The organism is Aeromonas sp. 97A (genome assembly GCF_051919185.1).
In the GTDB taxonomy this organism is placed as follows: domain Bacteria; phylum Pseudomonadota; class Gammaproteobacteria; order Enterobacterales; family Aeromonadaceae; genus Aeromonas; species Aeromonas veronii.
This window is the reverse complement of the sequence record NZ_JBQBFF010000001.1, coordinates 2,246,870-2,477,555: the sequence shown is the minus strand read 5'-3', so window position 1 is coordinate 2,477,555 and position 230,686 is coordinate 2,246,870. Positions and strand designations below refer to the sequence as shown.

Genomic DNA, 230,686 nt, shown 5'->3' with positions numbered 1-230,686 from the left:
AAAAGTGGTGAAGCGGCGAAAAAAGTTGCCTCATATTTTTATCCGTTAGCTGGTCTTTATGTTTTCCGGGGATGAGAGGCCTAGTCTGTGCCCATTCTTTGGCGGGGCGTTCCGCCAAATGTGTATGTGACGACCCGACCTTTTATAGAACCGGAGATCTTATGTCCCTAGATACGAGCAAGAAGATTGGCCTTATCGCCTGTACAGGTGTGGTGGCCGGCAACATGATGGGGAGTGGCATCGCGCTGCTGCCTTCGGCACTGGCCACCATCGGCTCCATCTCTGTCTTTAGCTGGGCAATCTGTCTGGTAGGCGCCATGGGCCTCGCCTTTGTCTTCGCCCGCCTTGCTACCAAGAACCCGCAAGAGGGTGGCCCCATTGCTTACGCTGGCGAGATCTCTCCGGTGTTCGGTTTCCAGACCGGTGTGCTTTATTACCACGCCAACTGGATCGGTAACCTGGCCATCGCCATTACCGGCGTCTCCTACCTCTCGGTCTTCTTCCCCATTCTCAATAGCCCAATTCCGGCCGCCGCAGCCACCATCGCTGCCGTCTGGATCTTCACCTTCGTCAACCTGCTTGGCGGTAGCTGGGTGAGCCGACTCTGTACTCTGGGTCTGGTGCTGATCCTGCTGCCAGTTGTCGGTACAGCGGTGATGGGCTGGGGTCATTTTGATGCCACTGTCTATAGCCAGAACTGGAACACCACCAGCGGCAGCGACCTGCATGCGGTCATCAGCGCCGTGCTGATCTGCCTCTGGTCCTTCGTCGGTGTTGAATCTGCCGCCGTCTCTTCCGGCATGGTAAAGAACCCCAAGCGTACCGTACCGCTCGCTACCATGCTGGGTACCGGTATTGCCGGTGTTATCTACATCCTCTCTACCCAGGTGATCAGCGGCATGTTCCCGGCCGGTGAAGTGGCTGCCTCCGGCGCCCCGTTTGCCATGGCCTCTTCCGCCATCTTCGGTAGCTGGTCTGCGCCATTCGTTTCTGCCTTCACCGCCCTGGCCTGCTTCACCTCGCTCGGTTCCTGGATGATGCTGGTGGGCGAGGCGGGCAAGCGTGCCGCTAACGACGGCAACTTCCCGAAAATCTACGGCGAAGTGGACAAGAACGGTGTGGCCAAGAAGGGTCTGATCCTGGGCTCCCTCAAGATGACTGCCTTGATGGTTGGCCTGACCGCCTTCACCTCCCAGTCCGCTCACGCTGCCGATCTCTTCAACGTGCTGACCACAGATGCGGTGCTGCTGACCATGCTGCCCTACTTCTACTCCAGCATTAACCTGATCCGCTTCGAGGGCATGACCTCCCGCAGCATCGGCGCGATGATCTTCTCCGGTGTTGCCTGTGTCTTCTGTCTGGTGGCCCTGATGGGGGCCAAGGGTTCCAACCTTACCGCTACCTTCGTGGTGTCGCTCATCATCCTGATGTTCTACGCCAAAAAACAGGGTCTGCGTCAGCACGACGCCCTGCTGAACGAACAACCCAGCAACTAATTCCCCCTTTTATCTTCCGAGCGCTCTTCACTCACCATCCCTGATGGAGAGCGCCCCTTTACGTGTGGAGCATTACGATGAATATCATTGCCATCCTCAACCACCTCGGCGTTTTCTTTAAAGAAGAACCCATTCGCCAGCTGCAAGCCTCCCTCGAGCGCAAGGGTTTCGAGGTTGTTTATCCGGTCGATGTGGCCGACCTGCTGAAACTGATCGAGAAGAACCCCCGCGTTTGCGGCGCCATCTTCGACTGGGACAAATACTCTTTGGGCCTGTGCAAGGAGATCCACGATCGCAACGAGAAGCTGCCGATCTTCGCCTTCGCCAACGACCAGTCCACCCTGGATATTCACCTGACCGACCTGCGTCTGAACGTCCACTTCTTCGAGTACCGTCTCGGCATGGCTGACGACATCGCCCTCAAGATGGGCCAGGCCACCCAGGAGTATCAGGACGCCATCCTGCCGCCGTTTACCAAGGCGCTGTTCAAGTACGTGGAAGAGGGTAAATACACCTTCTGTACTCCGGGTCACATGGGCGGTACCGCCTTCCAGATGAGCCCGGCCGGCAGCATCTTCTATGACTTCTACGGCCCGAACGCGTTCAAGGCTGACGTTTCCATCTCCATGCCGGAGCTGGGTTCCCTGCTGGATCACTCAGGTCCGCACAAGGAAGCCGAAGAGTACATCGCCCGTACCTTCAACGCCGATCGTTCCTATATCGTTACCAACGGCACCTCCACTGCCAACAAGATCGTCGGCATGTTCTCCGCACCGGCTGGCAGCACTGTGCTGGTTGACCGCAACTGCCACAAGTCGCTCACTCACCTGATGATGATGAACGACGTGACGCCGATCTACTTCCGTCCGACCCGCAACGCCTACGGCATTCTGGGGGGTATCCCGCAGAGCGAATTCAGCCGCGACACCATCGCTGCCAAGGTTGCCGCGACACCGGGTGCCCAGGCTCCCCGTTACGCCGTCGTCACCAACTCCACCTATGATGGCCTGCTCTACAACACCGGCTTCATCAAGGAGAGTCTGGATACCCCTTACATCCACTTCGACAGTGCCTGGGTGCCTTACACCAACTTCAGCCCGATCTATGAAGGCAAGTGCGGCATGAGCGGCGAAGCGATGCCGGGCAAGGTGTTCTATGAAACCCAGTCCACCCACAAGCTGCTGGCGGCCTTCTCCCAGGCCTCGATGATCCACATCAAGGGTGACGTGGAGGAAGAGACCTTCAACGAAGCCTTCATGATGCACACCTCCACCTCGCCGCAGTACGGCATCGTGGCATCGACCGAGATCTCTGCCGCCATGATGCGTGGCAACACCGGCAAGCGTCTGATCAAGGACTCCATCGATCGCGCCATCTCCTTCCGCAAAGAGATCAAGCGTCTGCGTGATCAGAGCGAAGGCTGGTTCTTCGACGTATGGCAGCCGGACAACATCGACACCGTCGAGTGCTGGAAGCTTGATCCGAAAGATGACTGGCACGGCTTCAAGGACATCGATGACAACCACATGTACCTGGATCCGATCAAGGTCACCCTGCTGACCCCGGGTATGGGTCGTGATGGCAAGCTGCTGGAGAAGGGCATTCCTGCTTCACTGGTCTCCAAGTTCCTGGACGAGCGCGGCATCGTGGTCGAGAAGACCGGCCCTTACAACATGCTGTTCCTCTTCTCCATCGGTATCGATCAGTCCAAGGCGATGCAGCTGCTGCGCGCCCTGACCGAGTTCAAGCGTGGCTACGACCTGAACCTGACCATCAAGAACATCCTGCCGAGCCTCTATCGTGAAGATCCGAGCTTCTACGAAGGGATGCGCATTCAGGAGCTGGCCCAGAGCATCCACGATCTGACCTGCAAATACCGTCTGCCGGAGCTGATGTTCAAGGCGTTCGACGTGCTGCCGGAGATGAAGATGACCCCGCACGCTGCATGGCAGCAAGAGCTGGCGGGCAATCTGGAAGAGGTGCCGTTGCGTGACATGGTTGACCGCATCAGCGCCAACATGATCCTGCCGTACCCGCCGGGAGTTCCGTTGGTACTGCCGGGCGAGATGGTGACCAAGGATTCTCTGCCGGTGCTCGAGTTCCTCGAGATGCTGTGCGAGATCGGTGCTCACTACCCGGGCTTCGAGACCGACATTCACGGCCTCTATCGTCAGGCCGATGGCAGCTACACCGTCAAGGTGCTGCGTTAATCGACAGTGACAACAGTCGAAAGTGACAACAACGGGCCGCAAGGCCCGTTTTTCCCTCCGGAATTCCTGTTCTTATTGCGTGAGTCGCCAACCATGAAGCGAGTGCTCTCCATTCAATCCCACGTAGTCTTTGGCTGTGCCGGCAACAGCGCCGCCGTTTTTCCCATGCGTCGCCTCGGGATCGAGGTGTGGCCGATGAACACGGTGCAGTTCTCCAACCACACCCAATACCGCGAAGGCTGGCAGGGGATGGTGATGCCCGGCGGCCATATCCGTCAGCTGGTAAACGGCCTGGCGGAGATCGGCGTGCTGGCCGAGTGCGATGCGATCTTGAGCGGCTACCTCGGCTCGGCCGAACAGGGGGAGGAGATCCTGGCGGCGGTGGCTCGGCTCAAGGCGATCAATCCGGCCGCCCTCTACTTTTGTGACCCTGTGATGGGTCACCCCGACAAGGGGTGCATAGTGGCACCCGGCGTCGCCGATTTTCTGAAAAACCGGGCACTGGCCTGCGCCGATATGCTGGCCCCCAATCTGCTGGAGCTGGAACAGCTCACCGGCCGCGATATCCGCAATGTGCCGGAGGCCATCGAGGCGTGCCAGCAGCTGCGCGCGCAAGGGGTCAAGCTGGTGATGGTCAAGCATCTGGGCAAGGCCGGCTTTGCCATGGACCGCTTCGAGATGCTGCTTGTGTGCGAGGAGGGAACCTTTCATCTCTCCCGCCCGCTCTACCCTTTTGCTCGCCACCCCATCGGGGTGGGGGATCTGCTGAGCGCCACCATGCTGGCCAATCTGCTGGCCGGTTGTACTCCGGTCGCGGCGTTCGAACTTACCAACGCCAGCGTTGATGCCGTGCTGGCTCGCACCTGGCTGGCGGGGGCCTACGAGCTGCAACTGGTGGCGGCCCAGCACGAGATGGCGCTGCCGCAGGTCTCCATCCGGGCGACCCGCCTCTGAGCTATTTGTACCAACAGCAGAAACAACAAAGCCCTGATCATCAGGGCTTTTTATATTTCAGATTCGGGGAGAGGGCTTAGTCCTGCGGGCTTTTGAGCGCCTTGACCACATCCTCTTTGGGCTCCAGCTCCTTGACCTGATTGAAGATCTCCAGCTCCCCTTGCGGACTGACGGTGTAGGCATCGGCATCCTGATAGCTGCCGCTGCCGGCGCTCTCGATGATGACCACCAGCTCGGGCTGCTTGTCGCCATTCAAATCGACCAGTTTCAGCTCCCGGATAAAGCCGTTGCGAGCCATCACCTTGCCATCCTGAAACTCATCCAGTGGAAATTGGGCGTTCTGGCCCGAATAGAGCCGCACGTCATAGCTGCCGATGGAGGCGGGCTCACCGGCCCCCTGCGCCACCCGGATCACCTGCCCGGAGGGGAGGGTCAGCTGCTTGCTAAATCCCTCTTCGGCTTGTGCCGCCAGCGGCAGGGTCAGCAGCCCTGCCATCATCAATGCTCTGTTCATCTTGCAACCTCTTGCTGTCTCTTGACCGCGGGCTCCCGGGGGAGCCCGCCGTGATGCTGTTACCAGATCTTCACCCGCTTCTGGGGCGGCAGATAGAGCTTGTCCCCCGGCTGGATGTTGAATGCCTCGTAGAAGGCGGGAATGTTCGGCACCACGCCGTTGACCCGGTACTCGGGGGGCGAGTGGGGATCGGAGCGCAGCAGCATCTGCATCAGCTCGGGGCGGATACATCCCCTTCCACACTTGAGCCCAGCCGAGGAAGAAACGCTGTTCGCCGGTAAAGCCATCCAGCACCGGCGCCTCCTTGCCATCCAGCGACAGCTCGTAGGCCTTGTGGGCGATGGTGAGACCGCCCAGATCGCCGATGTTCTCCCCCAGGGTGAACTGGCCGTTGACGAACTGGCCGTTGATGGGCTCGAAGCGGTTGTACTGGGCCACGAGACGGCTGGTGCGAAAGCGAAACTCCTTGAGATCCTGCGGCGTCCACCAGTCGCGCATCATGCCGTCACCGTCGGATTTGGCCCCCTGATCATCAAAACCGTGGCCCATCTCGTGGCCGATCACCCCGCCGATGGCGCCGTAGTTGACCGCATCATCCGCCGTCATGTCGAAGAAGGGGGGCTGCAGAATGGCCGCCGGGAAGACGATCTCGTTGTTGCTCGGGTTGTAGTAGGCGTTCACCGTTTGCGGCGACATGTGCCACTCGTCCCGGTCGACCGGTTTGCCGAGGCGCGCCAGACTGTCTGCGTATTCAAAGGCTTGCGAGCGTTGCAGGTTGCCCACCAGATCATCCGGTTTGATGGCGATGGCGCTGTAATCCTTCCACTTGTCGGGGTAGCCGATCTTGGGGCGGAACTTGGCCAGCTTCTCGAGTGCCTGCGCCTTGGTCTCGGGCGACATCCAGTCGAGCTCCTTGATGCTCTGGCCGTAGGCGGTGCGCAGGTTCTCCACCAGCTGCTCCATCCGCTCCTTGGCCGCCGGCGGGAAGTAGCGGGCCACATAGAGCTGGCCGACCGCTTCACCCAGATGATCGTTCAATACCCCGAGCGCCCGCTCCCAGCTGGCGCGCTGCTTGGGCGTGCCGCTCAATGTGGTGCCGTAGAAGGCAAAGTTGGCGCGGTCGGTCTCGCTGTCGAGATAGGGGGCGTAGTCGGTCAGCAGTTGCCACTTGAGGTAGGCCTGCCAGTCGGCGATGGGGGTCTGGGCCATCACCTGATCCAGCGCGCTCAGATAGGTCGGCTGGCCGATGATGAGATCCGGCTGGCCAGCAATGCCCGCGGCATTGAGATAAGCCTGCCAGTCGAGGTGGGGGGCGAGCTGTGCCAGTTCGCTGGCGGGGCGCTTGTTGTAGTTCTTCTCCCGATCCCGCAGGGCGACGTTGTCCCACTGGATGGTGGCGAGCCGGGTTTCGAGGGCCAGAATCCGTTTGGCTTTGCCGCTCGGGTCAGACTCACCGAGGCGGCTCAGCATGGCGGCGATATGCTGTTGGTACTTCTGGCGCAGGGCCTGACTCTCGGGATCCTGCTTGAGGTAGTAGTCCCGATCCGGCAGCCCCAATCCACCTTGATAGAGGTAGACCGCATAGCGGTCGGGGGACTTGGCATCGGCGTCGATCCAGATGCCAAACGGCGCGCCGCCGCCCATGCGGCCACTTTGGGCAAAGGCGCGGGCCAGCGCGGCCTGATCACCGATCAGGTCGATGTCGGCCAGCGCCGGTGCCAGCGGGGTGAGCCCCTTGGCGTCACGGCCTGCCTGATCCAGATAGCTGGCGTAGAGATCGCGGATCTGCTGGGTCGGCGTGCCGGTGGCGGCCTCCTGCTTGGCCAGCCCCTCGACCAGCACCCGCACATCGGCGAGAGATTTGTCCCGCAGCATGTAGAAGGCGCCATCGGCGGGGCGATCGTCAGGGATCTTGGCGGTGGCGAGCCACTTGCCATTGACGTAGCGGAAGAAGTCATCGCCGGGTTTGACCTGGGTGTCCATATTGGCCAGCGCCAGCCCGGAGTGTTTGGGGGATTCTTGCGGTGCCTGACTGCAGCCAGCCAGCAGGGCCAGTCCAATCAGGCCGGCCAGTAAGCTTTTCTTATTGTTCATCTTGTTTGATTCCAATTCCGATTGTTTGCTTCCCTGCCCATCTTCCTTGCTCCAACCGGTTGTGCGACCGCCTTGCGGCCAGCCTGGTGGAGAGGGCGGGCGAGCCTCACTCTAGCAGCAGGGTTGCAGCTTGATAAGCCCGACTCTGCTAAGATCGGCCGGTCCGTTTTGGGGAAGCCTATGATTTCTCATCTTTATTCTCGCTTTTGTCTGACTATGCCAGCGCCGGAAGGTTCCACCGGTCTGCTGGTGGCCTTCAGTGGCGGCCTCGACTCCACCCTGCTGCTGGTGCTGGCGGCGCAGTATGCCCGCGAGCATGGCCTGCCACTTCGCGCCCTGCACGTGCACCACGGCCTCAGTCCCCATGCCGATGAGTGGGTCGCTCATTGTGAAGCGGTGTGTCAGCAATTGGCGGTGGAGCTGCTGGTCGAGCGGGTAACTCTGGCCCGCGGCAATGGCGAGAGTCTGGAGGCGCAGGCGCGCACCGCCCGTTACCAGCGGCTGACCGCCCGGATGCGGGAGGGGGAGTGGCTGCTCACCGCCCACCATCAGGACGATCAGCTGGAGACTCTGCTGCTGGCCCTCAAGCGCGGCGCCGGTCTGCGAGGGCTGGCGGGGATCTTGCCAAGCCAGCCCTTTGCTGGCGGCCTGTTGCTGCGGCCGCTGCTCGATATGAGTCGCGCCGAGCTGGCCGAGGCGGCGGCAAATCTCCCCTTTGGCTGGGTGGAGGATGAGAGCAATCAGGACGTGAGCTATGACCGCAACTTTTTGCGCCAGATGCTTATCCCCCAGCTCAAGGCGCGCTGGCCCGCCATGGCCCAGACCGCGGCGCGCAGCATGGCCCTGTGCGCCGAGCAGGAGGCGCTGCTGGACGAACTGGCAGAGAGTGACTGGCAGCTGGCGGGCGAGGGGGAGGCGCTCCATATCGGCCCGCTGCACGCCCTTTCACCCACCCGGCGCAACAACCTGCTGCGCTACTGGATCCGCCGTCAGGGGGGGAGATGCCATCCCGTGAGCAGCTTGCCCGGCTCTGGCAGGAGGTAGCGCTGGCGCGCGGCGATGCCAATCCCCAGCTCAACTGGGGGCGCCAGAGCTGCCGCCGTTTTCAGGAGCGACTCTATCTGGTGAGCCCTGATCTGCAACCTTGCCATCAGGTGTTGCCGGTCACAGTGGGTGAGCCGCTGACCCTGCCGGACGGGTTGGGTGAGCTGGTGGTGCGCATGGCGGAGCACGGCGAGGATCTGCTACGTGCCCCCCGGCCGGACGAGCCGCTCTCGGTGCGTTTTCAGGTGGCGCCCGGGATCCCCCTCAAACCGGTGGGGCGGAGCGGTAGTCGGCGGATGAAGAAGCTGCTGCAGGAGTATGGCGTGCCTTCGTGGCAGCGGGGGCGCATCCCCATCCTCTACTATGGCGAGCAGGCGGCGGCGGTGGTGGGGCTCTTTATCTGCGACGGTTTTATGGCGCAGGGGGCTGGGCTGGTCTGTCACTGGCAGGGGGGGGCAGCTCCGGTTTTGCCCGAGCAGGATCTTGCCTGAGGTGATCGGTGTGAGCGGGGACCCCAAAAAAAGAAGCTCCGGTCACATGGCGCGCATGTGCCGGAGCAAAGAAGAGTTCGGGATTATTCGTTAGGGCTGGCCTTGCCTGCTTTCTTGCGGGCGTAGAGGTGACTGTCGGCCGCCTCGTAGAGGCTCGGCACATCGACCCCGGATTGCCAGCTGGCGGCACCAAGGCTGCATCCGACCGAGAAGGTGCTGAGCTCCTTGTTGGTCATCAACATATGCTGCAGTCGCAGCCAGACCGGGCGCCACGCCTCGGGTTCGGCCGGTTGCAGCAGCAGGGCAAATTCATCTCCCCCGAGCCGGAAGGCTTGATCCGTGCTGCGGATACACCCCTTGAGCAGCTGGGCGAAGCGGCTCAGCACCAGATCCCCCACTGGATGGCCCCAGGTATCATTGATCTGCTTGAAGCGATCGAGATCCAGCAGCACCAGCACCAGACCGTGGGGCTCGCGGCTGTGCTGCTCGATGGCGCGACCGATAGCCTCGTCAAAGTAGGAGCGGTTGCCAAGGCCGGTCAGGTGATCGAGCCGGACCAGCTGATCCAGTTTTTCCAGCCGCAGATAGAGGGGCAGCAGCAGGCAGAGCAGCTGATGGTATTGCATCAGTACCCGTTGCTGGCTGCCGCTCAGCGGATGTTCCAGCTCGTAGTGGAGCTGGCCGAGCAGCTGGCCATGTTGACCGCGCAGCTCGAACGGATAGTTGTGCAGGTTGAGGGTGGCCAGCGGCGGGTGCTGGATCAGCACATGGGGCTGGCCACAATCGAGGTAGAGACCGTGGATCCTGACAATTCTTGCCGCACGATCGGCAAAAGTTGTCAGCAGACCGCCGAGATCGCTCTGCCCCAACAACTGCTCGAGCAACTGGTTGCGTTCAACGCTGGGCAACGGCGTGAGCCGCTCCATCTGGCGAACCCACTGCTCGATGCCATGGCTAAAGCCATTAAGTGACGACGTATTTTCCATGGTCTTCCACCTGTAACACCTGACTACTGTCTCCTCCCTGCAATTGGCATGCCCAATATATCTTTCCTGCCCGCCAGATTGGCTGACTAAGCTTAAGTCGATAAAAGGAGAGGAAAATTTGTACACCGACCTGTTGATCCTGCTGTTCGCCGCCGTTCTGCTGGTGGCAACTTTCCGGCGCCTCGGCTTGCCGGTCATCCTCGCCTACCTGATTGCCGGCGTCTTGCTCGGCCCCCACGGGCTGGCGGTGATCACCGGCCAGTCGATCATGCAGACCATTGCCGAGCTCGGGATTGTCTTTCTGATGTTCTCGCTGGGGCTGGAGTTCTCCCTGCCGAAATTGCTGGCGATGCGCCGATTGGTGCTGGGGGTCGGGATGTTGCAGGTGCTGCTCACCTCGTTGCTCTTCTTCGCCATCTGCTGGTGGTGGGGGCTGGGTCTGGCCCAGTCGCTGGTGGTGGCGGGAACGTTGGCACTCTCCTCGACGGCGGTGGTGATCAAGCAGCTCGGCGAGCAGAAGCAGCTCCATACCCGCCGCGCCCAGCTGGGGGTGAGCGTGCTGCTGTTTCAGGATCTGGCGGTGGTGCCCCTGCTGGTGATGATCCCCATCCTCGCCCAGCCGGAAGTGCAGGGGAGCGCTTTGGCCGCCGAGATCGCCTGGGCCACCCTCAAGGGGCTGTTTGCCCTCTTCACTCTGCTGGCGGTCGGTAAGTGGTTGCTGCCGCTGCTGTTTCACGAGGTGGCGCGGGCCCGCTCCGACGAGCTGTTTGTACTGAGTGCCCTGCTTGTGGCGCTGCTGGCTGCCTACATGACCCATTCGCTGGGGCTGTCGATGGCGCTGGGGGCGTTTCTGGCGGGGATGATGCTGGGGGAGTCCCACTACCGTCATCAGCTGGAGGTAGACATCAAGCCCTTTCGCGATGTGCTGATGGGGCTCTTCTTTATCACCATCGGCATGGCCATGGAGTGGGAGCTGGTGGCGCGGGCATGGTGGCAGGTACTGATCTGCGTGGTGCTGCTGGTGCTGTGCAAATCCCTGCTGGTACTGCTGGCCGGGCGGCTGATGGGGGAGCGCAAGCGCGACAGCATGGCCGCCGGCATCATGCTCAGTCAGGTGGGGGAGTTTGGCTTCGTGCTGCTGGCGCTGGCACTGCACCACGGCCTGCTGGATCAGCAACAGGTCTCCCTGCTCATCGGCATCGGCATCATCTCCATCGCCATGACCCCCTGGCTGGTGACCCAGGCCCATTCGCTGGCCCGCAGCCTGACCGATCCGGCGTTGCTGACCCGCTCCGAAGTCGCCCAGTCGGGCCTGAGCAAAAACCAGCATGTCATCATCGCCGGGTTTGGCCGGGCCGGGCAGACCTGTGCCCGTTTCCTCAAAATCGAAGAGATCCCCTTTCTGGCCCTCGATCTCGACCCCGAGCGGGTGAGCGAGGCCAAGCTGGCGGGGGAGCAGGTGGCCTTCGGCGATGCCAGCCGCCGCGATATTCTGCTGGCCGCCGGTCTGCTGCGGGCACGGCTGGTGATCATCACCTTCGATGACCGCAAGCGGGTGGAGGCGATGCTGGCACTGATCCGCGAACTGGCGGGGGATCTCAAGGTGCTGGTGCGTACCCGGGATGACAGTTTTCTGGAGCAGTACAAGCAGGCGGGGGCATTTGAGGTGATCCCTGAATCCCAGGAGGGGGCCCTGATGCTGGTCTCCCACCTGCTGCTCAACTGCGATATTCCCATTGGCCGGGTGATCCGCCGGATGGAGCTCGAGCGCAGCAGCCAGTATCGCTTTCTGCACGGCTTTTACTGGGGGGATCAGAGCGCCAGCAATCTGGAAGCGGATCAGCTGCTCGAACGCCTCCATCCGCTGTTGCTGCACGATCAGGCGTGGGCGGTAGGCCGTGAAGTGCGCGAGTTGCCGCTCGATGAGGTGCGGATCAAGGAGGTGCAGCGCGGGGATCAGAGTCTGGAACCCAGACCCGAGCTGGTGCTGGCGGCTGGCGATCGGCTGATCCTGTTTGGTACCGTGGTGGCGATGGAGCAGGCGGAGCAGCGTTTGCTGGAGGGGCGCTGAGTCCCCTTGCACTCATCGGCCGCGTCCTTTACTCCCGCTCTTTTGGTAGCCCTTCGATATCGAGGAAGGCGACGACCCGCTCCCACTCCCTCAGGGTGTCCTGATAGCCCAGCTTGATCAGCTGTTGGCAGTAACCTGGATAGAACATCAGAAAGCTCGCCAGACTGCTGGTCTCATCCCCCTTCACGCCCAACACCCGCAACAGCCGGCGCAACTTTAGCGGCAGTTTGCGCAGGTAGGCCAGTGCGATGGTGTCGAGATCCTGACTCGGTTTCAGCACGCAGGTCTCCACCCGCTTCAGCTTTAGGCGGTTGCGCTCCCGCTCAGGGATAAGATCCAGAGTCTGGTTGATGCGCCACAGCCGCTCCAGATCGGAGTTGAGGGTGTCGGTAAAGACCGTATCGAGCAGATGGCTGGCGATATTGGAGCTGGTGAGATGACCGTGATGATGGGTCGGCGCCGAGTGGGCTGGCGGATCCAGGGTGATCAGCAGGATCCGCTCCGCCCCCAGATGGATGGCGGGGCTGAGCGGGCTCAGCTGGTGGATGGAGCCGTCGCCGTAGAATTTCTCGCCGATCCGGGTGGCCGGAAAGACAAAGGGCAACGCCGAGGAGGCGAGCAGGTGCTCCGATGTAAGCACGGTGCGTACCCCGCGCCGTCTGGCCCGCTCCCACGGATGGTGGTCGGCCCGCCCCTGAAAGAAGGTGGTGGAGAGACCGTCGTCGTAATCCGATGCCGTGATGGCCAGCGCCTCCAGACTGCCGTAGAGGATGTTGTCATCGATGCGGTGATAGTCGATGAGCTGATCCAGCAGGCGGTGCAGCGGCGCGTTGTCAAAGAGGTGAAAGGCGTGGTTGGTGTGGGGGTTGATCAGCCCCGCCGACCCCTCGTACATCAGCCGCCACAGCAGGCGACCGGGATGAAAATCGAAGATGTGGTGAGTCTCGAAGCGGCGCCATACCCACTCCAGCTTGCGCACCCCCAGATGGAAGCAGGAGGCGTAGCAGGCCAGCGCGGTGACATTGATGGCCCCCGCCGAGGTGCCACACAGGATGGGAAAAGGGATGCCGAGATTGCGCGGGTAGAGCTCCGCAATCGCTTTGAGGGCTCCGACCTGATAGGCGGCGCGAGCACCGCCACCGGTGAGCAACAATGCTGTATTGGGTCTGGCCATATGCTGGCGCCTTATCGTGTTCTGACAAGAATGTTCCCACTGACAAATTAACTATAAGGCGCTGTATCAAATATAAAAACGGGCGCTTGCCCGTTTTTTTCATGGCCCCATGTCAAAGGGCGCGGTGAGGATTTTCCGGTCGCGCCAGCTGATCGAAGGCGGCGAATACCGGGGCGCTGGCGAGGATGCGACCGTGGCCCAGTCCCCGGGTGCTCACCAGCCGGGTATGACCATCCTGACTGGCCCGCAAGGAATCGCCGTGCGGTGCAAATCTGTCCTCCTCGTCGTGCACGATCATCGCCGCGCCGCTGCGACTGGCGAGCCGCCCCAGCGGATCGACCGTGCTCAAGGGGTGCTGGTACTCTTGCTCAATCTCCTTGACCACCGCATCGAACAACCGGATGGAGTAGCCGGAGCGTGCCACCATGCCGTAGAGCTGGGGCACATAGTCGAGCACCGGTGAAATCAACAGCAGCGGCAGGGTATCGATACCCGGCTGACGGCTGGAGAGAGTGACGGCGCCTCCCATGCTGTGGGCGATGACCCCGTGCAGCGGGCCTGCTTCGCTGGCCAGCTTGGTCGCCAGCTCGTCGAAGGCGCGTACGAAGCGGGGCAGGTGGCCAGTGTTGCCTGCGCTCTGGCCGTGGGCCGGATGATCGTAGGCAATGGCGGTGAAACCCTGCGCGGCGATATGGCTCATCAGCGGATAGAACTGGCTGGCGCTGCCGGACCAGCCGTGCATCAGCAGCCACAGCGGCCCCTGACCGAGCCGATAGCTCATCAATACCCCTTCGCTGGTATGGACGGCCTGCTTCACCAGACCGGCTGGTTCGTGGCCACCGCGCTGGTTGCGCTGGGGGGTGAGCAGCAACTTGCTGGCGGTGCGCTTGGCATGGGTGGGGGCGAGTCTGTGGTGCAACCGGGTGCCGATCCCCAGCAGCCATTTGCTCGGGCTGAAGCGGCGGGTGTTGAAGTAGATCTTGCTGCTCATGGTCATCCTGTGGTTTTTATGTGCGAACGGTCGTGCTTTTTTGTCGGTTTTTAAAAAGTCGTGTTGAACGGATGCTAAAACATCAGCGCCAGCTGGCGAGCAGAGCATCCACTTCGGGCCAGAAGTGGCGAGCCGGATCCTGACACAGTTCGAGATCGTTGAACACCTGATCCGCCAGATAGAGGCCATAGAGGCGATAAACGGCGCGCCAGGGATCCATCTCGCGTCGCCACTCGCCTGCGGCCTGACCCTGCACCACCTGACGGGCCAGATAGTCGAGCCAGAAGCGCACCAGTTGCCGGGCGGCTTGCTGCACCTGGCTCTTTTGCTCATGGCCATCCTGCACCGAGGTCCAGGCGTCGAGGAACATGCAGCGTCCGGCGAAGCAGTGGTTCCAAGCCTGCCAGGCACGCAGCAGGGCGATCAGCTTGTCGTGCTGGCTCTGGTGCTCCTGCTGGCGTACCGGCTGGATCACCCGCAGCCGGAACACCTCGGCGGCGTACTCCAGCACGGCTATCTGCAGATTGTCTCGGGATTGAAAGTGGGCAAACAGGCCGCTTTTGGACATCTCGCAGGCGCTGGCCAGCGAGCCGATGGTCAGGCTCTCCAGCCCTTGCTGGCTCGCTTGCTCAAAGGCTGTCTGTAAAATGTTTTCCCGGGTCAGGCGCCCCTTGCTCATCACGATCTCCTCATGGCTGGTGGCAGCATAAAGTACGATCGTGCTAATTGTCGAGCAACAAATAGTCAGCATGGCTGGCTATCTCATCTGGCCTGTGTCGCCGCGTTCGGGGCTCAGCTCTCCTTGATATCGAGCTGTTGCAGGGCGATAACCGCCTGAGTGCGGTTCTTGACGCCCAGTTTTCTGAAGATGGCGGTGATATGGGCCTTGATGGTGGCCTCGGAGACGTTGAGCTCCCAGGCGATCTGCTTGTTGAGGCTGCCATCACGCAGCATGATCAGCACCTTGTATTGCTGGGGGGTGAGGCTGGCCAGCTTGCTGGCGAAATCGGGGCCGTCTTCCGATTCAGGATGTAGCGAGATGCCTTCCGGCACCCAGTTATCCCCCCCGATCACCGTATTGAGGGCATTGACCAACTCCTTCATCGGTACCGATTTGGGAATGAAGCCGAGCGCCCCGAGCCGCAATACCTGCTGGATGATGGCCGCATCTTCCGAGGCGGAGACCACCACGATGGGCAGGTCGGGATACTGGCCGCGCAGGTGGGCCAGCCCCTCGAAGCCATTGGCCCCCGGCATCTTGAGATCGAGCAGCAACAGGTCAACTTCGGGGTGCTCGCCGAGCAGGTTGGTCAGGCTGTCGATGGAGTCCGCTTCCAGCAATTGAGCGTCGTTGATGGCCATGTGCACCGCTTGGTAAAGGGCGCCCCGAAACAGGGGGTGGTCATCTGCGATGACGATGGTAAATTGGTTGTCCATATTTCGGTTAATGGCTCACATTGTTGCTAACTGATTGTTTTGAAAAATCAAACTAGCATCGCTCACCAAGAGGGTCAAACCCGCCGGTGTGCAAATGTGAAGCGACCATCGGATGTTTTGCCATCAAGGGCAGACCGGCCGGTCGCAGGCGACTCATGCAGGAGGCAACAGATGGGTTCCTTGGTATTGGCGGTGGGCACCGGCTCCACCTGGGCGATGCGGGCGGCACTGGTGCTCGCCATGAGCGGGCTGACGTGGCAGGAGCAGGTGTTCGATCTGGAGGATGCCAAGTCGCTGGCGCGGCTCAAGCGGCTGGCACCGGCCGGTCTGGTGCCCTGGCTCGAACACGACGGCGTGCGGGTTCACGACTCGCTGGCCATCGCCGAATATGTTCACGAGCTCTGTCCCGACCGCCAGCTCTATCCGGTTTTGCTGGCCGAGCGGGCACTGGCTCGCAGCCTCTGCGCCGAGTTGCACGCGGGATTTCGGCAGATCCGTTCTCTGCTCCCCTTCTTTCTCGGTGCTCCCACCCGCAGCGAGCCGCCGGTTGAGGCGGTGGGCGAGCTGGCCCGTTTGCAGGAGGTCTGGTCGCAGGCGCGGGGCCCCTTCTACTTTGGCGAGGCGGGTATTGTCGATGCCTTCTATGCCGTGATGGCCTATCGGCTGGCCAGCTACGGCATCCTGTTGCCCGGTCAGGCCGGAGCCTATCAGCAGGCGCTGCTCTCTTGGCCTCTGTGGCAGGAGACCCTGCTCAAGGCGCGGTTGCAGTGGCCGGTGGCGGCGTGCCAGTCACAGTGAGCCTTGGCAGATAGATAAACGAGAGAGGGGAGCCAGTGGCTCCCCTCTCTGTTGCTGGTGAAGGTGGCTTCGGGGTTACTGCTGCCGACCGGCAAAGACCACCACTACCTTGTCATCCCTCTTCTCCCGCACGAAGGCGTAGGGGGCATCCGAGAGTTTCTGGTGACTGCCTGCCGCAATGGCCGGATGGGCGGCGCGGAACTGGCCCAGTTGCTGCCAGTGCTTGACCAGCTCGGCCTTGTCTCCGCTGGCCAGCTCCTGCCAGTTCATATCCGAGCGCAACGCCTGATCGAACACTCCGCCATCCTTGGCAAGCCCCCGGCCGGACTCGTCGCCGTAGTAGAGCTGGATGCCGCCCGGCAACAGCATAAAGCTGTTGGCGACCCGGCGCTGTAGCGGCACATCCTGATAGTCTCCAAAGAACAGCTTGGTGTCGTGGGAGCTGATGTAGCTCAGCACGTTGAACTCGGGATCCTGATTGATACGGCTGGCGTAGCTGGCATAGGTGGGCTCGGCGCTGGCCATGCACTGGGCCTGTGACAGGGCGAACTCACGCTGATAGTCGAAGTTGATCAGGGAATCGAAGCCGTTCTGATACCAGAAATCCTTGGCTACCCCGTGATCCCACACCTCGCCCACCATGTAGAAGGGCAGATCGTCGAGGGCCTTGCCCGGGTTGGCAGTCTTCCACTCCTTGAGTGCAGCACTGCCCGCCTGCTTGAGCTTGGCCCACACTTCGGGCTCCAGATGCTTGACGGTGTCGGCGCGGAAGCCGTCGATGCCAAAGCGGCGCACCCAGTCGGTGTGCCAGGCGATCAGGTAGTCGCTCACAGTAGCGTCGGGCAGCGCCTTGGCGAGGGTATCCTTTTTCGCGGCCAGCAATGGCGGCAGCCCTACCGGTTTGGCCGATTCGGTCAGAAAGTCCGGTAGCCCCGCCACCGAGCCGGTGACATCGTCGGTGCCGGGCTGCGGGTAGCCGGGCAGACCGGCGCGCACCCAGTCACCACTCCACCACTTGTTCCACGCGGGTGATTGATAGTCGATGAACTGGTTGTAACCATGCCAGTTGAGGCCACCGCTCGGACGCCACTGGTTCCAGACGGTCGGCAGTTTGCTGCTGTTCTGAGTTAGCTCGGTGAGCCCCAAATCCTGCAAGTCGGCGAGGGTGGCGTAACCAGCATGGTTCATCACCACGTCGAGGATGATCCGCATGCCGCGCTTGTGGGCCTCATCCACCAGGGTTTTCAGACTCTCCTCGTCGCCGTAGTTGGGGTCAATCTTGGTGAAGTCGAGCGCCCAGTAGCCGTGGTAGGCATAGAAGGGGAAATTGCCCTGCTCGCCGCCACCAATGAAGCCGTGAACCTGCTCCACCATGGGGGTGATCCAGATGGCGTTCATGCCGAGGCTCTTGATGTAGTCGAGCTTCTCGGTCAGCCCCTTGAAGTCACCGCCATGCCAGGTGGCTACCTCATCCTGACCATCCTTCTGGCGGCCGAAGCTGTGGTCGTTGGCGGGGTCGCCGTTGTTGAAGCGATCGGTCAGCAGAAAATAGACGCTCGCCTGATCCCAGCTGAACGGCGCTGACTTGACTGCCTTGACCGGCTCGAGCAGCAGCAGGCCGCCGCTCTCTTTGCTCGGGCAGGGTCAGCTTGCCCTGTTTGACCACCGCCTCCTGTTTCGAGTAGGCATCCCGCAGTCGGGTACCGTCGGGCCAGACCCCTTTCAGGGATACAGTGACCGGGCCGCCATCCCAGCTGATGCAGGGCTCTTCTGGTGGCTGGCGCTTGAACTCGCTCTTCTTGGTCGCCCGCAGCACCTTGAGGCTGGGGGTATCCGGGTTGAAGGTGAACTGATACTCCCCGGCCAGCATCACCCGCAGGGTAAAGCTCTGATCCTTGCTGCATTTGTCCATGGGCTGGGCGGTGCCGAAGGGGAGTGGCTTGCTCTCGCTCGGGCCAAAGCTGGTGCCGCAACTGTTGCCTGCGTCGCTGATGCGGATCTGGTGGCTCCCCTTGGCAAGGGGATGGGTCAGCTCCACCGTGCCCTTGTCCAGCGCGATCGGGGCCGCTACCGGTTGACCATCCACATAGAGGTGAACCTCAGGGGCAGCCATCGCCTGTTGGGTGAACAGAGGGGCGGCCAGCAGGGCGAGCCAGAGAGGGGATAAGTGATGAGCACGACGCATAAGCCATTCCTTGAGCAGGGCAGTTCGGACAAGGGCCCATTCTAGGAGCAGCAAAGCGCGCCTTGGATCGGCAAAATGCCGATTTGTGACTTCAGTTCAAATGGTTACGTTTTCAAGCCGAGGAAAGTGTGACGGAGAGGAGATGGGAGGCTCTGTCGATAAAAATAGCGGCCATAAAAAAATGCCGGTCAGGTGACCGGCATTTGGTGTATCAGGCATCGTCGTCACATCAGACGGTGAAGAACTTGAAGTTGACGAAAGCCACCGCGATGAAGGAGGCCACCATGCCGCTGATGCAGAGCACCGCCGGGCGGATGGCTGGCCAGCGATGGGTCAGCAGAATGATGGCCAGCAGGGTCGGGTAGAGCCCGAACATGTAGCGTGGCATGGCGTTGAGGCCGGTCATCAGCGGGATGGTGCAGCAGATGAACATTAGGGTCGCTTCCGCCCAGCGTTTCTGGCTGAACAGGTAGCCGTTCAGGCACCAGCCGAAGATCACCATGATGGAGAGGTAAGCCTTGCGGCCGCCCAGCTCGAAACCGCTCAGCCACCAGTCCAGCGGGCTGTCCATGTAGCGACCCCATGCCACCTGAATGTGTTTGAAGGCGAAGGCATCGCCGGTCAGGTGATAGAGGTAGACCATGTAGGCAAACAGGCCAAACGGGATCATCCAGAGGGTGAACACCACCTTGAAGGCGCGCTCGGTAAAGCGGAAAAATTCCCGCCAGCCGTAGGCTTGCAGCGCCAGGATCAGCACCGGGAAGACCATCATCACCCCCAGGTTGCGGGTGGCGGAGATACAGACCCCCAGCACGGCCACCATCAGCCACTGCTCCCGATAGGCGAACAGGAACATCCCCAGCATCAGCGCCATAAAGGTCGACTCGGTATAACCGGAGACGAAGTAGGCGGAGAAGGGGGAGAAGGCGAGCAGCCATACGCCAAAGCGGGCGGTATCGTCCCCCAGCTTGAGCTGACGCAACACCAGCAGCATCAGCGGCAAACTGGCGAAGAAGGAGATATTGGTAACAATGATGAGGCCGATCAGGCTCTCGACATTGAACAGGTTGGAGATGGCACCGGAGACCATCGGATAGAGAGGCATAAAGGCCCAGTTGGCCGCATTGCCCTTGCTCAGCCAGCGCGGGTAGAGGTCGTAGCCGTTCTCGATGATGCGCTGGAACCAGACGCAGTCGAACTGGCAATAGGCCTGCAGCGGGCCAATGTCGGGGGAGCCATAGAGCTGGACACCGAAGTAGCCCATGCCATACAGCGCCACCCGGCTCAGCATGAAGGCGGCGATGATCATCAGCCAGTCACGGCCGCTGATGCGCAGTGACGGGCGATAGGGGAGTGCAGCCCCGGTTAGCGGGGCAGTATTGGTCATATCATTCATCAGGCAAAAACCCAGACGCGAGAGAGAACGTAAGTGAGGACGGTAACGGTCAGGGTGGCGATGACCACCGGCAGCAGACCGGAGAGCCCCGCAAACAGCAGACCGCTCAGGATCAGGTTACGCACCGCCAGCGAGAAGAGGGCGACCAGCAGAAACTTGCTGGCGGCTCCCTGCTTCTGGAAGGTGATGTAGCGGTGACCAAAGAAGGAGAACCAGAACGCGATGGCAAAAGCCAGCGTGGTAACCAGGTGCTCCGAGATGGTGGGCCAGGTATGAAACAGTGCGATGGAGGTGCCAAGGTCGACGAGGGTAGCCCCCCCGCCGACAAAACCGAAACGTACCAGCCGCCAGAATTCCTCGCGGGAGATCATTGAGGCGCCTGCTCCTGCTGCTCTTGCGGATTGCTGTCAGCGCTCTGCGGTTTGGCCGCATCCTGCTTGGCATACTGGCCATAGACCCCTTCAATGAGGTAGACCGGGCGCTGTTTCACTTCCACAAACATGCGGCCGATGTACTCGCCGATGATGCCGAGCGACAACAGCTGGATACCACCGAGGAACAGCACTACGGACATCAGTGAGGCGTAACCGGGCACGTCGATGCCGAAGAAGATCACCTGGGTGATGATTTTCAGGATATAGAGGAAGGCTACCAGCGAGACGCTGACCCCCACATAGCTCCAGACCCGAAGCGGCCAGCTGGAGAAGCTGAGCAGGCCGTCGAGGGCGAAGTTCCACAGTTTCCAGTAGTTGAACTTGGTTTCACCGGCGTGACGGGCCGGGCGCTCGTAGGGGACGCCAACGGCACGGAAACCGGCCCAGGCAAACAGCCCCTTCATAAAGCGGTTGCGCTCCGGCAGCAGCTTGATCGCCTCGACCACGCGACGGTCGATCAGGCGGAAGTCACCGGCGTTCTCCGGCAGCTTGGTGCTGGTGGAGAGGGCGTTGAAGAAACGGTAGAAGCCACCGGCAGTCAGGCGCTTCATCGGGGTATCGGCGCTGCGATCGACGCGGATGCCGTAGACGGTGTCATAGTCACCGGTCTGCCACAGTTTGACGAACTCCAGGATCAGGGCGGGCGGGTCTTGCAGATCCACGTCCATCGGCACGATGGCATCCCCTTTGGCCTGATGCAGACCGGCGGTCAGGGCTGCTTCTTTACCGAAGTTGCGTGCCAGGTTGACCAGGGTCACGCGCGGGTCACGGGCGATGGCCTGCTCGACCACTTCACGGGTGCGGTCACGGCTGCCATCGTTGACGAATACAATTTCAAGCTGGTCTTTCAGCGGGGCCAGTTCGTTGTCTATCGCGTTGATGAAGGCATCGATGCTCTCTTCCTCGTTGTAAACGGGAACGACCAGAGAGAGTCGAAAATCTGGATGCGACATAAGAACGTCCTTATTTGGGATAGTTGTTTTTATAAAATGGTATTCGGGGCAAGGATCACTGGGCTACGGTCAAACGTACCGACTGCACATTGATGGGAGTAGGTGCCGAGAGCGCCAGAAAATTGGGGCGCTTGGGATCTGCCGTGAGCGAGTCGCCGGGCAGACTGAGGCGGATTTCGTTGATACCCGCTTTTGCCAGTTTCACCGTGGTGGTGAAGTCGTGACCCAGCGCCACTTTCAACAGGGCACCGGCTTCCGGACTATTGATGCGGGCCTGTACGGTAAGCTGATCCGGATTGGCTGCCTGCTTGGGCAGCACAAAGTAGAGACCGCCCTGACCGCTGAGCAGGGTACCTTCGTCGCTCGGCTTCTTGGCCCAGCCTTCGCTGGAGAGAAAGCGGCTCGGCTTGGTCAGATTGAGCTCGTTACCCGGCTGATAGGTCATGCTGGAGTTGTGTTCCCAGAAGCGGGTCTTGCCTTCCAGATAATAGAGTTTGTAGGCCAGGCTCACGTTGGGGTGAGCAGCCAGATAGAGGGTGTAAAGATAAAAACCGCTTAACGCCAGAATGGCAGTCACAAAACCGAACTTTTTGTACGTCATATCACTCTCTATGCCTGACAGAATGGGTAGGCCGATGTCGCGCATATGCTAATCCAATTGCAAAAAAAGCATAGTGGATCACAAAAAAATATTTGGTCACATATTAACCCCTTTTTACCCCTGTTCCAAACGTTGCTGTTTCCCGGTTAAACAGGTCTGGCAGGGCGCCGTTTGCCAGTGGCGCTCCGGCAAGGTATTTGGCAAATAGACGTGCTTTGCTGCGTCATTTTCTAGCGGATGCGATAGTCATCTGGCCTCTATCGCCATTTTGCAGGGGGCGATTTATGATGACTCACTTATTCGTCAAGGATGACATATGAAGTGGATCTCTTGCTGTCTGTTGCTTGGATTATGGGCGCCAATGGCATTGGCCAGGGCCCTGTGTCCCGAGCCTATTCAGGTCGGTTACGATAACTGGCCACCCTACCATTATTACGAAGCCGACTCACCGCAAGAGGTGCGCGGTTATGCCGCCGAGGTGCTGACGGCTGTGCTCACTTCCATGCACTGCAAGGTCAACTATGTGGAGCTGCCCTGGAAGCGGGTACTGCACGAGATGGAGCATGGCGAGATAGACATGGCGATGGAGGCGAATATCAATGATGAGCGCGCTCGTTATGCCTGGTTTTCCGACTCCTACAACCCGGGGCGCACCTTGCTGTGGATCCGCAAGGGCAGCTACTACCCCGAGCAGGATCTGGCGAGCTGGCTGGCCAGTGGTTACTCCCTAGGTATCACCAAAGAGTACTTCTATGGTGAGGAAGTGATGTCGCTGCTCGCTCGCTATGCCAAACAGGTGAGTGCGGTGAGCGACCAGCAAAATTTTGAGAAGCTGGCCCGCGGCCGGATCGACGGTTTCCTCGGTGACATGCTGGCTACCCCCAGCGCCCTTAACAAGGAGGGGATGAGCGGTCTGTTCACCAGTCACCCCATGGTGGTATCTGAATCGCCGAGCTTCTTTATGTTGGGCAAACGCAGCTTTTCGCCGCAGTTCTTGCAACAATTTAATCAGGCGTTGGCGCGGTTCAAGGAGACAGATGCGTATGACATTATCTGGCAGCGTTATGCCCCCGGGCGCTAGCAAAGTATTGGCCGTTCACGCATCATGAGCGGCCTGAGCATCGGGTCTGCTTGTCAGGCCTGACAGAGTGAACAAACCGTTTTGAGGTACCCATGGGGATGAAGTATTGGCTGGCCCTTGCCAATTTGGTGTGGCTGGGATGTTTGCCCGCTGGCGCGGTACATGCAACCGAAGCACAAGTCGTGGTGGCGGCCAGTGAAACCGGACACGACTGGTATCAGGGCAGTCAGGCCGAACAGGCCCGTGTCGAGCTGGAGCAGCAGTTGCAAGAGGCTGTGCTTGCCCAGCTGCATCCCGATTTTTTCACGCTGTGGAAGCGTCTGCAGGCCACCCCTGCAGACAAGCGTGGTGCCATCTATGACGACATTTTTACCAAGCTCAGTCGTTTCCAGCACGCCTGGCGGGGGATGGATCTGGTCTCGCGCGAGCAGATGAAGACCCTCAAGCTCGATTTGAACCGCCCTGTAGTGACCCAACCCAGCGATGATGACCTGCTCACCCAGGTGAAATCCCTGCGCCCTCAGGTGGCGGAATACGAGGCGGTGCGGGCTAAAGTGCACAAACTGCTGGCAATGCCGATGGCCAGCAAGTGGCCTACCCTCGATATGCCGACCCTGCGTGCCGGAGAGAGCTCAGCCGAGCTTGGCCAAATCCGCGCCATGCTCAACGAGCTGGGCGACAGTGCCCCGAGCCATGGTGATCAGATTTACGATGGTGATACCGAGCAGGCCATCAAGCAGTTCCAACGTCGTCATGGTCTCACCGCGGACGGCATCATCGGCCGTCAGACCCGCTCCTGGCTCAATACCGGCCCGCAAGTGCGCGCCAGCCTGCTGCTGCGTAACCTGTGGCGTCGCGATCTGGTGGATCAGCTCGCCGGTGGCCGCTACGTGCTGGTCAATATTCCCGACTACCGCCTGAGCGTGGTGGAGTCCGGCAACGAGGTGTTTACCAGCCGAGTCATCGTCGGCAAGGAGCAGCGGGCCACGCCCATTCTGGCCAGCGAAATTCGCTCCATCGTGCTCAATCCCTCCTGGCATGTGCCGCGCTCCATCCTGAGCAAGGACATCCTGCCCAAGCTGGGTCGCGATCCTGCCTATCTGAGTCGCGAGCAGTTCGAGGTGATCGACAGCGAGGGCAATCCGGTCCAGTTCACCGAAGAGGGGTGGCATCAGGCGCTGGCCGCCGGTTTCCCCTATCGCCTGCGGCAAAAGCCGGGGGATCACAATGCTCTGGGGCGCTACAAGTTCTACCTGCCCAACAATGACGCCATCTATCTGCACTCCACCCCGCGCAAGGCGCTGTTCGAGCAGGGGGCGCGCGCCTTCAGTTCGGGCTGCATCCGGGTGGAACATGCGGACGATCTGGCCGAGCTGTTGCTGGCAGATTCCCGCTATCAGCCGGACAAGGTGGCCAATATCCTCAAGGAGAGCCAGACCAAATGGTTGCCGCTCACCACGCCGATCCCGGTCTTTACCGTCTACTGGAGCAGCTGGATCGACGAATATGGTCGCCAGCAACTGCGCAATGACATCTACGGATTTGATCGGGTCAGCTTCCAGAGCCGCCTGCTGTGATCCCTGCCACAGAGTGAAAAGCCCGGCCTGTGTCGGGCTTTTCTATGGGCGATTGAGGTTTGACAGGGCCCCCCGCCGGAGGGTAGTTTCAAGCGCCTGTATCACATTCAATCAGTGATCTTATTCAACTATTTTCGCTTGAATCTGCGATGGACGAACCCCTTATGCTGGAACAAGAGATAAGTCGACGTCGCCTGTTGCTGGGAGCCGGTTGCCTGCTGGGCAGCTCGCTGATCTCCTTCCCTGCACTGGCCAGCCGCAGTACCACCGGGCGTGAACTCAGTTTCTTCAATCTCAATACTGGCGAGCGGGTGCGCGCGAGCTATTGGGAGAACGGCCACTATCTGAGCGACGGGTTGGCCGAGCTCAACCACATCTTCCGCGATTACCGGCGCAATGAAGTGTTCAACATCGACAAGAAGCTGTTTGATCAGCTGTTCCTGTTGCAGCACAAGCTGGGTCGGCGCAGCGAAATCCAGCTGATCTCCGGCTATCGCGCCCCGGCGACCAATCGTCAGAAGCGCCACAAGAGCCGCGGCGTGGCCAAGCACAGCTACCACACCCTGGGGCAGGCGGTGGATGTGCGGATCCCCGGCGTACAGCTGGCCCATCTGCGCAAGGCGGCGCTCCAGCTCAAGGTGGGTGGGGTTGGTTACTATCCCCGTGATAACTTCGTTCACCTCGATACCGGCCCGGTGCGCAGCTGGTAAAGGGGTTGGCAAACTGCCAAGCTCTTCCCACCAGAGAGGAGATTGCGATGAAAAAGATAGTGATTGGCGGCCTGATCGCCCTGTTTTTGACCGGTTGCAGCAAGCTCAACCGTGAAAATTACGACCAGTTGAAGATGGGGATGAGTTACGCCGAGGCCAGCACCATTCTGGGCAAGGCGGAGCGTTGTGATGACGCCTTGGGCACCACCAGCTGCCTCTGGGGCGGAGAAGGGAAGAATATCAAGATCCGCTTTATCGCCGACAAGGCGACCTTCTTTAGCTCGGAAGGGATTAACTGAGTCGCAGACCGTCCATGAAAAAAGCGCCGCTCGGGCGCTTTTTTGTTGCTCGCAATCCAACCCGCCTCGCCAGAAGCTGGCGTACTCAGTGGGTCGCGTACTGGTAGTTGAAGGTGGGCAGACCCCACTTGAAGCGAACCGCCAGCAGTCGTAGTACAAAGCCGATCCCGATGGAACCGAACGCGGCCCAATTGGTCGGCAAGCCCTGATCCAGCGCCAGACAGTAAAGCGCTGCGGTGATCAGCGAAATGGCTGCATAGAGCTCGCGACGAAATACCAGTGGAATTCGCTGACAGAGCAGATCCCGCAGCACCCCGCCAAAGACCCCGGTCACTACCGCCATGATGCAGGCAATACCGGCGCCGTGGCCCATATCCAGCGCTCGGGCCGCACCGAAGATAGAGAAGACCACCAGTCCCAGGGCATCAAGGGCCATGAACAGCTTGCCGAGGTAGCGCATCAGGGGGGCGGAGACCACACCCGCCATCGCGGCTGCGGCAACCAGCAGCACATATTCCGGATGTTCAATCCAGAGCAGCGGATAGTGGCCGAGCAGCACATCGCGAATGGTGCCACCACCGATGGCCGTCGCCGAGGCGATGATCACCACACCAAACAGATCCATCCGTCGCCGACCCGCGGCCAGCGCGCCGGTCATCCCTTCGGCCACCAGGCCAACCAAGAAGAGTGCATGTAACATGAGATATCCCAGGGAACGAGAAAGGCCAGAATCCTACCAACTCGTGTCATATGGGACAAGCTATCGAATGCATGCATTAATTTAATTCATGCTAAATGCGAAAAAGGCACCGTTTCGGGTGCCTTTTTCTAATCAATGTTCAAGGGTTAGCGCCCCAACTGCTCTTGCCGGTAGTGATCGACCCACATGGCGGTGGCACCACAGATGGCGACCGGCATCACGAAGAGGTTCACCACCGGAATGGCGGAGAAGAGGGTCACCAAAGCGCCGAAGCTGAGACACTTGCCACGGCGTTGCTTCAAGGCGTCACGCATGGTGATGAAGTCGATCTTGTGGTTGTCGAACGGATAATCCACATACTGGATCGCCATCATCCAGGCGCTGAACAGGAACCAGAGCACAGGCGCCAGGGTCTGGCCCACCACAGGGATCAGAAACAGGATCAGGCAGCCGATGGCCTTGGGCAGGTAATACTTCAGCTTGGTCCATTCGCGGCCGAAGGTGCGTGGCACATCCTTGACGATATCCAGCATGCCGCTGTCATTGGCGGGCTGACCGGTGAGGATCTGCTCCACCTTCTCCGCCAGCAGGCCGTTGAAGGGAGCGGCTACCCAGTTGGCGACCGAGCTGAAGATAAAGGAGAAGACCACCAGTATGGTGATGAGGGCGATGGGCCACAGCAGGTAGTCCAGCCAGTCGAGCCAGGCGGGGATCTGCTGATGGAGCCAGGCGAACAGGCCGTCCAGTTGCAGCAACAGGGCATAGAAGGCCCCGGCAAACAGCACGAAGTTGACCAGCAGGGGGATCAGCACAAAGGTGCGGATGCCCGGTTGGCGAATGAGGGAAAAACCGCGCAGAAAGTAGTCTGCACCGCTGATTGAATCTTTGACCATATGGGGTGATTGGCTCATGTGAGCTCCATCTATGCATGGGAGAACTGCCAGCATATTACAAACAAGCCTTTGATTTGGTAAAGTCGCCGACTATTCCTTATTTCGTGCCGTGGCGACCAAAAATCGGGCATGAATGGGGATGATGCCTGCATATTACAAACAAAGCCGGGTCTGGATTTGGTAAAGTCACCTGCCCGCATCCTCTTTATTTAGCCACTGATACAGGTCGCCATGCGTCTGAAACTGATCAAACTCGCCGGCTTCAAGTCGTTCGTCGAGCCGACCCGCATCGAACTGTCGGCAGACATGACCGCCGTGGTGGGCCCCAATGGCTGTGGCAAATCCAACGTCATCGACGCGGTGCGCTGGGTGCTGGGGGAGAGCTCCGCTCGCCATCTGCGCGGCGAGAACATGACCGATGTCATCTTCAACGGCTCTATCAATCGCAGTGCGCACGGGCGCGCCTCGGTGGAGCTGGTGTTCGACAATCCCCATAACCGGGTGCCCGGCGAGTTCGGCCGCTTTACCGAGATCTCGGTGCGCCGCGAAGTGCTGCGCGACGGCTCCAACCACTATCAGATCAACGGCCAGAAGTGCCGCCGCAAGGATGTGACCGACCTCTTCCTCGGCACCGGTCTTGGCCCCCGTAGCTACGCCATCATCGAGCAGGGCACCGTCAGCCGACTGGTGGAGTCACGTCCGGCCGATCTCAAGCTCTTTATGGAAGAGGCCGCCGGGGTTTCTCGCTACAAGGAGCGGCGCCGCGAGACCGAGCAGCGTATTCGCCACACCCAGGAGAACCTGGAGCGCCTCGGCGATATTCGCGGCGAGCTGGGTTCGCGCCTTGACCACCTCAAAGCCCAGGCCGAAACGGCCGAGCGCTACAAACAGCTCAAGAGTCGTTCGCGCGCCGCTCGTGCCGAGCTGATTGGCTCCGAGTTGTGGGCGCTGGAGACGCGCCTTGGGGAGGCCAAAACCGAGCTGGCGCAGGCCGAGCAGGCGCTGGCGGCGCTCGATGCCAAGCGTACCGCCGATGAGGGGCGACACGTTACCCTGTCGGTTGCCAGACAAGAGGCGCAGGCCGAGCAGGCGAGCCGCCAGCAACAGATTTTTCTCGGCGGGCAGGCCATCGCCCGTCTCGAGCAACAGCAACTGCACCAGAGTGAACTGGGGCGCGACTGGCAGGCCCGTGCAGAGGCGCTCGGTGAGCGGATCGCCACCCGCAAGGCGCAGCTGGCCAGCCAGCAGGATCAGCTGACCGAAGGGGTATTGCGCACCGAGCAGGAGAGCGCCCGGCTGGAGCAGTGTGAGCAGTTGCTCACCGAGCAGCAGGAGGCCCGCCAGCACGCCAGCGAGCAGCTGGAACAGGCCCGTCTGCGCCAGCAGCAGTGGCAGCAACAGTTGGCTGGGTTGCAGGGCCAGCTCAACCAGACCCGCACCCGGTTGGGTGGCCTGCAGGAGCTGCAAGCCAAGACCCGGCTGGCCCGCCTCAAGCTGGAAGATGAACGCGCTGGCCCCCTCGGCACAGAGGACGATGATCTGCAACCGGTCCTCGATGCCCTGAGTGGTGAGCTGGAGCTGACGCGGGCGGCCAATGACGAGCTGACCGAGCAGCTGGCGCAGGCTGCCCACACCCATGAACAACTCAAGCAGCAGCATGGCCAGCAGTTGAGCCTGCAACGGGAGCTGGAGGCGCGGCTGGCGACCCTGGATCAGATCCTCGGCGAACAGATGGAGGGGGCGACTCTGGCCGACCAGTTGCAGGTGGCCCCCGAGTGGGCACAGGCACTCGATAAAGTGCTGGGTCGCTGGCTCACCGCAACGCCGGCGGACGAGTGCAATCTGGCGCAAGAGGGGCTCTGGATTGGCCCGGCGCAACCGGCGGTTGCCGGTACGCTGGCGGCGCAACTGGGTGGTGAGCATACTCCTGCCTTCCTCAACGCCATCTGGCTGGTGGAGAGCCGGGAAGCCGCATTGGCCCGTCAGCCAAGCCTTGCGGCCGGTGAGTCGGTACTGACTCCTGCTGGCGACTGGCTGGGGCCAAACTGGGCAGATCTGGGGCAGGGCGCGGCGCTCGGCACCATGGCGCTGCTCGGTGAGCGTGAGCGGTTGCATACCGAGCAGGATAAGGTTGCCGCGGGGCTGGCACAGCTGAGCGAGCAACTTGTCTCAGCCGATGCCCGGCGCGCCCAGCTTGCCAGTGCGCAGGAGTTGTCGCAGCGAACCTTGCGTGATCAAGAGCAGAAATGGCAACAACTGCGCGAAGCCTGGAGCCTGCAACAGGGTCAGCGGCAGGAGCGGTTGCAGCGGCTCGGTCAGCTCGGCGAAGAGCTGATCCGGCTCGATCAGGAGCAGGCCGAAGAGGCAGAGCGACTGGCCAGCGCCCGTGAACAAATGGAACTCGATGAGGCGCGCCTTGCCGAGTTGCAGGAGCAGGGGGAGCCGCTGACACAAGGGTTGCAGCTCGCCCAGGAGCTGCTGACCCGCTGCGAGCGGGCGGTCGACGAGGCCCGTGCGCGCCGCGAGCAGCAACAAGCGACCTGCCAGCGTTTGCAACTGGAGTTGGGCAATCTGCACCAACTCATTACCCTGGGCGAAGAGGAGTTGGCGAGGCTCGGACTGGAGCTGGCCGGGTTGAAAGGGCCGGATAGCGAAGCGGTGCCGGATCTGGCGCCCCTGCTGGCCGAGCAGCGCAATCTGGAGGCGCAGCAGCTCGCCTGCCATCAACGGCTTGCGGAGCTGGAGCGCCAGCTCGGTGAGCTGGAACAGGCCAGAAGTGCCGATCACAAGCAGCTGGTGACGTTGCAGGAGAAGCTGGCAACCCTGCGCCTTGAGCGTGAACGCAACCTCACCCGTCGACAGGGGTTGCACGAGCAGTTCGAAGAGCTGGGGGTTCGACTGGTAGATCTCGATCAGGCGGTGTTGATCGCCGCTGATCGCGGCAAGCTGCGGCAGGAGATCCAGACCCTGGAGGCGCAAGTGGAGGCGCTCGGCGCCATCAACCTGGCGGCGCTGGAGGAGTACGAAGAGGCGAAAACCCGGGCAACCTATCTTGAAAATCAGTGCCAGGATCTCGAGCAAGCGCTGGAAACCTTGAGCCAAGCCATTAAAAGAATTGATAAAGAGACACAAATACGGTTCCGGGACACTTTCGATAAGGTCAACGAAGATTTAAAATCCCTGTTTCCAAAAGTGTTCGGTGGGGGCAGTGCCTGGCTTGAGCTTACCTCCGATGATCTTTTGGAGGCCGGAGTGAGCATCATGGCGAGACCTCCGGGTAAGAAGAATGCTACCATTGCCCTGCTTTCCGGGGGGGAGAAGGCGTTAACCGCGCTTGCGCTGGTTTTTGCCATCTTCAGACTCAACCCAGCACCTTTTTGTCTGCTGGATGAGGTGGATGCACCGCTCGATGAAGTGAACGTCGGTCGCTTCTGTTCTCTTGTCAAAGAGATGTCGAGCACAGTACAGTTCGTTTACATCAGTCATAATAAGGTCTCCATGGAGATGGCTGAGCAGCTGGTTGGCGTCACGATGCAAGAGCCCGGGGTTTCTCGCATTGTGTCGGTCGATATCGGTGAAGCCGTCGCTTTGGCTGAGCAAAACTAGAAAGAGAAGCAGCTAATGCAGGAATTGCGTTACATCTTGGTTGCCCTGGGCGGTATTGCTATTGCGGCATTGCTCATTCACGGGTTGTGGAGCAACAAAAAGAATCGTCAGGCACCGATCAAAGAGAAACCGATTGGACGGATGGACTCCAAGTCGCGGGATCGTGATAACGACGCCTTCGACAGCGATGGCATCGGCCAGGTACGTGTGGTCAGTGGTGGCCGTCGTGCCGAGCCCAAGCTGCGCAGTGAAGAGAGCCGCCAGCCGGAACTCGGTCGTCGCCCTGCCGTCCCCGCCTTTGATGATGAAGATGACGAGGACGATCTGCCGCCGCCCGTAGTGCGCAAGCCTGCTGCCCGCCCGGTTCCGCCGCCTCCTGTCTATGAAGAGGAGGAAGCGTTCGACGAACCGCTGCCCGAGGAGATCGACGAGGCGCCCGCCGCGCCGGTGCGCAAACCTGCTCAGGTCAATCGTCGTACCCCGGTTTACCGCTCCCGTCCTCAGCGCGAGCCCATGATGCAGTCGCTGGACGACGAGCCGCTGGTCGAGCCCGCCTATGCGACCGCCCCGACTTTTGGTGCCCGTGCAGAGACAGTCCGTACCGCTGACACCGTTCGTGCCGAACCGGTGCGTGCTCCCGAGCCGGAATATCAGCCGCAGCCCCGTCATGTGGCTCCCGAGCCTGTGTATGAAGAGCCGGCCTACGTGGCACCTGCACCTGTGGTTGAAGAGCCGCGCATGGCGCCCCAGCCGGTCGAGAAGATTTGGCAGGATGTCTATGTCATCAACCTGATGGGCCGTCCGGGTCACGACTTGCAAGGTGCGACCCTGCTCTCGTCCCTGATGGCGCTGGGCTTCAAGTTTGGCGAGATGGATATTTTCCACCGTCACGAAGATCCCAACGGCAAGGGTGAAGTGCTCTTCTCCATGATCAACATGGTCAAGCCAGGCACCTTCAATCCGTACCGGATGGAACAGTTCACCACGCCGGGTGTCTCCCTGTTCATGCAACTGCCGCTGCGCAGCAATGCCGCGTTTGCCTTCGAGGACATGCTGCAGGCTGCCGATCAGCTGGCCAGCGATCTCGATGCCATGCTGACAGATATGGATCGCAGCCCGCTGAGCGACGAGACCATTGCCCGTTACCGTCACGAGCTGGCTGCCTACGAGGCCAGTCGCGACTAATACGCCATGCGGGTCGAGTGAAGAAAAAGTGCGGTACCCAGGTACCGCATTTTTGTTTCTACCCCGGCCGTATGTTCAATCACACTTCGAGACTTTTTCATGAGCGACACTCTCTCCCGCCACCGTCAATTGTGTGAACTGCTTACCGAATATGGTCACCAGTACTATGTGTTGGATAACCCCACAGTGCCGGATGCCGAATACGACCGTCTGATGCGCGAATTGATCGCACTGGAGGCTGACCACCCCGAGCTGAAAACCCCGGCTTCCCCGAGCGTGCGGGTCGGTGGCCAGCCGCTGACTGCCTTCAGGCAGGTGCGTCACGAGATCCCCATGCTGAGTCTGGATAACGTCTTTAGCAGCGAAGAGCTGCTGGCCTTTGAACAGCGCATGAGCGATCGCCTCAAGCGTGAAGTGCGTTTCGAGTTCTGCTGCGAGCCCAAGCTTGATGGCCTGGCGGTGAGCCTGCTCTATGTGAATGGTCAGCTGGTGCAGGCCGCTACCCGGGGCGATGGCGCAACCGGTGAGGAGATCACCGAGAACGTGCGTACCATCAAGGCCATTCCGCTCGCATTGCGGGGCTCTGGTTGGCCCGAGCGGCTTGAGGTGCGTGGCGAAGTCTTTATGCCCAAGGCTGGTTTCGAGGCGATGAATGCCAAGGCACTGGCCGCAGGCGAGAAGGTGTTCGTCAACCCGCGTAACGCCGCCGCCGGCAGCCTGCGTCAGCTCGATTCACGTATCACTGCCAGCCGTCCCCTGAGCTTTTACGCCTACGGCGTCGGTGTCGGCGGCGAGCAGCTCGGTGGCTCTCACTTCGGTCGCCTCAATCAGCTCAAGGAGTGGGGCTTGCCGCTTAGTCCCGAGGTGAAACTCAAAGAGGGGGCTGCCGGTTGTCAGGCGTTCCACGACGACATTCTGGCCCGCCGTGGCGAGCTGCCTTACGAGATCGACGGCGTGGTCTACAAGGTGGATGCCATCGCTCTGCAAGAGGAGCTCGGCTTTGTGGCACGTGCCCCGCGCTGGGCGACCGCCCACAAGTTCCCGGCGCAGGAAGAGATGACTCTGCTTGAGAATGTCGAGTTTCAGGTTGGCCGTACTGGCGCCGTGACGCCGGTGGCCAAGCTTAAACCTGTGTTTGTCGGCGGCGTGACTGTCTCCAACGCCACTTTGCACAACGCCGACGAGATTGAGCGCCTCGGCGTCATGGTCGGTGATACCGTGATCGTGCGCCGGGCAGGGGACGTGATCCCGCAGATCGTGGCCGTGGTAGAGGCGCAGCGCCCAAGCGATGCCCGCGCGATCCTCTTCCCGACCGAGTGTCCTGTCTGTGGTTCTGCGGTGGAGCGGCTGGAAGGGGAAGCGGTTGCCCGCTGCTCCGGCGGCCTGTTCTGCGAGGCGCAGCGCAAGGAGGCGATCAAGCACTTCGCCGCCCGTCGCGCCATGGATGTGGACGGCCTTGGCGACAAGATTGTCGAGCAGCTGGTGGACAAGGGGCTGGTGAAGACCCCCGCCGATCTGTTCAGCCTCAATGCCATCCAGCTGGCCGGTCTTGAGCGGATGGGGCAAAAATCGGCCCTCAATCTGGTAGCCGCCATCGATGCGGCGCGCAGCACCACCCTGCCGCGTTTCCTGTTTGCTCTGGGGATCCGCGAAGTGGGGGAGGCGACTGCGCTCAACCTTGCCAACCACTTCCTCACGCTGGAAGCCCTGCGCGCAGCTTCGGTGGAGCAACTGCTCGAAGTGGCCGATGTGGGCGATGTGGTGGCCAAGCATGTCTACTACTTCCTGCGTCAGCCCCACAACGTGGAGGTGCTGGAAGCCTTGCTGGCTGCCGGCATCCACTGGCCGGCCATCGAGAAGAAAGAGGCCGCGGAGCAACCCTTTGCCGGCAAGACCTTCGTGCTGACCGGCACCCTGACCACCTTGTCGCGTAACGACGCCAAGGCTGCGCTGCAGGCGCTGGGGGCCAAGGTGGCGGGCTCTGTATCTGCCAAGACCGATGTGCTGGTCGCGGGGGAAGCGGCCGGTTCCAAGCTGACCAAGGCACAAGAGCTCGGTATCACCATCTGGACCGAAGAGGAGCTGCAACAGGCGTTGCAGGGCTGATAGCCCTCACCAAGCCTGCTAACCGCAGCACCCGAAAAAAGAGAACCCGGCATGGCCGGGTTCTCTTTTTTTGTTTCGGCGGTTACTCACGCCAGAGGATCTTGTGGCGCCATTTGTCGGGCACGGTGAGCTGCCAGCGGGCCAGCTCGCTCTTGCTGAAGACATATTCGCCGCGCAGGGCCGCGCGCGGGGAGATGGTACGGGGCAGGGTGCCCGCCAGAATGGTATTGATGAGGCTGGCTGCCTGTATCCCCTGATCGTGGCCGTCCAGCACCAGCCCGCCGATGGCCATCCCCTTGCCGACGGTAAACTCCCAGAAACAGAAGAGCGGCACCGGCGTGTTGGCGCTGGTCCACTCCAGCACTGTCTTTTCGCTCACATGCTTGCCATTGTCATCGACCAGCGTGTGGTAGAGGCCGAGGAAGATCGCCTGATAGCCGTTCTTCTTGGCGTTGAGCACCGCCTCCTGCCAGAGGCTGTAATCCCCCATCAACTGGCTGTTGATCCTGGTCTGGCCGACCCGCAGCTCGGTCTGGGTCTTGAATTCATCCTCGATGGCGGTGAGGGCCACATTACTGGAATCAAACAGAACCAGTGCTTTGTCGAGCCCCCCCATCATCTGGCTTATTTCGCTGATGTTGCGCTTGAGCAGGGGGCGCTCCAGCACCCCGGTGATCTTGGGGTGGCCGACAAAGCCCTTGAGGCGGGGATTCTCGTTCATGCCGAGAAAGACCACCGGGGTACCCAGCGAGGCGATCTCGTTGGCCAGATAGTTGATGGCGTTGTCATCCCCCAGTACCACCAGATCCGGTTTGCTCTTGAGATAAAAGGCGATGGCTTGCTGGGCTATTTCGTCGAACTTCTCCCGTGGATGGCGTTTGGTGTCCATGTAGAAGTGAGTGATCTTGTGCTCCCCCTGCAAGCCATCGAGCAGCCCTTTGTTGTAGCTTTGGTCCCACAGGTATTCGGGATGGTAGCTGCTGATCACCAGAATGTTGGCGGCCCAGAGCGGCAGAGAGAGGGTGGATAACAGTAGCAACAGCGGAGAGGTGCGCATGGGTTGTCCCTTGTCGAGGGGGAGAGAGTTCTTGTTCAGTATGGGCGGTTTTGGTTGGCGCTGTCATCTCGAAACCGGTGCTGTGGGGGGCGATTTTTTTTCGGGTGGGCGGATCGGACGCCAGCCCGCACCCTGCTTGAGGTTGGATTTGAATGGGGCTCTTTTAGGTTGGTCGTGAACTGTCCCGCTCGCTGAAAAACCTGTTCTGGATCAAGAAATGAGGCTGCGCTTTGGTGCCTAATAGACACCACATATAGGGACGCATTCGTTTTTAATCCCTATATGTTGTGTTATTAAGCTGTGTATAAGCTGTTCCCCTCCTATCTTCAGCCCAGGCTTGTCAAGCCTCGGCTGAATTTATTTGCGTCCAGGACGAGATGCCGGGAGGGGGGCCCAACAAGGGTGAGCCAGAGGCAAATGCCTGGCCTTTTAACGGGGAAAATTCATGAAACCGGTTGTGATCAAACGTGACGGATGTCGCGCACCATTCAATGCCCAGCTGATTGCAGAGGCGGTCAGCCGTGCGGCGGAAGCGGTCAATCAGGCCAATCCGGCACTGGCCTCCCGCATTGCCAATGCAGTGAGTCAGGAGCTGGAAGGGCGTGGTGAAGTTGATATCCACGAGATCCAGAACCGGGTCGAAAACCACCTGATGGCTTCCGACGACAAGGCCATCGCCCGTGCTTATATCGAATATCGCCACGACAGGGATCAGGCCCGCGAGGCGCGCGGCCGTCTGGCGCAGGAGATCCGCGGTCTGGTTGAGCAGACCAACGCCGCCCTGCTCAACGAGAATGCCAACAAAGACTCCAAGGTGATCCCGACCCAGCGCGACTTGCTGGCCGGTATCGTCGCCAAGCACTATGCCACCAGCCACATGCTGCCCCGTGATGTGGTTCAGGCCCACGAGAGCGGTGATCTGCACTTCCACGATCTCGATTACTCACCTTTCTTCCCGATGTTCAACTGCATGTTGATCGATCTGAAAGGGATGCTGACTCACGGCTTCAAGATGGGCAATGCGGAAATCGATACCCCGAAATCCATCAGCACCGCTACTGCCGTGACCGCCCAGATCATCGCCCAGGTGGCGAGCCACATCTATGGCGGCACCACCATCAACCGCATCGACGAAGTGCTGGCCCCCTATGTGACCATCAGTTGGCAGAAACACCGTGAAGTGGCCGAAGAGTGGGGCATTGCCGACGTAGAAGCCTACGCCATGGCCCGCACCGAGAAAGAGTGCTACGACGCCTTCCAGTCGCTGGAGTACGAGGTCAACACCCTGCACACCGCCAACGGTCAGACCCCGTTTGTCACCTTTGGCTTTGGCTTGGGGGACAGCTGGGAGTCGCGGATGATCCAGCGCGCCATCCTCAGCAACCGTATCGCAGGTCTTGGCAAGAACAAGAAGACCGCTGTGTTCCCGAAACTGGTGTTTGCCATCAAGGATGGCCTCAACCACAAGCAGGGCGATCCCAACTACGACATCAAGCAGCTGGCGCTGGAGTGTGCCTCCAAGCGGATGTATCCGGACATCCTCAACTACGACCAGGTCGTGAAAGTGACCGGCTCCTTCAAGACCCCCATGGGTTGCCGCTCCTTCCTCGGTGCCTACGAGGAGAATGGCGAGCTGATCCACGAAGGTCGCAACAACCTGGGTGTCGTGAGCCTCAACCTGCCGCGCATAGCCCTGAAATCCCGTGACGAAGCGGACTTCTGGGATCGTCTCGATGCCTCCCTGCGGGTTGCCAAGAAGGCGCTGATGTACCGCATCACCCGTCTGGACGGGGTGAAAGCACGGGTTGCTCCGATCCTCTATATGGAAGGGGCTTGCGGCGTGCGCCTCAAGGCGGACGACAACGTCAGCGAGATCTTCAAGAACGGTCGTGCCTCCATTTCCCTCGGTTATATCGGGGTTCACGAGACTATCAACGCCCTGTTTGGTGACAAGGTGCACCTGTTTGACAGCGCCGAGCTGCAACAGAAGGCCATCGCCATTATCGCCCGTCTCAGGGCAGCCATTGACGAGTGGAAAGAGGAGACTGGCTACGGCTTCAGCCTCTACTCCACCCCGAGCGAAAACCTCTGCACCCGTTTCTGCCGCATCGACGCCAAGGAGTTTGGCGTGGTATCCGGCGTGACCGACAAGGGTTACTACACCAACAGCTTCCACCTTGATGTGGAGAAGCAGGTCAACCCGTACGACAAGCTGGACTTCGAGGCGCCCTATCCGCCCATCGCCAGCGGTGGCTTCATCTGCTACGGCGAGTACCCCAACATCCAGCACAACCTGGAAGCGCTCGAAAACGTCTGGGATTACAGCTATGACAAGGTGCCCTACTACGGTACCAACACTCCCATCGACGAGTGCTACGACTGCGGCTTCACCGGTGAGTTCGAATGTACCTCCAAGGGCTTTACCTGCCCGCGCTGCGGCAACCACGACCCGGCCAAGGTGTCGGTGACCCGCCGTGTCTGCGGCTACCTCGGTAGCCCGGATGCACGCCCCTTCAATGCGGGTAAGCAGGAAGAAGTGAAGCGCCGCGTCAAACATATGTAAGCGCACAAGCGATGAAGAGCTGGCCCCTGACTCAAGGGGCCATTTTCATTGGAGGGCGGCAACCATGCCGCCTTCCCGTGAACGAGGCAGGAAACAAGCGATGCACTACCACCAATACTACCCGGTCGATGTGATTAACGGTCCCGGCACCCGTGCCACCCTGTTTGTCTCCGGTTGTGAGCATCAGTGCCCCGGTTGCTACAACCAGAGCACCTGGCGGCTCGATGGCGGCAAGCCGTTCGATGAGGCGATGAGCGATCGCGTCATTGCGGATCTCAACGACAGCCGCATCAAACGGCGAGGTCTGTCGCTCTCCGGCGGCGATCCGCTCCACCCTGCCAACGTGCCCCACGTGCTGGCGCTGGTGAAACGGGTGCGCGCCGAGTGTCCGGGCAAGGATATCTGGTGCTGGACCGGCTATCTGCTCGGCGAACTGTCAGAGGCCCAGCGCGAGCTGGTGGCCTTGCTGGATGTGCTGGTGGATGGCAAGTATGAAAAGGAGTTGGCAGACCCCGGCCTGCTCTGGCGTGGCAGCAGCAATCAGCAGATCCACGACCTCAACGCCTGGCGTGATGCGGGTGAGCGAATTCCCTGTCTGGTTTGCAGTTGAAGCCCGGGATGTTTATGGTTAGCCCATTCCAATCCTGACGACATTGATGAAGAGGAGGGCCGAGATGAACAATCTGCTCAAGATCCTGCTGGCCATTTTCCTGCCCCCGGTGTGCGCGTTTATCCAAGTGGGCTTTAGCCTGCACTTTTTAATCAACATAGTGCTGACCCTGATGGGCGGTCTGCCGGGCATGGTGCATGCGCTCTGGCTGGTGGTGAGCGACAAGCGCGGCTGATGCCAGCGTATGGTTAGTGAGCTTATTGACGATAAAAGGGCCAACCTCTCGGGGTTGGCCCTTTTGTTCATGTTCATACGAATACTTTTTCGTTAGGATGGGTGACTGACCAAGCGGGCCGCGTTGAGCGGCCCGCAGTCCGGCAACAAGCACCGGCAAAGAACAAGGAGCGTTACATGAAGTGGAAAGTCGCAGTATGGTCAGGTCTGGCAGTGACACTGTTGCTGGGGTGCTCATCCCGTCAGGAGGTGGCGCACGAGCGCGCTCCGATCGCTATCCCTCTCGAGCAGTTGTCCAGCTACTGGGTTCAGGAGAAGCAGTGGTCATGGCTTGGTAATGACGAGCCCGCCCTGCCGGCAAAACCGGTCAAGGGGTATGTGGAAGTTCGCTATCAAATCGACGCCAGCGGCACGCCGGTCAAGCCGGAAGTGGTGGCGGCCGAGCCCCCCGGCGAGCTGGAGCAGAGCGCGCTGGCAACCCTCTCGCGGATCCGCTACAGCCCGGCAGAGGGCAACCCGGATGCCATTCCGGTCGAGGTGACCAACCGCTTCGAAATCGAGATCAACTGATCCCCCACCACTCTGATGCCAGAGAAAAAGAGACCCCGGCCAGGCCGGGGTCACGTTTATTGCTGTTTGCAGTCGTTGTAGGCGGTCTGCCACTCGCCATCCTGATCCCGAAGCTCGACAAAGCCCTCATCCCCCTTGTTCCACCAGACGGCCTCATGTTCGTCCGTATAGCGGGCGCCGGAGGCCGAGACGGCTTGGGGCAGGGTGTAATCCTTGCCATCCGGCAGCGACAGCTTGATAAAGCTGAGGCTCTCATCGGAGAGGGAGAAGTAGCGCACCTGCACCTTTTTGCCTTGCTCGCACTGGTAACTGACCGGTTCGCCACCAGTGACTGAGAGGGTATTGCCCTGATTGCAGCCAGCGAGCAGGCCGAGGGCCAGCGCACCAGCGGCCATCATATGTACCTTATTCATGATTACAGCTCCATTGGTGTCATACGGGCGTGAGCCTAACAGGTTGCCGTGATTGTGCAATCAGCGGGGCCATTCGGTGCGTCGCTGGCTGTCCGGCATACCGCGCGAGTATGAGGGGGCGCTATCAGGAAGGAATCGTCAATCAGTAGAGGCCAAGTCTGGTTTCAAACTGGCGGATCAGCGTCTCATAGATGCCGTTGTTCTTGATCTTCTGCAGCCCCTGTTCGAACTGTTTGGCCAGCGCTTCCCCTTGCGGGTGGTGGCGGGAGAATGCGAGCCAGAAGCCATCGGTGGAGAGTTTGCCAACCTTGACCACCTTGCCGGTCAGCTGCTTCTGCTGGATCTTGAGGTAGCCCGGCATGCCGTTCATCAGGATGTAGTCGACCCGGCCACGTACCAGCATCTCGAGGATCTGGGCATCGGATTTGGCCTGAAAGCGGGTGATCCTGGGGTTCTCCATAAAATCGGTAGGGTAGGTGTAGCCGAGGGTGATGCCCACCCGCTTGCCTTCCAGCGAGGTGAGCTTGAGATCCCGTTGCGGGTCGCTGGCAAGGGCGAAGATGGCAAGATCCTCCTCGAACATGGGGGTATCGTGCCAGTGGTACTGGTACCGGTTCTCTTCGGTGATGGTAGCGTTGAAGCACCCCGCAAGTTTGCCGCTTTTCGCATCGTGCATGCAGCGGGCAAAGGGGAGGGTGCGAAAGACAATCTCGATCCCTTCGGCGGCGAACACCGCCTTGACCAGCTCAGGCGCCAGTCCGTGGGGCTGGTCATCCTCATTGTCCTTGTCGCGCTCGCAGTAGGGGGCCCAGTCATCTTCGGCACCAATGACAAGCGGGGTGGCCCCGAGCGGGCTGGTAGCCAACAGTACCAAACAAACCAGCCATTTTTTTAACAACGGAACCATAGGTACACCTCATCGACAGCAGCCTTACAAGCATAGCCACACTTCTGCGCTGACTTGTAGTGGCAGGAGTATTGGTGAGGGAGGTAAACGAGGGCGAGAAAAAAACGCCCCGGCAGGCGACGGGGCGAAAGAGAGCTCATCCATGGGCTGACAACAGCGCTTACAACAGGAAATCAATAACCGAAGCGGGTCGCCTCGAAGCGATTGAGCAGCCGGTGGACGAGGTAGCAGGCCAACAGGGTGACTACGATGGCAAACAGGATGCTGCTCACCCGGTAGAGGGCGCTGAACACCAGATCGTTGCCCGGGGTGAGGTACTGGCCAAACAGGATGCCGAGGGTGGTGAGGGCGCCAAAGCCAACCCCGGAGCCGCCTGCCTCCTTGACGTGGGCATGGCTGAACAGCATGGCGCCGAGCCACAGCAGTGGAGCGACCAGCAGCAGTTGCCCTGACCAGTCATAGAGCAGCAGCTGGCCGAGCAAGCCGAAGGTGACCCCCAGCAAGGTACCCATCGCCCGTTTGCGGGCATAACTCAGCGCACCGTTCCAGTGCATGGGGAACAGCACCAGCAAGGTCGTGGCCTGGGCAGACATGGAGTCGCGCAGGTCAAACACCTGAAATACCAGAAACGACAGGGTGGCCACAGTGGCACCCAGCAGGGCTTCATGGCGCATCCGGTGCGGAGCCTTTGGAGCTGAGGCGGGCTTGGGTCTGGCCTCCACATCCGGGATCAGCATGGTCATCAGGTAGGCGATCAGCACCGACAGCATGCTCGCCCAGATATTGTTGAGGATCAGGTCGTTGAGGTCAGTCTGCGGATAGCTGGCAAAGTGCAGCATGATGCTGAGGCTCAGCACCCCGTTGGCCCCGAACAGAAACAGGCTGCCCCGCGACATGGCGGCGAAACGGTAGAGAAACAGCAGAAAGGCAATGGGGGTCATCAGTGCCGGATGGCTGCCAAACAGCCCCCCCAACAGACCCACCTCCACCCCGCAGATGGCTGCCGCAGCGATCAGCTGGCGCGCGGCATGACCATTCATCACCGGCACCATTCCCAGCAGCAGCACCGGCGTGACCGTATAGAAGACCCCGTAATTCCAGCCACACAGCTTGCAGAGCAGAAAGCCGGTGGTGCAGCCAAAGGCGATACGCAGGCACTGGCGCAGCTCGTTGCCGGTGAGGGGCCGGTACCAGAGGTGAGCGGCAGCACCACCGACGGGGTGGGCTGGGGCAGTATTGGCCGACGGGTGAGTGGCGTGGTTAGTAGACATAATGGAGCAGGCTGAGCAGGTGGATCTGGCCTCGTGCCAGCATGGCGGTCAGGGCATTGTCCGGCAGCAGTTGCACCGTGGCTCGCGCCCCGGCTGGCAGATGATCGGGGAGCTGGTCCAGCTCGAGGTGCAGCCGCATCCGCTGGGCATCCCGTACCCAGCGATCAGACTCCACCGGTGCGGCCAGTCGACCGTTGGCATCAAATTGACCGGCACTCACCCCGGCATCCAGACTGCTCACCCGAGCAGGATAGAGCTGACCCGGCTCGCCATCGAAGGCGACCAGTGCGCGGGTTTGCTCGCCAACATGGCGCAGGCTCTTCTCCCGAAAATCGGCTATGACATCTACCTGTTCCGACACCAGTGCCAGCAGCGGGCTGCCAGCGCTGGCGATACTGCCCGGCTTGAGCTGCAGGTTGGTGATGGTGCCATCCTGATCCGCGTGGACCCGGCTGTAAGAGAGGGCCAGCTGCGCTTGCGCCAGCTTGTTGCGGGCCTGGCGCAGCAACAGATTATCCTCACCGGTCACGCCACGACTGGCCTTGAGCTGGGCCAGTTTGGCCTGACTGGCGCGCAGGTTGGCCTGGGCGCTGCGCAGGGCGCTGTCAGCCTCATCTTTTTGTTGCACTGAGACCATGTGGCGCTGGAACAGCGCATCGATCCGCTCAGCCTCGCGCCACTTCTGGCTGGCCAGGGTCTCCTTGGCGTTGATCTCGGCAACGGCGGCGGTCAGGGCGGCATCCAGTTCACTGTTCTGCTGCTCTGCCTGCGCCAGCGCAAGGCGGGCCTGCTCCACTGCCAGTTCAAAAGGGGCCGGATCCAGCCTGAACAGCAGATCCCCCTTCTTGACCTGCTGGTTGTTGTGAACGGCGACCTCGATCACCTTGCCGCTCACCTGGGGGGCCAGCTTGGTGACCACCCGGGTCGCCATCGCCTGAGGAGTGAGAGGCATCAGCAGGTCGGCTATCAGAAAATAGGCAAACAGGGTGGCAAAGCCAGCCATGGACCATTTGATCCAGCGGGTAAATTGTTGATCCGGAGTCATCTTATTCTCTCTCTGTGTCGGTCTCGGGAGGGCTTGTATCGCCTCCGGCTTGTCGGTCGTGGTGTTGTTCAATTTTGCTGAGGGCGTTGGCCGAGATCCGTTGCACCGTGGTTTCAAACAGTTGCAGGGTCTGCTCGTCAATGCCCCCCAGCAGCTCGCGGCGGATATTCATGATGCGGTCGGCGATCTGATCGAGCAGGGTCTGGCCAGCCGGGGTCACACAGACGATGCGGGCCCGCTTGTCCTGACTGCAGCAGTGGCGCTCAATCAGTCCCTGCTCTTCCAACTGGCCCAGGGTGCGCATCAGGGAGGGGAGTTCTATTTCGAGGGCTTCGGCCAGGGTCTTCTGGCTGACATGGTTCCCCATGCGGGAGAGTTTCCACAGCGCGGTCCAGCGGGGATGGGTGAGGCCAAGAGGAGCCAGCTCCAGATCGGCGGCAGTACGCCATAGCCGGTGCATCCGCGCTATCTGCTCGGCGAGCGACAGCTCGCGCAACCTTTCCAGATCCGTCATCTTCTCATCCTCAATGTACTTAGCCTGCTAACTATCATACTTGTTTAGCAGGCTAAGTAAATAGTGTGATGCGGATCATGTTTCTGGTCGGATCTTTCGTTGGTGAGGGCGAGCAGCATTCGAGCCCCTGATATTATTCTCGGGGCTGATCCACTCGAGGCTCTCTTGCCGATTCGGATATTGCGCCGTGAATGGAGGATATCCGGTGGTTATTTTCATGAAATTTTCAGCTTCGGCGAGCAGCTCTTTTTTTATCCGCTAATATTGATGGGGTTATAAAACAAGGGGGAAACGGGTTGTGGATGGATATGACAGTGGATGTGTGTATCTGGCAATTGAAGCGCTGTTGAGTGATGGAGAATATGGTGCAGAGTCACACCATGGCGTGAATCGGGAAGGCGCAATCAGAAGTACCGATATCAGTCATGATTTTGACCCCGCCAATATTCCATTGTTGTTGGCAGAATAGACCTGACCGTGTGTGATCCTTGTGAGTTCAAGCCAGTGCTCTGGTATTCGCTGGCTTGACTCATCACTATTTCAATCTCCCCTTTTTACATCTTTCTCCTCACCATTTTTCATCGTGCCTGCTTCCTGCACGCCGACTCAAACCCTGGTGTAGCATGCCGTGGCACTCGCGTTATGGCGATGACATAGCCCGCTGATTATCACTCACAGGAGCTGTGGCGATAAAGGGTCGCAGAGCTTGTCATCTGGCTCTGTTATTTCCCCGAAGGGGGAGAGATCATCGCATCGTTATTACTGCTGATCACCCAAATATCCATCATTGGGTTCGCTCGTTTTATCGCCCTATTTCCTGGTCGAGCAGGGCATCGATGGTCTGGTGTTCTATTGTGCAGCACGCGTTGGCGACACCATGATGTTTAAGTTTTTAATGTTTTTATATGGCTTTGCAATCTGGCTAACCGACAGGGGCGAGGGGGATCAATAAAGTAGCGGCCACAATCACACGCAGAGTACATAACAATGAAAAACCTCTCCCCCCTACAAACCACACAAGAAAAGGCCGCCTTTATGGGCGGCCAACAAATTGCCGGTATGCCGCTCTTTATATTTCTGGGGCTGGCGACCTGCGTTCTCTTTTCCGGCTGGAATGGCTCGTTGCCGCTCGGCATGGTCGGTGCGCTGGCACTGATGTTTGTGCTGGGCACCCTGCTGACCGAGCTGGGGGAGCGGATCATGCCGATCCGTGAATATCTGGGGGGCGGCACCATCCTCGCCATCTTTGGCGGCGCCGCTCTGTTCGAATACCAGCTGCTGCCGGTGCAGGCGGGGCAGGTCATCACCAACTTCATGAAGGAGGGTGGCTTTCTCAACTTCTTTATCGCCAGTCTGGTGACTGGCTCCGTGTTTGGCATGAGCGGCGCTTTGCTGAAAAATGCCGCCATGCGCTATCTGCCGGTCATTCTTGGCGGCGTAGCGCTGGCATTGCTGAGCGTGGGGCTGGTCGGCTCCCTGATGGGGTATGGCTTCAAGAATGCGGTGTTGCTGATCGGCCTGCCGATCATGGGCGGCGGCATGGGGGCTGGCGCGGTGCCTCTGGTGGAGATCCTCTCCGGCCCGATGCAGATGTCCAGTGCGGATCTCTTGTCGCGCATGGTACCGGCGGTGGTGATCGCCAATACCCTGGCCATTCTGGTGGGCTCCCTGCTGGCGCGGCTCGGTCGCCGTTACCCCTCCCTGACTGGCAACGGCAAGCTGATGGTTAAAGAGAGTAGCCAGAGCATTGCCGATGAGCAGGCCGAAGCGCCGACCCTGCAGAGTCTGGGTATGGGGCTTTTTATCAGCTCCAGCATGTTTGTGCTGGGTTCCCTGCTTGGCAACTTTATCCCCATGCACCCCTTCGCCCTGATGATTTTGGCGGTCGCCTTTATCAAGGTGAGCGGCCTGCTGCCGCGCCGTTATGAGCAGGCGGCGGCCGACTGGTATCAGTTTGTGGTGAGCAACCTCACTCCCTCCCTGCTGGTGGGGATCGGCGTCGCCTACACCAGTATTCCGGAACTGATCAGCGCCTTCTCCATCAGCTACTTCGTGCTGGTCATGGTCACCGTGATCGGTGGCGCCCTCGGCGCGGCGCTGGTGGGCCGGATGATCGGTTTCTATCCCATCGAGGCGGCCATCACCGGCGGACTTTGTATGGCCAACATGGGCGGCACCGGCGACGTAGCCGTGCTCTCGGCGGCCCAGCGGATGAAGCTGATGCCCTTTGCCCAGATCTCCTCTCGCCTTGGCGGCGCCGTGATGCTGATCTTGGCCACCGCCCTTATCTCCCTGCTCGCCTGATACCGGATTGAGGAACAAACAAGATGAACGACATCATGATGGGCACCAGCCTGCCCTATGCCGAGCGCAAGCGTCAGGGCGTGCGGGGCCGTATGCCCCACAAGGAGGAGTCCCTCTCCCAGCAGCGGCGCCGGATCTACCGACTGGTCAGCGCCATGCAGAGTCCGTTTGACCAGCATCTGCTGCTGCGCCAGCTGCAGGAGGACAACCCTGTGCTCTTCTACGATCTGGTGCGCCACCACCTGCCGGAGCTGCTGCCGATCATCTACACCCCGGTGGTGGGGGAGGCGTGTCAGCGCCACAGCGACCTCTATTTGCGCAGCCACGGGCTCTATCTCTCCTGGCATGACAGGGACGATCTCGATGACATCCTCGAGTCAGTGGAGCAGGAGGTGGACGTGATCGTCATCTCCGACGGCGAGCGGGTGCTGGGGCTTGGCGATCTCGGTATCGGCGGCATGGGGATCTGTATCGGCAAGCTGGCGCTTTACTCCGCCGCGGGTGGCATCAACCCGGCCCGTACCCTGCCGCTCTGCGTCGATGTGGGCACCAACAATCCCGAGCTGCTGGAGGATGACTCCTACCTCGGCTGGCAATCCCCGCGCATCGATGGCGAGAGCTATTACCACTTCATGGACAAGGTGGTGGTCGCCATTCGCAAGCGCTGGCCTCAGGTGGTGCTGCAGTTTGAAGACTTTGCCGGCAAGCACGCCGCCAATCTGCTGGCCCGTTATCGGGACGAGCTCTGCATGTTCAACGACGATATTCAGGGCACGGCGGCAGTCGCCTCCGCCTGCGTGCTGGCCGGGTTGCAGCAGGCGGGTACCGCCTTGTGCGATGCCCCGGTACTGATCGTCGGCGCGGGTTCTGCCGGTTGCGGCATCGCCGCCATGCTGGCCCAGTTGGCGGGGAGCCACAACGGCGTCTGGCTGTTTGATCAGGACGGGGTGGTCTGCAGCGATCGTCCCAACCTGACTCGTGCCCAGCAGCCATTTGCCCGTGCCGTGGAGGAGGGGGGCAGTTCGCTGCTGGAGACCATCCGGCAGGTGCGTCCGGCGGTCTTGATTGGCGTGAGCGGTCAGGGTGGCCTCTTTACCTGCGAGGTGTTGCAGGCGATGGGGGATGTGTGTGCGCAGCCGGTGATCCTGCCACTCTCCAACCCGACCCGCAGCGCCGAGGCCACCCCCGAGCAGGTGTGGGCCGCCACAGATGGCCGCGCCCTGCTGGCCACCGGCAGCCCGTTTGCACCGGTGACGGTGGCAGGGGAGCGGCGGGTGGTCTCCCAGTGCAACAATGTCTATGTCTTCCCGGGGATCGGTCTCGGAGCCTGCGCCGTCAAGGCGCGCCGCATCAGCGATGGCATGTTGCTGGCCGCGGTGCGGGCTGTCGGCGCCTATCCGCTGGTGGCGGGCCGGCTGTTGCCCCCCATCGAGCAGGTGGGAGAGGTGGCCCGCGCCGTCGCCAGAGCGGTCGCGCTCTGTGCTCGCGAGGAAGGATTGGCCGATTTTGTCGGCGATCCGGCACCTTTGATTGACCAGACCTGGTGGCATCCGCACTATTGGGCAGCGTCCTGACGTTTTAAGGTATGTGCATGAAACTTCGTCACCAGTTGGTCACCCTCTCTCTCGGGCTCTCCCTGCTGCTGATCCTCATTCTGGGCAGCCTACTGGCCCTCTTTATCCGCCATCTGCTGGAGAGCAATCTGCAGGATAAGGGGAGCGATCTGGCACGGGTGATGGCGGCGGATACCCGGGTGGTCGAAGCTCTGCGTCAGGGGAGTGATCCTACCCTGCGCGACTACGTGGAGGCGGTCTGCAACCGCACCGACGCCACCTATATGGTGGTGACCGATGAGCATGGTCGCCGCCTCAGCCACCCCAACCCCGAGCTGGTGGGGCAGAAGTTCCGCGGCGAGGATATCTGGCCCGCGCTGCAGGAGCGGCGCAGCTACTGCTCCAAGGATCGGGGCACCATGGGGCCGGCGATCCGCTGCTTCTCCCCGGTGGTGGGCGGGGATGGGCGCGTCATGGGGGCCGTGGTGGTGGGCTACCTGATGCAGCAGGTGGAGGGCATCTATATGGAGCGGGTGGCCCTGCTCATCAGCGCCATCGTTGCAGTGCTGGGGTGTGGTCTGCTGCTGGCACTCTGGGTGCAATATCTGCTGCGCAAGACCCTGCTCGATCTGGAGCCGGAGGCAATCGTGCGCCGTTTCACCCTGCAGGATCTGGTGCTGGAGCACATCACCGAAGGGGTGATTGCCCTCGATGGCCGCGGCAACATCAACATGATCAACAGCACCGCCAGCTATCAGCTGCGGCTGCCGGTTACCGGGCGCCATGCCCTGCAGGGGCAGTCGCTGGCGGAGCTGGTGCCGCCCCTTGCTCCCTGTCTGGAGCAGGAGGGTGGGGAAGTGAGCTTCACCATTCAGGGGGAGTCCTTTGTCGGTCGCTGGCAGGCGGTGCAGGGCAAGGCGCCGGGGCGGCTGCTGATCTTCAGCCGTCCGGAGGTGGCCGCCAGTCTGGGGGTGCAAGTGACCCATCTGCGCCAGTATGCCGAGATGCTGCGGATGCAGAGCCACGAGTTTGCGAACAAGCTGAGCAGCCTCTCCGGCTTGTTGCAGCTGGGCCATGTGGATCAGGCGGTGGAGCTTATCCAGCAGGAGAACGAAGCGTGCCAGACCATGCTGCAGGAGCTGCTGCGGCTGATCGACAACAAGCCGGTGGCGGGGCTTATTCTCGGCAAGTTCAGCCGGGCCCGCGAGCTGGGGGTGACCCTGGAGCTCGATCCTGACTCGGCGCTGGCGGAGTATCCGGCCTCGGTCTCGGCCGATCTCATTACCCTCATTGGCAACCTGCTGGACAACGGCCTGCAGGCGGCCTGGCGCAACCGCCAGCAGCGGCCGCCCCGGGTGCTGCTCTCTCTGTGCGATGTGGGGCGGCGACTGGTGATCGAGGTGGAGGATAGCGGCGAGGGGGTCGACGAGGAGCTGGCCGATCATCTGTTCGATTACGGGGTGAGTCGCCAGAGCGGCGATCACGGGGTGGGTCTGTTCCTGGTCAAGGAGACCGTGGGTCGGCACGAGGGTGTGATAGAATGGCGGCGAACCGCCGAGCAGACCACCCTGTTTGGTATCTATTTGAATAAAAACCAATTAATGTGAGCCATGGACCCAATAATCACGCTTGTTATTGAAGATGACGATCGGATCGGAGCCATCTTGTCAGAACTGGTGGCGGCGACACCCGGTTTCTCCCTGCTGGGGCGGGCCGGCACCCTGGCCCAAGCCGATGCCATGATGGCCGGTGTGGTGCCCCAGCTGCTGCTGGTGGATGTCTCCCTGCCCGATGGCTCCGGCCTTGAGTGGGTGAGCCGCCTGCGCAGCCACAACCGCGAAGCCTATGTCATCATGGTGACCGCCTCGCGGGATGTGGAGACCATCCAGCAGGCCCTCAATCTGGGGGTTCATGACTACGTCATCAAACCATTGCGGCTGTTTCGCATCCAGCAGAGTCTGGATGAGATCCTGCAACTGCACAGCCGCCTCTGCGAGCGGGGTCGGCTGGAGCAGGAAGATCTCGACAAGCTGCTGGGCAAGGGGGGACGCTCCCAGATCAAGGAGATGCGTGTCACTCCCAAGGGGATCGACAGCATCACCCTGCGTCAGGTGCTGGATCTGCTGGCGGGCGAGCCGGAGAACGTCTTCTCCACCGACACGGTGGCGCTGCGACTCTCCCTCAGCCGCACCACGGCGCGCCGCTATCTGGAGTATCTGGAGTCGGAAGACAGGGTCGATGTGGATCTCAACTATGGTCAGCGGGGGCGGCCGGAGCGGCGCTACCGCTGGCGCCGGGCCGGTTGAGATGCTCACTGGCGTGCATTGCAGAAACAACAAGGGAGCCATGGGCTCCCTTGTTGTTTCCGGACGATGTTGGTTCTCAGGCGGTTTCCCGTTCGGCTATCGGCGCACGCCCCTTCAGCTGGGAGGTCATCACCCCGCCCAGGATCAGCCCGCCACCCAGCAGGTGGTAGCCATGGATCGGCTCGCCCAGACCGACGACGGCGATCAGCGCCGTACAGAGCGGCATCAGGTTCATAAAGACCGAGGTGCGCTCTGCCCCCATGCAGGCGAGGCCGCGCATCCAGCAGTAAGCCGCCAGCAGGGAGGAGGCGAGCCCGGCGAAGAGCACCAGTCCCCACCCTTCGGCTGGCACCGCCATCGAGTCGGCGCTGAGAGCGAGCGGCACCAGCAGTAGCACCGCCAGCAGGATCTGCATATAGAGGTTGAGCCAGGGGCCAAATGGCAGGTGCCAGCGGCGGATCAAGAGGCCGTAAAGGGCGTAGCTGGCGGAGCCCAGCAACATCATGCCATCCCCCGGGTTGATGCCGTTGTGGAGCAGGGCCAGTGGTTCGCCCTTGCCAAGCAGCCAGAACACCCCGAACAGGGAGATGCTCATGCCGAGCAGTGCCTGTTTGCCGGGACGCTGGCCGAAGAAGAGCGCCCCTTGCAGCAGGGTGAGCAGCGGAATGAGGGAGCCGATCACCCCCATATTGGTAGCCGAGGTGCTGTGGGCGGCGTAATAGGCCAGACACTGGTAGAGCACCATACCGAGCGCCGCCAGCACCAGCAGCTTGCCGAGCCAGGGGCGAACCTCACTGCGTCGCCGCCATAGGGTGGGCAGACAGAAGGGGGTCAGTGCCAGAGCGGCGATCACCCAGCGATAGAAGGAGATAGCCGCGGGGTCGAGCACACTGGCGGCCGCCTTGGACACCACGGTATTGGTAGCCCAGATCAGCACCGCCATCAGCGGAAAGAGAAGAGGGGAAAAGATTCGCATCAGAGGCTCCTTATTAACAGGGGGCCAAGTCTACCCTTGTCTTTATATTATCAAGTAGCGTAAAACAGACAGATGACCCAGCAGAAAAGACAACTCTTTCTGATGCACCTTATTCCGGCCCACACGGGCTGCGTCTGCCCGCAACTGATGGCTGCTTTTGACCTGTGCCGGAGACCGAGCCAACAGGGCGTTGCATCACGCCTGCTCCTCTCTCTCGCTGACAAGGGGCGCTGATGGCCACTCACCACTTTCAGCCGGTAGATGTCGTTCTGCCCGCTCCCAATCCGCTCTATTTCAGTTACCAGCAGATGCTGGCCGACAGCGCAACCGTGCTGCACTCCCACCCCTGGGGCCAGCTCAACATGATCAGTCTGGGGATCATGGAGATAGAGCTGGGGGATCAGCGACTGGTGGCCCCTGCCGACTATCTTATCTGGGTACCGGCGGGTCTCGACCACACCTCCTACAACGAGCAGACCCTCGACTACACCTCCATCTACGTCAGCCACGAGCTGGCGGCCAAGCTGCCGTCTGAGCCCAGATTGCTGCTGCTCACCCCGCTGATCCGCGCCCTGCTGAGCGACTTTTGCGAACGGCGGGTAAGCCATATGGCGGATGAGTGGGATCAGCGTCAGGCCGAGTTGCTGGTGGAGCGACTTGCGCGCACCCGTTGTCAGGAGAGCTACCTGCCGATGAGTCAGGACAAGCTGCTGGCTCCCATGCTGGCGGCGTTGCACAGCGATCCTGCCGATCCCCGTACTCTGGCCCAGTGGGCCGGACAACTGCACACCACAGAGCGCACCCTAGCGCGGCGCTGCCTGCGGGAGTTGGGGATGAGCTTCGGTCAGTGGCGGGCGCGGCTGCGGTTGCTCAAGGCGCTGGCCTGGCTCAAGGGGGACATGCCCATTCAGGAGATCAGCTGGCGGCTCGGTTACGGCTCCACCTCGGCCTTTATCGCCATGTTCAACCGGGAGCTGGGCTGCTCCCCCCAGCGTTATCGCCAGCAGTCGGCAATTCGGGTTGGCACTGCGCTTTAAAAACGTGACAGAGAGCGGTGAACTCCTTGATAAGTGGCATGTTTTTTGTGATTCACGGGGTTATCATGGTGGCTTGTTATCGCGTGCTATCCGGTGCCACCGCCTGTTCCAGTTGCACGGGTATTCCTATTGACGCGATGGGGTCAGCATGATCGCTTCCAGTTCCCGTTTTGCCGAGTTGCTGTTCTGGTATTTGCTGGCGCTGACTGGCTGCTCCATCCTGCTGTTCGAGTTTGGCCCCGAGCGGGTGCTTGATATCAAGGAGTGGCCGCTCTCGGTAAGCGTGTTGAAGGCGGAGGATGCGGCACCGGGAGCGGTGAGTTACCGTCCCTCGGCCGATGGTAATCCCGGCGTAGAGTGTGTACTGACTGCGAGCCCCGACAGCTATCCCAGCTGTGGTCTGGTTCTCACCCTGACCGTGCGCGAAAAGGGTATCAATCTTGCCCGATTTAATACTCTCCATATCCGCTTGAGCGTGACGGGTGGCGAGGAGCAGGATTGGCGTTTCTACCTGCGTAACTACAATCCACTTTTCGACAAGATGGATGACACGTTGCAATCCAAATTCAACGAAATCATCTTTCGTCCTGCCGATTACGGCAAGGACCACGAGGTGCCTCTCGACGTTTTTACCCCGGCAACATGGTGGATCAAGCGCTACAAGGTGCCGTTACAGTTACAGGGGCCTGATCTGAGCCGGGTCTACGCCATCGAGATTGCTGCGGGGTCATATATGTCGCCGGGTGAGTATGGCGTGGTGATCGAGGAGCTGCAGTTTCATGGCAACTGGCTTGAGCCTACCCTTTTCTACCGGTTGATCCTGTTTGTCTGGTTTATCTATGGCTGTGCAGTCTTTCTGGTTAACCACCTCGCCATGAAGCAGCGTTTGTTGCATGCCCATCAGGCCAAGCTTGAGGTGGAGGTGCTGAACCGTACCCTGAGCGAAGAGAATCGCCGCACCCGTGAGGAGGCCTGTTATGATCCACTGACCGGTGCTTTCAACCGGCTTGGTGGTGAGCGACTGCTGGCCGATATCGCTGATCTGTCGTTTTCCTTCATCTATATCGACGTTGACCACTTCAAACAAATCAACGACATCCACGGTCACCCGGTGGGTGATGAGGTGCTCAAGCATCTGGTCAGCGAGATCCTGCGCCATTGTGATGCGCTCTGCCATCTGGTGCGCTGGGGCGGTGAGGAGTTCGTGCTGGTCTGCCTTCACTACGATGAGCTGCGGGCCTGTGCGCTGGCCGAGCGGTTGCGCGCTACCCTGGAGGCTGATATCCATTGGCCGTCCGGATTGCGGGTGACCGCCTCGTTCGGGGTGGCTGAGCGTGCGGGTGAGTCGCCGGAGCAGGTGCTCAAACGTGCCGACGAGGCGCTCTATCAAGCCAAGACGCAGGGTCGCAACCGGGTTGCGAGCCACTGACTGCGATGCGTCGAGATGCCGTGTGCTTTATTCCAATATCGCTTTCAACATGAGCAAGCAGTTATGACACAACACATAGGGGCGCTGACTCTGCTGGTGGCTGATTACGATCAGGCCATTCGCTTTTTTACCGAGGGACTGGGTTTCGCGCTGTTGGAAGACACCCGGCTCGATGAACCGGGCAAACCGGGCAAGCGCTGGGTGCGGGTTGCCCCCAAAGGCGCCTCCGGTTCTGCACTGCTGCTGGCACAAGCGGCCAATGCGCAGCAGCAGGCCGCCATCGGCCAGCAGGGCGGTGGCCGGGTATTTCTGTTCCTCGAGACCACTGATTTCTGGGGGGATTACCAGCGCATGCAGGCGTACGGTGTTCATTTTTGTGAACAGCCCCGTGACGAGCCTTATGGCACCGTGGTGGTGTTTGAGGATATCAGTGGCAACCGGTGGGACTTGTTGCAACGTACTGCTGCCAACTGAATCTGAAAACGTTTATCATCCCGCCTGTCATAAAGTCATAAAAGTGTCACAGAAAATTCTAATAATTGGCGCACCCATCTTCACAGAGGAGAGAGAAGGGAATGGCTAAGCGAATTCTGGTGGTCGAGGACGAAGCACCGATCCGCGAAATGCTCTGCTTCGTGTTGGAGCAGAAGGGATATGAGACGATTGAAGCGGAAGATTACGCCGATGGACTGGCGAAGGTGCGCGAACCCTACCCCGAACTCATCGTGCTCGACTGGATGATGCCGGGCGGCAGTGGCATCCAGTTTATCAAGCAGCTCAAGCAGGATGAGGTGACGCGCCAGATCCCGGTGGTGATGCTCACCGCTCGCGGTGAAGAGGAGGACAAGGTGCGTGGTCTGGAGGCTGGTGCCGACGACTACATTACCAAGCCGTTCTCGCCCAAGGAGTTGACCGCTCGCCTCCATGCGGTGATGCGCCGCGTGTCGCCCACCTCGGTGGACGAGGTGATCGAGGTGCAGGGGCTGAAACTCGATCCTGTCTCCCACCGGGTCAGTGCCGAAGAGAAGGCGCTCGACATGGGGCCGACCGAATTCAAGCTGCTTCACTTCTTTATGACTCACCCCGAGCGGGTCTACAGCCGTGAACAGCTGCTCAATAATGTCTGGGGTACCAATGTGTACGTCGAGGACAGAACCGTGGATGTGCATATTCGTCGCCTGCGCAAGGCGATTGAAGAGACAGGGCACGACAGATTGATCCAGACGGTGCGTGGAGCCGGATACCGCTTCTCAACCCGTCTCTAGAGGCAGTTATGTTGCAACCTTACGCCTGGCGGCGACAGTTGTGGCGAATGGCGTTTTTTTACGCCCCCTTCGCATTGGTTGGCTGGTTGATTGATCATCTTGCCCTCAGCCTGTTGGTGGCGGCCGTGTTGCATCTGGGCTGGCACTATCGCTTCCAGAAGCGGCTCTCTGACTGGTTGTGGCACGACCGCAGCCTGGTGCCCCCCAGCGGCAATGGCAGCTGGGAGTACATCTTCAACGGAATCTACAAGCTGCAGCAGCGTCACCGCGCCCGTCGGCGCGAGCTGGCGGGGCTGATCCGCCGCTTCCGGGAGGGGGCCGAGGCGCTGCCCGATGCCGCCGTGGTGTTTCGCACCGATGGCAGCATCCTCTGGTGCAACCGGCTGGCGGAGCAACTGCTCGGTTTTCGCTGGCCGGAGGATGCCGGCCAGCATATCGGCAACCTCATTCGCAATCCTGCCTTTAACGCCTATCTGGGTAAGGGGGCGTATGACGAGCCCCTCGAGATGCACTCCCCGGTCAATGAGGAGAAGTTTCTCGAGTTTCGTATCATGCCCTATGCCTCTGATCAGGCGATGCTGGTGGTGCGGGATGTCACTCGCTTGCGCAGTCTAGAGAAGACCCGCAAGCACTTCGTCTCCAACGTCTCTCACGAACTGCGCACCCCGCTGACCGTGCTCAAGGGCTATCTGGAGATGACCGAGGAGCCGCCCCCGCCCGCCATGTGGGCCAAGGCGCATCGGGTGATGATGGAGCAGACCATCCGGATGGATAATCTGGTCAATCAGCTGCTTACCCTCTCCCGTATCGAGGCGGCCCCGACCGTGGATCTCTCCCATCTGGTGGACATGCCTGCCATGCTGGGGCTGCTGGAGCAGGAGGCGCGGGCGCTCTCGGGCGAACGGGCCCACCAGCTCGAATTTGTGGTGCAGCCCAATCTGCTGGTGCGCGGGGATCAGGAGCAGCTGCGCAGTGCCGTCTCCAACCTGGTCTACAACGCCATTCACTACACCCCGGCGGGGCGAAAAATTACCGTGGAGTGGCGCAAGCAGGGGGCGATGGCGCTGTTTGCCGTGAGTGATGAAGGGGAGGGGATTGCCCCCGAGCATCTGGCGCGGCTGACCGAGCGGTTCTATCGGGTCGACAAGGCACGCTCGCGCCACACCGGCGGCTCAGGCTTGGGCCTTGCCATCGTCAAGCATGCCCTCAGTCATCATGACTGCCAGCTCGATATCGAGAGTCGGGTCGGCCTTGGCAGCCGCTTCAGCTTTCTCATTCCGAGCCGGATGGTGGTGATTAAATAGTCTTTTATGGCAATGGGTTAGCTGCAAAAAGAGGGCCTTTCAACGGGCCCTCTTTTCATTTGTTCAAATCTGTCGCCATGTCATTAAAGTGTCACATTAAATCCATAAATTTGTCACTGCCAGGTCAGATACTGGCGCCGTCTTAAGAACGGACCTTCTGTAACTTTGGAGAGATTGGATGAAACTCAACAAACTGGCTGGTGTAATCGGATTCACCGCAGCAACCCTGTTTTCTGTCAGCGCCCTGGCTGCCGGTGTGGATAAAGACCTGCCGGATTACACACCGACCAGCGGCATTTCGGGCAACCTGTCCTCTGTCGGCTCGGACACCCTGGCCAACATGATGACCCTGTGGGCCGAAGAATTTAAGCGCTTGTACCCCAACGTCAACGTGCAGATCCAGGCCGCCGGTTCTTCTACCGCCCCGACTGCCCTGACCGAAGGTGTTGCCCAGTTCGGTCCGATGAGCCGTGCCATGAAGGCCGGTGAAGAGGAAGCATTCGAGAAGCGTTACGGCTACAAGCCGACTGCCATCCGCGTTGCAGTCGATGCCCTGGCGGTGTTCGTCAACAAGGACAACCCCATCAAGGGGCTGACCATGCCGCAGATCGACGCCATCTTCTCCAGCACCCTCAAGTGCGGCGAAGCCAAGGCTGCCACCAAGTGGTCTGATCTGGGTCTGGATGGCAACTGGTCCAGCAAGGATCTGCAACTGTTCGGTCGCAACTCCGTATCCGGTACCTACGGTTACTTCAAGGAGCACGCCCTGTGTAACGGCGACTTCAAGAGCGGCGTGAACGAGCAGCCGGGTTCTGCCTCCGTGGTGCAGTCTGTCTCTGCCTCCCTGAACGGCATCGGCTACTCCGGTATCGGTTATGTCACCTCCGGCGTGCGTGCGGTACCGCTCTCCAAGGATGGCAAGACCTTCATCGAAGCGACCTCCGATAACGCCATCACCGGCAAGTATCCGCTGTCACGCTTCCTGTACGTTTACGTGAACAAGCATCCGAACAAGCCGCTCTCCCCGATGGAGCAAGAGTTCGTCAAGATGATGCTCTCCAAAGCAGGCCAGAACATCGTTGCCAAAGATGGCTACGTGCCGGTGCCGGCCAAGGTGGTACAGGCTGACCTGAAAAAGCTGGGTATCATGTAACTGCCTGCAGTCAGCATGCCCTGATAAAACGAGCCCCAAGCGGGCTCGTTTTGTTTTTGTCGGCTGTCAGTTTTGTTAATAGCGCTGGATGGATATTTTTCCGCCAGCCGGGGGCTGGCTCCCTTGCTTAGCAGGGCGGCATTTCCGAGAATAGGGCAACGTTATGGCAAAGGATCCCTTCATGATTGCGTCCCTCACCAAGTTTGGCCTGGTAGCCCTCTGTAGTTCCCTGCTGGTCGCCTGCGCCCAGTCGCCGACCGGCCGCAGCCAGATGCTGCTCTACTCTCCCCAGCAGATGAACCAGCTGGGCGCTGACTCCTTCGAGCAGATGAAAAAGCAGGAGAAGGTGAGCAAGGATGCCAAACTCAACGCCTATGTCTCCTGTGTTGCCAAGGCGGTGACCGCCCAGGTGCCGGCCAGCTATGGCATCACCAACTGGGAAGTGGTGGTGTTTGACTCCAAACAGGTCAACGCCTTCGCCCTGCCCGGCGGCAAGATCGGGGTCTACAGCGGCCTGCTCAAGGTGGCCAAGAATCAGGATCAGCTGGCGACCGTCATCGGTCACGAGTTGACTCACGTACTGGCCCAGCACTCCAACGAGCGACTCTCACGCAGCCAGTTGGCGGGGATCGGTCTGGCGGCTGCGGACATTGCCATGGGCACCAGCGAGTATCGCGGCGCCACCATGGCCGCCCTTGGCCTCGGGGTCGAGGTGGGGGTGATGTTGCCCTACGGCCGAACTCAGGAGAGCGAAGCGGATCGGCTCGGACTTGAGCTGATGGCGCGCGCCGGGTTCAATCCGGCCGAGGCAATCCCCCTGTGGCAAAACATGAGCGCAGCCTCCGGTGGCAACACGCCGCCGCAACTGCTCTCCACCCACCCGAGCAACGAGAACCGGATCGCCGAGTTGCAGGCGCAACAGGCGCAAGTGCTGCCGCTCTATGAGCAGGCCCGCGCCAACGGTCTGGTGCCCCAATGCAAGGCTTAAGCCTGCGCATGGCGCGCAGCGACGATGCCGCCGCCATGACGGTGATGCAGCGAGCCAGCTGGCTCGCTGCCTATGGCCAGGTGCTCGGTGCCGACTTGCTGGAGCAGCTGGACGTCACCGCCCATCTGCAGATTTGGCAGAGCCGTCTGGCCGAGCCGGGCCCAAGGCCCATGCTGCTTTGTCTCGATGAAGTGGTGATTGGCCTGCTCTACTGGCAACCACTGCAGGAAGCGGGACAGAGCCATGCCCTGATCCGCGCTTTTTACCTCCATCCCGACCACTGGCGACAAGGCTATGGCAAACGGCTGTGGCAGGCGGTGGCGATGCAGATGCGCCGCGCCGGTTGCCATAGCGTCAAATTGTGGCTGCTTGATGGCAACCACATCGGCGAGGGATTCTACCTGCGCCGCGGCTTCGTCTTTGATGGTGCAGAGCGCACCCTGATAAGCCTCGGGCAGCCCTGCCTGCAGCGACAAATGAGCCGTTTGCTCTGATCACTCTCCCGTTTTTCGCCTTCGGTCACTTTATTTTTTTTGCGAATTAATACAATGTCCCCCTTGGAACAGAGTTGGATAAACACGGGCTGACAAGGGAGTGCTGGCATGTATTACGGCTTTGATATCGGTGGCACCAAGATCGCTTTTGCGGTCTATGACGGTGCATTGAACCTCTGCCACGAGGAGCGCATGAGCACCCCTGGCAACGATTACGAGGGGCTGCAGCAGCTGATCCGCTCCCGGGTCGAGCAGGCGGATGCCCGCTTCGGCGCGCGGGGCTCGGTCGGCATCGGTTTCCCCGGTGTCATCAACAGCCAGGATCACAGCATAGTGGCGGCTAATCTGCCCTCCATCAATGGTCGCCATCTGGGCGCCGATCTGGCCGAGCTGCTGGAGCGGCCGGTCAAGGTGGATAACGACGCCAACTGCTTCCTCTGGTCCGAAGTGCATCAAGGGGCAGCCGACGGCGCAGGCAGTGCGCTCGGCGTCACCATCGGCACCGGCATCGGCGGCGCTGTTTATCTGGCGGGCAAGCTTATTCAGGGGCGCAACTGGCTGGCTGGCGAGATTGGTCACTACCCCTTGCCCGCGACCATGCTGATGAAGTACCCCGAGTTGCCCCGTCCCCGTTGCGGCTGCGGCCGTCTGGTCTGTTTTGAAACCTATGCCTCCGGCACCGGTCTGGAGCGTCTCTATCACCATTTCCATGGCCAGCGCGCCACGGGTCACCAGATTGTGGGGCGCTTCGAGGCCCATGAACCCCATGCGGTCGAGACGGTCGACTGCTGGCTGGAGATCATGGCCGCCGGGCTTGCCACCGCCATTTCGGTGATTGATCCCGAGGTGGTGGTATTGGGGGGCGGCCTGAGCGGCCTGCCCGCCCTCTATGAACAGCTGCCGCTGCGTCTGCCTGGTCACTTGCTGCCCGGGGTCGCCCTGCCCGAGATCCGCCAGGCCCGCTTCGGCGGTGCCGGCGGTGTGCGCGGCGCAGCCTTGCTCAATCTATGAGATCAGATGTGGGGTCTGATCTCCCCGAAAAAGGAGTCCTCATGACCCGTCTTGAAATCTGTATCGACAACCTGGAATCCCTCTTCACCGCCCAGCAATCCGGGGCGGATCGCATCGAGCTCTGCTCTGCGCTGGGTCTGGGCGGCCTGACCCCCTCCTACGGTTTTATGCAGCAGGCGGCCCGCCATGCCACAGTGCCGGTTTATGCCATGATCCGCCCGCGCGCCGGGGATTTTTGTTTCAACGACGGCGAGTTCGAGATGATGCTGCAAGATATCGCGGCGGCCCGCTCTGCCGGTCTGCAAGGGGTGGTGGTCGGTTTGCTGGATGAGGAAGGACGGGTGCCTGCCGCCAAACTCAAACAGCTGGTGGATGCTGCAGGACCGTTGGGGGTCACTTTCCATCGCGCCATAGACCTCTCTTCCGACTGGCGCCTCGATCTGGAGACCATAGTCGCTGCCGGTTGCGAGCGCATTCTGAGCTCGGGCCATGCGCCGACCGCGCTGGCGGGGCTGGAAACCCTGCAGGAGATGCAACAAGCGCTGGCGGGACGTGCCAGCCTGATGCCGGGGGCCGGGGTCAATGCCGACAACGTGCGTACCATCATCGAGTTCACCGGGGTGAGCGAAGTGCATATGTCCGGCATGGGCTGGCGCGGTGGCATGGTACCCCATGGCGTCAATATGGGCACTTCGGATGATGGTCGGGTCAATATCACCGATGGCGCCAAGGTGGCTGCGGTCAGAGCCTTGCTGGATCGCGGTTAAGCAGATCGCCGCCGTTGGGCGGCGTTCATCCGCATCTTGTGTGAAGTTCCTCCCACTGACGGGGAAATCAAGGGTGCCCCCGGCAGCACCCCGGCCAAAAGTCTGATATTATCCCGCCTCTTTACTACATGGATCTGGAGCAACATCTCAATGTCCCAATACGACTCTATCGAACAGAAGGCCAGCTATGGCATCGGCCGCAACATGGGTGATCAGCTGGCGCAGCAAGCTTTCGCCGGTCTGGATATCCCGGCCCTGCAACAAGGTCTGGCAGATGCCCTGAATGGTCTGGAGTTCGCGGTCAGCCGTGACGATATCAATGATGCCTTCCAGGTGATCACTGCGCGTATGCAAGAAGAGCAGGAAGCCGCCGCCAAGGCCGCCGCTGCTGACGGCGAAGCCTTCCTGGCTGATAACGCCAAGCGCGCTGAAGTGAAGGTGACCGACTCCGGTCTGCAGTACGAAGTGCTGGTAGAAGGCAACGGTGCCGTTCCGGTAGCCGGTCAGTCCGTGCGTGTGCACTACCACGGTACCTTCACCCACGGTGGTGTATTCGACAGCTCCGTTGCTCGCGGCCAGCCGGCTGAATTCCCGGTGACCGGCGTGATCGCTGGCTGGGTTGAAGCGCTGCAGCTGATGCCGGTTGGTTCCAAGTGGAAGCTCTACATCCCCCACGATCTGGCCTACGGTGCCCGTGGCGCGGGCTCCATCCCGCCTTACTCTGCACTGGTATTTGAAGTCGAGCTGCTGGACATCCTGTGATCCTGCTGGCTTGATGCAAACGGCGACCCTCGGGTCGCCGTTTGTTTTTGGGCTATGTGATAGACAGCATTTGTCGCGACCAGCAGGCTGGAGAGCAGAAAAGGGCGGCACTTTTGCGCTTTTTACTGGTTTTTTCAGAAACGGGAACAGGCATACTGCGACTCATTAGAGAGGATAAGGAGAACCCGATGAGCAAGAAGATGAAGAAAGTAGCGGGGCTTGCTCTGTTGCTGCTGAGCATTCCGGCCAGTGCTGATGCCATGCGCTGCAAGAACGCCCTGATCACCGAGGGAGACACCACCGCCGAGATGCTGCTCAAGTGCGGTGAGCCGATGTTGCGTGAAGAGCTCAACCGCAACGAGGAGAACCAGTTTGGCAACATGGTGCAGGTCAAATATGGTGAACGCTGGACCTACAACTTCGGCAAGAACGAGTTCATGCGCTTTGTGACGGTGCGCAACGGCATCATTACCGATATCGAAAACGGCCCGCGCGGCCAGTAGCCGGCGGGCAAAGCATGGATGCACAACAGACAGTAGGGCAAGACCCTTTGGCTCACATGTCCGGCAAGGGGTCGCGGTGACCAAGTTGTCTGACAGCCAGATTGATCTGGCGAGCCAGTCTTAGCCGCTGGCGGCAGGTCAGGCCATGGAGGCTGATCCTGCCCGCGTTGAATTCAAATGTCCCCAGCGACTCGATGGCAAAATAGCCTCGATGAAAGCTCTTGATGTAGCGAGCGATCTGCCGTGGGGATAACTGCTTGAATACCTTCATCACACGGTTCCCTGATTGCCTGGACAGGGCACACTATGGTGTCGGTCGATGACACTGATATGACGGTTTATAAAGATTTGCATGAATCCTTATTTTGCCAGTGAGCTCGGCAAATTGACGGCATCATCGAAAAAGTTGTGCCATGGCAAACCACAGCACCGATATACTGCGGGCTTGAATGGAACAAATAAAAGGGCCTGTGCGTGGAATGGGTTGATGTGGTGGACGAGGATAACCGGGTGATTGGCGTGGCCGAGCGAGCCAAGGTGCGGCGGGAGAATCTCTGCCATCGCGCCAGCTATATTCTGGTGCTCGACGACGCGGATCGGATCCTGGTGCAGCGACGCACCCTCAGCAAGGATTTCTGCCCCGGTATGCTGGATGCTTGCGCCGGTGGTGTGGTCACCACCGGTGAGGAGATGGAGCCCTCCGCCCGCCGCGAGCTGGCCGAAGAGCTGGGGATTATGGATGTTCCACTGCAGGGCTTTGGCAGCTTTTATGCAGAAGGGGAGGGCTACCGGGTCTGGGGCGGCCTCTTCAGTTGCCGTTATCAGGGGCCGTTGCAGTTGCAGGCCGAAGAGGTGAGCGCGGTGCACTGGATGAGCCTGGCCGAGATCGCCGAGCGTGCCAGCGAGTTTACCCCCGACTCCCTGCTCGCCATCGCCACCTGGCAGGCGAGGCGTTAACGTCTCTCTATAGAGATTTTCTTTTCCAGTTCAGAGACAAAACGGGCAGCCTGATGGCTGCCCGTTTGCATGTGTGCATTTACTTGGCCTGCTACACCAGCTTGAGGCGCCGGTTGGTGCGCCCGCAAGCGCTCGGTTTGGCGAGCCAGTGACCTTGCCAGTCGGTGACCAGCCGCAGCAGCGGATACTCCAGATCGAGCCGGGTCACCACTAGCTGGCCTGTTTCATCGCCACTCACGGGATTGCCGCTGGCGGGATCGATGATTTCAACGATGCAGCTCTCATTGACGATAAAGCCCTGACCGGGCTGACTCTCGTAGGCCACCACCCCCACATCCTGCCACACCAGACAGTTGAGGGCCGCAATGCCGTGAATGGCGTGCAGTGGTGCCGTTTCGGGATGGGTGGCTTCGCACAATAGGGCGCGGCGCAGCGAGTCGCTCGGGATCTCCGCCGCTTCGGCCGCCTCCAGCAGGTCGAGCAGGGTCACCAGCGGGCCGACATAGCCGGTGGGTTGATAGCGCAGCAGTGCCTCCAGCTGGCGCTGGGTATCGTGTGGCCCGCAGGGCACCACGGGGGCGCCCAGCTGGCGGGCGCCGTTATCGAAAATAAAGGCGGTGGGGCCGGCGTGATAGTCGTGGCCGTTGAGCATCACTTCCCCCGCCTTGAAACCGGCGGCAAACAGCGCTCGGGCGGCGCCCCACCAGTCAGCACCCGCATACTCGGGGATGGCCAGCTGGCCCGGACAGGAGAAGACCCGCAGCGCCTGACTGGCCGGACGGCCGGTGAGACCGGCAAAGGGGGGATGAGCCTGCTGGGCGGCAAAGAGTTCTTTGCTGTCGAGCAGTGGCAGGGTGGCCAGCTCTGCCAGATCCTCGAGGCGGCACTGGCGATAGGCGCTGGAGTAACCGGCGCAATATTGACTGACATGGGTAAGCTGATGATTGAGCTGGTCCAGTTGCTGCTGTTCGCGCATGGCGGGGGGACGAATTTCCAGACCATCGTAATAGTGTTGCATGGGGCCTCCTGGCGCCGTGAAACCAGCTCAAGAGTAGTCTGCCCAAGGGGAAAATGCCTGCCGCTATCCATGGTCAGGCTCAGAGCCGCTGTTAGGCGGCATCGTCACTCTGGGATAAACTGGCGACTTCCCATCACGACTCAGGACGAGAAATCATGATTGCTGTAGGACAACCCCTGCCTGCGGGCGAATTTACCTTTATCACCGCCGAGGGCAAGCAGCTGCGGGATAGCAAGACACTGTTCGCCGGTAAAAAAGTGGTGCTGTTTGCGGTACCCGGCGCTTTTACTCCTACCTGCTCCAATGCTCATCTGCCCGGCTATGTGGTGCTGGCCGATCAGTTTATGGCCAAAGGGGTGGATGCCATCTGTTGTCTGTCGGTCAACGACGCTTTCGTGATGCGGGCCTGGCAGACGGCCCAGAATGCCGAGGCGATCACCATGCTGGCGGATGGCGACGGCAGCTGGACCCGGGCGCTGGATCTGGCCAAGGATACCGGTGCCTTTGGCGGCATCCGCGCCCAGCGCTTTGCGTTGATCGCCAACGATGGTGTGGTCGAGCAGCTGTTTGTGGAGGCGCCGGGCAAGTTCGAGGTCTCCGATGCCGCGAGCCTGCTGGCTGCACTGTGAAATGTTAATCACGGTTTGATTTCCCCTTGAAATGGGAGGTGGCACAGCTACACTGGCGCCACTTTCCCATGGTGCCTGCCCGTTTGGGCTGGCGCTTCGTTGCAGATAACAAGAGATGAAGATCCTATGACCCTGGCTTTTGTTGCCCTGATTGCCGGACTGGCGCTGCTGGTCTGGAGTGCAGACAAGTTTGTCGACGGTGCTGCCGCCACTGCCCGTTATGCGGGGATGCCGCCGTTGCTGATCGGCATGGTGATCATCGGTTTTGGTACCTCGGCCCCGGAGATGGTGGTCTCGGCGCTGGCGGCGTCCCAGGGCAATCCCGGGTTGGCACTTGGTAATGCCTATGGCTCCAACATCACTAATATCGCGCTGATCCTGGGTCTGACGGCACTGATCAGCCCTATCGCGGTGGCCTCTCAGGTAGTGCGCAAGGAGATCCCGATCCTGCTTGGTATTACCCTGCTCTCCGGCGCCCTGCTGATCGATGGCCATCTGGGCAGGATGGATGCGGTCATTCTGGGGGCTGTCTTCGTTGCCCTGATGGGCTGGTCCATCTGGGCTGGCATGAATGGCAAGGGAGATGCGCTGGATACCGAGACCGCCGAGGATATCGAGAGCGAGGGGATGTCCCTCAAGAGCGCCATCTTCTGGCTGGTGGTCGGGCTGGTGCTGCTGATCGGCGCTTCCCGCCTGTTGGTCTGGGGGGCGGTGACCATCGCCCAGGCGCTCGGCATCAGCGATCTGGTTATTGGCCTCACCATAGTCGCGGTGGGAACCTCCCTGCCGGAGCTGGCCTCGTCCCTCATCGCCATTCGCAAGAACGAGCATGATCTGGCCCTTGGCAACGTGCTCGGCTCCAACCTGTTCAACACCCTGGCGGTGGTGGGGATTGCGGCGGGCATCCACCCGCTCGATGTGGCGCCGGAGGTGCTCACCCGTGACTGGAGCATCATGATGGGGCTGACCCTGCTGCTGCTGGTGATGTGTCTGGGCCGCAAGGGCCAAGGCCGCATCAACCGGCTGGAGGGGGGCGTGCTGCTCACCTGCTTCGTCGCCTACACCGGCTGGCTGCTGACCAGTCAGTTTATCTGATAGGGGTTGGTGAAATGAGAGAGGGGGAAGCTCAAGCTTCCCCCTCTTGTTTTTGCCCAGTGAACCTGTTGGCGAGCGAGCGGTGTGCTCAGGCTACTGCCACCAGCTTCTGCCCCTTCTGGCTGCTGTCCAGAATGAGGATGCTGGCCTTGGGGAAGAAGTTGAAGGTGGAGGCGGAGGCCCAGGTGTAGGCGCCCATCACCTTGCCAACCACCAACTCGCCGATAGCCAGATCCGGCAGCATGATGCCATCGCGGATCACATCCACACTGTCGCAGGTGGGGCCGGAGAGCACCGAGTTGTGCTGATCGCCACAGGCATAAGGCGTGCTCACCGGATAGGTAACGTGGTCATAGAGCTGGCCGTTGTAGCTGCCGTAGAGGCCGTCATCCAGGTAGTACCAGATCTTGTCGCCGCGGTGGGCCTTGCCCATCACGCTGGATACCGAAGTCATGGCCGGTGCGCTGATAAAGCGGCCCGGTTCGGCAATCTTCTGCACGGTAGCGGGCAACTTGGCCAGCGCTTCGCGGATCGGCGCGCAGAAGCCGTCGATATCGAACTCGCCCCCCTCATAATCGACCGGGAAACCGCCGCCGATATCCAGCACCCAGGGCTTGAGCCCGAGCGCCCAGGCCTGCTCCATGATCTCGCGGCAGGCGTCGATGGCCTGCACATGGCGACGGGCATGAGGTACCTGGGAGCCGACGTGGAACGACAGCCCCATCACCTTGATCCCCTTGGCGTGGGCCAGTTGCAGCAGCGGAAGCGCCTGCTCCGGAGTGCAGCCGAACTTTTTGGAGAGATCGACCTTGGTCTCGGGGTTGGGGAAGCTGACCCGCAGCAGCAGTTTCACTTCGTCCTTGTAGGGAATGAACTTTTCCAGCTCCAGCGGGTTGTCGTAGACAAACACGGTGCAGCCGAACTCCAGCGCATAACGGATATCGCTGTCGCGCTTGATGGGATGGGTATGAATGCAACGTCCCGGGCGAACCCCCTGACTACGCACCAGATCCACTTCGCCATTGGTGGCCAGATCGAAACAGGCCCCCTCTTCCTTCAAGACAGAGACCACCGCCTCATGGGGCAGGGGTTTGAGTGCATAGTGCAATCGTACATCGGGCAGGGCGGCGGCCAGGGCCCGATACTGTTTGCGGACGGCTGCCTTGTCGAGCAGCAGCAGGGGGGAGCCGAATTGTTCAACCAGCTGACGGTAATCTTGTGCGACCACATCTTTTGCAACCAGGGCGTCGTTCATTCTCTTTTGGTCATCCTTAGGGGGCGTGATATGCCCAAGCCATATGCGATTGAACCGGCGACGGCCGGGTCAGGCGAGCGGTCCGGTGGGACCAACCGAACACAGTGCATAAATTGATGGCAAAGTGCTTGGTTATGCAGCGGATTATCGGCTTATTGATTCTGTGTGCAAGCATTTTGATTGGATATGTCGGCAAGATTTTCTTGGCGAAACGAGAGGGATCACTGTTCTCTATCCGCCATTTTTCTCGTTTGGGCCACATTTGATCCGTGAGAGCCTAACTTGTTGATATTTAACTAACATTTAACATTCTTGCCGCGGTTCTGGCGGTCACTAAAAAAATATAAATGGGGGCGGCCAAGTGCGAGACAGCTCACATTTTTTGGATTAACATGCCGACTTCCTAATCCAAACTAGTTCGGATGAAGGTAGCAGGAGAGCGATGGGCAACCATCCACCGAAGAAGTGAATCTTTCAGGTACCGGGCAACCGGTGTGGACTGCTACTGGACGATACTCTGGAGAGACCCGTTAAATCGGGCGCCGAAGGAGCAAGGCACCATGACTACCCGCAAGGGCAGGCTGGCGCCGGAAACTCTCAGGCAAAAGGACAGAGGGGATGGGATGGTTGTACCTGGGCTTGGCCCGCATCCGATCGCCTCTGGGGATCGCGACACCTATGGGAAGATCATCCTTCTCCTCCTTAATTTCTGTTTCTTAAGGAGGATGCATGTCATCAATTCAATCGGCGTTAACCGCCATCGATAGTTTTATCTGGGGGCCACCCCTGCTGATCCTGCTGGTCGGGACCGGTATCTATCTCACCCTGCGTCTGGGTCTGCTTCAGGTGGTGCGCTTGCCGCTCGCTCTGCGGCTGGTCTTTGGCCGCGATCAGGGGCAGGGCAAGCAGGGGGATGTCTCCAGCTTCGGCGCCCTCTGTACCGCCCTCTCTGCCACCATTGGTACCGGCAACATCGTCGGGGTGGCCACCGCCATCAAGCTGGGGGGCCCGGGTGCCCTGTTCTGGATGTGGATGGCGGCGCTGTTCGGCATGGCCACCAAGTACGCAGAGTGTCTGCTGGCGGTGAAATATCGCGAGCAGGATGCCAACGGCCAGATGGCGGGCGGTCCCATGTATTATCTGGAGAAGGGGCTCGGTTCCAAACCGCTCGCCAAGTTGTTTGCCCTGTTCGGCATCGGCGTGGCTTTCTTCGGTATCGGTACCTTCCCGCAGGTCAATGCCATCTCCGACGCCATGAGCCTCTCCTTCTCGGTGCCCCGTGAAGCGACCGCCGTAGTGCTGACCCTGATCGTGGCGCTGGTGACCCTGGGAGGGATCAAGTCGATCTCCAGCGTGTCGAGCAAGGTGGTGCCCTTCATGGCCATCTTCTACATCGTCGCCTGTCTGGGTGTGCTGGTGAACAACGCCAGCGCCCTGCCCGATGCCGTCATGCTGGTTATCGAGAGTGCCTTCACCGGCCATGCGGCGACCGGCGGCTTCGTCGGTGCCAGCATCATGCTGGCCATTCAGTCCGGGGTGGCGCGCGGGGTCTTCTCCAACGAGTCAGGTCTGGGCTCTGCACCCATCGCGGCGGCGGCGGCCAAGACCGACTCTTGCGTGGAGCAGGGGCTGGTCTCCATGACAGGTACCTTCATCGACACCATCATCATCTGCACCATGACCGGCCTGACCCTGGTGGTCACAGGCGTGTGGAGCGGCGATGCAAGCGGCGCGGCCATGACCAGTCTGGCCTTTGCCCAGGGGCTCGATGCCCATGTTGGCCAGTATCTGGTGAGCATTGGCCTGCTGTTCTTCGCCTTTACCACCATCCTTGGCTGGAACTACTACGGCGAGCGCTGCACCGAATACCTGTTCGGGGTGAAGGCGATCAAGCCCTATCGTCTGGTCTATCTGGCGCTGGTTGCGAGCGGTGCTTTCCTCCATCTGGACATGATTTGGCTGCTGGCCGATATCGTTAACGGCCTGATGGCGGTGCCCAACCTCATCGGCCTGATTGGTCTGCGCCATGTGGTGATCGCCGAGACCCGCGCCTACTTTAGCCGGGATCTGGATAGCGAAGCCGAGCCGGAGCCGCAGACGGCCTGAATGCCTCAGCCCATTTCACGTTCCCATTGAAAAGAACAAGCCACGACTCCGGTCGTGGCTTTTTTTGTGCGCTGTGTCTATGGACGGGGACTTTCCCTCTCCCTTCGGGATAAGGTCAGGATGAGGGGGATAGCCCCTCGCTCAGCAGGTTATCCAGACGTGCTCGCACTTTCTCCACCAGTGCCTGATCGCTACCGCGCCAATCGATGCAGCTTGCCAGCGTGGTGGAGGTTCCCGTTATAAAACGCAGCTCGCCGCCCGCCAGCTCGTAGAAGCGGCTCGCCATCCGGGTGCCTTCATCCACATCACCCGCCACCAGCAGCATGGCTTGCGCCAGCACGGCGCCCTGGTGATCCTGCCCCGGCGCCAGCCAGCGCTGGGCAGTGCCGGTGATCTTGCGTCCCCCGATCACCAGATTGTACTGACCATCGCAAAAGGATCCGGGCACGAAGTCATAGCTTCCCTCAAGGCCGTACTCCGCCAACAGGGTCAGCAGCGGCGCCCCCAGCAGCCGGTAGTAGTGGGCGAGATCTGTGGTGGTGCGGGGCAGCAGCAGGGATAGGTTGAGGATCCCCGCCCCGTGGGGCACGGCGGTACCGCCACTGTCGCGCACATGTACCGGCCAGCCTTCAGCTGCAAGTTGCTGGCAGGCGGCTTCGTAATGGGGGAGGCGGGTATCTTTGCGAGTGACAATCAGGCATTGGGGCGCCTGCCACAGGTGAGCGCGGGGCTGGCCGTCATGGGCACAGTCGCGCAGCCAGTGCTGCTCTTGCGCCAGTATCTGTGCGGGTGAAGCGTTATTGGAGAGGGGGGAGAGCAGGCGATAGGGCATGGCGGCATCCTCAAAAAAGGCTGCCCAGCACACTACCCGTGGCGACTGGCAAGGTAAAGCCCCGCAAGTGCGGGGCTGTTAGCTATCGGTAGGCGAGCTCTTAGGAGTGACGCGCTTCGCGCTTGGGCAGCAGCAGGTTGAGCACGATGGCGGTAATGCCACCGGTGGCGACGCCGTAGGAGAGTACGCTCTTGGCCAGCTCCGGCAGGTGTTGCAGCACTTCTGGCACCTGCGCGACTCCTAGCCCCATGGCCAGCGACACCGCCAGGATCATCAGGGCGCGGCGATCCAGCTCCTCGCGGGCAATGATGCGCACGCCAGCGGCGGCGATGGTGCCGAACATCACTATAGTGGCGCCCCCCAGCACGGGCTCGGGGATCTGCTGTACCAGGCTGGCGACCGCCGGGAACAGGCCGAGCAGCGCCAGCATGGCGGCGATAAAGAGACCGACGTGACGGCTGGCGACGCCGGTCAGCTGGATGACGCCGTTATTCTGGGCGAAGGTGGACATGGGGAAGGTGGAGAAAACTGCCGCCAGCATGGAGTTGGCGCCATCGGCCAGCACGCCGCCTTTGATCCGCTCCATATAGACAGGCCCTTCCAGTGGCTCGCCGGAGATATCCGAGGTGGCGGTCATGTCGCCGATCGCTTCGAGCGCCGTCACCACGAAGATGATGGCGAGCGGCACGAACAACTGCCAGTCAAAGCCGAGACCGTAGTGGAGCGGAATGGGCACCATCACCAGCGGGCCGTCGAAGGTGGGGGCGCTCACTTTGCCCAGCAGCAGGGCCACGGCATAGCCCGCCAGCATGGCGATCATGATGGCGGAGAGGCGCAACCAGGGGTTGCGACTGCGTTGCAGCAACACGATCAGGCCGAGCACCAGCAGGGAGAGGAAGAGGTTGGTGTGACTGGCGAAGCTGCCATCAGAGAGGGCCGCATAACCGCCCCCCATGCTGATGAGGCCCACCTTGATCAAGGTCAGGCCGATCAGCAGCACCACGATGCCGGTCACCAGCGGGGTGATGATCCGTTTCACCAGATGGAGGAAGCGGCTCATCACCACGATAGTGAGTGCTGCAACCATCATGGTGCCGAACAATGTGCCCAACAGATCCTCGGTGGGCATGGCCGCCTGTTTGAGGGCGAGGCCGGAGGCGATGATGGGGCCGAGGAAGTTGAAGCTGGTGCCCTGTACCGAGAGCAGGCCGGAACCGATGGGGCCGAAGCGGCGGGTTTGAATGAAGGAGGCGATGCCGGACATGACCAGCGACATGGAGACGATATAACGGGTGTCGGCGGCGGGGAGGCCGAGGGCATTGGCGATAATCAGGGGCGGGGTAATGATGGCGACAAACATGGCGAGCATATGCTGCAGGGCGGCGAACAGCGTCTGGGGCAGAGGCGGGACATCCTCTATGCCATAGACCAGTTCGCTATGGGCTCGCCTGGGTGGATGTGCCTCTCGATTGGCGCGTGTGACAGCAGCCTGTTCCATAAGTACCTCGAATTGTGTGGGGAGGGGGAGAAAATTGGGCGCTATTGTAGTGATTGAAATGAGGCTGACCAGCGCTAATTATGCAAAAAAAGGTTTATTTTTTGATGGGTTGAAACGTTTGCGCGCTGCGATTATCATCTGTCGGTTTGTGTGACCGACCTCTCCTTTTTATTCTCCCCGCTAATGACAATTTTACCACTTTGTAGGTGTAGAATGAGCCCTCGGTATTCATCGTGGAGACTCTGGATGCTCAAGTTGTCAGAGTTCTGGAGTGCGAGGGTTCACTCCGAAGACTTTACTCGTACTCGCATGGGCTTTATGACGGTGCGTTTGCGCCTGCTGACCTGCTTGCTGATGCTCGGATTGCCCGCCTGGGCCGTGGTGGATTGGCTGACCTTGCCCGCCGTTCATTTCGAGCAGCTGTTCCAAGCCAGGATCTTCTGCACTCTGGCGCTCTCGCCACTTATTCCGCTCTCGTACCTCATCCACTTCAAGCGGGAACGGATGAAGCTGGCCCTTGGCTACCTGATGGCCGTGATGATGCTCTTCTCCCTCTTCTGCCTGAACAGCTTTGGCGCCGGACAGGAGTTGCAGGCGGGCTATGCGGCTTTTCCCTATCTGCTGATCACCCTGTTTGCCATCTTCCCCATCCCCCTCTCCCTCGGCTTGCAACTGGCAGGCGTGGTACTGGTGACCATGCTGCTGGGCCACTGGCTGTTGGTGGGCCAGAGCATCTGGAGTCAGGCCACCCTGAATCAGGTGTGGGTGCTCGGCATGTTTACCATGGCCAGTTGCTGGGTGCAGTGCGGCCAGCTCAACATGCTGCTGCGGCTATATCGGGAATCGACCACCGATGAGCTGACCGGCATGATGAACCGCCGCCTGCTGATGAAGCAGCTGGAGCAGGCCAGAATCCGGCTGCAACTCAAGAAGAAGCCCTTTGCGGTGATGCTGCTGGATCTCGATCGCTTCAAGCGGATCAACGATATCTACGGCCATCTGGCGGGGGATGCGGTGCTCAAGGAGGTGGCGACCACCCTGGGGGAGCAGCTGGAGCCTGATATGGTGCTGGGGCGCTATGGCGGCGAAGAGTTTGCCATCCTGATGCACAACTGCGCCGATCCGGCGCTGGCGAGCAAAATGGCCGAGCGGCTGCGCATTGCCGTCGAGGCGCGGCTGGTGAAGAGCCCCACCTCGGACGAATTGCTGGAGGTGACGGTGAGTATCGGGATTGCCATGGCTCGTTCCGATGACACCATCGATATTCTGATCAACCGTGCCGACGAGTGTCTCTATCAGGCCAAGATGGCGGGACGCAACTGCGTGGTGGTCGAGGGGCAGAACCGGGCAAAAACAGATGCCGCCTGAGGGCGGCATCCTGTTGGCAATGAGCTGGTGCGATCAGGCCAGCTTGTACTTGCCGGAGAGCTGCTGGGCCAGCAGCTTGAACATGTTGAAGACCGCCATGGTCTTGCCGGTCGGGGTGCCATCTTCGGCCAGGAAATACTCCCCCTTGAACACCAGAATATCCCCCTTCTGCTCCACCGAATCGGCGCGCATACCGTGGATGAAGTCTTCATGCTCCTTGATGATCTTGTTGGCCATCTCAAGCAGGGCCGTCTCGGTGATCAGCTCTTTCTGTGGTTGCATGCTCGTCTCCTTAAACGACTACTGGACAGGGAAATCGTGGATCCCTGCCTCTGATTGAAGAGACGCCCAGCATACTGCAAACAGGGTTTTTCTGTCATTGATATGACCCCGATTTATGGCTGTTTATCCGATCACCAGATTCTTCAACCAGCAGCGCTGGCGAATACGGCGCTGCACCAGCAACACCTTGCTGAGCTCCTCCAGCAAGACCACCGCCACCACCCAGGAGAGGGGCCAGCCGAGCAGCGTGACCGCCACCCAGGCGAGCGGGATGCCGATGCACCACATGCCGACGATGTCGATAAAGATGCTGTAGTTCACATCACCGCCAGAGCGCAGCACCCCGATGATCCCCACCATGTTGAACACCTTGAGCAGCATCCCGAGACACATGATGCCGAGCACCTGACCCGCTTCCGTCATCAGATCGGGGGGCAGGTTGCCGACCCACTGCAGCAGGTTGGCTTGCAGCAGCCAGACGATGATCCCCACCAGCAGCGCGCCAATCGGTGCCAGCAGCAGGAACAGCTGGGAGTGCTGCCAGGCAATCTCGTACTCCTCGGCCCCGAGCCGGTGGCCGAGCAGGGTGGAGCAGGCCACCGCCAGTCCGAAGAAGAGGGAGATAAGGATGCTCTCCAGGGTGCCGAGTGTGGTCATGATGGCCAGCGAATCGGTGCCAAGATGGGCATAGAGAAAGCCGTAAATCAGCATGCCGAAGGCCCAAAGGCCGTCATGGAACAGCAGCGGCAGGGCGATCAGGGTAAAGCGCACCACCTCCTTGCGCTTGAAGGCGGCCAGCCAGTCTGGTGCGCGCGGGATCAGGCGCGCCTCATAACGCTTTACGTAGAGCAGCAGCAGGGCTGTCTGCAGCAGTCGGGAAATGGTGGTGCCCCAGGCCGAGCCAGCCACCCCCATCGCCTCGAAGCCGAAGTGACCGAAGATGAGGGCGTAATTGAGGATGACGTTGGCGATGATGGCGATAATGCCGATGCGGGTTGGCGCAGCTGCATTGCCGACCGAGCGCAGGGCTGACTCCAGCGGCACCACGATGGCGGTACAGAGGATGGTGGCGCCGGTGATCATCAAGAATTGATCCGCCAGAGCTCGCAGTGCCGGATCCTGACTGGCAAAGCCGAGTACGCTGCCCGGTGATAACACATAGATGAAGGCAAAGGGCAGGGTGACCAGCAGGGCGCCCACTATGGCCAGCGCCAGGGAGCGGCGCACCCCGGCCATCTCCCCGCGCCCGAAGTATTGTGCTGCCAATACCGAGACCCCGCCCGCGAGGCCCGCTGTCACCAGCAGATTGAAGAAGAAGACCCGGTTACCCAAGCCGACCGCCGCCACAGCCGTGGTGCCAAGCTGGCTCACCATCATGATATCGATGAGACCGAGCAGGGAGAACATCATGGATTGCAGCGAAACCGGCAGGGCCAGCCGCCACAATCGGGTCATGAACTCGCGATCGGTGGTTTGTTTTAAAATCGCTTGCCAATAATTCATTAGTGTTAACCGGGTATGAGAAAAGCAAGGTTTGTCATGGGTATGATAGGGGGAGTAGCGAGCGGCTTCACTGTGAGGCTCTCTCGGGTTTATTGTGTGAAACTATCCTGTTGAGGTGTTATGCCCTTTGTCAGCGAGTGTCTGGAGATCGCGCCCTCCTGCGATGAGCGAATGCTGGGGCGCGAAGGGCTGCCCCTGCTCGGCGAGGCCGGTATCTTTCTGACCGGCCTCTCGACCATTCGGGAGCACTACCTCATTCGCCGCAATCGGCCCGAGTTTCACATTCTGATGGCGAGCCACAGCGAGGGGGGGGCGCTGCTCACAGACCGGGGCGAGCAGCCTGTCCCGAACGGTTCGCTCATCTTTTTGCCCGCCGCCGTCCCCGGCGGTCTCAAGCTGATTGGCGAAAGCTGGCAGATCAGCTGGATTTTGCTCGATGACGTGCCGCGCTGGCAGCATCTGCACCGCCTTGGTCACCGTATCTGGCAAGGGGATGGCGGTGATCAGCTTCATCATCTGCTCAGCCTGATCCAGCTCGAAGGGGTTCGTTCCCCACTCCAGCCCCAGTTGCTCACTCTGCTGCTGGCACTGCTGGAGCGCACCCTGCAAGGGGAAGTGCGTGGCACGCCGGAGCTGCGCCTGCAGGCGCTGTTTCGCCGGGTGGAGGCGCGTCTCGACGAGCCCTGGAGTGTGGCCCAGCTCGCTGACCAGATGGCCTGCTCGGTGCCCCATCTGCACCGGCTCTGTCAGCAGCACTTTGGCATGGGGCCGATGGCGAGAGTGACCGAGCTCAGAATGAACAAGGCGCGTCAGCTGCTGCTCTACACCAACTGGCCACTGGGCGAGCTGGCGGCCCGGGTCGGTTACAGCGATGGGGCCAACTTTGCTAACCGCTTTCGCCGTCTGACTGGTCAGACCCCCGGCGCCTTTCGTCGACTGGGTCGCAAACCTTTTGCAACGGATGTGCAAACTCTTTGAAATTAATGAGACAAGCCCCTAGGATCGGCGGGTCCCTGCGTCTAGCTAACCGTTTAGGTACCAAGATCCATGTTTGAAGATAATAACCAGAAACGTCCTCTCTACATTCCCTACGCCGGTCCCGCCCTGCTGGAAACCCCGTTGCTCAACAAGGGCAGCGCCTTCACCAGCGAAGAGCGCAGCAACTTCAACCTCGAAGGGCTGCTGCCCCAGAATATCGAAACCATCGAAGAGCAGGCCGAACGGGCCTACCGCCAGTTCATGGCGTTTGGTAACGACATGGACAAGCACATCTATCTGCGCAACATCCAGGATACCAACGAGACGCTCTTCTACCGTCTGCTGCACAACCACCTGACCGAGATGCTGCCGATCATCTATACCCCGACCGTGGGCAAGGCGTGTGAGGAGTTTTCCAACATCTATCGCCGTGCCCGTGGCCTGTTCATCTCCTATCCGGATATGGACCGGATCGATGACATGCTGCAGAACGCCACCAAGCAGAACGTCAAGGTGATCGTGGTGACCGATGGCGAGCGCATCCTGGGTCTGGGCGATCAGGGCATCGGCGGTATGGGTATCCCTATCGGCAAGCTGTCGCTCTACACCGCCTGTGGCGGCATCTCGCCCGCCTACTGCCTGCCGGTGGTGCTGGATGTGGGCACCAACAACCAGCAACTGCTGAACGACCCCTTCTATATGGGCTGGCGCAATCCGCGCATCTCCGGTGAAGAGTATGCCGAGTTCGTTGACGCCTTCATTCAGGCAGTCAAGCGCCGCTGGCCCGATATCCTGCTGCAGTTCGAGGATTTCGCCCAGAACAACGCCATGCCGCTGCTCAACCGCTACAAGAATGAGCTCTGCTGCTTCAACGACGATATTCAGGGCACCGCTGCGGTGACCCTGGGTAGCCTGATTGCCGCTTGCAAGGCCTCCGGCGCCAAGCTCTCCGAGAAGCGGGTTGCCTTCCTCGGGGCAGGCAGCGCGGGCTGCGGCATTGCCGAGCAGATCGTGGCGCAGATGAAGGCCGAAGGGCTGACCGATGCGCAAGCTCGTGGCCGGGTCTTTATGGTGGACCGCTTCGGTCTCATCACCGACAAGATCCCCAACCAGCTCGACTTCCAGCGCCGTCTCTCCCAACCGGTGGAGCGCATCGCCGACTGGCCGGTGGGGGATAACATCTCCCTGCTGGAGGTGATGGAGCACGGTCGCCCGGACATCCTGATCGGGGTCTCCGGCCAGCCGGGGCTGTTTACCGAAGAGGTGGTGAAGACCATGCACAAGCATTGTGCTCGTCCCATCATCTTCCCGCTCTCCAACCCCACCTCCCGGGTCGAGGCGACCCCTGCTGATTTGATCCGCTGGACCGACGGTCAGGCGCTGGTGGCCACCGGCAGTCCGTTTGCACCGGTGGAGCACAAGGGCAAGCGCTACGTCATCGCTCAGTGCAACAACTCCTTCATCTTCCCGGGGATCGGTTTGGGTGTTATCGCCTCCGGCGCCACCCGGGTGACCGACGCCATGCTGATGTCGGCCAGTCGCGCGCTGGCGGAGTGCTCGCCGCTGGTGAAAGGTAAAGAGGGGTCGCTGCTGCCGGATCTGGCGGATATTCACGAGGTCTCCCGCTACATCGCCAAGATGGTGGCCAAGACCGCCATGCTGCAGGGCAAGGCGGTGCAGACCCCGGACGAGGTGATCGATCAGGCCATCGACGCCAACTTCTGGCATCCGGAATATCGCCGCTACCGCCGCACCTCGTTCTGATTTCTGCGAAAAGACGCAAAGCAAAAGGGATGCCTCGGCATCCCTTTTTACTGCACGTCTGACATGGTTATCGCCTCAAGATCAACTACTCGCTGCCGCCCTGTACGCCGGTGACGCGCACCTCTACCCGGCGATCCGGCCCAAGGCAGTCGATGAGCGCCGCCTTCGCCTTGATGGCATCACACTGGTTGCCGGTGACCGGATTGCTCGCACCATTGCCCTGGATGCTCACCTTGTCGGCAGGCAGCCCTTTGCTGATCAGAAAGTCTGCAACGGTTTGGGCCCGAGCTTCTGACAACTTCTGATTGTTGGCATCCGAGCCGATACGGTCGGTATACCCCATCACGACCGCACTGCCATCCTTGGGCTGCACGTCGACGATCTGCTGGTAGAGATCGTCCAGCGCACTCATCCCCTCCTGTTTGAGGTCCGCTTTGCCAAAGGCGAACAACACATCGGAACTGAGGTTGAAGGTCTGATCCACCACCTCCGGTTCGGCCGGTGGCGGGGGAACCACGACCGGGGCGGGCGTGGGGGCTGCTTCTTTGGGTTGGCTGCGGTTCGGGTGGATCACCAGCTCCAGCGTGGCGGTGCTGATGTCGCTGACCCAGCGCTGGGTGCCGCTGTTGGCTTTGCCGTTATCCGGATCATCGCCAACGCGCACTATGTAACGGTAGCGTGCCTGCAGATCGATCCAGTCATGGAGCCGGGCCGTCACTCCCAGACCCGCCAGCGGCGCCAGGTTGTCGTCCCCGCCATTGACCGACTCGACGTGATAGATATAGCCACCGCCCTCGGCAAAGAGCGAGAACATCTCGCTGAGCGGCAGGCGGCCAATGACTGACAGCGTGGCTCCCTTGCTGTTGAAGTCATGGCCGCTGATATCCCAGTCACCGGTGGAGAGATAGCCAATCTCGGCCCCCAGATTTTCCGTGAAGTTGTAGCCGGCAAATAGGGAGAGCGCAGTCGCATCCTTGCCGACATCCTGACTGAAATCATTCAGATTGTGGGCAATGGCCCAGCCACCGCCAACCCCGGCATACCAGTCGTGAACCGGTTCCGCTTGTGCGCCTGTGCTCGCCAATGCCAGTGCAATCCACACAGGTTTTACTCTTATGTTCATCGCGTATCCTCGTCGATGTTTGGTGTAATGGGGTTGCCTGCTGCTCAAACCCCACACTTATGTATAGGTGACGGGCTGTTTTTAACCACCAAAGAGGTATGGGGGGCGACACGCCGTGAACTAGGGCGCGACACGGGAAGAGGAAGAGCAAAAGAGGGTTACAAGGTGGGCGAATAAGCGGCAAGAAAAAGGAGGCCAGGTGGCCTCCTTGTTATGTCGGACTGCAGGATTACTGTTGTACTTGCTGCACGCCGGTGACGCGTACTTCTACGCGGCGATCCGGTGCCAGGCAGGAGATCAGCTGAGCCTTGCCCTTGACGCTGTTGCACTGGGTACCGGTGACCGGATTGGCTTCACCGCGACCTTCGATGGCAACTTTGCCAGCCGGCAGACCTTTGCCAACCAGGAAGTCGGCTACGGTACGGGCACGCGCTTCGGAGAGTTTCAGGTTGTAGGCATCAGAACCGATACGGTCGGTGTACCCGATGACCACGGCGCTGCCATCTTTCGGCTGAACATCAACGATCTGCTGATACAGCGTATTCAGCGCTGCGACACCTTCTGGCTTGAGGGTGGATTTGCCAAAGGCAAACAGCACGTCAGAGCTCAGGGCAAAGTTCTTGTCGACCAGTACCGGCTCGGGAACCGGCTCAGGTGCAGGGGCGGCCACCGGGGCAACATAAGAGGTGCGGTTCGGGTGCATCACCAGCTCCAGGGTCGCGACGCTCATGTCGCTCTCCCAGGTTTTCTGCTCGTCACCCAGATTCCACAGATAGCGGTAGCGTGCTTGCACATCGATAAGGTCGGAGAGCTTGGCAGTCAGGCCCAGACCCGCCAGCGGCGCAGTGCCGTTGTCGCTGTTGCCATTGCCGTTGACGTGATTGAAGTAGGCACCACCTTCAGCAAACACCGAGAAGATGTCGCCCAGCGGCAGGCGGGCGATACCGGAGAGGGTGGCACCCTGGGTTTTGAAATCGGCACCGTCAACGCCCGCTTTACCGGAGTAGAGGTAGCCCAGTTCAGCTGCGTAGTAGTCGTTGAAGTTGTAACCGCCGAACAGGCTCAGCGCAGTGGCATCTTTGTCAGTGTCTTTGCCAAAATCATCCAGACCGTGGGCATATGCCCAACCTGCACCAACACCGGTGTACCAGTCATCGGCAGCCTGAGCTGTGGTGCCTGCGGCGGCGAGCGCCAGTGCAATCAGGGTAGGAGCCATTTTGAGTTTCATCGGTTTATCCTCGTTGTGTTAGCCCATATCGGGCAATGCACTTGTTTTTATTGCTGCGAAAAATCGCCAGCAAAGTGGATAGCGAAGGCTTTGGACTCTCATGATGCATTGGCGTCATGGACAACAGACCGGACAAGAAGCGCTTTTTAGTGCTTATCCAATACCTTACAGGCGCAACTACTTTATGCTTTCGAGACGGGGCAGGCAAGGGCAGGGAGGCGAGAGTGAGGGATGCAAGCGAGAAAAGAGACAAACAAAAAGGGATGCCGCAGCATCCCTTTTTTTCGCACTATCTGAACGAGGTCAGATTATTGCTGAACTTCTTGTACGCCAGATACGCGAACTTCTACGCGACGATCCGGAGCCAGGCAGGAGATCAGTTGAGCTTTAGCAGTTACGCCATTGCACTTGGTGCCGGTAACCGGGTTGGCTTCGCCACGACCTTCGATGGCAACTTTGCTGGCAGCCATACCTTTGCTCACCAGGAAGTTGGCAACGGTACGGGCACGGGCTTCAGACAGCTTCTGGTTGTAAGCGTCGGAACCGATACGGTCGGTGTAACCAACAACAACAGCGTTGCCATCTTTCGGCTGGAACTCAACGATTTGCTGATACAGACCGTTCAGGGCTGCAACGCCTTCCGGCTTCAGGGTGTCTTTGCCGAAGGCAAACAGCACGTCTGAGTTCAGGGCGAAGTTCTTCTCTACCACTTGCGGAGCAGGAGCCGGCGCTTCTTCAACAACCGGAGCAGCTACCGGAGCTACGTAGGAAGTACGGAACGGGTGGTATACCGCTTCCAGAGTAGCGATGCTCTGGTTGGCTTTGTAACGCTCACCGTTGGCGTGCAGGTCAGCCACGTCCCACATGTAGCGGTAGCGAGCTTGCAGATCCAGCGCGTCATTTACCTTGTAAGTCACACCAGCACCGGCCAGCGGGGAAACTTTAGTGTCGCTGGTGCCCAGACCGTCGGTGTGACCCCAGTAGGCGCCGCCTTCAGCGAACAGGGAGAAGTCGTTGCCAACCGGCAGACGGGCGATACCGGAAAGGGTGGCACCCTGGCTCTCGTAACGGTTGCCGTTGGTGTTGCCACGACCGGTGTACTGGTAGCCCAGTTCGGTACCGAAGTTTTCGGTGAAGTTGTAACCCATGAAGGCGTTGGCGGCAGCCGCGTCTTCTTGGCCTACATTGGTGTTTTCCAGCTTGTTCAGGCCGTTGAAGTGAGTAGCACCGACACCGGCACCGAAGTAGATGTCGTCAGCGGCGTGAGCAGCGGTAGCACCCAGAGCAGCCATGGCGATGGCGATCATGGAAGGAGCCATTTTCATCATAAAAAAATCCTCGTTGAGATCGCACGTTATTCACGTGCTTCACACTTTGTAATTTATGTAAGCTGCAGGCTCCGCCGTACGGCTGGCGTCGAGTCTGGCAGATGACCCGGTATAACCGGGTTGCACACTCTCCTGGTGTGTCGAGTGCGCTGGCATGGCACGCAATGCGTGAGAAACCACTGCCAGGCAACTGATGTCATTCCGATGACGAGGCGCACTCTATGCCGATTTTAAAACATGATCAAGCTCACAAATGAGCCTTGTGGCAAATTGTGTCGTGCTCTTAACTGGCTGTTTATCCAGATTAATTAGTGATCCAGATAGGCCCTGTGCAGTTTCTTCTCCAGCTTCATATAGGCCTGAACCCAGTCGCTATGCGGGTTGGCTTGATTCGCTCTGGCGGCAAAGACCGCAAGGTAATCTGCCTGGGTTGCGCTCTGCAGCAGGGGGGTAAATGTCATCAAGAAATGTCGGGCCAGATAGGGGTCAAGGGGCCAGATGTTGAGGATGGCGCGAGCCACAGGCTGAACCGCAGCTGAACAGATGAAGTGGCGATGTCCCGCTTCCAGCCAGTCGGCCATCTCGCACATGCCCGATTCGGGCACCAGACCACCATCACCCGTGGTGGTTGCCAGAGCAATTGCCTGATTATTTACCGTGATGAGCTGCTCATTGTTATGCAGGGTGCCGTCGTGGCTGCGCAAGGCCAGGTCCGGGCATGCCTGTTCAAGAAACAGGCTGCAGCTCTCCGGCAGGGCGGCCAGCAGTTCGCTGGCGTGGCTGGACATCAAGGCCGGAAGCCAGAATGCTTCGGCGCGATATTGTTCACCTTGCAGGCGCTGTTGTGCCAGTTCTTCTGTGCTGGATACGGGGTGCAGGCGAGAGATAATGCCGGGAAACGCCATACTTATTCCTCTTAATGGGTATCCGGCGGATTATACGAGTTATTGGGGGGGCCACAATAAAGGTTTCTTTTCGAGACTGTTTACCTGAGGCGGCTGAGCGATTACCATCCCCCCTTGAAGGCAAGGGTTGTCGCCGAAAGGCGCTCATAAGATAGAGGCTCGACCATAACGAGTCCGAACAAAACTGATACACTTGACTACGAGTCGTCGCGAAAAATAAAAGGCGGAGTAAATCCGCCAAACGGAGTATGGAACATTATGAATTCAAATATCGTCACTGTTGGCAAGAAGATCCGTCAGATCCGTGAAGCGGTCGGTTTGAGCCGTCCGAAGTTTGCAGATTTGCTGGGTGTTCCTCCCACCACGCTGAAAAACTACGAGCTGGGTTACCGTGAAGTTGGGGGCGCCTTCCTGGTTGCCCTGGCGCACCACCCGGATCTGCACAAGTTCACCCTCTGGCTGCTGGCAGACAAGAAAGTCGCCGAAATCGGCCAGATTGGCCCGGATGACCTCGCCAAGGCGTGATCATCGATGTGAATAGAAATGCCGCCTTCGGGCGGTATTTTTTTTGGGTCGCCGATCGATATTTTGATCTAACGCGCTTTGAATTATCCATGCAGGCCAACGAGAATAAGCGGCCCCGAAAAGTGGGCCCCTGGTGGTATCTGGCCACCCGAACACTATTACATTCAGGATGATATGAGCAATCGTATGGAGTATGGGTATGAGCAGTAACGAGTTGGATAAACGCTATGGCCTGATGACTGCCATTGCGATGGTAGTCGGCGTGGTGATCGGCTCCGGTGTCTTCTTCAAGGCCGATGATGTACTGCGTCTGACTGGCGGTAATCTGGCCATTGCGCTGCTGGCATGGGCGCTGGGGGCATTTTCGATGATCTTCGGCGCGCTGGTGTTTGCCGAGTTTGCCCAGCGGATCGAAAAGTCCAACGGTATCGTCGATTATGCCGAAGCGGCATACGGCAAAATGTTTGGTTATCTGGTGGGGTGGTTTAAAGGCGTACTCTATTACGCCCCTCTTTCCGCCATCCTTGCCTGGGTCGCTGCTCTGTACACCATGATCTTGCTCGGTAGTGATAATCCGACCAACTCTGGTGCGACCTGGATACTGGCGGCTGTCTATATGACGGTCACCTATCTGATCAACTTCTACACCCCGGTCCTGGCGGGCAAGCTGCAAGTGGGTTCTACCCTGATCAAGTTGATCCCGCTGATCCTGGTTGCCATTGTGGGCACCATTTCAGGCTTGCTCAATGGTGTCACCGTGACCAACTTTGTGCAGGCAATGGATGGGATAGGAAGCACCGGAGGCACTCTGGCCACGGCTGTGGTTGCCACCGCCTTCGCTTATGAGGGGTGGATCGCCGCCGTGACCATCAACAGCGAAATTCGCGATTCCAAGAAGAATCTGCCCAGAGCGCTGGTGATTGGCACCCTGATAGTCTTTGTGGTCTATGTCACCTATTTTCTGGGGATCGCCAGCGTCTTGCCGACGGACGAGATAGTGGCGCAAGGGGATAACGCGGTAAATCTCGCGACAACCAGCCTGTTTGGCGGGACTGCCTCGACCATTTTGACCGTGTTCGTGATTATCTCCTGCCTCGGCACCCTCAATGGTCTGGTGTTGGCGACCATGCGCATTCCCTACTCGCTGGCGATCCGCAATCAGGGGCCTGCCCCCAAGTGGATGAGCCGTATCGAACCGCATCACCACATGCCAATCAACTCGGCCCTCGCGGCAGCCTTGTTGTCGGTGATCTACTCAGTGCTGTGGTACTGCAGCATCAACGAGACATTCGGTCGTTACATCGCCCTGGACGAGATGCCGATCGTGCTGATTTATGGCCTCTATCTGTTCCTCTATGTCTGGTACATGCGCACCTTTACCGAGTTGGGCTGGATAAAGCGGTTTGTGATCCCGACCTGTGCCACCCTGGGCGCGCTCATCATTCTGTATGGCGGTATCACCAATCCCAGTCTGGGGCTCTATCTGCTGGTCTCTGTGGGGGTGATTCTGCTCGGGTTGCTCTTCTACCGTAAGGAGTGACCGGGTAAGTGAGTTGAAAAAAAGCGCCGAATGGCGCTTTTTTCATGTGTAAACCACAGCATGTCGACAACTAACTGCCCAGCAACCCGAGGCGGCCCAGTTCATCCTTGAGCTGATCGAGATTGCGCTCGACACAGGCTTCCCCCTCGTTGATGGCATCGTTGGCGCGATGAAAATCCATGATGGAGAAGCTGCCCAGGCGCGGGCAGAGCTGGATCTCCGGCGGGTCACCGGCCATCCGGGCGCGGGTGATCCGCTCCTGCATGATGTTGATGGAGCCACTCATCACGCTCCACAGACCCGGGGTGGCTGGCGCGGATTCACCGCGATTGAGCCACTGGCTGAGCAGGCCGCCGCTGCCGGGTTGATCCGGCTCGTCGGTCCAGGGTTGGTGCATATCGGTGTTGAGGTTGACCGCAATCACCACCTCGGCCCCCATGGCGCGGGCCAGCGAGATGGGCACCGGATTGACCACGGCGCCATCGACCAGCCAGCGGTCGTTGATCCGGGTCGGGGTGAGGATCCCCGGCATGCCGCAGGAGGCGCGCACCGACTGGCGCAGCGGGCCCTGTTGCAGCCAGATCTCGCGGCCGGTATCGAGTTCGGTGGCGATGCAGGCGAAGGGGATGGGCAGATTCTCGAGATCGGGGTCCCCCAGATGGCTGGCGGCAAGGCCAAATACCTTTTCGCCGCGAAACAGACCGCCGGAGAGGGCCGGGTCGAGCAGGCTGACCACCTGCAGGCGGGTAAAGCCGCGCACCCAGGTTTCCAGTCGATCCAGTTCACCGGCGGCATAGGCGGCACCGACAAAGCTGCCGATGGAGCAGCCAGCGATCAAATCCGGTTTGATGCCGAGACGTTCAAGGGCGCGGATGACGCCGATATGGGCCCATCCTCTGGCGGCGCCGCTCCCGAGAGCGAGCCCTACGCGGGGTTTACGTGGCACGACAGTCCTCCAAAAAGGGGTTGAGGGGTCAGCTTACTCCGAGAGTCAGGAGGCGTCACCCTGCCATCTTTCGCTGCGGTTGCGACCGTTGGCCTTGGCCTGATAGAGCGCCACATCGGCGCGGCGCACCGCTTCGTGCAGGGGAAGGTTCTCCTGGTGGGGCAGATAGCCGAGGCTGATGGTGACTTCCAGCCCGGGTTCGATGGCGGCCCAGTCGTGATCCGCCACCGCCTTTCTCAGCCGCTCCGCCAGCTCGCCGAGCTGCGTTGCATCAGCGCGGCCAATCAGCAGCAGAAACTCTTCGCCCCCCCAGCGGATCAGGTGATCTGTGGGTCTAAGCTGTTGCTGGCAGATCTGCACCAGCCGGATCAGCACGATGTCGCCGACGGCATGGCCGAAGTTGTCATTGACCCGTTTGAAGTGATCCGCATCGAACATTAGGATCCCCGCTTGCAACCGGGACAGCTCTCCCGCCTGTTCCAGTAGCACCAGATAGTGGCGGTTGAAGGCGCCGGTGAGGGCATCGTGGCAGGAGAGGTAATTGAGCCGCTGGTTGAGGCGGTGGGATCTCAGGTTGGAGAGGGCGGCCAGCAGCATAAAGAGGATGGCGAGCAGGGTCGGCGTGGACTGGCAGAGCATGGCCCACACCAGCGGCAGCAGGGTGACGTTGTGCACCAGTCGCAACGGGGTATCTGGGATTGCCATGGTCAGCTGCAATGCCCCTTGTTGCCACTGGTATTCGTCGGTCGGCTCGGGGTCTTGCGGCACCACGGGTTGGCGCGCGCTGCTGGCCAGCACCTGATGGTACTGATTGAGCAGCAGATACTCACCCAGCGCCGGCGCCAATTGATTGAGCTGCGATTGCAAGCGTGAGAGCAGGATGTCCATGCTGATCATCCCTACCAGCGAGCCTTCCTTGTAGAGAGGCTGGGACATGGTGACCATGGTGCCCAGTCCGGCAAAATCTTCGTAGGGGCGGGAGAGAATGGTGTCCCGGCTTGGGTTGGGTGACATCAGCGCATCCTGCCAGTAGTGCTTGTCATAGATGCTGCGGGCAAAACGAAATTGGCTGGAGGGGATCCAGGGATAGAGGTAGATAAAGTTGTCCACGCCGGTGAAGTAGGCCCAGGCGATCTCGCTGCCTAGGCGCTGGCTGGCAGTGGCCAGCAAGGGCGAGAGGCTCAGGGCCAAATGAAGTTGCGCTTCCCGCGCACTGCCGGGGGGCGGCAGCGGGCCGTCACCGGTGAGGTTGCCCGCCAGTCCGGCCGGTAAATCCCCGGGGAGCTTGTCGAGGGCCAGCCCCTCTGGCAGTGCCTCGATATGGCCATAGAGCTGGCGGGTGAGCACCGACTGGGGGTCGCTGCGCAGTCGCTCTTCGGCCTGCCCGCGCATCGCCTCCAGAAACACTTCGGTCTGTTTGAACCGATCTCGCAGGTAGATGGCGCTGTTGAGGGTATCGCTCTGGTAGAGGCGTTCTATCTGTTTCAGGCTTTGCCGCAAGGTCAGACCAATCAGCAGGATGACCACGGCAAACAGGAGCCAGGTCAGGCGTGTGAGAAAGCGGTGGTCAGACATTTTGGGCATAGGCAGTCAGTCGGGTTGCGAAGGAAATTGTCGTTAGTGTATGCGATGTGGCGTGAAAACAAACGGCGCGACCTGAAACAGAGTGAGCTTATCCCGCTCTTGTTACGTTTTGTCACATTTATACATAGTCACGGCATAGTCTGGGGCTAAAATGGCCCCAATCTGGATTTTCCCTCTCACTCTTCATGGACTGTTCGATGAAAATGCGTATCTGGCTCGGCTTGGGCCTTCTTCTAATCGTGGTTGCCGGCGTCTGGGCGCTGCGTCACAGCGAACCCGCCTCCAAAGCACCGACCAGACAGGTCAATATCCGCACTCAAACCGTCAAACAGAGTCTGGCCGAGCCGACCCTCAAGCTGGTGGGCAAGCTGGCAGCCAATCGCTCCGTCATCATCAGCCCCGAAGTGACCGGTCGCATCGTCAAGATTGCGGTGCAATCTGGCCAGAGCGTGGCGAAGGGGGAGACCCTGATCGCACTCGATGCGGGCAAGCAGCAGGCGGAGCTGGCCGAGCAGAGCGCCAGTCTGCGCGACGAGAACCGCAAGCTGAGTGATATGCGCAAGCTGGTGGCCCGTGGCGCCGTGACCCAATCCGAGCTGGAGGGGCAGGAGGCCACCGTGGCCCAGGTGCAGGCACGCCTCGATGCTGCCCGCTACGAGCTCTCCCTGCGTACCCTGCAGGCGCCCTTTGCCGGTACCGTGAGCCTGATTGACTTGAGCGAAGGGGCGCTGGTCAACAGCGGCGATACCCTGTTGCATCTGGATGAGCTCGACAAACTGCGCCTCGATCTGGCGGTGCCGGAGCGTTACCTCTCCCTGCTGCGACCGGGCATGGCGGTTACCGCCACCAGTACCGCCTGGCCGGATCAGCAATTCAACGGCACCCTGACCACCCTCGACAGCCGCATTTCCAACGATACCCAGAACATCAAGGCGCGGGTGATGATCCCCAATGGCAACGGCCAGTTGCGCCCGGGCATGCTGCTCAATGTGGAGCTGGCGCTGCCTGCCCAGCAGCTCACCCTGATCCCTGCCCAGTCGGTAGAGTATGCCGGTGAGCAGCGCTTTGTTTACCGTCTCGAGGCCGATGGCCGGGTCAAGCGGGTGCCTGTAGTGCTAGGCGAGACCGAAGGGGAGACCGTCTGGGTCACCGAGGGGCTCAAAGTCGGCGACCGCATCGTGGTCGAGGGGCTGGTCAATCTGCGTGATGGGGTGCAGGTGCGTGATCTGGCCGAGGTGAACGGCTGATGTGGTTCTCCGATATCTCAGTTCGCCGCCCGCTGGTGGCGGTGGTGCTCAGCGCCCTGCTCACCGTGTTTGGTCTGGTCGCGTTCAGCAAATTGACGGTGCGGGAGATGCCCGATGTGCAGATCCCCTCGGTCTCCATCACCACCACCTATGAGGGGGCTGCCCCCTCGGTGATGGAGAGTCAGGTCACCAAGCCCATCGAGGATCAGCTCTCCGGCATCAGCGGCATCAAGAACATCAACTCCATGACCCGCAAGGGGCGCTCGATGATCACGGTCGAGTTCAAGCTCGGCTGGAACATGGTGGAGGGGATCTCCGATGTGCGCGATGCCCTTTCCCGCGCACGGCCACGGCTGCCCGATGATGTGGACGAGCCGCTGGTGACCAAGGACAGCGGCAACGGCGATGTGGCGATCTGGCTCAACTTCAGCAGCAGCCAGATGGATCGCACCGCCATGACCGACTACGCCAACCGGGTGCTGGTCGACCCCCTGAGTCTGGTGGACGGGGTGAGCGAAGTGGCGCTCTCCGGCGATCTCACCCAGGTGATGTATGTACGGCTGCGCCCTGCGGATATGGCGGCCCGTGGCATCACGGTGAGCGATGTGGAAGATGCCCTCAAGCGGGAGAATATCGAGCTGCCGGGGGGCGAGATCCGCAACAACTCCATGACCATGGCAGTGCAGATCGCCCGGCTATACCACACAGCGGACGATTTCCAGCAACTGCAAGTCACCACCGCCGCCAACGGCCAGAGCGTCTATCTGGCCGATATCGCCGACGTGGAAGTGGGAGCCAAGAACGAAGACAGCGCCTATCAGCGCAACGGCAAAGAGAGTCTGGGTATCGGCATCGTCGCCCAGTCCACCGCCAACCCGCTGGCAGTGGCACAGGGGATCGAGAAGAAACTCGGCGAGATGCAGCGCTTCCTGCCGGAGGGGGCCAAGCTCGAGGTGGATTACGACTCCACCATCTTTATCAAGCAGGCCATCGACGAGGTGTACGAGACCCTGGCCATCTGCGCCGTGCTGGTGGTGGCGGTGCTCTATCTGTTCCTCGGGCAGGGGCGCACCACGTTCATTCCAGCCATTACGGTGCCGGTGTCGCTCATCTCTGCCTTTATCGGCGCCTGGTATTTCGGCTTTTCCATCAACCTCATCACCCTGCTGGCCCTTATTCTCGCCATCGGCCTGGTGGTGGATGACGCTATCGTGGTGGTGGAGAACATCCACCACCATCTGCAGCGGGGTGAACCGCCGCTGCTGGCCGCCTGGCACGGCACCCGCGAAGTGGGCTTTGCGGTCATCGCCACCACCGCCGTGCTGGTGATGGTGTTCGTCCCCATCGCCTTTATGGATGGCATGGTGGGGCGGCTCTTTACCGAGTTTGCCATCCTGCTCTCGCTTGCGGTGCTCTGCTCCTCGCTGGTGGCGCTGACCCTGACCCCGGCCATGGGCTCCTGGCTGATGCGTCCGCTCGATAAACCGAACCGGCTCACCGCCGGGCTCGATCGCGGGCTCGGCTGGCTGGAGGGGCACTATCGCCACCTGCTGGCGTGGGTGCTGCGCCGCTCCCGCTGGACGCCGCTGGTGCTGCTGCTCTGTCTGGGCGGTATCGGTGCCCTCTTTACCCAGCTGCCGACCAGCCTTACCCCGACCGAGGATCGCGGTGCTCATCTATGTCTTCGTCAAGGGGGCAGAGGGGACCAGCATCGAGCGGATGAAGCGCAACATGCAGCAGGTGGAGTCCGCCATCATGCCGATGCTGGGCAAAGGGGTGGTGCAGGCGCTGAGCTTCAGTACCCCCGCCTTTGGCCGTGGCGGCGATCAGACCGGTATGGTGATCATCCAGCTCACCGACTGGGCCGAGCGCGACGTCACTGCCACCGAGTTCTCCCGCTCGCTGGCTGCCAAGCTCTCCGGCATTCCCGATGTGATGATCCGCACCTTCCAGCCCGGTTTCCGCGGCGGCTCCACCGCACCGGTGCAGTTCGTGCTGCAGGGTAACGACTATGCCGAGCTCTACCAGCAAGGGTTGGCGCTGCAACAGGCAGCGCAGGGCTGCGGCCTGATGCTGAGCCCGGATCTCGACTACGCCGAGAAGACCCCCGAGCTGCAGGTGACCATCAATCGCGACAGCGCCAGCCAGCTCGGCATTCCGGTCTCCACCGTGGCCAACAGCTTGCAGACCCTGCTGGGCGGGGCGAGCAAGACCACCTATGTGGACAGGGGGGAGGAGTATGACGTCTACCTGCGCGGCAACCAGACCGAGTTCAACGGCATCTCGGATCTCGGTCGCATCTACCTGAAGGCCGCCAACGGCGAGATGGTCAGTCTCTCGACTCTGGCCACCGTCAAGCAGGTGGCGACCGCCAACCGCCTCAACCACTACCAGCGGCAAAAAGCGATTACCCTGACCGCCGATGTGCACCCCGACCACACCCTGGGTGAGGCCCTCGATTTCCTCGATGGTTGGGCCAACGCCAACCTGCCCACCGGCATGACGGTGGATTACGCCGGTGATTCCAAGGATTACCGCGACAATCAGGGGGAGATGGTGCTGGTCTTTGGCCTCGCCCTGCTGGTGGTCTATCTGGTGCTGGTGGCCCAGTTCGAGAGCACCCTGACCCCGGCGGTGGTGATGGTGACGGTGCCGCTCGGCATCTTCGGCGGCCTGCTTGGCCTCTGGCTGACGGGGCAGGAGATGAGCATCTACAGCCAGATCGGCATGATCATGCTGATCGGCATGGTGACCAAGAACGGCATCCTGATCGTCGAGTTCATCAACCAGCTGCGCCAGCGGGGTGAAGGGTTCGAGGAGGCGATCATCGCAGGCTCGGTGCGCCGCTTGCGCCCCATCCTGATGACCTCGCTCACCGCCATTATCGGTGCGGTGCCGCTGATGCTCTCCATGGGAGCAGGCTACGAGAGCCGGATGGCGGTGGGGACTGTGGTCTTCTTCGGGTTGTCATTGGCAACCCTGGTGACCCTGCTGGTGGTGCCCGCCATCTACCATCTGATCGCCCGCCATGCCGGCATGACAGGGGCGCGGGATCAGCAGGTAGACGAAGCGCTGGCCGCCAGGGGGGCAGGGGAGTCGCACCCTCCGGCGCCCTGATCAGTGCCTTGGTCTGAACCCTGACCTGCGCGCTCAAGCGGGGCCAGTTATCAGCCTCATCATCACAAGGGCGCCTGCGGGCGCCCTTGCTATTGCGGGCGGCGGCCTATTCCGCGGGATCTATAGGGACAAAAAGCCATCGCTCCCCTTGGCCGCAACCGGTATAATGCGCGACCCGAATTGTTCCAGGTGGTTAAAATGCAGCCGGTACCCAACCTTTTCTCCTATCCCCGCTATTGGGCCGAGTGCTACGGCACGGCGCCCTTCCTGCCCATGTCCCGCAAAGAGATGGACAAGCTCGGTTGGGACAGCTGCGATGTCATTCTGGTGACTGGGGATGCTTACGTGGATCACCCGAGCTTCGGCATGGCGGTCATCGGCCGCATGCTTGAGGCGCAGGGCTTTCGGGTCGGCATCATCGCCCAGCCGGACTGGTCATCGAAGGATGACTTTATGCGTCTGGGCAAACCGAACCTCTTCTTCGGGGTGACCGCGGGCAACATGGACTCCATGATCAACCGCTACACCTCCGACAAAAAGCTGCGCCACGACGACGCCTACACCCCGGGGGATGTGGGCGGCAAGCGGCCGGATCGCGCGACTCTGGTCTATACCCAGCGCTGTAAAGAAGCCTTCAAAGAGGTGCCGGTGGTCATCGGCGGTATCGAGGCGTCGCTGCGCCGTATCGCCCACTACGACTACTGGTCCGAGACCATCCGCCGCTCCATCCTGCTCGATGCCAAGGCCGATATCCTCATCTACGGCAACGCCGAGCGGCCGCTGGTGGAAGTGGCCCACCGCATCGCGGCGGGGGAGAGCATCGACACCATGCAGGATATTCGCGGCACCGCCGTCATCCGCAAGGAGCCACTGCCGGGCTGGAAAGGGGTGGATTCGAGCAAGCTCGACCAGATTGGCCGTATCGATCCCATCATGAACCCCTATATGGAAGGGGCCCCATGCTCGGATGACGCCAGCGAAACGGCACCTGCCGCGCAGGAAGCCCAACCCGTGTTGGTGCAGCCGCCCAAGCCCAAGCCGTGGGAAAAAACCTATGTGAAGCTGCCGGCGTTCGAGCGTGTGAAAGAGGACAAGGTGCTCTACGCCCACGCCTCGCGCATTCTGCACCACGAGACCAACCCCGGCTGCGCTCGCGCCCTGTCACAGGCTCACGGCGATCGCATCGTCTGGGTCAACCCGCCCGCCTTCCCGCTGGAAACCGAGGAGATGGACGGCGTATTCGGCCTGCCCTACCAGCGGGTGCCGCACCCGGCCTATGGCAACGAGAAGATCCCCGCCTTCGAGATGATCAAGACCTCGGTCAACATCATGCGCGGCTGCTTTGGCGGCTGCTCCTTCTGCTCCATCACCGAGCACGAAGGGCGCATCATCCAGAGCCGCTCGGAAGAGTCGATCCTCAAAGAAATCGAAGATATCCGCGACAAGGTGCCGGGCTTTACCGGTGTCATCTCGGATCTGGGCGGCCCTACCGCCAACATGTACAAGCTGCGCTGCAAGAGCCCCAAGGCCGAGCAGACCTGCCGTCGCGCCTCCTGTGTCTGGCCCACCATCTGCCCGCATATGGACACCGACCACAGCCCGACCATCAACCTCTATCGCAAGGCGCGCGACCTCAAGGGGATCAAGAAGATCCTCATCGCTTCCGGCGTGCGCTACGATATCGCGGTGGAAGATCCCCGCTATATCAAGGAGCTGGCCAAGTACCACGTCGGCGGCTACCTCAAGATCGCGCCAGAACACACCGAGGAGGGGCCGCTCTCCAAGATGATGAAGCCGGGCATGGGCAGCTACTACCAGTTCAAGGAGCTGTTCGACAAATACTCCAAAGAGGCGGGCAAGCAGCAGTACCTGATCCCCTACTTCATCTCCGCCCACCCGGGCACCACCGATGAAGACATGATCAATCTGGCGCTCTGGGTCAAAGAGAACCGCTTCAAGCTCGATCAGGTGCAGAACTTCTACCCGTCGCCGCTCGCCAACGCCACCACCATGTATTACACGGAGAAAAATCCGTTAAACAAGGTGAGCCGCACCGGTGGCGATGTCTTTGTCGCCAAGGGCGAGCGCCGTCGCCGCCTGCACAAGGCACTGCTGCGCTACCACGATCCCGCTGGCTGGCCGATGATCCGCGAAGCATTGCTCGCCATGGGCAAGGGCCACCTGATTGGCAATGGCCCGGGTTGTCTGGTGCCGCCGGAAGGGCGCAACGAGCGCGCCGCCAGCGGCAAGGGCATGAAACCGGCCCTGACTCGCCACAGTAACATTGCCCATCAGCGCGGCAATGGCGCAGGCAACAAGGCCGCCCGCAGCGAGACTGGAGCAGGCAATGCCCCGTCAACCAGCAGAAATGGCGGCAAGGTGGGCAATGGCAAACCGGTCGGCTCTCAGCTCCAGAAAGGCTCGGGCAACGGCAAGCCCGCCGCGCAGGGCACTGGTCAGGGTAAACCTGCCGGAAAACCCGCCCATAAGGGTAAAACCCCGACCCGCGCTGGCTCTGCCAAGCCGGGCGCCAAACCCGCTACTCAGGGTGGCAAGCCTGCGGCTAAAGGGAATGGCGCCAAGCGACCGGCTCGGTGAGAGTTCTGATTGGAAAACGATAGAAATAAAAAAGGCGACCGGATGGTCGCCTTTTTACAATTAATAGGGATAAAGCAATCTTATATGAAGTGGACTCTAATTGTATTTATGAGTTTAAAATCAAGCCAAACATAACTCTTGATCCTCTTTATGAAATATATTCTGAGTTATAAATTTATTCGGGATAATCGGCCATCGTAGATATGAGTATATTGTTAGATAATTCCTGTCTATAGCTTCGCATATTAATCTCTGAGCATCCCGATCATTGTCAAGTATGCAAAACGCGCAAATTCTAATATCTCTGCTTTGAGATGTTGTGGTTAAGTTTCTTAGATAAACCTTGTCTACAGATTTTGTTTTTAATTGCTTCGCTGCAAAATAATAATTTATTGAAAATCCCTCAAACCCTTTTGCCTTTAATATGTTTGGATAGTTGTTGTTTAATGAAATAACATCCTCGTATTGTTGGCTACACAATAATAAATATGAATGATGGGTCAGATATGAGTCAACGGACATACCATTTTTATAAGCTTCATCGAGAGCTTTAATCGCTAAAGAAAATTCTTTTCTTGCTGTATGAATTTCTGACATTGATTCATAGTAGTAAGCATCGCTTAGCCGTTCTTTATTGTTTTTTGCAATGTCCTCAATACGTTCAAGCATGAAATTGTCAAGACTTGCTGAAATTGATATGGCATCATCAATATTTTTGAAGGCGTCAGTGCAGGATAAAATATCATCGAATCTTGTTTTTATAGAATCTTTATCAAAGTATTTATTGCAAAGTTCTAATCTTAATTTGGATAAAGCTATATTTGGATGTTCTTTGTAATCATCTTCGCCTATGTGATTGTTATAAAACTCGTCGTAAATATCAATGACATCTTTCATATTGAAGCTATCATTTCTCATACTGTTTTGTAGACAGTTATCTATGATGTTGTTTATTGATGATCTCTTTGGAAATGATGATTTCTTAAATGTGTTGTATAGTTCAGAAGTGAACAGTCTAAGTGATTCAGGGTTATAATCTGTTGTAATTACTCGATTTTTAAGTCTAAAATAATTGGTGTGCTCAGGATTGGTTGATTTAGCTTTTTCTAGATGCTTATCCAGTTTTTCATCAATTTCTCGTATACATTCAATGGACAAGTCAATCATTTCTTTTGCTAACAAGTATACGGTTATTTTCAGATTCCATGCTTCATTTGAAAGACTCGGGTCTAATGAAAGGCTTTTATCTGTATAACCAAGTAATGTTGTGTAGTCAAATTTATGCGAGTTTGGTTCAGTTTTGAACATCTCAACTCTAGACTTTACTAGTGAATTATATATATCACAACTGCATTCATACTGAATTAATAGTTCTGAGAGATATTTTGCTTTTTCTTTTGCTGATGATAATGCATCTACTTTAGCCAAGTGATAGCCAATGTTATTTGTATCAAGCTCAATTAACTTATCAGCCCAGAATAGTTTTTGTGTCGGTTGCTCCATTAATTCAGATATATTTATTAATTTTGTTATATAATGGGACTTGCTTTTTTTACTGAGAGTTTTTTGGTAAAAATCAAAGCAAAGTTCATATGCAATATTATACTCTTTGCTTGATATTAGAGCCTCAATTTGAAGTATGTTCTTTAGTTCTGCGGGGCTTATTTTTAGTGCATCTTCACCATCTTTTATTATTGAGTTGAAAAATGAAGAAAAGTCATGAGACTCTCGACTTGATTTAAGTTTATTTATTTGCGATAAAATTATCTGGTTTGACGATAAGTTGTGTTTGTCTTCTATGATACTATTTATAGTGTTTTGAAGCTTGGAGTGCTTAATATTTACCTCTATTCCTAGAGGCTTGCTAGATAGCTTTTCATGTAATTCAGCAAAGAGAGAATCAAAGCCATCAATAATAACCGGATAGATTTTTTCTTTCCATAGTAGGTTTCTTAGTGCGTGTGGAACTTCATCATCAGGCCTTAAGCACCAGTACACGCCATTTTTAAGATAATTTTCTTGCTTTGATATAAAGTCTAATACATCCATGATTGAGCGGTCTCGCCCTGAGTAACCAACGACTATAAGACCATACTCTTTGCAAAACTCTATTAATTTTTCTTTTGTATTTTGTTCTAATGATTCAGTTTCTCTCAAAGTGCTTTTAATATCATCAAATAAATAGTCACCATGGAGTTTAATAATTTTAGGTCTTTTAGATGCAATGGACACTGAATGTATTGATGAGTCGTGAGCACACAAAATTGGCCTTTGATTTGAAAATTGATAGAATGCTTCGTTAATTAAATCATCAAAGTTTGTGGTAAATATGGAATTGAAATATAGGTCATCTACTAACGAAGTTAGATATGCATAGCCTATAGATGGTAGTTTCTTATCTACTTGGCTCTCAACAAATCTCCGGCGTTGAGATGGAAGATCATATTTTTTCTCAAATAGTGACGAGTAAGGATTGGCTGGATTATACCAACTAGCATGTTCCTTCTCAAAGTATTGTCTCGCTTTGGTTATGTCTGTTTCTTGACGAGAATTAAAACGTTCATATAGCTCAATTAGCCATGTGTCAATTAATTCGACAGCAGATGATATACCCGAGGTGACAGAGGCTCCTGCACCCAATAGGACACTATAGTTAGCAGTCTTATCCTCTCGAGTACCAATATGTCTCACTATATCATTGATGGTTCTCAATTTGTGTGAAAGTTCACCTTTGTCTCTTAGTAACTCACTTGCTTTCATTTTTTTGGCCTCTTTTTAAATTGATAAAATTGCTCTCTGAGAGCAATTTCGAAAATGAAATTTTATATTGAGCGGTGTAAAATAAAATTTTTATCGAAAAGCATATTTAATTATTATTAGAGCAGCTTTAGCAGTAATTTAATCTGCTTGAATTGGAGCCAAATATTGATTGTTTTGCATATTTGCGGCTGAATATTAAGCCAGACAAATGCTACCGCCCGTGGATTACAGCTTCCAATATGCTCCCTAGACCTGCGCTGGCAGCAACCCATCGCAGTTCAATAGGTTCCAGATAGCCACTGTAAGCCAAACGAAACTGCCGATGCGAGCCTTAAAGTGACTCAACTATCAGAAATTAATCATTTTTTGAGCTTGATCAGCAAATGGAGCCGGAAGGCGGCTTTGTAGCCATATCCCGCTTTGGCAAGCAGGGAAGGGAGTGAATTGGGGCGACCTGCTGGTCGCCCTTGTCATTGTCATATAAAGCGTGCGAAGGGTTAGCCGTTATAGCTGTAGCAGCGCTTGAGCTCCTCGAAGTCGTAGTAGTGGCTGCCGCTTTGGTAGGGCTGGCAGCCCGTTTTAAAGGCGATCTCCTTTTCGTTGTAGAGCATCTTGACCAGCACCTGCCGCTGCCCGTTCTGATAGATATCCCACTGAATATTGGCGGTATAGGGGGAGACCCAGCCGCCGCGCCACTCGTTGTTCTGCTGGCTGAACAGCTGATCCGCGCTGGCTCCCTGACGGCTCCCTTCCAGCTTCATCAGGGCGGCGAGGGGGATAATGGCTTCGGCATGGGCAAAGCGCAGGGTGGCCAGTCGGCTCTGCTCGCCCTCCACCACCTGACGCTGCACCTCGTCAAACAGGCCGTCGAGCAGCGGCTGGGCAATGGCGTAGGGGGCATTCTGGTTGGCAAAGCTCGGCCCCTTTTCGTAGAAATCTTCCGCATCGGAGAGGTAGGAGAACCAGGCAGACTCCTCCGGGGTGAGGAACTGCTCCAGCGCCCAGGGTTCGCTGCCCTGTGCCTGCGCTTCGCGGATCATGCCGGGGCCGATGATAAAGAGGTTGTAGAGCATCAGGGCGGCATCCACTTCGTCGCGCACATAGGTCATGCCGCCATCTTCCGGGTTGACGGCGACAAACTCGACGCCGCCCGCCAGATAGTCGACAAAGCCCTTGCTGTAGATACGCTCCAGCATGCTGCGGGCCATCTCTTTGGTCTTGCTCAGGTTTTTAAGCTGATCCAGCGCCCTGGCCAGCTCGGGGGCCGGAGCGATTCCGGCATCTTCGTCACCGATAAAGCGCTGGTAGCTCTCATAGGCGGGCAGGTAGCGGGCGTAATCCCCCTCGGGCGTGGTCTTGTGGAAGTAGAGCTCGAACTTGTTGACCAGCTTTTTGTCGATCTTCGAGGGGTCATCTTGCGTGAGGTAGCACTGCGCCGAGTCGCTGACATAGTTCACGTCGCGCTTGAGGCTCTCCATAAAGTAGAAGGCGCTTTCGTTGGCCCTGTCCTTGCCCGAGGTGACCACCTTGATGCAGTGGGGCTCGCTGCTGTTGAGCAGGGTCGGCAGCCGCGCCGCCAGCCGGGTAGCGAGGTTGGCGTGCTCCTCCTTGCCCAGCGCCGAGAGCAGGCCGTAGCCCAGTTTCTGGTTGGCGGCCGTCACCAGATCGACCTTGCCTCCCAGCCCCTGCCCGAGGGGGGTGAGCGCCCCCTGACGCTGCGCCTCTTCCCATACCAGCTTGGTCAGCACGTCATATTTCGGGCTGGAGAGGGAGCGCGAGCCGTGGCGCGCCACCATCTCGGTAAAGACCGGGCTGAACCCCTGAGGCGCTGGCTCGTAACTCTCCGCCTGCTGCTGCGGGCTGTAGACCGCTTTGGTGCTGTATTGATAGGCGGTTTTGCCCTGGCTGTCGGCAGACGATTCGTTCTCTGACTGGCAGCCGCCAAGCAAGACCAGCGAGACGGCCACAGCCACATAAGAAGAGCGCGGGAAAGTCATGATGTTCCTTATCTATCCATATGAAAAATAAGTGAAAAACTCTATGGCTTGAAAATGACCGCGGGATGTCAGCCAGATGACAGGCTGATGACTTCTGATAAAGCAGTAAGCAAGGGGAGGGGATAGAGGATGGCTACAGGGAGAGCAATAGAGGCTCAACCAACCACTGCGCCGGTCACGGCTGAGTGGTCAGTGAGCGTTGTTGGGATGGTGCCCTATTGCCTTACCTCCTGCCCCGCCATCTTGATCCAAAGGGGGGGGCAATTAAAGGTTGCCAATTAAGGGTTGCTTAATACCACGCCAATATGGCATCGAACATGCGGGTATGGGTCACTTGCAGGTTTGCCGCTTTGGTAGAAATGGCTGCGCTATAGAGCTGGACGCCGGGTTCGTTATGACTCTGCACCAGATAGTTTTTATGGCTACAGGTCCCGTAGAGGGAGAGGCTTTTTCTCGCGCAGTGGCCAAGAAACAGTACCCCACCAAGGCCGAGCATCAGGCCACATATATCCAGCTGATTGATATCCATCAGATTGACGGCGGGCAGGGCAAATTGTGCCTCGGCCTGCTGCGCGAGTTCATAGAGTGACACGGCAAACATGGCGCCGCAGAGCAGCAGTTTGAGGCGGGCGAGGCTGGTGAGTTTGGTCTGCATCACGTCCGGCGAGACAAAATAGAGGTTCTCCAGATGTCGTCTCTGCTCCTTGATAAGGATCCCGCGCACATTGACATCAACCTCGACCTGGGTTGATTCGCGATAGACCAGCCCCTGTTTTTCCCACTCGTCCGCCAGCATGGCAACCAGCACCGGATAGACGACAATGGCCAGGCCGCAATAGATCGGCAGCGCATGATATCCGCTGGATATCAGCCCAACTGACAATATTGCGAATATATAGGGCGACAAGGCTTTGAGTGCAATTGATGATTTCATCGTTATACATCCATAAATAACGCGTTTTATAAGTGCCGATAGCGCACAGGCAATAGTGGCCGCGCCAATAAGCTGCGGCCAAACAGGGCGTTGGTCAGCGGTAATCCATTCCGGCAAATAGCCTGAAATAGTCCCTTTGCTCGGTAACAGGGAGAAGAGCGCCATAGTAAGCCAAACGAGGCCACTCTGACAGTGACTCGGATGACATAAATCTGTGGGTTATCGTCGAAATGAAATCATATTCTGTCGCTACTCCGGTTCCTCTATGCAAAAAGCCCCGAGAGCAGAGCTTTCGGGGAAGAGGAAAAACATCGACAAGGAATTACAAAGGCATTGGGGTCACACCTGAACCGGATCAGGCATCGACATAGAGCACCTGGCCGCTAATAAAGCCATCGACGGAGCGCTCAAACGCCTTGCCGACCAAGGCACCCGGCACCGGCTGGAAGCCCGGCATCATCTCGCCATATACGTCCCACGCCTCTTCCAGTACGGTCGGGTTGACCACATTGATGCGAATGCCACGGGGCAGCTCGTGGGCCACGCACTGGACAAAGGTATCGATGGCGCCGCTGGTGGTGGCATCGGCAATGGCCAGCGGGATCGGCTTGATATTGAGGATGCCGGAGATCAGGGTGAAGGAGCCCCCCTGATTGATGTAGTTGAGGCCGACATTGACCAGATTGATCTGCCCCATCAGCTTGCTCTGGATGGTGGTTTGCCACTGCTCGTCGCTCATCTCGCCAAAGGGGGCGTATTCGCAAAATCCTGCGGTATTGACCACCGCATCGAAGGAACCCACGTTTTGGTAGAGCCGCTCGATAGACTCTCTGCTGGTGATATCCACCTGAAAATCACATCCCTCGCCGGATCGGCTGGCGGTAATGACCTTGTGCTTGCCCAGACCACTGAGGGCGGCTTGCCCCATTTTCCCCTGAGCACCAATCAGAATGACAGTTTTCATCGTTAACCTCGCTTTGCTGGAAGAGCTGCAAGGTTAGAGAGCCACTGATACAATGTAAATCACGGGTGGTTTGTATGTGATATAACTTTAATTAGTGAGGTAAGGGTGGAGAAGATCGATATCAGGCAGATGCGGGTGCTGGTGCTGCTGGTGAGATACAAGAGTGTGTCGCGGGTGGCCGAGCAGCTGGAGATCTCCCAACAGGGGGTGAGCAGCCATCTGAAAAAGCTGCGAGATCTCTTTCCCGCCGAGCTGTTTATCCGCCAGAGCGCCGGATTGCAGCCGACCGACTACGCCTGCGAGCTGGCCGACAGATTTGAGCAGATCCTGGCCGATATTGACGGGGTCTTTGTGGCAACCCCCTTCGATCCCGCCAGCAGTCAGCGTACCTTCAGGGTGATGGCCAACGAATATGCCCAGCTCGCCATTATTCCAAGGCTGGCGAGCGCCCTGGGTACTCAGGCGCCCTCCATCCGGCTCGATGTGGTGGACTTTCAGGCCGAGCTGCATCTGGACGCACTGGCCAGCGGCGAGGTCGATCTGGTGATTGGTTTTGATGCCTATCTCGACCCGGGGTTGCTGCGCGCCACCCTGCGCCGGGATCACTACTGCTGTGTGCTGCGCCAGGACTCCCGATATCTTTCGGACAACGCCCCGCAGGATCTGGCGGCCATCCCCTTTGTGCAGTTCGCCAACAGCGTCGGTAATTTCGAAGGGCAGATGAGCCCGCAGCAGGTCGCCAGCGCGGCGGTGGCGACGCTCCCCTGTTACACCTCGCTGCAAGCCTTTATGTCGGTCAATGACGTGGCGGCCTGCATTCCGTCGGCCATCGCCGCCCTCGGCGATTTTCGCGTACTGGAGCTGGCCGGGGCGCCGCAGCAGTTCGAGGTGGTGGTCGGCAGGCATCGCAAAAGCCAGGGCAATCTCGCTATCGAGTGGCTGGCCGAGGTGATCAAGTCAGTCTGCGATCTTGCCATGCCCGGATAACGCCGCCGTTTGCACAGAGCGGCCGCCACCAGCCAACGCGCTAACGGCAGGCTGGATCTGCGGGACAAATCCTGCGATGGTGCGGGCAGTTATCCGCTTGTCCCGTTATCGAGTGAAAAGGAGTTGAGATGCGCATTGCCATGATTGGTCTGGGGGATATCGCCCAGAAAGCCTATCTGCCGCTGCTGGCGAGCGACGAGCGGGTCACCCCGCTGCTCTGCACCCGGAGTCCAGCGGTGCTGGAGAAGCTCGCCCGCCAGTATCGGGTCGCCGAGTGCTTTACCGATGTGGCGGCCCTGCTGGCCAGTCGCCCCGACGCCGTGATGATCCACGCCGCGACCGCCGTTCACCGCGAGCTGGCCGAGCAGTGCCTGCGCGCAGGGATCCCCACCTTTGTCGACAAGCCCCTGTGCGACAATCTGGCCGAAGCCGAGGCGTTGGCCAACCTCGCCATCGCGCAAGATTGCGCCCTCTTTACCGGCTTTAACCGCCGCTATCTGCCCGCCATGGCCGAGGCGCGGGCCCAGCCGCTCACCGAGCTCAACTGGCAGAAACACCGCTTCGCTCTGCCCGGCAAGGCGCGGGATTTTATGTTTGACGACTTTATCCATGTGCTCGACAGCCTCTGCTTCTATGGCGGCGTGCCGGATGGGGAGGTCCATGCGGTATTGCGCCCCTGTGCGCAGGATAACAGCCTGCTGGCCGGGGTGAGCGTCAGCTGGCAGAGCGGCGATCGCGCCATCAGCGGCAGCATGAACCGCAGCGCCGGGATCACCGAGGAGCGCATCGATGCCTATGGCGACAATCTCTCCCTGCACCTTGAGAACTGCACCCGCGGCATCATCGCCCGCGACAAACAGGCGCAGATGCTTAGCCCCAACGACTGGCAGCCGGTACTGGCCCAGCGCGGCTTTGCCGCCATGCTGGATCACTGGTATCAACAGATTGAAATCGGCAAGGCGGATAGCGAGCTGATCGCCTCCTACCTGCATGGTCACCGGCTGGCAGAGCAGCTGGTGGCGCTGGCCGACAAGCGGGGATAAGGCTGGCCGAGTCTGTGCGAGGGATATGAATGGACGGTGCGCGAAGATAGCGCACCAAACACAACGGGGGCCGCAGTTGCAGCCCCCGTTGTTATGGGATGAGATGCATGGGATCAGATGCACTTCACCGGTTTGGGCAGGCCGCCAATCTTGGTCGCCTGCTTGGCGGGCCCTTCCGGGAACAGCTTGTAGAGGTAGCGGCTGTTGCCCTTCTCGGGGCCGTACTGTTTCTCCATCGCCTTGACCAGCGCGCGGATGGCGGGGGAGGTGTTGAACTCCAGATAGAAGGCGCGCACAAAGCGCACCACTTCCCAGTGCGGCTCCTCAAGTGTGATCCCCTCCTGCGCGGCCAGCACCAGCGCCAGCTCCTCGCTCCAGTCGTTGCTGTTGAGCAGGTAGCCCTTGGCATCGGTCTCGATGAGTTGGCCGTTGAATTCCAGCTGATGTTTTTCGGACGCAGACATGAGGGCTCCTCGCTAATGGGGCTATCAGGATTGGGCGGGCATGGTAGCGCCTTGATCCCCGGTGAGCAACCGGCTCTCGTTAGCCAGATGCAGCAGCTGATCCGCCAGCTCGCTGATCAGGTTGAGCTGCTGGGTCAGCATCAGCTGCTCCTCGCTGCTGTCCGGACTTATCACCGGGCACTGACCCCCGATGGAGCTGGAGGGGTTGCCCGCCAGATGACCGGCGGCCTGCTCAAGGGTGTGGCAGATGTGGTGGCGCACCTCATCCAGCCCGCTGATGGCCTCCAGTTTGTCGCGATGGGCCCCCAGCGCCGAGATGTAGGAGAGCAGGGCGTGGTTGCGCCAGGTGAGGGTAAAGCAGAGATCGAGGAAGCGGCGGCGCTTTTGCGGCTCCACCAGCATGCTCTGCCAGGCGGTGGCCAGCTCGCTGTCTGCCAGATGGGCGCTCTTGCGCGCCACCCGATAGTCGATGGACTCGTCCCGCTGCTGCTTGAGGCTCGCCAGCACCGCCGAGAGGTAGCGGGCGTTGGCCGAGAGCGAATTGGCGATCAGGGTCGGCAGCCGTTTGTACTGCCAGTCCGGCCAGAGCCAGGCCACCAGCCCGTAGGAGATCAGGCAGCCGAGCAGGGTATCGAGCAGCCGCGGCCCGAGAATGGCAAAGCCGATGCCATCGAGCAGGTTGAAGGCCATCAGCACGTAGAGGGTGATAAAGCAGACCGCGGCGCTGTAGTTGTTGCGCACCTGAGTAAAGAAGAGGAAGGCGGCCAGCCCCATCACCACCAGCTGAACGTGCAGCTCGGGGAAGAGCCAGAGCACCGGAATGCCCACCAGAATACCCGCGAAGGTGCCGAGCATCCGCTGCACCAGTCGGCGGCGGGTGGCGCTGTAGCTGGGCTGGCAGACAAACAGCACGGTCAGCAAAATCCAGTAGCCCTTTTCCAGATCAAAGGCTTGCAGTATGCCGTAGCCAATCACCAGCCCCAAGGATAGGCGCAGCGCGTGGCGAAACACCATGGAGTGCAAGGTGAGGTGCTGCTTGAGCTGGGTCAGCAGCGGCAGGCGGGGAGGGCGCGCCAGCGCGGGCAGCTCCTGTTCCGGCTGCTCGGGGTTTTGCAGCACTTCGGCGCTGCCGAGCAGCTGGTTGATGCTGGCCAGATTGCGGCGCAGGAACTTCATCGGCGTCAGCAGGGTTTTCGGGTAGTGCTGTTTGAGATTGGTGAACTCCAGCTGATCGCCAAGGGCTTCCAGTGTCCAGTGAATGCGCTTGTTGTGAGCGTAGGGCTTGTGCACCAGAATGGCGTAACCGAGCCGCTGGCACGCCTCGGAGAGCTGCAGGAACACCTCCTGAAATCCTTCCAGCACTATGCCCTGCTTGAGCTCCGCTTCCAGCCGGCTGTAGGGGTAGTGGCTGGAGGTGGCGCGCTCGTGAATTTCCAGCGCCAGCAGGTAGAGACGCAGCAGGCTGGCCAGCTCCGGGCTCGCCGGATGGCGGCGGCTCAGGCGGGCGTTGAGGGCCGACTTGGTGAGGGTCAGCGCGCTCACCAGATTGATGTTGAGCTGGGCCAGATTGTGGCGAATGGCCTGAGCGCCGTGCTCGTCTGCCGGGAAGAAGCGGGATTTTTCCAGCAGGTAGCGGCCAAGGGCGAAGTAGCTCTGGGCCAGCTGCTCGTGCAGGGTCTTGTAGGGCAGCAGCCAGAGCCAGATAAACGAGACCAGCCCGTACCAGAGGGCGCCGGCGCCGAGGGCCAGCGGCTGGTAGAAGAGATCCGGCGCCTTGGCGGCACCCAGCATGGTGTAGATAGCGATCAGCAGCGAGCCGAAGCTGATGGTGGCGTAGCGGGCACCGAGCGCCCCCACCATCACGAAGATAAAGGTGGAGCTGGCAAGCCCGATGGCAAACAGCCAGGGGGTGGGGTAGAGATACTGCACACACAGGGACGCAAACATGAAGCAAATCAGCGTCATGGCGAGGTTTTTGAGGCGCCCCCACAGGCTGTCATCGGTTTCGGCGATGGCGCCCGCCACGACCCCGAGGGAGAGCAGCACGGTGAGCTGGATATTGCCGGTGGCCAGGGTGAAGGCGAGCAGACCGAGAATGGCCAGCAGCACCTTGAGGGCGAAGTAGATGTGACTATCGGTCAGCAGTCGGCGCAGCAGGCCAGAGAGATCCATCGGCATGAGACAGGTGAAACCCTTGATCGAAACGAGAGCGAGATAGTAACCCGCCAAGCGCGAAGTGGCCCTGATCCAAATCAGGGCCACTTCGCTTCATATCCTTGATTTACAACTTATCCTGACAAAAATCGGCGCCAATAAAAACCCCGCCGAAGCGGGGTTTCTGATTAGTTGCGGTTGCCGCCAAGCAGGCTCAGCAAGCTCAGGAAGATGTTGTAGATGGAGACATACAGGGTGACGGTGGCAGAGATGTAGTTGGTCTCGCCGCCGCGCACGATCTGCTGGGTAGTCAGCAGGATGGCCCCGGAGGAGAAGAGCATGAACATGGCGGACAGAGCCAGGCTCAGGGCGCTCATCTGCAGGAAGATGTTGGCAATCATGGCTACCAGCAGTACCCAGAAACCGACGAACAGCATGCCGCCAATGAAAGAGAGGTCACGCTTGGTAGTCAGGGCATAAGCCGACAGACCGAAGAAGGTAAGCGCGGTGCCGCCAAGGGCGGTCATCACGATCTCGCCACCACCATTGTTCATGTACATGTTGATGATGGGGCCCAGGCTATAGCCCAGCAGACCGGTCAGGGCGAAGGTGAAGACCAGCCCCATGCCGTTGTTGCGATTCTTCTCGGTCAGGAACATCAGACCGTAGACACCGATCAGGAACACGGCCCAGTGCAGCGGCGGCATGTTCATCACGGTAGCGACCCCCGCCACCACGGCAGAGAAGCCCAGAGTGAGGGAGAGCAGCATATAGGTGTTACGCAGTACCTTGTTGGTATCGCGTACGGCACTTTGGGTGCCAGTGTAGATAGAACGGGTATCCATCTTGGGTGTCCTCTTGATGTCCGGGTGAGACGGCGAGCAGCCGCCTCGTGATCGCTGTTTGTTACTGCATGTTTACGCATTGTATGTAGAACAAATAGGGATGACGAGGAACAATTTCAAGCCACCTGCCATTTTGCTCCCGCACACTATCCCACAGGAAATATGTATTGCATATGAACAAGGGCTTAGCGTAGTATGCACGCCGTTCGGAGGGGTGGCAGAGCGGCTGAATGCACCGGTCTTGAAAACCGGCGATGGGCGACCATCCGTGGGTTCAAATCCCACCTCCTCCGCCATATTCAAAGAGAAAGCCCAAGCGGTCACCCGCTTGGGCTTTTTTGTATCTGCGGTTTCTGGCCGAAAATGGCCTTGAATGAAGGCGCCGACAAAGCGCCCCGGCACTTTATGTCCTAGACCAGAATGACCTGCACATTTTTGGCTTTGATCTGCTCGATGACCTCTTTATCCGCATCCTTGCCGGTGATCAGAATGTCGATCTTGCTGGCGGCGCAAAACAGCATGCCTGCCCGTTGTCCCACCTTGCTGCTGTCAGCCAGTACCACCAGCCGGCCGACGTGGTTGAGCATCTTCTGCTCCGCCATGGCGGTCAGCATATCCATCTTGTAGAGACCATCTGTGGTGACACCCTTGCCGCTGGTAAACATCCAGTGCCCGGCATAGAGGGAGGAGATCTCGTCCTGCGGTGCTAGGGTGATGGATTGCGACTTGTTGTATTGACCGCCGATGATCACCACGCCGTCATGGTCATTCTCGATCAGGTAGTTGGCGAGCGGGAAGTAGTTGGTGATGACCTGAACATCCTGTCCGCAGATCTCCTGACCCAGCACGAAGGCGGTGGAGCCACAGTTGATGACCGCGCTTTCCCCCGGTTTGATCAGGGCTGCTGCCGCCTGGGCGATGCGCACCTTTTCGCTGTGAGTGAGGCTTTCATTGCTGTCGAGCGGAGACCAGTGGGCCTTTCTGGCCTGCATCAGGGCTTCGGCCCCGTTGCGCACCTTGCGCAGCTTGCCGGAGTCATTGAGCTTGTTGATATCGCGGCGCGCGGTGGCCGGAGAGATATCAAAGGCTTGCATTATGCTGTTGACCGACAGATGACGTTTCTGATTGAGCAGTTCCAAAATGGCGTTATGGCGATGTGCTTCTGTCATATCATGCCTGATGATGATTGAATCTGATTGGGTGGTGATTATATCGCGCATAGGTGTCGATGACAGCAACCTTGTTAACTCTTCTGATAACGGGCGTTCAGGCGATCGCCAGACCGGCTTGCCGAGCGTGTTCGACCAGTCGCGCCTTGGCCTTTTTCAGGTTGCTGACCCACTCTTCATCCTTGGCCCACATCTCCAGCACCAGGGGGCCGTGGTAACCGATTTTTGCCAGAGTGTGGAAAATGGCGGCAAAGTCGACCTCTCCTTCGCCAATGACCAGATCACGGAACTGCCCGCTGCAATTGGCCGTTACCTTGCGGGTGTCTTTGAGGTGGATCTGCACGATATGGTCCGCACTCAATTGCAGCTCGGTGCAGGTGTCATAGTTCCAGCCGGTGATATTGCCGACATCCGGGTAGGCCATGAAGTAGGGGGAGGGGATCTGCTTTTTCAGCACCTCGAATTTGCTGAGGGAGTTGAGATAGGGGGTATCCATGATCTCCACACCCAGCATGATGCCTGCCCGTTCCGCCATTTTGGCTGCCGCCTTCATCCCGTCGATGAAGTGGCGGTGGGTATCGTCGCTTTGCGGTTCGTAATAGACGTCGTAGCCCGCCAGCTGGATGCAGCGAATGCCGAGCTTGTACGCCAGATTGATCGCTTTTTCCATGATGATGGCCGCCTGTGCGCGGATGGCCGGATCCTGCGAACCAAACGGAAAGCGGCGATGGGCGCTCAGGCACATGGAGTGCAACGGCAAGCTGTGCTGCTCGCACAGTCGTCTGAGCCGATAGATTTCGCTATCTGACCAGTCGAGCCGTTGCAGTTTTTCATCTGATTCATCAATGGATATCTCGATGAAATCAAAGCCAAGCTCCTTGGCCGACAGAATTTTCTCTTGCCACTCCAGTGTAGGGGGCATGGCTTTTTCATAAAGGCCGAGGCGTAAGGCATGGTCAAAGTGGTGCATACAAGCTCCTGCAGTCAGATAGGGAAATAGCGGTTCAATACCTCGAGGATCCCGCCCTCGTCGTTGCTCTCGCGGGTGACCCGGTTGGCCATCTGTTTGACCTCCTGCTCAGCATTGGCCATGGCGATGCCCATCCCTGCGAGGCAGAGCATGGAGGTGTCGTTGTGGTTGTCGCCGATTGCGACCAGTCGCGCCGGGCTGATCCCTTGCTGGTCCAGATACTCCTGCAGTCGCGATCCCTTGCTGTTGCCACGGCGGGCAAAATCAACCCGATTGGCCCAGGACTGTTCACCACTGAAGTGTTCGCGTACCCAAGGGTGATGTGAGAAGGCCTGAATGGCGGTGATCTCTCCCTCGGCCACGAACTTCCAGACATGGCTGCTGTTGGCCAACTCCTCTTCAAACGAGTCAACACTGGCTACCTGCGGCTGGATAGGCGGCGCAAAGCTGCTGGCCCACTGCTGCAGGGCCGCCACGTAGCGTACCGGCTGATGAGCGGAGTAGACCATGCGGTCAGTGACATACATGACGAGGTTGAGCCGGTGCTCCTTTGCCAGCGCGATAAAGCGTTGTGCCAGTTCATGGGGAATGGCGTTCTCTGCCAGCACGGCGCGCCGGTCGTAGTCGTAAACGTAGGTGCCGTTACAGCAGATGATGGGAGTAGTCAGTCCCAATTCGTGGTGATAGGGGTGGGCGGCCGTGTGGTGTCTGCCGGTGACCAGCATGACGGTGGTCTGCTCCTTGATCCTCATAATGGCCTCTTTGATGGCCGGCATGATGGTGTGAGCACTGGTCAGGGTGGTGCCATCGAGATCGAGGGCCAGGGCGTGATAGCGCATCGTCTGATCTTCTTGTTATCCGGTGAGGTGGGGGCAATAGAGGGGGTGATTGAGATGACGCCTTGCTGGCTCATCTCCATCACCCTCCCTCGTATTACCCGGCGTCTGACAGGTCGTGCTTACAGGAAAGATTTGTAAGGCAGCTCCGGCTCGTCGATGAAGATGTCATCGAACCCGCGCGGGTGCTGGTAGTGCAGCTTGCTCTGGTCGGTCGGGAAGATGTATTTGCCACCGACTTGCCAGAAGAAGGGGCTGAAGCGATAGCCGAGGCGATCTTTTTTCATGTTCCAGAGCACTTCGATCTCGCGGGGATCGCTTTGGAAGTTGGCCCAGATATCGTGGTGGAACGGGATCACCACCTTGGTGTTGAGGGACTCCCCGGCCCGCAAGATGTCTGATGAGGTCATCTTGTCGGTCACGCCGCGGGGGTTCTCGCCATAAGAGAGCAGCGCCACATCGATCTGGTAGTCATTGCCATGCTTGGCGTAGTAGTTGGAGTAGTGAGAATCACCCGAGTGGTAGAGGTTGCCCCCGGATGTCTTGACCAGATAGTTCACTGCCCGATCATCCATGCCATCCAGAATGCTCTTGTCGGTGGAGGAGACCCCCGCCGGCAGGGTGACCAGCGCGGTACGGTCAAAGGCATCGAGTACCTGGATCACGATATCGCCCACCGGGATCTCGTCACCTACGCGGGCCACCACGCAACGCTCGGCAGGCACCCCCCAGCGCAACCAGAGGTCGACACAGGCTTTCGGGCCGATGAACTTCACATGCTCACCACAGTTTTGCAGCACGGCAGCCGCCACATTGACGTCGATATGGTCGGCATGATCGTGGGTAGCGAGCACTGCATCGATATCTTTAATCCCGAAAGGATCGAGCACGAAAGGTGAGGTTCTCAGGTTGGGTTGCAGCTTGCGCACGCCCCCCATCCGCATCATCTGGTGCTGCTTGTTCATGTAGGGATTACCATGGGTTCGCTTGCCCGTGCCGCACCAGAAGTCGATGGAGATGTTGGTATTGCCGGCAGACTTCAGCCAGATACCGGTGCAACCCAGCCACCACATGGCGAAGGTATTCGGTTTGACCTCTTCCTGCTCAATCTCTTCATTCAGCCAGGTGCCCCACTCGGGGAAGGTGCTGAGGATCCACGATTCACGGGTGATTTCTTCAATCTTGCTCATCTCACATACCTTTCTGATTTGGATGGTTCACACAGTGGTGATTCATCGGGTGATGACATGACTTGCATGGTTGCGAGTCAGTGATTTGCTTTGATTGGTTATGACTATATTACCCGTCTTTGTGATTATCAATGATTATGGCGATTGTTTTGTGAGATTAATTGCGGCATATCACAATCAAGAGATGAGTACCTTTTTAAGTGATTGTATCTATTGGTTTTACTTGTTTTTTGTCTATTTATAGGGGTTGTTTGAATCCTTTTGTGCGGCTTTGAGTACCCTTTTAACCGAAATTTTACATCCAGATGGTGGAAAAAAGAGATTCTCCCGACCTCGATCTTCATCACAATAAATCACGGCGTGACTATGTATGATTATTTTGAATTTGATAGTGAGTGGTGGCATTTGAATCTGCTCGCGGGGCGTCAGGTAAAGCAATGCCCATATGAATGGTGAGATGTCCGCACCAATCCAATAGCCATGAGTTGTCCTCATCTGGACGGAGCATAAATATGGAAACCCTCTACAACGCTTTTTACATCTTTTACAGTCAGGTGATGACCAAGGCACCCCTGCTGTTGGGGCTGGTGACCTGTATTGGCTACCTGTTGCTCAAGCAGGATGGCACGACGGTCGTCAAGGGGACGGTGAAGACCATCGTCGGTTTCATGCTGGTGCAGGTGGGCGCCAGTACGCTGGTGGCCGGCTTCAAGCCGGTGGTGGACAAGATTGCGGAATATCATCACCTCACCGGTTCAGTGATTGATCCCTACACCACCATGATGGCGACCATGGAAACCATGGGAGAGAACTACTCCTGGGTCGGATATGCGGTATTGCTGGCCCTTGCCCTCAATATTCTGCTGGTGTTGCTGCGGCGCTATACCGGGATCCGCACCATCATGCTGACCGGCCACATCATGTTTCAGCAGGTAGGTCTGATCGCGGTCTTCTATATGGTGATGGGGGCCTCGATGTGGGAAACCATCCTCTATTCCGCCGTCATCATGGCGCTCTATTGGGGGATCTCCTCCAACATCATGTTCAAGCCGACTCAGGAAGTGACAGGCGGGGCGGGGTTCTCCATCGGCCACCAGCAACAGGTCGCTTCCTGGATTGCCACCAAGGTGGCTCCGAAACTGGGCAATAAAGAAGAGAGCGTCGATCACCTGAAGCTGCCAAAGTGGCTGCACATCTTCCACGACAGCATCACGGCGACCGCTATCGTGATGACCATCTTCTTCGGTATCATCCTGCTCTCGTTTGGCCTCGATAATCTGCAACAGATGGCGGGCCAGACTCACTGGTCCATCTACATTCTCGAAACCGGTCTCAAGTTTGCGGTCGCCATTCAGGTCATCGTGGTGGGGGTGCGGATGTTCGTTGCCGAACTCTCCGAGGCCTTCAAGGGGATCTCCGAACGGGTCATTCCCAACGCCGTCCTGGCAATCGATTGCGCCGCTATCTACGCCTACTCGCCGAATGCCATGGTCTTTGGCTTCATGTGGGGGGCTATCGGTCAGTTCCTTGCTGTGCTTGCCCTGCTGGCATTCCAAGCGCCCATCATGATTATCCCGGGCTTCATTCCCATGTTCTTCTCCAACGCCACCATAGGGGTGTTCGCCAACCACTTTGGCGGCTGGCGCGCAGTGATGAAGATCTGCTTCGTGATGGGGATCATCGAGGTGCTGGGCTCTGCCTGGGCAATCCACCTGTTCACGGTCAATGGCACCAGCTTCAATGGCTGGATGGGGATGGCTGACTGGGCGCTGGTGTTCCCGGTGATCATGCAGGGACTCTCCTTCTCTTCCCTGTTCTTCGTGGTATTGCTGGCCGGTGCCGGGCTTTATATGTACTTCGCTTCCCGCACCCTGCGGATGGAAGAGGATATGGCTGTCCCGAGTGCTGCTGTGGCAGAAGACGCAGCCGATCTGCCAGCCTCGCCAGTCGAGAGTGCCAAAGGGGGGCATGCAGTGCGGATCCTGGCGGTATGCGGCAACGGTCAGGGTTCCTCCATGATGATGAAGATGAAGATAGGCAAGTTTCTCGAACAGCGTGGCGTGCCCCATGTCATGGACTCCTGCGCCGTTGCTGATTACAAAACCAAGCTGCAGACCACCGACATCATCGTCTCTTCCAAGCATCTGGCCGGCGAGATGAGCCCCGGTGAGGGCAAATTCGTGCTGGGCGTGCAGAACATGCTCAACCCCAATTCGTTTGGTGATGAACTGCTGGGCATCATCAAGAACAACTTTGCAAATTAAGCCGATGATCCTCGCTGCACTCGGCAGCGTGCAAGGAGAACAAGATGAAATTCAAACAATCGCTGATGGAAAACAACTCTGTATTGCTCAACTCGGCCGCCAGCGACTGGCGCAGCGCCATCAAGCTGGGTACTGACATGCTGATCCGCTCCGGCGCCGTGGAGCCGCGTTACCACGATGCGATCATCGGCAGCATTGAAAAGATGGGGCCCTATATCGTGATTGCCCCCCAATTCGCGATGCCCCATGCGAGGCCGGAGGATGGAGTCAATCGCACGGCGTTTGCACTGGTCACCCTGACCACGCCGGTGAAATTTGAAGGGGAAGAGGAGCCGGTGGACGTGCTGGTAACGCTGGCGGGCAGCACCTCGGATGAACACATGGAGGGGCTGATGGAGGTGACTCAGGTGCTGGAGGATGAATGCAGCGAGAGCGGGATCAACCTCGACAAGCTGCGAGCGTGCCAGAGCACAGCAGATGTATTCAACGTCATTGATCAGGCGCTGGCGCAAGTGGTCTGAGGCACCCAACGGGGTTCCGCAAGGGGCCCAGGAGAACGAAATGTACAACTCATTGAAAGAGGCGGTACTGGAGGCCAACCTGCTGTTGCCCCGGTACGGTCTGGTTACCCTGACTTGGGGCAATGTATCCCAGATTGATCGCAGCTTGGGCGTGGTGGCCATCAAGCCATCGGGGGTCTCTTACGACAATATGACTGTTGATGATATCGTGGTCGTTAATTTGGAAGGCCAGATCGTTGATGGGCATTTATCCCCGTCCAGTGATACCGCAACTCATCTGGTTTTATATAAAGCGTTTAAAGGCATTTCCGGTATTGTGCACACCCATTCCCGTCATGGCACTATTTGGGCACAAGCAGGAATGGATATTCCCGCCTTGGGTACCACCCATGCCGATTATTTCTATGGCGATATTCCCTGCACCCGTCCGCTGACCGAAGATGAAATTCGCGTTGATTATGAAAAAAATACCGGCAAGGTCATTGTCGAAGAATTTCAACGACGGGCGCTGGATCCGCAGGCCTTGCCTGGCGTGGTCATTACTGGCCATGCCCCGTTTTGCTGGGGCAAGAGTGCGGTGGATGCGGTGCACAATGCGCTGGTGCTGGAGGAGGTCGCCACCATGGCGCTGGCAACCAGAGCGTTGAATCCGGCCATCCATATTGCGCAAGAGTTGTCTGACAAACACTATTTCAGAAAACATGGTGAGAATGCCTATTACGGCCAGCGATAATTAGTCGACCCGTTATTTAAATTGCCCATCTTTTTATGTTAGTGACGTCAGGTTACGGCCCTTTATCGACTTTAAATAAATGGGCCCATTCATTCTGCCAAGGTTTTAAATTGAGGAAATATAGTATGACCAAACCCATGTTACAGATTGCTCTGGATTCTACCGATCTTGCTACCGCCGTGGATATTGCCGATCGCGTCGCCGGTTATGTCGAAGTGATCGAGGTCGGCACTATTCTGGCTTTTGCAGAAGGGATGTCTGCGGTACGCACCATGCGCGAGCGTCATCCTGATCACATTATCGTGTGTGATATGAAGACCACAGATGGTGGTGCCATTCTGGCTCGCATGGCCTTCTCGGCCGGGGCTGACTGGATCACGGTATCGGCCGCCGCGCACGTCGCCACCATTGCTGCCTGCAAGAAAGTCGCGGATGAGTTTGGCGGGGAGATCCAGATCGAGATTTACGGTAACTGGACGCTGGATGATGCCAAACAGTGGGCCGATATGGGGATCACCCAGGCTATCTATCACCGCTCGCGGGATGCCGAGCTGGCCGGGGTCAGCTGGACGCAGGCCGATTTGAGCAAGATGCGGGCGCTCTCCGAGCTGGGGCTGGAGCTGTCGATCACCGGCGGTATCGTGCCGGAAGATATCCATCTGTTTGAAGGGATTAGGGCCAAGACCTTTATCGCCGGACGGGCACTGGCATCGGAAAGCGGTCAGGCAACCGCCGAAGCGTTGCGCCGAGAGATAAGCAAATATTGGTAACAGGAGCAGGTTATTAGCGGATAAAGGCCCCGGAAATACTCCGGGGCCTTGTCACAGCAGGGGTTAGATCCGCCCCTGATAGCGCAGGGGGAAGCGGCCCTGACTGTCGGGCTGGCCGAGGAAGGGGAGCCCTTGCTGCATCTGCGGTGGCAGTTCTGGGCCCGGTTTCAGGGTGCCCTGGAACAGGTATTGGCCATTGGGTTGCAGCTCGAGGCGACCCATGGTCTGCACCGCATCGGAGCCCTGCTTGAGTTCGGTCACCAGTTTGGAGTCGAGGCAGGTGAGCCTCAGCTCAGGATCGGCCAGATCCAGCTTGCCCGCCGGGGTATCGGCGCTGGCGTTGTACCAGTCGAGGTTGCCGTAGAGGTTGTCACACCAGGGGTTGCCCTGGGCAAACTGCTCCACTTTGAGCTGCAGCTGACCGCTGACGGTGATCGGGATCGGCAGGCGCATCGGCACCCGGCTCAGCAACCAGGGGGCGGGGGCATTAAGGGTCAGGTCCCGGCCGAAGGCGGCGCCATTCCAGCCGACAACGCCCTGACCATTGAGTCCGTTGCGATCGCCAAAGCGTATGGCCACTTCGGGGGCGAAGCGTAGCAGCGACCAGCCGTTGAGATCCCAGCGCAGCTGGTTCACCGATTCGCTGGCATATTGCAACCGGGCAATCTGGCCATTCCAGAGGGTGCCGCTCACCCCTTCCAGTTTCAGCAGGTTGGCAACATTGGCAGGCAGCGGCAGATGGCGAGCCACCAGTGCCGCGGGCAGGGTGGCCAGCAGGAAGAGCAGATAGGCGGCCAGAAACAGGCTGGCAATCAGGATGCGTTTTTTCATTGTGGACGACTCAACTGCAAACGTCTGACCTTGACCAGACCCGGGGCCAGATCCTCGCGGGCGATCTCGATGATTTGAACCTGAATGCCGTGCTGCTCCACCAGCGTGGAGAGCCAGAGCAGCAAGTCATCGAACTGGACTGTGTCGATCCACACTTGCAGCTCCTGCGCCTGGGGTTGCAGCCGGGCAATCTTGATCTTGTGGTTGAAGGCGGTGCGGTTGACCACCCCTTCCAGGGTGCCGCTGGTGTCGATCTGGCGGCCCGATCCACCCTGCATGGCCAGCACCTCTTCCCCCTTCTCCTTGAGCCAGGCGAGGGTCTGCTGCTGGTTTTGCACCTGCCGCTCCCGCTCTGCGATGCGGTTGGCGATGGGCTGCCAGACGCTCCAGTAGAAGAGACCGACCAGCAACAGAACGCCGCCTGCGACCACCAGCCGCTGTTCCCGTGCGGTGATGCCGTGCCACCAGCCCTGCAATTTTTCCATCATGATGATTTACCTTTGAGCACCAGTGCGCCCTCTACCTTGCCCTCGGTGCTGCGCACCTCGCCTTGCTGTACCTCGAATTGCTTGCCAGCCAGCTCACGGAACCGCTCGATCTCGGCAAAGCCGGGGGCGGTCACCTGCAGCCGCAGCTCGCGGCGACTGGCATCAAAGCGCATCACCTGCGGCTTGAGGCCGGGGACTTCGGCAAAGGTGGGGGCCAGCTCGGTGAGCATCAGCAGTACGCCGTTTTGCGGGGCTTGTCCCATCTGTTGCAGATGCTGGTTCATCTGGCTGCGCACGTTCACGATGCGGCTCTCACCCGGGAAGATGCGGGTATAGACGGCGCGGATCTCCGCTTTCAGCGCCTTGTCCTGCTCGGTGAGCTGATAAAGCTGCACCCCGCGCTGGCCGAGGGCCACCAGCAGCAACAGACCCGCGGTGATGGCTACCTTGCGCCACTGCAACCAGTAGCGGGCATATTCGGTCTGAGGGCGGTAGGGGCCGGTCAGCAGGTTGGCGCGGCAGGTGAGTGCCCCCTTGGCCAGCAGCAGCATGGGGAGTTCAGGCTCCGCCGCCTGCCAGTTGGCGGCGGCAATGGCGGGCACCGGTGTGTGGCTGTGGATGGTGACCGGCTCCGCTTCGGTTGCCAGCAAGATGGCCAGCAGCGGCTCGTCGGCGACGATCCCCTGACAGGGGCCCTGGCGTACCAGCCACTCGCTGCCGAGTTGCAGCGCAGACCAGCCATCAGCGGCCTGTGGCAGCGCCAGCACATCGGGCAGCAGTTGCAGGCTCTTGAGGCCAGCGGCATCGAGCCAGCCGAGCCACTCGGCCATCTTCTGCCGATCCACCGCCATCAGGTCGACCTGTTGCCCTTCGTGGGCCAGCACCACCAGATGGAGCTCGTCCACATCGGAGGCGATCTGCTCCTCCAGCAGGTAGGGGAGGGCCGCCGCCGACTGGCGGTTGTAGCGACCAGGCAGGGTGACGCGCCGGAAGATCAGATCGCTGCCCGGCACCAGGGTGACCACGGGGCGGCCACCGGCCCGCTCCTGCAGCTCGCCCAGGGCATCGGCCGAGGGCAGGGTGCCGGAGGCGATGATCTCCTGCTCCTGACCGGACCAGACCAGCCAGGCCACGGGTTGTTGTTTATTGGTCCCCAGTCGGATGACCAGACTTTCGCTCACGCATCTCTCTCCTGCGATACCGGTTTGCAAAGGGCGTTGTGCGCCCTGGCAACCGGTGCGCAGCCCGCAGGCTGCATCCAACATCTCTCGTACCCGCGGGCGATGGCCTGCAGGTGCGCTGTTTATTCGGCGCCGCTACTGAGGCGGCGCAGCATCACCAGTTTATTGTCCTTGCCCCGCTGGAACAGTGTTTCGAGCCAGGCCCGGTTGTCGCCGACCTCGGCCACGACTCGGGCTTCGAAGAAGTCGCTCTTGACCACCAGCGCATCTTTCAGTCCTTTCACCGAATCGACCGGAGCGAGCATGTCTGTCATCAGCTTGCTCTCTTTCCACCCCTTCTGTGGCCGCTCATTCAGTACTCGCTTGGCATCATCCAGCCCGATAGTGCCCAGATAGAGGGCAACCAGCAGCTCGGGGCGCTGGGGGGCAAGGGTATTGATATTGATCTTCAACTTGTCGTTGGGCAGGGTGCAGACATAGGGGGCCAGTTTGGCATAGACCCGGGCAGTCACCCCGCGCACCGCCCTCAGCTCATCCTTGCCCAGCATCCACTGGTTGGCGGTCAGATAGGGTGGCTTGAGCCCCTCGTAATAGGCGTCCTCGGCGCCAAGGCTGGAGACCAGCACCGTATCCTTGTCAGTCCAGTCACGGATGGCGTCGGTGAGCTGGGCCGCCTCGTAATCATCCATCGCCAGCTGCTTGAGCAGTTCGCGAAACACCTGCACCGGATAGGGCTGCTGCGCCAGCTCCTCGCCGCTCCCCGCCTTGGAGGCCACGCTCAGGCTGTTGAGGTTGAAGCAGGATTGCAGGTCGGTCACCTCGCCCTTGAGCTGGCCATCGTCCACCGGAAACACAGTGTTCTTGCGGGCCCAGTTCTGGCTGAGGTTGACCACCTCGGGGTTGTCCTTGAAATCCTGCGTCAGCACCTTGCTCACCAGCGCTTCCGCCGAGAGGGCATACCACCATGCCTGTTTGCCGGTGGTGATGTTGGCGGTGCGGCGCAGCTCAAGCTGCAGGCGGCCGCTCATATTGCTGGCGATGATCACCATCACCGAGAGGATCAGCAGCACCACCAGCAACGCCATACCGCGCTGGTGACCGGGGGCGGCGAGATTAGCCCGCATTGGCGCCCCCTCCGTTCTGGCTGTCACCATTACCGCCATTGGTATTGCCGTTGCCGCCGTTGTTCCCGTTATTGCTGTTGTTGCCGCCCCCCTGGTCGGGGTTGCTGCTCTGGCTGTTTTCTTCGGCGCGCTGGCCACCGGCGCCAATCAGGAACTGACGGCGAATGGTGCCGTAATCCTCCAGATCCAGCTCCACTGCCAGTCCGTGGGGCAGCACGCTGCGCTGGCTCCACTCCTCTTTCCAGTTGCCCTTGTCGAAGAAGTAGAGGCGAAACGCCGTGACCCCCGTCAGCACCGGCTGGATGCGCGGCTCGGTGCCGATCACTGGATCCGGATAGAGGTAGCTCAGGCGCTCCAGCTTCTGATCCTTGAGGCGCCAACCGACTCGTTGCAGATGGGAGCGGGGCAGCATGCCGTCCGGATTGAGCCAGCCGCTGCGCATAAAGGCCATGCCCCAGTCATCGCTCTGCTGGCCGAAGCGGGAAGCCGCCAGCAGTACCTTGTTGTTCTCCCCCTCGATGCGACCGCTGCGCGGCACCATCTGGGTGATGTCTCGCTCCAGCAGGGTGAAGGCGAGCTGCAATTCGTTGAGGCGGGCCTCCTTGCGCTTGGCCACCTCGTCGCTGGTGAGTACCCCTTGCAGCACCTGATAGGCGCCCATGCTGAGAGTGGCGAAGATGGCGATCGCCACCAGCATCTCCAGCAGGGTAAAACCACGGTGACGGGAAGGGCGGGTGTTGCTCGGGATCATCGGTTGATATAGGTCCGCATCATGGCGACCGGGTTCTCGGCCTTGGCCTCGGTGCGCACTTCCATATCGAGCGCCCGGAAGTTGTTGTCGGCGGTGGCGACGCCGCGATAGCGCCAGTACCAGGTGCTGCCCGCCATCTGCTCATCCCCTTCCACCCAGCTGTCGCCGGGCCACTTGTTCTCGAGCTTCTGCTGCACCAGCTGGTTCTCTACCACCCAGGTGGCGAGTGTCTTCTGCTCCAGATAGTTGAGGGCCGAGAGGTGTTCGCTGGCGGTTTTCATTACCGCGAGACCCGCGATGGCAAAGACCGCCAGTGCGACCATGACTTCGAGTAGTGTCATGCCCCGGGCTTTCATTCGCTCACCTCTTCATCTTCATCGCCGGTGAGCAGGGTGAGGCGGCCGAACTCGTCCCCCTTGACGATGCGGGTGTAGCGGGCATCGTCATCCTGCTGGGTGAAGGTGAGCACGAACGGGCTCAGCTCGCCGCCCGGGAAGATGAGCAACTGCGGCGTGCGCTCCTTCTCGTCGCGCTTCTGTTCGGTTTTCTCGTCGGAGTCCGGCTGCCAGCCAAAGCCTTCCAGCTCCAGTGCCAGCGTCATGTTCTCGGCCAGTTGTACCGGCCCCAGCTGCTTGTCGCCAGTCAGGGCCTGCCACTTGCGATCCTTGGCCTGACGCTGCATAAACTGCCAGCCGTTATCCTCGATGCGAATGCCTACCAGCCGACCATCCATCACCGCATACTCCTGCGCCAGCTGCAGCGTCGCCATCAGGCGACGCGCCTGCTTGTCCAGCTCCCTATCCCCTCTGGCGCCACCCATGCTGAGGGTGACGGCGGTGGCCACCAGCCCCATCAGCATGGCGACCAGCAACACTTCCAGCAGGGTAAAGCCGGATTGGCGATGAAAGGAGAGAGAGCGCTTCATGCAGTCAGCTCACAAGGAGTGCGGTGGCGACATATCACTTATTGGAAATCCTTCAGGTTCCAGTTGCCGATGTCGTCATCGGTACCGGCTTCACCATCCAGACCCATGGAGAAGATGTCGATCTTGCCGAACTGGCCCGGGCTCAGCAGCTGGTACGGGTTGCCCCAGGGATCTTGCGGCAGGCGCTTGATGTAGCCGCCATCGCGGTAGCTGCGCGGCGCCGGATCGATGGAGGGCTTGGTCACCAGCGCGTCCAGACCCTGTTCGGTGGTCGGGTAGCGGTTGTTGTCCAGCTTGTACATGTCGAGGGCATTTTCCAGCGCCACGATATCGGAGACCGCTTTCTGCTGGTCAGCTTTCTCCTTGTTGCCCATCAGGTTGGGCACCACCAGACTGGCCAGAATGCCGAGGATCACGATGACCACCATGACTTCCAGCAGGGTAAAACCGGATTGACGACGTTTGTTCATGAGTTGCTCCGTAACGAATGAGATGGGATGGCCCATCAGAGAGTGATCACTGGGTGGGTTCGACGGGCCGCCAGCGGCGCCACCGAACGCCGGAAACTTACATATTCACCATATTGTTGAGCTCAAGGATCGGCTGCAGGATCGACATCACGATAAACAGCACCACCCCGGCCATGGAGACCACCAGCATGGGTTCGAACACCCCGAGGGCGATGTTGACCTGAGATTCAAACTCCCGATCCTGGTTGTCCGCCGCCCGCTCCAGCATGCTGTCGAGCTCGCCGCTCTGCTCGCCGGAGGCGATCATGTGCAGCATCATGGGCGGGAAAATCTTGGTCTCGGTCAGCGACTTGCGCAGACTGGTCCCCTCGCGCACCCGTTCGGCGGCCTCGAGAATGCGCATTCTGGCAAAGTCGTTGGAGAGCACTTCGCCGGAGATCTTCATCCCCTCCAGCAGCGGCACCGCGCTGGCGTTGAGGATGCTTAACGTGCGAGCGAAGCGGGCGGTGTTGAGACCGCGACTGACACGGCCAATCACCGGCAGGCCGAGCAGCACCTGATGCCAGCGTCGGCGACGCTTTTCATCGGTGAGCCACCAGCGCCAGACAAAGCTGCCAAGGAAGATCAGCAGCAGGAACCAGAGGCCGTAGGCCTGCATCAGTTCGCTGGTACCGATGAGAAAGCGGGTGGTGCCCGGCAGCTGCTGGCCCATGTGTTCAAACTGGGCCACCACCTTGGGCACCACGGCGGTGAGCAGGATCGAGATAACCCCGATGGCGACACAGGTGAGCACGATGGGGTAGATCATCGCCTGCAGCAGCTTGGTGCGCATATGCTGGCGCTGCTCGGTGTAGTCGGCGAGGCGGTTGAGCACTTTTTCCAGATGGCCCGATTTTTCACCGGCCGCCACCATGGAGCGAAACAGCTGGTCGAATACATGGGGAAAGGCCCCCAGCGAGTCGGCCAGCGAATAACCTTCCACCACCTTGCTGCGCACGGTCGCCACCAGAGAGCGCAAGTGGGCTTTTTCGCACTGCTCGGCCACCGCTTTGAGCGCCTCTTCGATGGTGAGACCGGCGCCCACCAGAGTGGCCAGCTGGCGAGTGATCAGAGCCAGCTCGGCAGTGCTGGCACCGCGCCGAAACAGGGCGAAGCGGGTCGCTTCCCGTTTCGCCTTCTCGGTGGTCTCGTTCACCTCGAGGGGAGTGAGCCCCTGCTCGCGCAGCAACTGGCGTACCTGACGGGCGGAATCCCCCTCCATCACGCCGCTCTTGCTGCGCCCCTTGTTGTCGAGGGCCTTGTATTCGAATGCCGCCATCTCAATCTTCCCGGGTCACGCGCAGCACCTCTTCGAGACTGGTCTGCCCCTTGAGGACCTTGTCGATGCCGTCACGGCGGATGCTGGGGGTGTGGCCGCGGATCAGCCGCTCGATGGCGAGCTCGCCGCTGGCACTGTGAATGGCTTCACGCACCGCTTCATCGATCACCACCAGCTCGTGGATGCCGGTCCGGCCACGGTAGCCGGTGTGATTGCACAGCTCGCAGCCGACCGGGCGCCACACCTGCTGATCGGGAGCCAGCTCGATGCCCATGGCGAGGCGCTCCTGCTCGGTGATGGGGCGAGGGGCACGGCAATCGGGGCAGAGGGTGCGCACCAGCCGCTGGGCCAGCACCGCCAACAGCGACGAGGAGAGCAGGAAGGGCTCGATCCCCATGTCCCGCATCCGGGTGATGGCGCCGATGGCGGTGTTGGTGTGCAGGGTCGACATCACCAGGTGACCGGTCAGCGATGCTTGCACCGCGATCTGGGCGGTTTCAAGGTCTCGAATTTCCCCCACCATCACCACATCCGGATCCTGACGCAGGATGGCGCGCAGGCCGCGGGCGAAGGTCATGTCCACCTTGGTGTTGACCTGGGTCTGGCCCACCCCTTCGAGGTCATATTCGATGGGGTCTTCCACCGTCAGGATGTTGCGATCCCGCGAGTTGATTTCGGAGAGCGCCGCATAGAGGGTGGTGGATTTACCGGAACCGGTCGGGCCGGTGACCAGAATAATACCGTGGGGCTTGCGAATGAGCTCGCTGATGATGGTGCGGTTGGCCGCGGTCATCCCCAGCTGCTTGAGCTCGAGGCGCACGTTGTTCTTGTCCAAGAGACGCAATACCACCCGCTCGCCGTAGCTGGACGGCATGGTGGAGACCCGCACATCGACGGCGCGACCGCCGATACGCAACGAGATACGGCCATCCTGCGGTACCCGCTTCTCGGCGATATCCATTCGTGACATGACCTTGATCCGCGAGACCAGCAGTGAGGCCAGCTTGCGATGGGGGCGCAGGATCTCCCGCAGCACCCCGTCGATGCGAAACCGGATCACCAGTGCCCGCTCGAAGGTCTCGATATGGATATCGGAGGCCTCCTCCTTGATCGCCTCGCTCAACATGGCGTTGATGAGGCGAATGATGGGGGCGTCGTCATCGGCATCCAGCAGATCTTCGCTCTGGGGCAGCTCTTCGGCCAGGGCGAAGAAGTCCATCTCGTTGCCGAGATCTTCCATCAGCTGGCGTGCCTCGGAGGAGTCTCGCTGGTAGTGGGCCATCAGCAGCTCTTCGAAGGTCTCGTTGTCGAGCTGCTCCACCGCGAAGCTGCAACCCGCTACCCGCCGCACCTCCAGCAGGGCCTGCGGGGTGACGCCAGGGCGGCACTGCAGCACGGGGGCGCCGTCACGCTCAATCAGGATCACCCCGAAATTGCGGGCAAAGACAAAGGGGAGCTCGGGCAGTGGCGCAGGCCCAACGCTTCCATCCAGATGGTAGGCACTCATCAGGGCTTACTCTGCACAAACGGGGTGGTGGTTTCGACAGTGCTTTGCTGTCTGCTCCGCATCTCGTTGATCTGCTTCTGGATCTCTTTTTGCAGCTCGGGCGACACCATCACATCCTGGCCATAGGCAGGCAATACCTGACGGGCGGGGGAGGTGAGATACCCCTCCTGCGAAGCGGCATTGAGCTGCTCGGCGCGGAACAGGGAGTACTTGTTGCTGGATACTCCGGTATAGACGTCCGCATCACGCAAGATGGTTGGCCGGATAAAGACCATCAGGTTGCGCTTGGAGGTGGTGTTGGAGGTTGAGCGGAACAGATAGCCCAGCACCGGGATATCGCCCAGCAAGGGCACCTTGGAGACCTGCTCCTTGGTCTGTTCGTCCATCAAACCGCCGAGCACCACGGTTTCGCCGCTTTTGACCAGCACCGCGTTCTTGACGGTACGGGTATCGAAAGTGGGGCCAAGGTTGGCAGTACCGGTCGCCTGGGTCTGGGCGACGCTGGAGACCTCCTGCTCGATATTGAGCAGCACCGAATCTCCTTCGTTGATCTGCGGGGTCACCACCAGCTTGGTACCCACCGTCTTGCGCTCGATGGTGTTGAACACCTGATCGCTGGTGGTGGAGCTTTGCGAACCGCTCTGGACCGGGACCTCCTGACCGACGTTGAAAGAGGCCTCCTTGTTGTCCATGGTGACGATACTGGGGGTGGAGAGAATATCGTTCTTGGTATTGGAGGCCAGCGCCGTGGCCAGCATGGCCCAGTCGCCGTGATAGAAACCGGCGGCCATGCCGTTGAACTCTTTCAGCAGACCGGCAGCGGTGTCGGTCTTGCCATTCTGGTAATCCTTGCCCGCCGCAATGGCGCTGCCGAGGGGCAGACCTGAGTTGGTGAACTGGGTGCCACCGCCGTTGGCATTGCCCCACTGGACGCCAAGGGTGAGGCCGTCGCCATCCTGCATCTCGACGATGATAGCCTCCACCAGCACCTGGGCGCGGCGGATATCGAGCTTGGCCACCACCTGCTCAAGTTCGGACATCACGTCCGGCTGGGCGGTGATGACCAGCGCATTGGTGGTCTCGTCGGCTGAGATGGCCAGCTTGCCACCGCCGATGCTGGCGCCACCTGTGGTTGCGCCGCCGCCCTTCTTGTCGGCCTCGATGCTGGAGCTGACGCCCTTGAGCACCTCGACCATGTCTTTGGCCTTGCCATATTTGAGGTAGAAGACCCGGGTGTTGCCCTGGCTCTGCAGGTCGCGGTCGAGCTGGCGCACCATCTGGATGATGCGGGCGCGCGCTTTCGGCTCACCACTCACCACCACAGAGTTGGTGCGCTCGTCGGCCACCACCTTGGGGGATAGCAGCAGGGAGGCGGTGCCGCCCTGGGGGTTGCCATCCTTGTTGAGGTTGGTCACCAGCCGCACCATTTCACCTGCCGAGGCGAACTTGAGCTTGATGATGTCCACATCCTGATCGCCTGCGCGGTCGACCCGGTTCACCACTTCCACCAGGCGGTTGACCACGGCGGCGCGCCCCGTAATGAGCAGCACGTTGGAGGGCTCGTAGTGCACCACGTTGCCACCACCGGCGTTGTCGTTGAGTTGGCGCAGCAACGGCGCCAGTTCACGGACCGAGACGTTGCGCACCGGCACGACCCGGGTCACCATCTCGTCGCCCATGCCCGGGTTGCTGCCATCTACCACCGGAATGGCGGAGGTCTTGGCATCCCGCGAGCGCAGCACCTTGAGCACCCCGTTGTCCATCGGCACCACGGCAAAGCCGTAGACGTCGAGCACGCTCAGGAAGAACTGGTAGTACTGCTCCTCATTGAGCAGGTCGTAGCTGCGCACGTTGATCTTGCCGCGCACCGATGGCTCTATGATGATGGTTTTATTGAGGTTCTTGCCCACCGTATTGATGAACTCTTCAATGTCGGCGTTCTTGAAACTGGCAGAGTATTCGGTGGCCCAGGCTGAGCCCGCCATCATCAGTGCCGCTGCGATAGTGGCCAGACGCCAGCCTTTCCCTTTAGTGGTCATTATTGGTACGACTCCAAATCATTATTCTGACAAGCGCACATAGATGTCGAACTGTTCGCCCTGTCGCTCGACGGTCACTGTCATTTCCGTTGCGCCAGCCATCTGCTGCATCGCCTGCATGGCTTGCATGTTGTCCCGTAAATCCAGCCCGTTGATGCTGATGGCTAGGTCATTGGCCTGCAGCCCGCTCTGGTTGAAAAACTCAGGATTGCTGCCCGGATTAAGGCGATAACCGGTCATGCGGCCATCCACCTGAACCGGTGAAATATTGAGGTAATCGGTGATCTTGCCCGGATCGGCCATCAGCTCGCTGCGCAGGGAGCCAAGGGGGGCGGCGTTGGTCTGCGGCAGCGGCTTGCCATACTCCTCGCCATCCAGCATCAGGGTCTCGTCGCGGCCATCCCGCTCGATGATCACCCGATCCGGATAGACCTGCCGGATCCGCGCCTGGGTGCCGTCAATCATGTCACCGACCCCGTAGGAGTTCTGGATGCCGGACATGGCGATGATGGCGATGGATTTGGCGGGATCCGAGCTGGCCAACACTCCGTTGAGCTGGGCATTGAGCTGGGTACGCGGCGCATTGGCGGCCACGGCGGCTTTGGCCTGCGCCTTGGGGATCGCCTTGCCAAACAGCGCCAGTCGGCTCACCTCACCCAGTTCAAGGCGCGGGTTGCTCTGGCCGTTGACCGCCACGGCGGAGGGTTGCCACGGTTGGCTGGTTTGCGGACTTGCCAGGGTGAGCAGACGCCAGGTGAGGGCGGCGCTCTGCTGGGCCAGCATGATCAGTAGCGCCAGAAAGGCCACCTGGGTGACTCTGGTCATGGGAAGCCGCCGGCACTGGGCCAGCAGCATGGTCAAGATGTCATCCCTGAATCGTAGCGTCATATTAATCAACAAATTCCAGGCTCTGGGGCGGCTGCGTATTGTGTACGGCGGAGTGCTGTGACACAACGGGTCGGGGCGCGCCAAACCGTAAAAATGGATATTTCATCACACCGTAAACCTTTGAATGCTCACAAAAGTGGCACTCAGGTGAGGTGTATCGCTGCTTGCCAGCGAACATCAGGGTACGGTGCGTACTCATCCTCGCCAATCCTGCAGTGCCTTGAGGGTCACGCTCTGTCCGGCGACCTGCAGCACTATGTATTGCTGGTCGATGGTAGCGAGCACGACCCCCGGGGCGATTTCGCTCCCTTCCCGGTATTCCCGGCCATTGAGCACCACGGCGCGCTTGGCGGGGTTGGAGGAGAACACATGAGAGCCGTAGCTCAGCTGCGGTACCTGCTGGCGCACCGACTGGGGCGCCGAGCCCAGCGCCATCAACTGGGCCGGTTGCACGTTCTGGCCGGTGGCGTGTGGCGTCTCCTGCAATGGGGTCTCATTGAGGGCTTTCATCAGCTGCTCGGCCAGACTCAGCGCGGGGGTATTCCCCTGACTGGTCCCCTCGTTTTTGGCCACTGCTCTGGGTTGGACCACCGGCTCCGGCAGGGGCGGGGGCAGCGGACGGGTCACCATCGCCTTGGGTTCGACCCGCACGAAGGGTGGAGTGATCACCTCTTTCACCTCCACCTTCTCCTCGATGGGGCGCAGGTGGAGCAGATGCCAGCCATAGTTGGCGCCCGCCCCCAGCAACAGGGCAAGGGGAGCCAGCAGCCAGCCGATGCGGCGTGGGCTGCGCTCCTCTTCCCGGGGCATGGGCAAGCCCATAGCCGGAATATGGGCGGAGAGTTGCGGTTGCTGCGCACGGCGCAGCGCCTTGAGCAGGGTAGACATCAGGAGGCCTCCTCCAGTCTGGGCATGGGTTCACCGGAGAGGGCGTTGAGACGCAGCAGGGTGTTGCTGCCCGCGATGCCATCAGGGGTCAGCCCCTGATCCCGCTGGAACTGCTGCAGCTTGTTCTTGAGCTCGCCATCGAAGCGGCGCACCTTGCGTTCGGGTTGTTGCAGCGCACGGCTCAGGGCGTTGTCGAGCCACTGGATCTGGGTCTGACCGGCATTGCTGGCGATCAGGCTCACCCCCCCTTTCGGCATACGCCAGAGCAGGGTGTAGCTGCCGCCCCAGTTGTCGCTGAGCCACTGGCGATCCACCTGCCAGCTTTGGTCACCGATCATCAGGCTGGCCTTGTTCGGCCCCAGATTGACCAGGGTCGCATAGTAGAGGCCGCCAGTCTGGTCAGTGAGCGTGATCATGGCGGGATACTGCAGGGCGCGCAGCTCGTCGAGGCTTGCCTCTCCCTCCTGACAGCGCAGACCGGCACGGGGCGCATTGTCACAGGTTGCCTCGAACGGTTCCGGTTCATAACCCCAGACCCGATAGAGATTCTGCATGGCGCTGTCGGGGTCGATGGCCTGATTGATCGCCTCGGTCAGCTGCTCCTGCTGCTCGGCGGTCTCGTCGATGGTGACCGGCACCTCGACCTTGACTACCGGACGGGTGGGGAACACGCCGAAAAATTGCCAGCCCCACCAGCCTGCGGCCACCAGCAGGGCGCCCGCCAGCGTCACCATCAGACCGGAGGCCCAGCTCCCTTCGTCCCGAACGCCATTGACCTCGAAGGCGGCCTGGCTGATATCGCTGTGGACAATCTTGTAGCTGCCACGGGCGAAAGCAGCGATCAGGGCGCGGTCGCAGATGAGGTTGATGAAACGGGGGATGCCGCCACTCAGGCGATGAAGCGTCTTGATGGCGCGCGGGGTGAAGATGGGTTGTACGCAGCCTGCAACTTGCAGCCGGAAGCGGACGTAGGCATCCACATCGCTGTGGGAGAGCGGCAGCAGGTGATAGCGGGCGGTAATGCGCTGGGCCAGCTGACGCAGCAGGGGTTGGCGCAGCATCTGTTGCAGCTCGGGCTGACCGATCAGCACCACCTGCAGCAGTTTTCGTTCGTCGGTTTCGAGGTTGGTGAGCAGGCGCAGCTGCTCCAGTACGCCGGGCAGCAGATGCTGCGCCTCATCCACCAGTACCACGCTGCGCTTGCCTGCCGCCAGGTTGGCCAGCAGGTGATCGCGAATAAGGTCGAACAGCCGCTTGATCCCGGCATCTTCGGGATAGGTGAGTTGAAACTCGTCGCAGATGGCAGCCAGCAGATCCCGTTCGGTCAGAGAGGGGTTGAGGATATAGGCGATCTCGGTCTCGGCGGGCAGCTGTTGCAGCAGGCAGCGGGAGACGGTGGTTTTGCCGGTGCCCACTTCGCCGGTCAGCAGCACAAAGCCGCCGCCATCCTGCAATCCATAGTTGAGATGAGCAAGGGCTTCGCCGTGGCGCTCGCTCATATAGAGGTACTTGGGATTGGGCGAGATGGAAAACGGGTGTTCCGAGAGGCCGAAGAACTGTGTGTACATGAGGGTATTCTTTTGTAGCCGGCGACAGATGAAAAATGTCTCCGGATGATAGCAAACCTCGCTTTCATTGGAAGCCATCATTGGCGCCGAAGGGCAAATTGCGGCCTTTTCCTGCCATCTTGTGATCCCGGTTGCGTCATTGGCACGAATCCGGATCACAAAATGACAAAAAACAGCTGTAAATAAAGGGAAATATCAATATAGGCGCGGCCTGGCAAATACCGTCAGCATGGCGCTGAACCGGCAATAATCGGACCTGTTTGTGTGCAATTTATGACGCCGGTTGCCCTGTCAGCCATCAGGGCAAGCTGGTCGGGATGTACTTGCTCAGTGGTGATCCTGAAACTGCGCGGCAATCTCCCTGAACTGCGCCTCACAGGTGAGAAACGCCGCGACGATGCCGGGATCAAAATGGCTGCCGCTCCCCTTCACGATGATCTCCTTCGCTTCCTCATGGCTGAAAGCAGGTTTGTAGACCCGTTTCGAGATGAGGGCATCGTAGACATCCGCTACCGCCATCAAACGCCCGGAGAGGGGAATGTCCTCACCCGCCAGCCCAGCCGGATAGCCGCTGCCATCCCACTTTTCGTGGTGGGTGAGGGAGATCTCCCGGGCCAGCCGCAAGAAGGAGTTGGAGCCCAGCTGCGCCTCGGCACTCGCCAGCGCATCGGCGCCGATCTGCGGGTGGCGCTTCATGATGGCGAACTCCTCGTCGGTCAGCTTGCCCGGTTTGAGCAGGATGGCGTCTGGAATGCCCACCTTGCCCACATCGTGCAGAGGGGCCGACTTGAACAGCAGGTCGATGGTGGCGTCATCGAGCGGATAGCGATCCCAATCGCTGCGACTGAGGTATTGCGCCAGCGCCTTCACATAGTGCTGGGTGCGGATGATATGGGCGCCGGTCTCGTTGTCACGGGTCTCTGCCAGCGAGGCGAGGCCGAGGATGGCCACATCGCGGGTCAGGTTGAGCTCGTCACTGCGGGATTTCAGCTCGCCGATCATCTGATTGGTGCTGGCGGCGATAAGACCGAACTCGTCATCCCGGGTGACCGGCACCCGGGCGTCGAAGTCACCGCACTGTACTCTGGCCATGGTGCTGGTCTGCTGGCGCAGGGATAGGCCGAGATTACGACCATAACCGTGAATAATGAGGGTGAGATAACAGAAGGTCACCGTCATCACGAAGGCGATCTCCCACAGGATGTAGTGCTGGGCATCGACCCTCGGCAGGCTGCGCTCCACCGTCACCAGCCACTCCAGATCCTTGTTGAACAGCAAGAAGAAGACGCCTCCCAGCAGGGTGAGGGTCGCCAGGGTAAAGAGGGTGAACTTGCGTGGCATCGGCATGGCCAGCGGGTGGCTCAGTGTCAGGCTCTGCTCGGCTTGCCGTGTTCTGGCCCGATTCCAATCCCGCTCCAGGGTCAGATCGGCCGCCACCAGAAAGCCGAGGGTGGTCATCCCCAGCAGCACCTTGAGGTGACTCTCCAGCGGAAAGTCGTGGGCCAGGGCGTTGTAGCCCGAGAGCAGCAGTGCTCCCAGCAGGTAGAAACCGACCTCCAGTCCAAACCCGTCCAGCCCGTTGCGCGGCAGGGGCCGCCTTGAGAGCAGCCAATTGCGCACGGCGAACATGATGGCGAAGGTCACCAGGGTTGGCCCCAGCAACTGGGGCAGGGTGAGACTCTCGAGAAACGGGCAAACCTGCCAGCCATAGAGACAAAATAGTGACAGGGTTACCCCGTAGTGCAGGGCGCAGCGCCCCGTGATCCTCTGCATATTCCCACCCATGTTGCTGGTTATTGTTATGTCGGCGGGAGGCCCGCCATTACAGGCGCCGTAGCAGCAAGCTACCGATGGAGTAACCTGCACCAAAGGAGCACAGTACGCCGCGAGCCCCCGAAGGAAGGTCGCGATTGTACAGATGAAACGCGATGATGGAACCCGCCGAGCTGGTATTACCATAGCTATCAAGAATGACCGGCGCCTCCTGCTGGCTGGCATCGTGGCCGAGCAGCTTGCGACCGATGAACTGGTTCATGGTGAGGTTGGCCTGATGGAGCCAGAGCCGGTTCAGGCTCTCGGCGGGCCAGCCTTGCTCATCGAGCTGGTTGGCAATCTGGTCGCACACCAGCGGCAATACCTCCTTGAACACCTTGCGCCCCTGCTGGCGAAACAACTTGTCGTCGCTGTAGCGGGTACGCGGGCTCAGCCGGTTCAGAAAGCCGAAGTTGTTGCGGATGTTGTTGGAGTATTGGGTCACCAGCTTGCTGGCCACCAATTGCCACGGATTGGCCATCTTGCAATCGGCCTCCCGCTCCAGCAGCACAGCGGTGCAGGCATCGCCGAAGATAAAGTGACTGTCTCTGTCCCGGAAATTGAGGTGGCCCGAGCAGATCTCCGGATTGACCACCAGCGCCAGTTTGGCGCTGCCTGCCGCCAGCATGTCGGCGGCTGTCTTGATGCCGAAGGTGGCAGATGAGCAGGCCACGTTCATGTCAAAGGCCATGCCGCTCGCCCCCAGATAGTGCTGCAGCTCGATGGCCAGCGCTGGATAGGGGCGTGGCATGTTGGAGGCGGCGACGATGACCAGGTCGATCTCCCCCGGCTCGCGGCCGGCGGCGATCAGCGCCTGTTCGGCGGCGGCCACCGCCATCTCCACCATGATGGAGGGCATCTCATCGGGCCGCTCCGCCAGCAGCGGCTGCATGATGTCGGGGTTGAGCACCCCCTCGCGGCTCACCAGATAACGGCTCTTGATGCCGGAGGCCTTCTCGATGAACTCGCAGCTGGAGTGCTGCTTGGCAGGGAGCTGGCCAGCGTCGATGGCGGAGGCGTTCTCCTCGTTGTAGAGATCCACATACTGGTTGAAGGCGGCCACCAGCTCTTCATTGCTGACGGCAAAGGGGGGGGTATAGAGGCCTGAGCCACTGATCACGATAGAGGTCATCTTTGCTCCTCGCCGGGTGCGTTCCCGGCTTGTCGGTTTATAGGGGTGAGAGGGTTACAGCTGGTCGATCGCCGCAGCGAGACCCGCCAGGGTCAGCGGATGCATCCGCCCGCCAACCACGTCATTCATCAGTTTGATGGAGGGATGCCAGAGCCACTCCCGCCGCGGGGTGGGATTGATCCACACCAGTTTGGGAAAGTGCTGCTGCAATCGGGTAAGCCACACCTGACCCGACTCCTCGTTCCACTGCTCGACACTGCCGCCCGGCCAAGTGATCTCGTAGGGGCCCATGGTGGCATCCCCCACCAGGATCACCCGGTAGTCGCTGCCATAGGTGCGCAGCAGCCGCAGGGTGTCGAACCGCTCCTCAAAGCGGCGGGCGTTATCCTTCCAGACGAAGTCGTAGAGGCAGTTGTGAAAATAGAAGTACTCCAGATGCTTGAACTCGTGGCGCAGCGCGGAGAAGAGGCGCTGCACCTCGGCCACGTGGGCATCCATGGAGCCTCCCACATCGAAAAAGACCAATAGCTTCACCCCGTTGTGGCGCTCGGGTCGCAGCTTCACATCGAGCCACCCTTGGCGGGCAGAGCTTTTTATGGTGTCGTCGAGATCCAGCTCGTCCGGGTTGCCCTTGCGCACCCAGCGCCTGAGTTTGCGCAGCGCCAGCTGAATGGCACGCTGGCCGAGCGGTGAGTCGTCGCTGAAGTTGCGATAGTGACGGGCCTCCCACACCTTGGCCGCCTTGCCGTGCTGCCCCTCTCCCCCCATGCGCACCCCCTCGGGGTGAAAACCGCCGTGGCCAAACGGGCTGCTGCCACCGGTTCCCACCCACTTGTTGCCACCGGCGTGGCGCTCTTTCTGCTCGTTCAGCCGTTGGTTAAGGGTCTCCAGCAGCTTGTCGAGTCCGCCGAGGGATTTGAGCAGCGCCTTCTCCTCTGGGCTCAACAGTCGCTCGAACTCCTTGCGCAACCACTCCTCGGGCAGGCTTTCCGGCAGCAGGGGGATGGCGTCCAGCCCCTCATAGTATTCGGCGAAGGCGCGATCGAAGCGATCGTAGTGGGCCTCGTCTTTTACCAGCAGGCAGCGGGAGAGCTGGTAGAACTCGTCCATATCGACAGCGACCAGCCGGGCAGCCAGTGCGGCGTGCAAGTCCAGCAGCTCACGCAGGCTGCACGGCAGCTTGTGGCGGCGCAGGTGGGTAAAAAAGTCGATCAGCATGGGTCAGCTGCCGCGCCGGGCCAGAAAGGCGAGCTTCTCGAAGAGATGCAGATCCTGCTCGGTCTTGAGCAGGGCACCATATAGCGCGGGCACCAGCTTGCCCGGCTCGCGGGCACGCATTGCCTCGGGGGCGATATCGTCGGCCAAGAGCAGACGGATCCAGTCCAGCAGCTCCGAGGTGGAGGGTTTCTTGCGCAGTCCCTCTACCTCGCGCAACTCGAAGAAGAGATCCATTGCCTCGCCAAGCAGGCTCTCCTTGAGGTCGGGGTAGTGGAGCTTGACGATGGCCTGCATCTCGGCCTTGTCGGGGAAGCGGATGTAGTGGAAGAAACAGCGGCGCAGGAAGGCATCCGGCAGCTCTTTTTCGTTGTTGGAGGTGATGATAACCACCGGCCGCTGGCGCGCCCTGACTCGCTCGCCGGTCTCGTAGACGTCGAACTCCATCCGATCCAGCTCCAGCAGCAGATCGTTGGGGAATTCGATGTCGGCTTTGTCGATCTCGTCGATCAGCAGCACAGGTCGCTGCTCGGCGCTGAAGGCCTGCCACAACTTGCCTTGACGAATGTAGTGGCTGATATCGGCCACTCTGGGATCGCCGAGCTGGGAGTCGCGCAGCCGGGCCACCGCATCATATTCGTAGAGTCCCTGCTGGGCCTTGGTGGTGGACTTGATATGCCAGGCAATGAGGTCTGTGCCGAGATGGTCGGCGACCGCTTCTGCCAGTACCGTCTTGCCGGTGCCCGGCTCCCCTTTGATCAGCAGCGGTTTTTCGAGGGTGATGGCGGCATTGACCGCCATCTTCAATGCATCGGAGGCGAGATACTGGCTGCTTCCTGAAAATCCCATAACGTCGGTTCCTTTGACGATTGGCTCCCGGAGTCAGGAGCCAGAGAGAATAAGCTCTATATGTTGTAATACCATATGGTTATAACGAATAGTCACTTCTCATTCAGAAACCACAGGGTAATCTTGTTTCATCGTCGTAACAAACACAGGGATAGCACCATGAGCAAAATTTTTGAGGACAACAGCCAGACTATCGGTCACACCCCGCTGGTTCGTCTCAACCGTGTTACCAAAGGCCGCGTGCTGGCCAAGATCGAGAGCCGCAACCCCAGCTTCAGTGTCAAGTGCCGCATCGGTGCCAACCTGATCTGGGATGCCGAGAAGCGCGGTATCCTGACCAAGGGTAAGGAGATCATCGAGCCCACCAGCGGCAACACGGGTATTGCTCTGGCCTTTGTCGCGGCAGCTCGCGGCTATCCCATCACCCTGACCATGCCGGCCACCATGAGCCTGGAGCGCCGCAAGTTGCTCAAGGCGCTCGGTGCCAATCTGGTGCTGACCGAAGGGCCCCTCGGCATGAAGGGGGCCATTGCCAAGGCCAACGAGATCCTCGAGTCCGAGCCGGGCAAGTATGTGTTGCTGCAACAGTTTGAAAACCCGGCCAACCCGGAGATCCACGAAAAGACCACAGGCCCCGAGATTTGGGATGCCACTGACGGCGAAGTGGATGTGTTCGTGGCCGGGGTCGGTACCGGCGGCACCATTACCGGGGTTTCCCGCTATCTGAAGCAGACTAAAGGCAAGGCGGTGGTCTCTGTCGCGGTCGAACCGGCCGAGTCGCCGGTCATCAGCCAGAAGCTGGCCGGGGAAGAGATCAAACCGGGCCCCCACAAGATCCAGGGGATCGGCGCCGGTTTCATTCCGGGCAACCTGGACCTCTCCCTCATCGACCGGGTGGAGAAGGTGACCAGCGATGAAGCCATCGAGATGGCTCGCCGCCTGATGGAGGAGGAGGGGATCCTGGCCGGTATCAGCTCCGGTGCTGCGGTGGTGGCTGCCAGCCGTCTGGCCGAGCTGCCGGAATTTGCGGGCAAAACCATAGTGGTCATCCTGCCGAGCGCGGCGGAGCGTTACCTCTCCAGCGCCCTGTTTGCCGGGGTGTTCAGCGAGCAGGAGCTGCAGCAGTAACTGATCGGAATCTTTCAAAACAGCGGCGCTCCCAGGAGCGCCGCTTCTTTATGGGCTAGACTCAACCCCTGTTAGTGTCACTTGATCCTTATTTTTTGGGGTAAAATAACAAGTTCCGGAGTGAGAAAAAAAGCAGACATTCCGCTCTAAATCTCATATCCTGTGCGGCGTCACGCGGTGTTTGCTGGCTGGGTATCACAAAGTAACAAAGTGTTATTTTTCGTTATAAAATAATTTCAGGCCAGTCCTGATGCGGCTTGTAGCCCAATAACTGAAAATTGCCAACCAGCGCGCCGATTACTGCACAGAAACTTGACCTGGATTAAACCATTGCGGGTCTGCTTTCGTTACTTTACAACATATCCATACTGACACGGTGGGTCAGGTTGCTTCAAAAACGACCAATCCACCAAAAAATATCAATAATATGGGGTGAAACCATGTACGAGAAGTCTGTTGTTATTACTGCTGAAAACGGCCTGCACACCCGTCCGGCAGCTCAGTTCGTGAAAGAAGCCAAAGAATTCCAAAGCGAGATCACTGTGGTCTCCGGTGGCAAGTCCGCCAGCGCCAAGAGCCTGTTCAAGCTGCAGACCCTAGGCCTGACCAAGGGTACCAACGTAACTATCCAGGCTGATGGCCCGGATGCTCAGCAAGCTGTTGAGAAGCTGGTTGCCCTGATGGACGAGCTGGAGTAATCCAGCTTTAGATTCCTCCCCCACAGTCGTTTTAATAGGAAGGATTATGATATCTGGCATTCTTGCGTCCCCCGGTATCGCATTCGGTAAGGCGCTTCTTCTGAAAGAAGATGAAATCGTTATCAATCAGGGCAAAATCTCTGCTGACCAGATTGATGCCGAGATCAACCGTTTCCTCGAAGCTCGTACCAAGTCAGCTACCCAGCTGGAAGCCATCAAAGAGATGGCCGGTCGCACCTTCGGTGAGGAAAAAGAGGCCATCTTCGAAGGCCACATCATGCTGCTCGAAGATGAGGAGCTGGAAGGGGATATCAAATCCTTCATCAAAGAGAACAAGGCTTCCGCTGACAAAGCCATCTATGAGGTGATCGAACAGTACGCCAAGATGATGGCCGAGCTGGATGACCCTTATCTGCGCGAACGCGCTACCGACTTCCGTGACATCGGTACCCGTCTGGTCAAGAACGTACTGGGCATCGCCGTTGTCAACCTGAGCACCATCGACGAAGAGGTGATCCTGGTCGCCAAAGACCTGACCCCGTCTGAAACCGCTCAGATCAACCTGAAATATGTGCTGGGTTTCGTTACCGACATCGGTGGCCGTACCTCTCACACCTCCATCATGGCCCGCTCCCTGGAGCTGCCGGCCGTGGTAGGCACCAACGACATCACCGAGCGCGTCAAGAACGGTGACATGCTGGTGCTGGATGCGATCAACAACCAGATCATCATCAATCCGACCGCTGAACAGCTGACCGAAGCCAAGAAGTTCCAGGCTCAGTTCCAGGCCGAGAAAGATGAGCTGGCCAAGCTGAAAGATCTGCCTGCCATCACGCTGGATGGTCACCAGGTCGAAGTGTGCGCCAACATCGGTACCGTCAAGGATACCGAAGGTGCCATCCGCAATGGCGCCGAAGGCGTGGGTCTGTACCGTACCGAGTTCCTGTTCATGGACCGTGACGCGCTGCCGACCGAAGAAGAGCAGTTCAAAGCCTACAAAGAAGTGGCCGAAGCGATGCCGGATCAGCCGATCATCGTGCGTACATGGACATTGGCGGCGACAAAGAGCTGCCGTACATGAATTTCCCGAAAGAGATGAACCCCTTCCTGGGCTGGCGTGCCGTGCGTATTTTCTTCGACCGCGAAGACATCATGCACGCTCAGCTGCGGGCCATTCTGCGCGCCTCTGCCTTCGGCAAACTGCGCATCATGTTCCCGATGATCATCTCTGTCGAAGAGTTCCGTAGCCTGAAAGCCACCGTAGAGACGCTGAAAGCCGAACTGCGTGCCGAAGGCAAAGCCTTTGATGAATCCATCGAAGTGGGTATCATGATCGAGACCCCGGCCGCTGCCGTGATGGCTTATCATCTGGCCAAGGAAGTGGATTTCTTCAGTATCGGTACCAACGACCTGACCCAGTACACTCTGGCTGTCGATCGTGGTAACGAGATGATCTCCGCCATGTACAACCCGCTGTCACCCTCCGTCCTGACCCTGATCAAGATGGTTATCGATGCGTCCCACGCCGAAGGCAAGTGGACCGGTATGTGTGGTGAACTGGCTGGTGACGAGCGCGCTACCCTGCTGCTGCTGGGTATGGGTCTGGATGAGTTCTCCATGAGCGCCATCTCTGTACCGCGTATCAAGAAGCTTATCCGCAACACCAACTTCGAAGATGTGAAGGCAATGGCTGATCAAGCACTGAGCTTTGCCACCGCCGCTGAAATCGAAGCATGCGTAGATAACTTTATTAAGCAGAAAGCAGTCTGCTAAGATCGGCTGCAAACAGCGACAAATCATCTCTAGGAGCTTTATATGGGTCTGTTTGATAAACTGAAGAAACTGGTTTCCGACGATAGCTCTGACACCGGCGGCATCGAAATCTTTGCTCCGCTGTCTGGCGAAATCGTGCCGATCGAAGATGTGCCTGACGTTGTCTTCGCCGAGAAGATCGTTGGTGACGGTATCGCCATCAAGCCGGCTGGCAACAAGATGGTTGCGCCGTGCGATGGTACCATCGGCAAGATTTTCGAGACCAACCACGCGTTCTCTCTGGAATCCGACTCCGGTATCGAGCTGTTCGTTCACTTCGGTATCGACACCGTTGAACTGAAAGGCGAAGGCTTCAAGCGTATCGCTCAGGAAGGTCAACAGGTCAAGCGCGGCGACACCATTATCGAGTTCGATCTGGCCGTTCTGGAAGCGAAAGCCAAGTCTACCCTGACTCCGGTTGTCATCTCCAACATGGACGAGATCAAAGAGCTGATCAAAATGACTGGTGCCGTGACTGTGGGCGAGACCCCGGTTATCCGTATCAAGAAGTAATGCCCGGCTGGCTCACGCCAGTTGCGCAGTAAAAAAACCGAAGCCTTGTGCTTCGGTTTTTTTATGGCTGCGAGTCGGCTTTCCGTTCTGATTACCACTCTATTCTGTCGAGATGACAACCCGGTTACGGCCCTGATCCTTTGCCTGATAAAGGGCCCGGTCTGCCATCATCAGCAGATAGTCGATGCTCTCCTGCCCCTTCATGCTGGCACACCCCAGACTGATGGTGAGAGATAGCTGCGTCCCCTGCCATGGCAAGCGGGTGGAACTGACATGCTGGCGCAGCTGTTCGGCGCGCCGTGCCGCCTGTTCAATATCGCAACCAGGCAGGATCAGCAGGAACTCCTCCCCGCCCCAACGGGCCAGACTCTCCCCCGGCAACAGCTGGCCCGCCATGGCGTGGGCGACGGCGCAGAGCGCGGCATCGCCCGCAGGATGGCCGTAGCGGTCATTGACCTGTTTGAAATGGTCGATATCTCCCAGCACTACCGAGAGGGGCTCCCCCTGCAACCAAAGGGCCTGCAGCTGTTGCTGGGCGCCGCGCCGGTTGGTCAGTTCGGTAAGCGGATCGGTGCAGGAGAGGCGGCTCACCTCTTCCACCATGCACTGCAGGTCGTGGATATCGCGAAAGGTGACGATATGGCCATCCGGGATGGCATCGGCTCCCAGCTGAGCAGTGACGATAAACCAGCGCGACTGACCGCTCTTGCAGCGGATCAGCGCAGGCATCTCGGCAACCTCCAGCCCTTGCGACAAGCTCTGTTCCACCTGGGAGTGCCAGGAGTCGATGATGGAGCGGCGATACCCTTCATCCGGGTAGGCGACCTGAAACCAGGAAGCCATGTCCGGCAGATCGTCAAGGTTGTAGCCCAGCTGCTCAATAAAGGCTTTATTCAGGAAGCGGTGGCGCCGCTGCGGGATCATGTCGGGTGAGCAGCCATCGTGACGGGCAATGGATTCGGACACCAGAATAGGCAGCGGGATCACATCGAAGGAGCGAAACAGGATCTGTTGCAGTTCTCGGTCATTCATAGGAAAAGCAGCTCCACGATGCATCTTTTATATGCTTTACCATAGGTCAGACCAGTGTGGTGGTAAACCGATTTATGGCGGTTACGCCGCCGGTTTTTCAGCCAATGGCAAAGGCGAGAAAATGGCGGGGTGGTTTGCCGTGGCCGTATCGGGTGAAAGCTGGGCAGGCTGAGGAGAAGCGGCGGGGCAAAAGGGTCAAAAAAACCCACATGGTCAGGCACATGTGGGTCGGGAAAAACCAGGCTGGGTAAAACAGACACTCCCTGTGTCGGTCATCTTCAGCTCAGGTGGAGGTGGTCCATCTGCTGGAGCTTTTCGGGCCAGGGCCCCTGCTGGTGGTCACCAAATCTTCACACGCTCGGAAGGTGGCAGATAGAGCTTGTCTCCCGGCTTGATGGCAAAGGCGCGATAGAAGGCCGGCATATTCGCGACGACGCCATTGACCCGGTACTCCAGCGGCGAGTGGGGATCTGTCTTGAGCAGAACGGCAGCGAGCTCGGGCCGGTACTTCCCTTTCCACACCTGCGCCCAGCCGATAAAGAAACGCTGCTCGCCAGTGAAGCCATCGAGCACCGCTGGCTGGCGGTTGCCCAGGGCGAGCCGGTACGCCTTGTGGGCGATGGTCAGGCCGCCGAGATCGCCGATATTCTCGCCAAGGGTCAGCTGGCCGTTGACATGCTCCCCCTTGATGGGCTCGAAACGGTCGTACTGTTTCGCCAGTTTTTGCGCTCTGGCGGTGAACTCCTTGAGATCGGCCGGAGCCCACCAGTTGTGCAAGGCACCGTTGCCATCGAATTTGGCCCCCTGATCATCGAAACCATGGCTCAACTCGTGACCGATGACCGCGCCGATGGCGCCATAGTTGACCGCATCATCCGCCTTCAGATCGAAGTAGGGCGGTTGCAGTATGGCTGCCGGGAAGACGATCTCGTTGTTGTTCGGGTTGTAGTAGGCGTTCACCGTCTGCGGATTGTCGAACCACTCCTCCCGATCCACCGGTTGATGGAGGCGGGCAAGGTGCTCGTTGTAACGCACCGTGGCCGCGCGCTGGGCATTGCCGACCAGATCATCGGGACGGATCTCGATTGCGCTGTAATCCTGCCACTGGTCGGGATAGCCGATCTTGACCCGTACCTTCTCCAGTTTCGCCAGCGCCTGCTGTTTGGTCGGGGCAGACATCCAGTCGAGCTCGCCGATCTCCTGGCGATAGGCGGCGATCAGATTGCGCACCATGGTCGCCATCTGTGCCTTGGCTTCGGTCGGGAAGTAGCGTTCCACGTAGAGTTTGCCCACCGCCTGGCCCAGATAGTCATCCAGCACCTCCATGGCCTGCTTCCAGGGCTGCCGCTGCCGAGGGATGCCGCTTAGGGTCGTACCGTAAAAAGCGAAGTGCAGGGCATTGCTCTGGCTGTCGAGATAGGGCGCATAAGTGCGTAGCAGATGGAACAGGCAGTAGGATTGCCACTGCGCGATGCTGGTCTCTTGCATCACGGCGGTCAGCTTCTCCAGATAGTCCGGCTCACTGACGATGATCTCCGTTTCCCCGGCGATACCGGCCTCTGTCAGGTAGCGTTGCCAATCCAGGGTGGGCAGCAACTGACTGAGGCGGGCGATGGGCAGTTTGTTGTAGGTGAGGTTGTCATCCCGCCGGTTGACTCTGTCCCACTGCAGGCTGGCGAGCCGGGTCTCCAGCGCCAGAATGCGATGGGCCTGTTCGCTCGCCCCCTCGACGCCGGCATGGTTGAGCAGGGCGGTAATGAACTGCTCGTAGCTGGCCCGCAGAGCCTTGCTGGCGGCATCTGCTTTCAGGTAGTACTCCCGATCCGGCAGACCGAGACCGGATTGCTGCAGGTAGATCCCGTAGCTGTCAGGCTGCTTCTTGTCGGCCATGATCCCGATACCAAAGGGAGCGCCGCCCCCCAGCTTGTTAACACGGGCAAAGTAGGTGGCCAGCGAGGTGCCATCATGGATGGCCATGATCTCGTCGCGCAGCGGCTGAATGGGGGTCAGCCCTTTGGCATCCCGCCCGGCCTGATCCAGATAGCTGGCGTAGAGATCGGCGATCTGCTGGCGAGGGGTTCCGGACTGTTGCGGGCGCTTGAGCAGCTCCTCCAGCAACACCTTGCGATCCTCCAGCGACTTGTCCGCCAGCAGATTGCCGATGGTCTGCCCCGGCATGTCATCCGGATTTGGGTCTGGGCCAGCCAGTTGCCGTTGACGTGGCGAAACAGATCGTCCGCCGCGCGCACGCTGTTATCCATGCTGGCCAGATCCACCCCGGAGTGGCCGCTGGTGGCACCGGCGCATGGAGCGAGGCCAAGCAGGGCCAGCGCAATGAGGCTGGCGATCATGCTGCGTTGCTGTTTCATCGTGCGTGTCCTGTATGGGGTGCCAGTAGTGAATTGGCTGTAACCGGTGGTCAATCAGCTGCGAACGACCGAGAGGAAGCGACCGTCGTGATTGAAGGTGCAGGTAAAGTCGACTGCATCATCATCGGTCTCGTACTGGCCATAAACCTTGTATCTGTGGCCACTCTCTTCTGCCGACTCGGTGGTGATATCGCGCGGGGAGACATGGAATTTGCTGGCTGCTTCCCCCGAGCAGTAACGGGGCATCTTGCTGGTGGCCATATGCTGGTCATCGCTATCGTCATGCTGGCCATCATGCTCGTGTTTTTTATCGCTGTGCTTTTTCCCGGCGTAATAGCCAGCGGCGCCGATGGCACCCAGCGCAGCTGCACCTATCAGGACTTTCTTGGTATCCATATTCTGGCAGCCGCTCAATGCCAGACTGGCGGCCAACCCCATTACCATCAAGGAGTGTTTCATCTCTCGGATCCTTTCAATTATCAAATGAGCAAGTCGGTGTCAGCCGGACGGTGGTCACAGGGCCCGGCGCTGGAATGGCGCCACTTTGCAATGGTCAGGATGAAGAGGACACTCAAATAAAATTAAAAAAAGTTATAAAAATCCGGGGGCCGGAGCGAGCGCGGTATGGGGTAAGCAGTGAGGGGAGAAGGGCACGGGGTTCATCCATGCGGTAAGTAGTGGTGTGGGGCAAGTGTTTGTTTTTAGACTTTTATTTCTCTTTATATTTTATCAAGGGTGATGGCGGTCTGTTGTGCGGCGGCCAGCCATGTTGGCAATGGATAACTGTCTCTATCGTCATAAACTGGCATGAAAAAGCCGCTCACCTGGGTGAGCGGCTGTTGTCATCAGAACCGTGCAGTTCGCTATCAGGCTGGCTGCTTGCCATCTTCCGCGGGCGGCGGCAGAGCGGCGGAGTTGGACTCCACCTTCTGCTCTTCGCCCTGCATATTCTTGATGTAGACATCCATCTGGTTGAAGGCGATCTCGATGCCGTTCTCGCGGAACAGCTGGTCGATCTTGCGGTTCAACTCGTCCACCGCCGGGTTGCGATCCCCCAGTTCGCTCACGAAGAAGCGCAATTCGTGATCCAGAGTACTGGCGCCAAAGGTGAGGAAGTAGACGATGGGGGCTGGGTCTTTCAGCACGCGGCTGTTTTCGTCGGCCGCCTGTTTGAGCAGGGTGCGGGTCAGCTCCAGATCCGAGCCGTACGCCACGCCCACCCGCACGATCACCCGGGTGACGGTGTCACTCAGCGACCAGTTGATGAGCCGTTCTGTCATCAGCTGCTGGTTGGGGATGATCACCTCTTTGCGGTCGAAGTCGGTCAGGGTGGTGGCGCGAATGCGGATCCGCGAGACGGTACCGGAGAAGGAGCCGATGGTGACGGTGTCACCGATCCGCACCGGACGCTCGAACAGGATGATGATGCCGGAGACGAAGTTGGAGAGGATCTCCTTCATGCCGAAACCGATACCGACTGACAGACCACCCGCTACCCACTGCAGCTTGTCCCACTGTACGCCCATCATGGAGAGAGCGGTGAGGGAGCCAAAGCCGATCAGCACGTAGTTGAGCATGGTGGTGATGGCGTAGGCGGTCCCCTGAGCCAGATTGAGCTTGGAGAGCACCAGCACCTCCAGCAAGCCCGGCAGGTTGCGCGCCAGTGACCATGCACCGCCGAGCAGCAGGAAGCCGATCAGCACGTCACTCAGGCTGATGGGGAAGAGCACGGCGTTGGCGCCGGTGCCTTCACTGCGGTGCCACAGCACCATGCTGTCGAGGTAGGAGAAGACCGCGACCAGATCGGACCAGAGCCAGTAGAAGGCGACGCCGAAGATCAGCATCAGCACGGTACGGGTCAGACGCAGGGACTGCTGGCTGACATCCTCCAGATCCATGGGTTGCTCTTCGATGGACTCGCCACCTTCCGCATCTTCCGAAGATTTGTGCTCACGCTTGGCCACCGCACGACGGTAGGCCAGACGACGGGCAGCCAGCTCAAGACCACGCAGGGCGGTGCGGTAGACCAGGCTCCAGATGATGATGAGGTAGAAGGATTCGATCAGGCGACCGGTCAGCTTCAGCGCGGTGTAGTAGTAACCGAGCACGGCCAGCACGATCAGCGCCACCGGTGCCAGCGCCAGGGCGATGGCGATCAGCGACTTCTGCATGCTCGCCTCGCCCTTGATGCGGGCGCGGGAGATGGGGAACACCAGATAGGCGGCCAGCCCCAGCAGTGTCAGGGTCATGGCCTGACCGATCACGTCGTTGCCCAGGGTGGAGGGTTCAACCACCGCCTTGGTTGCGAGCATGATGAGCGGCAGCAGTGGCAACCAGATGTAGCGCATGCTGTTGCGCTTGGCCTGCAGCTCTGCTTTCGGGATCCGGAAGTGGGTCTCGGCGATGCCGCCCGGGCGCATCACCGCCAGATAGACGCTGAACACCAGATAACCGAGGGCGAGGTTCAGGGTGATCTGGAACATCAGCTTGGGACTGAGCAGACCGCAGTAGGTCAGCAGCAGACCGCCAGCCAGAATGAACATGCTGCCCGGCAGGCGTTGCAGTACGGTATAGAGCAGGGCGCGCGGGGTGTGCCACTGGCTGTCCTGACGGAAACGGCCAAGGTCCTTGGTGATCTTCTTCTCGCGCTCAACCAGCGCCGGACGTTTCCAGACCAGCAGGCCGCCGATCAGCAGCAGCGGGAAGGCGAGCAGGGAGATCCCCAGCAGCTCTTCGCGCCAGCGTTTCCAGTCCGGTTTCAATACCCAGTCGGAGGCCTGTTTGTAGGCCTGGGCGGGCCAGCTGATAAACCACTTGCTGTCGATGGGCTTGTTGCTGCTTACCCAGAAGATGTGTTGCTGCAGGGTAAATTCGATAGAGGCATAGACCCGCGCCAGCTGCTGCTGGGTCAGCTGCAGGCTGATGGCGTTGGTGAGCTGGCTGTCGAGTTGGCGGTTGAGCTGATCGAGCAGATTGATACGGGTATCGAGCAGCTTGGCAAGGCTCTCCTTGTCCTCCTCGCTCACCGGATCCTTGCTGCCGGCGATCAGATTGTCCAGATAGAGGTTCTTCTGGAACAGCTGGTCACGCTGCTGGCTCAGTTCAAACTGGGCCAGATGCAGATCGGCAATCTGCTCTTCCAGATTTTTGACGGCGATAGTGGGTGCCGCTTCCAGCTGCTGGTAGAGCTGATAGAGGATGCGCGACAGCAGCAGATTGCCCTTGAGCATCTGCACCTGTTCATTGAGGTTGCGCTCGGTCTGGATGCCGCGCTCCAGCCAGCTCTTGGCTTGCAGGTTTTTCTGTACCAGCGAGTTGAGGCTGGTGGTGGCTCCGATCAGCTGCTGGCTGAGCTGGTGGTTGAGCTCCTGCTCTTTTTGCACCAGCGGGCTGTCTTCGGTCGCCACCAGTTCACCGGTCTGCTCGGCGGTTTTTTCGGTGTCGCCGAGGCGCTTGGCGCTGCTCTGATCCTGCAACAGCTGCAGTTTCTGCTCTTCGCTGGCGAGACGGGCACTCTGGTAGTCGCGCTGCTTGATCGCCAGATCCTGCATGCTGGTACGGTTATCCAGCTCCTTTTGCAGGTGGGCCAGTTGCAGGTCGAGCAGGGCCAGCTCGGCACCGAGCTTCATCTTCTCGGCGCTGGAGACGCTTTCACCGGCGTTGAGGCGGGTACGGATCTCCTGACTGCGCTGGTAGGCGCGGCTCATGCTGGCCTGGGCCCGCTCCGGCAGGGTCTGCAAGCTGGTGAGCTGGCTGCCGATGGCGCCGAGGGCCTCCTGGGCCGCCTGCATGTTGGCCAGCACTTCCGGCTGACGGCTGTCGAGCTCTGCCAGACTCATGCTGGCGTATTCGCTCTTGATCTGCTCGGCACTCTTGCCCTTGGTCAGGGCATCGAGCTTGGCGCTGATCTCTCTGAGTTCGGTGGGCAGGTTGCGGATCCGCTGAGCCTGGGTCTTGGCCTTCGCCTCTTCCTTGTCGATGCTGTCGAGCAGGCCGAGGGTTTCGGTCAGCAACTTCTGATCCGCTTGCTGACTGACGGTCAGGGTCTCTGATTTACCCAGACCATCCAGCGCTCGCTGAACTGCGTTGCGAGAGGGGACATCTTGCGCCATGGCTTGCGGCACGCAGAGGCTGGCGAGGAGACAGAGCAGCGGCAACAGGGTGGCCGAGACTCTTTTAAAACGTATTGAGGGCATATAACTTCCGGGTTATTACGCGATATTCGGGAGATTTCCCGCATAGATTAAATTCGCGTGGATTCTAACACCGGGCTTGTCAGGTAAGCAGGGGGGAGGGACAAAAAAAACGGCGCCCGCAGGCGCCGTTTTCAACTCGTTCAGCTCTGATTAAAGAACGTGAACAGAAGCGGTGTTGGTGGTGCCGCTCGGTACCAGAGCACCGGAGACCATCACAACTACGTCACCTTTCAGACCCATGCCGATTTCCAGCGCGGCTTCTTTACCGATGCGATAGAAATCGTCGGTAGAGGCGATGCTGTCAACCACGTGAGCAACCACACCCTTGGTCAGAACCAGCTGGGCAGCAGTTTTCTTGTTGGTGGTGATAGCCAGGATCCAGGCTTTCGGGAAGTACTTGCGAATGGCCTTGGCAGACTTGCCGCCTTCGGTAGCGACCACGATCAGCGGGGCGTCCAGCTTCTCGGAGGTCTCTACGGCGCCTTTACATACGGCTTCGGTGATGCGCAGCTTGTTGCTGTCGTTTGCAGCAGACAGGTTGGACGGCATCACGGCATCGGTACGCTCGCAGATGGTGGCCATGATGGTCACGGCTTCCAGCGGGTACTTACCCTTGGCGGATTCACCGGACAGCATCACTGCGTCGGTACCGTCCAGGATGGCGTTGGCCACGTCACCAGCTTCGGCGCGGGTCGGACGCGGGTTCTTGATCATGGAGTCCAGCATCTGGGTGGCAGTGATAACCACTTTGCGGGCTTTGTTGCACTTGGCGATGATCATCTTCTGGGCGAAGATAACTTCTTCAACCGGGATCTCTACACCCATGTCTCCACGAGCAACCATGATGCCGTCGGAAACAGCCAGGATCTCGTCGAAGTTGTCCAGACCTTCCTGGTTTTCGATCTTGGAGATGATCTGGATGTTCTCGCCACCGTGGGCTTTCAGGTGCTCACGGATTTCCAGTACGTCTTCTTTCTTGCGGATGAAAGAAGCAGCAACGAAATCAACGCCTTGCTCGCAACCGAAGATCAGGTCGCGCTTGTCTTTCTCGGCCAGGGCCGGCAGCTTGATGGAGACGCCCGGCAGGTTAACGCCTTTGTTCTCGCCCAGGTCACCGTTGTTCAGCACTTTACAGATAACTTCGCGCTCGGTGATTTCGATAACGTCCAGACCGATCAGGCCGTCATCAACCAGGATACGGTTGCCGACGCGCAGATCGTTGGCGAAACCTGCATAGGTCACGGCCACTTTGTCTTTGTTGCCAACCACAGTCTGGTCGGTGGTGAAGGTGAAAGTCTGGCCAGCGACCAGTGCGACGTCGTTGCCGCCTTCCAGCTTCATGGTACGGATTTCCGGACCCTTGGTGTCCAGCAGGATAGCTGCGTGCTTGCCGGTCTCGGCCATTACAGCGCGCAGGTTGCTGATGCGGCTGCCGTGCTCGGCGTAGTCACCGTGGGAGAAGTTCAGGCGCATGACGTTCATGCCGGCGTCCAGCATTTTGGCCAGCATTTCTTTGGATTCGGTCTTCGGACCGATGGTGCAGACAATTTTGGTCTTTTTCATGTCAATCTTCATGGTTAAGGAATTTCCGCCGAGCAATATACACCAGTTTTTGGAATCTTTTTATGATCCAGAAACAACGTTTTGACCAGATAACGTTTTCTTTTCAGGGATAACGTTTTCCTGTGAGTCACATTTTAGAGCATACGGCCACAGGTTCGGGCTGAAGGGATACAAATGTTGCCATCTGTGGTTGTTTGGCCGGGTTGAGGTTCAGATGTTGTAAAATGACCACCCGTCCGCTGTCACCGTCTTGTCACCGGCTTGCGCAAAAATGTTAGTTCATTGGCGCACGGGTGAAGGAGGTCGGGATGAAAAACAGCCATGAAACCGGATGGGCTCTGCTCTTGCTGGGCGCCGCCCTGCTGCTGGTTCAGACACTGCCAGCCCGCTACTGGCCTGACAATGCGCGACTGCTGGCGATCTTCTCCCATCCAGTGAAAGGGGAGGCGGCCGCCGAGGGATTGGCGTGGCGAGAGTGGCAGGATCACAGTGCAGCGACCCGGATGGCGCTTCGCGTAGCCCGACCGCTGCCGGATGCGCCTCAGCCTTGATATCTATTGCTGTTTACCTGTCGTGAAGGCGTGAAATTATCAACCATTGGTTGATAGTGCTTATATATCTCGCTGGATTGTCCACTTTTCATGGCAGGGGGATAATCGATTCCAACAGCGATATCCCCTCCGGTATCGCCCCTGATACTTTGTTGGAGTCTGCTTTATGTCCCTCGCCCCCGTCTGGTTTATCTCTCACGGCGCACCGGATCTGGTGCTGCGTGAGCAACCCGCCACCCGCTTTCTGCGAAACCTGCGTCTGGGTGAGCTCAAGGGGCTGGTGGTCATCTCCGCCCACTGGTTCAGCCGCGAGCTGCAGATCAACGTCGAGCCCAAACCGGCCTTGATGTACGACTTTTACGGTTTTCCCGAGCCCCTCTACCGAATGCGCTGGCCTGCCAGCAGCCCCGAGTGGCTGCAACAAGGGGTGAGCGACCAGCTGGCACTGGCCGGACTGACCGCCACCCCGGTGCGACGCGAGCTGGATCACGGGGTCTGGTCGCCGCTCTCCCTGATCGACCCAAACAGCGAGCTCCCACTGGTGCAGATCTCCATTCCCGCGAGCTTCACCCCGGCCCAGTTGTGGCAGTTGGGAGAGGTGTTGGGGGCACTGCGCAGTCAGGGGATTGGCATCCTTGCCTCTGGGGCCATCACCCACAACCTGCGGGCGCTGGCGCCGGAAGGCTCGCCAGTGCCGGAGTGGGCCAGCCAGTTTGTCGACTGGCTGGAGCAGAAGATGGCCGACGAGGATCGTCTGGCGTTGCTCGACTATCGCCAGCAGGCTCCCGGAGCGGTGGAGTCCCATCCCCACGACGATCATCTGCGCCCGCTCTTTGTGGCGTTGGGGGCGGCCGATGGTGTGGCGCCCACCCGGCTGCACGAGAGCTGGGATGGCGGCAGCCTCTATATGGGCGCCTACCGCTTCGGCTGATAGCCTCTCAACAAGACCCCGCCAATTGGCGGGGTCTTGTTATTTACGGCGTGGTGGATCGATGGTAGTGGTGATTGAGCCGAAGGCCCTCAGGGAACCACTACCCGGCTCTCGCCGCCGCCGAGGGCTTCGACCCTGATCTGCACGCCAATCCGCTCCACCAGCGTCTGGACGTGGGAGATGACTCCGATCTGGCGGCCGGCGGCCTGCAGGGAGTCGAGGCTGGCGAGCGCCAGATCCAGGCTGTCCGGATCCAGGGTGCCAAACCCCTCGTCGATAAAGAGCGATTCGACCTGGGTCTGCCGCGACGAGAGGCTGGAGAGGGCCAGCGCCAGCGCCAGCGACACCAGAAAACTCTCGCCGCCGGAGAGGGAGTCCACCGAACGCACCTCGTCCCCCATGTCGAGATCCACCACCTGCAGCGCCAGATCGGTGCCGGGTACCCGCTCCAGCCGGTAGCGCGGTGATAGTTCGGCGAGCTGGGCGTTGGCCTCCAGCAACAGGCGCTCAAGGGTGAGGCTCTGGGCGAAGGTGCGGAACTTGGCGCCGTTGGCCTGCCCAATCAGATCGCACAGCTGCTGCCAGTGGTCGGCCACCGCCTGCTGGGCGGCCAGCTCCTGTTGCAGGCTGCCTGCTTTGAGAGCGGCGGCTTCGGCCTGTGCCAGCTTGCTCTTGCACTCGAACAGCTGCTCTTCAAGGGCGCGGCAGCGGGCATCGAGTGCCGCCAGTTGATCGCTCAGCTCTGCATCCGGCAGGGCGGCCAGCTCGGGGTGGTGCTCGCGATAGCGATCCCGCTTGCTCTCCTCCAGTGCCAGCGCCCGCTGCCGCTCGGCAAGACGGGTACGCGCCTCGCCAACCGCATCCTCCAGCCCTTGCAGGGCAGTGCGGCGAGCCTTGAGTTCATCGGGGCTGATGGCGAGCAGACGGCGCAGGTCGTACTCGGCAATGCCGAGGGTACTGGCGTGGGCAGCCCAGCGCCCCAGCACCTCCCGCTTGCGGCGACTGCTGGTCTGCTTTTCCTGCTCCACATGGGTGAGACGGGTCTTGAGTTCGGTCTGCCGCTCGCGCAGAACGCGGGCGCTGCTTTGCATCAGCTCCAGTTCGCTGGCGAGCTGTTGCAGCCGCTGTTGCCAGCGGCTCTCGACCAGCGGGATCTCCTCGCCACCGAGACAACCGCTGCGGCTGGTGAGCAGCCCCTGCCGCTGCTGCTCGTGTTCTTTGTAGTCCCGCTCGAGTTTGTGCAGCAGCTCGCGCTGGGTCTGCAGGCGTGCCTCCTGCGCACTTAGTGCCGGGGTGAGGCTGGCGATCTCGCTGGCCAGCCGCTCCCACTCGCTCTGGCCGTGCAGCCAGGCTTCGCAGGCTCGCTGCCACTCGTGCCACTGCTGGCTGCCGAGCCACTGGCGCCACGGTTGGCCGCCCATCTGCTCGTCGAGGCGGTGGGAGCCCTGTTCGAGGCGCTGGCGCAGGGTCGCCTCCTGCTCGCCCATCCCCTTCACTTCCCCTTCCAGTGCGATGCGCTGGCGGTCGGCCTCCTGCCACTGCTGGTCAAACTGCTGGTGCTGGGCAGCCAGTTGGCTCAGTTGCTGACGCACCCCTTGCAGCTGTTGTTGGCCAAGCTGGGCCTGACGCAGCTGCTGCTGGCTTTGGGCCAACCCCTGCTCCAGCGCCTGGCCACGGCCAAGCAATGTGCTCATCAGCTCGTTCCACTCAATGGGGCTTTGGCGGAGCGGCAGCGAATGGCCGAGCAGGGTATCGCCCCCCAGCTGTTGCCAGCGCTGGGTCAGCTGCTCGGCGCGGTTTTCCAGCTCTGGCAGGTGCTGCTGGCGTACCGCCAGCTGGCGGGCCAGCTCCTGACGCTCGCTCTCGCACTGGATGTATTGATGATTGAGGCGATCCCATTCGAGTTCGAGGCTTCTGACCCGCTCCGCCAGCTGACCCAGGATCCCCGCCACCTGTGGCTGGCTCTGTCTGTAGGGGTGCTCCCCGGAACCGCACAGCGGGCAAGGTTCGCCATCACTCAGGATATGGCGATACTGCTCGAAGCTGGCGATGGCGCGGGACTGCTCCAGCGCGTGGCGCGCCTCATCCCGCTGCAGGGCGAGCCGCTCGCGGGCGGGCGCCAGCTCTTCGCCTATGGTGGCCAGCTTGCCCAGCGCCTGCTCCAGCTGGGCAATCTCCTGTTGCAAGCGGGTATGCTGCTCGCCGTGGTTGCGGCCATAGTCGGCCAGCTCCAGCAGCTGGCGCAGCTGACCCAGCTGTTCGGTCTGCTGCTGCCACTGCTCCTGCGCCTTGGTGAGGCGGCTCTCCCACTGCTGCTCCTGCAGCTCGTTCTGTTGCTGTTGCAGCCGAGCTTGTTCATGTTGCCAGTAGTCTCGCTCCTGCTGACCTTGCTCCAGCTGGCGCTGCAACTGTTGCAGGGCGCGCAGCTTGTGATCCCGCAGGGTGAGCAGTTGCTGCAGCTTGTCGGCATCCTCGGCCCAATCCTGCATGGCGGTGAGCAGGGGCTGCCACTGGCGGGCAACCGGTGCCAGCTCCTTGTGCTCTTCGAGCCAAAGGCCCCACTGCTGGTGCTGCTGCTTGAGCAGTTCCACCTGTCGGCTCTGCTCGCGCCAGCCCTGCTCCAGGGTGAGCTGCACTTCTCGCTCCTGTGCCCCCTCCTGCTGGATCTTCTGCAACTGCTGCACTTTCTCCCGGATGCGGGTATCGAGCTCTTGTGCCCGCTTGAGTTCGGGTTGCAGGGCACCCCATTCCCGCTCGGCGGCGATCTTCTCCGCCAGCAGCTGCTGCTCGGTCAGCGCGCTCTGCTGGGTCTGCTCCTCGAGCTTGGCCAGCTCCGGCCCAAGCTCGGCGATCACCTTCTCCTGCTGCTGCACTTCCAGAGTGAGACGGGCCAGCTCGTCGTGATCGGCGCGGGCCACCTGGGCCTGTTCGGCACGGGCAAACTCCTCGCGCTCGGGGGCCGCGGCGCCGTGGGCCTGCAGGGCGGCATCGAGCGCCGCTTGCCCCTCGGCGCAGCCCTGCAGCTGGGCGGCAATGCGGCTGTTGAGATCGCGCAAGTCCTGCATCAGCTGCTGCTGTTGCTGTTCATGCTTGAGGGTGGTGGAGAGGCTCACCTGCTGGCTTACCCAATGCTCGCGGGTCGCTTCGTCCATCAGCGCCACGTCGCCGAGGCGCTGGGCGATGGTGGCCAGCTTCTGCTGCTCTTCCCGTGCCCGTTCATAGGTCTGGATGGAGATGGCGGAGTAGAGCTCGGTGCCGGTCATCCGTTCGAGCAGGGCGGAGCGCTCGTTGGCGTCCGATTTGAGGAAGGCGGCAAACTCCCCCTGCGGCAGGATCACCGCGCGGCGGAACTGCTCCCAGGAGAGACCCACCAGCTCGTCGATGCGCTCCTGCAGCTCCCGCTTGCTGCCGGAGAAAACCTGCCCTGACTCCACATCGGTCAGGGTGCGCTCTTGCGCCTGAAAACGCCCCTCTGAGCGGTTTCGCGCCCGGCGCACCGCCCAGCGGGCCAGCCAGATGCGGCCATCGCAGCCACGAAACTGCACCTCGGCAAAACCACTGGCGTGGCCGCGACTGAGGATGCCTCGTACGTCGTTGGCCTTGAGTTTCTCCTCGTCATCCATGCGGCCCACTTCGGCCACGTTCTTGCGATTGGCGATAAAGCGTGGCATCTCGTCGTATAAGGCCAGACAAATGGCGTCGAGCAATGTGCTCTTGCCGGCGCCGGTGTTGCCGGTGATGGCAAACAGACCGGCGGCGCCGAGCGCCCCCCTGGTAAAGTCGATGGTGAAGGGGCCGGTCAGACTGGCCAGATTCTCACCTGACAGAGACAAGATTTTCATTGGTTTGACTCCTTCACCTGCTCCAGGATCTCTTCAAACGAGGCAACCAACTTGGCCTCGGGTTCCCCCTCGAACTGGCGCTGATAGCAGAGGCGAAACACCTCGGTGGGGGAGAGTTCATCGAGCCTGTGCCGCTCGCGACCATCGGCCAGCCCTTCCCCCGAGCCCTGATACTGGGTGCTGATGCGGGCCAGACGCACCGGTTTGTCTGCGATGGCGGTGAGAATGCGCTCGCGGATGCGGGCCTCGGGCTTGGGCAGCAGCAGCCGCACTTCGAGGAAGGGTTGTGCCTCTTGTGGACAATCAGGTAGCTTGAGCGATGCGATGGCTTTGAGTGCGTCGTCGAGGGTGCTCTGGGGCAGGCGGATCATCTCCACCGCGCGGGGCACCGGGATCCGCTCCAGCCCGGCCAGTTTCCCCTCCGCAAAGGTCACTTCCAGCACCTGATGGTTGTAGTTCGCTTCGGCAAGCGAGAGCGGCAGCGGCGAGCCGCTGTAGTGCACCCCCTCGGCCGGGCTCTGGGCCAGATGGAGGTGGCCGAGCGCCGTGTAGTCTGCACCGGCAAAGAGTTCGGCAGGCAGGGCGTGCTGGTTGCCGCCAAGCACCCGCCGCTCCGACAGTTCCGAGAGCTGGCCCGCTGCCAGATAGGCGTGGCCCATGGCGATCAGTGGCAGCGCCTCCCCGCAGCGAGCGCGCCCTTCGGCCAGTACCTCGGCGTAGACCTGTCGAACCCCTTCGATCAGCCTGTCTTGTCCTTCTTCCAACGACTCTACCCGCAGATCGCTGCTGCGCAGGAACGGCACGGCGGCGCACCAGGCGGCAATGTTGCCCTCCCGGTCTTGCAGCGGTACCAGCAGACGGTCGGTCTCGAGCTTGCCCTCACTGTCGCGGCTGATGCTGCCCACCAGATGCAGATCAAAGGCGCGCAGCAGCTCGTGGGGGGCATCGAGCTTGGAGGGGGAGTCGTGGTTGCCGCCGATCAGCACCATGTTGAGGCGGGGCATTTCGGCGCGCAGTCTGGCCAGAAAGCGGTAGAGTTGCTGCCAGGCGCTGGCGGGGGGATTGGCGGTATCAAACAGATCGCCCGCCACCAGCAGAGCGTCGATCTCGCGCGCCTTGAGGGTGTCGCTCAGCCAGTCGAGAAAGGCATCGTGTTCAAAACGGCGGTCATGACCATGGAGTTGATGGCCAAGGTGCCAGTCGGCGGTATGGAGGATTTTCATTGGAAAGCAGCCCGGTTGCAGGGACGGTGCCGGTGGCACCCGATGAAGACAAGATGAGGATGCCCCATGCTTTTTTCAAGTAAAACAGGGGGCTGGCATCGATTCAGGCAGGTTCGCAGCACATCCGGTATTGGGGGTGGCCGGTGAGGAGATCGGACTCCTCGGCCTCGATGACGAAGCCGTGGCGGCGATAGAAACGCACCGCCTGATCGTTCTCGACAAAGACTCGGGCGTGGAGCGACGCTCCCTGACGCTTGGCCTCCTGCAGCAGGGCGTGGCCGACGCCGCGGCCCTGACGATCAGGGCGCACGAACAGGGCGGCGAGATAGTTGTCCACCAGCGCCATGAAACCGAGCAGATCGCCGCGCTCCTCGAACACCCAGATGGCGGCGCGATCGAGATAGCGGGTACGCAGATCCTCCTGGGCCTGCCACCAGCATGAGGCATCGACGAAATCGTGGGCCTGCAGGGAGGCCAGCAACCAGATTTCGACGATCTCTTCCATGTCTTCCGGGCGACTGGGCCGCAACATACCTTCATCCTTATTAACAATTTACTTTCGCAGTCTAGGAGAACTTGATGAACAAACTGGTGACATAAATGAGACCCTGTGAGGTCGATCGCCCTTTATTTAGCGAGAATGATTGGCTGATCACAAAGCGCCTCTCTAGTACAATGCCCGCCGGACAATCTAGAGACCGAGGACGCCATGTGGTTTAAAAACCTGCAGATTTATCGCTTTACCCGCCCCTTTGACCTGACCGTTGATCAGCTGGAAACCCAGCTGGAAGCTTGTGCCTTCACCCCTTGCGGCAGTCAGGACATCTCCCGTTTCGGGTGGGTCAAGCCCCTTGGCAAATTCGGCTCAACCCTGACCCACTCTGCCTCCGGCCACATCCTCATCTGCGCCCGCAAAGAGGAGAAGATGCTGCCCGGTACCGTGGTCAAGGAGATGCTGGCCGAGAAGGTAGAGGCGATCGAGTTCGAACAGGGACGCGCCCTCAAGAAGAAAGAGAAGGAGGCGCTGAAAGAGGAGATCCTCCACGCCCTGCTGCCTCGTGCCTTTAGTCGTACCAGCCAGACCTTCGCCTGGATCAATCCGGCCGACAATTTGATGGTGGTGGACGCAGGTTCTGCCAAGAAGGCAGACGATCTGCTGGCGCTGCTGCGCAAATCCATCGGCTCCCTGCCGGTGGTGCCGGTGGCCCTCAAGAACCCGCCCGAGATCACCATGACCGAGTGGCTGAACGAGGGCAATCTGCCAGCCTCCTTCACGCTGGAAGATGAAGCCGAGCTGCGCAGTGCTATGGAGCACGGCGGCATCATCCGCTGCAAGCAGCAGGATCTGATGACGGATGAAATCAAGAACCACCTGGCCAATGACAAGCTGGTGACCAAGCTGGCCCTCAACTGGGGCGAGACCGTCAGCTTCGTGCTGGGGGATGATCTTTCCATCAAGCGTCTGAAATTCAGCGAAGAGCTGCGCGAGCAGAACGACGACGTCACCAGCGAAGATCCGGCCGCCCGTCTGGATGCCGATTTCGCGCTGGTCACCGCCGAGCTGTCCCAGTTTATCCCGGCGCTGTTTGCCGCCCTGGGTGGCGAAGAGCAGTCCATCTAACCGGACTTGCGCCTGTTTGGCCTCTGCCATCCCATCATAAAAGCCGCCTTCGGGCGGTTTTTTTATATCTATTGCGGATTGCCATTATTGATAGATGAGTAAGATATTGATCTGGTTCAATAACTTGAGCTGTCAGCGCCAATCGTGACATAGTCCCTCTTCATGGTCATAAAACAGACAAGGAGAGTGTCATGTTGCGCAAACCTCTGGGGCTGGCTGTCGCCCTTGCCCTGCTGGCCGGTTGTGCCAGTGACAATGGCTTTCACTACACCCCGCCAGCCCAGACCCTGATCGCGCCGGAAGCCGCCAGTGGCTGGACCGACAAACAGGGCTGGCAGGGCCATGACTTCATGGTGGCGGCCGCCAACCCACTGGCGGTGGATGCGGGCTACCAGATCATCAAGGCCGGTGGCAGTGCCGTCGATGCCGCCATTGCGGTACAGCTGGTATTGACGCTGGTGGAGCCGCAATCCTCCGGGATCGGTGGCGGGACGCTGCTGCTGGTGTGGGATGGCCGCAAGGTGAGTGCGGTGGATGGCCGCGAGACGGCGCCGGCTGCCGCCACCGACCAGCTGTTCATGCAAGATGGCAAGCCGCTGGCGTTTTATGACGGGGTGGTCGGGGGCCGCTCGGTCGGCGTTCCCGGCACCTTGCGCGCCCTGGCGCTGGCCCATCAGCGTTATGGCAAGCTGCCCTGGGCTGCGCTGTTCGAGCCCGCCATCACGCTGGCAGAACAAGGATTTGTAATAAGTCCACGGCTGGCCACATTGCTGGCCAAGGATCCCTATCTGGCACGGGATCCGGAGGCGCAAGCCTACTTCTATCAGGCGGATAGTCGCCCCAAAACGGCAGGCACCCGGCTGACCAACCCGGCGCTGGCCAAGGTGTTGCGCACTCTGGCCACAGAGGGGGCGGATGCCTTCTATCGGGGGCCGCTGGCGGATGCCATGGTGGCCAAGGTACGCCAACATCCCACCAATCCCGGGGTACTGGCGGCCACCGATCTGGCCAGCTATCAGGCCAAAGTGCGGGATGGCCTCTGCTTTGACTATCGCCAAAGCAAGATCTGCGGCTTTCCCACTCCCTCGTCCGGCACCCTGGCGCTCGGCCAGATCTTCGGCATGCTGGAGAACCGCGATATGGCAGCCCTCAAGCCGATCACCACGAAGGAGGGGGGACTGGCTGCTTCCAGCGAGGCCATCCACCTCTACAGTGAAGCGGCGCGTCTGGCCTTCGCCGATCGCAACCAGTACGTCGCCGACAGCGATTTTGTCAGCGTGCCGGTGAAGGGGCTGCTGGACAAGGGCTATCTGGCCGAGCGGGGCAAGCTTGTCGGTCAGCACTCCATGGGGATTGCCAAGCCCGGCACGCCGCCACTGGCGCTGGCGCGGGGCCAGGATGCGACTCCGGAACTCCCCTCTACCAGCCATGTCTCGATTGTCGACAAGGCGGGGATGGCCATCTCCATGACCAGCTCTATCGAGGATGGTTTCGGATCGCGTCAGATGGTCAACGGCTACCTGCTCAACAACCAGCTCACCGATTTCTCTTTCACCTCGGTGGATGCCGCCGGTCTGCCGGTGGCAAATCGGGTGGAGCCGGGCAAGCGGCCCCGCTCCTCCATGTCACCCCTGCTGGTGTTTGACAAGCCAAGCGGCGAGCTGACCATGACGCTGGGCTCGCCGGGGGGCTCCGCCATCATCAACTACGTGGGCAAGACCCTGCTCGGCACTCAGGATTGGGGCCTGAACCTGCAACAGGCTATCAACCTGCCCAACTTTGGCAGCCGCAACGGCCCCACCGAGCTGGAAGCGGGACGCACCCCCATGTCGGTGGTCGAGGAATTGAAGGTGAGGGGACACGAGGTGGTACTGAACGAGCAGACCTCCGGCCTGCAAGGGGTTGAGCGCAACGCTGGTGGCTGGTTTGGCGCAGCGGATCCGCGCCGGGAAGGGATCGCCAAGGGGGAGTGAGGTTCCCATAGCAACAAGGCCAGCATGATGCTGGCCTTGTTGCTGATGGAGCGTGACGGAGCGGTTACTGGATACCCAGCAGCTCCACGTCAAAGATCAGGACTGATCCCGGCGGGATTTTGCCAGCGGCACGGTCGCCGTAGGCGAGGTTGGCGGGGATGTAGAAACGGGTCTTCTCACCTTCCACCATCAGCTGCACCCCTTCGGTCCAGCCAGCGATCACCTGATTGAGGCCAAACTCGATGGGCTCGCCACGGGCGACCGAGCTGTCAAAGACGGTGCCGTCCAGCAGCTTGCCCTCGTAGTGCACCTTCACCTTGCTGGTGGCGGTGGGGTGAACGGTGCCGGTGCCCGGGGTCAGCACTTCGTACTGCAGGCCGGAGGCGGTGGTGGTCACCAGCGGCTTCTCCTTGTTGCTGGCGAGGAACTCGGCGCCAATCCGCACGTTGTCGGCCGCCAGCTTCTTGTTGTTGCTGCTGGAGTAGAAGTAGTAGGCCACACCGGCGATGAGCAGCGCGATCAGTATGAATTTCATCGGTTTTTCCTGTTCCATGAAATGTAAAAAGTGCAATGAGGGCGCCATCTTATCGCGCACCGCCCCTGATGGCGAGCCACAGGGCGGGAGGATGTGAGCGGGCAGGCAAAGCCCGGCGAGCTGGACGCAAAAAGGGGCGAGTCAGTGACTCGCCCCTCGTCATGGCGGCGGTGCTTACTTGGCGGCCACCATCATCAGGGCGGGCAGGGCGAAGAAGAGACCCGTCACATAACCCAGAGCCAGCAGCTTGTTCTCGCTGCCGACCCGGGCCAGCCCCTCGGCGGCGCGCACCGGCAGGTCACGCAGGAAGGGGATGCCATAGATGATGACCACGGCAAAGAGGTTGAACAGCACGTGGACCAGCGCGATGGTCAGGGCCAGCTGGGCACCGGCTCCGCTGATGGCGGTGGCAGCCAGCAGGGCGGTGATGGTGGTCCCGATATTGGCCCCCAGGGTGAAGGGGTAGAGCTGACGGGTGCTGAACACGCCGCCGCCGGCCAGCGGGATCATCAGGCTGGTGGTGGTGGAGGAGGATTGCACCATGATGGTCACCAGCGCACCGGAGGTAATGCCGGTCAGCGGGCCACGGCCCAGCGCCTTGTGCAGCACCTCTTTGGCACGGCCAACCAGTACTTGTTGCAGCACTTTGCCGAGATAAGTGACGCAGGCGAGGATCAGCAGGATACCGATGACGATGGTCGCGATGGCGGCACCCTTGCCCGGCAGGAAGGCAACAGCGCTGTCAATCAGCTGCTGGGCCGGTGCGGTCAGCGGCTTCATGAAATCCATGCCCTTCATCGACATGTTGGCGGAGCCTACCAGCAGGTTGGCCAGCCACTCGGCGCTATGTTGCAGCAGGCCGAACATCAGTTCCAGCGGCAGGAAGATGAACACCGCCAGCAGGTTGAAAAAGTCGTGCACGGTGGCGGCGGCGAAAGCGCGGCGGAACTCGGCGCGATCCCGCACATGGCCCATGGAGACAATGGTGTTGGTGATGGTGGTGCCGAGGTTGGCACCCATGACCATGGGGATGGCCATGCTGATGGGCAGGCCGCCAGCCACCAGACCGACGATGACCGAGGTGACGGTGCTGGAGGATTGCACCAGCGCGGTAGCGAGAATACCCAGCAGCAGGGCGACAAAGGGGTTGTTGGCAAAGGCGAAGATCTGGGCTGCGCCCTCGGCGCCGCCGGAGAAATCTTTGAAGCCGTGGGAGATGGCGCCCACGGCAACCAGGATCAGGTAGACCAGTACGATGACACTCATCCAGTTGAACAGGGCGCGGGTCGCGGGCGGCTGTGACAAGGAGTGATGGTGTTGCATAAAGCCTCTTGAGACGGTCGTTCCGTCTTGGGTTGTTGATGACCCGCGCATTTAATCAATGGTTAATGACAGAAATATGACAACGTGACATTTCGATGATGTTTTTATGACGACGAACTGCGGCGACAGGCGCTGACCGAGCCGGTTGGCTCTGGGGTGGCAAAAGGGGGGGGACGAAAGCACTGCCGCCTTGTCAGCCGGAATGTGATCGCTACACTGCGCCCCTTTATTGGCAAGCAGGAGTAAACAAGATGATGCGTGCATGGATCCTCTCTCTGTCGCTGGGGCTGCTCTCGGCAGGGGCACAGGCCAGCCTGTTGAAAACCGACTGCAACCTCGACAAGGCCCTCAAAAACGAAGCGGTGAATGCCACTCTGGGGGTCAAGGGCAACTGTGATACCAGCAAGCTGGTGAAGCAGGAGAAAGAGAAGGTGAAAGCTGAGGTGCAAAAAGGCCGCAACGACCTGCTGGGCGAGAAGCGTGCCGACCTCAAGGAGAGCGGCAACGGTATGCAGCAGAAGATGGACAAGGCAAACCAGCAGTTGCACAAGGCGGAGCAGGATGCCAAGACCATCGCTCGCGATCCGCTCAAGGCTGCGGCGACCGCCGTACTGGATAAGCAGTAAGCAGACCGGGCCCAAGCCCGTGTGACCGGCCACAGACCGGCAGCAAAAAGGGGAGCCATGGCTCCCCTTCTGTCTATCCATTATCCGCAAAGGATCAGGCGTCAGCCGCTTCCTCGTATTGACGGAACGGGATACGGAACACCGCCAGACGCAGGAACAGATAGGTTGCACCGAGGCCCGCCCAGATCAGGCCCAGCTCCAGCGAGCTCTGCTCCAGGTTGATCCACAGAGCACCGATGGTGGCGGCACCGAGCAGCGGCATCAACAGGTAGATGACGTGATCCTTGAGGGTCTTGTTGCGCTTCTCGCGCACCCAGAACTGACCGATCACCGACAGGTTGACGAAGCTGAACGCCACCAGTGCGCCGAAGTTGACCAGCGCCAGTGCGGTATCCAGATCAAACGACACGGCGGAGAGGGCCAGACCGCCCACCATCAGCACGTTGATGGCCGGAGTGCGGTATTTCGGGTGGATGTAGCCAAACACCCGCTCCGGGATCATGCGGTCACGCCCCATCACGTAGAGGATGCGCGAGACACCGGCGTGAGCCGCCATGCCGGAGGCCAGTACCGCGACCGTGGTGCAGACCAGCACCACGGACTGGAAGAAGGTGCCGCCAACGTAGAGGGCGATCTCCGGCAGTACCGCATCCGGATGCTGGAAGCGGGCGAGGCTCGGGAAGTAGAGCTGCAGGCAGTAAGAGACCACCACGAAGATGATGCCGCCGATAAGGGCAGTCAGCACGATCGCCTTGGGGATCACCTTGCCGGCGTTCGGGGTCTCTTCGGAGAGGGAACTCAGACCGTCAAAGCCCAGGAACGAGAAGCAGAGAATGGTCGCACCGGTAAAGAGAGGCACCAGCTGTGCTGACTCGAAGTGGAAGGGACGGCTGCTCATCAGGGTGCCAGCCCCTTCGCCGTGGTAGATGCCCCACGCCATCAGGCCGATAAAGAGGGTGATGATGGCCAGCTGGATCACCACGATCAGACCATTGAAGTTGGCCACCAGATTGATGCCGCGCAGGTTCAGGAAGGTCATCACGGTCACCAGACCGAAGATGAACACCCAGGGCTCGACGCCCGGGAACATGGCGGTCAGGTAGATCTTGGCCAGCAGAATATTGATCATCGGCATGAACATGTAGTCGAGCAGGGATGACCAGCCGACCATGAAACCGACGTAGGGGTTGAACACCTTCTGGGCATAGGTATAGGCAGAGCCCGCAGAGGGGAACTTGCGTACCAGATGTCCGTAGCTGAGAGCGGTGAGCAGGATGCCACCCAGAGCCAGCAGATAGGCGGTGGCGACCCGGCCATCTGTGATGTCACCGACGATGGCGAAGGTGTCGAAGACAGCCATGGGGGTCAGATAGGCCAGACCCATCACAATCACTTGTGTCAGGGTAAGGGTCTTGAGCAGCTTGGCGTTTTGCGATGCCATTACGCTTTCTCCTCAATCAGTGCCGCAGCACGTGCTTGCAACGAGCGCAGGGATACGATGGATTCGCAAGCCTGTACATCAAGGGCGCCGGGGAGGCGCATACCGGGCTGTACCGGCAGGAAAGCATTAAAACGCCCCATTGTTATCCTCTCAACGTCGGGAGATTGTTTGGCAATCTCGAATATCACTTCCGGAAACGTTCCGGCCTCTTGTGGTGGGTTTGTACTGCACTTCAAAAATACAAAAACCGATGTCGCAGTGAACATCGGTCCTTTATTGGCGGCGTATTGTGCATTCGGTCAGCCCCCTTGACAAGCAAAAAAGGGCGGATTAACGCATTTTTTTGCATACGCACGGAGCAGGTAAGTGGTCACTCGCCCCCTGCCGCCGTCCCCGAGCCGCTCCCCCTTTTTCGGGGGGAAGAGAACCCTGTCATGGCGTATGAAAAATCGGCAAATCGGGGCTGCAGGGTGCATAGCGCCTCAACATTGATCCTGATCATATTTGCCGGCGTTACCCCGGGCTCGAGTCCTGCGAGCTTATCGGCTGGCGGGGGATGGGAGGGGGTTAAGTGGAAAAAGATCTATTGCATATCCATTCACATTAATGACTGAGGATGGAAGGCGACGTGGCTCGGGCCATGGCACGGCGAGCAGCCCGGCTGGGTAGTTATTTGAAATTAGTCACACTTCCTGCAGAAACCGCATTTCTGGCAACCCGTGCTGTTGGCCACCAGATCGCCGCAAAAACAACAAGGAGCCCGCAGGCTCCTTGTTTTGTATGGCGGTATGGTTGAGCCGCGATTACTGGGCGATCTCCACCTTGTCGGCGGTATGCAGCGGGATGCGGAACACGGTGAGGCGCAGGAACAGGTAGATGGCCCCCAGCGCCGCCCAGATCAGCCCCAGCTCGAAGGAGGAGGGCTCGAGGTTGAGCCACAGTACCCCGATGCAGGCGGCGCCACAGAGCGGCAGCAGCAGGTACATCAGGTGATCCTTGAGACACTTGTTGCGACCGAGCTTCACATAGAAGTGGGCAATCACCGCCAGATTGACGAAGGTGAAGGCCACCAGGGCGCCAAAGTTGATCAGCGCCAGCGCCATCTCCAGATCCAGCGACACCGCAGAGAGGGCCAGCAGGCCGACCAGCAGCACGTTGAACGCTGGGGTTTGCCACTTCGGATGGATGTAGCCGAAGAAGCGGGCAGGCAGGGCGCGATCACGACCCATCACGTAGAGCAGGCGCGATACACCGGCGTGGGAGGCGAGCCCGGAGGCCAGCACCGCCACAGTAGTGCAGACCAGCACCACCGCCTGGAACAGCTTGCCGCCGACATAGAGGGCGATCTCCGGCAGTACCGCATCCGGATGCTGGAAGCGGGAGATGTCCGGGAAGTAGAGTTGCAGGAAGTAGGAGGTGGTGACGAACAGCACACCGCCGATCAGCGCCGTCAGCACGATGGCGCGGGGGATCACCCGATCGGCGTCCTGGGTCTTTCCGACAGGGTACTGATGGCGTCAAAACCGAGGAACGACAGACAGAGGATGGAGGCCCCCATCAGCAGCGGTGACACCTGGATCTGCTCGGAGAAGAAGGGACGGCTGCTGGCCACGGTCCCCAGCCCTTCACCATTGTGAACGCCCCAGGCGATCAGGCCGATGAAGATGGCGATGATGCTGAACTGCATCACCACGATCAGGCTGTTGAAGTTGGCCACCAGCTTGATGCCGCGCAGGTTGAGGGCGGTCATCACCGCCGCCAGACCGAAGATATAGGTCCAGGGCTCTACGTTCGGGAAGAGGGCTTCCAGATAGATCTTGGCCAGCAGCATGTTGATCATCGGCATGAACATGTAGTCGAGCAGGGAGGTCCAGCCCACCATAAAGCCAACATAGGGGTGAAACACCTTCTGGGCATAGGTATAGGCGGAGCCGGCTGACGGGAACTTGCGTACCAGATGGCCGTAGCTCAGGGCAGTGAACAGCATGCCGATGAGGGCAAACAGGTAGGCGGTCGGCACATGGCCTTCGGTGATCTCGGTAACGATGCCGAAGGTGTCGAACACCGCCATGGGGGTGAGGTACGCCAGTCCCATAACCACGACCTGCCACAGTTTGAGGGTCTTTTTCAGACCAACCTGCTGGGCCGCCATTATGCATGTTCCTCATGCAGTGCCAGAGTGGCACGGTCCATCAACGAAACCGGGAGAGAGGCCCGGGAATCAAGGGCGCCAGGGCGGCGCACACCGGCCATGGCCGGTTGGAAAGCATTGAGATGCCCCATGTTGTTCCTCACTAGACTTGGTGTCGGGAGACTGCTGCCAATCTCGCTATCTTTTCCGGGGGTGATCCGGCCTCGTTTATGGGTGTGTTCACTGTCTAAAAAAGAACCGATGCCATTGTTTTACATCGGTTCTTTCAGTGGCGGCGCATTGTGCATTTGCAGGGCCCCCTTGACAAGAAAAAAAGGGGGCAAAATTGCATTTATTTGCACAGGTAAGTGGTCACTTTCCTGCTGGTCAGGCCAGCACGGCCTCCAGTGATTTTTCAAGGAGTTGCAGCCCCTCGTCAATCACTGCCGCAGGGGCTGTCAGGGGGGCGAGAAAACGGATGACATTTGCGCGTACCCCGCATGAGAGTAGGACCAGACCTCGTTTGCCTGCCTCGGCCACCAGTCGCTTGGTAAGGTCGGGATCGGGCTGACTGGCATCACGCCGTTTCACCAGCTCCATGGCCACCATGGCACCGGGGCCGCGAATTTGACCTATGCAGTCAAAACGCTCGGCTATGCGTTCCAGCCCCGCCTTGATCTGCTCCCCCTGATCCAGCGCTTTCTGGTTGAGTTTCTCCTCGTCGATCACCTGCAAGACCGCCAGCGCGGCGGCGCAGGCGATGGGGGAACCGGCATAGGTACCACCCAGGCCCCCCGGCTTGGCCGAGTTCATGATCTCCGCCTTGCCCACCACGGCTGATAGGGGGAAGCCCCCCGCCAGACTCTTGGCCAGGGTCATGATGTCCGGCTCGATGCCGGCATACTCGGTTGCGAAGGTCTTGCCGGTGCGGCAGAAACCGCTCTGGATCTCGTCACAAATCAGCAGAATGCCGTGCTGGTCGCAGACGCTGCGCAGCTTCTGCATAAAGCTCGCGGAGGCGGGATAGAAGCCCCCTTCGCCCTGTACCGGCTCGATAATGATGGCGGCAACGCGGGAGGGTTCTATGTCGGCGCTGAAGCAGAGCTCGAGGGCGTGCAGGGCATCCTCTTCACTTACCCCGAGATAATCGGCGGGGAAGGGGATGTGGTAGACCTCCCCCGGGAAGGGGCCAAAGCCGGTCTTGTAGGGCACCACCTTGCCGGTGAGCGCCATTCCCATCATGGTGCGGCCGTGAAAGCCCCCCTTGAAGGCGATGGTGCCGCTGCGGCCGGTGTGGGCGCGGGCAATCTTGATGGCGTTCTCGACCGCCTCGGCGCCGGTGGAGAGAAACAGGGTGCGTTTCGGGGTCGGGCCGGGCACCAGGGCGTTGAGCTTCTCGGCAAGCTCGATATAGCCCGGGTAGGGGGTGACCTGAAAGCAGGTGTGGCTGAATTTTTCCAGTTGATCGCGCACTGCCGCCACCACTTTGGGGTGGTTGTGGCCGGTGTTGAGCACGGCGATGCCGGAGGCAAAGTCGATGTAGCGGTTGCCCTCCACATCCCACAGCTCGGCGTTTTGCGCCCGGTCGATAAAGACCGGCAGCAGGGTGCCGACGCCGTTGACCACGGCCGCTTCGCGGCGCGCTTGCCACGCCTTGTTTGATTCTGACTGACTCATCTTTCCTCCCTGAGGGGCCATGGCCCCCGATATTCCCTGAAAATGTGGCAGGCGTTTTGGCGCCCATCACCGCCGATCAGCCCATCGGGCCAGATCGGCGGCGCCTTGTCTCTCTGTTGCTGCCCTAGCGGATAGAGCCAAAGCAGAGGTATTTGGTCTCCAGATACTCCTCCAGCCCCTCGGCTGCCCCCTCCCGACCCAGACCCGACTCCTTGATGCCGCCAAAGGGGGCCAATTCGGTCGAGATGATCCCCTCGTTGATGCCGACCATGCCGTACTCCAGCTGCTCGGCGACGCGCCACACCCGGGCGATATCGCGGCCATAGAAGTAGGCGGCCAGGCCATAAGGGGTGTCGTTGGCAATGGCGATGGCCTCGGCTTCGCTCTCGAAGCGTACCAGCGGCGCCACCGGGCCGAAGATCTCCTCCTGCAGGATGGGGTTGGTTTTATCCACCTTGCCCAAAATGGTGGGGCGGTAGAAGAGGGGGCCAGCGGGGTGAGCTTCGCCCCCCAGCAGCACTTCGGCACCGGCGGCGACCGATTGCTGCACCAGCTCGGCCACCTTGCTGGCGGCGGCCGGGTTGATGAGCGGGCCGATCTGGGTGCCCTCCGCCATGCCATCTCCCACCTTGAAGGTGGCAACGGCGGCAGTCAGCTTCTCGGCGAAGGCGTCATAGACGCTGGCCTGTACCAGAATCCGGTTGGCGCAGACGCAGGTCTGCCCGGCGTTGCGGTATTTGGAGGCGAGCGCCCCGGCCACCGCGGCATCGAGGTCGGCGTCGTCAAAGACGATAAAGGGGGCGTTGCCACCCAGCTCCAGCGACAGCTTCTTCATGGTGTCGGCACACTGGCGCATCAGCAGCTTGCCGATACGGGTGGAGCCGGTGAAGGAGAGCTTGCGCACCACCGGATTGCTGCACAGCTCGTTGCCCACCGCGCTCGCCTGATGGCTGGTGACGATATTGATGACACCGGCGGGGATGCCTGCCTGCTCGGCAAGCAGCGCCAGTGCCAGCGCGCAGAGCGGGGTCTCGGCGGCGGGCTTGATGACGATGGTGCAACCGGCGGCCAGCGCCGGGCCCGCCTTGCGGGTGATCATGGCAATGGGGAAGTTCCACGGAGTGATGGCGGCGACCACGCCCACTGGCTGCTTGATGGTGGCCAACCGGCGATCGCCGCTAAAGCCCGGGATGGTGCGGCCATAGGCGCGCTTGCCCTCCTCGGCGAACCACTGGATAAAGCTGGCGCCATAGGCCACCTCGCCCTTTGCTTCCGCCAGTGGCTTGCCCTGCTCGCAGGTCATGATGCGGGCCAGCTCGTCGCTGTGGGCGGTGATGGCGGCAAACCAGGCGTAGAGCTTGTTGCTGCGCTCCTTGGCGGTCAGCGCAGCCCAAGCGGGTTGCGCCGCGTGGGCGGCCGCGATGGCGCGGCGGGTATCCTCGGCATCCATGTCGGGTACCTGGGTAATGACGGCCCCGCTGGCGGGGTTGGTGACCTCGAAGGTGCGGCCGCTGGCGGCCTCGCACCACTGTCCATCTATATAGGCGCGGGATGTGATCAAGCTGGAGTGGGATGTTGTTCCTGACATGAGAAGCCTCGAGTGTGGGTCAGAGCAGCTGGTTGCCGGAGTGAGCCGACCCTTCCTGTGCCGCTGCCGTATAAAATAATAAGCACAGGAAGACCATAATTTGAGCTGAAATGTTTTTCAAGTGTTAAATATATTTGAATTGCTGGGGGGCGCCATGCTAGAAAATGGGCTGTGTAGCGCGCTTTCTGCGGTTCGCTTGCAGGCTGTAAGTGGGCAAACGACCGGGAGATGGTAAATCAGGTGTGCAAAATAATGAACGGTTTTGCTGTGTAACATAGTGAACGGCAAGGGAAAGCTGGTCGGCTATTTTAACCAGCAGGGTAAACAGGCTGCGCCTGATCCGATGCGATCACGCGCAAGCAGGAGAGGCTGATGATGCAAGGATGCAGAGATAGCGCAGCAAGAGGAGGCTTGTGGTGAGCGGGCCACAGAGCCGGGAGGGCGTGGCTCGACCGGTGAGTGGGACTGACGCCGGGGCGCGCACCATGGGGGAACGGCTGGCGGCGGTACGCCATCAGCTGGGGCTCTCCCAGCGGCGGGCGGCCGAGTTGAGTGGCCTGACTCATGGCGCCATCTGCATGATCGAGCAGGACAAGGTGAGCCCCTCGGTCGCCTCCCTGCAAAAGCTGCTCACCATCTACGGCCTGCCGCTGTCGCGGTTTTTCGCCGAGGAGGAGAGCCGCACTCCGGAGGTGGTGATCAAGGCGGATCAGCTGATCGAGCTAGGCAGTCAGGGGGTCTCCCTCAAGTTGGTGCACAACGGCAACAACCGTCGCCAGCTCGGCTTTATGCTGGAAACCTATCCCCCCGGCACCGACACCGGCGGTCAGGTGACCCATCAGGGGGAGGAGGTCGGCACTGTGCTGGAGGGGTCGGTGATCCTGACGGTGGCGGGCCAGAGTTATCAGCTGGAGGCGGGCGACAGCTATGTGATCGACACCGGCGAGCCCCACAGCTTCAGCAATCCGTCGGGGGAGACCTGTCGCATCGTCAGCGCACACACCCCGGCGAGCTTTTAATCCTGACAGTAGTTTGGCAACCGAACCGGTAAGGAAACAGGGATCATGACCGAACATGTAAACAGTTACTACGCAGCCAGCGCCAATAAACACGCGCCCTATCCGACATTGACCGAGCAGCTGGAGTGCGATGTCTGCGTCATCGGTGCGGGCTATACCGGCCTCTCCAGCGCCCTGCATCTGGTAGAGAAGGGCTACAAGGTGGTGGTGCTGGAGGCCGCACGAGTCGGCTTTGGCGCCAGCGGCCGCAACGGCGGCCAGATCGTCAACTCCTACAGCCGCGACATCGACACCATAGAAGCGAACTGCCCGCCGGATCAGGCCAGGCTGCTCGGTTCCATGTTGTTTGAGGGGGGCCAGATCATCCGCGAGCGGATCAAGCGCTACAACATTCAGTGCGATCTGCAGGAGGGGGGGGTCTTTGCCGCCGAGACCGAGAAGCAGCTGCACGAGCTCAAGGCGCAGAAGGCGCGCTGGGAGAAGTGGGGCAACGACCAGCTGGAGCTGCTCGATGCCAAGGGGGTGCGCGAGGTGGTCGCGAGCGATCGCTACGTCGGCGCCCTGCTCGACAAGAGCGGCGGCCATATCCACCCCCTCAATCTGGCGTTGGGGGAGGCGGAAGCCATCCGCATCCAGGGGGGGCTGATCTTCGAACAATCCGCCGTCACCAGCATCACCCCGGGGCAGCCAGCCTTGGTCAAGACCGCCAAGGGGGCGGTGAAGGCGCGCTTTGTGGTGGTGGCGGGCAACGCTTACCTCGGTAATCTGGTGCCGGAACTGGCCAGCAAGAGCATGCCTTGCGGCACCCAGGTGATCGCCACCGAAGTGCTGGGAGAGGAGCGGGCCCGTTCACTGCTGCCGCAAAACTACTGTCTGGAGGATTGCAATTACCTGCTCGACTACTACCGCACCTCCGGCGATCACCGGCTGCTCTATGGCGGCGGTGTGGTTTATGGCGCGCGGGATCCGGCGGATATCGAGCGGCTGATCATCCCCAAGATGCTCAAAACCTTCCCGCAACTGGCTGACGTCAAGGTGGAGTACACCTGGACCGGCAACTTCCTGCTCACCCTGTCGCGGCTGCCGCAGTTTGGTCGCATCGGCCCCAACATCTACTACATGCAGGGCTACAGCGGCCACGGCGTCACCTGTACCCATCTGGCGGGCAAACTGCTCTCCGAGGTGCTGAGCGGTCAGGCGGAGCGCTTCGATGCATTCGCTAAACTGCCGCACTACCCCTTCCCGGGTGGCCGCCTGTTCCGTATACCCTTTACCGCCGCGGGCGCCGCCTGGTACACCCTGCGCGATCGGCTGGGGGTATAAGAGCCGCTCTGCGAGAAATATGGGCTGGTGGGTGCCGCTTAGATAACGCTGACGCCAGCACCAATACCGGAAACAACAAGGCCACCGCGAGGGTGGCCTTGTTGTTTATCAAGCAGTAGCGCGCTGATTAGCTGTAGAAGGCTTCAACGGTGCCCTTGAGTTTGATCAGGATGGGCTGACCACGGCGATCCAGCGCTTTGGGGGAGGGGATCTTCACCCAACCTTCGCTGATGCAGTACTCCTCGACATCGGTGCGCTCTTTGCCGTTCAGGCGAATACCGATCGGGTGCTCGAAGCAGGCGGCCACATAGTGAGGGCTGCGGGGATTGCAGGAGAGGTGATCCGGCAGAGCCGGTTTGGTGCTGGTATCGCTCATCGATATAACCCGAAATGAATAAAAAGTGGGTCATTGTAGAGAATGCCGCCATGGCATTCAAGGCGGCCACAAAACAGGCAAAGCGTGCTCGCCATCGCTATGGGCGACCCGCTTATCCTCGTTGCCAATGCATCACCAGCTCGGGGCGACCGCTATGCTCGCACAGCTGCTGCTCACCCTCTTTGAAACCGTTGCGGCAATAGAAGCGCCGCGCCTGCTCATTTTCGGCGTAGACCGTCAACTCGAGTCGATCATATTGGGCTTTGAGGTGTTTGAGCAGTTGGCGACCCAACCCGTGTGATTGGTGATCAGGGGAAATAAACAGCGCGGCAACAGACCCCTGATACCAGGAGATAAAGCCCAGTAGCTGTCCATCCTCCTCATAGACCCAGCTCTGGCTGGCGGGCAGATAGATGTCCCGCATCGCTGCCCGTTGCTTATGCCAAAAGGCGGCGGGAATAAAGTCGTGGGCCTGCACCGATGCCTGATACCAGAGCTCGACGGCGGCATCCAGATCGGTTGTTAATAATGGACGGATCATAGTGGCCTCGACTGTGAAGAGTGGTCGCACGATATGCCCGATCCATGTCGTGTTATCGGGCATATCGTCTATCGCAGGCTGGCTACTATTTGCGGGTCAGCTTGTCGAGGTAGCCCATGGCGAAGGCCGAGAGGACAAAGGTGATGTGGATCAGCAGGTACCACTTGATCTTGTCGTTGGGGAGGTTTTCGGCATTCATAAACACCTTGAGCAGGTGAATGGAGGAGATGGCGACAATGGAGGCGGCGACCTTGTTTTTCAGGGAGCCGGCATCGAGCTTGCCGAGCCACACCAGTTTGTCGCTCTCATCCCCGACATCGAGGCGCGAGACGAAGTTCTCATAGCCGGAAAACATCACCATCACGATAAGTCCCCCCACCAGGGTGATATCGATCAGCGACAGTGTGACCAGCACCAGATCCACCTCTTTCATCTCCAGTATGTTGGGCAGGATATGGAGGATCTCCTGAAAGAATTTCACTCCCAGTGCCAGCAGTATGAGGCTGAGCCCAAGATAAATGGGGGCCATGATCCAGCGGGATGCGTACATCAATCTTTCAAACATGTTTTCCATAGTGCGATTACAGGTCCATCAAATGGTTAACAAACGAGTCGGCCATAGCTTAACCGAGATGCCTCACATCTCAAGCATCTCGATAGCATATTGCTGAATTGGGTGGTGTCAGGCAGGAGTTTTTAACCCTGGGTAGGGCAGTGCTGCGGGTGGCAGAGGGCCCGTGGTCGGGCCTATCCGCTGTCAGGGAAGGTCCAGGGTAAAGCGGGCGCCGCCGAGGGGGGATTCATCGACCCGGATCTGGCCGCCGTAGCTGTGGACGATTTCGGTCACCACCGCCAGTCCGATGCCCTGACCCGGCGAGCTGTCAGCCCGCACGCCGCGCTGGAAGATCTGTTCCGATTTGGCCGGATCGATTCCCGGGCCATCATCTTCCACTTCGATACGCAGCCGCTCGAGATGGCGGCGCACCGTCACCTTCACTTCGCTGATGGCAAACTTGCAGGCGTTGTCGAGCAGGTTGCCCATCAGCTCCATCAGGTCGCCCTGTTCGCCGTGAAAGAGGGCGTCATCATCGAACTTGAAGTGGGTTTGCAGCTTTTTGTGGCGATAGACCTTGGTCAGGCTGGCCAGCAGTTTCTCGATCAGCGGCACCGGCTCGGTGCCCTTGCTGGCAAGGCGCTGGCGGCCGGTAACGGCCCGTCTGAGCTGATACTGGATCATCTGATCCATGGTGAGGATCTGCTCGTTGATGTTGTCGTGGATCTCCCGCCCCAGCTTCACTTCGCGGGTAGTGATCTGGATCAGCGCCAGCCGGGTTTTCAGGCTGTGGGCGAGATCGTTGAGGGCGTGCTGGTAGCGCTGGGTCTGCTGGCGTTCGTTCTCCAGCAACTGGTTGATGGAGTCGGTCAGCGGGGCCAGCTCCCGCTCAAAATCGCTCGAGAGGTCATCGCGCTTGCCGGCCCGGATATCGTCGATCTGACGGGCGATGGTGCGCAGGGAGCTGAGGCTCCAGAAGGTGGTGAGCAGCAGCAGCCCGGCCAGCAGCATATAGGCGAGCAGCGCCTGTTTGGCGGTCTGGTAGAGGTAGGTGCGTGACTCTTCGTGATAGCGTTTGGCCGAGTCGATCATCACCACGTAGTAGGCGGTGGTGCCGCTACCGGGATTGCGGATAAACCGCAGGCTGTAGACGAAGTAGCTCTCGCCGTTCTTGATGGTGTGCTTCTTGAAGAAGTAGTCGAGATCCATCCCCCCCAGATACTTCATCAGATCGCCGCAGATGGTCTGTTTGGCCTTGATCACCTCCGGCATATGGAGGCTCGACCAGACCAGATCGCCATCGGCGCGGCAGATCAGGGTATCGAGGTTGCGATCCCCCGCACCACGGGATATCCGCCCCAGCTCGACGTTCGATCCCTTGTCATCCGGTTCGGTGGAGGAAAACAGCTTGGCCAGGTTCTCCTGCATCCGGGCGCTGGCCTTCTGGGTCTGCTCTTCGACGTGGCCAAGATAGAGGGCGTAGACGGCAAACCCCATGCTCAGCGCGATGACCAGCAGCGAGCTGAGCAGCAGTTTGATGTGCAGTGAGCTGCGGATCATCTTGATGGGGCGCGGCAGATGAAACTGCATCAGTTACAGGAGAGGTTGAAGATATAACCCTGACGCCGGATGGTGGAGATGGGTTGAATCGTCCCCTCCGGATCCAGCTTCTTGCGCAGGCGGCTCACCATCACCTCGATGGTGTTGGGGTCCCCTTCGCCGTCGCCGTAGAGCTGGTCGAGCAGTTGCTGCTTGGAGACCACCTGACGGGCATTACGCATCAGGTACTCCAGAATGAGGTATTCAAAGCTGGTGAGCACTGCCACTTCACCGGCGATGGTCAGCTCCTTGCGGGAGAGATCCAGCTCGTAATCACCGGCCTTCACCTTGGGCGAGATAAAACCAGCGCTGCGGCGCACCAGCGCATTGAGTCGGGCCAGCAGCTCATCTTTCTGGAACGGTTTGACCAGATAGTCATCAGCACCTGCTTCCAGTCCTTCGACCTTGTCCTGCCAGTTGCCACGGGCGGTCAGCACAATGATGGGGAAGGGGATCTGCCGTTCACGCAGTTGCCGGATCAGTTGCAGGCCGTCCATATCGGGCAGACCGAGGTCGATGATGGCCACATCAATGGGATAGTCGGCGGCGTAGTGCAGTGCAATCCCGGCCTGGTCGGTGCTGTAGACCTGATTGTCGGCTTCGGTCAGCAGAGAGGAGAGGTGGTGATTGAGCAGCTTGTCGTCTTCGACCAACAGAATTTTCATGATGTGAGCGGTCATAGGGATCCAGGCTGTCAATTAGAAAGTGTATGTCGCTTCGAGTCAATTCGAATCCTAATGCATCCCGGCTGTATCGGGACTGAATCAGCGGGACTTCAGAGTTCGCGCCAACTGGTCGTTTAACCATGGTCCGGGTTGTCGATGGCCTGCTGGTCGGCAGTCATGTTGCGAAAGGTTTGATGCGATGAGAGAGATGGCCGGAAGGCTGCTGGCGCGACTGCAACAGCGTGAGCGCAGCGACCTCCTCTATATTGTCTGGCTCTGCTGGGGGGCAGCCTTGCTGCTCTACGTGCTGGGGTCGCCCTGTTTTCTGTGGCCAGTGGCGCCGATGCCGCTGGTTCTGCTTGTGTGGTTGGTGGAGAGAGTACGGATGTTTGGAAGAAACAAAGGTGGTGCGGCTACTGCGTCGGCCGGGGCTACTGTGATTGCAGCCGGTGCCCGCTTCAAGGGCGAGTTGCAGGTGGAGGGGGATCTGGAGGTGCGCGGTCAGATCAATGGCACCATCCAGCTCACCGGTGGTGTGCTGCGCATCATGCAGGGCGGTAGCGTTGAGGGGGAGGTGAGTGCGCCCCACGTGATCATCAATGGTCTGCTGGAAGGCACCTGTACCTCCGCCGAGGTGGAGATCCTGGAGAGCGGCAAGATGCAGGGGATCTTCAAGGGGGGCAGTCTCTCCATCTGCAAGGGCGGCAACTTTGTTGGCCAGTCCCAGCCCACAGTGGCCGGCAAGGCCGATCCCGTGTTGCAAGCCTTGTCTGAAAACAGTTCGTCCGGGAGCAAGCAGCCGGAGAGCAAGAACAATGTGAAAAAGCTGCCGCACGAGCCGAAAGGCAAGCCGACTGAGGAGCTGGCCAAGCAGGCGTGATGCCGTTTGCCAGTAGTGCAGATGACGGTTGTTCAGGAAAACAGAGAGGGGGCCACGATGGCCCCCTCTGCATTTCCCCGTTACCCGTTAGCTGCGGCGTGGCGGCAGCATATTGGTGAGGGTGTTGTCTTTGAGAATATGGTGGTGATAGAGGGCCGCCACCGTGTGCAGGCCGATCAGGGCGTAACCGATATTGCCCAGCGTCTCGTGTACCTCCTTGATCTGCCCCTTGAGGTCTGGACTTGGGGAGAGCAGGGCAGGCAGCTCAAGCCCGAAGAAGGGGATGGGCTTGCCCGCGGCGCTCAGCAGCAGCCAGCCAAACAGCGGGGTGAGAATCAGAAAACCGTAGAGGGCGAGGTGGGCCAGTTTTGCCAGCTTGTGCATGATCGGGGAGAGCTCGGGCACGATACGCGGCGTCGGGCTCATCCAGCGCAGGGCCAGTCTGACAAACACCAGGGCAAAGATAAGCAGCCCCAGCATAAAGTGCCACTCCTTCATCAGATCCCGGCCAGGGTCCCCTTTGGGGAAAATATCGCGAAATTCGATCAGGGCGTAGACGGCGATCATGGCCCACAGGGTCAGCCAGTGCAGCCCGATATTCAGGGTGCCATAACGTTGTTCACTGTTCATCAGCATAGGTTTGTTCCTTCGAAGTGTTGTCACATCCGTGTGGCATCCCCGCACTCAAACGTGTCGGAGCGAGGCCAGATCCTTTGGCGGCAACAGCCGGGCTACCATGCTTGCCATACATCGATAGCCTGCTGCTGGCATCAGTCAGAGAGGAGATGCCCTCTGCTGTCTGCATGGTATCACTGGCAACCGGGTGGATAGTCTGATCAATGCCACACAATTTACAGGCTCATTAAGCCCCTTGTGACGTGAAGAAGGCGTGAAATAGCATCAGTGATGTCGGCCCGCCCAGGTTCAGGCGGGCTCGATGGCCAGCACCACGCAATCCGGCTCGCTGATGCGAAAACGGACGTTGCAGTCAAACAGCCGCACCCCGTACTCCTTCTCATCCGGCTTGCCCTTCTTGTAGGCGGGGCGCGGATCTTGCGCCAGCACTTCGCTCACCAGCTGGCGCAGCTCGGGGTGAGCCTTGAGCCAGGGTTGTAGTTGTTGCTCGGCCGCGGCACTGAAGCTCACCGCCAGCGGCGGGGTGGGGGCGTCGGGGGCAAAGCCGCCACGGGCATCCGGCAGGCTGTCGGCATAGGGAATATAAGGCTTGATATCGACGATGGGGGTGCCATCGAGCAGATCCACCGCCCCCAGCTCCAGCCACAGCTTGCCCCGCTCACGACCAACCCCGTGCAGCTCGACCACCGAGAGGCCTAGTGGATTGGGGCGGAAGGTGGAGCGAGTGGCAAAAACCCCGACCCGCTCGTTGCCGCCAAGGCGCGGCGGCCGCACCGTCGGGTGCCAGCCCTGCGCCATGGTCTGGTGAAAGACGAAGCTGAGCCACAGATGGGAGAACTGCTCGATGCCGCGCAGCACATCCGGCTGATCGTAAGGGGGGAGCAGCTCGAGGCGGGCGCGGGCCGATTTGACCAGACCGGGCTGGCGGGGGATGGCGAACTTCTCCTTGTAGGGAGAGCGGATGATCCCGAGGGTGTCGATTTCGAACTTCATGGCGGATCCTGACTGAAAACCCCGGCAATTTAGCACAGGCGGCCCCAAAACGCAGGCTTGGCCTCAGTACGCCCTTTTCTGCGGCGCTGCCGTGATCCCTGTCCCATCCCGGCCAGTCGGGGGCTGTGCCCGCGCGCCAAGTTGCGTAGGGTGGAGGCAACTGGCGTGTCAGGATGAAATGTGCGCACTCGCGCCGAAGGGGGAGGGAGAGGGATGAAACTGCTGATTATCGGTGGCACCGGCTTTTTGGGGCGCCACCTCACCGCGCTGGCGCTGAATTGGGGCCATGAAGTGACGCTGTTCAACCGTGGCCTGCACCAGCATCCGGACTGGCGCGATCTGGTGCAGCTCACCGGCGACAGGGACAAGAGCCTGAGAGCCCTGCAAGGGGCCGGGTTGCAGTGGGATCTCGTCATCGATACCTGCTGCTATCGCCCCGAGCAGGCGGCAAGCCTCTCGGCAGCCTTGCTAGGGTGCTGCGCACGGCTCATCTTTATCTCCACCATCAGTGTCTATCGCGATTTCTCACTGCCCGGGATGGATGAGTCTGCGCCGCTGCACCCTATCCCCGAAGGGGAAATGCCCACTGACTATGGCCCCCTCAAGGTGTTGTGCGAGCAGGCGTATCGCGCCCGCTGGGGCGAGCGGCTTTGCATCCTGCGCCCGGGCGTGCTGTGCGGCCCCCATGATCCCACCGGTCGCATGGCCTGGTGGATTAAGCGGGTGCAGCAGGGCGGGCCCTGGTTGCTGCCGGGCAGTGGCGAGGATCGCTTGCAGTATCTCGATGTGCGCGACTGTGCCGAGTTTGTGCTGCGTGCGGCCGAGCAGCAGTTGGGGGGCATATTCAACCTGCTCAAACCCGGTATTACCCTGAGTGACTGGCTGGAGCGGCTGAGCGCCCGGTTGCAGCCCGCTAGCCCCATCCAGCCCGAGTGGCAGCCCTGGTCCACCCTGATTGCGGCCGGTATCGAGCCCTGGCAGAGCTATCCCACCTTGCTGCCCTGCGCGCAGGCGGAGTTTGCCGGTTACGGCTCTATAAGCGCCGAGGCGGCCATCGTCCACGGGTTGAATTTCCGACCGCTGGAAGAGACCGCCGCCGACCTTGCCCACTGGCTGGCCATCGAGCCTGCCGCCGGGGTAGCGGAACATGCCATGACTCAGGCCGAGGAGATTTCGCTGCGGCAGCAGTTGCTGGAGCCCAGTCTGCAATAGGAGAGGGGGCATCGAGCCGCTGCTGCCGAAAATTGCTGCAATAGCGCGAACATAACGAGAGAGGGCATCCCGCGGGATGCCCTCTCTGTCTATCCAATGTCTGATGGTTGCCGAATACAGGCTGACGCGATTTCCCATCCCATCGCTGTCGCTCGCCGAGTTAGCGGATGGCGGCCCCCGCGGCTACCAGCAGCTCTTTCAAGATGGCGCGATGGCAGCGGGACTCCTGCTCGCAGTAGCAACCCACCGACAGATTGGTGGTGTGGGAGAGGGCGGCCAGCAGCGCCAGATCGTGCCTGGCGGCAGGTTGCGCCATCTCGGTCTTGTACTGCTTGCCAAACGCCGCCCACTGGGCGGGCGTCTCGGCTGCCTGCCCCAGCTTCATGGTCTCGCTGCTGGGGGCCAAGTTGGGAAACCAGACATCGTACCAATGCTGGCTGGCAAATTCGCTCTTGGGTACGCCGCGGGGCGGGCGGCGCACCGTGCCGATCCGCAGCCCCTCATCGGGCAGGCGCGGGCTGCCAAGGCGAACGATAGCGAGGGCCATGACAGCGGGTTACTTCTCTTCGGCCACTTTCAGCGCCTGCCCGTAGCAGATCACCTGTTTCAGGCAGCCCGGGGTGTCGCTGAACTCGGCGCACTTGTCGATGGTGACGCCGTTGCCACCCATGTCGGCGGCACGGCGGCGGGCCAGGGTGCGCGCTTCACCGGCATTGGGCACCGGCTGGTTGGCATCGGCCTGGCAGGATTCACCCTCGATGGTGCCGAGGTAGAGGTAGTTGAGGTCAGCCAGCTCATCCTGTTCATAGATGCGCACGCTACCAGGTTTGAAGTATTCGTCGAAGTTCTCTTTATCCAGATTGCTGTTGAAGGCGTAGTTGGCACAGCCGGAGGCAATCAGGGGCATCATCAGGATCAGGCGTTTCATCGTCTCGTATCTTGTGTCGGTGATGAGGACAGTAGAAATGCGCAGGCGCTCCATGTCGGCATCTTGTTGAATAATGAGGGGGACATTATAGGGGCCAGCCGCCTGCGGCGACCAGCCCCGTTTTGCGCCCGGTTGTCGGGGTGTGACCCCCATCAGGCTGATATCAGCCTGATATCAAACAGGAGCCAGTCGCTGATAGAGGCTGCGGTAGTAATCATCCCCCAGCAGCTCGTTGTGCGGGGCGCAGAGGCGGATCTGTCCCTCTTCCATCAGGGCAATCCGGTCCATCTGCTCCATCCCCAGCAGGCGGTGGGAGATAAGCAGCAAGGTGCGATCAGCCCCGAGCCGGAACAGCAGATCCATGATCTCCCGCTCGGTCTGGCTATCGAGCCCTTCGGTCGGTTCGTCCAGCAGCCAGAGCGTCGCATCGTGCAGCAGGGCGCGGGCAATGCCGATACGGCGACGCTCGCCACCGGAGAGGGGGCGGCCGCCGTCACCGAGCCAGGCGTCGAGGCCCGCCTCATCTTCCAGCAGATTGGCCAGTCCGACCTGAGTCAGTACCGCAATCAGCTGCTCGTCAGTGGCGGTCGGGGCGGCCAGTTTGAGGTTGCCCCTCAGGGTATCGGCAAACAGATGCACCCGCTGGCTCACCACTGAGATGGAGGCGCGCAGCGCCCCTTCGCTGTAGTCGGTGAGCGGCTTGCCACCCAGCAGGATCTTGCCAGCCTGCGGGCTCCACTCCCGGGTCAGCAGCCCCATCAGGGTCGATTTGCCGCAGCCGGTCTGACCCAGCAGCGCCAGCTTCTCACCGGCGTGCAGCTGCAGGGTGCAGCCACGCAGCACAGGTTGGGGGTTGCCGGGGTAGCCAAAATAGAGGTCATTGATCTGAAGCGCGCCAGCGGTAGCGTGGGTCTGCTCGTCGCCCCACACGGGGGCTTTGGCCTCTTGCAGGATCTCGTTCAGGCGGCGTGCCGAGGTGAGGCTGGTGGAGAGGTGCTGGAAAGCCCCCGCCAGCGGCATCAGTGCCTCGAAGCTTGCCAGGGTGGCAAAGACCATCAGTGCGGTAATGGGGTCGGGCGCAGCACCCGCCACCCCATGACCGGCCAGCCAGAGCATCAGGGTCAGGGTCCAGCCGCTTAGCAGTTGCACCGAGAAGTTGGCCAGCCCGCTCACCTTGGCCATCCGGGCCTGCGCGACGAGCAGCGCCTGTTCGGCCTGTTGCAGCTCAACCAGCGCCTTGGGGGCGGCGGCAAACATCTGCAGCTCGGCCTGACCATCCAGATAGTCCACCATCCGGGTGCGCAGGGTCGATTTTTCGGCAATCAGCGCCTGACCGGGGCGACGGCCGAGGAAATAGAACACCAGCGGCAGGGCAATCATGCCAAACAGCAGAATGGCTCCCAGGGTAAGGGCGAGGCGACTGTCGAAAAACGACAGGAAGAAGACCAGTCCGGCAGTGCTGAGCAGGGCCGCGCCTATGGGGGTGATCAGCCGCAGATAGACGTGGTCCATCGCATCGATGTCTGCCACCAGTCGGTTGAGCAGATCCGCCTGACGGAAACCGGCCAGGGTACCGGTGGAGAGCGGCGAGAGTTTCTGCCAGAACCAGACCCGCAACCGGGTCAGTACCCGGAAGGTGGCGTCGTGACTCACGACCCGCTCACCCCAACGACCGGCAGTGCGGACGATGGAGAAGAAGCGCACCCCGCCTGCAGGGGTCATGTAGTTAAAGGCATGGGTAGTCGCAATGGTCATCCCTGCCACGGCGGCGGCGGAGAGGAACCAGCCGGAGAGGGAGAGCAGCCCCATGCCGGCGGCCAGGGTCACCAGCGCCAGCAGCAAACCAATGGTGAGGCTGAGCCAGTGTTGGCGATAGAGACGCAGAAACGGCAACAGATCACTCATCGAGAGAACCTCCGGAACGTTGGGAGAGCAGGCGGGCAAAAAGCCCCTGCCCAGAACTAAGTTGCTGGAAGCTGCCTTGCTCCACCAGCTGGCCGCGGGCCAGCACCATTATCTTGTCCATCTTGGTGAGTTGGTCGAGGCGGTGGGTGATCATCAGCAGGGTCTGGCCAGCCATCACTTGCTCAATGGTGGTCATGATGGCGCGTTCGGAGTGGCGATCCAGACTGGCGGTCGGTTCGTCTAGCACCATCAGCTGGGTTGATTTGAGCAGGGTTCGCGCCAGGGCGAGGCGCTGAGCCTGACCGACCGAGAGGCCGCCTGCCTGATCGCCGACCGGATAGTCGAGCCCCTTCTCCATGGAAAATTCCCACGCCTGCGCCCGTTTCAGGGCATCTTCCAGTTCTGCATCGCTGGCCGTTGGCTTGGCCAGCAGCAGGTTGTCACGCAAGGAGGCGTGGAACAGCTGCGGGTTTTGCGAGAGCCAGCCCAGTTGCAGGCGCCACTGGCTCATGTCGAGGGTGGCAAGCTCCTGCCCGTTTACCTTGAGCTCACCGCGATAGGGGGCAAAGCCGAGCAGGGCGTTGACCAGCGAGCTCTTGCCGGCGCCGCTGACGCCGATGAGGGCGGTGCGCGAACCGGCTTCCAGGGTGAAATCGATAGGGCCGACCAGCACCTTGCCTTCGGCGCTCAGCACTTCAAGCCCTTTGGCTTCGACCTTGACCGGGCTGTCGGCATGGAACGGCGCCGTGCCAGCAGCCGGTTCGCTCACCTCGGCTTCGAGGAATTCAAGCAGCTGCTCGGCAGCGCCGATAGCCTGCGCTTTGGCGTGGTAGTGGGCACCCAGTTCCCGCAGCGGGGCGTAGAACTCTGGGGCGAGAAACAGCACGAACAGGCCGGTAAAGAGGGTGACCTTGACCCCATAGCTACCAAAGTTCAGATGGTCGATATAAGAGAAGCCGAAGTAGACGGCGACCAGCGCCACTGAAATGGCGGCGAAGAACTCCAGCACGGCGGTGCTCAAAAATGCCAGGCGCAGCACTTCCATGGTGCGCTCGCGAAAATCTTCTGAGGCGTCGCGAATGGCGTCACCTTCTGCCTGGGTACGCATAAAGAGTTGCAGGGTACGCAGCCCCTTCAGGCGATCGAGGAAGTGGCCGGAGAGACGGGCCAGCGCCTGGAAGTTGCGGCGGTTGGCATCGGCGGCGCCCACACCTACCAAGATCATAAAGATAGGGATGAGGGGGGCAGTGCCCAGCAGGATCAGACCTGCCGCCCAGTTGACCGGGAACACGGCCACCAGAATGACCACCGGAATAAAGACGGCGATGGCCATCTGCGGCAGATAGCGGGAGAAGAAATCCTGCATGTTTTCAATCTGTTCCAGCAGCAGACTGGCCCAGCTACCGGCCGGACGGCGCTGGATATAGGCAGGGCCGAGACGGCTAAGGCGAGTGAGCACCAGCTGGCGGATGGTCTGGCGCACCGCGCTGCCCGCCTTGAAACTGGCCACTTCGCGGCCATAGGCCAGCGCCGCTTTGCCAAGCGTCACCAGCAGCAGGGTAATAAAGAACGTGATGGATTGCTCAGGCGTTGAGCCTTCGATGATAAAGCCGTGCAACAGGGTCGCCAGCAGCCAGGCTTGCGCCACCATCAGAATGCCCTGGCCAAGGCCAAAAGCGATGGATATCGTGATCCAGCGGCGACCGTGACTCGATTGCTTGCGCAACCAGCCATAGAGACGTTTTTGCGTTTTTTTATCCATTACCACCATCCTCGCGTCGAGTGGCGCAAGACTATCCTTGCCGTTTGGCCTTGGCAACCTTGTAAATTATCTGTGTTGAAAATGTTTGATTGAAAAAGCAACCGTCTGTTCAATCCTTGTCCGAACAGATTGATTTATTGAAAAAAGTGGCAAAGGCGCCATTGCGCTCGGCGGCAAAATGCATATAGTAGGAGCCCTGACGCGGGTGTAGTTCAATGGTAGAACGGTAGCTTCCCAAGCTGCATACGTGGGTTCGATTCCCATCACCCGCTCCAAATTTCAGATGCCAGGCGGGCATCGTATAATGGCTATTACCTCAGCCTTCCAAGCTGATGATGCGGGTTCGATTCCCGCTGCCCGCTCCAGCTTCAAAACAAAAAGCCCACTCCTGCGAGTGGGCTTTTTGTTTTTCATCTGTCTTGTGAACCGTTCGACGTCACGCCACGGTTTCTCAGCTTTAAGGCAAACCGCAGAGACAGAAAAGGCGCCCGAGGCGCCTTTTCAGATCAACAGTGTAGCGGGAGCTTATTCCTGCTCCAGCTCACCACAGAAACGATAGCCTTCGCCGTGGATGGTGGCGATGATCTCCGGAGTATCGTTGACGCTTTCGAAGTGCTTGCGAATGCGACGGATGGTCACATCGACGGTACGGTCGTGGGGTTTGAGCTCACGGCCGGTCATCTTCTTCAGCAGCTCGGCACGGGTCTGGATCTGGCCCGGGTTTTCGCAGAAGTGCAGCATGGCGCGGAACTCGGAGCGCGGCAGCTTGAACATGTCGCCAGTCGGGCTGACCAGTGCGCGGCTGTTGATATCCAGCGCCCAGCCGTTGAAGAGGTAGCGCTCAACCAGCTTCTTCTCTTCGCCACCGGCAGCCACGTTCATGGTGCGGCTCAGCAGGTTGCGGGCACGGATAGTCAGCTCGCGCGGGTTGAACGGCTTGGTGATGTAATCATCGGCGCCGATCTCCAGACCCAGGATCTTGTCCACTTCGTTGTCACGACCGGTCAGGAACATCAGAGCGATGTTGTCGTTCTCACGCAGCTCACGGGCCAGCAGCAGGCCGTTCTTGCCCGGCAGGTTGATGTCCATGATCACCAGATTGATGGTGTGGGAAGTGAGGGCCTGGTGCATTTCGTCGCCGTTGTTGGCTTCGAGCACGATGTAGCCTTCGGCTTCAAAAATGCTTTTCAGGGTATTGCGTGTGACCAGCTCGTCTTCGACGATCAGAATGTGTGGTGTTTGCATGAGTATTCCCAGATTCTTATCAGTTAATTATCTTAAATTTAACACTCTTTGGCGTTTCAAACCGATTTCCTGACTGATCCTGAAAATTTATTACGTCATCCTGGGTATGAGAGTCAGGTCGGAATATCGCGAATTAGGCATCAGTACCGGCAAGTATCCCTGTGCCACTTATAGGTTCCCGACAAGTCTGGTCGAGCAGAGCCTGGAAAGGTCGTCCATTACGAAAGTGGCCGCATTTTATCAGTTAACAGGAGCATAACAACACCCTTTGCCGTCAGATAGCAACTTTTTAACTCTGATTTGATATAGGTCAAACCCTGGTACAGCAGCATCATACTTGGCCTGAACCGGGTTTTCGCCCCTACAAAATGTAATGGAATGTAACATGTGATTGACATGAATTTGTGGGAAAACTACAAGAAAATCTGCTTTATCGCGCCATTTGAGCCACCAGATTGGTCTGCTTTTGCCATCATCACAGCCTGGAATCCGGCCAGCCAGTGGGTCACAGAACGAAGCAATATACGGCGGGAACGGGCGCTGTGGCGCCATCTGACCGTGGATTTGCAGGTGCCAGTGGTGGGGCCGTTTTGGGGATCTGACCCGGACGAACGCTGGCAGGAGTCATCGCTGGCGGTGGCGCTATCTCTGCCACAAGCCCGTCAGCTGGCTGCCCGTTTTGGCCAGAATGCTCTCTACTGGGTGGAGGATGGCCAGCTCTGGCTGGTGCCAGTATTGACGGATAAATCAGCAGTTTATCTGGGCAATATTGAATCCTTCTGGATTGCCAGAAACCTTGCCTGATGAAAGAATGAACACCTTCATGTATCTGAAAGGAATCAAATCATGCTGGATCTCCTGCCCGACCTCTGCGATCAACATGGCGACTTGCTGCAAGTGGCCGACCCGGTGTTTCAGGATTTTGGCGGCAAGGCCCTCTTTTATGGTCGCGCCGTAACGCTCTCCTGTTATGAAGACAACAGTCTGGTGCGGGATCTGGTGACCCGCCCCGGTCACGGCAAGGTGATGGTGATCGACGGTGGCGGCTCGCTGCGCCGTGCGCTGCTTGGCGATCAACTGGCGGTCAAGGCGGTGGAGCAGGGGTGGGAGGGGATCCTGATCCACGGCGCGGCGCGGGATGTGGGCACCCTGGCGACATTGGCGCTCGGGGTCAAGGCGCTGGCGGCCTGTCCGGTCAAGACCGAGAAGCGGGGATTGGGAGAGCTGGGGGCTGTGGTCAGCTTTGCCGGGGTGACCATCCACGAAGGGGATTATGTCTATGCGGATCGCAACGGCGTGGTGGTGAGCGCCACGCCGCTGTTGTGATCATCAGAAGTTGAAGCCGACGCCCAGACTCAGTGCCTGATCGGCAGTGATGGCGCTGACGCCGTAGTTGGCGGTGAGGGAGAGTCTGGGGGTCAGCAGCAGGCTGGAGTTGAGCTCCAGCAGAGTGCTGGCCTTGTTGAGATCAAGATGCTTGATCTGGCTGCCGATATTGAATGCCGGAGAGAGCTGGTAGCGTATCCCCGAACTCATATTGAAACCGGATGTGCGATTCTGATCCGCTACCGCCGGGCCCGCTTCCATAAAGAGGGTCACATCATCCACCACCGGATATTGATAGCCGCTATTGACCAGCCAGAGATCAAAACTGTCGCTGTGATGGCTATGGCCATTGAGCAACACACCCGAGTAACTTTTGACATAGAGAGACGGGTTGGATTGCGGCTGAACCACTGCCCAGTCGGCGGCCTGAACAGCCATGCTGGCGCAGGTTGCAAGCAGTGTGATGATGAGCGATTTGACCATTCGTTTCCCCTCCCTGGGTCCGGAACTGAGCCTAAGCATGGCACATGCCAGCTGGTAGTAAAGTGAAGGGAGATCACAATAAAATCCTTTGGCATGGGCGTCAGCCATGTTAAACAGGCTGCCGTATTGATGGCTCTAATCATTAAGAGGTGAATCCATGAACAAGAAACTGACTCTGCTGGCCGCGCTGGCACTGGGAGGCTGCGCAATGGCAACAGGTTCCAGCATGGCTCAACTGCAAGCATCCAGCTGGCAGCTGCAAGGCGCCACCGGCGATACCTTCACCCTGCAAGTGGTCGACGGCAAGGTGGCGGGCAAGGGCGGCTGCAACCGCTATTTTGGCGGTATCACCAAGCAGGGTGACGGTGTCTTGACGCTGGGCGCCATGGGCTCCACTCGCATGATGTGCATCGGCGACGCCATGAACAAAGAGACCGAGTTCCTGCAAAAGCTGGAGAAGGTGGCAACCTACTCCATCAACGGCAACCAGCTGACTCTGAGCGATGCCAACAAGGCGGCCCTGCTCACCTTTAACGCGGTGCCTGCTGCCAAATAAGGCACGCGTTTGTCTGATTGCCTTGACAGCGCTGACTGTGCTGGCGGGTCAAACGCTCTGATACGCCCTCCCTCTGGAGGGCGTCTGTTTATCTGCGATGAACCCTGTGTGGCCGTCCGCACCGGTTGTTCACTCGTCGATTCCCCTTTCTGCCCGGTTTGATGCCAGAATCTCGTATCTTTGCTTCGGTACGCATCTTGATCATTTCAATAATTCTTGTATAGTTGAAATGAAAGGTCACACCAAGGGGAGTGAAGATGAACAAAGAGATGGCCACCAAGGTCTTTGAATCGCTGGCATCCGGCATCCGGCTCGATGTATGGCGGCTGCTGGTGAAGGCCGGGCTGGAGGGGCGGGTCGCCGGTGAACTGGCCAGCGAGCTCGATATTGCCCCCAATACCCTCTCGTTTCACCTCAAGGCGATGCTCAACACCGGTCTGCTGTCGGTGGAGCAGGAGGGGCGCTTTCTTCGCTACCGCGCCAATATTCCCCTGATGCTGGATGTGATCGCCTACCTTACCGAGGAGTGCTGCGCCGGTCATCCCGAGGCGTGCGGCGTGATGCGTGCCGAGTCAGCCTGCTCCCCCCATGTTCTGCCTGCGCAGCCCTGCTGCAACAAGGAGTAATGCCATGTCCTCCATTCAGATTTTTGATCCCGCCCTCTGCTGCTCCAGCGGTGTCTGCGGTACCGAGGTTGATCAGGCACTGGTCACCTTCGCTGCCGACCTTGCCTGGGCCAAGGAGCAGGGGGTGGCCATCGAGCGTTTCAATCTGGCCCAGCAGCCGATGCAGTTTGCCGAGACTCCTGCCGTCAGCGCTTTTCTGACCCACGCCGGGGAGGAGGGGTTGCCGCTGGTGCTGGTGGAGGGACAGGTGGTGTTGACCGGCCGTTATCCGAGCCGCAGCGAGCTGGCCCGTTATGCCGGGCTGCCTGCGCCGCAAGCGGCCATCAAGGGGATCGTCAAAGGCGGCTGCTGCTCTGGCAGCGGTTGCTGCTGAGTCGTGACGCACCATTCGGGAGAGGCTATGTACCATTTTCTGACCAATCCACCGCCGTTTCTCTTTTTCACCGGCAAGGGCGGGGTGGGCAAGACCTCGCTGGCTTGCGCCAGTGCGGTGGCTCTCTGTGATATTGGCAAGCGGGTGCTGCTGGTGAGCACAGATCCTGCCTCCAACGTGGGGCAGGTGTTTGCCACCGAGATCGGCAATCGCGTCACCACCATCGCCGCTGTGCCCGGTTTGTCGGCGCTGGAGATAGATCCCCCCGCGGCGGCCAAAGCTTATCGGGAGCGGATCGTCGGGCCGGTGCGCGGCAAGTTGCCCGAGAGCGTGGTACGCAGCATCGAGGAGCAGCTCTCCGGCGCCTGCACCACCGAGATCGCGGCTTTTGACGAATTCACCGCGTTGCTGACCGACCAAACGCTGCTGGCCGAGTATGACCACATCGTCTTTGATACGGCCCCAACCGGCCACACCATCCGGCTGCTGCAACTGCCGGGCGCCTGGAGCGAATTTCTGGAGCAAGGCAAGGGGGATGCCTCCTGCCTTGGCCCGTTGGCGGGGCTGGAGAAGCAGCGCAGCCAGTATGGCGAGGCGGTCGCCGCCCTGGCAGATGCCGCTCTCACCCGGTTGGTGCTGGTGGCGCGGGCCCAGCAATCCACTCTGCGGGAAGTGGCTCGCACCCATGAGGAGCTGGCGGCCATCGGCCTAGCAAACCAGCAGTTGGTGATTAATGGCCTCTTCCCCGAAGGCGCCATTGCCGGAGATCCGCTGGCAATGGCGCTCTGGCAGCGCGAGCAACAGGCTCTCGCCCAGATGCCGCAGGGGATCAAGGAGCTGGCGCAGGATCATATCCCGCTGCTGGCCACCAATCTGGTGGGGGTCGACAGTTTGCGCCAGCTGCTGCAATCAGAGGGAAGCGCCGCCCAATCTCCGGCAGTACAGTCCACTGTCAAGCCAGCCCAGCCCGAGTTGAGTTCGTTGGTGGACGAGCTGGCCGCCGATGGTCACGGCCTCATCATGCTGATGGGCAAGGGCGGGGTGGGCAAAACCACTCTGGCTGCCGCCGTGGCGGTGGAGCTGGCGAGCCGCGGTTTGCCGGTGCACCTTACCACCTCGGATCCCGCCGCGCACCTGAACGAGACGCTGGCAGGGAGTTTGCCCCATCTGGAGGTGAGCCGCATTGACCCCCACGCCGAGACCGAGCGTTACCGCGCCCAGGTGCTGGCCACCAAGGGGGCGGCCCTGGATGAGCAGGGGCGGGCACTGCTGGAGGAGGACTTGCGCTCCCCCTGTACCGAGGAGATCGCCGTGTTTCAGGCCTTCTCGCGCATCATTCGCGAGGCGGGCAAGCGATTCGTGGTGATGGATACTGCCCCTACCGGCCACACCCTGCTGCTGCTCGACGCCACTGGCGCCTACCACAGGGAGATCGCTCGCCAGATGGGAAATAAGGGGCTGCACTTCACCACCCCCATGATGCAGTTGCAGGACCCCAAGCAGACCAAGGTGCTGATTGTGACGCTGCCCGAGCCGACGCCAGTGCAGGAGGCGGCCAATCTGCAATCCGATCTGCGCCGGGCCGGTATCGAGCCCTGGGGCTGGCTCATCAACCACAGCTTGCAGCAAGCCGCGGTCAGCTCACCGCTGCTGCAACTGCGGGCCGAGCGCCAGTTGCCCCATATCGAAGCGGTCGAGCAGCAACATGCCAGCCGCTACGCCGTGGTGCCGCTGCTCGCCGAGGAGCCGGTGGGGCCCGATGCCCTGCGCCGTCTCTGCCAGCACCATTGAGTCGCCGCCCCGGCCTGCTGCCGGGGCGGCTTGAATATGCCGTTACTTGTTATAAACCCGTGTTTTGAACCAATAGAAGATGCGAAATTGCGTCGCATCGGGAGCTGTGATGTCTGCAACATGTGATGCCAAGGCCGTGCCTGCTATCGGCTTTTTTGAACGTTATCTGACCGCCTGGGTCGCCCTCTGCATTCTGGTGGGGATTGGGCTCGGGCAGGGGGTGCCGGATCTCTTCAAGGCGATCGGTGCCATGGAGGTGGCCAAGGTCAACCTGCCGGTGGGGCTGCTGATCTGGGTGATGATCATCCCCATGCTGCTCAAGATCGATTTTGGCGCCCTGCATCAGGTGAAGGGGCACATGAAGGGCATTGGGGTCACCCTCTTTATCAACTGGCTGGTCAAGCCCTTCTCCATGGCCTTCCTCGGTTGGCTCTTTATCCGCGTGCTGTTTGCCGACTGGCTGCCGGCTGATCAGCTCGACAGTTACGTAGCGGGCCTGATCCTGCTGGCGGCGGCCCCCTGCACCGCCATGGTGTTTGTCTGGAGTCGCCTCACCAACGGTGATCCCTACTTCACCCTGTCGCAGGTGGCGGTGAACGACCTCATCATGGTGTTTGCTTTCGCCCCGCTGGTGGCGCTGCTGCTCGGGGTCTCCAGCATCATAGTGCCGTGGGATACCCTGCTCACCTCTGTGGTGCTCTATATCGTCATCCCGGTCATCATCGCCCAGCTGCTGCGCAAGGCTTTGCTGAAAAAGGGAGAGGCCCATTTTGACGGCGTCATGACCCGCATCCAGCCCTGGTCGGTGGCGGCCCTGCTGCTCACTCTGGTGCTGCTGTTTGCCTTTCAGGGCAACGCCATCATCGAGCAGCCGCTGGTTATCGCCCTGTTGGCGGTGCCCATTCTGATCCAGGTGCTGTTCAACTCCGGGCTGGCTTACTGGCTCAACCGCAAGGTGGGGGAGAAGCACTCGGTCGCCTGTCCTTCCGCCCTGATCGGAGCCTCCAACTTCTTCGAGCTGGCGGTGGCCGCCGCCATCAGCCTGTTCGGCTTTCACTCCGGCGCGGCGCTCGCCACCGTGGTCGGGGTACTGATCGAGGTGCCGGTCATGCTGCTGGTGGTGCGGGTGGTTAACGCCAGCAAACCCTGGTACGAAGCGGGGCTGAGCCGTTAACTGATGGCCGCTAACAGCTGGCCGCGAACTAGATGCTATCCATTTTCTATTCACTTGATTAATGAGAGACACGCAAATGAGTGCAATCACCATCTATCACAACCCGGAATGTGGTACCTCCCGCAACACTCTGGAGCTGATCCGCAACAGCGGCGTCGAGCCCACCGTGATCCACTATCTGGAGACGCCCCCCTCCCGCGACCAGCTGGTGGCGCTGATCGCCGCTATGGCCATGCCGGTGCGCGATCTGCTGCGCAAGAACGTGCCCCCCTACGAGGCGCTCGGGCTGGCGGAAGATCGTTTCAACGATGATGAGCTTATCGATGCCATGCTGGCCCACCCCATCCTCATCAACCGTCCCATTGTCGTCACGCCGCTTGGCACCAAGTTGTGCCGTCCGTCGGAAGTGGTGCTCGATATATTGCCCGATCAGCAAAAAGGGGCCTTCGCCAAGGAAGATGGCGAGCAGGTGGTGGATGCGAGCGGCAAGCGCCTCAAGTAATCATCTGAGTACTCAAGTACGGATTGAAACAGGGCCAGCTTCACGCTGGCCCTGTTTCGTTGTGTGAACAAGTTGAAAAAGTTACTCCGGCCAATCGTTTTACCGCTTTTTCTGTGACGATGATCACTGTACATCGCCGCCCGACCTGCCACCCGGCCGCATCTCCCCCTGCGACGGCGCTGGCGTCACCCGATACATGCTGTCACCCGGAACGTGAATGACCCCAGGATGGGACCCGCCACTAACCTGTAGGTTTGTGGTCTGCGTGTCGCGTGGGTCGGCACCTCTCCCGCCGGATCGCCCGCGACGCCTGTCTGCAGACTTGCCATATGAAACTCCTCTCTTCATAGGTGCAAGATGACACTGTTATTGAGTCTGGTCGGTATGCTGGCCCTGATGTTTATCGCCTGGCTGGCGAGTGAAAACCGCCGAGCCATCCGCTGGCGAACCGTGCTGGGTGCGCTCGCCCTGCAAACCGGTTTTGCTGCCCTGGTGCTCTATTTCCCCCCCGGACAAATCATGCTCGGTGCCATGAGCAATGGCGTCTCCGCCCTGCTCGGCTTTGCCGACAGCGGCATCCGTTTCGTGTTTGGCGATCTGGCCAGCAACGGCTTTATCTTCGCCGTGCGGGTGCTGCCGCTGGTGATCTTTATCAGCGCGTTGATCGCCGTGCTCTACCACTTCGGCATCATGCAGTGGGTGATCCGGGTGCTGGGCGGCGCCATTCACCGCCTGCTCGGCACCAGCCGCGCCGAATCCCTGGTGGCCACTGGCAATATCTTCCTGTCGCAAGGGGAGTCGCCGCTGCTTATTCGCCCCTTCCTCGCCGGTATGACCCGCTCCGAACTCTTTGCGGTGATGACCTGCGGCATGGCCTCGGTGGCGGGCTCGGTGCTGGGCGGTTACGCAGGTCTGGGTGTGGATCTGAAATACCTCATCGCCGCCTCCTTTATGGCGGCGCCGGGTGGCCTGCTGATGGCCAAACTGCTGGTGCCGGAGCAGCAGCAGGTGAGAGATCAGACCGAGATCACCCTCGACAAGAGCGACTACAGCAACGCCATCGACGCACTGGCGGGCGGCGCCATGGGCGGTATGAAGATCGCCGTGGCCATCGGCACCATCCTGCTGGCCTTTGTCAGCGTCATCACCATGATCAACGCCGGTCTCACCACTGTCGGCGAGTGGTTCGGCTGGGCCGATCTCTCCCTGCAGCAGCTGCTGGGCTATCTGTTTGCTCCGGTGGCTTGGCTGATTGGCGTGCCCGCCAGCGAGATGATGGCGGCAGGCTCCCTGATCGGTCAGAAGGTGATCATGAACGAGTTCGTCGCCTATCTGGACTTTGCCAATATCAAGGCAGATCTGAGTGCCCACACCCAGATCATCATCACCTTCGCGCTGTGTGGTTTTGCCAATCTGGGCTCCATTGCGGTGCAGCTTGGCTCCATCGGCACCATGGCGCCGGAGCGCCGCCACGATGTGGCCAATATGGGCTTCAAGGCGGTGTTGGCGGCGACCCTCGCCAACCTGATGAGCGCAACCCTGGCCGGGATCTTTGTCTCGCTCTGATGAGATAAAACCAGGCTGCGCCAGTAAAAAAAGCGCCCGCCCCATGTGGGGCTGGCGCTTTGCTTATGGGCAGGGTGCTAGCGAGCATTCGGTTCCCCCAGCCGTGGATTGAGGGAGAGAATGCGGGTCTTGCTGACCCGGTGGCGATAGATCTCCCGCAGATAGAGCAGCGCCTTTTTCACAGATTCGCGGCTGAGGCGAATATCGTTGATGGAGACGAACTTCTCTTTCTCGCGGATAAGCTCCCTATATTTCTTCTCATACATGGGCTTGATGGCGTACCAGTTGGTATCGAGGATCTTGGCCGGGTTCTCGAACTCGTTGAGCATGCTGTCGAGCAGCGCATCGTTCCACTCTTCATTGCAGATCATCTCGATCACCGCCTTGTCCAGATGCTCATCGAAGCGATAGTGATCCTTGGCAAAGCAGCGCTTGATAAAGGCCACGATCAGGGTCAGGAAGTCATCGCTCAGGCAGGGGCTCTTGACGATCAGGGTGGTGAGGGAGATGTTGGCCGACGCCCCGATGACCAGCGCATAGCGCTTGAGGGTGGTATTGGGGAAGAGCCCGTTGAGGTGAGACTTGAGCCGGTTGAGATCCATATAGGAGAGTTTGTACTCCTTGGGCAGGGAGATGATCGACACCACAGAGGAGCAGTTCTTGAAGAAGTGCAGCTCGTTGAGGTGGGCCGGGTCATGGCCGCTTTTCACATAGTCGTCCAGATACTCCCGATAGTTGCCCGCCTCGATGGGCAGCAGACTGATCCCCTCGATGGCCTGGGTCATCTTGTTGAAGTGGGGCAGCTCGATGGAACGGGTGAAGAGATCGTCCACATTGAGCCCGTCCTCCTTGTCAAACAGGCCGCCGGGGGGCGAGATGGACTCGGCATACGCCACCGCCACCGGCCCCGCCAGACTCATAAAGAGGTCGTTGGCATCGAGTCGAATGGTCTCGCTGATATCGATGCCCGCCCGGCGAAAGTAGTTCTCGTCGTAGTCGGTGGTGACGGCCTGAGCGGTAAGAATGTTGAAGATCTGTTGGGAGATGTACTGGTTGGCGTACTTCTCCATGGTGTTGACATCAACATGCTGGATCTCGCCATCGTCGCTCTCTTCGGCGTAGCGCATGATGTCGTTGGAGATCAGCATCATGGCATTCCAGGGCCTGATCCGCTTGAGCATGCTGGCATCGCACGCCTGCTCGTTGTCGAAGTGATAGGAGAAGTCCCACTCTTCGGCCAGATACTTGCACAGCAGGCGCCCCGCGTTGATGTGCAGCGCTTCCGAGATCTCGATACCCCGATCACAGATATTGGGCAGGATGCAGATACCGCTGGTGAAGATGGGATCGAACATGAAGTGCTCCCCGAGGGAGAGGTGCTCCTCCTCTTCTGACGGGGGCGAAAAAGTCTTGCTCATGTAGGAGTACTGTTGGGCCAGTCCGAACTCGGAGGCCATGCCGGAGCCGGTGCCGCCCCCGGCACTGAAGATGTAGAAATAGAGGCGGGACTGGTTGGCCTTGATGCCGCAGGAGTCCACCAGATAGGTATGAATGGCCTGCCACTCGGAGTTGGCGAAGTAGTGGGGACTCTTGTTGAGGATGATCTTGGCCAGATACTGGCCAAGGATAGGGGCGTTACCTGCGCCCCCCGCATGGATCTCCGACAAGTCCATCACCCGCATCTTGGCGTAGTCACGCAAGGAGCCACCTTCGCCGCTGCGATTGGAGTGGCGGATGCGGCCATCAATGTCCTTGTCCAGATCCCCCAGCATCACCATGGGCTCGATCAGAAAGACCGGTCGAGCCCCGTTGCTTGGCAGCCGAAGATTGCGCCGGATCCAGCTTACCGGACCAAACTCCTTCTCCCGCTTGCGTTGCTCTTCACTATTGAACTCATTGAGATAAAAGCTGCGGGCGTTGTAGACCAGCGAGGCCACATCCTGCGCGATGTTGGAGCCGCAGCGCCCCAGCCCCACCAGACAGACGGAGGGAAAGTTGTGGGGCACGGTGGCGCCCGTTTCGCTCTCTCCGATGGCGGCCGGAAACACCGCGTGGCGCAGCTGCTCCAGATTGGCGAGAATGCGGGCCAGATCCCCTTCGGTGTAGTAGAGGTAACGGTTGCCTGCGTCCTGCTCATCATCCGTGTTGATAGGTAGCAGATCGATATGCTCGGTCATGAAAAAAGATCCCTCTTGGCGGCGAATGTATATAAATCAGCAGCTTTGCACTGCCCGCTAACTCTAGATGATAAAAAGCGGGGGCGCGGTGAGAGGAGGGCGAGAGTTGTGACTGTGTGATCATGGGCACAGCAACACCCCGAAAATCTGCCGTTACCCCTCACTGGGTGGATTGGGTGACGGCGCCTCATTCCCCTGAAAAGAGGGGCGACCACACTCAACAACGTGTTGGCCGCGTGCCGGATCATCCCGCTCTGAGCGGCCTGTTTCCCTCGCGCTGGCGTGGTGGAATAAACACGAAAAAGAATTTTTAGATAGGTTTTCCTATTTCCAATCGATTATTTGATTGGGCAGTAACGGCATTAGCGGTGTCAGATTAGGGGAGCAGGTTGGCCAACGCGCCGTCAGCCAGTCTTTACGCGGTCACACAAGGAGACACTCTGATGGAAACACTTGACCAGAAAATCGACACCATGCGAGAAGCATTTATGCAGCAGGAGCGCAAACAGGCCCACGACAAGTGGCAAGCCAGGGTCGAGGAGCTGCTACAGATACGGGGTGAGGAGAGACAACCGGAGGAGCAGGAAGAGTAGTGCTCGCTCCCGGGCGAAGGTTGAGGTAGCGAACGCTTCGTATCGGCTACCCGTTATCTACCACCGATAAAAAAACCACCGACCTTTTGCAGGTCGGTGGTTTTTTTATGGATTGCGGCTGATTGGACGGCCTGGCTTCCGGGCCGAGCAATGGGGTCACATCCAGGGGCGTAGGGACGCGCCTACTTCGAATGGGTGACGGGCTCTTCGGAGAGCAACTCGTTAACGAGTCCTGCTGCTAGATGAATATTCGACTCCATCTTGTCGCCATCCACCGCGTTCGCTTTCCACGATTCAGGGGCTTCGGGGTGTGGCCCGGAAACGGCCACCTTGCCTTTGCCGTATGAGCTGATCAGCGCGGCAATATGATGGTTTTGAAAATGGGCGATAACCTTGACCTGCTCTGGGCTTGGCACCGGCGTAAACTGCGGGCCAGCCTGGTAATACATCTGGCGCTCTTCACCAAGCCAGCTGATCGGGAAGATCCTGGCGCTAAAGTCGCCGTCATAATCATCGGATGTCGCAGGGACAAGGCCCAGCGCCGGCACAAAGCCCTCTTCTTCAGACCAGCCGCTGGATGCCACAAAGGCACCCCCACAGATCCCGAGGTATCGGCCACCGCTTAGCAAATAGGTTTTTAATGCCGAACGCGCGTCCGCGGTGAAGGCGTTGAGGAGCGGCTCAACATCGTCCTCAGTGCCGCCAACGATAAACACTCTGGCATTATCGAGCTCTGCAGGCAGCGCCCCGATATTGGAAAGATACCTGACCGGCAAGCCCACCTGCTTGACCACATCCGCAATCGCTCTGGTGCTATCCCCATCAGAAACAGGCCCGTTATAGATCAGCGCGTACGGCTCTTGCTGCAGCTGCGCAGAGGCGGCCTCTGCCATGCCCCCTGTCATTAACCAGAGGCTGATAACGCTCGCAATCTGCATGACGCTTTTTGATACATTCATCGCTGCCACTATCCCTGTGATGTGAATCGAAGAGACTACTTATCACGATCCCGCTCTGTATGTCAGCCGCAGTTAAATGAACATTTCAAGTTAACGTGCCAAGGCTGATTGGCGCTGCGTTTATCTAACTGCGAGCCAATACAGAGGAAACAAAGGAAAGAAGCTCAGCCCCGGCTTTGGGGACGCGCGCAACAGCCGTTTTCATCACTTCCTGAGTGACGCCTCTTATGGCTGATGGATAAGGATTCGAGGGAGGAATCAAGCAACATAAGAGGGTGCACTTCACCTTCACTTCACCGAGCGGGGATAAGGTAGGCCAACGTTTTCAGTTGGAGCTTCACCCTATGCCCACCATCATCACCCACGCCGCCGTCCCTCTCTGCCTTGGACTAGGGCTTGGCAGCCGGATTATCCCGCCCCGCCTGCTGTTGGCCGGTGTCGCCATCGCTATGCTGCCCGATGCCGATGTGCTCGCCTTTAAACTGGGGGTCGCCTACGGCCATGTCTTTGGCCACCGCGGCTTTACTCACTCACTGCTGTTCGCCCTTGCCCTGCCCACACTGGCCATGCTGTTTCACCGCCAATTTCGGGCCCGTGTCGCCACCGTCTGGTCGTTTCTGCTGGTCTCTCTGCTCTCTCACAGCCTGCTCGATTCCCTCACCTCCGGCGGCAAGGGGGTTGGCTGGCTCTGGCCGTGGCGGGATGAGCGCTTCTTTGCCCCCTGGCAGGTGATCCGGGTTGCCCCCTTCAAGCTGGAGGCCTATCTCACCGCCCGGGGTGAAGCGGTGATCCTCTCCGAACTCTACTGGGTCTGGCTGCCGGGAGGTCTATTGATGCTGGTATTGATGGGATGGCGGGTGTGGGGCAGGGGCCCTAGGGGATGCTGAGACTGGTGGCCAAGTGATGAAGATAGTCATAACTGTGCCACTGTATGGCACAGAGAGCGAGCAGGGCTGAGGCCACCAAGGCACCCTGATCCCGGTGTCGGAGTAATATCCACAGGGTATGTAGTATGCAGAGACCCAGACTCACCAGATATATGAGGGCTAACGCCACTTCAATCAAATCCGATATACCGTAGGGATCATTCGGATTGTGATAAAGCAGGTCATAGCCAAAGGCGCGAAATCCGAGTCTTAACAGAAACAGGGAAAAGCAGATGATGGCCAGTCGTTTTGTTTTTCGGCTGATTTCTATCATGCAACTTCTCAAATCTTCCAACGTTTACTTATGGGGAGAGAAGCCTAAGCCTCCATTGTTGGCATCCCAATCTCACAATTCTAGCCATACAACATTTTGCTCAGATAGGCGGGGGGCTGAAATCTTTGGCTGTGTAGGTATTTGGTCAAAAACATGAATATCAAGATTCCTCCTTAAACTATAAATCGACCAAAAAACTTGTGTGAAAATTAGATTTAAAATATATCTTATATTTCACTTATGATTTTTTGTAGGTCATCAATATGAACCAGGGACCTTTGATAATAATAACTTTGTTTTCCATCTAGTTCCCCTATTACTAGAGGGGTATGAGAGTTTTTATCTACAGTATGGCATATTGTAACCGTAGTATTTTTGCTCATAGAAATAGACTGGTGAAAAATTCCTGCCTCAATTTTATATTTCTCACCCGAGCTTATCTCTTGGGTTTTTTCTATCTTCAAATCATGGACTTCGTCCAGCTTGGTTAGAATTGAACCTGTGGAGTTATAAGTGACAGAATATAGCTGGTGAGTTTTTGACGAGGCTGAATTTTTGTACTCTATATTCTGGATTGTCCCACTAAGAACCCAACTGGTTAAATCAAACTTATGATCGTGTACTAACCAAGTGGGTTTCTGTGCTTTGTCAAAGCTCTTTGACCATAAATGAATGCGAACTTTTTCACTGCCTTCATCAAGTAAAGTTGCCATTACGAACCCTAGAGGGTGCCATGAGAACTTTATATTTTTCTTGATGGCAAGCTCGCAAATCTCCTTGGCTTCAATTTCTCTATTATTACAGGCTGAAATGAGTGTAGATATGTTCTTTAAATATTCATTCATTAGCTATATGGTTCCTTGGGGTTGGTTATATAGTTTAGTATGTTCTCTAAACTGAGCAACTCTATTTCTTTGTCTTTTAATATTCCTGCATCGATGATTATTTTTATCAAATCATCAAGTGGTGTGTGTTTATTTATATTAACTGGTTTGTCAAAGATAACTTTTTTTGATTGTCTTTCGATAAGGCGAGTTTCATCCTTGTAAGAGTTATAGAAATAAGTTCCAGAGTCGGCTCTTAGGCCTGCAGCTTCTTTGTCCTCTTTTGTGACTATCACATAAGAATCTGAAATATCTACCTAAATGCAGAGAAATTTGACGTTAGATGAATTTCAATAGTAAGTAGTGGCTCTTTACTCTTAAATTGCAATGCTGTTAAAATAGTGGCAATAATTTCCTCTTGAACCTTTTCTTTAGTCCAAGGCCCTCTCGTATCCGCAGATTTTAAACTACGCCTATAGTTTGCATACTCTTCACATGTATCCATCTCTGCGGGGTCTAACAGAATTATTCGTATATCTCGACCTATTCCTTCATGTCTTGCAGATTGAGCTAATGATGGAAGAGTAACAGCTCTTGTATAACGTCCACATGCACCTTTGTTTATCCATGTTTTTGTTTCGGTCGCTGCTTTTTTAAATAGTGGATTAATTTCTTTTGGCTCAATGACCTCCATTACAGACTTTTTAACTATCTCAGGTGTAAGCCAAAAAATGAAAGCACCAATAAATACAGTAATAATTAAAGATGTAGAAAGGGTATCTAGAATAGTTACGTAAAATTGAATTAGATTAACCTTTTCTGTTGGTTCAAAAAAAGGAATGGCAATGAACCTAGTTAAGAATGACAATGCCAAAATTAAGGCTACAACTAGAAAAAATGATCGCCTGTAATGTTTTTTACTTAAAATGACGTCCATTATCTCTCCAATAAATTAACGATTAAAATTACAGTTTTAAAAATACTATCTGAGCCGCTCAGTGAACGAAGTAAGTAATAGTTAAATGTTTTATTATATGCTGCATACAATAGGAGATATTTTTGGCCAAGCGATGAATAGGCTGTACAAGATTGTGATTACAATTATAGTTATATGTAGATTTTTATGAAGGTTTGGGCGCTTGTATAAATCATTATCACTATTTATTTTTTCTATTTTTGAAATTGTTTTATTCGCTTCGGGAAGATGCTCATTTAGGATTGCGTGAGCTCGAGCCTGGTGATGTTTTATCCAAAAACGTGATTTCGCTATGAATTGTATGGCTGTGATATTAATAATTACGAGCAATGCAATTAGTAGAAAAAAAGATACTGGATTGGATTGCAAACTTGTTTCTGTTGCAAATGCCAATGCCGTAGTGGTAATCGCGATAACTAGGTTGCTAAATGCTAATCTTTGATTCTCGTGCTGAGCAATTCTTTCATATTGTAATTTATATATTTCAACGAAATCTGGCACTGAAGTTTCCTTTATATGAAGAAAGGTGATTAGATGGATGGTGGAATTAGTAAGATAACAAATCCTTTCCTATTAAATATCATTCTCCTAATGAATGCCGAAAAAATTAAATCATGACCTTACTCGTATACTTCATCTATCGCTCTCTAAAAATTTAATTCACTAAGACTTTGAACAACAAATATGGAGTCGGCTTTATTCAGCAATGCTTATCGATGTCGTTTTGAACAGGGCAGGCTACCGCCCCTGAGTGACAGCCCCCAGTTCGCTGCTGTTAACCTGCGAGATAGCAACAATCGCTTTCATGGCGTTCTTCCGAGAGGTTGATTGTCATTCGGGTATCTTAAGGGGGAGGGGGGGCTTTGAGAAGCATGTTTTGGTGGAATCTGTGTTGGATCAATACATTAGTCATTAAGGCGTGGGCTGATTGAGCATCTTGCTTCGCAGAGTATGTACAATCCCCCTCACCCCCAGCCCTCTCCCGGGGGGAGAGGGGGCAAGACGCCCAGAGCTGCAAGCGGGTGCGAGCGAGATAAAAAGAAAGGGAGCCGGTCAGACTCCCTTTGATATGGTGATGCAACGATGGCTGCTATGCGTAATGTGGATACGCAGCCGGATCACTCACGGCTAATGGCATTTGACCCATGCCGTCCCTTATCGATTGGTCGCGGCCTTCATCCCTTCCACAAACTCTTTCAGACGAGTGAGCATATGCTCCGGATTCTGGTGGTGGGTCTCGATGATCTTCACCACTGCGGAGCCGGAGATGGCACCAGCGGCGCCCGCGGCGATGGCTTCACGCACCTGAGCCGGTTCGCTGATGCCAAAGCCGAGCAGGGCGGGGGGGGCGTTGAACTCGCGCAGGGTATTGATGAGACCTTCCACCGGCATGCCGGCCTTGGTCTCGGCACCGGTGACGCCGGCGCGGCTCACCAGATAGGTGTAACCATTGCCGAGCTCCGCCACCTGCTGCAGGGTCTCGGCGTCGCCATTGGGCGGGGCGATAAAGATGCTGTCGATACCAAACTTGTCGGCGGCCGCCTTGTAGGGGGCGCACATCTGTACCGGCACGTCGGCGACCAGCACCGAATCCACGCCCGCCTGCTGGCACTTCTCGTAGAAGCCGTCGATTTTGCGCACATAGACCAGGTTGGCGTAGACCAGCAGGCCAATGGGCAACTGCGGGTACTTGGCGCGGATGCGGCCAAGCAGCTCGAAGCAGTCATCCGGGGTGGTGTGGCTGGCAAACGCCCGCAGGGCGGCGCCCTGAATGGTGGGGCCATCCGCCACCGGATCGGAGAAGGGAATGCCGAGCTCGAGGGCATCGGCGCCCCCTGCGACCAGCGCATCGACGATGGCCAAGGAGAGTTCAGGAGTGGGGTCACCCAGCATCACGAACGGCACAAAGGCGCCCTGATTGGCCGCGTCCAGACGGGAGAAGAGTTGTGCGTAACGGTTCATGACAAGGTTCCTTCTTTCTCGAAAATGTCAGCGACGGTGAAGATATCTTTGTCGCCACGGCCGGAGAGGTTGACGATGAGCACCTGCTCTTTTTCCGGTTCACTGCGGGCCATCTTGAGGGCGTGAGCCAGCGCGTGGGAGGACTCCAGCGCCGGTATGATGCCTTCGGATTTGGCCAGCTCCTGGAAGGCGTCCAGCGCCTCCTTGTCGGTCACCGAGGGGTACTCGGCGCGGCCGATGGCGGCCAGATGGGCGTGCTGCGGGCCGACGGAGGGGAAGTCGAGCCCTGCCGAGACGGAGTAGGACTCCTGAATTTGGCCCTGATTGTCCTGCATCAGGTAGGAGTGCATGCCAAAGAAGACCCCCTTGCTGCCGTGACCGAGCGGCGCGCCGTGCTCGCCACTCTCGATGCCGTGACCGCCCGGCTCGACCCCGATAAGGCGCACTGAAGGCTCATCGATAAAGTCGGCAAACATGCCGATGGCATTCGACCCGCCGCCGACACAGGCGATCACTGCATCGGGCAGCCGCTCCTCCTTCTCGAAGCACTGGGCCTTGGCCTCTTCGCCGATCATCTTCTGGAACTCCCGCACGATAGTGGGGAAGGGGTGCGGGCCGGCGGCGGTGCCGAGCAGGTAGTGGGCCGACTCGTAGTTGGCGGCCCAGTCACGCAGCGCCTCGTTGCAGGCATCTTTCAGGGTGGACGAGCCTGAGTGCACCGGAATGACGGTGGCGCCCATCAGCTTCATGCGAAATACGTTCGGTTTCTGGCGCTCGCAATCCTTGGCGCCCATATAGACCCGGCACTTGAGGCCGAGCAGGGCGCAGGCCAGTGCAGTCGCCACGCCGTGCTGACCGGCGCCGGTCTCGGCGATGATCTCGTTCTTGCCCATCCGCTTGGCGAGCAGCGCCTGCCCCAGCACCTGGTTGGTCTTGTGGGCGCCGCCGTGCAGCAGATCTTCACGCTTCAGATAGAGGCGGGTCTTGGTGCCCTTGGTCAGATTGCGGGTCAGGGTGAGCGGGGTCGGGCGGCCGGCATACTCGGTCAGCAGGGTCTGAAACTCGGCGATAAAGGCCGGGTCATCCTTGGCATCGACGAAGGCTTTCTCCAGCTGGAGCAGGGCGGGGATAAGGATTTGGGGTACATACATACCGCCAAATTCACCGAAAAACGGGTTGAGCAGGGTCATGGCTTCTTCCTTGTATTAGCTAAATCGAAATATCAAAAAGGGTTGCGTTACAGGTTGCGCAGTGCGCCGAAGGCGGCTGCAATCTTGTGCGCATCCTTCTGGCCCGGGGCACTCTCCACCCCGGAGTTGAAATCAAGGCCGAGGCAGCCCACTTGTGCCGCTTGCAGGGCGTTGTCGGGATTAAGGCCGCCCGCCAGCATCAACTTGGCTTTATCGAGATTTACCAACAGGGCCCAGTCGAACGCCTGACCGGTGCCACCGCTCTGGCTGCCGACTTTTGTATCCAGCAGCAGGCGATCGGCCGGGTAGTCGAGGGCGGGCAGCGGCTCGCCGCTTGTGATGCCAATTGCTTTCCAGATCTGGCAGCCAGCGGGCAGCAGCGGCCGCAGTTCCTCGATATAGGCGGCATCTTCATCCCCATGCAGTTGCACGGCGGCGAGCCCCAGCGCATCCACCGTCTTGGCGATGGTGGCGGGCTGGGCGTTGCGAAATACCCCGACATAGGCGAGCGGCGCGCCCGCCATCACGGCGCGGGCGGCGGGGATGTCCACATAGCGCGGACTCTTTGCCACAAAGATAAGACCCCCGAACACCGCACCCGCCTGATGGGCGGCGGCGGCATCCTCGGCGCGGGTCAGGCCGCACACCTTGTTCTGGCCCAGTACCAGCTTGCGCACAGCCGCTTCCAGATCCGGCTCGGCCATCAATGACGAGCCCACCAGAAAGCCTTTGGCGTGGTGGCGCAGATCCGCTACCTGAGCGCGGTGGTTGATGCCGGACTCGCTGATCACCACCCGATCGCTCGGAATATCTTTGGCCAGCTGTTTGGTGCGGTTGAGATCGACGCTCAAGTCGCGCAGATCCCGGTTATTGATGCCAATCACCGGCGCGCCCAGCGCGATGACGCGGGTCAGCTCCTCCTCGTTGCTCACCTCGGTGAGCACGCCCAGACCCAGCTCTTTGGCGACCGCGAACAGGGCGCGATAGCCCTCGTCGGTGAGCACCGAGAGCATCAGCAGGATGGCATCCGCCTGATAGTGGCGGGCCAGATAGACCTGATAGGGGTCAATCATGAAATCCTTGCAGAGCACCGGCTGCGATACGCGGCTGCGCACCCGCGGCAAAAAGGCGAAATCCCCCTGAAAGAACTTCTCGTCGGTCAGCACCGAGATGGCGGTGGCGTATTTGCCATAGATGTCGGCGATCGCCTCCGGGCTGAAATCGTCGCGGATCAACCCCTTGGAGGGGGAGGCCTTCTTGCACTCCAGAATAAAGCGGGTGGAGCCCGCCTTGAGCGCGCCAACGAAATCCCGATCGCTTGGGGTCAGCGCGCTCTGGAAGCTCTCCAGCGGCTGGGTCAGTTTGCGGGCGGCGACCCACTCCTGCTTGGCCGCCACGATCTTGCCGAGAATGGTCTGGCTGATGGAGGCCATGTTCAGAAATGCATGGGGGGCAATAAGGTCTGACATCTCGTTATCCTTGCGAAACTGGCTCTTGCCCTGTGGGCGTTCTGAATGACTGTTGTGCAATGTGGTGGCTGACATCATGCCTCCTGATGGCCCGCTTCCTGATGGCTCAAAGTGGCGAGCCGAGCAGCCAGATCCGCTGCCTTGCCGCTCGCCAGCACCGCCAGCACCTCGGCCGCCGCGCTCTTGAGATCGGTCGCCTTGCCCGCCATCAGCAGCAGCGGCGCCACATTGGCGGCAATGGCGGCGTTGTGAGCCGGAGTGCCAAGCCCTTCCAGAATAGCGGCTGTGATGGCGCGGTTCTCTTCAGGCTCCCCACCCTGAATGGCGCTGACCGGATAGGTCTCAAGGCCAAAGTCAGCCGGGGTGAGCAGAAACTCGCGGATCTCGCCGTCACGGATCTGGGCCACCTGGGTCGGGCCGTGAATGGCAATCTCGTCGAGCCCGGCGCCGTGAACCACCATACCGGTTTTCAGCCCCAGTGCCAGCAGGGTTTCTGCGATGGGGCGCACCAGCTCGGGGGCATAGACTCCCATCAGCTGATAGGTGGGGCGAGCGGGGTTGATAAGCGGCCCCAGCACGTTGAACAGGGTGCGGGTCTTGAGGGCCTGACGCACCGGCATGGCGTGGCGCACCCCGGCGTGGTACTGGGGGGCGAACAGGAAGCAGATGCCGAGCTCGTCCAGGCAGTGGCGCGCCTGCGCCGGGCTCATGTCGAGCTTGATGCCCATTTTGTCGAGCAGATCGCTCGAACCCGACTTGCTCGAGACCGAGCGGTTGCCGTGCTTGGCCACTTTCAGGCCGCAGGCGGCGGCGACCAGTGCCGAAGTGGTGGAGACGTTGATGGTGTTGAGGCCATCGCCACCGGTGCCGACGATGTCGCAGAAGGCATAGTCCGGACGCGGGAAGTCGCGCGCTTCTGCCAGCAGCGCCTCGGCGGCGCCGGCGATCTCCTCCGGGGTCTCTCCCTTGATCTTGAGGGCAGTCAGCAGGCTTGCGAGCACGATGGGATCCACTTCGCCACGTACCACCTGACCGAAGGCGTCGCGGGTACTTTCACGGCTCAGAGACTGACCCTGATAGAGGGTGTTGAGATGTTGATGCATGTTGGTCTCCTTACCTTACCGCACGCTGCTTTCTGGACGGGTGATATGGGCGAGCGCCTGAGTCAGCAGACGGGCCCCTTCCGAGGTCATGATGGATTCCGGGTGGAACTGGAAGCCCAGTACCCGCTCATCCTGCTGCTCGATGGCCATGGGCATGCCCTGATAGTGGGCAATCACCGTCAGCTCTTCCGGTACATAGGTGGCGACCAGCGAGTGGTAGCGGGCCACCGGCAGCGGGCTCGGCAGACCAGCGAAGGCACCGTGGCCGTTGTGCTCAATCAGGGAGCGCTTGCCGTGGACAATTTCGCCTGCCGCGCCGACGGTGCCGCCGTAGGCTTCGCACAGAGCCTGATGGCCGAGACAGATGCCCAGGATGGGCACCTGACCGCGGGCCAGTTTGATCAGATCAATCAGGCAACCCGCTTCGTGGGGGGCACCCGGGCCCGGCGAGAGCACCAGCACGGCGTCCCCTTCGCAGGCGGCGATCTCGCTCATGATGCGGCTCGCCGGCAGGCTGTTGCGGTAGATCCGCACCGGATAACCGAGGGAGCGGAACTGATCGACGAGGTTGTAGGTAAATGAATCGAAGTTGTCGAGCAGGAAGATATTAGTGGCTGTTGATCCGGTACTCATTGGCTCACGTCCTTATGTTGCTCCTGCTGGGCGCTCAGGGCTTGCAGGGAGGTGCCATGGCTGGCTGCGATGGCGGCCAGTACGGCGGCCGCCTTGGCGCGGGTTTCGTCCGCTTCGGCCTGGGGCTTGGAGTCATAGACCACCCCTGCACCGGCCTGTACGTGGGCCACGCCATCTTTCACGAAAGCGGAGCGGATGACGATGCAGGTATCCATCTCGCCTGCGCCGTTGATGTAGCCAACCGCGCCGCCGTAGCTGCCGCGGCGCTTGCCTTCCACCATGCGAATAAGCTCGCTGGCGCGGATCTTGGGGGCGCCGGTGAGGGTGCCCATGTTCATGCAGGCCTGATAGGCGTGCAGGGCGTCAAGGTCAGAGCGCAAGGTGCCGACCACCTTTGAGACCAGGTGCATCACGTGGCTGTAGCGATCCACTTTCAGCAGCTCCTTGACGTAGCGGGTACCGGGCTCGGAGATGCGGGCGATGTCGTTGCGCCCCAGATCCACCAGCATCAGGTGCTCGGCCACCTCTTTCTCGTCCTGACGCAGTTCCAGCTCGATACGGCCATCGAGATCCCGGTTGATGCTGCCATCGGGGTTGAAGCCGCGGCGGCGGGTACCGGCGATGGGGTACATCTCCACATCGCGGCTGGCGGCGCAGAATTTCACCGCGCTCTCGGGGGAGGCGCCAAACAGGGTGAAGCCCTCATCCTGCACGTAGAACATGTAGGGGCTGGGATTGGTCTGCTTGAGGCGGCGATAGGCGGCCAGGGGGCTCGGGCAGGGCAGGGAGAAGCAGCGGGACGGCACCACCTGGAAGATATCGCCACGGCGGATAAAGCCCTTGAGCTTCTCCACCTCGGCGCAGAACTGTTTGTCGCTCTTGTCCACGCTCATGCCACCGGTCAGGGGCTGGGTGGTCAGCTCGGCGCTTAGAGGTTGCTGGCAAATCTGTTTGAAGTCGGTGAGCCGTTCGGTCAGGCGGGTGTATCTGTCTTCCACCTGGCTCTCGTCGCTGTCGCCGCCAAAGATGCATGCCAGCAGTTGAGTGGTGCGTTCGATATGGTCGATGGTGATCAGGGTCTCGGCCACATAGAAGCAGTAGTCGGGGCAGTCGTTGCTCCCTTCCGGCACGTCGGGCAGATCTTCAAAAGAGGCGATGAGGTCGTAGGCGAAGCTGCCTGCCATAAAGAGGGCTTCTTTGCCGAGCTGGCAATCAAGCTCCCGCTGCAGGGTACGCAGCACGTCCAGCACGCTGCTCCCCTTGAGGCGGGAATCTTCGTCCAGCTCCCGATCGGAGGCCGGGAAATCGAGCTGCAATTCGCCATCTACCAGCGAACGAGCCACCACCGCAGGCAGACGGTCAGCCAGCAGGCTTTGCAACTGGGCGCCGTTGTCGTTCAGGCTGCGCACCCGCACGGTGCGGCCACGGCACTCGATGCGCAGGCAGGCATCGACCAGCAGCAGGCTCTGTTTACCCGCCTTGGAGTCGATCTCGACCGATTCCAGCAGCAGGTTGTTGGGGCGGCCCTGACAGAGACGGGTATAGAGCGCCAGCGGATCGGCCACATAGGGGGCGTTGAGCTTGAGGGTATCGAATTCACCCAGAGGAAGGCGATGTGTGGCTGTCATAGTGCGTTCCCTTGCGTGTGATGCGTGTTACCGATGTTCATGACGTTGAATTCCTTGAAAATTTAATTGGTCCGGGGTGGCTGGCTCAGGGGCGCCATCGCCAGGTCAGCTTGCTTGTCTGAATTCTCGGTTTCATCACAGGTCCATTTGCCGGATAATAAAAAAGCCCGCTGGGGTCAGCGGGCTTTTTCTTTGGGTTCTTAATTTGCTGTCAGATTACAGGTACAGCAACGACCACACGCCCGCATGTCAGGGAGTGTGCCACCACCAGATGGTCAGGATGGAAGTCGTTTGCATGATAAAGTCCTGTAAAAAGATGTTTGCAATGAAGTGCCTACAGAAAACGATAAAGCCGCGGCCAAGTCAAGTCGCTTTTTAGCCTTCTTTCACCGATTTGCCATGAATGGTGACCTGACCACGAGAGCGGAATAACCTGATGAGATTCGATCTTCACTGCCATACCACTGCCTCCGACGGGGTGCTGAGCCCAGCCGAACTGGTGCGCCGCGCCGCCGAGAAACAGGTCGAGGTGTTAGCAGTTACTGACCACGACACCCTCGCCGGGCTTGATGAGGTGCGCCGTACCATCGACGCCGAGCAACTGCCGCTGCGATTGGTGAGCGGGGTCGAGATCTCCACCGGCTGGGAGCATCACGAAATTCATATCGTGGCGCTGGGGGTGGATGAAAAAAATCCGCAGCTGACCGACTTTCTGGCTGGTCAGCTGGCCCGTCGCGAGGCGCGCGCGCTGGAAATCGGGCGTCGTCTGGAGAAGTGCCTCATCCCCGGCACCTATGAAGAGGCCAAGGCGCTCGCCGGTGACGCCGCTGTGACCCGCGCCCACTTTGCCCGAGTGCTGGTGGCACGCGGGGTGGCCGACAACATGCAAAAGGTATTCAAAAAGTACCTGAGCCGTGGCAATAAAGGGTATGCCCCGGCCGAGTGGCCCGAGATGAGCGAAGCTATCGCTGCCATTCACGCCGCCGGTGGGCTGGCGGTGCTGGCCCACCCCAGCCGTTACGATCTCACCGCCAAGTGGATCAAGCGGCTGCTGGTGGCCTTCAAGGCGGCCGGTGGCGATGCCATGGAGGTGTCATTGCCCCAGCAGAGCCCGCAGGAGCGGGCCAATTTGGGCCAGTGGGCCAAGGATCACGACCTCTATATCTCGGTGGGATCGGATTTTCACTTCCCCTCCAACTGGACCGAGCTGGGCCGCCACCTCTGGCTGCCCAAAGAGGGGATGCCCGTCTGGTTGGCCTATCCCGGTCACTTCGGGCTCACCACCGAACAGCATGCCGAGCTGCTGGCAAGCCGGTAACGGCGCCAGCGAAATAGGGAACAAGCCGGGCAAGAGGGGATTCCCATAGTGTGGCTTGCCTATCCCGGTCACTTTGGGCTCACCACCGAGCAACATGCCGAGCTGCTGGCGAGCCGGTAACGGCGCCAGCGAAGCGGCCACAAACAGGTTAAGGTAGTGTCATGGGTCTTTGGCCCGTGACCATACGAGCGGGCAGGTATTGCTGCCCCCATTGCGAGAACAAGCTATGAGTCAGCATTTTTACGTACATCCTGAAAACCCCCAGGCCCGTCTGATCGGTCAGGCGGTACAGATCATCCAGAACGGCGGCGTCATCGTCTATCCGACCGACTCCGGTTATGCGCTGGGTTGCCAGATGGGTGACAAGGGCGCGCTGGAGCGCATCTGCCGCATCCGTCGCCTCGACGCCAACCACGATTTCACCCTGGTGTGCCGCGATCTCTCCGAGATCTCCACCTACGCCAAGGTCGACAACAGCGCATTTCGCCTGATCAAGAACAACACCCCGGGCGCCTACACCTTCATCTTCAAGGCGACCAAAGAGGTGCCGCGCCGCCTGATGAACGAGAAGAAGAAGAGCATCGGCATCCGGGTGCCGGACAACAAGATTGCCCAGGCGCTCTTGGAAGCCCTCGGCGAGCCGCTGCTCTCCACCACATTGATCCTGCCGGAGTCCGAGATGGCCGAGTTTGACCCGGAAGAGATCTTCGACAAGCTGGGCAAGCAGATTGATCTGGTGGTCAACGGTGGTTATCTGGGCGAGCAGCCCACCACAGTGGTCGATTTCTCTGACGACGAGCCGGTATTGCGTCGTCGCGGCGCCGGAGATCCAACCCCGTTTGAGTGATGTCGCTGAACCGGTGACAGTCCCTTCCGCCGAGACGGGGGCTGGCGCCGCGCTACCCATCGCGAAAGTCCTGGGGCAGCCCTATCACGAGCTGCCTCAGGACCTGTTCATCCCGCCCGATGCGCTGGAGGTGTTCCTCGATACCTTCGAGGGGCCGCTCGATCTGCTGCTCTACCTTATCCGGCGCCAGCAGCTCGATATTCTCAACCTGCCGATCCTGCAGATCACCGCCCAGTACATGGAGTACGTGGAGCTGATGCAGGGACTCAACCTTGAGCTGGCGGCCGAATATCTGCTGATGGCGGCCTGGCTGGCGGAGATAAAATCCCGCCTGCTGCTGCCCAAGGCGCCGGAGCTGGAGGATGAAGAGGAGGGAGAAGACCCGCGGGTGACCCTTATTCGCCGCCTGCAGGAGTACGAGCGCTACAAGGTAGGTGCAGAGAGGGTCAATGAGCTGCCACGGGTGGAGCGGGAGATTTATATCGCCGCTGCCTTGCCCCCCGATTTTGGCGCCCTCAAGCCACTGGCGCCCGATGTTTCGCTGGTTGAGCTCGCCCTTTACATGCAAAGTGTGGTAAAACGCGCGACTCATTTCGAACATCACCAGATCCGTCGCGAACAGATCCCGACCCGGGTGCGCATGGCGGAGATCCTCGCCATGCTCACGCTGGGGCAGACCCTGCGCCTTGAGCAGGTGCTGCGTGCCGAAGAGGGGCGGATGGGCGTGCTGGTGACCTTTCTGGCGCTGCTGGAGCTGTGCAAGGAGCAGCTGATCTGGATTTTGCAGGCCGAGCCTCTGGGTCCGATCCATTTTGCCCTGGCCAGCCAGAGCGAGGAGGGGGAGCGTGGTCTTGCCCATTGAGATGGCTTTTGCGAGGAACGCCCAATGGCACTGCCAGCCGAACGATTAAAGACGCTGATCGAGGCGGCGCTGTTTGTGGCCGGTCGTCCGCTCAATGTCAGCGAGCTGAAAAGCAGCGTGCTGGCGGATTATCCGGTGACCAGTCGCTATGTTCAGCTGCTGTTGGCCGAGATCAGGCAAGATTACAGCTCGCGGGGCGTCGAGCTCAAAGAGGTCGCCTCCGGCTGGCGCTTTCAGGCGCGTCAGGAGTATGCCGAAGAGCTCTCGCGGCTCTGGAGCGAGCGGGCGCCGCGCTATTCCCGCGCCGTGATGGAGACTCTGACCCTGATTGCCTATCGCCAACCCATCACCCGGGCCGAGATCGAAGCGATCCGCGGGGTGGCGGTGTCGAGCCAGATAGTGAATACCCTGAAAGAGCGTGGCTGGGTGCGTAGCATCGGCCACAAAGAGGTGGCCGGTCGCCCCGAACTGCTCGCCACCACCAGAGAGTTTCTGGATTACTTTAATCTGCAGAGTCTGGAGCAGCTCCCCGAGCTGGATCCGGAGCTGCAACCCCTGTTGCCCTCTGCGGTGGACGGGGAGAGCGATGCCCGGTGATTGGCGCCCAAGCGTGCCGATTTCACCGAGATATACATTTTTCAACTGTGGTGAGTGCTCCAACCAGCGTTTGTTACAGTTAACCCCGTTGCCCCTTTTACCAGTGGGCAGCGATCAACAATCAGGTAACCCCGATGAGTGAAAAACTGCAAAAAGTGTTGGCCCGCGCGGGTCACGGCTCCCGTCGTGAGATGGAGGCCCTGATCACCGCAGGTCGGGTCAGTGTGGATGGCAAGGTCGCCACACTGGGGGATCGCGTCGAAGTGAACGCCGTGATCCGGGTGGATGGTCACCAGGTCAAGACCCGTGCCGCAGAGGAAGTTATCTGCCGCGTACTGGCTTACCACAAGCCGGAAGGGGAGATGTGTACCCGTCACGATCCGGAAGGTCGTCCCACCGTGTTTGATCGTCTGCCCAAGATGGAAGGTGCCCGCTGGATCGCGGTCGGCCGCCTCGACGTCAACACCTCAGGTCTGCTGCTGTTCACTACAGACGGTGAGCTGGCCAATCGCCTGATGCACCCGAGCCACGAAGTGGAGCGGGAATACGCGGTCCGTGTCTTTGGCGAGATCACCGAAGCCATGCTGCAGCGTCTGCGCAAGGGCGTGCAGCTGGAAGATGGCACCGCCAAGTTCAACAAGATCAAACCGGCTGGCGGTGAGGGTCTGAACCAGTGGTTCAACGTCACCCTGACCGAAGGTCGCAACCGCGAAGTGCGCCGCCTGTGGGAATCCCAGGAAGTGCAGGTGAGCCGCCTGATGCGTATCCGCTACGGCGATGTCAAGCTGGACCGCGGCATCCCGCGCGGCGGCTGGCAAGAGCTGAAACTGCCGGAAGTGAACTACCTGCGCGGTCTGGTCAACCTGCCGCCGGAGACCGAATCCAAGGTCGATCTGCAGCAGGATGGCAAAACCAGCCGTCACAAGCAGGCCGCCCAGATCCGTCGCGCTGTGCAGCGTCACAAAGAGATGCAGGGCAAAGAGCCGCGCGCTCGCGCCACCACCGCCCGTCGCAAGCCGCAAGCCTCTACCCGCAACTCAGGCACCGGCAGCAAGTAAGCCGATAGCCCGTTGCGAACTGCGTGCCGTTCAAGTGCGCAGTCGGCCAAGTAAAGGCCCGCATCAACAGATACGGGCTTTTTTATTTTCATTGTCCTGTAGTGGTCAACTAAATCCGGACACTTGGTTAGGCCGATCTTCGGCTTTTGCTGGCGGTATCCCGTCATTGTATTGATGTGGACGTCGCCAGTTGTAGTGATCCATCAGGTAATAACTGATATCCCGCTTTGCTTCCCGCAGGCTCATATATCCCCTTGCCGGGAGCCACTCTGACTTCAGGCTTCTGAACAACCGTTCCATCGGGGCGTTATCCCAGCAGTTGCCACGCCGACTCATACTCTGGGTCATGCGATAGCGCCACAGTCGTTGCCGAAATGCCCGGCTGCCATATTGGCTGCCCTGGTCAGAGTGAAACAGCACGCCTGACGGACAACCCCGCTGCTGATACGCCATCTCAAGTGCTTTGATGGCCAGCTCGGCATCTGGTTTATCTGACATCGCCCACCCCACAACCCGCCGGGTATGCAGGTCAAGCACCGCTGCCAGGTAATGCCAACGACCACCTGCCCAGACGTAGGTGATATCGCCACACCACACCTGATTGGGTTGTTGGACATCAAATTCGCGGGCCAGCAGATTGGGAATGTCCGGTCGTTCAGACCGTGCCACCTTATAGCGGTGTGCGCCCGGCTGTTTGGATGCCAGGCCGGCTTCCTTCATCAGGTTACGTACTTTGAATCGACCAATCTGATACCCCAACTCTCGCATCATCGACATCAAGGCGCGGCTGCCAGCCGAATCCCTGCTCTCTTTGAACAAACGGCGCAACTCAGAGCGCTGTTGCATGCGCTCACGGTTAATCGTCCGCCTGCGAGCCAGATAATCGTAAAAACAGGAGGTGGGAACATCGAAGGCGCAGCAGACCAGAGTGATGGGGGCTTGCTCCCTTAATCGGTCTATCAGCGCGTACGTGTGAACTCGTCCGTCATCAAGAGAGCAGTAGCCTTTTTTAGAATGTCCTTCTCACGTTCGAGCCGGTTGATGCGGGCTTCCAGTTCCTGAATTTTTTGCTGCTCCAGAGTCAGTGCTTTGCTGATTGGGGTAGTGCCACTGCGTTCGGATTGCAGTTGCCGAACCCAGCGGCGAAGTATGGTTTCACCGATATCCAGTGAACGACTGGCTTCGGGGACAGAATATCCCTGGTCGAGCACCAGGGATGCGGCTTCGAGTTTGAATTCGGCAGTAAATGAGCGACGTAATCTTGTCATTGAACACCTCAGGTCATGGTGGCGACTGTACCACCTAAAATGGTGTCCGGGATGATTAGACCACTACAAATGGGACATCAAAATAACTCAATTGTCTCTCATATACTTTTGCAAAGTTTTTTGATCCACCTTCAATGCTTCTGCGGCTTTAACCCATGTACCGAATTGCTTTTTGGCAGCTGTTGCAAATTCCTTATGAAACGCTTTCGTTAACTCATCCTTAGTTGTCTTGGATAAATCACCAAATGCAAACCTTGTGTCAGGACTATCCTCCTGGATAACAGGCTCGCCCAACGAAGCTAATGAGCTAGAGATTGCCAACTCTGTAGTTTGAGAGCTCAAAAAAGCACAAGACATGTATGCCAGCTTTTTTAGGTCACGCAAGTTACCTGGTAAATATGCCGAGTTAAAAAACTGGATTAACTCATTTGACACTGGAGCTTCCGCAGGCAGATTGGGGTTAACATTAACTTCCTGCCAGATTCTTTGCCAATCCGAAAAAATATCTTCTCTGCATGCACGAAGTGGAGGTATTGTTATTGTTAGCATGGATACACGATCAAAGAAATCAGCATCGAGTATCGTTGCCAATTGCTCAAGTGATTTATTACTCGCACAAACTAGCTCGAAGTCAGATGCTTCCTCAATGTCACTTCCAACAGGGCGAAAACTGTGATGGTTATCTTGAAGCACTCGAACCAGCTTTCGCTGAACCGAAGTTGGTAAATCTTGTATCTCATCCAAGAACAATACTTTTCCATTTGCTTCTTTCAAAAGCCCATTGCGATTCTTTTCCGCCCCAGTGAACGCCCCTTTTACGTGGCCAAACAACATACTATCAACCACTTGAGAATCTAGTCCTCCACATGCGAGCGTAACAACCTGCTTTTGCTTTACCCTACCGACAACGGTTTCAATTAGTCTCGTTTTCCCTGTACCACGTTCACCCAGTACAAGTAACGGAGCTTTGGGAACGCAAGAGAACTGCTTTAACGTTTGTAATGCATTCTGCCTTGCTTTTGATTTAGGGTCTAAATCGTAAAGGGCGTAACCGCTCTCTGAACTTGAAATAGCAGAGATCTCTGCCAGATACGTGTTTACACTGAAATCAACTTTGACAATGCTGGTTCTTTTGGTATCGGGGTTATATTGTGATGACCAGAGGATTGTTTCGCGTGGAAAATGCCCCCGAGCATGAAGAATCAACCAAACAGCATGCATCGCCGGAGTTCCCGGCGATACATTGATATGAAGATGTTGTTCAAGCTTTAGCTCTGGAATAATCTCAGATTCTATTGCGTGATAAATTTCGTTGTGATCAGCTGGGTTCTCGATAGCTACAGTTCGAAAGGTAATCTGTATATCGCCAAATTCATGCTCTTTGTACAGACTGTTATCCCCAGCTGACTGAGTAAGCACAATTACTTTGCCAACATAAACTTTACGATTCTTAAGCCGCTTTAACGCTTCGTCTAATACCTCAACCCCAGCTCTTTTTGAGTGCCAACAAAGCAGCGTGTTTTTGTTATCCAAAGTTACGCCTCCAATACAATTAGGGCGTTTGGCAATTCACTTTGCTTCAGCCTTGTTGCCATGGCAAGTTCGGATTCTTGACGAACCGTAATAGCTAACTGTTTTTTTGTCAGTCGAACAACCTTTGGCTCATAACTTTCTCTAGGCGATCCTGAATCCTGCTTCTTAGAAGTTTCATCCTTAGCCGTTAAAGGTTTGAAATACTCTGGACTGGCGTTAGTGATAACTGGTGGCTCTATACGCCATTTATACTCAATCTTGTGCGAGGTTTTTTCCCGCCAGTTTGCATTGGGTATTTTTTGGTGCTTATCCATATCAGACAAACAATCTGCTTTTATAGGAGATAACTCAACAATGTCTACTTCGCTGACAGAGTACCTCTTGAATATATTACTTTCCCAAGCTTCAAAACCACCAGAAATCATCCCTAGACTCATATCTATGTGCAATTGATTATGGCTATTAGTTAAAAACACATCGAAGCAATTCATCAGCTCTTTTACCTGAGTACCTGTGAGCTTTACGCCTAACTCAAAGCCTTGATCCATACCATGCGCTTGAAAATTGGCCGACATCACCATGCCATGCATTCCATCTACTACAATCGCTTTGGCATGTAGCCATTTAAAACACATCACCGATGCACCAGCCTGTTTCATAGCCAACAACGCTGGCATGGCTGCGGGTCTTTGGCGAGATAGTATGGTGACTTTTAGCCCCGACTTCGCACGTTCACATATTGATTTTACAAGCTGATGGTCCTCTTGCCATCCAAAACTCGATATGATGAGTTCATTTTCCGCTTGATTTATCAACGCTAATGCGTGTTCCCTAATTCGAGCGTCTTCACTCGATGTGACCAGTATTTCAGTTAATTCCCTTGGATATCTGACATTGCCCGGCGACTTATATGCTGAGAATTCACCACGGCTTGTCATATGGTGCTGCGCACTCTCGAAGATTGCCCAACGGAACACATTCACGATCTCAGCTATTTGATGGCGTGAAAGCGAGACCCCCAACTCTTCATTTCGTAAAAGAGCTTCTTCTGTAAGGTTTGCCGTTAAAAGCAACCCTTTCGCATTACCAGTTTCATGTAATGCATCTATAACAACGGCTTTTGCGTGGAAATGCGGCGCAGATGCAAAGTGAACATGTCCAGACAATTTATTTAACATTTCCTTATGTTGCACAAGACACTTCTTGCCAAAGTCATCGTCAGGCACATCGCCATCAAGACGAGTCTCACATGCCAATAGTATGTACACACTAACTTTGCGCTTTGCAGCTTTTAGGACAGCAGATTCGACATTCTCATCAGCAAGCAAAAACGTACTAAGAATAACCGAGTGCTCGGCATTATCGATTAATTCGACAACTCTTGATTGGAGCTCATTGCAGAACAAAGAGCTATTAATAGGTTGCGGAGCAGATACCTGTTTAGGTAAAACAGGCAAAAGCACAGGGGGCAACTTGGTATTTGATTGATCAACAATCTTGGTTTCTGTCTTAGTAAACTTTTCAATTAGATTCATCACTATTATTCCTTATAGGTTCCAATCATGGGCAGCAATTACATGCCAGGTACGCTGATTTTGCTGGTCTTCCTCAATCCAAAACTGATTTGCCAGTTCAGCCCTATCAGGTAGTGTAAAATTCCAATCTCTAAAAGGTTCGAGTGCTTTCTCTCTCCAAATTTGGTATTTGCTATTAGTGGCGTACATATTGATATTTTTCTCTAATCTCCATTCAGACCACTTTCTAGCATCCAATTCAGTCAATGATGATATAGAAATATTGTGTAACTTCATCGCATCAAACGAGCCCAACTTGTGAACAGATGGTCTTTTTACACTTACCGAGCGTTTCATATTGATTCGCTCAGATTCAGTAGTATTTTCGAAAACCACTGACAAGATTTCAGTTTGCTCATCCCATTGTTCAAGCAAGCCCTCACTATGCAGAAGTACTTTCAAAACTTGCTGACGGTTGATTGGTTCAACCCGACGTGAAAATATAAGATCCTTTCCGCGCTTCACATCGACATTGCCATCAGTCACATTCCACTCGATGTAATACGGTTTTCCTTGAGGTGAGATGCGCTCACCTTTGAGTTCAATTTTGTCAACGCGTACTTCCGAACCACCACCTATTGGTTCAACCTTCAGGCCACAAACGTCTTTGACTAGTTGAGGAACCTCAACTAGTCGCTTTGCTCTTTCATTTAGCTGGTTTCTGTTTTTTCCAAGTCCGATTGACACTGCACTAGGCTCTGTGTGCGCTTCAATAGTAAGAAGTGGATGAGGCAATAAAGGCTCATGACAAACGCAAAGGCTCCAACATCCATCTTCTGGTACTAGGATTTGATCTTTCTCAAGAGCAATCGATCCTGATTCAGTGAGCCTGTATTGGTCTCGACTAGACTCAGCAAGTCCATATAACCGACATATATTTAGTAACCTATCAGCAACGACACGACGTCCAATTTTATCTCCAAATAAATGCTCAGAGCACTCTGCTGAACTCGCATCTGGATAGTCGTGAAGGAATTGCAGCACGCAGTTAATTTCTGGACGGCTATCTGCCAGCGCGATTTCACCCTGTATGAGCCAAGTTTCAGTCTTAATTTCTCGTTTTAGTATGATGTCTTGGCTCATAGTGCCTCCTGTGATTCAGTCTCAATGGTTGTAGACCAGTATGAATTGCTTGCAAAAGTACCTAACACACCCGATGCCTTTTGCATTGCAGATCGGTTTCCGTACACAATGAGCTGATGCTTGGCCCTCGTAATTGCCACATTCAAGCGATTTGGGCTTTCGAGAAAACTCGTGGGATGATTATTTGCGAAACTAAGCATGACAAAGTCAGCCTCATGCCCCTGAAAACGGTCTACGGTACATATCTGAATATCAATATACGGTGAGGATTTTTCACCTCGATAGAAATGCCTTACTCCGTGATGATTTCCCGTCCACTTTCGTAAAGCTCTACGTATAGCTCGCTCTTGCGCCCGATAGAAAGCCAAAACAGCAACTTCCCAAGGCTTTTGTTGGTTTTTATCAACATGTAGGTTTGATTTTGCCCAAGAATCAAAGCGACTTAACTCTTTTAATATTTCTTCTACTTCAGCGGTAATTTCACCTTCTTTTCCTTTTCGACCTTTAACATCGTGCCATATACAACGATGTGAGCCGTTTCGATATCCCCAGTCCCGCTTTTCAGCCTGGCCATCAGGGCTTTGCAGTGCTTTTTCATTGTATATATGTACTCGGGAAAACTCGGCAATGTCTGGATGCATCCTGTGCTGGTAACTAAGCCGTATTTGTCGTTGATCCAAAACACTGGCTGGAAGTCCATCAGACAGAGCGGTGCCTTGATTCTGATACTCTGTTCGTTCAAATCCAACTTGCAGTGATTCAAGAATAGAAGGCAGTGCGATCCTACGTACCCTGTCTATTGCAGTGAACGTATCTTTTTCTGAGTCAAATGGTAGTAGCGCTTTGATATCTTCCTCTAACTTGTTAGCAGTTTTAGAACTTCCGTTAGATTCTGTATTTAGGCGCTGTTCGTACATACGAGCCAGTCGCCACGCTAACTGAGATTCCCAGCTATCTGACTCGGTCTTGATTTTTGTACGAGTTAATCTCGAATGCGCTGCAAGTCGCATTTCTAACTTTTTCGGTAACGCAGGTAGCCCCCTTATGGTCGTCAAATCTAGGGGAAGGTGATTAGCATTCTGAGCGATGAATGCTGACGAACCAAGGACTACTGATGCGTAAGGGATAGCTGTCTTAGGTCCTTTAGATGATGCAACCAATACATTTTTGGCCTTTGCTTGCTGATGATAAAATTCAATTGTCTTTTCATCGTCAGTGCAAACCAAGGATACTTCTCGTTTCTGAAAATTAATTTGTCGAGCAGAGAAAACATCTGCGCATGCTTCTCGCTGATAACTATCCTGTAAACATGGCTTCAAATTTACTTCGGTAGCTTCATCATCAACATAAGGCGAAAGCTGTTTTGGGTCTCCCACCATGATCCAACGCTTGGCAAGTACTGCTGGCACCAAAAACTCTTGAAACGTTGTTTTTGATGCTTCGTCAACAATCATCACATCGAAGATTGGCGATGTTGATTGTTTATTTTTGATATCAGGATGCTGAAGCAAACCAATGGTTGTCCCGCAAACTAAATTCGCTGCTTCAAGAACAAGACGTTCAACAATATGTTTACCTTCACCGACCTTACTTTTAAGTAACTTCTGACTAACTGAAATGTGTGGTTGTTGCTGAAGATGTTTTAGCAATCTTGTGCGTTCAGTTTTAACGAACTCTTCCAATTGCCATGGCTTTGCCTTTTGAACGCTTGATTTATCTCCAATCCGCACAGGTAACACCATGTCGCGATAAATATTTTCCTCAGACATCATTCTCTCAAGAACATTGTCAACAGCAACGTGAGTTGATGCACAAAGTAAGATCCGCTTACCTCGCTTTATGAATTGAAGAATCAGTTCGCAAATGGCTGTAGTTTTACCAGATCCTGGGGGGCCCTCAAGGAAGGCAAAGTCTGGTGTATTGAGTGCAATATTTACAAACTCACGCTGCTGAGATGTTCCCTCCCTCGCACCATCAGCAAGAACGTAGTAGTCATCGTTAAATAAGTGCTCATCATAAGGAACATTCGGCCACTTAGCATGATCCTTACCTTCAAACAGCCTCAATAGCGGAAGATGGTGAATAGAAGGTGTGTCTTGTAAGCTTTGTAATGCATTAATCTGACACTTTAACTGGTATGTGTTTGGACGAATAACCAAATAGTCGTGGTCAGGTAAACGATCCAATAACAAGCTGTCATTTTCTACATTTCTGTCTAGGACTGAAATTGCGTTGGATTTATTGAATCCAACATTGCTTTGTGATTTCCCAGTCAAATGCCAACCATAACCGTCTGGACACTCATACGACGACAGCCCATTACCTAATTCACTCGCAATTTCGTCCGCATGCTCCTCAGTTGCATAAGCCATTTTAGGTTTACCGTGACTTTTACAATTTGGGCATTCTCTAGCAGCACTACCCACGGCTTTCCATCTCGCGGGGCTTGCTTCGTATACCGTGTCGGTACTTTCATCTAAAAAGAGCTTTAAGTTCTTTTCGAAATCACCGCAGTTATCAGCTGGCTCAACTAATTGTATCCATACTCCACGTTGAGCATCGTCCAGCTTCTCCCAAGCTATCGCTTTAACAGCCTTCGTACTTTCTAGGTATTTTCGAGTGGTGACTAAATACTTATAAAAGTCACCAAGACCACTCACTGCTTTACTAAGCAGGATGTCTGGCCGGTGAATTCCTAAGTTTGCGTATCTCAATAACGCCATGTTTCGTCCTTTGATCGAATAAGTTGTTTTTCCTAAATATCAAGCATCGTGCCAACAACCTTCGGCATCAAAGACCCCAATGAAATCGTACAGTAAAAAAATAAAGGTATTTCGAAGGGGGTGTTTTTACACCATTGAGTATTTTTTATAACCTTTTTGTGTCGCTTTGTACATCATATTGTAGTGGTCTAATCATCCCGGACACCATTTTTAGGTGGTACAGTCGCCACCATGACCGGAGGTGTCCTAAGCCGACAACCCGTTGCGTACTGCGCGCCGTCAAATAGCGCGTAGTCGGCCAAGCAAAAGGCCCGCACCAGATGGTGCGGGCTTTTTTGTATCCAATGTTTACATCCAATACCCGCCCTGCACAGGCCAAAGGGCGGTGGGTAAGGGGGGGGCGGGGCGTTTCTGTCGTCAGCTTGCCCGCTAAGACGTGGCCGAGGTTGCTCTGCTCCGGTGAGCTTGTTAGCCTGTGCGGCTCTGACAGAGGAGTGAACAATGAGCAAGGTACTTGATGGGCTGCTGGCGTTGCTGGCGCTGGAAAAAATCGAGGAGGGCCTGTTTCGGGGCCAGAGCCAGGATCTCGGTCTGCGGGCCGTGTTTGGCGGACAGGTAATGGGGCAGGCCTTGTCAGCCGCCAAGCAGACGGTCGAGACCGGTCGTCAGGTTCACAGTTTTCACTCCTACTTCCTGCGTCCGGGGGATGTGACCCGTCCCATCGTCTATGACGTGGAGAATATCCGCGACGGCCAGACCGTCTCCACCCGCCGGGTCAAGGCGATTCAGGGCGGCAAGCCCATCTTCTATCTCAACGCCTCGTTTCAGGTGCCGGCCGATGGCTTCGAGCATCAGGCGCAGATGCCCACCGGCATCACCCCGCCGGAGGAGCTCAAGAGCGAGCTGGAGCTGGTGCGCCCCTACGAGAACCTGATCCCGGCCTCCCTGCGTGACAAGATCCTCTGCGAGCAGCCCATCGAGATGCGCCCGGTGACCCTGGTCGACCCTATTCGGCCGACGGTGCAGGATCCGGTGCGTCACGTCTGGTTCAAGGCCAACGGCCAGATGCCGGACGATCTGCGAGTGCACAAATACCTGCTGGCCTACGCCTCCGACTTCAACTTCCTGCTCACTTCGCTGCAGCCCCACGGGGTGTCGTACTGGGAGCCGGATATGCAGGTGGCGACCATCGATCACTCCATGTGGTTCCACCGGGATTTCCGCTTCGACGACTGGCTGCTCTACGTGGTAGACAGCCCGAGCGCCAGCAGCGGTCGCGGTCTGGTACGCGGCCAGTTCTTCACCCGTGACGGGGTGCTGGTGGCGAGCACCATGCAGGAGGGGGTGATCCGCCGTCGCGGCAGTTAAGGCGCAAAGCGGATAGCAAAACGGGGTGGCTTGGGTCACCCCGTTTTCGTTGCTGCCATTCGCGCTGGGCCAGCGGGATCAGCCGCCGCGTTGGTACTTGAAGCGTTTCTTGCGCCGGTAGGGGTAGACATCCTCGAACACTCCCACCTTGATGTTGCTCTGCAGCATCTTCCAGTAGTTGGCGTCGAACATCTCCTTGTGCAGTTGCAGCATGATCTCCCGCACCTGCGGCTTTTGCAGCAGGAAGGTGGCGAACTCCTCTGGGAAGATGTCGTTGGGGGCGACCGAGTACCAGGGCTCGGCGCTCCACTCATCCTCGGGGTAGCGGGGCGGCGGGATCTGGCGGAAGTTGCACTCCGTCATGTAGCAGATCTCGTCGTAGTCGTAGAAGACCACCCGGCCGTGACGGGTGACGCCAAAGTTCTTGAACAGCATGTCCCCTGGGAAGATGTTGGCCGCCGCCAGCTGCTTGATGGCGTTGCCGTACTCCTCCAGCGCGAGCCGGGTTTGCTGCTCGTCCGCCTTGTCCAGATAGAGGTTGAGGGGGATCATCTTGCGCTCGGTGTAGAGGTGCTTGATCACCAGCTTGTCGTCCGTGATGGTGAGGGCCGAGGGCGCCACCGTCTTGAGCTCGGCCAGCAGTTCCGGCGAGATGCGATCCAGCGGAAACTCGAAGTTGGTGAACTCCTGGGTATCGGCCATCCGGCCAACCCGATCGTGCTGTTTTACCAGCCGATACTTCGCCTTCACCTGCTCGTGGCTCACATCCTTGGGGGGCGTGAACTCGTCTTTTATCACCTTGAACACCACATCGTAGGAGGGGAGGGTGAACACGCTCATCACCATCCCCTTGATGCCCGGCGCGATGATGAACTGATCCCGACTCTGGGCCAGATGGTGACGGTAGTGGCGATAGAGCTCGGTCTTGCCATGTTTTTGGCAGCCGATGGCGTTGTAGATCTCGTAATCGGGCTTGTGGGGCATGATCTGGCGCAGGAAGGCGACAAACAGCGCCGGTTCGCGGGCATAGACCATGAAATAGGCGCGGGCGAAACCAAACACGATGGAGGCGAGGTCCGGCTCGAAGATAACTGTATCCACATAGATGCTGTGGCCGGTGCTGAGCAGGGGCAGGATAAAGGGGAACACCTGATCCCGGGCCCGGATCAGCCCCACCAGATAGGCCCCCTTGTTGCGGTAGAACACCTCTTTCAATAGCTCGATGGCAAACGGTTCGTCATGTAGTATTTGTGGGCCGTTCTCCGCAAGATGGCGGTGGATGTCGACAATATCCCGCTGCTTGTCCTCGTAGGGGAGGGTGAAGCTGTAATCCCCCAAAAGCTGGCTCAGGGTCTGCGGCAGGTGGGCGAGATCGGTGCGATAGATGCGCAGCAGGGCGCTCAGGTCCGGTTTTTCGCCACGGCTGACAAAGGGGTGGATATAGAGGTTTTCGTCGCGGATATTGCGATGGCGAAAGATCCGGCGATAGACGGAGTTGAAGAAGGACTCCGCCACCTCGAAGTTGTCACAACGGGGCAGCAGATCGCTGAAGGCGCTTTTGACCCGCTTGAGCAGCTCCTGAGTGGCGTGGTGCTCCCCCATCATCTGGCGGATGGAGCTGGCGGTGGCCCCCACATGGTGGTCATAGAGGCGAATACGCTCGCGCCCGGCGAGCTGTACCCCCAGCCAGTCACTGTTCTCGAAGCGGCTCTTGCTGCCCTGGGTTATCTCGAGAAACCGGCTGTAAAACGACTCGAAGCGTTGCAAGATAGTCTCGGCGACGGCCTGTTCCAATGGCTGCTGCATCTCTCTCTTCCTTGTGATCTGTCGGGCCGATAGCGCGAAGGATTGGGTGTAATTTGTTCACACGTCAGGCCACTATCGCAACATTCAAACGTCTGTTCAAGTGGCAATTTTCGGGGATAAACGGTAGATTGCGCCCCTGTTTTGGTGATGGTTTAGCGACTGTTTGCTGTCTGTTTGAGAGGCCGTCCGGCCTGTGAGGAAACCCGATGAAGCTCTATTTTGTCCTGGTGGCACCTGCCCGACCTGCGAATGTGGGGGCGGCTGCCCGCGCCATGAAAACCATGGGATTCGATGCCATGCGACTGGTGGCGAGCCGGGTACACGAAGAGGAGGAGGCGAGCTGGGTAGCTCACGGCGCCCAGGAGATCCTGACTCAGGCCGAAGCGTTCGATACCCTGCCCGAGGCGCTGGCCGACATGGATCTGGTGATCGCCACCACCGCCCGTGAGCGCGGTCGCTACCAGCACTACCTCACCCCGGGGGAGATCCGCGAGCAGATCCGCAGCAAACCTTCACTCAACAAGGTCGCGATCGTCTTTGGCTGCGAGGAATCGGGGCTCTCCAACGAGCAGCTGGCCGAGGTCGATCTCATCAGTTATCTGCCGCTCAAGGTGAGCTACCCCTCCCTTAATCTGGGGCAGGCGATCATGCTCTACGCCTACGAGATGAGTCAGCTGATGGATGAGCTGAACGCCGACGGCGGCGCTGCGGTAGCAGAAAATTTTGATAACGCCGGGCAGGTTCGGGTGCTGAAAAGCAAAACAGCAGAATTGCTTGGTGAACTCGGAGTTTCGCAGGATGAAAAACTGCATCAATGGGTGATGGACCGAGTACCCATGCTGCCGCAGCGGGATTTGAACATGCTCCACCTGCTCTGCAAAGACCTTGCGCGCAAACTTGGCAAAGAGGTTTAAGTTGACAGCCCATCGCCCGCCGCGGTATTGCTAAAAGCCAGCTTCGTCAACGAGTGTTCGTCATGCAGTTATTCACCAACGTCATCACCACCACCATTATTACCGGTACCACCACAGGTGGCACTGGGGCCGGTTGATGCGCTGACGAACAAGCACAGAAATCTAAAAAGGCCCGTACCCACCCAGTACGGGCCTTTTTGTTGGATTGGTTTTTAGATTGAATTTCATAGATTTACAGGGAGAGAAAGCGATGAGAGTGTTGAAATTTGGCGGGTCTTCACTGGCCGATGCAGAGCGTTTTTTACGGGTGGCCGATATCGCGGTCAACACCCACGGCCAATCTCAGGTAGCCCTGGTGCTCTCTGCACCTGCCAAGGTGACCAATCATCTGGTGGCGCTGGTGGAGCAGACCAGTCGCGGCATGGATGCCAGTTCCACCCTGTTTGAAGTGAACGGCATCTTCTCCCGCCTGCTGGCCGGGTTGAAGGCGGCCTATCCGGCGCTCGATGACAAGGCGCTGCTGGCCCGTCTCACCGCCGAGCTGGATCAGGTGGAGCGGCTGATGCAGGGCATTCGTCTGCTGGGCCTCTGCCCGGACAACGTGCAGGCGCGCATTCTGAGCCGTGGCGAGAACCTCTCCATCGCCTTTATGCACGAACTGCTGCGGGTGCGCGGTCTGGATCTGGAGCTGATCGTACCGGAAGAGCTGCTGGTCACCGACGGCGGCTATCTGGAAGCCCATGTCGATATCGAAGCCTCCCGCCTGCGCTTTGCCGCCAAGGGGCTGCGTAGCGACTGTCTTTACCTGATGCCGGGCTTTACCGGTGGCAGCGACAAGGGCGAGACCGTGCTGCTGGGTCGCAACGGCTCCGACTACTCCGCAGCCGTTTTGGCCGCCTGCGTCGATGCCGAGTGCTGCGAGATCTGGACTGACGTCGAGGGTTGCTACAGCTGCGATCCCCGTCTGGTGCCGGATGCCTACCTGCTGAAAACCCTCTCCTACAAGGAGGCGATGGAGCTCTCCTACTTCGGTGCCAAGGTGCTGCACCCGAAAACCATCGCGCCGGTGGCCCAGTTCCATATTCCCTGCCTCATCAAGAACAGCTTCAACCCGCAGGGGCCGGGCACCCTGATCGGCCCGGAGAGCGGCGACGATGACCTGAAAGTGAAGGCCATCTCGGATCTCTCCGGCATGTGCATGTTCAACGTCTCCGGCCCCGGCATGAAGGGGATGGTCGGCATGGCCGGTCGCATCTTCTCAGCCGTCTCCCGCGCCGGGGTCAGTATCGTGCTGATCACCCAGTCATCTTCCGAGTACAGCGTCAGCTTCTGTATCCACAGCTACGACAGTGAGAAGACCCGCAAGGTGCTGGAGCGCGAGTTCGAGCTCGAATTCAAAAACCAGCTGCTGGAGCCGCTGGATATCATCAGCGATCTGGCGATCATCTCCCTCATCGGTGACGGCATGCGCACCAGCAAGGGGATGGCGGCCCGCTTCTTCACCTCGCTGGCGCAAGCCTCCATCAACATCGTCGCCATCGCGCAGGGCTCTAGCGAGCGCTCAATCTCGGCGGTGGTGCGGGATCGCAAGGTGGCGGAAGCCATCAAGGCGTGTCACCAGAACTTCTTTGGCAGCCAGCAGTTTATCGATCTCTTTGTGGTCGGTGTCGGTGGCGTCGGTGCCGCGCTGGTGGATCAGATCGCCCGCCAGCAACCGGTTCTGGCCGAGCAGGGCACTGGCCTGCGGGTGGTCGGCATCGCCAACAGCCGCCAGATGGCGGTCAACAAGGATGGTCTGAACCTCGCCAACTGGCGTGAACAGCTGGTGGAAGCCCGCGACAGCTTCTCGCTGGAAGGGGTGAAAAAGCTGGTGGAAGATAGCCACATCATCAACCCGGTGATCGTCGACTGCACCTCCTCCGAGGCGGTGGCCGTCCAGTATGCGGACTTCCTCGCCGCCGGTTTCCATGTGGTTACCCCGAACAAGAAGGCCAACACCGGCTCGCTCGATTACTACAAGGCGCTGCGCCGCACCGCCCGCCAGACTCGCCGCAAGTTCCTGTACGAGACCAACGTGGGCGCCGGTTTGCCGGTTATCGAGAACCTGCAGAACCTCATCAAGGCCGGTGACAAGCTGCGTGCCTTCGATGGCATTCTGTCCGGTTCCCTCTCCTTTATCTTCGGCAAGCTGGATGAGGGGATGGCCTTCTCTGAAGCCACCAAGATTGCTCGCAGCAACGGCTTTACTGAGCCGGATCCCCGCGACGATCTCAACGGCATGGATGTGGCGCGCAAGCTGCTCATTCTGGCTCGTGAGGCTGGCATGGCGCTGGAGCTCTCCGATGTCGAGGTGGAGCAGGCACTGCCACCCGGCTTTGACGTCAGTGGCGACGTGGAAGCCTTTATGGCCCGCCTGCCCGAAGCCGATGGCTGGTTCCGCGACCAGTTCGCCGCCGCCCAGCGTGAAGGCAAGGTGCTGCGCTATGTGGGTTCCATCGAGGGTGGCAAGTGCAAGGTGGCCATCAAGGCGGTCGGTGGCGACGAGCCGCTGTTCAAGGTCAAAGACGGGGAGAACGCGCTCGCCTTCTTCTCCACCTACTACCAGCCGATCCCGCTGGTGCTGCGTGGCTATGGCGCCGGTACCGAAGTGACCGCGGCGGGCGTCTTTGCCGACGTGCTGCGCACCCAGAACTGGAAGCAGGAGCTATAAGCATGAGTTCAGACATGTACCCCTCTTATATGACTGAAGGCGGCAGCGTCGTCGCCTATGCCCCCGCCTCCAGCGCCAACCTGAGCGTGGGATTCGATGTACTGGGGGCGGCGCTCGCCCCCGTTGATGGCTCCCTCTTGGGCGATCGGGTGCAGGTAAAAGCGGCTGACGTGCCGTTCGCCCTCTCATCCGTGGGCCGCTACGCCCACAAGCTGCCGGACGATCCGAAAAAGAATATCCTCCATGACTGCTGGGTCGCCTATGGCGAGGCGCTGGAGAAGCGCGGCCTTAAACTCAAGCCCCTCGAAATGGTGCTGGAGAAGAACTTGCCAGTGGGCTCGGGGCTGGGTTCCAGCGCCTGTAGCGTGGTGGCGGCGCTGGAGGGGCTCAACGCCTTTCACGGCGAGCCGCTCGACGAGCACGACATGCTGCTGCTGATGGGGGAGATGGAAGGCAAGATCTCCGGCTCCGTCCACTACGACAACGTGGCACCCTGTTATCTCGGCGGCATGCAGCTGGTGCTGGAAGAGCACGGCGTTATCAGTCAGGGTATTCCGGTGTTCGATCAGTGGTACTGGGTGGTCTGCTACCCGGGGACCGTGGTTTCGACCGCGGCTGCCCGCGCCATCTTGCCGGCCCAATATCGCCGTCAGGATTGCCTCACCTACGGTCGTCGCCTGGCTGCCTTTGTTCACGCCAGCTACACCGGACAGGAGGGGCTGGCCGCCAGCGTTTTGAAAGACGTGATTGCCGAACCCTACCGCGCGGCGCTGATCGAAGGCTTTGCCGAGGTGCGGGCGCAGGCGGCCCAGAACGGGGCGCTGGCTACCGGCATCTCCGGCTCCGGCCCCACCGTGTTTGTGGTGATGAAGGATCTAGCGCAGGCCGAGCGGATGAAGGATTGGATGGAAGCACATTTTGTGCAGAACGAAGATGGATTTGCCCGGGTCTGTAAACTGGACATGGCCGGGGCACGGGTAACAGGAAGCGAGCTATGAATCTCTACAACATCAAGGACAACAGCGAACAGGTGAGCTTCGCGCAGGCGGTGCGTCAGGGCTTGGGTCGCGAACAGGGGCTCTTCTTCCCCGAACAACTCGAACCGCTCGCCGATGTGGATGCCCTGCTGGATCTGCCGCTGGCCGAACGCTCTGCTCGCATCCTGAGCCACCTGCTGGGGGACGAAGTGCCCGCAGCGAAAGTGAGCGAGCTGATTAACGCCGCCTTCACCTTCCCGGCGCCGCTGGTGAAACTCAAGGATGGCACTTATGCCCTCGAACTGTTCCACGGCCCGACTCTGGCGTTCAAGGATTTCGGCGGCCGCTTTATGGCCCAGTGCCTCGCCGCCTTTAGAACCAACGACAAAATTACTATCCTCACCGCCACCTCCGGCGACACCGGCGCCGCCGTGGCCCACGCCTTCTACGGGCTGGAGGGGATCGAGGTGGTGATCCTCTATCCCAAGGGCAAGATCAGCCCCTTGCAGGAGAAGCTCTTCTGCACCCTCGGCGGCAATATCCGCACCATCGCCATCGACGGTGACTTCGATGCCTGTCAGGCGCTGGTAAAACAGGCCTTTGACGACGAAGCGCTGAAAAAGGCCATTGGCCTCAACTCCGCCAACTCCATCAATATCAGTCGTCTGCTGGCGCAGGTTTGCTACTACTTCGAGGCGGTGGCCCAGTTGCCGAAAGCCGATCGCGCCAAGGCGGTGATCAGCGTGCCGTCCGGCAACTTTGGCAACCTCACCGCAGGCCTTATCGCCAAGGCGCTGGGGCTGCCGGTGAAGCGCTTTATCGCTGCCACCAACGCCAACGACACCGTGCCGCGCTACCTGAAAACCGGTCAGTGGGAGCCGCACCAGACAGTGGCAACCCTGTCGAACGCCATGGATGTCAGCCGCCCCAACAACTGGCCGCGGGTAGAAGAGCTCTGCCGTCGCAAAGGCTGGGCGCTGGAGACCCTGGGTTCTGGCATGCGTGACGATGCCCAGACCCGCGCTGCGCTCAAACGGCTGCACCAGCTGGATTACCTCTGCGAACCCCACGGCGCCATTGCCTGGGATCTGTTGGGTGAACAGCTGGCCGGGGATGAAGTCGGCGTGTTCCTCTGCACCGCCCATCCCGCCAAGTTCAAGGAGTCGGTGGACGAAATCCTGAATCTGGATGTGCCGCTGCCCGGCCCGCTTGCCAAGCACGCCGAGCTGCCGCTGCTCTCCGTTAATTTGCCAGCGGAGTTTGCCCGGTTAAGGGAGTTTTTGGTGGGGTAAGCCGCCGAGCTGAGATAACCGATAGAAATAAAAATCCCCCAGTAACGGGGGATTTTTGTGGGTGAAAGTCGGAATCTAAAGGCAACTGGCAATATCACGAAATATTTGTATCGCGAGCGTCCGATTACGCTTCGCTAATCGAGCCTACGTGCTGCTCCTCTTGAAGCATTTGTTAGGCCATAGCAAGACTTGAAACTCTTGTATATTCAGCTTTCACCAGCTCAAAGCCATACTTATTTTCAAGCCGTTTAATAATAAAATGACCACGAGCCATATCTTGGTAATAGTCGGTGAACATTGCGTTTAATGTAGCTCCTGCAACAGCACCTATAATCGGTACTGCTTGTGCTGCCGCCTTTTCTGTGATGACCACACCGAACCTTGCAGCAATTTTTTCTATTAAAGAAGCTAGCCACTTCCCTGTTTGTGCTGGTGTTAATTTTTTAAATGCATTTGCTGATGCTTGTCTTGCAGCGATCTCTGCAAGTTCTTTGGACAGTATCTGCATAGCCTCAGCGGTAAAGCTTCTTGTTGCATAGTATGCAGTTTCGACAGCATCATCTCCCTCAGATGGCCCACCTAAGGCAAACACCTCTAGACAAGCCTGCTTCGTCTCTACTTTTTCTAAATCAAAACCTTCACTTCTCGCTATGTCAGCAACTGAACGAAGCATGATTGTCGTTGAAATTGGTAGTTCAATAGCTAGTGCAGTAAAGCCGAAAGCTCCACCTACAGCCCCAGAAACAGCAGCAAAAAGCTTATTTGTTTTAGTTGATGCTTCGCGATTTGGCTCATTGTTTAAGCTCCCCAGAGCCGCGTCTGCAGCCTTGTGAAGTGCTTTTTCTACTAGGTTATGAATTTGTTTTTCAGCACCTTTAGGAAGCTTACTCATCAAGTAATCTATTGGTTTTCCAACAACCTGAGTCATTTTTTCTGTGATTGTATCTTGCTCCAATAAATTTACTGCTTTCTCCAAATCTCTCATATCTTTTTCTTCAAAAATCATTTTAATAATCCTTATTTATATTAACCGAAATTTGGAACCGAAATTTTAAATTTGGGACACCCATCTTTTGGGTGAGGCGTAACGCCACCAAAACCCACGCTACTGCTCGTGGATTACAGCTTCCAATATGCTCCATAACCAGCGGGGGGCAGCAGCCCATCACTGATGAATAGGCACCTGATGGCTATGTTAAGCCAATCGAATCTGCTCTCACCAGTCAAAAAATGACGTAACTATCAGAAAAATCGCCTTTTTTGCGCTGGCTCAACAAATCGCACGGATCGGGCACTGGATTCCCATGGCCCTTGATTTTATTGGGGTTGGTGGGTGTGGGGTGGAATAGGGTAGCGGGCTTACCGTTGAAGAGGGGCTGGCGGGGGCAGTCCCGCTCCGGCAATCGGCGCTATAGTGCGGGCGATGGTTGCCCTGTGCTCCGTCTCCCAAGCTGGCGAGGTGGGGGGTCTGCGGCAACAATCAGCTGTTGCAATCACAGCCATTTGCAACACATCGTCATGCAAATATGACCATGCAAACACATCACCAGATAGAGAGGAGATCTCCCATGAAGCGTACCATCCTGTTCGGCCTGCTCTGCGGCAGCGTGCTGCTGGCCAATCCGGTCTTTGCCAACGACGCAGCCCAGTTGCAGTGCGAGGCGCAGGCCGCGGCCAAAAAGCTTAACGGTGCCGCCAAGACCAGCTTTGTCGGCAAGTGCGTGAAAGATGCTGCTGGCGCTGCGACCGGCGAGTGCGAGAAGGCGGCCGCCGACAAGAAGCTGGCCGGTGCGGCCAAGAACAGCTTTATCCAGAAGTGCGTGAAGACGGGCGCGGCAGTGGATCCGGCGGCCAAGTGCGAGAAGGCGGCGGCCGACAAGAAGCTGGCTGGCGCGGCCAAGAACAGCTTTGTCCAGAAGTGCGTGAAGGATAGCGCCGCCAAGTAAGGCATTTTCTCATCCGGTGTGTTTGCGGGGGGCCATCAGGCCCCCCGCGCTTTTTGGGGCGCACTGATGGCGCAACGCACAAACCTTGTATCGGGGCGGCAATAGCGACACTATTGACTCCTTTTATGGGTTCCGCAGAGGCGCAGCCATGACCAGTCGTGACCGGACGAGGCGTTGGCGAGCCCCATTTTTGCGGGATTATGCGCGATAAGGGAGCAAAGCAGGAATGATGGAAGGGATGGAATGGCGCTGGCTCAATGAGCCGGCCGAGTGGCACCAGACCAGCGATGGCTTGCAGGTGGTGACAGACCAGCAGACCGATTTTTGGCGCAGTACCTGGTATGGCTTCGAGCGCCACAGCGGCCATCTCTATGGTTGCGAGGTGGCGGGGGAGTTTACCTTTCAGGTCTGCGTCGAGGGGGAGTTCACCACCCTCTACGATCAGGCGGGGATGATGCTGCTACTAGACGAGGCGCACTGGCTGAAAGCGGGCATCGAGTACAACGATGCCCAGCCGATGATCGGCAGCGTGCTGACCAATCCGCGCTCTGACTGGGCCACCGGTATTTTCCCCGGCAATCCGCGCCGCTTCTGGCTGCGGCTGACCCGGCTGGCCGATTGCCTGCGTTTGCAATACTCCACCGATGGCAAGGTGTGGCCGCTGCTGCGCCTCGCCTCGTTCCCGCCAAGCGAGCGCTGTTTTATCGGGGTGATGTGCTGCACGCCGGAGCGGCAGGGGCTGGCGGTGCGCTTCTCTGACTTGCGCCTCACGCCGCCCCTTGGCAAGGCGCTCCATGATTTGAGCTAGGCCAGCGGTTTTGCCTGCGACATTCAGCCAATAAAAAAGCGCCCGCAGGCGCTTTTTTCATTTGGCTGGTAAGGCCTCAATTAGCTGATCAGGCTGGCCCACAGGTCATATTCGTCAGATTCGTCGATCCGCACCTTGACCATGTCCCCCGGCTTGAGGCTGGTTTCGCCGTTGAGGTAGACCAGACCGTCGATCTCCGGCGCATCGGCAAAAGAGCGGCCAGTGGCGCCCTCTTCGTCCACTTCGTCGATGATAACAGTCATCTCCTGACCCACTTTGCGAGCCAGTTTGCGGATGGAGACCTGCTGTTGCAGCTCCATAAAGCGCTGGAAGCGCTCTTCCTGAATCTCTTCCGGTACCGGATCCGGCAGCTCGTTGGCCAGCGCCCCTTCGACCGGGCTGTATTTGAAGCAGCCGACGCGATCCAGCTCCGCCTTGTCGATAAAGTCCAGCAGCATCTGGAAATCTTCCTCGGTCTCGCCCGGGAAGCCGACGATAAAGGTAGAGCGCAGGGTGATCTGTGGGCAGATCTCGCGCCACTTCTGGATCCGCTCCAGGGTGCGCTCGACGGTACCCGGGCGCTTCATCAGTTTCAGGATGCGCGGGCTGGCGTGCTGCAACGGAATATCGAGGTAGGGCAGTACCTTGCCATCGCGCATCAGCGGGATGACGTCATCCACGTGCGGGTAGGGGTAGACGTAGTGCAGGCGCACCCAGATGTCGAGCTTGGCCAGCTCTTCGCACAGGGCGACCATGCTGGTCTTGACCGGCATGCCGTCGTAGAAACCGGTGCGGTGCTTCACATCGACGCCGTAGGCGGAGGTGTCCTGGGAGATCACCAGCAGCTCCTTCACGCCCGCCTCTTTCAGGCGCTTGGCTTCTGCCAGCACGTCGCCGATGGGGCGGCTCACCAGATCACCACGCATGGAGGGGATGATGCAGAAGGTGCAGCGGTGGTTGCAGCCTTCGGAAATCTTCAGATAGGCGTAGTGGCGCGGGGTCAGCTTGACGCCGTGGGCCGGAACCAGACTGGTGAAGGGGTTGTGCTGCGGCTTCTCCACATATTTGTGGACGTGACCCAGCACCTCTTCATAGGCGTGGGGGCCGGTGATCTCGAGCACCTTGGGGTGGATCTCGCGGATCTGATTCTCTTTGGCGCCAAGGCAGCCAGTGACGATGACCTTGCCGTTCTCAGCCAGCGCTTCGCCGATCGCTTCCAGCGACTCTTGCACCGCGCTGTCGATAAAGCCGCAGGTGTTGACGACGACCAGCTCGGCATCGTCATAGCTGGGCACCACATCGTACCCTTCGGTACGCAGCTGGGTCAGGATGCGTTCTGAATCGACCAGGTTTTTGGGGCAACCCAAGGAGACGAATCCTACTTTGGGGGCCTGTTTTGTGTTGGACATCGCTCAATCACTCTTAGGTGGCTCTTCTTTAAGGGCGCGGATTTTACCGGAATGGTTAACCAAAAACTATACAGCCAGCATGGCAGAACCGAACAATATCTCCGACCAGGCAAGATTGGGCTGTACCAGCAGTCGTTGATGACGCGCCCTTGGTAGGGCTATTGCCTCTGCCATGCAGGCTTGTTGTGGGGAAGCTGCTTTGTTGATTTTTCTGTCAATTTTGACGCTGTGGCGGGGAGAGCGTCAAAGGGAGTTACTATACTTCCATCACGGGGTCCCGTTGGAGAAGGCGATGGAAAGTTCATTTGGCGAAAAAATGCAGAGCGTACATGCCACGCTCAGGCAGCGCTTTGACAAGCTGAGTCGGGTGGCCATCGCGATTTACGATCCCCATACCGATCAGCTCAAGACCTTTGCCCACAGCACCGAGGGGCCCTCGCCACTGGTGCAGTATGAGGTGAAGCTGAGCGATGTTCCCTCCCTGAGTTATCTGGCGGAGCACAAGCAGCCCCGGGTGCTCGGCAATCTGGATGCCCTGCGTGGCTCGGCGTCGGAGCACAGCCGCAAGGTACTGGAGGCGGGTTATGCCTCCAGCTATACCGAGCCGCTGCTCTTCAACAGCAAGCTGTTTGGTTTTCTGTTTTGCGATGCCATGGAGCCGGGATACTTCGAGGAGCCGATCCGCAGCGAGCTGCCGGCCTATGCCCAGGCGCTCTCGGCCATCATTGCGGTGGAGTTTTTCTCCATCCAGACCCTTGGCGGCGCGCTGACCACGGCGCGGGAGTTCAGCCGTTATCGGGATGAGGAGACCGCCAACCATCTGCACCGGATGTCGGCCTACTCCCGGCTGATCGCCAAGACGCTGGCCCCGACTTGCGGGCTGAGCGATGAGGAGGTGGAGTTTATCTACCTCTTCTCCGAGCTGCACGACATCGGCAAGATCGCGGTGCCGGACGCCATTTTACTCAAGCCGGGCAAGCTGACGCCGGAAGAGTTCGAGATCATGAAGATCCACCCCGGCAAGGGGCGGGAGATGA

General features: G+C 59.1%; 192 protein-coding genes, 3 tRNA genes, 8 pseudogenes and 1 riboswitch (1 of these 204 only partly in view). Of the genes and pseudogenes, 92 read left to right on the top strand and 111 right to left on the bottom strand.

Annotated features, from left to right (window positions below):
- Nucleotides 1-161: 161 nt before the first annotated feature.
- The 3 genes from cadB to pdxY all read left to right on the top strand — a co-directional run bounded on the left by cadB (nt 162) and on the right by pdxY (nt 4,660).
- Nucleotides 162-1,496: a cadaverine/lysine antiporter gene (cadB, locus tag ACTG27_RS10965; protein ID WP_005347861.1), complete on the top strand. Its 1,335-nt coding sequence runs from the start codon at nt 162-164 to the stop codon at nt 1,494-1,496.
- 77 nt (nt 1,497-1,573) lie between these two features.
- Nucleotides 1,574-3,706, top strand: coding sequence for a lysine decarboxylase CadA (locus ACTG27_RS10960; RefSeq protein ID WP_236381402.1), 2,133 nt, complete (start codon nt 1,574-1,576; stop codon nt 3,704-3,706).
- A 93-nt stretch (nt 3,707-3,799) separates the two neighbouring features.
- Nucleotides 3,800-4,660: a pyridoxal kinase PdxY gene (pdxY, locus tag ACTG27_RS10955; protein WP_236315767.1), complete on the top strand. Its 861-nt coding sequence runs from the start codon at nt 3,800-3,802 to the stop codon at nt 4,658-4,660.
- Nucleotides 4,661-4,736: 76 nt separating this feature from the next.
- Here the strand turns inward: pdxY and ACTG27_RS10950 are convergent, their stop codons facing one another.
- Together ACTG27_RS10950 and ACTG27_RS10945 are read right to left on the bottom strand one after the other, a co-directional pair.
- Nucleotides 4,737-5,174, bottom strand: a complete 438-nt coding sequence (locus ACTG27_RS10950) for a PliI family lysozyme inhibitor of I-type lysozyme (RefSeq protein WP_040066645.1) — start codon at nt 5,172-5,174, stop codon at nt 4,737-4,739.
- A gap of 59 nt (nt 5,175-5,233) precedes the next feature.
- Nucleotides 5,234-7,268: pseudogene (locus tag ACTG27_RS10945) on the bottom strand (M13 family metallopeptidase).
- 180 nt (nt 7,269-7,448) lie between these two features.
- On the opposite strand from ACTG27_RS10945, the pseudogene tilS reads away from it, so the two are divergent.
- Nucleotides 7,449-8,803 (top strand): annotated as a pseudogene (gene tilS / locus ACTG27_RS10940) (tRNA lysidine(34) synthetase TilS).
- An 83-nt stretch (nt 8,804-8,886) separates the two neighbouring features.
- Here tilS and ACTG27_RS10935 read toward each other — a convergent pair.
- Complete coding sequence (locus ACTG27_RS10935; RefSeq protein WP_005347848.1) at nt 8,887-9,789, bottom strand: GGDEF domain-containing protein; 903 nt, start codon at nt 9,787-9,789, stop codon at nt 8,887-8,889.
- A gap of 118 nt (nt 9,790-9,907) precedes the next feature.
- On the opposite strand from ACTG27_RS10935, the gene ACTG27_RS10930 reads away from it, so the two are divergent.
- On the top strand, nt 9,908-11,860 hold the full coding sequence (locus tag ACTG27_RS10930) for a cation:proton antiporter domain-containing protein (protein ID WP_323890873.1): 1,953 nt from the start codon (nt 9,908-9,910) through the stop codon (nt 11,858-11,860).
- Between the two features lie 28 nt (nt 11,861-11,888).
- Here the strand turns inward: ACTG27_RS10930 and ACTG27_RS10925 are convergent, their stop codons facing one another.
- From ACTG27_RS10925 to ACTG27_RS10910, 4 genes are all read right to left on the bottom strand, one after another.
- Nucleotides 11,889-13,034: a patatin-like phospholipase family protein gene (locus ACTG27_RS10925; RefSeq protein ID WP_323890875.1), complete on the bottom strand. Its 1,146-nt coding sequence runs from the start codon at nt 13,032-13,034 to the stop codon at nt 11,889-11,891.
- 112 nt (nt 13,035-13,146) lie between these two features.
- Nucleotides 13,147-14,025: an alpha/beta hydrolase gene (locus ACTG27_RS10920; protein ID WP_113738955.1), complete on the bottom strand. Its 879-nt coding sequence runs from the start codon at nt 14,023-14,025 to the stop codon at nt 13,147-13,149.
- An 82-nt stretch (nt 14,026-14,107) separates the two neighbouring features.
- Nucleotides 14,108-14,704, bottom strand: a complete 597-nt coding sequence (locus ACTG27_RS10915; protein ID WP_113738954.1) for a TetR/AcrR family transcriptional regulator — start codon at nt 14,702-14,704, stop codon at nt 14,108-14,110.
- A 113-nt stretch (nt 14,705-14,817) separates the two neighbouring features.
- Complete coding sequence (locus ACTG27_RS10910; RefSeq protein WP_113738953.1) at nt 14,818-15,462, bottom strand: response regulator; 645 nt, start codon at nt 15,460-15,462, stop codon at nt 14,818-14,820.
- Between the two features lie 171 nt (nt 15,463-15,633).
- On the opposite strand from ACTG27_RS10910, the gene ACTG27_RS10905 reads away from it, so the two are divergent.
- Nucleotides 15,634-16,260, top strand: coding sequence for a glutathione S-transferase (locus tag ACTG27_RS10905; protein WP_113738952.1), 627 nt, complete (start codon nt 15,634-15,636; stop codon nt 16,258-16,260).
- A 75-nt stretch (nt 16,261-16,335) separates the two neighbouring features.
- On the opposite strand, the pseudogene ACTG27_RS10900 reads toward ACTG27_RS10905, so the two are convergent.
- The 5 genes and pseudogenes from ACTG27_RS10900 to ACTG27_RS10880 form a co-directional block, all read right to left on the bottom strand.
- Nucleotides 16,336-18,445 (bottom strand): annotated as a pseudogene (locus ACTG27_RS10900) (alpha-amylase).
- Nucleotides 18,446-18,674: 229 nt separating this feature from the next.
- Nucleotides 18,675-19,841, bottom strand: coding sequence for a hypothetical protein (locus ACTG27_RS10895; protein ID WP_005338464.1), 1,167 nt, complete (start codon nt 19,839-19,841; stop codon nt 18,675-18,677).
- Nucleotides 19,841-20,212, bottom strand: a complete 372-nt coding sequence (locus tag ACTG27_RS10890; protein ID WP_005338463.1) for a GtrA family protein — start codon at nt 20,210-20,212, stop codon at nt 19,841-19,843. The genes ACTG27_RS10895 and ACTG27_RS10890 overlap by 1 nt, the downstream gene beginning before the upstream one ends.
- A complete protein-coding gene (locus tag ACTG27_RS10885) occupies nt 20,209-21,228 on the bottom strand; it encodes a glycosyltransferase family 2 protein (RefSeq protein WP_058056731.1) in 1,020 nt (339 codons plus the stop codon). Before ACTG27_RS10885 ends, ACTG27_RS10890 begins: the two co-directional genes overlap by 4 nt.
- Before the next feature lie 55 nt (nt 21,229-21,283).
- Nucleotides 21,284-21,829, bottom strand: a complete 546-nt coding sequence (locus ACTG27_RS10880; RefSeq protein ID WP_439979665.1) for a hypothetical protein — start codon at nt 21,827-21,829, stop codon at nt 21,284-21,286.
- Nucleotides 21,830-22,145: 316 nt separating this feature from the next.
- Here ACTG27_RS10880 and ACTG27_RS10875 point away from each other — a divergent pair, with 316 nt between their 5' ends.
- The 4 genes from ACTG27_RS10875 to ACTG27_RS10860 all read left to right on the top strand — a co-directional run bounded on the left by ACTG27_RS10875 (nt 22,146) and on the right by ACTG27_RS10860 (nt 25,496).
- Nucleotides 22,146-22,910 carry a substrate-binding periplasmic protein gene (locus tag ACTG27_RS10875; RefSeq protein ID WP_439979664.1) on the top strand — a complete coding sequence of 255 codons (765 nt, stop codon included), beginning with the start codon at nt 22,146-22,148 and terminating at the stop codon, nt 22,908-22,910.
- Between the two features lie 92 nt (nt 22,911-23,002).
- Nucleotides 23,003-24,487, top strand: coding sequence for a L,D-transpeptidase family protein (locus tag ACTG27_RS10870; RefSeq protein ID WP_279503882.1), 1,485 nt, complete (start codon nt 23,003-23,005; stop codon nt 24,485-24,487).
- A gap of 164 nt (nt 24,488-24,651) precedes the next feature.
- Nucleotides 24,652-25,197: a DUF882 domain-containing protein gene (locus ACTG27_RS10865; RefSeq protein ID WP_005338458.1), complete on the top strand. Its 546-nt coding sequence runs from the start codon at nt 24,652-24,654 to the stop codon at nt 25,195-25,197.
- 47 nt (nt 25,198-25,244) lie between these two features.
- Nucleotides 25,245-25,496 carry a lipoprotein gene (locus tag ACTG27_RS10860; RefSeq protein ID WP_376888645.1) on the top strand — a complete coding sequence of 84 codons (252 nt, stop codon included), beginning with the start codon at nt 25,245-25,247 and terminating at the stop codon, nt 25,494-25,496.
- Between the two features lie 85 nt (nt 25,497-25,581).
- Here ACTG27_RS10860 and ACTG27_RS10855 read toward each other — a convergent pair whose 3' ends face one another.
- Both ACTG27_RS10855 and cysZ read right to left on the bottom strand, forming a co-directional pair.
- Nucleotides 25,582-26,196, bottom strand: coding sequence for a trimeric intracellular cation channel family protein (locus tag ACTG27_RS10855; protein ID WP_005338456.1), 615 nt, complete (start codon nt 26,194-26,196; stop codon nt 25,582-25,584).
- 146 nt (nt 26,197-26,342) lie between these two features.
- Nucleotides 26,343-27,107 carry a sulfate transporter CysZ gene (gene cysZ, locus ACTG27_RS10850; protein WP_005338455.1) on the bottom strand — a complete coding sequence of 255 codons (765 nt, stop codon included), beginning with the start codon at nt 27,105-27,107 and terminating at the stop codon, nt 26,343-26,345.
- Between the two features lie 213 nt (nt 27,108-27,320).
- Between cysZ and ACTG27_RS10845 the strand changes: the two genes are divergently transcribed.
- The 3 genes from ACTG27_RS10845 (at nt 27,321) to ligA (ending at nt 33,986) form a co-directional block, all read left to right on the top strand.
- On the top strand, nt 27,321-30,695 hold the full coding sequence (locus ACTG27_RS10845) for an AAA family ATPase (RefSeq protein ID WP_439979663.1): 3,375 nt from the start codon (nt 27,321-27,323) through the stop codon (nt 30,693-30,695).
- 15 nt (nt 30,696-30,710) lie between these two features.
- Nucleotides 30,711-31,880 carry a cell division protein ZipA gene (zipA, locus tag ACTG27_RS10840; protein ID WP_040066671.1) on the top strand — a complete coding sequence of 390 codons (1,170 nt, stop codon included), beginning with the start codon at nt 30,711-30,713 and terminating at the stop codon, nt 31,878-31,880.
- Nucleotides 31,881-31,979: 99 nt separating this feature from the next.
- A complete protein-coding gene (gene ligA / locus ACTG27_RS10835) occupies nt 31,980-33,986 on the top strand; it encodes an NAD-dependent DNA ligase LigA (protein ID WP_439979662.1) in 2,007 nt (668 codons plus the stop codon).
- Between the two features lie 82 nt (nt 33,987-34,068).
- On the opposite strand, the gene ACTG27_RS10830 is transcribed toward ligA, so the two are convergent.
- On the bottom strand, nt 34,069-35,043 hold the full coding sequence (locus ACTG27_RS10830) for an ABC transporter substrate-binding protein (RefSeq protein WP_439979661.1): 975 nt from the start codon (nt 35,041-35,043) through the stop codon (nt 34,069-34,071).
- 445 nt (nt 35,044-35,488) lie between these two features.
- Between ACTG27_RS10830 and nrdD the strand changes: the two genes are divergently transcribed.
- From nrdD to ACTG27_RS10810, 4 genes are all read left to right on the top strand, one after another.
- Nucleotides 35,489-37,606, top strand: coding sequence for an anaerobic ribonucleoside-triphosphate reductase (gene nrdD, locus ACTG27_RS10825; RefSeq protein WP_042079841.1), 2,118 nt, complete (start codon nt 35,489-35,491; stop codon nt 37,604-37,606).
- Nucleotides 37,607-37,706: 100 nt separating this feature from the next.
- Nucleotides 37,707-38,216 (top strand): anaerobic ribonucleoside-triphosphate reductase-activating protein, encoded by a 510-nt coding sequence (nrdG, locus tag ACTG27_RS10820; RefSeq protein WP_124930069.1) that lies wholly within the window; start codon nt 37,707-37,709, stop codon nt 38,214-38,216.
- Nucleotides 38,217-38,280: 64 nt separating this feature from the next.
- Nucleotides 38,281-38,451, top strand: a complete 171-nt coding sequence (locus ACTG27_RS10815) for a YqaE/Pmp3 family membrane protein (RefSeq protein WP_005338440.1) — start codon at nt 38,281-38,283, stop codon at nt 38,449-38,451.
- A gap of 176 nt (nt 38,452-38,627) precedes the next feature.
- Entirely contained in the window at nt 38,628-39,020 is a 393-nt protein-coding gene (locus tag ACTG27_RS10810) for a TonB family protein (protein ID WP_005358848.1), read from the top strand.
- A gap of 56 nt (nt 39,021-39,076) precedes the next feature.
- Here the strand turns inward: ACTG27_RS10810 and ACTG27_RS10805 are convergent, their stop codons facing one another.
- The 5 genes from ACTG27_RS10805 to ACTG27_RS10785 form a co-directional block, all read right to left on the bottom strand.
- Nucleotides 39,077-39,433 (bottom strand): MliC family protein, encoded by a 357-nt coding sequence (locus ACTG27_RS10805; protein ID WP_139464163.1) that lies wholly within the window; start codon nt 39,431-39,433, stop codon nt 39,077-39,079.
- Nucleotides 39,434-39,575: 142 nt separating this feature from the next.
- Complete coding sequence (locus tag ACTG27_RS10800; RefSeq protein ID WP_139441801.1) at nt 39,576-40,340, bottom strand: substrate-binding periplasmic protein; 765 nt, start codon at nt 40,338-40,340, stop codon at nt 39,576-39,578.
- Nucleotides 40,341-40,513: 173 nt separating this feature from the next.
- Nucleotides 40,514-41,611 carry a DUF2955 domain-containing protein gene (locus tag ACTG27_RS10795; protein ID WP_439979660.1) on the bottom strand — a complete coding sequence of 366 codons (1,098 nt, stop codon included), beginning with the start codon at nt 41,609-41,611 and terminating at the stop codon, nt 40,514-40,516.
- Nucleotides 41,601-42,656, bottom strand: a complete 1,056-nt coding sequence (locus ACTG27_RS10790) for an HlyD family secretion protein (RefSeq protein ID WP_231720743.1) — start codon at nt 42,654-42,656, stop codon at nt 41,601-41,603. The genes ACTG27_RS10795 and ACTG27_RS10790 overlap by 11 nt, the downstream gene beginning before the upstream one ends.
- 1 nt (nt 42,657) lies before the next feature.
- Nucleotides 42,658-43,170, bottom strand: coding sequence for a MarR family transcriptional regulator (locus ACTG27_RS10785; protein WP_199427507.1), 513 nt, complete (start codon nt 43,168-43,170; stop codon nt 42,658-42,660).
- 298 nt (nt 43,171-43,468) lie between these two features.
- On the opposite strand from ACTG27_RS10785, the gene ACTG27_RS10780 reads away from it, so the two are divergent.
- The 5 genes from ACTG27_RS10780 to ACTG27_RS10760 all read left to right on the top strand — a co-directional run bounded on the left by ACTG27_RS10780 (nt 43,469) and on the right by ACTG27_RS10760 (nt 49,333).
- Nucleotides 43,469-43,639, top strand: coding sequence for a hypothetical protein (locus tag ACTG27_RS10780; RefSeq protein WP_162838752.1), 171 nt, complete (start codon nt 43,469-43,471; stop codon nt 43,637-43,639).
- Between the two features lie 518 nt (nt 43,640-44,157).
- The gene (locus ACTG27_RS10775) at nt 44,158-45,474 is read left to right on the top strand and encodes a 2-hydroxycarboxylate transporter family protein (RefSeq protein WP_088869904.1); all 1,317 of its coding nucleotides are present in this window, start codon (nt 44,158-44,160) and stop codon (nt 45,472-45,474) included.
- Nucleotides 45,475-45,497: 23 nt separating this feature from the next.
- Nucleotides 45,498-47,048, top strand: a complete 1,551-nt coding sequence (locus ACTG27_RS10770) for an NAD-dependent malic enzyme (RefSeq protein WP_439979659.1) — start codon at nt 45,498-45,500, stop codon at nt 47,046-47,048.
- A gap of 17 nt (nt 47,049-47,065) precedes the next feature.
- Nucleotides 47,066-48,634, top strand: a complete 1,569-nt coding sequence (locus ACTG27_RS10765) for an ATP-binding protein (protein ID WP_021229142.1) — start codon at nt 47,066-47,068, stop codon at nt 48,632-48,634.
- A 3-nt stretch (nt 48,635-48,637) separates the two neighbouring features.
- The gene (locus ACTG27_RS10760; protein WP_005338420.1) at nt 48,638-49,333 is read left to right on the top strand and encodes a response regulator; all 696 of its coding nucleotides are present in this window, start codon (nt 48,638-48,640) and stop codon (nt 49,331-49,333) included.
- A gap of 76 nt (nt 49,334-49,409) precedes the next feature.
- On the opposite strand, the gene ACTG27_RS10755 is transcribed toward ACTG27_RS10760, so the two are convergent.
- Nucleotides 49,410-50,309, bottom strand: coding sequence for a DMT family transporter (locus tag ACTG27_RS10755; protein WP_216979285.1), 900 nt, complete (start codon nt 50,307-50,309; stop codon nt 49,410-49,412).
- 233 nt (nt 50,310-50,542) lie between these two features.
- On the opposite strand from ACTG27_RS10755, the gene ACTG27_RS10750 reads away from it, so the two are divergent.
- The 12 genes from ACTG27_RS10750 to ACTG27_RS10695 all read left to right on the top strand — a co-directional run bounded on the left by ACTG27_RS10750 (nt 50,543) and on the right by ACTG27_RS10695 (nt 61,022).
- Nucleotides 50,543-51,346, top strand: a complete 804-nt coding sequence (locus ACTG27_RS10750; RefSeq protein ID WP_439979658.1) for an AraC family transcriptional regulator — start codon at nt 50,543-50,545, stop codon at nt 51,344-51,346.
- A gap of 148 nt (nt 51,347-51,494) precedes the next feature.
- On the top strand, nt 51,495-52,775 hold the full coding sequence (locus ACTG27_RS10745; RefSeq protein ID WP_245131622.1) for a GGDEF domain-containing protein: 1,281 nt from the start codon (nt 51,495-51,497) through the stop codon (nt 52,773-52,775).
- Nucleotides 52,776-52,838: 63 nt separating this feature from the next.
- Complete coding sequence (locus ACTG27_RS10740) at nt 52,839-53,249, top strand: VOC family protein (protein WP_429073164.1); 411 nt, start codon at nt 52,839-52,841, stop codon at nt 53,247-53,249.
- 101 nt (nt 53,250-53,350) lie between these two features.
- On the top strand, nt 53,351-54,040 hold the full coding sequence (gene phoB, locus ACTG27_RS10735) for a phosphate regulon transcriptional regulator PhoB (RefSeq protein WP_005338414.1): 690 nt from the start codon (nt 53,351-53,353) through the stop codon (nt 54,038-54,040).
- A gap of 8 nt (nt 54,041-54,048) precedes the next feature.
- Complete coding sequence (gene phoR, locus ACTG27_RS10730; RefSeq protein ID WP_139735655.1) at nt 54,049-55,344, top strand: phosphate regulon sensor histidine kinase PhoR; 1,296 nt, start codon at nt 54,049-54,051, stop codon at nt 55,342-55,344.
- 178 nt (nt 55,345-55,522) lie between these two features.
- The gene (locus ACTG27_RS10725) at nt 55,523-56,497 is read left to right on the top strand and encodes a PstS family phosphate ABC transporter substrate-binding protein (RefSeq protein ID WP_005338411.1); all 975 of its coding nucleotides are present in this window, start codon (nt 55,523-55,525) and stop codon (nt 56,495-56,497) included.
- A gap of 181 nt (nt 56,498-56,678) precedes the next feature.
- A complete protein-coding gene (locus ACTG27_RS10720; RefSeq protein ID WP_439979657.1) occupies nt 56,679-57,485 on the top strand; it encodes a M48 family metallopeptidase in 807 nt (268 codons plus the stop codon).
- Complete coding sequence (locus ACTG27_RS10715) at nt 57,473-57,979, top strand: N-acetyltransferase family protein (RefSeq protein ID WP_439979656.1); 507 nt, start codon at nt 57,473-57,475, stop codon at nt 57,977-57,979. The genes ACTG27_RS10720 and ACTG27_RS10715 overlap by 13 nt, the downstream gene beginning before the upstream one ends.
- A gap of 108 nt (nt 57,980-58,087) precedes the next feature.
- Nucleotides 58,088-58,990, top strand: a complete 903-nt coding sequence (locus ACTG27_RS10710; protein ID WP_005343908.1) for an ROK family protein — start codon at nt 58,088-58,090, stop codon at nt 58,988-58,990.
- 41 nt (nt 58,991-59,031) lie between these two features.
- Nucleotides 59,032-59,757: a copper homeostasis protein CutC gene (locus tag ACTG27_RS10705; RefSeq protein WP_088869895.1), complete on the top strand. Its 726-nt coding sequence runs from the start codon at nt 59,032-59,034 to the stop codon at nt 59,755-59,757.
- 150 nt (nt 59,758-59,907) lie between these two features.
- Nucleotides 59,908-60,519: an FKBP-type peptidyl-prolyl cis-trans isomerase gene (locus ACTG27_RS10700; protein ID WP_005338405.1), complete on the top strand. Its 612-nt coding sequence runs from the start codon at nt 59,908-59,910 to the stop codon at nt 60,517-60,519.
- A gap of 188 nt (nt 60,520-60,707) precedes the next feature.
- Nucleotides 60,708-61,022, top strand: a complete 315-nt coding sequence (locus ACTG27_RS10695; protein ID WP_005338404.1) for a DUF2845 domain-containing protein — start codon at nt 60,708-60,710, stop codon at nt 61,020-61,022.
- Between the two features lie 52 nt (nt 61,023-61,074).
- On the opposite strand, the gene ACTG27_RS10690 is transcribed toward ACTG27_RS10695, so the two are convergent.
- Nucleotides 61,075-61,293: a DUF1107 family protein gene (locus tag ACTG27_RS10690; RefSeq protein WP_005338403.1), complete on the bottom strand. Its 219-nt coding sequence runs from the start codon at nt 61,291-61,293 to the stop codon at nt 61,075-61,077.
- 203 nt (nt 61,294-61,496) lie between these two features.
- Here ACTG27_RS10690 and yfcD point away from each other — a divergent pair, with 203 nt between their 5' ends.
- Nucleotides 61,497-61,979: an NUDIX hydrolase YfcD gene (yfcD, locus tag ACTG27_RS10685; RefSeq protein ID WP_439979655.1), complete on the top strand. Its 483-nt coding sequence runs from the start codon at nt 61,497-61,499 to the stop codon at nt 61,977-61,979.
- 91 nt (nt 61,980-62,070) lie between these two features.
- Here yfcD and ACTG27_RS10680 read toward each other — a convergent pair whose 3' ends face one another.
- Nucleotides 62,071-62,997: a phenylacetate--CoA ligase family protein gene (locus ACTG27_RS10680; protein ID WP_439979654.1), complete on the bottom strand. Its 927-nt coding sequence runs from the start codon at nt 62,995-62,997 to the stop codon at nt 62,071-62,073.
- Nucleotides 62,998-63,152: 155 nt separating this feature from the next.
- On the opposite strand from ACTG27_RS10680, the gene ACTG27_RS10675 reads away from it, so the two are divergent.
- Both ACTG27_RS10675 and ACTG27_RS10670 read left to right on the top strand, forming a co-directional pair.
- Nucleotides 63,153-63,626 (top strand): peroxiredoxin, encoded by a 474-nt coding sequence (locus ACTG27_RS10675; protein ID WP_124929956.1) that lies wholly within the window; start codon nt 63,153-63,155, stop codon nt 63,624-63,626.
- 126 nt (nt 63,627-63,752) lie between these two features.
- Nucleotides 63,753-64,721 (top strand): calcium/sodium antiporter, encoded by a 969-nt coding sequence (locus ACTG27_RS10670; RefSeq protein ID WP_005343920.1) that lies wholly within the window; start codon nt 63,753-63,755, stop codon nt 64,719-64,721.
- Nucleotides 64,722-64,809: 88 nt separating this feature from the next.
- Here the strand turns inward: ACTG27_RS10670 and ACTG27_RS10665 are convergent, their stop codons facing one another.
- Nucleotides 64,810-65,976 (bottom strand): type III PLP-dependent enzyme, encoded by a 1,167-nt coding sequence (locus ACTG27_RS10665; protein ID WP_204385209.1) that lies wholly within the window; start codon nt 65,974-65,976, stop codon nt 64,810-64,812.
- Nucleotides 65,977-66,483: 507 nt separating this feature from the next.
- Nucleotides 66,484-66,599: riboswitch (glycine riboswitch) on the top strand.
- 106 nt (nt 66,600-66,705) lie between these two features.
- Between ACTG27_RS10665 and ACTG27_RS10660 the strand changes: the two genes are divergently transcribed.
- Nucleotides 66,706-68,082, top strand: a complete 1,377-nt coding sequence (locus ACTG27_RS10660) for an alanine/glycine:cation symporter family protein (protein WP_005338391.1) — start codon at nt 66,706-66,708, stop codon at nt 68,080-68,082.
- A 115-nt stretch (nt 68,083-68,197) separates the two neighbouring features.
- On the opposite strand, the gene ACTG27_RS10655 is transcribed toward ACTG27_RS10660, so the two are convergent.
- Complete coding sequence (locus ACTG27_RS10655) at nt 68,198-68,914, bottom strand: lipoyl protein ligase domain-containing protein (protein WP_439979653.1); 717 nt, start codon at nt 68,912-68,914, stop codon at nt 68,198-68,200.
- Nucleotides 68,915-69,014: 100 nt separating this feature from the next.
- Nucleotides 69,015-70,412: a nucleobase:cation symporter-2 family protein gene (locus ACTG27_RS10650; RefSeq protein ID WP_040066712.1), complete on the bottom strand. Its 1,398-nt coding sequence runs from the start codon at nt 70,410-70,412 to the stop codon at nt 69,015-69,017.
- Between the two features lie 246 nt (nt 70,413-70,658).
- On the opposite strand from ACTG27_RS10650, the gene ACTG27_RS10645 reads away from it, so the two are divergent.
- A complete protein-coding gene (locus tag ACTG27_RS10645) occupies nt 70,659-71,780 on the top strand; it encodes a GGDEF domain-containing protein (protein WP_005349944.1) in 1,122 nt (373 codons plus the stop codon).
- 33 nt (nt 71,781-71,813) lie between these two features.
- On the opposite strand, the gene ACTG27_RS10640 is transcribed toward ACTG27_RS10645, so the two are convergent.
- Both ACTG27_RS10640 and ACTG27_RS10635 read right to left on the bottom strand, forming a co-directional pair.
- A complete protein-coding gene (locus ACTG27_RS10640) occupies nt 71,814-72,062 on the bottom strand; it encodes a YciN family protein (protein ID WP_005338382.1) in 249 nt (82 codons plus the stop codon).
- Between the two features lie 123 nt (nt 72,063-72,185).
- Nucleotides 72,186-73,565: an MATE family efflux transporter gene (locus ACTG27_RS10635; protein WP_439979652.1), complete on the bottom strand. Its 1,380-nt coding sequence runs from the start codon at nt 73,563-73,565 to the stop codon at nt 72,186-72,188.
- Nucleotides 73,566-73,685: 120 nt separating this feature from the next.
- On the opposite strand from ACTG27_RS10635, the gene ACTG27_RS10630 reads away from it, so the two are divergent.
- Together ACTG27_RS10630 and ACTG27_RS10625 are read left to right on the top strand one after the other, a co-directional pair.
- On the top strand, nt 73,686-74,543 hold the full coding sequence (locus tag ACTG27_RS10630; protein ID WP_439979651.1) for a helix-turn-helix transcriptional regulator: 858 nt from the start codon (nt 73,686-73,688) through the stop codon (nt 74,541-74,543).
- 69 nt (nt 74,544-74,612) lie between these two features.
- Nucleotides 74,613-76,307 carry an NAD-dependent malic enzyme gene (locus ACTG27_RS10625; protein ID WP_439979650.1) on the top strand — a complete coding sequence of 565 codons (1,695 nt, stop codon included), beginning with the start codon at nt 74,613-74,615 and terminating at the stop codon, nt 76,305-76,307.
- A gap of 85 nt (nt 76,308-76,392) precedes the next feature.
- Here ACTG27_RS10625 and ACTG27_RS10620 read toward each other — a convergent pair whose 3' ends face one another.
- From ACTG27_RS10620 to ACTG27_RS10605, 4 genes are all read right to left on the bottom strand, one after another.
- On the bottom strand, nt 76,393-77,430 hold the full coding sequence (locus ACTG27_RS10620) for an OmpA family protein (protein ID WP_439979649.1): 1,038 nt from the start codon (nt 77,428-77,430) through the stop codon (nt 76,393-76,395).
- A gap of 229 nt (nt 77,431-77,659) precedes the next feature.
- Entirely contained in the window at nt 77,660-78,658 is a 999-nt protein-coding gene (gene ompA, locus ACTG27_RS10615; RefSeq protein WP_439979648.1) for a porin OmpA, read from the bottom strand.
- Between the two features lie 308 nt (nt 78,659-78,966).
- Nucleotides 78,967-79,986 (bottom strand): porin OmpA, encoded by a 1,020-nt coding sequence (gene ompA / locus ACTG27_RS10610; RefSeq protein WP_139443255.1) that lies wholly within the window; start codon nt 79,984-79,986, stop codon nt 78,967-78,969.
- Between the two features lie 308 nt (nt 79,987-80,294).
- Nucleotides 80,295-80,891 (bottom strand): hypothetical protein, encoded by a 597-nt coding sequence (locus ACTG27_RS10605; protein ID WP_439979647.1) that lies wholly within the window; start codon nt 80,889-80,891, stop codon nt 80,295-80,297.
- A gap of 258 nt (nt 80,892-81,149) precedes the next feature.
- Between ACTG27_RS10605 and ACTG27_RS10600 the strand changes: the two genes are divergently transcribed.
- Together ACTG27_RS10600 and ACTG27_RS10595 are read left to right on the top strand one after the other, a co-directional pair.
- A complete protein-coding gene (locus tag ACTG27_RS10600; RefSeq protein ID WP_005338367.1) occupies nt 81,150-81,416 on the top strand; it encodes a helix-turn-helix domain-containing protein in 267 nt (88 codons plus the stop codon).
- 199 nt (nt 81,417-81,615) lie between these two features.
- Nucleotides 81,616-82,956: an APC family permease gene (locus tag ACTG27_RS10595; RefSeq protein ID WP_005338365.1), complete on the top strand. Its 1,341-nt coding sequence runs from the start codon at nt 81,616-81,618 to the stop codon at nt 82,954-82,956.
- 70 nt (nt 82,957-83,026) lie between these two features.
- On the opposite strand, the gene ACTG27_RS10590 is transcribed toward ACTG27_RS10595, so the two are convergent.
- Both ACTG27_RS10590 and ACTG27_RS10585 read right to left on the bottom strand, forming a co-directional pair.
- Complete coding sequence (locus ACTG27_RS10590) at nt 83,027-83,902, bottom strand: patatin-like phospholipase family protein (RefSeq protein ID WP_110302698.1); 876 nt, start codon at nt 83,900-83,902, stop codon at nt 83,027-83,029.
- Nucleotides 83,903-83,947: 45 nt separating this feature from the next.
- A complete protein-coding gene (locus ACTG27_RS10585) occupies nt 83,948-85,486 on the bottom strand; it encodes a sensor domain-containing diguanylate cyclase (RefSeq protein WP_439979646.1) in 1,539 nt (512 codons plus the stop codon).
- A 197-nt stretch (nt 85,487-85,683) separates the two neighbouring features.
- Between ACTG27_RS10585 and ACTG27_RS10580 the strand changes: the two genes are divergently transcribed.
- The 3 genes and pseudogenes from ACTG27_RS10580 (at nt 85,684) to ACTG27_RS10570 (ending at nt 92,448) form a co-directional block, all read left to right on the top strand.
- Nucleotides 85,684-86,733 (top strand): efflux RND transporter periplasmic adaptor subunit, encoded by a 1,050-nt coding sequence (locus ACTG27_RS10580; RefSeq protein ID WP_439979645.1) that lies wholly within the window; start codon nt 85,684-85,686, stop codon nt 86,731-86,733.
- A pseudogene (locus ACTG27_RS10575) lies at nt 86,733-89,850 on the top strand (efflux RND transporter permease subunit). The gene ACTG27_RS10580 and the pseudogene ACTG27_RS10575 overlap by 1 nt, the downstream one beginning before the upstream one ends.
- 198 nt (nt 89,851-90,048) lie before the next feature.
- The gene (locus ACTG27_RS10570; protein WP_439979644.1) at nt 90,049-92,448 is read left to right on the top strand and encodes a YgiQ family radical SAM protein; all 2,400 of its coding nucleotides are present in this window, start codon (nt 90,049-90,051) and stop codon (nt 92,446-92,448) included.
- A 120-nt stretch (nt 92,449-92,568) separates the two neighbouring features.
- Here ACTG27_RS10570 and ACTG27_RS10565 read toward each other — a convergent pair whose 3' ends face one another.
- The 4 genes from ACTG27_RS10565 to ACTG27_RS10550 form a co-directional block, all read right to left on the bottom strand.
- Entirely contained in the window at nt 92,569-95,208 is a 2,640-nt protein-coding gene (locus ACTG27_RS10565) for an SIR2 family protein (protein ID WP_421332282.1), read from the bottom strand.
- A 497-nt stretch (nt 95,209-95,705) separates the two neighbouring features.
- Nucleotides 95,706-97,205 (bottom strand): histidine-type phosphatase, encoded by a 1,500-nt coding sequence (locus tag ACTG27_RS10560; RefSeq protein WP_439979643.1) that lies wholly within the window; start codon nt 97,203-97,205, stop codon nt 95,706-95,708.
- Nucleotides 97,206-97,494: 289 nt separating this feature from the next.
- A complete protein-coding gene (locus tag ACTG27_RS10555; RefSeq protein WP_439979642.1) occupies nt 97,495-98,139 on the bottom strand; it encodes a hypothetical protein in 645 nt (214 codons plus the stop codon).
- 355 nt (nt 98,140-98,494) lie between these two features.
- Nucleotides 98,495-99,103, bottom strand: a complete 609-nt coding sequence (locus tag ACTG27_RS10550) for a short chain dehydrogenase (RefSeq protein WP_021229106.1) — start codon at nt 99,101-99,103, stop codon at nt 98,495-98,497.
- A 105-nt stretch (nt 99,104-99,208) separates the two neighbouring features.
- Between ACTG27_RS10550 and ACTG27_RS10545 the strand changes: the two genes are divergently transcribed.
- Nucleotides 99,209-100,090: a LysR family transcriptional regulator gene (locus tag ACTG27_RS10545; protein WP_439979641.1), complete on the top strand. Its 882-nt coding sequence runs from the start codon at nt 99,209-99,211 to the stop codon at nt 100,088-100,090.
- A gap of 128 nt (nt 100,091-100,218) precedes the next feature.
- A complete protein-coding gene (locus ACTG27_RS10540; RefSeq protein ID WP_439979640.1) occupies nt 100,219-101,133 on the top strand; it encodes a Gfo/Idh/MocA family protein in 915 nt (304 codons plus the stop codon).
- A gap of 113 nt (nt 101,134-101,246) precedes the next feature.
- Here the strand turns inward: ACTG27_RS10540 and ACTG27_RS10535 are convergent, their stop codons facing one another.
- The 3 genes from ACTG27_RS10535 to ACTG27_RS10525 all read right to left on the bottom strand — a co-directional run bounded on the left by ACTG27_RS10535 (nt 101,247) and on the right by ACTG27_RS10525 (nt 104,596).
- Nucleotides 101,247-101,597 (bottom strand): TusE/DsrC/DsvC family sulfur relay protein, encoded by a 351-nt coding sequence (locus ACTG27_RS10535; protein ID WP_019446869.1) that lies wholly within the window; start codon nt 101,595-101,597, stop codon nt 101,247-101,249.
- A gap of 24 nt (nt 101,598-101,621) precedes the next feature.
- Nucleotides 101,622-103,775, bottom strand: a complete 2,154-nt coding sequence (yccS, locus tag ACTG27_RS10530; RefSeq protein WP_108571638.1) for a YccS family putative transporter — start codon at nt 103,773-103,775, stop codon at nt 101,622-101,624.
- 164 nt (nt 103,776-103,939) lie between these two features.
- Entirely contained in the window at nt 103,940-104,596 is a 657-nt protein-coding gene (locus ACTG27_RS10525; protein WP_005338308.1) for a Bax inhibitor-1/YccA family protein, read from the bottom strand.
- 208 nt (nt 104,597-104,804) lie between these two features.
- Here ACTG27_RS10525 and ACTG27_RS10520 point away from each other — a divergent pair.
- A tRNA-Ser gene (locus ACTG27_RS10520) sits at nt 104,805-104,892 on the top strand.
- A gap of 114 nt (nt 104,893-105,006) precedes the next feature.
- Here ACTG27_RS10520 and ulaR read toward each other — a convergent pair.
- The 4 genes from ulaR to ulaG all read right to left on the bottom strand — a co-directional run bounded on the left by ulaR (nt 105,007) and on the right by ulaG (nt 108,761).
- Complete coding sequence (gene ulaR / locus ACTG27_RS10515) at nt 105,007-105,765, bottom strand: HTH-type transcriptional regulator UlaR (RefSeq protein WP_439979639.1); 759 nt, start codon at nt 105,763-105,765, stop codon at nt 105,007-105,009.
- Between the two features lie 97 nt (nt 105,766-105,862).
- Nucleotides 105,863-106,735 carry an L-ribulose-5-phosphate 3-epimerase gene (locus ACTG27_RS10510; RefSeq protein WP_439979638.1) on the bottom strand — a complete coding sequence of 291 codons (873 nt, stop codon included), beginning with the start codon at nt 106,733-106,735 and terminating at the stop codon, nt 105,863-105,865.
- A 14-nt stretch (nt 106,736-106,749) separates the two neighbouring features.
- Nucleotides 106,750-107,574: a Cof-type HAD-IIB family hydrolase gene (locus ACTG27_RS10505; RefSeq protein WP_439979637.1), complete on the bottom strand. Its 825-nt coding sequence runs from the start codon at nt 107,572-107,574 to the stop codon at nt 106,750-106,752.
- 119 nt (nt 107,575-107,693) lie between these two features.
- Entirely contained in the window at nt 107,694-108,761 is a 1,068-nt protein-coding gene (ulaG, locus tag ACTG27_RS10500; RefSeq protein ID WP_439979636.1) for an L-ascorbate 6-phosphate lactonase, read from the bottom strand.
- A 512-nt stretch (nt 108,762-109,273) separates the two neighbouring features.
- Between ulaG and ACTG27_RS10495 the strand changes: the two genes are divergently transcribed.
- The 4 genes from ACTG27_RS10495 (at nt 109,274) to ACTG27_RS10480 (ending at nt 113,049) form a co-directional block, all read left to right on the top strand.
- Nucleotides 109,274-111,025: a PTS ascorbate-specific subunit IIBC gene (locus ACTG27_RS10495; protein ID WP_439979635.1), complete on the top strand. Its 1,752-nt coding sequence runs from the start codon at nt 109,274-109,276 to the stop codon at nt 111,023-111,025.
- Between the two features lie 44 nt (nt 111,026-111,069).
- Complete coding sequence (locus ACTG27_RS10490) at nt 111,070-111,546, top strand: PTS sugar transporter subunit IIA (RefSeq protein WP_042083631.1); 477 nt, start codon at nt 111,070-111,072, stop codon at nt 111,544-111,546.
- 40 nt (nt 111,547-111,586) lie between these two features.
- Complete coding sequence (locus ACTG27_RS10485) at nt 111,587-112,279, top strand: L-ribulose-5-phosphate 4-epimerase (RefSeq protein WP_439979634.1); 693 nt, start codon at nt 111,587-111,589, stop codon at nt 112,277-112,279.
- A gap of 125 nt (nt 112,280-112,404) precedes the next feature.
- Nucleotides 112,405-113,049 (top strand): 3-keto-L-gulonate-6-phosphate decarboxylase UlaD, encoded by a 645-nt coding sequence (locus ACTG27_RS10480; RefSeq protein ID WP_064338471.1) that lies wholly within the window; start codon nt 112,405-112,407, stop codon nt 113,047-113,049.
- A 63-nt stretch (nt 113,050-113,112) separates the two neighbouring features.
- Here the strand turns inward: ACTG27_RS10480 and exeN are convergent, their stop codons facing one another.
- The 18 genes and pseudogenes from exeN to ACTG27_RS10390 form a co-directional block, all read right to left on the bottom strand.
- The gene (gene exeN / locus ACTG27_RS10475; protein WP_439979633.1) at nt 113,113-113,880 is read right to left on the bottom strand and encodes a GspN family type II secretion system protein ExeN; all 768 of its coding nucleotides are present in this window, start codon (nt 113,878-113,880) and stop codon (nt 113,113-113,115) included.
- Entirely contained in the window at nt 113,877-114,368 is a 492-nt protein-coding gene (gene exeM / locus ACTG27_RS10470; protein WP_069526321.1) for a GspM family type II secretion system protein ExeM, read from the bottom strand. Before exeM ends, exeN begins: the two co-directional genes overlap by 4 nt.
- Complete coding sequence (exeL, locus tag ACTG27_RS10465) at nt 114,365-115,549, bottom strand: GspL family type II secretion system protein ExeL (protein WP_101529818.1); 1,185 nt, start codon at nt 115,547-115,549, stop codon at nt 114,365-114,367. Before exeL ends, exeM begins: the two co-directional genes overlap by 4 nt.
- A 122-nt stretch (nt 115,550-115,671) precedes the next feature.
- Nucleotides 115,672-116,673, bottom strand: a complete 1,002-nt coding sequence (exeK, locus tag ACTG27_RS10460; RefSeq protein WP_439979632.1) for a GspK family T2SS minor pseudopilin variant ExeK — start codon at nt 116,671-116,673, stop codon at nt 115,672-115,674.
- A gap of 112 nt (nt 116,674-116,785) precedes the next feature.
- A pseudogene (gspJ, locus tag ACTG27_RS10455) lies at nt 116,786-117,424 on the bottom strand (type II secretion system minor pseudopilin GspJ); the annotation flags it as partial.
- Nucleotides 117,421-117,780: a GspI family T2SS minor pseudopilin variant ExeI gene (exeI, locus tag ACTG27_RS10450; protein WP_005350043.1), complete on the bottom strand. Its 360-nt coding sequence runs from the start codon at nt 117,778-117,780 to the stop codon at nt 117,421-117,423. The pseudogene gspJ and the gene exeI, both read right to left, overlap by 4 nt.
- Nucleotides 117,777-118,349, bottom strand: a complete 573-nt coding sequence (gene exeH, locus ACTG27_RS10445; protein ID WP_439979631.1) for a GspH family T2SS minor pseudopilin variant ExeH — start codon at nt 118,347-118,349, stop codon at nt 117,777-117,779. The genes exeI and exeH overlap by 4 nt, the downstream gene beginning before the upstream one ends.
- A 38-nt stretch (nt 118,350-118,387) precedes the next feature.
- Nucleotides 118,388-118,819 (bottom strand): GspG family T2SS major pseudopilin variant ExeG, encoded by a 432-nt coding sequence (gene exeG / locus ACTG27_RS10440; RefSeq protein ID WP_005338297.1) that lies wholly within the window; start codon nt 118,817-118,819, stop codon nt 118,388-118,390.
- Between the two features lie 97 nt (nt 118,820-118,916).
- On the bottom strand, nt 118,917-120,137 hold the full coding sequence (gene exeF / locus ACTG27_RS10435) for a GspF family T2SS innner membrane protein variant ExeF (protein ID WP_005338296.1): 1,221 nt from the start codon (nt 120,135-120,137) through the stop codon (nt 118,917-118,919).
- A 1-nt stretch (nt 120,138) separates the two neighbouring features.
- Nucleotides 120,139-121,644: a GspE family T2SS ATPase variant ExeE gene (gene exeE / locus ACTG27_RS10430; RefSeq protein ID WP_408780119.1), complete on the bottom strand. Its 1,506-nt coding sequence runs from the start codon at nt 121,642-121,644 to the stop codon at nt 120,139-120,141.
- Nucleotides 121,644-123,683, bottom strand: a complete 2,040-nt coding sequence (exeD, locus tag ACTG27_RS10425; protein ID WP_120415074.1) for a GspD family T2SS secretin variant ExeD — start codon at nt 123,681-123,683, stop codon at nt 121,644-121,646. The genes exeE and exeD overlap by 1 nt, the downstream gene beginning before the upstream one ends.
- A gap of 21 nt (nt 123,684-123,704) precedes the next feature.
- Complete coding sequence (exeC, locus tag ACTG27_RS10420; RefSeq protein WP_005359021.1) at nt 123,705-124,538, bottom strand: GspC family type II secretion system variant ExeC; 834 nt, start codon at nt 124,536-124,538, stop codon at nt 123,705-123,707.
- Nucleotides 124,539-124,766: 228 nt separating this feature from the next.
- The gene (exeB, locus tag ACTG27_RS10415) at nt 124,767-125,459 is read right to left on the bottom strand and encodes a GspB family T2SS assembly factor variant ExeB (protein ID WP_439979630.1); all 693 of its coding nucleotides are present in this window, start codon (nt 125,457-125,459) and stop codon (nt 124,767-124,769) included.
- A complete protein-coding gene (locus ACTG27_RS10410; RefSeq protein WP_124929933.1) occupies nt 125,459-127,027 on the bottom strand; it encodes an ExeA family protein in 1,569 nt (522 codons plus the stop codon). The genes exeB and ACTG27_RS10410 overlap by 1 nt, the downstream gene beginning before the upstream one ends.
- Nucleotides 127,028-127,354: 327 nt before the next feature.
- A complete protein-coding gene (locus ACTG27_RS10405; protein WP_439979629.1) occupies nt 127,355-128,800 on the bottom strand; it encodes an HD domain-containing phosphohydrolase in 1,446 nt (481 codons plus the stop codon).
- Nucleotides 128,801-128,849: 49 nt separating this feature from the next.
- Nucleotides 128,850-129,971, bottom strand: coding sequence for a beta-ketoacyl-ACP synthase III (locus ACTG27_RS10400; protein WP_439979628.1), 1,122 nt, complete (start codon nt 129,969-129,971; stop codon nt 128,850-128,852).
- Between the two features lie 54 nt (nt 129,972-130,025).
- Complete coding sequence (locus ACTG27_RS10395; RefSeq protein WP_139429280.1) at nt 130,026-131,189, bottom strand: vWA domain-containing protein; 1,164 nt, start codon at nt 131,187-131,189, stop codon at nt 130,026-130,028.
- Between the two features lie 3 nt (nt 131,190-131,192).
- Entirely contained in the window at nt 131,193-132,035 is an 843-nt protein-coding gene (locus ACTG27_RS10390; RefSeq protein WP_100654238.1) for an AAA family ATPase, read from the bottom strand.
- A gap of 159 nt (nt 132,036-132,194) precedes the next feature.
- Between ACTG27_RS10390 and cysK the strand changes: the two genes are divergently transcribed.
- From cysK to crr, 4 genes and pseudogenes are all read left to right on the top strand, one after another.
- On the top strand, nt 132,195-133,163 hold the full coding sequence (cysK, locus tag ACTG27_RS10385) for a cysteine synthase A (protein ID WP_005338267.1): 969 nt from the start codon (nt 132,195-132,197) through the stop codon (nt 133,161-133,163).
- A gap of 440 nt (nt 133,164-133,603) precedes the next feature.
- Entirely contained in the window at nt 133,604-133,861 is a 258-nt protein-coding gene (locus ACTG27_RS10380) for an HPr family phosphocarrier protein (protein ID WP_005338266.1), read from the top strand.
- 46 nt (nt 133,862-133,907) lie between these two features.
- Nucleotides 133,908-135,634: pseudogene (gene ptsI / locus ACTG27_RS10375) on the top strand (phosphoenolpyruvate-protein phosphotransferase PtsI).
- A gap of 42 nt (nt 135,635-135,676) precedes the next feature.
- Nucleotides 135,677-136,186, top strand: a complete 510-nt coding sequence (crr, locus tag ACTG27_RS10370; RefSeq protein ID WP_005338264.1) for a PTS glucose transporter subunit IIA — start codon at nt 135,677-135,679, stop codon at nt 136,184-136,186.
- Nucleotides 136,187-136,285: 99 nt separating this feature from the next.
- Here crr and ACTG27_RS10365 read toward each other — a convergent pair whose 3' ends face one another.
- The 5 genes and pseudogenes from ACTG27_RS10365 to pykF form a co-directional block, all read right to left on the bottom strand.
- The gene (locus ACTG27_RS10365) at nt 136,286-137,218 is read right to left on the bottom strand and encodes a GGDEF domain-containing protein (RefSeq protein WP_439979627.1); all 933 of its coding nucleotides are present in this window, start codon (nt 137,216-137,218) and stop codon (nt 136,286-136,288) included.
- A gap of 339 nt (nt 137,219-137,557) precedes the next feature.
- A pseudogene (locus tag ACTG27_RS10360) lies at nt 137,558-139,587 on the bottom strand (M13 family metallopeptidase).
- 54 nt (nt 139,588-139,641) lie between these two features.
- Entirely contained in the window at nt 139,642-140,046 is a 405-nt protein-coding gene (locus ACTG27_RS10355) for a hypothetical protein (RefSeq protein ID WP_439979626.1), read from the bottom strand.
- 407 nt (nt 140,047-140,453) lie between these two features.
- Nucleotides 140,454-143,783 carry a mechanosensitive channel MscK gene (gene mscK, locus ACTG27_RS10350; protein WP_005359039.1) on the bottom strand — a complete coding sequence of 1,110 codons (3,330 nt, stop codon included), beginning with the start codon at nt 143,781-143,783 and terminating at the stop codon, nt 140,454-140,456.
- A 150-nt stretch (nt 143,784-143,933) separates the two neighbouring features.
- Nucleotides 143,934-145,346, bottom strand: a complete 1,413-nt coding sequence (gene pykF / locus ACTG27_RS10345; protein WP_031227651.1) for a pyruvate kinase PykF — start codon at nt 145,344-145,346, stop codon at nt 143,934-143,936.
- Nucleotides 145,347-145,654: 308 nt separating this feature from the next.
- On the opposite strand from pykF, the gene ACTG27_RS10340 reads away from it, so the two are divergent.
- Together ACTG27_RS10340 and ACTG27_RS10335 are read left to right on the top strand one after the other, a co-directional pair.
- Nucleotides 145,655-145,897: a hypothetical protein gene (locus ACTG27_RS10340; RefSeq protein ID WP_279499683.1), complete on the top strand. Its 243-nt coding sequence runs from the start codon at nt 145,655-145,657 to the stop codon at nt 145,895-145,897.
- A 166-nt stretch (nt 145,898-146,063) separates the two neighbouring features.
- On the top strand, nt 146,064-146,828 hold the full coding sequence (locus ACTG27_RS10335) for a DODA-type extradiol aromatic ring-opening family dioxygenase (protein ID WP_429098323.1): 765 nt from the start codon (nt 146,064-146,066) through the stop codon (nt 146,826-146,828).
- Nucleotides 146,829-146,917: 89 nt separating this feature from the next.
- Here the strand turns inward: ACTG27_RS10335 and ACTG27_RS10330 are convergent, their stop codons facing one another.
- From ACTG27_RS10330 to ACTG27_RS10320, 3 genes are all read right to left on the bottom strand, one after another.
- The gene (locus ACTG27_RS10330) at nt 146,918-150,670 is read right to left on the bottom strand and encodes an AAA family ATPase (RefSeq protein WP_439979625.1); all 3,753 of its coding nucleotides are present in this window, start codon (nt 150,668-150,670) and stop codon (nt 146,918-146,920) included.
- Nucleotides 150,667-151,893, bottom strand: coding sequence for an exonuclease SbcCD subunit D C-terminal domain-containing protein (locus ACTG27_RS10325; RefSeq protein WP_236301770.1), 1,227 nt, complete (start codon nt 151,891-151,893; stop codon nt 150,667-150,669). The genes ACTG27_RS10330 and ACTG27_RS10325 overlap by 4 nt, the downstream gene beginning before the upstream one ends.
- A 103-nt stretch (nt 151,894-151,996) precedes the next feature.
- Nucleotides 151,997-152,425: a GNAT family N-acetyltransferase gene (locus ACTG27_RS10320; protein WP_439979624.1), complete on the bottom strand. Its 429-nt coding sequence runs from the start codon at nt 152,423-152,425 to the stop codon at nt 151,997-151,999.
- A 177-nt stretch (nt 152,426-152,602) separates the two neighbouring features.
- On the opposite strand from ACTG27_RS10320, the gene rdgC reads away from it, so the two are divergent.
- The gene (gene rdgC, locus ACTG27_RS10315; RefSeq protein WP_439979623.1) at nt 152,603-153,514 is read left to right on the top strand and encodes a recombination-associated protein RdgC; all 912 of its coding nucleotides are present in this window, start codon (nt 152,603-152,605) and stop codon (nt 153,512-153,514) included.
- Between the two features lie 191 nt (nt 153,515-153,705).
- Nucleotides 153,706-155,487 (top strand): gamma-glutamyltransferase, encoded by a 1,782-nt coding sequence (ggt, locus tag ACTG27_RS10310; protein ID WP_439979622.1) that lies wholly within the window; start codon nt 153,706-153,708, stop codon nt 155,485-155,487.
- Between the two features lie 64 nt (nt 155,488-155,551).
- On the opposite strand, the gene ACTG27_RS10305 is transcribed toward ggt, so the two are convergent.
- Both ACTG27_RS10305 and ACTG27_RS10300 read right to left on the bottom strand, forming a co-directional pair.
- The gene (locus ACTG27_RS10305; RefSeq protein WP_005347462.1) at nt 155,552-156,022 is read right to left on the bottom strand and encodes an FKBP-type peptidyl-prolyl cis-trans isomerase; all 471 of its coding nucleotides are present in this window, start codon (nt 156,020-156,022) and stop codon (nt 155,552-155,554) included.
- A 174-nt stretch (nt 156,023-156,196) separates the two neighbouring features.
- On the bottom strand, nt 156,197-157,345 hold the full coding sequence (locus tag ACTG27_RS10300) for a sodium:phosphate symporter (protein WP_005359054.1): 1,149 nt from the start codon (nt 157,343-157,345) through the stop codon (nt 156,197-156,199).
- Between the two features lie 251 nt (nt 157,346-157,596).
- Here ACTG27_RS10300 and ACTG27_RS10295 point away from each other — a divergent pair, with 251 nt between their 5' ends.
- Nucleotides 157,597-157,971 carry a hypothetical protein gene (locus ACTG27_RS10295; RefSeq protein ID WP_005359057.1) on the top strand — a complete coding sequence of 125 codons (375 nt, stop codon included), beginning with the start codon at nt 157,597-157,599 and terminating at the stop codon, nt 157,969-157,971.
- A 94-nt stretch (nt 157,972-158,065) separates the two neighbouring features.
- Here the strand turns inward: ACTG27_RS10295 and ACTG27_RS10290 are convergent, their stop codons facing one another.
- The 5 genes and pseudogenes from ACTG27_RS10290 to ACTG27_RS10270 form a co-directional block, all read right to left on the bottom strand.
- Nucleotides 158,066-159,412, bottom strand: coding sequence for an APC family permease (locus ACTG27_RS10290; protein ID WP_058057766.1), 1,347 nt, complete (start codon nt 159,410-159,412; stop codon nt 158,066-158,068).
- Nucleotides 159,412-159,678, bottom strand: coding sequence for a hypothetical protein (locus ACTG27_RS10285; RefSeq protein WP_021230505.1), 267 nt, complete (start codon nt 159,676-159,678; stop codon nt 159,412-159,414). Before ACTG27_RS10285 ends, ACTG27_RS10290 begins: the two co-directional genes overlap by 1 nt.
- 537 nt (nt 159,679-160,215) lie before the next feature.
- A pseudogene (locus tag ACTG27_RS10280) lies at nt 160,216-161,564 on the bottom strand (APC family permease).
- Between the two features lie 366 nt (nt 161,565-161,930).
- Entirely contained in the window at nt 161,931-163,220 is a 1,290-nt protein-coding gene (gene gabT, locus ACTG27_RS10275; protein WP_421339092.1) for a 4-aminobutyrate--2-oxoglutarate transaminase, read from the bottom strand.
- Between the two features lie 124 nt (nt 163,221-163,344).
- Entirely contained in the window at nt 163,345-164,808 is a 1,464-nt protein-coding gene (locus ACTG27_RS10270; RefSeq protein ID WP_421329311.1) for an NAD-dependent succinate-semialdehyde dehydrogenase, read from the bottom strand.
- 416 nt (nt 164,809-165,224) lie between these two features.
- On the opposite strand from ACTG27_RS10270, the gene puuR reads away from it, so the two are divergent.
- Together puuR and ACTG27_RS10260 are read left to right on the top strand one after the other, a co-directional pair.
- Nucleotides 165,225-165,827 carry an HTH-type transcriptional regulator PuuR gene (puuR, locus tag ACTG27_RS10265; protein ID WP_005350120.1) on the top strand — a complete coding sequence of 201 codons (603 nt, stop codon included), beginning with the start codon at nt 165,225-165,227 and terminating at the stop codon, nt 165,825-165,827.
- Nucleotides 165,828-165,872: 45 nt separating this feature from the next.
- A complete protein-coding gene (locus ACTG27_RS10260; RefSeq protein ID WP_429098330.1) occupies nt 165,873-167,150 on the top strand; it encodes an NAD(P)/FAD-dependent oxidoreductase in 1,278 nt (425 codons plus the stop codon).
- Between the two features lie 127 nt (nt 167,151-167,277).
- Here the strand turns inward: ACTG27_RS10260 and ACTG27_RS10255 are convergent, their stop codons facing one another.
- From ACTG27_RS10255 to ACTG27_RS10235, 5 genes are all read right to left on the bottom strand, one after another.
- On the bottom strand, nt 167,278-167,526 hold the full coding sequence (locus ACTG27_RS10255) for a DUF3297 family protein (protein WP_005338226.1): 249 nt from the start codon (nt 167,524-167,526) through the stop codon (nt 167,278-167,280).
- 112 nt (nt 167,527-167,638) lie between these two features.
- Nucleotides 167,639-168,067 carry an N-acetyltransferase gene (locus ACTG27_RS10250; RefSeq protein WP_429098332.1) on the bottom strand — a complete coding sequence of 143 codons (429 nt, stop codon included), beginning with the start codon at nt 168,065-168,067 and terminating at the stop codon, nt 167,639-167,641.
- Nucleotides 168,068-168,152: 85 nt separating this feature from the next.
- Nucleotides 168,153-168,632, bottom strand: a complete 480-nt coding sequence (locus ACTG27_RS10245) for a TIGR00645 family protein (RefSeq protein ID WP_227096060.1) — start codon at nt 168,630-168,632, stop codon at nt 168,153-168,155.
- Nucleotides 168,633-168,824: 192 nt separating this feature from the next.
- A complete protein-coding gene (locus tag ACTG27_RS10240; protein WP_236361488.1) occupies nt 168,825-170,210 on the bottom strand; it encodes an ATP-binding protein in 1,386 nt (461 codons plus the stop codon).
- On the bottom strand, nt 170,210-170,884 hold the full coding sequence (locus ACTG27_RS10235) for a response regulator transcription factor (protein WP_040066247.1): 675 nt from the start codon (nt 170,882-170,884) through the stop codon (nt 170,210-170,212). The genes ACTG27_RS10240 and ACTG27_RS10235 overlap by 1 nt, the downstream gene beginning before the upstream one ends.
- Nucleotides 170,885-171,083: 199 nt before the next feature.
- Here ACTG27_RS10235 and ACTG27_RS10230 point away from each other — a divergent pair, with 199 nt between their 5' ends.
- A complete protein-coding gene (locus tag ACTG27_RS10230; protein WP_103251329.1) occupies nt 171,084-171,764 on the top strand; it encodes a bactofilin family protein in 681 nt (226 codons plus the stop codon).
- A gap of 87 nt (nt 171,765-171,851) precedes the next feature.
- Here the strand turns inward: ACTG27_RS10230 and ACTG27_RS10225 are convergent, their stop codons facing one another.
- Both ACTG27_RS10225 and tsaA read right to left on the bottom strand, forming a co-directional pair.
- Nucleotides 171,852-172,400, bottom strand: a complete 549-nt coding sequence (locus ACTG27_RS10225) for a cytochrome b (protein WP_194495845.1) — start codon at nt 172,398-172,400, stop codon at nt 171,852-171,854.
- Between the two features lie 288 nt (nt 172,401-172,688).
- Nucleotides 172,689-173,393, bottom strand: a complete 705-nt coding sequence (tsaA, locus tag ACTG27_RS10220; RefSeq protein ID WP_103251331.1) for a tRNA (N6-threonylcarbamoyladenosine(37)-N6)-methyltransferase TrmO — start codon at nt 173,391-173,393, stop codon at nt 172,689-172,691.
- Between the two features lie 213 nt (nt 173,394-173,606).
- On the opposite strand from tsaA, the gene ACTG27_RS10215 reads away from it, so the two are divergent.
- Nucleotides 173,607-174,605 (top strand): NAD-dependent epimerase/dehydratase family protein, encoded by a 999-nt coding sequence (locus ACTG27_RS10215; protein ID WP_439979621.1) that lies wholly within the window; start codon nt 173,607-173,609, stop codon nt 174,603-174,605.
- Between the two features lie 160 nt (nt 174,606-174,765).
- On the opposite strand, the gene ACTG27_RS10210 is transcribed toward ACTG27_RS10215, so the two are convergent.
- From ACTG27_RS10210 to cydD, 4 genes are all read right to left on the bottom strand, one after another.
- Nucleotides 174,766-175,152 carry a DUF488 domain-containing protein gene (locus ACTG27_RS10210; RefSeq protein ID WP_421296037.1) on the bottom strand — a complete coding sequence of 129 codons (387 nt, stop codon included), beginning with the start codon at nt 175,150-175,152 and terminating at the stop codon, nt 174,766-174,768.
- A gap of 9 nt (nt 175,153-175,161) precedes the next feature.
- The gene (gene rcsF, locus ACTG27_RS10205) at nt 175,162-175,533 is read right to left on the bottom strand and encodes an Rcs stress response system protein RcsF (protein WP_013723982.1); all 372 of its coding nucleotides are present in this window, start codon (nt 175,531-175,533) and stop codon (nt 175,162-175,164) included.
- A 174-nt stretch (nt 175,534-175,707) separates the two neighbouring features.
- Entirely contained in the window at nt 175,708-177,438 is a 1,731-nt protein-coding gene (cydC, locus tag ACTG27_RS10200; protein WP_439979620.1) for a heme ABC transporter ATP-binding protein/permease CydC, read from the bottom strand.
- Nucleotides 177,431-179,200 carry a heme ABC transporter permease/ATP-binding protein CydD gene (cydD, locus tag ACTG27_RS10195; protein ID WP_439979619.1) on the bottom strand — a complete coding sequence of 590 codons (1,770 nt, stop codon included), beginning with the start codon at nt 179,198-179,200 and terminating at the stop codon, nt 177,431-177,433. Before cydD ends, cydC begins: the two co-directional genes overlap by 8 nt.
- Nucleotides 179,201-179,401: 201 nt before the next feature.
- Between cydD and ACTG27_RS10190 the strand changes: the two genes are divergently transcribed.
- Nucleotides 179,402-179,475 (top strand) — tRNA-Gly (locus ACTG27_RS10190).
- A gap of 15 nt (nt 179,476-179,490) precedes the next feature.
- Nucleotides 179,491-179,565, top strand: a tRNA-Gly gene (locus ACTG27_RS10185).
- Between the two features lie 160 nt (nt 179,566-179,725).
- Here the strand turns inward: ACTG27_RS10185 and arcA are convergent.
- A complete protein-coding gene (gene arcA / locus ACTG27_RS10180; RefSeq protein ID WP_005338193.1) occupies nt 179,726-180,445 on the bottom strand; it encodes a two-component system response regulator ArcA in 720 nt (239 codons plus the stop codon).
- A 396-nt stretch (nt 180,446-180,841) separates the two neighbouring features.
- On the opposite strand from arcA, the gene ACTG27_RS10175 reads away from it, so the two are divergent.
- Together ACTG27_RS10175 and ACTG27_RS10170 are read left to right on the top strand one after the other, a co-directional pair.
- On the top strand, nt 180,842-181,249 hold the full coding sequence (locus ACTG27_RS10175) for a DUF3293 domain-containing protein (protein WP_439979618.1): 408 nt from the start codon (nt 180,842-180,844) through the stop codon (nt 181,247-181,249).
- Nucleotides 181,250-181,291: 42 nt separating this feature from the next.
- A complete protein-coding gene (locus tag ACTG27_RS10170; RefSeq protein WP_118854119.1) occupies nt 181,292-181,771 on the top strand; it encodes a putative 4-hydroxy-4-methyl-2-oxoglutarate aldolase in 480 nt (159 codons plus the stop codon).
- A gap of 3 nt (nt 181,772-181,774) precedes the next feature.
- On the opposite strand, the gene ACTG27_RS10165 is transcribed toward ACTG27_RS10170, so the two are convergent.
- Nucleotides 181,775-182,254, bottom strand: a complete 480-nt coding sequence (locus tag ACTG27_RS10165) for a hypothetical protein (RefSeq protein ID WP_005338186.1) — start codon at nt 182,252-182,254, stop codon at nt 181,775-181,777.
- A gap of 157 nt (nt 182,255-182,411) precedes the next feature.
- Between ACTG27_RS10165 and ACTG27_RS10160 the strand changes: the two genes are divergently transcribed.
- From ACTG27_RS10160 to ACTG27_RS10130, 7 genes are all read left to right on the top strand, one after another.
- Nucleotides 182,412-182,810, top strand: coding sequence for an META domain-containing protein (locus ACTG27_RS10160; RefSeq protein ID WP_005359119.1), 399 nt, complete (start codon nt 182,412-182,414; stop codon nt 182,808-182,810).
- A gap of 257 nt (nt 182,811-183,067) precedes the next feature.
- Nucleotides 183,068-183,436 carry an ArsR/SmtB family transcription factor gene (locus ACTG27_RS10155; protein WP_005338181.1) on the top strand — a complete coding sequence of 123 codons (369 nt, stop codon included), beginning with the start codon at nt 183,068-183,070 and terminating at the stop codon, nt 183,434-183,436.
- 4 nt (nt 183,437-183,440) lie between these two features.
- The gene (gene arsD, locus ACTG27_RS10150) at nt 183,441-183,809 is read left to right on the top strand and encodes an arsenite efflux transporter metallochaperone ArsD (protein WP_005347398.1); all 369 of its coding nucleotides are present in this window, start codon (nt 183,441-183,443) and stop codon (nt 183,807-183,809) included.
- Between the two features lie 27 nt (nt 183,810-183,836).
- Nucleotides 183,837-185,600, top strand: a complete 1,764-nt coding sequence (arsA, locus tag ACTG27_RS10145; RefSeq protein ID WP_439979617.1) for an arsenical pump-driving ATPase — start codon at nt 183,837-183,839, stop codon at nt 185,598-185,600.
- Between the two features lie 109 nt (nt 185,601-185,709).
- Nucleotides 185,710-186,774 carry an ACR3 family arsenite efflux transporter gene (gene arsB, locus ACTG27_RS10140; protein WP_439974265.1) on the top strand — a complete coding sequence of 355 codons (1,065 nt, stop codon included), beginning with the start codon at nt 185,710-185,712 and terminating at the stop codon, nt 186,772-186,774.
- A gap of 76 nt (nt 186,775-186,850) precedes the next feature.
- Nucleotides 186,851-187,276: a glutaredoxin-dependent arsenate reductase gene (gene arsC / locus ACTG27_RS10135; RefSeq protein ID WP_181269001.1), complete on the top strand. Its 426-nt coding sequence runs from the start codon at nt 186,851-186,853 to the stop codon at nt 187,274-187,276.
- 357 nt (nt 187,277-187,633) lie between these two features.
- Entirely contained in the window at nt 187,634-188,842 is a 1,209-nt protein-coding gene (locus tag ACTG27_RS10130; protein WP_213386836.1) for a NupC/NupG family nucleoside CNT transporter, read from the top strand.
- 77 nt (nt 188,843-188,919) lie between these two features.
- Here ACTG27_RS10130 and ACTG27_RS10125 read toward each other — a convergent pair whose 3' ends face one another.
- On the bottom strand, nt 188,920-191,019 hold the full coding sequence (locus ACTG27_RS10125) for a hypothetical protein (RefSeq protein WP_439979616.1): 2,100 nt from the start codon (nt 191,017-191,019) through the stop codon (nt 188,920-188,922).
- A gap of 443 nt (nt 191,020-191,462) precedes the next feature.
- Between ACTG27_RS10125 and ACTG27_RS10120 the strand changes: the two genes are divergently transcribed.
- The gene (locus ACTG27_RS10120; protein ID WP_005338159.1) at nt 191,463-191,612 is read left to right on the top strand and encodes a hypothetical protein; all 150 of its coding nucleotides are present in this window, start codon (nt 191,463-191,465) and stop codon (nt 191,610-191,612) included.
- Nucleotides 191,613-191,794: 182 nt separating this feature from the next.
- Here ACTG27_RS10120 and ACTG27_RS10115 read toward each other — a convergent pair whose 3' ends face one another.
- On the bottom strand, nt 191,795-192,571 hold the full coding sequence (locus tag ACTG27_RS10115; protein ID WP_439979615.1) for a BPL-N domain-containing protein: 777 nt from the start codon (nt 192,569-192,571) through the stop codon (nt 191,795-191,797).
- Nucleotides 192,572-192,915: 344 nt separating this feature from the next.
- Here ACTG27_RS10115 and ACTG27_RS10110 point away from each other — a divergent pair, with 344 nt between their 5' ends.
- Nucleotides 192,916-193,458 carry a metal-dependent hydrolase gene (locus ACTG27_RS10110; RefSeq protein ID WP_167570274.1) on the top strand — a complete coding sequence of 181 codons (543 nt, stop codon included), beginning with the start codon at nt 192,916-192,918 and terminating at the stop codon, nt 193,456-193,458.
- A 540-nt stretch (nt 193,459-193,998) separates the two neighbouring features.
- Here ACTG27_RS10110 and ACTG27_RS10105 read toward each other — a convergent pair.
- From ACTG27_RS10105 to ACTG27_RS10060, 10 genes are all read right to left on the bottom strand, one after another.
- The gene (locus ACTG27_RS10105; RefSeq protein ID WP_167570273.1) at nt 193,999-194,616 is read right to left on the bottom strand and encodes a hypothetical protein; all 618 of its coding nucleotides are present in this window, start codon (nt 194,614-194,616) and stop codon (nt 193,999-194,001) included.
- Nucleotides 194,616-194,891 carry a hypothetical protein gene (locus ACTG27_RS10100; RefSeq protein ID WP_439979614.1) on the bottom strand — a complete coding sequence of 92 codons (276 nt, stop codon included), beginning with the start codon at nt 194,889-194,891 and terminating at the stop codon, nt 194,616-194,618. The genes ACTG27_RS10105 and ACTG27_RS10100 overlap by 1 nt, the downstream gene beginning before the upstream one ends.
- A gap of 17 nt (nt 194,892-194,908) precedes the next feature.
- Nucleotides 194,909-195,532, bottom strand: coding sequence for a hypothetical protein (locus tag ACTG27_RS10095; protein ID WP_439979613.1), 624 nt, complete (start codon nt 195,530-195,532; stop codon nt 194,909-194,911).
- 93 nt (nt 195,533-195,625) lie between these two features.
- Nucleotides 195,626-196,072, bottom strand: coding sequence for a hypothetical protein (locus ACTG27_RS10090; RefSeq protein ID WP_167570271.1), 447 nt, complete (start codon nt 196,070-196,072; stop codon nt 195,626-195,628).
- Nucleotides 196,073-196,726: 654 nt separating this feature from the next.
- Nucleotides 196,727-197,533, bottom strand: a complete 807-nt coding sequence (gene trpA / locus ACTG27_RS10085) for a tryptophan synthase subunit alpha (protein ID WP_005347360.1) — start codon at nt 197,531-197,533, stop codon at nt 196,727-196,729.
- Complete coding sequence (trpB, locus tag ACTG27_RS10080) at nt 197,530-198,723, bottom strand: tryptophan synthase subunit beta (RefSeq protein ID WP_019445646.1); 1,194 nt, start codon at nt 198,721-198,723, stop codon at nt 197,530-197,532. The genes trpA and trpB overlap by 4 nt, the downstream gene beginning before the upstream one ends.
- Nucleotides 198,724-198,770: 47 nt before the next feature.
- Nucleotides 198,771-200,267, bottom strand: coding sequence for a bifunctional indole-3-glycerol-phosphate synthase TrpC/phosphoribosylanthranilate isomerase TrpF (gene trpCF / locus ACTG27_RS10075; protein WP_439980511.1), 1,497 nt, complete (start codon nt 200,265-200,267; stop codon nt 198,771-198,773).
- Nucleotides 200,267-201,295, bottom strand: a complete 1,029-nt coding sequence (trpD, locus tag ACTG27_RS10070) for an anthranilate phosphoribosyltransferase (protein ID WP_439979612.1) — start codon at nt 201,293-201,295, stop codon at nt 200,267-200,269. Before trpD ends, trpCF begins: the two co-directional genes overlap by 1 nt.
- A gap of 15 nt (nt 201,296-201,310) precedes the next feature.
- On the bottom strand, nt 201,311-201,928 hold the full coding sequence (locus ACTG27_RS10065) for an aminodeoxychorismate/anthranilate synthase component II (RefSeq protein ID WP_013723977.1): 618 nt from the start codon (nt 201,926-201,928) through the stop codon (nt 201,311-201,313).
- Nucleotides 201,925-203,556, bottom strand: coding sequence for an anthranilate synthase component 1 (locus tag ACTG27_RS10060; RefSeq protein ID WP_439979611.1), 1,632 nt, complete (start codon nt 203,554-203,556; stop codon nt 201,925-201,927). Before ACTG27_RS10060 ends, ACTG27_RS10065 begins: the two co-directional genes overlap by 4 nt.
- A 436-nt stretch (nt 203,557-203,992) precedes the next feature.
- On the opposite strand from ACTG27_RS10060, the gene rnm reads away from it, so the two are divergent.
- The 5 genes from rnm to rluB all read left to right on the top strand — a co-directional run bounded on the left by rnm (nt 203,993) and on the right by rluB (nt 208,238).
- A complete protein-coding gene (gene rnm, locus ACTG27_RS10055) occupies nt 203,993-204,874 on the top strand; it encodes an RNase RNM (protein ID WP_064336955.1) in 882 nt (293 codons plus the stop codon).
- A gap of 226 nt (nt 204,875-205,100) precedes the next feature.
- Entirely contained in the window at nt 205,101-205,721 is a 621-nt protein-coding gene (locus ACTG27_RS10050; RefSeq protein ID WP_021231208.1) for an L-threonylcarbamoyladenylate synthase, read from the top strand.
- Complete coding sequence (locus ACTG27_RS10045; protein WP_439979610.1) at nt 205,714-206,583, top strand: segregation and condensation protein A; 870 nt, start codon at nt 205,714-205,716, stop codon at nt 206,581-206,583. The genes ACTG27_RS10050 and ACTG27_RS10045 overlap by 8 nt, the downstream gene beginning before the upstream one ends.
- A gap of 24 nt (nt 206,584-206,607) precedes the next feature.
- Nucleotides 206,608-207,180 carry an SMC-Scp complex subunit ScpB gene (gene scpB / locus ACTG27_RS10040; protein ID WP_058057734.1) on the top strand — a complete coding sequence of 191 codons (573 nt, stop codon included), beginning with the start codon at nt 206,608-206,610 and terminating at the stop codon, nt 207,178-207,180.
- A gap of 134 nt (nt 207,181-207,314) precedes the next feature.
- The gene (rluB, locus tag ACTG27_RS10035) at nt 207,315-208,238 is read left to right on the top strand and encodes a 23S rRNA pseudouridine(2605) synthase RluB (protein ID WP_005347347.1); all 924 of its coding nucleotides are present in this window, start codon (nt 207,315-207,317) and stop codon (nt 208,236-208,238) included.
- Nucleotides 208,239-208,343: 105 nt separating this feature from the next.
- Here the strand turns inward: rluB and ACTG27_RS10030 are convergent.
- The 5 genes from ACTG27_RS10030 to ACTG27_RS10010 form a co-directional block, all read right to left on the bottom strand.
- Nucleotides 208,344-209,506 (bottom strand): IS3 family transposase gene (locus tag ACTG27_RS10030; RefSeq protein WP_368150226.1). Its coding sequence is split into 2 segments (ribosomal slippage): nt 208,344-209,251 and nt 209,251-209,506, totalling 1,164 coding nucleotides; the frame shifts between segments, so codons are not numbered across the junction.
- A gap of 87 nt (nt 209,507-209,593) precedes the next feature.
- Nucleotides 209,594-211,039: a sigma-54-dependent transcriptional regulator gene (locus tag ACTG27_RS10025; RefSeq protein ID WP_439979609.1), complete on the bottom strand. Its 1,446-nt coding sequence runs from the start codon at nt 211,037-211,039 to the stop codon at nt 209,594-209,596.
- A 2-nt stretch (nt 211,040-211,041) separates the two neighbouring features.
- On the bottom strand, nt 211,042-212,574 hold the full coding sequence (locus tag ACTG27_RS10020) for a phospholipase D-like domain-containing protein (protein ID WP_439979608.1): 1,533 nt from the start codon (nt 212,572-212,574) through the stop codon (nt 211,042-211,044).
- A 12-nt stretch (nt 212,575-212,586) separates the two neighbouring features.
- Entirely contained in the window at nt 212,587-213,696 is a 1,110-nt protein-coding gene (locus ACTG27_RS10015) for a hypothetical protein (RefSeq protein ID WP_330125019.1), read from the bottom strand.
- Nucleotides 213,693-216,419 (bottom strand): DEAD/DEAH box helicase family protein, encoded by a 2,727-nt coding sequence (locus ACTG27_RS10010; RefSeq protein WP_439979607.1) that lies wholly within the window; start codon nt 216,417-216,419, stop codon nt 213,693-213,695. The genes ACTG27_RS10015 and ACTG27_RS10010 overlap by 4 nt, the downstream gene beginning before the upstream one ends.
- A gap of 501 nt (nt 216,420-216,920) precedes the next feature.
- Here ACTG27_RS10010 and tesB point away from each other — a divergent pair.
- Nucleotides 216,921-217,787, top strand: a complete 867-nt coding sequence (gene tesB / locus ACTG27_RS10005) for an acyl-CoA thioesterase II (RefSeq protein ID WP_042032451.1) — start codon at nt 216,921-216,923, stop codon at nt 217,785-217,787.
- A 78-nt stretch (nt 217,788-217,865) separates the two neighbouring features.
- Here the strand turns inward: tesB and aceK are convergent, their stop codons facing one another.
- On the bottom strand, nt 217,866-219,593 hold the full coding sequence (aceK, locus tag ACTG27_RS10000) for a bifunctional isocitrate dehydrogenase kinase/phosphatase (protein ID WP_258720911.1): 1,728 nt from the start codon (nt 219,591-219,593) through the stop codon (nt 217,866-217,868).
- Nucleotides 219,594-219,799: 206 nt separating this feature from the next.
- On the opposite strand from aceK, the gene ACTG27_RS09995 reads away from it, so the two are divergent.
- From ACTG27_RS09995 to thrC, 4 genes are all read left to right on the top strand, one after another.
- On the top strand, nt 219,800-220,507 hold the full coding sequence (locus ACTG27_RS09995; RefSeq protein WP_100654199.1) for a tRNA/rRNA methyltransferase: 708 nt from the start codon (nt 219,800-219,802) through the stop codon (nt 220,505-220,507).
- A 250-nt stretch (nt 220,508-220,757) separates the two neighbouring features.
- A complete protein-coding gene (gene thrA, locus ACTG27_RS09990) occupies nt 220,758-223,217 on the top strand; it encodes a bifunctional aspartate kinase/homoserine dehydrogenase I (protein WP_019445660.1) in 2,460 nt (819 codons plus the stop codon).
- Nucleotides 223,218-223,219: 2 nt separating this feature from the next.
- A complete protein-coding gene (gene thrB, locus ACTG27_RS09985; protein ID WP_139411142.1) occupies nt 223,220-224,215 on the top strand; it encodes a homoserine kinase in 996 nt (331 codons plus the stop codon).
- Nucleotides 224,212-225,486: a threonine synthase gene (thrC, locus tag ACTG27_RS09980; protein WP_439979606.1), complete on the top strand. Its 1,275-nt coding sequence runs from the start codon at nt 224,212-224,214 to the stop codon at nt 225,484-225,486. Before thrB ends, thrC begins: the two co-directional genes overlap by 4 nt.
- Before the next feature lie 172 nt (nt 225,487-225,658).
- On the opposite strand, the gene ACTG27_RS09975 is transcribed toward thrC, so the two are convergent.
- Entirely contained in the window at nt 225,659-226,492 is an 834-nt protein-coding gene (locus tag ACTG27_RS09975; RefSeq protein WP_128836177.1) for an EcsC family protein, read from the bottom strand.
- A gap of 562 nt (nt 226,493-227,054) precedes the next feature.
- On the opposite strand from ACTG27_RS09975, the gene ACTG27_RS09970 reads away from it, so the two are divergent.
- Together ACTG27_RS09970 and ACTG27_RS09965 are read left to right on the top strand one after the other, a co-directional pair.
- A complete protein-coding gene (locus ACTG27_RS09970) occupies nt 227,055-227,432 on the top strand; it encodes a hypothetical protein (protein WP_005338113.1) in 378 nt (125 codons plus the stop codon).
- Between the two features lie 226 nt (nt 227,433-227,658).
- Nucleotides 227,659-228,240: a DUF1349 domain-containing protein gene (locus ACTG27_RS09965; protein ID WP_439979605.1), complete on the top strand. Its 582-nt coding sequence runs from the start codon at nt 227,659-227,661 to the stop codon at nt 228,238-228,240.
- Nucleotides 228,241-228,320: 80 nt separating this feature from the next.
- Here the strand turns inward: ACTG27_RS09965 and rimO are convergent, their stop codons facing one another.
- A complete protein-coding gene (gene rimO, locus ACTG27_RS09960) occupies nt 228,321-229,649 on the bottom strand; it encodes a 30S ribosomal protein S12 methylthiotransferase RimO (RefSeq protein WP_216958579.1) in 1,329 nt (442 codons plus the stop codon).
- Nucleotides 229,650-229,941: 292 nt separating this feature from the next.
- On the opposite strand from rimO, the gene ACTG27_RS09955 reads away from it, so the two are divergent.
- Nucleotides 229,942-230,686, top strand: the 5' portion of a protein-coding gene (locus ACTG27_RS09955) for an HD-GYP domain-containing protein (RefSeq protein ID WP_439979604.1). The gene runs 380 nt beyond the window's last position; the window shows 745 of its 1,125 coding nt (coding positions 1-745); the start codon lies at nt 229,942-229,944; its stop codon lies beyond the right edge, outside the window.

Bases quoted from the DNA above. Each gene is read 5' to 3' on its own strand.
- ACTG27_RS10480 (WP_064338471.1), top strand. From the start codon at position 112,405: ATGACCAAACCCATGTTACAGATTGCTCTGGATTCTACCGATCTTGCT.
- aceK (WP_258720911.1), bottom strand. From the start codon at position 219,593: ATGCAGCAGCCATTGGAACAGGCCGTCGCCGAGACTATCTTGCAACGC.
- ACTG27_RS10270 (WP_421329311.1), bottom strand. From the start codon at position 164,808: ATGTCAGGAACAACATCCCACTCCAGCTTGATCACATCCCGCGCCTAT.
- ACTG27_RS10695 (WP_005338404.1), top strand. From the start codon at position 60,708: ATGAGCAAGAAGATGAAGAAAGTAGCGGGGCTTGCTCTGTTGCTGCTG.
- ACTG27_RS10655 (WP_439979653.1), bottom strand. From the start codon at position 68,914: ATGCCCTATCGCCTGCTCTCCCCCCTCTCCAATAACGCTTCACCCGCA.
- ACTG27_RS10230 (WP_103251329.1), top strand. From the start codon at position 171,084: ATGAGAGAGATGGCCGGAAGGCTGCTGGCGCGACTGCAACAGCGTGAG.
- thrB (WP_139411142.1), top strand. From the start codon at position 223,220: ATGAGTTCAGACATGTACCCCTCTTATATGACTGAAGGCGGCAGCGTC.
- tsaA (WP_103251331.1), bottom strand. From the start codon at position 173,393: ATGAAGTTCGAAATCGACACCCTCGGGATCATCCGCTCTCCCTACAAG.
- ACTG27_RS10770 (WP_439979659.1), top strand. From the start codon at position 45,498: ATGAACGACATCATGATGGGCACCAGCCTGCCCTATGCCGAGCGCAAG.
- ACTG27_RS10925 (WP_323890875.1), bottom strand. From the start codon at position 13,034: ATGGCCAGACCCAATACAGCATTGTTGCTCACCGGTGGCGGTGCTCGC.
- trpCF (WP_439980511.1), bottom strand. From the start codon at position 200,267: ATGTCAGCCACCACATTGCACAACAGTCATTCAGAACGCCCACAGGGC.
- arsD (WP_005347398.1), top strand. From the start codon at position 183,441: ATGTCCTCCATTCAGATTTTTGATCCCGCCCTCTGCTGCTCCAGCGGT.
- ACTG27_RS10125 (WP_439979616.1), bottom strand. From the start codon at position 191,019: ATGACCGAGCATATCGATCTGCTACCTATCAACACGGATGATGAGCAG.
- exeM (WP_069526321.1), bottom strand. From the start codon at position 114,368: ATGATGGAAAAATTGCAGGGCTGGTGGCACGGCATCACCGCACGGGAA.
- ACTG27_RS10335 (WP_429098323.1), top strand. From the start codon at position 146,064: ATGTCCCTCGCCCCCGTCTGGTTTATCTCTCACGGCGCACCGGATCTG.
- ACTG27_RS10725 (WP_005338411.1), top strand. From the start codon at position 55,523: ATGAAACTCAACAAACTGGCTGGTGTAATCGGATTCACCGCAGCAACC.
- ACTG27_RS10020 (WP_439979608.1), bottom strand. From the start codon at position 212,574: ATGAATCTAATTGAAAAGTTTACTAAGACAGAAACCAAGATTGTTGAT.
- ACTG27_RS10765 (WP_021229142.1), top strand. From the start codon at position 47,066: ATGAAACTTCGTCACCAGTTGGTCACCCTCTCTCTCGGGCTCTCCCTG.
- ACTG27_RS10215 (WP_439979621.1), top strand. From the start codon at position 173,607: ATGAAACTGCTGATTATCGGTGGCACCGGCTTTTTGGGGCGCCACCTC.
- ACTG27_RS10670 (WP_005343920.1), top strand. From the start codon at position 63,753: ATGACCCTGGCTTTTGTTGCCCTGATTGCCGGACTGGCGCTGCTGGTC.
- ACTG27_RS10630 (WP_439979651.1), top strand. From the start codon at position 73,686: ATGCCCTTTGTCAGCGAGTGTCTGGAGATCGCGCCCTCCTGCGATGAG.
- ligA (WP_439979662.1), top strand. From the start codon at position 31,980: ATGAGCGACACTCTCTCCCGCCACCGTCAATTGTGTGAACTGCTTACC.
- exeI (WP_005350043.1), bottom strand. From the start codon at position 117,780: ATGAAAGCCCGGGGCATGACACTACTCGAAGTCATGGTCGCACTGGCG.
- cadB (WP_005347861.1), top strand. From the start codon at position 162: ATGTCCCTAGATACGAGCAAGAAGATTGGCCTTATCGCCTGTACAGGT.
- gabT (WP_421339092.1), bottom strand. From the start codon at position 163,220: ATGAGTCAGTCAGAATCAAACAAGGCGTGGCAAGCGCGCCGCGAAGCG.
- cysK (WP_005338267.1), top strand. From the start codon at position 132,195: ATGAGCAAAATTTTTGAGGACAACAGCCAGACTATCGGTCACACCCCG.
- ACTG27_RS10760 (WP_005338420.1), top strand. From the start codon at position 48,638: ATGGACCCAATAATCACGCTTGTTATTGAAGATGACGATCGGATCGGA.
- ACTG27_RS10540 (WP_439979640.1), top strand. From the start codon at position 100,219: ATGCGCATTGCCATGATTGGTCTGGGGGATATCGCCCAGAAAGCCTAT.
- exeG (WP_005338297.1), bottom strand. From the start codon at position 118,819: ATGAACAAACGTCGTCAATCCGGTTTTACCCTGCTGGAAGTCATGGTG.
- ACTG27_RS10605 (WP_439979647.1), bottom strand. From the start codon at position 80,891: ATGGCGTTTCCCGGCATTATCTCTCGCCTGCACCCCGTATCCAGCACA.
- ulaG (WP_439979636.1), bottom strand. From the start codon at position 108,761: ATGAGCAAGATTGAAGAAATCACCCGTGAATCGTGGATCCTCAGCACC.
- tesB (WP_042032451.1), top strand. From the start codon at position 216,921: ATGAGCAAGGTACTTGATGGGCTGCTGGCGTTGCTGGCGCTGGAAAAA.
- ACTG27_RS10510 (WP_439979638.1), bottom strand. From the start codon at position 106,735: ATGCACCACTTTGACCATGCCTTACGCCTCGGCCTTTATGAAAAAGCC.
- pykF (WP_031227651.1), bottom strand. From the start codon at position 145,346: ATGAAAAAGACCAAAATTGTCTGCACCATCGGTCCGAAGACCGAATCC.
- ACTG27_RS10595 (WP_005338365.1), top strand. From the start codon at position 81,616: ATGAGCAGTAACGAGTTGGATAAACGCTATGGCCTGATGACTGCCATT.
- scpB (WP_058057734.1), top strand. From the start codon at position 206,608: ATGGCACTGCCAGCCGAACGATTAAAGACGCTGATCGAGGCGGCGCTG.
- ACTG27_RS10130 (WP_213386836.1), top strand. From the start codon at position 187,634: ATGACACTGTTATTGAGTCTGGTCGGTATGCTGGCCCTGATGTTTATC.
- ACTG27_RS10050 (WP_021231208.1), top strand. From the start codon at position 205,101: ATGAGTCAGCATTTTTACGTACATCCTGAAAACCCCCAGGCCCGTCTG.
- ACTG27_RS10810 (WP_005358848.1), top strand. From the start codon at position 38,628: ATGAAGTGGAAAGTCGCAGTATGGTCAGGTCTGGCAGTGACACTGTTG.
- ACTG27_RS10845 (WP_439979663.1), top strand. From the start codon at position 27,321: ATGCGTCTGAAACTGATCAAACTCGCCGGCTTCAAGTCGTTCGTCGAG.
- ACTG27_RS09965 (WP_439979605.1), top strand. From the start codon at position 227,659: ATGATGGAAGGGATGGAATGGCGCTGGCTCAATGAGCCGGCCGAGTGG.
- ACTG27_RS10225 (WP_194495845.1), bottom strand. From the start codon at position 172,400: ATGCTGATGAACAGTGAACAACGTTATGGCACCCTGAATATCGGGCTG.
- arcA (WP_005338193.1), bottom strand. From the start codon at position 180,445: ATGCAAACACCACACATTCTGATCGTCGAAGACGAGCTGGTCACACGC.
- mscK (WP_005359039.1), bottom strand. From the start codon at position 143,783: ATGCCCTCAATACGTTTTAAAAGAGTCTCGGCCACCCTGTTGCCGCTG.
- ACTG27_RS10250 (WP_429098332.1), bottom strand. From the start codon at position 168,067: ATGATCCGTCCATTATTAACAACCGATCTGGATGCCGCCGTCGAGCTC.
- ACTG27_RS10805 (WP_139464163.1), bottom strand. From the start codon at position 39,433: ATGAATAAGGTACATATGATGGCCGCTGGTGCGCTGGCCCTCGGCCTG.
- ACTG27_RS10210 (WP_421296037.1), bottom strand. From the start codon at position 175,152: ATGGCCCTCGCTATCGTTCGCCTTGGCAGCCCGCGCCTGCCCGATGAG.
- ACTG27_RS10785 (WP_199427507.1), bottom strand. From the start codon at position 43,170: ATGACGGATCTGGAAAGGTTGCGCGAGCTGTCGCTCGCCGAGCAGATA.
- ACTG27_RS10115 (WP_439979615.1), bottom strand. From the start codon at position 192,571: ATGAATGTATCAAAAAGCGTCATGCAGATTGCGAGCGTTATCAGCCTC.
- zipA (WP_040066671.1), top strand. From the start codon at position 30,711: ATGCAGGAATTGCGTTACATCTTGGTTGCCCTGGGCGGTATTGCTATT.
- ACTG27_RS09995 (WP_100654199.1), top strand. From the start codon at position 219,800: ATGAAGCTCTATTTTGTCCTGGTGGCACCTGCCCGACCTGCGAATGTG.
- ACTG27_RS10700 (WP_005338405.1), top strand. From the start codon at position 59,908: ATGTCCCAATACGACTCTATCGAACAGAAGGCCAGCTATGGCATCGGC.
- ACTG27_RS10300 (WP_005359054.1), bottom strand. From the start codon at position 157,345: ATGCAACACCATCACTCCTTGTCACAGCCGCCCGCGACCCGCGCCCTG.
- ACTG27_RS10400 (WP_439979628.1), bottom strand. From the start codon at position 129,971: ATGACCTCTATCGTGATCAGTGGCTCAGGCCTCTATACCCCCCCCTTT.
- ACTG27_RS10870 (WP_279503882.1), top strand. From the start codon at position 23,003: ATGGGGATGAAGTATTGGCTGGCCCTTGCCAATTTGGTGTGGCTGGGA.
- ACTG27_RS10720 (WP_439979657.1), top strand. From the start codon at position 56,679: ATGATTGCGTCCCTCACCAAGTTTGGCCTGGTAGCCCTCTGTAGTTCC.
- ACTG27_RS10565 (WP_421332282.1), bottom strand. From the start codon at position 95,208: ATGAAAGCAAGTGAGTTACTAAGAGACAAAGGTGAACTTTCACACAAA.
- ACTG27_RS10330 (WP_439979625.1), bottom strand. From the start codon at position 150,670: ATGAAAATCTTGTCTCTGTCAGGTGAGAATCTGGCCAGTCTGACCGGC.
- ACTG27_RS10860 (WP_376888645.1), top strand. From the start codon at position 25,245: ATGAAAAAGATAGTGATTGGCGGCCTGATCGCCCTGTTTTTGACCGGT.
- exeC (WP_005359021.1), bottom strand. From the start codon at position 124,538: ATGCTGCTGGCCCAGTGCCGGCGGCTTCCCATGACCAGAGTCACCCAG.
- ACTG27_RS10960 (WP_236381402.1), top strand. From the start codon at position 1,574: ATGAATATCATTGCCATCCTCAACCACCTCGGCGTTTTCTTTAAAGAA.
- ACTG27_RS10690 (WP_005338403.1), bottom strand. From the start codon at position 61,293: ATGAAGGTATTCAAGCAGTTATCCCCACGGCAGATCGCTCGCTACATC.
- ACTG27_RS10650 (WP_040066712.1), bottom strand. From the start codon at position 70,412: ATGGAACAGGCTGCTGTCACACGCGCCAATCGAGAGGCACATCCACCC.
- arsA (WP_439979617.1), top strand. From the start codon at position 183,837: ATGTACCATTTTCTGACCAATCCACCGCCGTTTCTCTTTTTCACCGGC.
- ACTG27_RS10295 (WP_005359057.1), top strand. From the start codon at position 157,597: ATGATGCGTGCATGGATCCTCTCTCTGTCGCTGGGGCTGCTCTCGGCA.
- crr (WP_005338264.1), top strand. From the start codon at position 135,677: ATGGGTCTGTTTGATAAACTGAAGAAACTGGTTTCCGACGATAGCTCT.
- ACTG27_RS10555 (WP_439979642.1), bottom strand. From the start codon at position 98,139: ATGAAATCATCAATTGCACTCAAAGCCTTGTCGCCCTATATATTCGCA.
- ulaR (WP_439979639.1), bottom strand. From the start codon at position 105,765: ATGACAGAAGCACATCGCCATAACGCCATTTTGGAACTGCTCAATCAG.
- ACTG27_RS10875 (WP_439979664.1), top strand. From the start codon at position 22,146: ATGAAGTGGATCTCTTGCTGTCTGTTGCTTGGATTATGGGCGCCAATG.
- ACTG27_RS10865 (WP_005338458.1), top strand. From the start codon at position 24,652: ATGCTGGAACAAGAGATAAGTCGACGTCGCCTGTTGCTGGGAGCCGGT.
- ACTG27_RS10065 (WP_013723977.1), bottom strand. From the start codon at position 201,928: ATGAGTACCGGATCAACAGCCACTAATATCTTCCTGCTCGACAACTTC.
- ACTG27_RS10645 (WP_005349944.1), top strand. From the start codon at position 70,659: ATGCTCAAGTTGTCAGAGTTCTGGAGTGCGAGGGTTCACTCCGAAGAC.
- ACTG27_RS10880 (WP_439979665.1), bottom strand. From the start codon at position 21,829: ATGACGTACAAAAAGTTCGGTTTTGTGACTGCCATTCTGGCGTTAAGC.
- ACTG27_RS10750 (WP_439979658.1), top strand. From the start codon at position 50,543: ATGGCCACTCACCACTTTCAGCCGGTAGATGTCGTTCTGCCCGCTCCC.
- ACTG27_RS10890 (WP_005338463.1), bottom strand. From the start codon at position 20,212: ATGATCTCCCGCGAGGAATTCTGGCGGCTGGTACGTTTCGGTTTTGTC.
- ACTG27_RS10015 (WP_330125019.1), bottom strand. From the start codon at position 213,696: ATGAGCCAAGACATCATACTAAAACGAGAAATTAAGACTGAAACTTGG.
- ACTG27_RS10395 (WP_139429280.1), bottom strand. From the start codon at position 131,189: ATGCTGATCGACTTTTTTACCCACCTGCGCCGCCACAAGCTGCCGTGC.
- yccS (WP_108571638.1), bottom strand. From the start codon at position 103,775: ATGCCGATGGATCTCTCTGGCCTGCTGCGCCGACTGCTGACCGATAGT.
- ACTG27_RS10120 (WP_005338159.1), top strand. From the start codon at position 191,463: ATGGAAACACTTGACCAGAAAATCGACACCATGCGAGAAGCATTTATG.
- ACTG27_RS10755 (WP_216979285.1), bottom strand. From the start codon at position 50,309: ATGCGAATCTTTTCCCCTCTTCTCTTTCCGCTGATGGCGGTGCTGATC.
- thrA (WP_019445660.1), top strand. From the start codon at position 220,758: ATGAGAGTGTTGAAATTTGGCGGGTCTTCACTGGCCGATGCAGAGCGT.
- exeN (WP_439979633.1), bottom strand. From the start codon at position 113,880: ATGAAAAAACGCATCCTGATTGCCAGCCTGTTTCTGGCCGCCTATCTG.
- ACTG27_RS10800 (WP_139441801.1), bottom strand. From the start codon at position 40,340: ATGGTTCCGTTGTTAAAAAAATGGCTGGTTTGTTTGGTACTGTTGGCT.
- ACTG27_RS10915 (WP_113738954.1), bottom strand. From the start codon at position 14,704: ATGAGCAAGGGGCGCCTGACCCGGGAAAACATTTTACAGACAGCCTTT.
- ACTG27_RS10235 (WP_040066247.1), bottom strand. From the start codon at position 170,884: ATGAAAATTCTGTTGGTCGAAGACGACAAGCTGCTCAATCACCACCTC.
- ACTG27_RS10105 (WP_167570273.1), bottom strand. From the start codon at position 194,616: ATGAATGAATATTTAAAGAACATATCTACACTCATTTCAGCCTGTAAT.
- ompA (WP_139443255.1), bottom strand. From the start codon at position 79,986: ATGATGAAAATGGCTCCTTCCATGATCGCCATCGCCATGGCTGCTCTG.
- exeE (WP_408780119.1), bottom strand. From the start codon at position 121,644: ATGAGTGCCTACCATCTGGATGGAAGCGTTGGGCCTGCGCCACTGCCC.
- ACTG27_RS10365 (WP_439979627.1), bottom strand. From the start codon at position 137,218: ATGAATGACCGAGAACTGCAACAGATCCTGTTTCGCTCCTTCGATGTG.
- ACTG27_RS10815 (WP_005338440.1), top strand. From the start codon at position 38,281: ATGAACAATCTGCTCAAGATCCTGCTGGCCATTTTCCTGCCCCCGGTG.
- ACTG27_RS10885 (WP_058056731.1), bottom strand. From the start codon at position 21,228: ATGTCGCATCCAGATTTTCGACTCTCTCTGGTCGTTCCCGTTTACAAC.
- ACTG27_RS10895 (WP_005338464.1), bottom strand. From the start codon at position 19,841: ATGAATGATATGACCAATACTGCCCCGCTAACCGGGGCTGCACTCCCC.
- trpA (WP_005347360.1), bottom strand. From the start codon at position 197,533: ATGAACCGTTACGCACAACTCTTCTCCCGTCTGGACGCGGCCAATCAG.
- ACTG27_RS10495 (WP_439979635.1), top strand. From the start codon at position 109,274: ATGGAAACCCTCTACAACGCTTTTTACATCTTTTACAGTCAGGTGATG.
- ACTG27_RS10660 (WP_005338391.1), top strand. From the start codon at position 66,706: ATGTCATCAATTCAATCGGCGTTAACCGCCATCGATAGTTTTATCTGG.
- ACTG27_RS10110 (WP_167570274.1), top strand. From the start codon at position 192,916: ATGCCCACCATCATCACCCACGCCGCCGTCCCTCTCTGCCTTGGACTA.
- arsB (WP_439974265.1), top strand. From the start codon at position 185,710: ATGTCTGCAACATGTGATGCCAAGGCCGTGCCTGCTATCGGCTTTTTT.
- ACTG27_RS10680 (WP_439979654.1), bottom strand. From the start codon at position 62,997: ATGCAACACTATTACGATGGTCTGGAAATTCGTCCCCCCGCCATGCGC.
- ACTG27_RS10855 (WP_005338456.1), bottom strand. From the start codon at position 26,196: ATGTTACATGCACTCTTCTTGGTTGGCCTGGTGGCCGAAGGGATGACC.
- trpB (WP_019445646.1), bottom strand. From the start codon at position 198,723: ATGACCCTGCTCAACCCGTTTTTCGGTGAATTTGGCGGTATGTATGTA.
- ACTG27_RS09970 (WP_005338113.1), top strand. From the start codon at position 227,055: ATGAAGCGTACCATCCTGTTCGGCCTGCTCTGCGGCAGCGTGCTGCTG.
- ACTG27_RS10570 (WP_439979644.1), top strand. From the start codon at position 90,049: ATGCAGCCGGTACCCAACCTTTTCTCCTATCCCCGCTATTGGGCCGAG.
- ACTG27_RS10240 (WP_236361488.1), bottom strand. From the start codon at position 170,210: ATGCAGTTTCATCTGCCGCGCCCCATCAAGATGATCCGCAGCTCACTG.
- ACTG27_RS10795 (WP_439979660.1), bottom strand. From the start codon at position 41,611: ATGTCTACTAACCACGCCACTCACCCGTCGGCCAATACTGCCCCAGCC.
- ACTG27_RS10790 (WP_231720743.1), bottom strand. From the start codon at position 42,656: ATGACTCCGGATCAACAATTTACCCGCTGGATCAAATGGTCCATGGCT.
- ACTG27_RS10525 (WP_005338308.1), bottom strand. From the start codon at position 104,596: ATGGATACCCGTTCTATCTACACTGGCACCCAAAGTGCCGTACGCGAT.
- ACTG27_RS10640 (WP_005338382.1), bottom strand. From the start codon at position 72,062: ATGCAACCACAGAAAGAGCTGATCACCGAGACGGCCCTGCTTGAGATG.
- ACTG27_RS10355 (WP_439979626.1), bottom strand. From the start codon at position 140,046: ATGAAACACTCCTTGATGGTAATGGGGTTGGCCGCCAGTCTGGCATTG.
- ACTG27_RS10550 (WP_021229106.1), bottom strand. From the start codon at position 99,103: ATGAAAACTGTCATTCTGATTGGTGCTCAGGGGAAAATGGGGCAAGCC.
- ACTG27_RS10095 (WP_439979613.1), bottom strand. From the start codon at position 195,532: ATGGACGTCATTTTAAGTAAAAAACATTACAGGCGATCATTTTTTCTA.
- phoR (WP_139735655.1), top strand. From the start codon at position 54,049: ATGTTGCAACCTTACGCCTGGCGGCGACAGTTGTGGCGAATGGCGTTT.
- ACTG27_RS10340 (WP_279499683.1), top strand. From the start codon at position 145,655: ATGAAAAACAGCCATGAAACCGGATGGGCTCTGCTCTTGCTGGGCGCC.
- ACTG27_RS10535 (WP_019446869.1), bottom strand. From the start codon at position 101,597: ATGTCTGCGTCCGAAAAACATCAGCTGGAATTCAACGGCCAACTCATC.
- ACTG27_RS10410 (WP_124929933.1), bottom strand. From the start codon at position 127,027: ATGTACACACAGTTCTTCGGCCTCTCGGAACACCCGTTTTCCATCTCG.
- ACTG27_RS10255 (WP_005338226.1), bottom strand. From the start codon at position 167,526: ATGAGCGATACCAGCACCAAACCGGCTCTGCCGGATCACCTCTCCTGC.
- ACTG27_RS10165 (WP_005338186.1), bottom strand. From the start codon at position 182,254: ATGGTCAAATCGCTCATCATCACACTGCTTGCAACCTGCGCCAGCATG.
- ACTG27_RS10490 (WP_042083631.1), top strand. From the start codon at position 111,070: ATGAAATTCAAACAATCGCTGATGGAAAACAACTCTGTATTGCTCAAC.
- ACTG27_RS10600 (WP_005338367.1), top strand. From the start codon at position 81,150: ATGAATTCAAATATCGTCACTGTTGGCAAGAAGATCCGTCAGATCCGT.
- ACTG27_RS10285 (WP_021230505.1), bottom strand. From the start codon at position 159,678: ATGTTCACTGCGACATCGGTTTTTGTATTTTTGAAGTGCAGTACAAAC.
- ACTG27_RS10705 (WP_088869895.1), top strand. From the start codon at position 59,032: ATGACCCGTCTTGAAATCTGTATCGACAACCTGGAATCCCTCTTCACC.
- ACTG27_RS10580 (WP_439979645.1), top strand. From the start codon at position 85,684: ATGAAAATGCGTATCTGGCTCGGCTTGGGCCTTCTTCTAATCGTGGTT.
- ACTG27_RS10505 (WP_439979637.1), bottom strand. From the start codon at position 107,574: ATGCGCTATCACGCCCTGGCCCTCGATCTCGATGGCACCACCCTGACC.
- ACTG27_RS10010 (WP_439979607.1), bottom strand. From the start codon at position 216,419: ATGGCGTTATTGAGATACGCAAACTTAGGAATTCACCGGCCAGACATC.
- exeF (WP_005338296.1), bottom strand. From the start codon at position 120,137: ATGGCGGCATTCGAATACAAGGCCCTCGACAACAAGGGGCGCAGCAAG.
- ACTG27_RS10620 (WP_439979649.1), bottom strand. From the start codon at position 77,430: ATGAACATAAGAGTAAAACCTGTGTGGATTGCACTGGCATTGGCGAGC.
- ACTG27_RS10060 (WP_439979611.1), bottom strand. From the start codon at position 203,556: ATGACAGCCACACATCGCCTTCCTCTGGGTGAATTCGATACCCTCAAG.
- cysZ (WP_005338455.1), bottom strand. From the start codon at position 27,107: ATGAGCCAATCACCCCATATGGTCAAAGATTCAATCAGCGGTGCAGAC.
- ompA (WP_439979648.1), bottom strand. From the start codon at position 78,658: ATGAAACTCAAAATGGCTCCTACCCTGATTGCACTGGCGCTCGCCGCC.
- ACTG27_RS10665 (WP_204385209.1), bottom strand. From the start codon at position 65,976: ATGAACGACGCCCTGGTTGCAAAAGATGTGGTCGCACAAGATTACCGT.
- nrdG (WP_124930069.1), top strand. From the start codon at position 37,707: ATGCACTACCACCAATACTACCCGGTCGATGTGATTAACGGTCCCGGC.
- ACTG27_RS10625 (WP_439979650.1), top strand. From the start codon at position 74,613: ATGTTTGAAGATAATAACCAGAAACGTCCTCTCTACATTCCCTACGCC.
- ACTG27_RS10775 (WP_088869904.1), top strand. From the start codon at position 44,158: ATGAAAAACCTCTCCCCCCTACAAACCACACAAGAAAAGGCCGCCTTT.
- pdxY (WP_236315767.1), top strand. From the start codon at position 3,800: ATGAAGCGAGTGCTCTCCATTCAATCCCACGTAGTCTTTGGCTGTGCC.
- ACTG27_RS10740 (WP_429073164.1), top strand. From the start codon at position 52,839: ATGACACAACACATAGGGGCGCTGACTCTGCTGGTGGCTGATTACGAT.
- rnm (WP_064336955.1), top strand. From the start codon at position 203,993: ATGAGATTCGATCTTCACTGCCATACCACTGCCTCCGACGGGGTGCTG.
- ACTG27_RS10830 (WP_439979661.1), bottom strand. From the start codon at position 35,043: ATGCGCACCTCTCCGCTGTTGCTACTGTTATCCACCCTCTCTCTGCCG.
- exeH (WP_439979631.1), bottom strand. From the start codon at position 118,349: ATGAAGCGCTCTCTCTCCTTTCATCGCCAATCCGGCTTTACCCTGCTG.
- ACTG27_RS10715 (WP_439979656.1), top strand. From the start codon at position 57,473: ATGCAAGGCTTAAGCCTGCGCATGGCGCGCAGCGACGATGCCGCCGCC.
- exeD (WP_120415074.1), bottom strand. From the start codon at position 123,683: ATGACCACTAAAGGGAAAGGCTGGCGTCTGGCCACTATCGCAGCGGCA.
- ACTG27_RS10710 (WP_005343908.1), top strand. From the start codon at position 58,088: ATGTATTACGGCTTTGATATCGGTGGCACCAAGATCGCTTTTGCGGTC.
- ACTG27_RS10675 (WP_124929956.1), top strand. From the start codon at position 63,153: ATGATTGCTGTAGGACAACCCCTGCCTGCGGGCGAATTTACCTTTATC.
- ACTG27_RS10290 (WP_058057766.1), bottom strand. From the start codon at position 159,412: ATGGCATCGCAAAACGCCAAGCTGCTCAAGACCCTTACCCTGACACAA.
- ACTG27_RS10585 (WP_439979646.1), bottom strand. From the start codon at position 85,486: ATGCCCAAAATGTCTGACCACCGCTTTCTCACACGCCTGACCTGGCTC.
- ACTG27_RS10950 (WP_040066645.1), bottom strand. From the start codon at position 5,174: ATGAACAGAGCATTGATGATGGCAGGGCTGCTGACCCTGCCGCTGGCG.
- ACTG27_RS10155 (WP_005338181.1), top strand. From the start codon at position 183,068: ATGAACAAAGAGATGGCCACCAAGGTCTTTGAATCGCTGGCATCCGGC.
- ACTG27_RS10305 (WP_005347462.1), bottom strand. From the start codon at position 156,022: ATGAAATTCATACTGATCGCGCTGCTCATCGCCGGTGTGGCCTACTAC.
- ACTG27_RS09975 (WP_128836177.1), bottom strand. From the start codon at position 226,492: ATGATTTTTGAAGAAAAAGATATGAGAGATTTGGAGAAAGCAGTAAAT.
- ACTG27_RS10405 (WP_439979629.1), bottom strand. From the start codon at position 128,800: ATGCAGAGGATCACGGGGCGCTGCGCCCTGCACTACGGGGTAACCCTG.
- rimO (WP_216958579.1), bottom strand. From the start codon at position 229,649: ATGTCCAACACAAAACAGGCCCCCAAAGTAGGATTCGTCTCCTTGGGT.
- ACTG27_RS10325 (WP_236301770.1), bottom strand. From the start codon at position 151,893: ATGAAAATCCTCCATACCGCCGACTGGCACCTTGGCCATCAACTCCAT.
- rcsF (WP_013723982.1), bottom strand. From the start codon at position 175,533: ATGAAACGCCTGATCCTGATGATGCCCCTGATTGCCTCCGGCTGTGCC.
- cydD (WP_439979619.1), bottom strand. From the start codon at position 179,200: ATGGATAAAAAAACGCAAAAACGTCTCTATGGCTGGTTGCGCAAGCAA.
- ACTG27_RS10320 (WP_439979624.1), bottom strand. From the start codon at position 152,425: ATGTTGCGGCCCAGTCGCCCGGAAGACATGGAAGAGATCGTCGAAATC.
- rdgC (WP_439979623.1), top strand. From the start codon at position 152,603: ATGTGGTTTAAAAACCTGCAGATTTATCGCTTTACCCGCCCCTTTGAC.
- ACTG27_RS10170 (WP_118854119.1), top strand. From the start codon at position 181,292: ATGCTGGATCTCCTGCCCGACCTCTGCGATCAACATGGCGACTTGCTG.
- ACTG27_RS10635 (WP_439979652.1), bottom strand. From the start codon at position 73,565: ATGAATTATTGGCAAGCGATTTTAAAACAAACCACCGATCGCGAGTTC.
- ACTG27_RS10260 (WP_429098330.1), top strand. From the start codon at position 165,873: ATGACCGAACATGTAAACAGTTACTACGCAGCCAGCGCCAATAAACAC.
- ACTG27_RS10560 (WP_439979643.1), bottom strand. From the start codon at position 97,205: ATGACTTTCCCGCGCTCTTCTTATGTGGCTGTGGCCGTCTCGCTGGTC.
- ACTG27_RS10380 (WP_005338266.1), top strand. From the start codon at position 133,604: ATGTACGAGAAGTCTGTTGTTATTACTGCTGAAAACGGCCTGCACACC.
- trpD (WP_439979612.1), bottom strand. From the start codon at position 201,295: ATGCATCAACATCTCAACACCCTCTATCAGGGTCAGTCTCTGAGCCGT.
- ACTG27_RS10175 (WP_439979618.1), top strand. From the start codon at position 180,842: ATGAATTTGTGGGAAAACTACAAGAAAATCTGCTTTATCGCGCCATTT.
- ACTG27_RS10920 (WP_113738955.1), bottom strand. From the start codon at position 14,025: ATGAGCAGCAAGATCTACTTCAACACCCGCCGCTTCAGCCCGAGCAAA.
- cydC (WP_439979620.1), bottom strand. From the start codon at position 177,438: ATGAGTGATCTGTTGCCGTTTCTGCGTCTCTATCGCCAACACTGGCTC.
- ACTG27_RS10485 (WP_439979634.1), top strand. From the start codon at position 111,587: ATGTACAACTCATTGAAAGAGGCGGTACTGGAGGCCAACCTGCTGTTG.
- ggt (WP_439979622.1), top strand. From the start codon at position 153,706: ATGTTGCGCAAACCTCTGGGGCTGGCTGTCGCCCTTGCCCTGCTGGCC.
- ACTG27_RS10910 (WP_113738953.1), bottom strand. From the start codon at position 15,462: ATGGACAACCAATTTACCATCGTCATCGCAGATGACCACCCCCTGTTT.
- ACTG27_RS10745 (WP_245131622.1), top strand. From the start codon at position 51,495: ATGATCGCTTCCAGTTCCCGTTTTGCCGAGTTGCTGTTCTGGTATTTG.
- exeK (WP_439979632.1), bottom strand. From the start codon at position 116,673: ATGCGGGCTAATCTCGCCGCCCCCGGTCACCAGCGCGGTATGGCGTTG.
- phoB (WP_005338414.1), top strand. From the start codon at position 53,351: ATGGCTAAGCGAATTCTGGTGGTCGAGGACGAAGCACCGATCCGCGAA.
- arsC (WP_181269001.1), top strand. From the start codon at position 186,851: ATGAGTGCAATCACCATCTATCACAACCCGGAATGTGGTACCTCCCGC.
- ACTG27_RS10245 (WP_227096060.1), bottom strand. From the start codon at position 168,632: ATGTTTGAAAGATTGATGTACGCATCCCGCTGGATCATGGCCCCCATT.
- thrC (WP_439979606.1), top strand. From the start codon at position 224,212: ATGAATCTCTACAACATCAAGGACAACAGCGAACAGGTGAGCTTCGCG.
- ACTG27_RS10390 (WP_100654238.1), bottom strand. From the start codon at position 132,035: ATGGGATTTTCAGGAAGCAGCCAGTATCTCGCCTCCGATGCATTGAAG.
- nrdD (WP_042079841.1), top strand. From the start codon at position 35,489: ATGAAACCGGTTGTGATCAAACGTGACGGATGTCGCGCACCATTCAAT.
- ACTG27_RS10905 (WP_113738952.1), top strand. From the start codon at position 15,634: ATGGGTTCCTTGGTATTGGCGGTGGGCACCGGCTCCACCTGGGCGATG.
- ACTG27_RS10935 (WP_005347848.1), bottom strand. From the start codon at position 9,789: ATGGAAAATACGTCGTCACTTAATGGCTTTAGCCATGGCATCGAGCAG.
- ACTG27_RS10160 (WP_005359119.1), top strand. From the start codon at position 182,412: ATGAACAAGAAACTGACTCTGCTGGCCGCGCTGGCACTGGGAGGCTGC.
- rluB (WP_005347347.1), top strand. From the start codon at position 207,315: ATGAGTGAAAAACTGCAAAAAGTGTTGGCCCGCGCGGGTCACGGCTCC.
- exeB (WP_439979630.1), bottom strand. From the start codon at position 125,459: ATGTCTACCCTGCTCAAGGCGCTGCGCCGTGCGCAGCAACCGCAACTC.